Here is a 168,941-nt window from a genome sequence, read left to right as displayed (position 1 = left end):
AAACCCAGGCATTCCTTCAGAAAACCCAAGAACCAAACACTCAAACCGCGTCGGTGAGCGGCCTTCTAAGCGACACAACACATCACGTCAATAAGAAAAATGAAAAATTTCAGTGACAGCTGCAATCCGAAAGAGCGTGATTTCTGCAATGTTTCGCCATAAAACGTGTTTTGGCATCCGGCCTGTTTTCGCGCGAGACGTACCAGTTGAAGTGGAGCACCAGTCGAATGTCATGCGCGCTCAAGGGCGACGCCATCTCTGCCCGTCAATGGCCGCAAAGCCGACTTGGAACTCCATATCGCGCCTCAGCCGCTGGACCTGATACCCTGCGTTTTAGAGCAAAATAGCCACTTTTCGCGACTTCCCATCGAGGAACCTCGCAAATTTTGTAGAAACGGATGAGTTTCCTGACTATACGGCAACCCATCTTCTCGTTGGCCCGTGGCCAACCCAACTTTGAACCGGGTGTTTACCGACACCCAGATCGAGCGAAATGACAGCTCTTTTTAGGTAGTGGAGCGCGGCAGACCTTGAACGACACCTGTAATATGGCTGAAACAATAACGCCCACTCCCACGGCTTCCGGTCAACGACGTCGACATGGTGATTTCGAAACCTTCACCACGGCGCTCGATTACGCCGCCGAGGGCGACGCTGGCTTCAATATATATAATGGACGCGGGCAGCTGCTCGAGGCTCTCCCTTATAGTCAATTACGTCTTCAAGCCTTGGAAACGGCGCGGAAGCTCCTTGGTTCCGGGCTTCGTCCCGGAGAAAGAGTAGCACTTGTCGCCGAAAGCGATGGAGACTTCGCCAGAATCTTCTTTGGCTGCCAATATGCCGGCCTTGTTCCAGCTCCCCTGCCCTTGCCGATCGCCTTCGGCGGCCGAGAGGCTTATATTGGAACACTGCGCGGGATGATCGCCGCGGCTGGTGCGCGGGCTGTCATTGTCCCGGACGTCATTGGCTCATGGACTAGCGAAATCGTCGCTGATCTGGATCTGGCATTCGGAGGCTCACCCAAAGAACTTCTGTCCCGTCCAGTTCCAGGAATAGACCTTCCCACAATAAGAGGTGGCGACCTCTCTTACCTGCAGTTCTCTTCCGGCAGCACCCGTTTCCCGATGGGTGTCGCCGTAACCCAGAAGGCCGGAATGGCGAATGCGCGTGCCATCGCGCGAGACGGTCTGCACGTCCTTGAAACAGGCGATCGCTGCGTTTCCTGGTTACCTCTCTATCATGACATGGGCCTCGTCGGCTTCTTCCTGACTCCGCTGACCTGCCAGTTGAGCGTCGATCTGCTGCCGACCCGTGAGTTCGCACGCCGTCCGCATGTCTGGCTGGATATCATCAGCCGGAATCGCGGAACGATCGCTTATAGTCCGTCTTTCGGTTACGAACTCTGCGCGCGTCGTCCGGCCCCTGCAACGCTGGATCTCTCGTGCTGGCGTATCGCGGGAATCGGTGGTGACATGATTCGCTACCATATTCTCGAAGCCTTTTCAGAGCGTTTCGCTGCTGTTGGATTCGACGCGCGTGCCTTTGTTGCAAGCTATGGGATGGCTGAAGCAACCCTGGCCATCAGTTTCGAGCCTCTCAACAACGGCATTCAGACCGATACGATCGACCTGCGACACCTCGAAACCGAAGGTTACGCCCGTCCCTCGAACGACCCGTCCCATGCCTTGAGGACGTTTGTTCTCTGTGGTGAGGCTCTTCCGGAGCATGAAATCGAAGTCCGCTCTTCGAATGGCAGCATTCTTGAAGACAGGCATGTCGGCTCGGTCTTCGTTCGCGGCCCGAGCCTGATGCAAGGTTATTTCGGCCGCCCGGAAGAAACCCGCGATATCCTGGATGAGGATGGCTGGTTGAATACCGGCGATCTTGGCTACACGCTCGACGGCCGGATCGTCATTACCGGCCGCGCTAAAGATCTGATCATTATCAACGGTCGCAACATCTGGCCCCAGGATCTGGAATGGTCGGCAGAAACGGAAATCGAAACGCTCCGCTCACGTGACGTCGCTGTTTTTTCAGTCGATTCTGAAGAAGGTGAGAACATCGTCGCGCTCGTTCAGTGCCGGGCAACGAATGATGTGGACCGCGCAGCTCTGCGCGAAGAAATCACGAGTCTGTTCCGACGCCTTCACGGTGTCGAGGTGAATGTCATTCTTGTGCCGCCTCATACGCTCCCACAGACTTCCTCGGGCAAACTGACCCGCGCCCGCGCCAGAGCCATGCTTCTCGCCGGCCAGTTTGAGCAACTTCTGAGTGCAGCCGCCTGATTCCCAGAGAGAATGACGCAAAGGAACGCTTGTTCCTTGCGCTTCATTCTTCTCTGGCCAGCAGTCATTTGGTGCAGCATAACCACACCCAGCAGACGCACGCGGGCGCCACGGACCATTGAGCGCCATTGATATGTACTGGAGAGATATACGATGACGGAGACAGTCGCTTCCATCACGACGCTCATTATTGACAAGCTGCTTGCCAACCCGAAAGTGCCACGGGACATCAATAGTGACAGCAAGATCGTCGAAGACCTCGCTTTCGACAGCCTTGCCGTGATGAACTTCGTCATGGAAATCGAGGACGCGCTGGACGTCTCCGTTCCGTTGGATCGCCTCGCCGATATCCGCACGATCCATGATCTTGCAACCTGCCTTGCACACCTCAAGAGCGGCGTTTCTGCATGACCGATATCTTTGCCAAATATGCCGGTCTTGCCGCCTCTTTTGACACTGTCGGCCGGATATCGCCTCGCAACCCGTTCGGCGTGGTGATCGAGCGTCCTCTTTCCGCCACGGTCGGACTTATTGAAGGGCGTGAAACGCTTCTTTTCGGCACGAACAACTATCTCGGCCTCAGCCAGTCCACCGCCGCCGCCGATGCAGCCATTGCGACGGTGCGAAAAGAAGGCGTCGGCACGACCGGCTCGCGCATCGCGAACGGCACCTATGCGTTGCATCGGGAACTGGAGCGGCGTCTGGCCGAGACGTTCCAACGCGAACACTGCCTCGTCTTTTCCACAGGGTACCAGGCCAATCTGGGAGCCATCTCCGCGCTCGCGGGCAAGGACGATATTCTTTTTCTGGATGCGGACAGTCATGCCAGCATCTATGACGGCAGCCGTCTATCGGCGGCGCAGGTCATTCGTTTCCGACACAACGATCCCGATGATCTCTCTCGGCGGCTTGCTCGTGTGAAAGACCATCCCGGCGCAAAGCTGGTGGTCGTGGAAGGCATCTATTCCATGACGGGGAACGTCGCGCCGATGCGCGAATTCGCCGACGTCAAAAAAGAGCATGGCGCCTGGCTCCTGGCCGACGAAGCCCATTCTTTCGGCGTTCTGGGCGCCCATGGCCGTGGCGCCGCCGAGCTTTTCGACTGCGAAGCGGATGTGGATTTTGTCGTCGGGACGTTCTCGAAAAGTCTGGGCACGGTCGGCGGTTATTGCGTCTCCAACCACCCCGGCATCGAACTGATCCGCCTCTGTTCACGCCCCTACATGTTCACGGCCTCGCTCCCTCCGGAGATCATCGCGGCAACTCTGGCGTCCCTGACCGAAATGGAAGCGCGCCCTGAGTTGCGCACCACGTTGATGGAGAACGCTCACCATTTGAACCATGGTCTGCATGCGCTGGGACTTCGGGCCAGCCCCCATGTCAGCCCCGTCGTCGCCGTGACGCTGGGCGCGGTGGACCAGGCGATCCGCTTCTGGAACCGCCTCCTCGAATGTGGCGTTTACGTCAATCTTTCACTGCCGCCCGCGACTCCGGATGACAACCCCCTCCTCAGATGCTCGGTCATGGCCGCTCACACGCCGGCGGAAATCGACCGTGCGCTGGACGCTTTCGGCAAGGTGGCTCAGGAACTCGGACTCTAAGAGTCATCGCGAGCGGCCGGTCGCGAAATGATCGGGATGTTTTTGTTCAGTCCCGTTTGAAAACCGAACGGGCACGCCACAGCAGAACTGGCAGGCACAGGATGGGATGCGCTGCCTCGAAGGAGGTGAGGCGCAGATCCAGTCCGTTATGCCGCTGGATTTTCCAGGCCAGATAACGTGCCCCACCATCAAACGTGAATGCCGCCTTCAACAGCCGCGCCGCATTGAGCCAGCGTCCGGTTTGCGCCAGCCGCTTCCAGCGCCGCCGCCCGTCGCGGCGCGTCCTTGTTGAGAGTTGCGGTGCCAGCGTATGCCCGCGTCGCGTGAACGCAAGCCCCTGCGCCGCCCATGCGAGGGGCAGGATGGAGGCATAACGCTCTGCCTGATCCTCCATGATGACTTTGCCCCGCCCTGCGCTTTCAGCGCGAAGCTCCGCGCGATAGGTCGCCGAAAAAAGACTTTCCCACCAGCCTGCTGCATCCATAGGGTCAGTGCCGAGTCGGGCGGCCCAGCCTGCCGCGGTCATGACGCATCGACGTACCGAATGCAGAAGAGCATCCGCCGCATCGGGATCGCGCACCCAGACAAGCCGACAGGGCTGCGCGAAACGCGCCCAGATGGTGGTGTCAAAGGTCGAAGGGAGGGCGCGCGCCCGAAACTGGGCGCTCGACATGACGGCCACTTTCGCCCGCAGGATCTGATTCCCGACGCGACGTTCGACGTAGCGGACGTTGGGGGGCAACCAGAAATTCGCGAGGCGCGCCAATGGGGATTGCGGCCAGTCGGCGAACGTGTCGACGATCACGTAAAAATCGAAGAGTCCGTCTCCGTCAAACTTGCGCAGGCCCGAACCGTAAAAAATTACCCCCAGGGGACGATACTCGCCAATCATGCCCGCGACAAAGGCGGTGATGCGAGGGTCGGAAGTTTGCGTAAGTTCCGCACTCAGGAAACGGTCGAGGGCATCCATCATTATTTTCGCCGTCAGTCCTGGAGAAAAATAAACTCAGGTCCCGGCGCAATGACGATCGTCTCTCCCGGTCCCGGCGAAATCTGTTCCCCATCGATGACGAAATCACTGGTGGTCCGAAGCACGACCTTATCCACACAACCGCTCCGGTAATCCGGATGCGCGCGAAGCCAGTCCGGCGCGCGACCGCGCAACAGCGCCCATGTCGCCTGAACAAGACGACGGGGATGATCGGCCACATCGAGAAAATGTATGCCGTCAAGCGGGTCGCCCGGCCGGCGCCAAAATGGCCAGATGCCACGCTCCAGATGACGCAATCCTGTCGCGAGAAACAGAAAGCTGCGTTTATGGGCGATACGCTCGCCTCCGGCGTCGAGGACGATTTCATCGCCGTTAAACCAATGTTCGCGATAGCCACGAAATATCAGGGCACCAAAAGCCCCGATGAATGTCGCGATAACGCCGAGCTCATGAGGCGCATATCGAAGTACGGTCGGTGAATGCGCGATCGCAATCGCCCGAGCGTATCCGGTGGAGCCGTGAAACATCCCGAGGCGCTCGGGCTGGGAGCCGTCAGGCCATGACACCAGCAGGGGGCGACGCGGCGCATGCGAGAGCTTTTCAGGATTATCCAACAAGAGGCGCAACGCCGCGGGGCCGCGCTGGCGGAAGCCCAGATCCCCCGCGATCAGATTAGTGTTGCCCGAAGGAAAAATCGCGAGACTCGGCAAGGCATTTTTGGGGTAAGCATGATGAATCGCCGTCATGACGTCGCTGACGGTTCCATCTCCACCGCTAATGCAGATCGTATCGATCCCGCGATCGGCCAGTTTCCGGACCTCATCGTACATGCCCGGTCGTGAGCGAGGCTCCAGAAAATTTTCGCCGAGGGCAGCACGGGCCATATCGATGAATTCAGGGCCGTCGCGCCGGTTACGACGGCTGAGCGGATTATGGATCAGGGCAAGACGCAAGGAATCGTCATTTCGGTCTTCGATGGATTGAGAAGCACACCGGAGCATGCGCGGTCCGGGCGCCATAGCATGACTGGAACGTGACAGCCAGAAAGGCCTTGCACGTCGCCATTCAACCGTTCCCCGAGACAGCCACCTTGTAATCCGATACTAGACAAAGCCATGTCTGATTCCTGCAGCGATATCGTTCATCTCGCGCATCTCTCCGATGTGCATCTCCCGCCGCCACCGCGCATCGCGGCCCGAGATCTGATCAACAAGCGCATTCTGAGCCTGATGCTGTGGAACGCCCGACGCCGCCATGTTCATCTCGCGAGCCTTGGCGACGCCGTGGTGGCCGATATCGCGTCATGCAAACCGGACGTCATTGCTGTGACGGGAGATCTCACGAATTTCGGACTTCCGGTCGAAATCGAGAGCGGCGCCCGCTGGCTGGCCGGACTTCCGGCCCCATCGGTGATCGTCCCTGGCAATCATGACCGCATGACGAACCTGCCATGGGCCGACGGTCTTGCCCAGTGGGCTCCGTGGATGGCAGCGTCGCCAGGTCAATTCCCCTATGTGAGAAGAGTCGGGCCGGTTTGCCTGATCGGCGTGAACAGCGCAATCGCAAGCCCGCCTTTCATGGCCTACGGACGGGTAGGGCAAAGGCAGGGCGAGCGGTTGCACGCGATCCTGTCCCGGACCCGCGGCTCGTATCGGGTCGTACTCATTCATCACCCGCCACGCGCGGGACTCGTCAAACCCCGCAAATCCCTGCTGGACTCTTACAAGATCAGTGGAATCCTGCAGTCCGCCGGCGCGGAAATGGTGCTGCACGGACATTCGCACGATGCGACAATGACCACCGTTCCGGGCACGGATATCCCGCTCATCGGAGTGGCGTCGTCTTCCCTGCGCTCAAGCCTTCCCCTTCGTCAGGCGGGCTGGAACGATTTCTCCATCTCTCCGATCTCGAAAGGCTGGGATGTCACTCTCATCCGCCGACAGATCGACGCAGAAGGGCGGCATAACGTTCTGAGCGAACACAGGTGGCAGCGTCACTCATGATGCGCAAACGGCTGCCGACGCTGGACCGATACCTGCTGACGCAACTTATCCCCCCCTTCGTCATCGCACTTGGAGCCGTTCTGCTTGCCCTTCTGCTTGAACGCCTCATGGTGCTGTTCAACGATCTTGCCGCGACGGGCAGTTCGCTCGCCACTTTCATCGGTCTTCTGACGGATCTCCTGCCTCATTACATGGGCCTGGCCCTCCCCGCCGCCCTGTGCGTCAGCGTATTCCAGATCGCCCGGAGAATGAGCGAGAACAACGAAATCGACGCTTTGATGGCTGCGGGAGTCTCTCTGCTGAGAATTGCGCGCCCTTTCATGCAGACCGGTCTCGCCCTCGGCGCCATGAGCGTCCTTCTCTACGGCTACATCCAGCCCGTGGCCCGATACGACTATCGCGCGGGCTTTTATTTCGCTGCTCATACGGGATGGGCGCCTCATCTTCAGGCAGGGATGTTCGCCGCCACCGCCGACGGAGCGGTCCTGACCGCGGATGCGGTTTCGCACCGCGGCACGGTCCTGCATCGTGTGTTTATCCGCGAACAGGAAAAAAACGGAGTTGTCCGCATTATTACGGCGAAACGGGGCCTCCTCACCGTCGCGCCGGGGAAACGCGCGACACGCCTTGACCTCTGGAACGGCATGATCCTGACCGATCCCGGGCCGGGTTCGCTTCACGACCCTTCCCAGACTTATTTTGCCCACAGCGACAGACTGATTCTGCCGAAGGCCGCCGCAGCGAAATTCCGCAAACGCGGCATGGACCAGCGCGAGCTGACGTTGCTCGAACTGGTGAAATATCTTTGCCATCCGTCCAGTACGCCCCCTGACATCGGCCAGAACGACGTCCGGGCCGAACTCAATTTTCGCCTGGCTCGCGCGCTCGCGATACCATTTATTCCTGCCCTCGCCGTCGCCCTGGCCATGGGCGCGAAGCGCCGCCGTCCAGTTGTGGGTCTGATTGCGCTGGCGCTCGTTCTGGTCGGTTTTGATCATCTCTTACAGTTCGGAAATGGGCTCGTCTCCCAGCGGGGCATATCCGCACTTCTGGCAATCTGGATGCCTGAACTGATCTTCTGTGCGATATGTGTAAGCGCCATTCACCGGCGTTCACGCGGCTCGTGGCTGCGCCGCAGACTGGTTCGACCGACATGACCCAGGCACATCGCCCGCCCCGCCGCGTTCTGCTGATGGCCTTCTCGCAAGGTCTTCTCGGACGCGTCCTGCTCTGCACCTTCGTGCTGTCCGCCCTGATGGAAATTCTCTCACTGCTGGAGCAGACGACACTCATCCTCGGGCGTCATCTCGGCCTGAAGGGTGTCCTGACCTACGCGATTCTGCATTTCCCCGCGATCGTCCTCCAGGCCATTCCGCTCAGCGTGATGATGGGCGCGTTGTTCCTTCTCATGCAGATGACGCTCAACAGCGAAGTCGCGAGCCTCCGGGCTGCCGGTCTGTCCACCGTGCGGCTCTACCTGCTGATGCTGCCCGCGACGCTGGTCGTGGGAATGATCGCCATGGCTCTTCATGAATTCGCGGCCCCGCAGGCGGAACTCCAGCTCGCCCGATGGTGGAGCCAGACGGATCGACACCCGCAGGATGATACACGCGCCTTCTGGTTCCACAGCCGGACCGACATCGTCCATGTCGGAGCTTTTGGCCGGGGTGGGCGCGATCTCTATAGTCTCGCCCTTTTCCAGCGCAATGCCGACGGTCTTCTGATCGGCACGGCAACCGCAGAAACGGCGAACTATGAAAAAGGCGAATGGCACGTCCACAACATGCGCTGGCTGAGCCCCCAGCCCAACAAAGTTGTCGTAAAGGTCACGGGCGACCACACCATCGGACAGGCGGGAGTTACACCCGACGACATCCTGGTGATGTCCCAGAGCTATCCCATTCTGAGCACCCGCAAGATCAACGCCATTCTGCATCACGGTGCGGCCGCGAGCCTTCCCAAAGCGGCCTATCGTATGGCTCTTTTCCTGCCTTACATCATTCCGCTGAATTTGTGCGTCATGCTTCTCCTGGCGCTTCCAGTGGTCTATATCCCTCCTCGGACTGGCACGCGCAGCTTGATGCCGGTAGCCGCACTTGGCGCGGGATTTGGGTTTATCGTCCTTCAGGGGCTCATCCAGGCGCTTGGCAACGCCGGGACCCTGCCCGCCGTTCCCGCGATCGTTGCCGCGCCGATCATGGCGATCATGTTCGGGATCGCGTGGCTGCTGAAGATGGAAGAACGATGAACCAGAAACGCCCTAGCCTACGACAGATGTGGAATGAGAGAGCCTCTCTGCAGACCGGTCGCAGTTTCGATCTCGGCAAGATGGACCTACGTCAACTGTGGATGGCGTACCTGACATACCCGACGATCCTGTTCTATTTCGCCCTGATCGTCATATGCGCGCTGGCGACATTCCATTTCCGCCCGTCTCTTCCGCATGTCGTCATTCCGGCCCTCGCCGTCGTCGTCGTTTATCCCCTGGCCTGGTACCTCATTCATCGATTCATTCTTCACGGACGCTGGCTTTATCGTAATCCCGTGACCGCATCGCTATGGAAGCGGGTCCATTTCGATCACCACCAGGACCCCCACCTGCTCGATGTCCTGTTCGGATCGCCTCTGAACACCGTTCCCACCATCGGCATCATCGTCTTTCCGATCGGCTACGCCATCGGCGGCTGGGGCGGCGCGTTCGCAGCCGCGACGACCGGTCTCGTAACGACATGCGTGTACGAGTTCTTTCACTGCATTCAGCACCTGGCTTACAAGCCACGCTGGAAGTGGGTGTCCCACATCAAGCAGTTGCATGTTCTGCACCATTTTCACGACGAAAACGGCAATTACGGCATCACGAACTACATGGCCGACCGTGTCTTTGGCAGCTTCTACGAGAACTCCCGTGCCCGTCCCCGCAGCGCCCATGTCTTCAATCTGGGTTACACCGTAGAGGAAGCCCGACGCTACCCGTGGGTTATGGAGCAAACCGGCTCGCCGCCGCGGGATCGCCCCGAAACGGCTCGCGAAAGCGCCCGGGACAACACGCGAAAGTCCGCATGACACTACCCGTTCTCATCCTGGCAGGATCACGCGACGGCGCGCGTGATCCTCTGGCCCTGCACGGTAAGGTCGCCCATAAGGCCCTTCTGCCCGTCGGCGGTCAGCCGATGCTCGCCCGCGTTCTCGCGACCCTTGAAGCCACGCAGGGACTCGGTCCTTTCTATGTGAGCATCGAAGACCCGCAAGCCGTCGCTCCATTGCTGGGCGAAGCAAAGGTTCTGCCAACAGCATCCGGACCGAGCGGAAGCGTGGCGCTCGCGCTGGAAAGCCTGGGCACGCCCCTTTTGATGACGACGGCCGACCACCCCCTCCTGCGTTCCGCATGGATCCATGAATTTCTGGAGGCGGCCACGAACGCCCAGGGGACACATTCGTGCGACCTCGCCGTGGGCGTCGCGTCGCGGACCGTGATCGAGCGCGATGTGCCAGGCACGAAACGCACATATATCCACCTGCGCGACCTCACGTTTTCCGGTTGCAATCTGTTCTGGTTCGGCACTCCTCGTGCCGCTGAGGTCGTGCGCCTGTGGCGCAATCTCGAACGCAATCGCAAACGTCCATGGCGCATGGCTGCAACACTCGGTTACGGCACGTTGTTCCGGGCCCTGACGGGCCGCCTCACATCGGACAGCCTGTGCAAACGCATCCGCCAGCTGACGGGCGCCCGCGTCCGCCTCATCCCTTTGTCAGACGGGCGCGCCGCCGTCGACGTCGATAAACCGTCTGACCTCGCCCTGGCTGAAAAACTGCTCGCGTCCTGACGACGCTCCTTCCGGGACCACCCCGTGGTCTGGACCGCGCATACGCGACCGGGCTTTTCCTAAGGACGATCAGTCCGCGCTGAAGAGACGCGTTGAACGCAGCTGCGTGAGACTGCCGGACATGGTGAAATCCATCATGATGAGAATGAACGACGCGCCCAGAAACAGTGCGTAAAACATCCAGGCATTCGCATTTTTCTCAAAGCGGATCGCCAGTGCGAAACAGACAAGCGAAATAAGCTGGAGCGCAAACGCACCCCGTTCTTCCATATGCCCGGCCACAAGTCCGATCAGAAAGCAGAACCCGCCGACACAGGCACAGCTCAGGGCCTTGTCGGCCATGACGACCGTTTTGATACGTGCGAAAACCGGATGGGTGGGTTCCTGCATCATGTGTCGCTTTTTCCTTTTCCGGACCTTCTTGAGAGGTTCCACGCGCATGCGGCCGAGCGCCACGCATAACTCCGCGCATACGAACGACATATTTGAGAGATCCTTTGCCTATAAAACGCGCGTGAAACGCATTCAAGAAGCGAAGGATGACTTTCCCGGTCTGCCGCAAGACGACATCCGGTTCCGAATTGTGCATAAGAGACGCCATGCAACTCCTTTTGCCGGACGTTCAGATCCAGATCCGCAGAGCCACCCTGGCGCTGTGCCGTACACTGGCCTGGGCACCTGTCAACGAATTCACGCTCACAACGGCCAGCAGACGAGCGGACATCATGGCGCTGTGTCAGGACGACAGCTTCGCCTGTATCGAAATCAAATCCGGTCCTCGTGACTTTCTGTCCGACCTGAAATGGCCAGAGTATCGCGTGTGGTGCGACCGGCTCTATTTCGCTGTCAGCGAGGATTTTCCGCTGTCTCTGCTTCCCGACGATGTCGGAATCATCGTCGCGGCTGTCGGCAATCTTTCGTCGGGCATCATAGGCGAATGCGCTATCGTCCGCGAGGCGACGGAAACGCGACTGGCCCCTGCCCGGCGCCGCACGCTGACAAGGAATTTTGCCCGCACGGCCGCGTTGCGTTTATCCGGCCTTGAAGATCCGGCCATTACGGCTTCCCTGCGCGCGACGCTGCGTGCCGATTGAAGGAGAACCTCCCATGACCTCCGCCACCCCTATCGACGATCGCATGATCGCCCGCCGTCTGGCCGCCGCGCGCGCCATCGCTGAAGACGCCGCCGCACTGGCCATGGCCATGCGCCCCCCACCGGGCGGCCCCACTGGAACGACCAAGGGCATGCAGGACTATCTGACGGAAACGGATGGTGCGGTCGAAAAACTGATCGCCGAGCGCCTTAACGCCCTTTACCCTGAAGACGGGTTCATGGGTGAGGAAGCCGGCAGTCGGCGCAGCGGAACCCTCACATGGGTCGTCGATCCGATCGACGGCACGTCGAACTACGCGCGCGGCCGCGAACGGTGGTGCATCTCGATTGGCCTCATGCATGGAAAGCTTCCCGTTGCCGGCGTCATTCACGCCCCGGCCCTGCATGAAATCTATACGGCCCAGCGCGGACACGGAGCATTCCTGAACGGAAAGCGCATCAAGGCCTCGGACATCGCCGATACCCGCACTGCCATGGTGGAAATGGGCTGGAGTCCCAAAGTGACGCCGGACGTCTATGCGAAGCATATGCGGGCCTTCATGAGCCTGGGTGTGATGCCGCGCTCATGCGGGTCGGGCGCTCTGGCGATTGCAGATGTCGCATGCGGTCGGCAGGAAGCCTATCTCGAACTGGTCATCAATCTGTGGGACGTCGCTGCGGGAATGGTCCTGCTGCACGAGGCGGGGGCCGTCACGTCTCCCTTCCTGGAGATCGGTGGCCTGACGGGAGGCGCCCTTCTCTTCACGGCTGCGCCAGCCATCGCCGGAGAACTCGCGCGCGCCGCGGAAGTGGCTCTGGATTGAAACCGCGCTTCATCATTCAAACATAATCCGCCGCTAACCTTCGTTCCCGCAACCTATCCCTATGACATGACGGAGCCCGTTTTCATGCCGCTGACCTGCCACAGGCTTCGCTTCGGGCTCACCGCCCTGCTGGCTATCGCGCCGCTGCTTATCGCACCAGGGAGTCACGCCGCCACCAGCCAGCAGTCGCTGATTGATCGCGCCACGCTGGCGGTTCAGGACATTTTCCAGAATACAACGGCGCAATCGTCCGTTCAGAAATATCTGGCGAAATCGCGGGCCGTCCTGATCTGCCCGTCTATCTTCCGCATGTCGTTTGGAATCGGCGGCTCGGGTGGCGGTTGCCTCCTGCTTTCGCGAGATGCACGAGGCTCCTGGTCCGACCCGGCATTCTACACGCTCAGCTCCGGCTCAATCGGCATCCAGTTCGGCATGGAAGACTCCGAGATGATGCTCTTCGTCATGTCGGATCGTGGACTCCAGGCTCTTCTCGACAGCCAGTTCAAATTCAACGCCGGTGCGTCGGCGTCCTTCGCAACGGTCGGAACCGGCTTTGAAGACAGCACCGCAGGCGTAAGCAATACGGATATCCTCGCCATTCAGAAATCCAAGGGACTGTTCGCCGGCGCCTCCCTCGGCGGCTCGAAACTGACCGTCAACAGCGCCGCCAACCGCAGTTACTACAACCAGACGGTCGGGCCGGAAGACATCGTGGTCACGATGCGCGTCAACAATCCCGGCGCTGACCCTCTGCGGAGCATCCTGACGCGTGTCGCGATCACGCCAGTCGCGACCTCTTCCGTGCCTGCCGTGTCTCCAACGACCTCCGGAAACTCCGTCTCGGGCAGTCCGTATCCTGCCAATTACGACAGCCGCAAGTCCTACAGCAGCCAGGTCGGCGGCCGCGCCGTCCAGAGCGAAACGCTGAGTTCCCCCCGTTGAGCCCCTTCCACTGATACAACGATGTCGCCGCTTCAGCAGTGGCGACCATCAGATCCAATGCGTATTTCTGGCCTGCAACGACACCGACGCAGATGTGTAGTGGCGTCCGTTTCCTGAAACGCCAAATTCGTTTCATAAGGATGAGGAGCCGCTTCACCTGCGGCGATCATCCAGGAAAGGGAACGGAAGTCCATGCTGTGGTCCGATGCCAGAGCGACGGCTTCCGATGGGACGCATGCCTGATTGTTTTACCCGCATTGCCTTCGGACTCGGTCTCTTCGCTCTCTCGACGCTGCCCGCCAGAGCCGAGACGCCGACGTCGATCGTTAAGCAAGCCCCTTCTTCCGCCTGGCAGGAAATCCAGTCGCAGGATCTGCTTGTCCTCACGCTCTACAATAACCGTGTGGTGGTGATCCAGCTGGCTCCCGCTTTTGCGCCGCGGCATGTCCAGAACATCGTTGCCCTCAGCAAAGCCCGATGGTGGGATGGCGGGGATATTACGCGCGTTCAGGATGGCTACGTGACCCAGTGGGCTGGAAATCCAAGCCGCAAAGCCCTTCCCGCAACTGTGGAGGCCGTGCTTCCACCGGAATATGAACGCTCGGATACCGGCCTCTCACTGACCCCGCTGAACCGTCCCGACGCGTATGCGGCGCAGACCGGGTTTACCTCGGGTTGGCCTGTGGGCACGGACGGCCACACCGTCTGGCTGGCCCATTGTTACGGCATGGTCGGCGCGGGCCGCGACATGCCGCCGAACACCGGCGATGGCACCGAACTTTACACGGTCATCGGGCAGGCACCCCGTCAACTCGATCGTAATATCGCGCTCGTCGGCCGGGTTCTGAGTGGGATGGACGCGCTGACCGCCCTACCGCGCGGCACGGGTGACATGGGCTTCTATCGAACACCCGCCGAGTTCACATCGATCCAAAGTGCCCGGCTGGCGATTGATCTGCCTTCCTCGGCCCGTCCTCGCTTCGAGGTCATGAAAACCGATAGCCCGAGTTTCATTCAATATCTTCATGCGCGGGCCAACCGGACGGACCCGTTTTACGTCCGTCCTGCGGGAGGTGTTGACGTCTGCAATGCCCCGGTACCGACGCGCCCATCCAGCCAAAACTGAAAAGCCGACAGCCATGGCCAAACTTTCCCCAGCGGGATTTCGCCGGATCGAAATTACGGACCCCGTTCAGCACGCACGGATCGACGTGGCTCTATTTTATCCGGCGGAAGACCGCACCGCACCGACCCCGTACGGCCCGTACGTGATTGAAGTCGCGTCGGACGCTCCGATCGCGGCGAACGGATGCCCTCTCGTCGTGGTTTCACACGGAAATGGCGGCTTTCCGGAGGCGCATCGCGACCTCGGCCTCCACCTTGCACGCAACGGCATGATGGCAGCTCTCGTGCGGCACCCGGGAAACACGACCGGTGATAACGGCCTGGCCGGAACGATCGACTGTCTCGAAAACAGACCGCGGCACCTCGATCTCGTCCTTAACGCCTTGCTGGCCGATACAGACATCGGCGCCCACGCCGACCGCGAAAAAATCGCTCTCGCTGGCCATTCTCTTGGCGCTTACACGGCGCTCGCTCTCGCTGGCGGCGTGCCGGTCACAAGCGAGAGAGAAACGGGCGACGCGTCACCCGCAGCCGTCCAAGTCCCCCACCGGGATGATATCCGCGCTCTGATCCTGATGGCTCCGGCGACATTCTGGTATCGTGAATCCGAAGCGCTCAAGGCCATAAAAGCACCCGTTTTCATGAGAACGGGAGAAAAGGACACCATCACGCCTCAATGGCACGCCGACATCATCCGCCACGGATTACGGCCTGGAATCCCGATGAACGACGCCATCGTACCCGGTGCCGGGCATTTTTCCTTCATGAGTCCCTTTCCTCCGGAACGCACCTCACCCGGCCTTCCGCCGTCTCAAGACCCGCTTGGATTCGACCGGCGCGCTTTTCTCAGGAGTTTGAACGACGAGATCGTCGACAACCTCCGGAACATCTTCGACCGTCCCGCTAGTACTGACAGACTCTGACGTCAGAAGCTTCTCGCGCTTCAGCACTTCCATCACGTGTCGTATACGATCGCCATAGGTATGCTGGGCCAAAGTCCGGGCCTGGGCGCGTTTCACCATGTCCAGACGCGCCTGTGCGTCATCGATGTAACGCGCCACAAGTCCGTCGAAATCCCGTTTATTCGAGAAAACGGGAATTTCGTCGGCGTTGTAATAACGTCTCAGCTCATACGTGTCTTCGTGAAAGACCTGAAACGCGCCCGCAGCAGCGGCTTCGAAAGTGCGTGGTCCCGGCGTGGAAGGAGCAATCATGAAGCGCTTGTTTTCAAAGCTGAGCGATCGGCCGAGATTGAGAACAATCTTCGCGCGCCGATACAGCTCGATCAGTTGCCCCTTCTCGATGCGGGCATCCGAAAAACCAATACCGAACTCTCCCCAGCCCGGGCCGACGATACGGATATTCAGCTTTGAAAGCGTGGGAAGCAGCCCGCGCACGACATCCTTGCGGCTGGTAAATGCGACACCGCAAAACAGGACGTCGATGTTCTTTTCAACCGTCTCGTCGATTTCCGCATAATGGAGCTTCCTGCTGGCCGCGAGGGGCAGATGGAAGACACGTTCGCGCTGGTAAAAGTTATGTCCCCAGCGATCGCAGGAAAACACGACGTCGAAATCATCGCTGATGCGATAATTAGCATCCTGCTCGTAAGGATCTTCGGTCGCCCAGAATACGGTCGCCGCCCCTATCTTGCGCGCTTCTCGACATACCTCGCCGAAATAGGTGCTCTCTGGCAGATAGGACCCGATGGCAAACACAATCGTAGGCTTGAGCCGGGAAATGGAAGCCGCGGCGCCGCTGATATGGACGGCTGTAACATTGTCGTCGCCAAGGCATTCGGCCCAGCCATCCATGATGGACTCACGAATCTGGCGATTGGCCTGGGATTCGTAACGGCCACCACTGCAAACAAGCACACGCTGCGCTCCGGTCGTTCCTGCCATCGCTGATCCGCTCTCACCCGTTTGCAACATTCTTCACCCACTCAAGAATTGGTCCCGTCGGGACACTTCGTAAAATCCATCCCGGATCCCGGTTCCATGTTCCGGTCCCGCTATGACACCACAGATGCCTTCAGGATGTCGTCCAGTCTTTCACGAAAAACCCCGGGATCCGCATCACGCGTCACTGCGATCAACGCGTTGGTCTTCACCCGATCCCATAAAAGCTCATCGCAATAGAGCAACGCCATCTGACGGGCGAATCCTTCCGGATCGTCACTGGATGCTGCGAGCAGCGCCTCTTCATCGCGCCAGCCGACCTGACGAGCGATCAACTCCGTGGTGACGATGGGGAGTCCGTTCGCGGCCGCTTCATGCACTTTGAACGGGAGGCCACCAGCGAAGCGCGTCGGCGCCACAAACACACGGTGCGTATCGTAGAGAGCCGTCAGGTCATGCTGCGGACCGACATAGCGGATGCGCGAAGCATGACCGAAAATACTCATATCCACATCTTTCGCCACGAATCCGGCGACCGTAATCGCGACGTCGGGCGGCAGAAGGGCGTCGAGATGAGGCAACACATCATGGACCAGCCAATGAAGCGCGTCATAATTGGGAGAATCCCGATCATGGATCGCACCGACGATGAGAAAATTCTTACGATCCGCAAGGTCCTGCGTGACGGAACGCGGGCGCAGAGCGTGGCCCAGAACCCTGACATGACCATAGCCTGCCCGGCGGATCAGGGTCGCGTCGTGGTCGGTCACCGCCACGATCGCCTGGCTGTCTCGCGCGGGCTCCAGCTCCTCCACAAGAGCTTTGTCAAAATCTTCCGGCAACGGGAGACCGAGCACGCGCGCACGTTCAAAGTTTCTCGGTGTCGCGACCACTTCCGTATCGAGAATGGCTCCGCCGGAAGGCAGATAACGGCCGGCCTCGTTCAGATATGGAGCCAGACGAGCCATATTGTGTGTTCGCCAACCCAGACGAGATCGTAATATCCGGCGCGTTCCTCCAGAAAGGCGGGCAGATCCGCGAGGCTGGCGTCCCACATGAGTTCCACATCGTCCGGAAACACGCCAAAGCGGTCGGCCGCCGCAACCTCGTATCTCGATACCGGAAACACCGTGACCTGATAGCCAAGAGCGGACATCGCACCGACAACATCAAACGAACGCACATATCCCGAGCCGAGCCTCGGGAGTGGAACGCGGTCTTCCAGGTACAGCACCCTGCGGCGCTGGTCCCGGGCTTCCCGTCCGAGGATGGCATTCCGAACATGCGCGGGCAGTTGACGGCGCAGAAACGTCTTGTGCGTTTCTCCAAAAAGCCGGTGATTGGCCTTGATCATCGCCTGGGAACGCGCCGTTCCGGAACTTCCGAATTCCAGATGTTCGACCACGACGCTCGGATCATAGACGATGCGAAACCCTGCTTCCACGATCCTGAGGCACAGGTCCGTGTCCTCGAAATAGGCTGGGCGATACCGCGGGTCGAAGCCGCCCAGTCGTTTCAGAAGATCCTTGCGCACCAGCAGGAACGCGGCGGAACTGTAGTCGACATCTCGTGTAAAATTGGCTTCCGCGATGTTGGGATCGTCTTCGCGACGATATCCATAGGTTGCCCCATCGCGCCAGATGATGGAACCGGCCTCCTGCAAAGCCATGTTCGTCCGCACGAGTTTCGCACCGACGGCACCTGTCCGCGAACACGCGTTCATACGTCTGATCGCATTCGCAAGGGCCATGGGATACAGGCGTACGTCGTTGTTCAGATACAGGACATATGGCGCTTGTGCGTGGTTCAACCCGGCATTCGCACCATCGAGAAACCCAATGTTGGTTCGAAAACGGAGCATCTGCGCGCCGCGAACCATGCGCTCGATATGACGAGTCAGGTCCGTTGAGCCTGAGTCCACGACGATCAGTTCGATCGCCCCACGATACGTGGAACGCAGCGATGCAAGCGTCTGCATCGTGAGAGCAATCTGATCGTGAACCACGACGATCACGCTCACGTCCGGAACACCGACAAAAGAAAAATCAAGCGGACGATGCATGAATGCAGGCACAAGGGCGCAAGCATCTCTTACGAATCGCTCGCGCGTCTGTTCTTCGTTTGGTCTCGTGACACTCACATCGAGACGCGGACCTTCCGTTTTCGCCCTCACCCAATGCGTGAACGCGGTCTGCTCCGAAGCCATGCGGAGATCGGCCGCGACGAGGGGATGAGCCGCATAACCCTTCAGGTCGAGCCCCTGCCGTGGCGCGCGCCTCTCTTTCGCGCCAAACGTCACAAAATGGGCGCAGGCGTTCCGGAAATGACCATGCTCGAGGCTGGGGCCAAGATCGGGATGCAATGTCAGGTAGTCGCTTTCGCTGAACCATTCCTGCGGATCGAAAGCTCTCGGGGTATCGTTTGTCAGATAGTGATGTAGTGCGGAACGATAACGGCCTGCGGTGATCTCCCGTGCCACATGCGGATAACGGGCAAGATACCACACCGGGTCGAAAAACCAGGATACACGCCCCTGGTCACTGTGGACGCTATCGAGCCCCAGGTAAATTCCGAAGACGTTCTGCCCCTCCACGCCAATATTCAGACGCCGCAGCAGCAGGGTCGCACACTCCGGATCGTAAAACGGATGACCGGAGAGAAATGCATCCTGACCAATGGTCAAAAAATGATCGTAACCATTAGCCAGCCCCGCGGCTGCCAGGATCGACTGCGAAACCGCGGGATACGTCCGTCGATAATGTATTTCATCAAACAGCCAGTGCGGCGAGTGATCGACATAACCTTCGCTTTGATAGTGTACAAATCCCGACTCAAAGCTTCCAGCACAAATGGATTTGTAAACGGCAGGATATTTCTGACGATACCATTCTTCATCAAAATAAGCGTTCGGCGAATGACCGTTCAGACGACCCGTTTCAAGATAATAAGCTTCGATAACGGCTGCGTCGGTTCCCCCTGCCGCAACAGCCACTTCTGGATACGCCCTCAGATACCATCCGGCATCAAAACGGCTCCAGAGCGGCGTTTCTGCTGATGGAATATCAGCCTGCGGCATACAAGCGCCTTCTCACGTCCAAGGTGCCGGTCTCGAACATCAGGCAAAAGCCTTTTTACCGAGGAGAGCCGAGACCCGCTCGCTCATCTCCACGGAGACATCCACATGCTCGATGGACACCATCACACCGCTTCGGGTGGTGATACCAAAATTCGTGAGGACGACCCCGATGACTTCACCCACCACATTGACGATACAGACGCGATAACTCCCATCCATCGTACGGGCATAACCGGAGCCGAGCCGCAAATTGCCGGAAAAACCCGACATCAGGGGCGCCCCCAGATGGACTTTGCGTACATCGGCGCGCGCAAGCCTATGCATGGCGAAAAGAAAGACCTCCTCGTTCACATCGGAAACACAGGCGATGTAAAGCTGTCCCGACCCTGTCGCCCCGGGCATGAAAGCCCATCCCCCGACCGGAATATCCGTTTCAGGTTCACAGGCACCTGTCGTGACCGGCTCCTGTCCGAGGCGGTCAAGATACCATTCGACAGAGGCTCTATCCTCCCGTCGCAAACCCGATTGCGCGATCCGTGCGAGCTTCACCTCACGAAGAATACCGTCCTCATGGATGACACGGGAGAAGCCGGTCATGATGGTCTGGTTGGATGGGGGGCTCCGACGAAGAGCCACCACCGCACCGCCCGTCACGTCGATCTCGATGGTCGTGAGCTGAAATGTACCCTGGCCGTTCACGACGTTGACGAGGCCAACCCGATAACTGCCCTCGCACCATTTTCCCCGCAACGCCACTTCACAGTTAAAACCGGAACGACGCGGCGCATCCGGGAACAGGGAGACGATATCGCCACGCAGTTCCCGCGTACACTCAATGAAGATGACCGGACGATCGGGAGCACCGATAAGCGTTACATACATGGTTCCGCTGCCACGCACGCCGGGTACAAAATACCAGCCACGCAAGTGAAAGCTCTGCGCTCCGGGGAATTCGTCGTCCGTACCCTCGGCGAGAATAAAATTGCAGACGTCATCAACGTAGCATTCACCGCCCTGAATATCGATCCAGTCTTCCGGGACCTCGGGAAGTTCGATGGAGAGGTCGCGGATCGTCGGAGGATCGAAAATATGACGCGGAGGCGCCTGATGCCGCCAGGACGCGTGCGGGATGAGATGGACCTGCCCGCTGTCGATCGCGAGTTCCGCGATGCCCAACTCCCGCACTGGCGCGACACTCTCATAGACGCGTTTCAGTTCCTCTCCGTATCTCTGCGCATTCGTCCAGAGATCGCTGGTGATATTCTCCATCATGCGGCGACGCATGGCATCCGACGATCTTAACAGTTCCAGCCGCTCGAGAACCGCGCTTGGACGTCCGATCGGAACCTCGAAACCGTTCACCCCATCGACAACCCGATCTCCCAGAGCCCCGACATCGGTAACGATCGGAATCAGGCCGTTCTGCCATGCTTCGGAGAGGGAAATGCAATATGTCTCGGGCCAGATCGAAAGATTGAGCGCCACATCGGCGATTTTTAGTGCTTCAATATCGCCTGCCGTATACCGACCGTAAGTTTTGACGTTCCGGCGGTTATAAGCTTTCAGAACTGCGTCATATTCAGGGTGAACATAACCAAAAATATGAAACTCAAAGTAATCAGGATGTGCGATATCGATCAGGCTTAGTATCGTATCAGCACCTTTGGTTCTCAGGAAATTCCCCACGATCGCGATCGCCAATGGACGATCACCCAATGGCTCAAAGCTTTTCCGGGTTACCGGGACTGTATTTTCCGGAGACGGAATACCCAGCGTCAAAGACTGCTTCTGATCCAAAATAGGATAAACCGTATGCGTCAGGTCATGAGAATGACGCGTTCCGAACAGGATCGCATCCACCGAATGCAGCATTTTCGACACAAAAGCCCGACGGGTTTCCTCGCATCCATACTCGATGTTTTCAGCCGCTTTCAGGACGACGTCCTGAGCGACAACTGACATCACCTCACCCTCGTTGTAACGCAATTCATGGTTCAGAAGATTATAGCGAGACGACACGAGCCAGAAGTCATGAGCGGAAAAAACTACTCCTGTACCGCATGCTTTTGCAATAATGGGCAAAGAGAGAGCATGATGACCAAGATGCTGAAAATGGACGATATCTATATTGTACTGGGAAATAGCGTTTGAGAACGCCATTTCCTCGGCACCGTCACACATCGCGTCCATCCAGCCCACTTCAGGCACATCGTAACGCTCGAGTTCCTGACCACTCGCACTCGTCAGACGGCAATGGACACCACGCCGCAACCAGTAAAAAAACTCGATTTCACGTCCAAGCAACGCGCATAACGTCTGTTGGTAGACTTCAACACCGCCCCATGCCTGTTCATGAATCGTGGAGTGCGTACACATCAGAATCCGCAGTCGCCGACGGCGAGGAGGCCGCGATAGGGATTGCTGGCGCCTGCCGAAATCGGCCCCACTGATCTCCGCGATCCGGCGCAGGCGATTTTCGTACAAATGATGCTCAAGAACGGATTTCTGTGCCCGATGCGCCGCGTCTTCCCGCGCCTGAGGATCGGACAACAGACGCGCAATGGCATCAACCACGCCCTTCATATCCCGTGCCAGAGCGACACCTGAGACATCTTCGAAATAGCGCGCATCCATGATTTCCGGCGCTTCGACGACCTGTGCCGTACCAGCGAGCGCCAATTCATAATAACGCGGACCCGGCGCCGTTGCCTGACTGATATCGCCATGACTCGCATAGTCACGGAACATCGTCAGGGTGATCGCGCTGGCATTGGCGAAATCAATGAATGCCTCATGACTCACCGGGCGCTGAATGGCGAGCGCGGCGATATCGTCAGGCAGAGGCGGAAGATATTCGTTGCCCGGACAGATAAGTTTCAGCCGAGCATCCGGAAAAGCCGCAATGACATGGCGCAGCGTCGCAACCCGATTGGGCCACATCGTGCCAGCGAAGAAAATATCGTAATCGAGTTCTGCGGATGTCTTGATTTTTCGCTCATGAATCGACTGGCTGGCCGCCAGCGGCAGATAATGGCCTTTGCCCAAATAGTAGGATGCGCATGAGGGATCGTTGGTAAAAACGAAATCGAAGAGAGACGCATTATCGACGTTGAAATCCCGCATGAAGGGATCTTCGAAGGTCCAGAGAATCATGGTCCGGAATGCAGGCCGGACCCGACGCAATAGTTGCGTATTAATCCGCTGACCATCGATACAGATCAGGGTGTCGTGCTCTCCCGAGGCCGCTACCTGCCCCAGGGACATATTATCCGCCACGACAACCTGATCTTTTCCGAAGAGGTTTCGCGCCGCCCTTTCGACCCCAAGAGTGAGGTAGGCATTCGGGTTATGCGTATAATTTGTGTTGTAAATAACAGCCATGCGTTCCCCCGATGATCCCCAGCTCTGGCGACATCTTTATTAATCATCAGTCAACAGGAATGTTATCGCACTTCCTGTAGGAGAGAAAGAGAGGCTTCCAGATTAAGACCCAAAGCTTTTATGACGGAGGCATGAGACTCGGGCATAAAAAAAAGGGAGCACTCTCGTGCCCCCTTTATTACATTTTGAAGTCAAACGACTTCAGGCATCGGTGGAACGACGACGGATCGCCGCGCCAAGGATGTCGCCCAGCGATGCGCCGCTATCGGACGAACCATATTCGTTGATGGCCTGCTTGTCTTCCTCGACCTCACGACCGCGGATTGTCAGCGCAAGCTTGCGAGCGGCACGATCGACGGAAACGACCTTCGCATCGACCTTTTCGCCAACAGCGAAACGCTCCGGACGCTGCTCGGCCTTGTCACGAGCAAGTTCTGCACGGCGGATGAAGCCGCTGAGAACGTCATCGACCTTGACTTCGATTCCGTTGCTCTGGACAGCCGTCACGACGCAGGTCACGACCGCGCCCTTCTGGACACGCGACAGGGCGTCGGCCGCCGGATCTTCCTGAAGCTGCTTGATGCCGAGAGAAATACGCTCCTTCTCGGGATCCACGTCGAGGATCTTGGCCTGAACGACCTGACCCTTCTCGTATTTCGCCATCGCCACTTCGCCGGCCTCGTCCCAGGACAGGTCGGACATGTGAACCATGCCGTCGATATCCGCCGAAAGACCGACAAACAGGCCGAATTCCGTGATGTTGCGGATTTCGCCTTCGATCACGGAACCAATCTTGTGCTCCTCGGCGAACTGCTCCCACGGATTGCGCTGAACCTGCTTGAGGCCGAGCGAAATGCGACGCTTGGCGCTGTCCACGTCGAGCACCATGACGTCGACTTCCTGCGAGGTCGCGACAATCTTGCCCGGGTGGACGTTCTTCTTCGTCCAGGACATCTCGGAAACATGCACGAGACCCTCGACGCCGGGCTCCAGTTCGACGAACGCGCCGTAATCGGTGATGTTCGTGACGCGTCCCGTGTAACGGGCGCCCGGCGGATACTTGATCGCCACGTTCTCCCACGGATCAGCCTCAAGCTGCTTCATACCCAGCGAAATCCGCTGCGTATCCGGGTTGAAGCGGATGACCTGCACGCGAACCGGCTGACCGATCTGCAGAGCTTCCGACGGATGATTGATGCGCTTCCACGCGATGTCGGTCACATGCAGCAGACCGTCGACACCGCCGAGATCCACGAACGCGCCGTAATCGGTGATGTTCTTGACCACGCCGTCGAGGATCATGCCTTCCTTGAGGCCCTGGATCAGTTCCGAACGCTGCTCCGCACGCGTCTCTTCGAGGACGGCACGACGCGACACGACGATGTTGCCGCGAGCACGGTCCATCTTCAGAATCTGGAAAGGCTGGGGCTGACCCATGAGCGGCATGACGTCACGAACCGGACGGATGTCCACCTGGCTGCCCGGAAGGAACGCCATCGCGCCGCCCAGATCGACCGTGAAGCCACCCTTGACGCGACCGTAGATCGTGCCGGTAACGCGCTGGTTGTTGGCGAACGCGCGTTCGAGAGCGGTCCATGCCTCTTCGCGGCGAGCCTTCTCGCGCGACAGGACGATCAGGCCGTCACGGTCTTCGTAACGCTCGACATACAGTTCGAACGTGTCGCCCGGCTTGACGTCGGGAGCAGATCCCGGAGGCCCGAATTCCTTGAGCGCGACGCGCCCTTCGCTCTTCAAACCGACATCAACGATTGCGAATTCGTCGGTCAGACGGACAACGCGGCCAGTAACGACCGAACCTTCAAAGCCAGAATCCTGGCCGAGGGTCTCGTCGAGAAGAGCCGCGAAATCTTCGCCCGCATGAGCGGTGGTGGTGGCTGAAGCCATGTGTTTCTGTAATCCTGACCCGGCAGAAAAAATGCCCGGGTCTTTTCTCGCCTGCGCATGACCACTTCCCGGTCACACGACGTGCCGACGCGATGCGCCAGCCTGTGGATACTGACCTGCCCCACGGACAGGCACCGCGCTCGGGCGCGTTGACGGGCACAGACACCCGCCTATAGTCCCGTGTCAACTAAAACCGCGCGGAATATCGGATTTTGTGACCGTCAGCCGGCGCGATGCCGTCTGTGGATAATATCCAGAGCGCGATCCAGAACCTGGCGGCTGTCGAAGTCGTCCGTCTCGAGCACCACCGCGTCTTCCGCGCATTTCAGCGGCGATAGCGCGCGATTCGCATCCTTCGTGTCACGCGCCACGATGTCTTCGACAAGACGTTCGAGCGTCGCTCCATCCGGCATCTGACCATCATGCAGCTGAAGATGACGCCGCAACGCCCGGGTCCGTGCGCTCGCCGTGACGAAGAGCTTCACCGTCGCATCCGGGAAGACGACCGTTCCGATATCCCGACCGTCGATAACCGCGCCCGTGGCCACGGCGAAATCCCGCTGGCGCTGAAGAAGAGCGGCGCGCACCCCCGGCTGCGTAGCAACCGCGCTGGCCGCACGATCGATTTCAGGAACACGCAGATCGTCGCGTGCAAGATCAGCGGGTTGAAGAGCCAGAGCCACGGCATCCCCCGCGTCCACCTGCGGGTCCATGCCGCGCAGCAGCATCTGCCGCGCAACCGCCCGATAAAGCAGACCCGTATCGAGATGAGGAAGCCCGAGCGCGCGAGCCAGAGCAGCGGCCAGCGTTCCCTTGCCCGCCGCAGCCGGGCCATCGACCGCGATGATCAACGTCTTCATCCGTTCGTGCTTCCATCATCCGCGATGCCGGCTCCGAGACTGTCCATCAGCGCCACGAAACCCGGGAAACTTGTTTCGATGAAAGCCGTATCGTCGACATAGACCGGTCGATCTCCCGCCAGGCCGAAGACGATCGCACTCATCGCCAGACGATGATCCATCCGCGTCTCGACCGTACCGCCCCCGAGCATCTGACCGTCCGTTCGCCCGGCCACGATCATATCATCACCAGCCACGCGGACCGAAACGCCGTTGGCCTCCAGCAGAGCCACCGTAGCGGCAAGACGATCGCTCTCCTTGACACGAAGCTCTTCCAGTCCCTTGAGGCGGGAAGATCCCTGCGCCATCGCACAGGCGACGGCCAGAACGGGATATTCGTCGATCATGGAGGGCGCGCGTTCAGGCGGAACCTCCACGCCTTTCAGGACGCTCGCGCGGATATGAAGGTCGCCGACCGGCTCGCCCCCTTCGACACGTTCATTCCCGATGACGAGATCGGCCCCCATCTCCCTGAGCGTCAGAAACAGGCCCGTCCGCGAGGCATTGAGCCCCACCCCTTCGATCATGACATCCGACCCCGGCACCAGGAGAGCCGCGACGATCGGGAAAGACGCCGAGGACGGATCGCCCGGAACCACCACGTCTCTGGCTTTGAGAACCGCAGGTCCCCTGAGGGTTATGACACGCCCCTTTTCCGCATTTTCCATCACGGATACAGGAACGCCGAAGTGCCGGAGCATGTTTTCCGTATGGTCTCGCGTCGCGACCGGTTCTTCCACGCGCGTCTCGCCATGGGCGTTCAGACCCGCAAGAAGAACCGCCGACTTTACCTGTGCCGATGCAACCGGCAGACGATAGTTCAGCGGAACGGCGCTCACGCACCCAATCACGGCCATCGGAAGACGTTCGCCGGAGCGGGTCGCGAAAACAGCGCCATTCTGGGCCAGCGGCACGGTCACGCGCCGCATGGGGCGGCTTCGCAGACTGGCATCCCCTGTCATGAAGCTTGTGAACGGCAGACTCGAAAGAATACCGGCAAGCAGCCGCGCGGCCGTCCCCGAATTGCCCATATCCAGCACGTCTTCGGGCTCATGCAGTCCGCGCGCACCGGGACTCGTCACGACCCAGTCGCGCCCGTCACGGGTGATTTCAGCGCCAAGAGCCCGCATGGCTGAAGCCGTGCGAAGGACGTCCTCGCCCTCCAGAAGACCACGGATACGGGTCGTTCCCGCCGCAAGCGATGCGAACATCAGGGCGCGGTGACTAATGGATTTGTCGCCAGGCACGGCAAGCCTGCCCCGCAAAGGGCCAGGCGCACGGTTCACGACGAGAGGACGGATGGACGTTTCGGCGATTCGTTGCATGACCACGTTCATTCCGCGCGGCGCCAGTCAGTGTCAATCACTACACATCGACGATTATCGATAAGGCACTTAAAAGCCGGGGAACGGGGCGATCCGGAGCCGGATTTGGCCGACGATGTTTGACACGGGGCCCGCAAGCTGGCATGGGCGCGTCCCTTACGGCGCATGCCGTTTTTATTCTTACCCCGGTTCAGGATCGACAGGCGAAACTCATGGCACAACCAGAACTCGGCTTGAAACGCGTCTGCGTCTCGTGTGGCGCACGCTTTTACGACTTGAACCGCGTTCCGGCGGTCTGCCCGAAATGCGGCGCTGAACAGCCCAGCGACCTGCTTCGGCCCAAGCGCATCGCGGAAGTCTCTGAAGATCAGTCGAAACCTGCCAAGCCCGACGAGAACGAAGAAGACGTCGACCTCGATACGGACGAGGACGCCGCCGATGACGTGCTGGAAGACAGCGAAGATCTGGACGACGATGACGACGATCTCAGCGCGGATATTGAAGTCTCGACTGACAACGACGATCACGACAACTGATCCTGTGGGAAACGGCCGCGTCACGCGGCCGTTTCTTTATGCAGCACTGCTCCTCATGACATCAGGCTGCCAGATGGATCGTGTATCAGCCTTACGTCAGCAACTGGCCGCGCAACCGAGCGCCACCGCCGTTCTCGATCAACGCTGCATCGCCCTGACCGGCGGGCGAATCCAGAAGATTCATGCCGTCAGGATGTCGGCCTCCGATGCGCCCCACGTTCAGGATCTCGAACAACGCCTCGGTCTTTCCGCTGGAGAATGCGTGCGGGTTCGCCACGTCTCGCTGAACTGCGAAAACATCGTCCTGTCCAATGCCTGGAACTGGTATGTTCCCGTTCGCCTGACATCATCCATGAATGCGGTTCTGGAAAACAGCGACATCCCCTTCGGACGCGCCGTGCATGAACTCGGATTTCGACGAGAGCCCCTGCACACGCAGGAGAAAGATCTCCCCCCAGGCGTGGTCTTTCGAAATCGGGGCGTTCTGCGCCGGGGAGGCGACGATGCGCCCATTGCCTTCGTGATCGAGGATTATACGGCAGCCGCCCTGCCCTGAGACCCCAGGAGCCCCTCACAAATAGCAACTATGCTCGCCAACCCAGATGCTGACCTCCATCCAGGGCCAACATCTGCCCGGTCACCGAGGGCAGGCCGAGCAGCATGAGGGCGGCGCGAACGACTTCCGACGGATCGGCGCCGATGCCGAGCGGCGTCCGCGCGCACATTGCGTCAAACTGCTCCCTTGACTGCCCCGTCGCTGGCAGAACCGGTCCCGGTCCGATCGCATTGACACGAATGCGCGGCGCAAGTGCCAGAGCCATGGTTTGCGTCAAGGTCCATAAGGCAGACTTCGAGACCGTGTAGCTGACGAAATGCGGCGTCAGGTTCCAGACACGCTGGTCCAGCAGATTGATGATGGCGCCCTGCGCATCCTGCGGCAGTTGTCGTGCGAAAGCCTGCATCAGGACGAAAGGCGCGCGCAGGTTCGGTTCGATATGCCGATCCCAGGAGTTCCGCGTCGCATCGCTCCACTCATCGCGTTCGAACACAGATGCATTGTTGACGAGCACGCCGACGGCGCCCAGCGCGGCCGTCGCCCGCCCCAAGAGGGCCGTCACGCTGTCCTCATCGGCGAGGTCGGCTTCGAGAACGCAGCCATGTCCTCCGATCGCGGTCAGCAGCGCTTCAGCATCCGTCCGGCGGCTCCGACAGTGGATCGCCACCGCAAATCCCTCCGCCGCCAGCCCCTCCACCAACGCCCGCCCGATTCTGCGCGCGCCGCCCGTGACCAGTGCGACGCGCGGAATTGCGGCGGGGATCAGGAAACTCATGCGGGCCGGCGCGCCGACAGGGCGGCTGCGAGCGTGCCGTCATCGAGCACGTCGAGCGACCCGCCGATCGGCACGCCATGTCCGACGCGCGTCACCGCGACGCCCGTCGGTGCAAGCCGCTCGTGCAACCAATGGGCTGTCGTAGCCCCTTCCACCGTCGCACCGAGGGCGAGAATGACTTCCCGCACCTCTCCCGACCGGACGCGCTCGAAAAGTGAACGCGTATTGAGATCGTCGGGGCCGCGACCGGATAATGCCGACAATGTGCCTCCCAACACCTGATAGACGCCGCGATGGATCACGGCCCGTTCCAGCGCCCAGAGATCGCCGACGGTCTCCACGACGCATACCAGACCGTGGTCGCGTTGCGGGTCCGCGCAGATCGCGCAGGGATCATGACTATCTAGGGTGCCGCAGACGGAGCATGTGCGCACGTTCCGCGCCGCCGCCTCCATTGCGTGGGCAAGCGGCACAAGTCGCGCCTGTGGTTGCGTCAGCAGCGCCAGCGCGGCCCTGCGCGCCGAACGCGGTCCCATGCCGGGCAGGCGAGACAGCAGACGGACCAGCCGCTCGATATCGCCTCCAGCCGTCAGCGTCATGAAAGAGCCTTCAGAACGGCAGCTTCAGGCCAGCCGGCAGATCAAGTCCACCAGTGACCTTGCGCATTTCCTCGGCCGCCGCGGCCTCGGACTTCACGCGTGCGTCGGCAAAAGCGGCCAGAATCAGGTCCTGAAGCATTTCGACCTCGCCGGGTTCGGCGAGTTTGGGGTCGATCGTGACGGAGCGCATTTCACCTTTGCCGCTCAGGGCAATTTTCACCAGCCCCGCCCCGGACTGTCCCTCGACCGTAAGGTTCGCCAGGCTGGTCTGCACTTCTTCCATGCGAGCCTGCATCTGGGAGGCCTGCTTCATCAATCCAGCAAGATTTTTCACTCTATCGTCTCCATCACGCGCGCCCGGCGAAATCGCCACCGCGCATATCATCTTCGTTCAGAAAATCCGCATCGAGCGGAGAAAATTCAAGGTCGGGCACATCGTCACCCCCACCGAGGGTCACGACTTCATCATGCTCTTCCGGCGGTAAACCGTAGTCGTCCAGGGTCGGATCCCGTGGTTCGCCGACCACCGCGTCCGGAAAAACGGCCAGGATCGCCCTGACGAGCGGCTGGTCACGCACCTCCGCGCGACGCAGCGCAATGATCTCGGCGCCCTGCTCGTCCAGCGTCGGCTCCCCTTCGGCCCGGGAGAGGCTGATCCGGAAAGCGCCCGGAAAAACATTGTCGAGCAGCGCCTGAAGCCGCGCATCGGTGCGTGGCGGGAGATCGTCCTGAAGACGCAATTCCACCTCGGGCGGCGCGAACCGCACAAGATGCGCCCCGCTGCGAAGCAATCCATGCAGCATCGGCTCGCGCATCCTTGAGACAAACGCCGTCATTTCCCGCCACGAACGCGGCGGCGACAGGCGCTCGTCCTCGCCAGCGCCTGTCGTCGCCTCCGCATGAAGAAGCACGACATCACTGGGTCGAGGCTCCCGCAATTCAGGCTCGGGCGTCGGGAAGACATCGCCGGACTCCACGGCCACGCCACCATTGGCGATGAGCCTCAACCGTGCACGAGGCTCGTCGCCCCCCCCGCTGTTGGACGATGACTGTACTGGTGACGACTGGATGGAGGACGTCATCGCGGCACTCATGGCAACCGTCCCGCCGCCGCCGGACGGGCTGGTGGGAGCGCCAGCCTGCGCGGGAGACTGGCTGAGACGACGCACGAGTTGTTCCGGTGTGGGAAGAGTGCTCGCATGGCAGAGTCGGATCAGAATCATCTCCGCCGCGCTCCGCCGGTCCGGCGCCGCCTCGACTTCGGAAATCCCTTTGAGCAGGATCTGCCATGCGCGTCCCAGCGCCGCCACCCCGAGGCTGTCGGCGAAAGCGCCGCCCCGTAATCGCTCCGCTTCCGGCAGTTCCCGACTTTCCCGGAGCGCGGGTATGGCTTTCAACCGCGATACGGTATGGATCAGTTCCAGTAGATCGGTAAGCAGAACCCCGAGATCCGCGCCGCGCGCATAGGCCTGAGCGCTGATTTCAAGGGCGTCCCCGGCCTTTCCGGCCATGACCGTCTCGAACAGATCGAAAACCATGCCGCGGTCCGCAAGCCCGAGCATATCGGCGACAAGCGGCGCTTCGACGGTCCCGTGATGTTCGCCCCCGGCCCCTTCACCCTGAGCAATCGCCTGATCGAGCAGGGAGAGCCCGTCACGAACCGAGCCATCGGCGGCCCGCGCGAGCAGGGACAGCGCGTCATCGGAAAAACGCACGCCTTCCTTTTCGGCGATCTTTCCGAAATGGGCGGCCAGCATATCCTGCGGGACGCGCCTTAGATCGAAGCGCTGGCAGCGTGACAGCACGGTGACCGGAACTTTCCGCAGTTCCGTCGTCGCGAAAATGAACGTGACCTGGGATGGGGGCTCCTCGAGCGTCTTGAGCAACGCATTGAACGCGTTGCGCGACAGCATGTGGACCTCGTCGATGATGAAGACCTTCATGCGCGCCTGCATGGGACGGAAGCGCGTGGCCTCGATAATCTCGCGCACGTCATCGACGCCCGTGCGCGAGGCCGCGTCCATCTCCAGCACGTCAGGGTGACGGTCCGCGAGAATCGCGACGCAGTTCGGGCACACGCCACAGGGATCGGCCGTAGGGCCGCCCTGTCCGTCAGGTCCGACGCAGTTCAGACCGCGGGCAATGATACGCGCGGTCGTGGTTTTGCCAACACCGCGTACGCCCGTGAGCATGAAAGCATGAGCAACCCGACCCAGTTCGAAGGCGCGGCGCAGAATCCGAACCGTCGCGTCCTGACCGATCAGATCGTCGAGCGTGGTAGGACGATATTTCCGGGCCAGAACCCTGTAGGGCACCGTGGCGGGAGACGCCGTCACCGGCGGCGGCGGGCTATCGAAAAAGCCGCCATCCGAAAGCGGAGGAACCGGCAGATCGTCGTCTTCGTGCGAGTGATCGCTCATCTCACGTCAGAGCCGATGACATTGTAAGGGTTCGGTGAGAGACCGGACGCACAACCCGAGCGAAACTCACTGCGGCTGCTTCCTTCCGGACCTGACCGGGTTCGCAAGATGCTCGTCCGTGGCCGATCTCCCGCGGCCCGTAAACACCATTCCACCCATGGATGGCAAGAGGGCAAATCGCCTATCCTTCCGACTTTCGTTCGCAGATACGCGATTCATCATGCATTCCCCGCCGTATCCCTGACCGCATGGCCGCAAAAACCAGCCTCAGGAACCGCCATATGGCGGCTTCGTGTAACCGGCAGGGGAGAGCGTGAAGATTTCACAGCCGCTTTCGGTGACACCGATCATGTGCTCGAACTGCGCCGATAATGAGCGGTCACGCGTCACCGCTGTCCACCCGTCATCCAGGATTTTCACGTCGGAACGACCAATATTCAGCATGGGTTCGATGGTGAACACCATACCCTCGCGCAGAACGACGCCCTGCCCCGGGCGGCCATAATGCAGGACGTTGGGAGCCGAGTGAAACTCTCGACCAATGCCATGTCCGCAGAAATCGCGCACGATGGAAAATCGACGCGCCTCCGCATAACTCTGGATGGCATGGCCGACATCGCCCAGTGTCTTCCCGGGCTTGACCTCGGCGATACCGAGCATCAGGGCTTCATAGGTCGTGTCGACCAGAATCTGCGCCTTTTTGGGCACCTGCCCCACGCAGAACATTCGGGACGTATCGCCATACCAGCCATCCAGAATACTGGTGACATCGATATTGACGATGTCTCCCTCCATGAGTTTCCGCTCACTCGGAATACCATGACAGACGACGTGATTGATCGAAATGCAGCATGACTTGGGATAACCACGATAATTCAGCGGCGCCGGTGTTCCGCCGTTCGTGAGCGTGTATTCATGCACGATAGCGTTGAGTTCGTCCGTTGTGACGCCGGGCAGCACATGGGGGGTCAGCATGTCCAACGTCGCGGCCGCAAGCCTGCCTGCGGCGTGAAGCGAAGCGAAATCGTCCTTTTCATATAGAACAATTCCACGTTCCCCCGTCTCCGCGTCCATCGTCTTCCCTTTCATCCATGCTCAGGGGCGGCATGAACGTCACCCCGGAAATCGCCCGTGCAACATGCGTCTTCACGGCTCCGGGAGCAAGGCCGGATGGACATGCCGCAACGCAAAGACGGGAACGGCGGAATGAAAGACGCGATTCAGCCGCGCCGGTGAGACGGCTTCTTTTTCCGGGTCACGACATGCTTGGCCGAGACGAGGCGCAGATGTGCGACGGTATGGTGGTGGCCATGCGTGACAGGACGAAAGGCACGCCCACCCGTCGGAGCTTCGGCCACCTCCACAGCCGCATCGGGCGCGACGGGGACATGGTGGATGACGCGGCGATGCACCACGCTGTTGCGCGCCATGACCTGCACGAGCGGCGCCATCGGAGCGACGCCTTCATCGGCGAAACCCTTATCGAGAAGGGCCGTCATGATCTGGCTGCGTTGGGGATTGGACCGGGAACCGAGCACGACACCGATCAGTCGAACATTGCCCCGCGCCGCGGAAGTCACCAGATTATGGCCTGCCAGGTCGGTATAACCCGTCTTCAGGCCGTCCGCGCCCGCATAGGTCTTGAGCATCGGGTCATGGTTCGGCACCAGGCGACGATGGAAGTAGAAGGCGGGAACGGAGAAATAGTGGTAGTACTCTGGGAACTCCGCCACCAGATGCTGCGTCAACATCGCAAGATCACGTGCCGTGGTCACCTGCTCGGGGTCCGGCAGACCGGATGCATTGCGGAACGTCGTATTGGACATACCCATGGCGCGCGCCTGTTGCGTCATGATGTTTGCGAATCGAACTTCGTCACCACCACCGAGATATTCACCCAGCGCACAGGCCGCATCGTTGGCGGATTTCGTCACGAGAGCCAGAATGGCCTGTTCGACGGTGAACTGGGTGCCGGGCACGAGACCGAGCTTGGACGGCGCCATAGAGGCGGCATGAATAGATACGGGAATGGCGCTGTCCAGCGTCATCTGACCCGCCTTGAGTGACTTGAATGCGAGATACAGCGTCATCAATTTTGTGAGGGAGGCGGGATAACGCTGAAGATCCGGGTCGCTCTGCGCCAGAACCGTACCCGTATTCGCATCCAGCACCATGGCACTGACATGCCCCACATACTGCGCCTTTGCCGGTCGTGCTTCCGCCACCACGCCGACAGCGAGCCCTGCAAGAGCCAATTTCGCCCACATCTTCCGTCGGGTGGAAGAAAAGCGACGTGTCGGACTATTGTTCACGGAGGCGTCCTCATCGTTGATACGCTGGCTCAGGATAGGCAGAGCCTGAACCTATCGTCCACAAGCTTGTGGCAGAAGTTTGTTAAAAGACTGTAGAGATGCGTCTGACATTCACACCATCAGCCTCTTCCATGCCGAGATGTGACCACCATATAATGATGACCATGCCACAATCCCGCCCATTGCCCATGCCCCACGGTTCGTTCGTCACGCCGCACTGGACGTTCGGCTCCTCGGAGGCGTCCACCCTCGTCGCCGGTCAGAACGGACAGGAAAACGGTCCGGATACCGACGGGCAGGATGGCGGTGGGCAGGATGGCGGTGGGAGCGATGACGAACTGCAGACGAACATCGTGGTTCAGGCACGCCCGAAGACGCGCCGTCCCGCCATGTACAAAGTCCTGATGCTGAACGACGATTACACCCCCATGGAATTCGTGGTCCACGTTCTCGAACGTTTCTTCCAGAAAACCCGGGACGAGGCCACGAACATCATGCTGCACGTCCACAAACGTGGCGTCGGCGTCTGTGGCGTCTTCACCTACGAAGTCGCGGAAAGCAAGGTCACGCAGGTCATGGATCTCGCACGGCAAAACCAGCACCCGCTGCAATGTACGATCGAGAAAACATAGGCCGGGCCGACGTCACGCATGCGACATGCCATCAAAAACTTGCTACCGGCGATCGTTTGACGCTGGCGTCACCCATCATCTCAAGACAAGATACCCTATATTGGGAACAGGCTCGGGTCCGGGACATGACGTCGTCCGACCGGGATCCGAACCGTGGAGAGGAGCGCATATCATGTTGTCTCGCAACCTCGAACAAACGCTCCATCGCGCCCTCACCCTCGCCGGTGAACGCCGCCATGAATATGCTACACTCGAGCACCTGCTGCTGGCACTGACGGAAGATTCCGACGCCGTCACCGTGTTCAAGGCATGCGGGATCGATCTCGACAAGCTGCGCGGCGACCTGACCGAATTCCTCGACAAGGATCTGGCGGGCCTCGCGTCCGACCGTCCGAGCGATCCCAAGCCGACGGCCGCCTTCCAGCGGGTGATCCAGCGCGCCGCCATTCACGTGCAGTCCACGGGCCGGGACGAAGTGACGGGAGCCAATGTGCTCGTGGCCCTTTTCGCAGAGCGCGAAAGCCATGCCGTCTATTATCTCCAGTTGCAGGACATGACGCGCCTCGATGCCGTCAACTTCATCTCTCACGGGATCGCCAAGGCTCCCGACCGCGCCGCCCGTCGCCCTGCGGCTTCCGCGCGCGACACCGGAGAAACCGAGCGTGAGGAACGCGGCAAGACGGCCAAAAACCAGGAAGCGCTCTCGACCTACTGCGTCAACCTCAACACGCGCGCCGAAGAAGGCAAGATCGATCCCCTGATCGGACGCGATCAGGAAATCGAGCGCACCATCCAGATCCTGTGCCGCCGGACCAAGAACAACCCGCTCTATGTGGGTGATCCCGGCGTCGGCAAGACGGCCATCGCCGAAGGGCTGGCGAAAAGGATCGTCGAGGGCGACGTCCCTGAAGTTCTGCTTAAAAGCACGATTTTCTCGCTCGACATGGGCGCCCTTCTCGCCGGGACGCGCTATCGCGGCGATTTCGAGGAACGCCTTAAGGCGGTCGTGACCGAGCTCGACCAGAATCCGGGTGGAATCCTGTTCATCGACGAGATTCACACGGTTATCGGAGCGGGGGCGACGTCCGGCGGCGCGATGGATGCGTCCAACCTGCTGAAGCCCGCGCTTGCGGCCGGGACACTGCGCTGCATCGGATCGACGACCTATAAGGAATATCGCCAGCACTTCGAGAAGGATCGCGCGCTCGTTCGGCGGTTCCAGAAAATCGACGTTCCCGAACCCAATGTCGAGGACGCCGTCAAAATCCTCCGTGGCCTGAAGACCAATTACGAACGCCATCATAAGGTGCGTTATACGGAAGAAGCGATCCGCGCGGCTGTGGAACTATCGGTCAAATACATCCATGACCGGAAGCTGCCCGACAAGGCCATCGACATCATCGATGAGGTCGGCGCGTCACGGATGCTTCTGCCGGAGAACAAGCGCCGCAAGACCGTCACGCTCAAGGACGTCGAGGATATCGTCGCAAAAATCGCGCGTATACCGCCCAAAAGTGTGTCCAGTGACGACCGCGAGGTTCTGAAATCGCTCCCGCGCGATCTGAAGAATATGGTTTTCGGGCAGGATCATGCGATTGATCTGCTGACGGCGGCCATCAAGCTGTCGCGCGCCGGACTGCGCGACGCGGAGAAGCCCATCGGCAACTACCTCTTCTCCGGACCTACGGGTGTCGGCAAGACGGAAGTCGCCAAGCAGCTCGCCTCCTCGCTGGGGATCGAACTGATCCGCTTCGACATGTCTGAATACATGGAGCGGCATTCGATTTCCCGTCTGATTGGCGCGCCTCCGGGCTACGTGGGTTTCGATCAGGGCGGGCTCCTGACCGACGCGATCGACCAGCATCCGCACGCCGTGCTGTTGCTGGACGAGGTCGAGAAAGCGCATCCCGATCTGTACAACGTGCTGCTTCAGGTCATGGATAACGGACGTCTGACGGACCATAACGGCAAAACGGTCGATTTCCGCAACGTGATCCTGATCATGACCACGAATGCGGGCGCGGCGGATCTTAGCAAGGAAGCGGTCGGTTTCGGCCGCACCATCCGCTCGGGTGACGATCAGGATGCCATCAAACGACTGTTCACGCCGGAATTCCGCAATCGTCTCGATGCGATCGTGCCGTTTGCCAACCTGACGCCGGATACGGTGGGTCGGGTCGTGGAGAAGTTCATCCTTCAGCTCGAAGCCCAGCTGGCGGACCGGCATGTCACCATCGAAATCTCGTCAGCCGCGAAGGAATGGCTCGCGGAGAAGGGCTATGATCGCCTGTATGGAGCGCGCCCGCTGGGCCGTGTCATTCAGGAGGAAATCAAGAAGCCTCTGGCTGAAGAACTCCTTTTCGGCCGTCTTGCCAACGGGGGCGCTGTGAAGATCGGCCTCAAACAGGACACGCTTGAATTCGACTTTTTCGAGAATGGAGAAAGCGAGGGCAGCGGCCAACTCAAGCCGGAGACGAGCGACAACTAAAATTTCGCCTGATCGCCGCGAAAAAAGGGCCGCTCCCCATGGAGCGGCCCTTTTTTTATTCGTAGCGCGTGCCGTTCACGACCACATAGCCCGCCATATGCCAGTGACGGCCGGTGCCATGATGGGTCCAGTCGATGCCCTGGCTGCGTGCGCTATCAAAGTAATAGCGCCCCAGAACATCAACCTGATCGCCTTTCTTTACCCAGGGCCAACCCGGCGCATTCATGCGATCAAGATCCGACACGATACGAATTTGCACGCCCTGCCCGACATCCACATAAAAATACCCGTGCATACCGCTGCGCGAATGACGTGCGCGCGAAGTCACGCCGACCACATGACCGCAAATATGCTCCGGCAGATCAACGCGTGTCGGTCCCGACTGAAGAAAGCTCTGCTGATCCGACAGAAAATGAGAATTGTCACAGGTCGCGGGGATATTGTCCTGCGCCTTAACACCCGTCACCGACCCCAAAATACTCGCGCATAAGGCAAGACGCAGTATCGTCTTCATAATCCCCCCTGATCGTCTCTGAAATTCGTGCCCGATGCCTGTCGCACGGTCCGAAGATCAGGACAATCTCGAAGAGATGTCCGTTTTGTCATCCTTTCAGGCGCCCGTCGCGAATTTCTCGCGGCGAGAGAATGCCCGGAACGCCCATGCCCCGTCACGCTTTGTCCGCTACCAGACGAATAGCGATCAAAAGGCCGTCTCGCCCAACCCGTCGGTGGTACGTTCGATGTCGCCGTCTTTCACAGGGCAGTCTTCTCGATCCTTACCACACAACAACATTATAACACGTGCATATGATATTTTTTATCACGACAATGTTTCATGTGTCGGTATTTTCACACATTAAATAACATGCTAAACGTTACGTCATCACGTGAGGAGCGCGATACCGCACCAAGATCTGAGCACGCTTGTGCAACGGCCTTGCGGTGACCGCAGAATGCCTGATCGACCACAGACGCGATCATGGCACGCATCCGCCCCCTTACATGAAGCTGACGTCTGAAGGTTGTGTGAACCGAGGATCACTGGGACATGAAGTCTTTTGCTTACAAGGCCGCACTGGCGACAGTGACGCTGCTACCGCTCATTTCAAGCACTGCGCTCGCGCGAAGCGGCGGCACGGTGGCCTTCCTGATGCCTGACCAGGCTTCGACGCGTTATGAGGAACACGATTTTCCAAGCTTCAAGGCCGCCATGGCCAAGCTGTGCGCAGACTGCAAGGTCATCTACCAGAACGCCAATGGTGACGTCGCGCTCCAGCAGCAGCAGTTCAATTCGGTAATCTCGCAGGGCGCGAAAGTCATTGTCCTCGATCCCGTGGACTCAGCGGCGGCTGGTGGGCTCGTGAACGTCGCCCATTCACGCGGTGCAAAAGTTATCGCCTATGACCGCCCGATCCCCGACACGGCCGCCGATTACTACATCTCGTTTGATAACGAGGGACTTGGGCATGCCATTTCGGCTTCCCTCGTCCAGCACCTTAAAGCCACCAACGTCCCGGCTGGCTCGGGCATTCTCGAGGTCAACGGCTCTCCGACAGATGCGGCCGCCGGCTTGGTCCGAAACGGTGTGCATAAGGCACTCGCGGGCTCTGGCTACAAGACGCTTGCCGAATACGACACCCCCGACTGGGCGCCTCCGAAGGCCCAGCAGTGGACCGGAGGCCAGATCACGCGTTTTGGAAGCGCCATCAAGGGCGTCGTGGCCGGCAATGACGGGACCGCAGGCGGTGTCATCGCCGCGTTCAAGGCCGCCGGCGTCACCCCCATTCCCCCCGTCACGGGGAATGACGCGACGATCGCGGCTCTCCAGCTCATCATCGTAGGAGATCAGTACAACACAATCTCCAAACCCTCCGAACTGGTGGCGACAGCGGCAGCGAAGGTCTCCGAGCAGTTCCTGGACGGACAGAGCCCGGCTGCGAAAACCACACTCTACAACACGCCGTCTGAACTCTTCGTCCCGGCGGTCATCACCGCTGAGAACATCAAAGCCGAGATCTTCGACAAGGGTATCGAGAAACCCGAAACCGTCTGCACCGGAAACTATGCCGACGGCTGCAAGAAGCTCGGCATCATAAAGTAGCATTCACCAGGCTGTGCGGAACGTTTGAGCCGCACAGCCTCTTCACAGTGACAGAAATGCCATGACCAACACAGACGCCACGTCACAAGACCCTGGCACACGGCCCGCGCATGCTCCTATTCTGAGTCTGCGCGGGATTTCCAAATCGTTCGGTGCCGTCTCCGCTCTGACGGATATCGAACTCGACATTCATCCAGGCGAGGTCGTGGCGCTGGTGGGCGATAACGGCGCGGGCAAATCCACGCTCGTCAAGATCCTCGCCGGTGTTCATCAGCCGACAGCGGGAACGATCGAGTTCGACGGCAAGGAAGTCTCCATTGCCAGTCCCGGCGCGGCGTTGGGACTGGGAATCGCCACGGTTTTCCAGGATCTGGCGCTTTGCGAAAATCTGGACGTCGTGGCCAATCTCTTTCTCGGTCACGAACTCTCCGCGTTGCGCCTCGATGAAGTCAGCATGGAGGTGAAGGCCTGGACGCTCCTTCGGGAACTGGCCGCACGCATTCCTTCCGTCCGCGAGCCGATTGCCTCTCTTTCCGGCGGACAGCGACAGACGGTCGCAATCGCGCGCTCCCTGTTGCTGAGCCCGAAGATCATCATGCTTGACGAGCCAACGGCCGCGCTGGGTGTCGCTCAGACGGCCGAAGTTCTCAACCTCATCGAACGTGTGCGGGACCGGGGTCTCGGGGTCATCATGATCAGCCACAACATGGAAGATGTGCGCGCCGTCGCCGACCGTGTCGTCGTTCTCAGACTCGGCCGCAACAACGGGATTTTCACCCCCGACGCCAGCAATCAGGAACTCGTGGCCGCCATCACCGGAGCGACGGAGAATGCCGTCTCGCGCCGCCGGGATCGCAAGGCCGCTCAGCACAGTGCTGTGGAAGAAATCGCGCTATGATCCAGAATTCCCAACCCGCCCTCGACCGTAGCGACGAGCGCGTCCGTCATGACGAAACTCTGTCCGGAGCTTTGAAGGGTTTTCTCGACCGCATACGTTCCGGGGATCTCGGAACCCTGCCGGTCGTCGTGGGCCTGATCGTCATTTCAGCCGTCTTCACCTATCTAAATCCGGTTTTCATCGCGCCTGACAACATCGTCAACATGCTGTTCGACTGCGCGACGGTCGGCGTGATTTCCCTCGGCATCGTCTGCGTCCTCATGCTCGGCGAAATCGACCTTTCGGTCGGCTCCATGAGCGGTTTCGCTTCGGCGATCGTCGGCGTCCTATGGGTCAATCATGGATGGCCCATCGCCGCGGCCATCGCCGTCGCCATTTGTGCGGGCGCGGTGTGCGGAGGCATTTACGCTCTGCTGTTCAACCGTCTCGGCATGCCCAGCTTCATCGCGTCATTGTCCGGCCTGCTCGCCATTCTTGGCATGCAGCTCTACATCCTGGGTCCGACGGGCTCGATCAACCTGCCATATACGTCTCCATTCGTGATGTTCGGGCAGATCCTGATCATGCCAGGCTGGTGCGCCTATATCCTCGCCGTTCTGCCCGGCGCTGTCATGGTGCTGACGGGTATGTCGACACGCACCCGCAGGCTGGCCGCGAACCTCAGCGCACGTCCTTTGACCGCTGTTCTCCTCCGCGCGGGCCTGATGACGATCGGACTTGTTCTAGCGGTCTATTATCTCAGCCTCGGACGCGGCGTCCCCTGGATGTTCGGAATGTTCGTCGGCTTCGTCGTCGTCATGAATTATGCCCTGACGCGGACGAAATGGGGCCGTTCGATGACCGCTATCGGCGGCAACCGTGAAGCGGCACGCCGGGCAGGCATCAATGTGCGGCTGATCTACACATCCGCCTTCGTGCTCTGCTCAACGCTCGCAGCCCTCGGCGGCATCCTGTCCTGCGCGCGCCTCGCGTCATCCAGCCAACAGGCTGGCACCGGAGACGTCAATCTGAATGCCATCGCAGCCGCCGTCATTGGCGGAACGAGCCTTTTCGGCGGACGTGGAAGTGCGTGGTCCGCGCTCCTCGGCATTATCGTCATCCAGGCCATCTCCAATGGCCTGACCCTGCTGAACCTGCCCTCTTCGTTGCGATACATGATTACGGGTGGCGTCCTGGCCATCGCCGTAATCGTGGACTCGCTTGCCCGCCGCTCCCGCGCCAGCCATGGCCGCGCCTGAAAATACTCGAACCGTTTCATACTCAATATTCTTCAATATCAGGAGCGTACATCATGGCGAATCGTCTTGGCGGCAAGGTTGCCGCCATCACGGGCGCTGCATCGGGCATCGGTCTCGAATGCACGCGCCACCTCGTGGAAGAAGGCGCGACGGTCGTGATGATCGATCGCGCCGCCGACAGGCTCCGTGCTCTGGCGGCTGAAATCGGCCCAAACGTCCACCCTTTGGTCGTAGACCTGCTCGACGCTTCGCAGGTTTCCGGTATTCTGCCGCGCATCCTTGAAATCGCGGGCAGTCTGGACATCTTCCATGCCAATGCGGGCGCATATGTGGGCGGTCCGGCGGCGGAAGGCGACCCGGACATATGGGACAGAATGTTGAATCTCAACATCAATGCCGCATTCCGCTCCGTTCAGGCTGTTTTGCCGTATATGATCGAGCGGAAGACGGGCGATATTCTTTTTACAAGCTCCGTCGCCGGTGTCGTTCCCGTTGTGTGGGAACCCATTTACACCGCTTCAAAGTTCGCGGTGCAGGCGTTCCTGCATGCGACACGCCGACAGGTTTCCCAATACGGCATCCGCATGGGCGCGGTTCTTCCCGGCCCTGTTGTCACAGCCCTGATAGAGGACTGGCCCAAAGAAAAAATGGAAGAAGCGCTGGCGAATGGCAGCCTGATGCAGCCCAAAGAAGTTGCGGAAGCCATCGTCTTCATGCTGACCCGTCCGCGAAATGTCGTCATCCGCGATCTCGTGATTTTACCCAACAGCGTCGATCTGTGAAATTTATAGAACGGCAGGATCGTTCAGTCGAAAACGTATTCAAAATACGGGAATGACAGGCGAACCATGTCCTCTCGAAAATGATTTGAAAGTAAAAAAACGAGAGCGCGCGTTACGCTCTCGAACTTGCATCCTGGCATTTATGCGCGATGCTCTCTCATGAAGCGCATTGGTCCATGGAATCTAGCGAGCTCCTTGTCGACCACATACACAAGAGCCAGAGTTCCATGCTCTGGCTCACTGTCGGTATTGCAATCTGGGTGACAACTTTCGCCTTACTGCCGCTATTGCTCTCGAACGCGCTTTAGCAATGGATCCAGCAGGATTTCGTGACTCACGTCCGAACGTCCCGAGTGGGAACTGAACTGGATAACGGGTTTAACGCCGGTCGCTTACGAGCTCCGCGTGCGATCCCACGTCCATCCAGACCAATTATACTACCAGGAAGTCGTTCGTCCCCCAGCGGAAGCCAATAACGGAAGGCCAGTCGCTCATCGAGCGACAACACAGTGGCGCATCGAATCGAAATGATGCTGCCACAGGATTGATCCAACCGTAAAAAAACCCGCCTTTCGGCGGGTTCGATGTATTGTTAACCCCGGTGACGGGTGGATTGATGCCGAAATGAAGCTTTGGGATGGTAGACAACCGCATGAACCAGAGAGGCACGGCTCGAATGCGATCCACTATGCCGCGCCATGACATGATGCATGGTAACCGGACGATGATATACCGGCTCAGCGGTCAGGGCATCCAGTGTCAGACGACCGGCTTCGGCATCCGAAATCGAGCGGGCATGAGCGCAAGGCACGTGGGCAATCCCAGCCACAACCATAACGCCCATCAGCGTAGAACCTACAAGCTTCCGCATCGTCACTTTTCCCGATCACAAGGCAACACCAGTATCTGAGAACGATGCTAGACGGCGCACGCCGCTTCCGACAAGTGCAATTATCTTATAAATCGCGCGGGAAATAAGGAATTTTCGCCACATTTCAGTTCTGCGTCTGAAATGCGGCGAACGCCCCTGGAATATGTCCGAAACAGGGCATCATTTGTTGAAAGCAACGTCTTACGCGTCGGCTTTCGTAATACCCTTCTCGGCAAAAAGACTCTCAAGTTCACCGGTCTGGTACATATCGGTGACGATGTCACAGCCGCCGACGAACTCACCCTTCACATAAAGCTGCGGCACGGTCGGCCACTGCGAGAAATCCTTGATTCCCTGACGCAGTTCGGCGCTCGCAAGCACGTTTTCCGTCTCGAACGGAACGCCCATGTGATTGAGAATCTGCACGACCTTCGCCGAGAAGCCACATTGCGGAAAGAGCTTGTCGCCCTTCATGAACAGCATCACGGGATTCTTGTCGATCTGCTGCTGGATATGCTGGGAAACGGACTGGGACATGATGATCTCTCTCCTGAAACGGTTGGATTGTCGACAATATGGACCCTGACGACCCGGATTGTCAGGGGGTGACCGTTTTCAAAGCCATGGCATGCAGTTCCGTGCCCATCCGGTCACCGAACGCATCGTAAACGAGCTTGTGCTGACGTACGCGCGGCAGGCCGCGAAAAACCTCGCTTGTCACAGTGCAGGCGTAATGATCCCCGTCACCGGCGAGGTCTTCGATGGCGATTGTCGCGTCCGGAATTGCCACCAGGATCGTGCGTTCAATTTCCTGTGGGGTCATCGGCATGGTCAACGCTCCATGAAAGTGGGAAAGAAGGCGTCGTTCACGGCGCGCAAACGCGTCACGGGCACGATAATCTGCTGCCAGAGATCCAGATTTTTACCCCCGCTGCGCCCAAGACGGCGCGCCGGGACGTGAGCTTTTTCCGCAGCTTCGATCATGGCGATCCCGCTCTTCGTCGCGATGACGTAGCAGGCCTGATCCTCACCGAAGAAATGGGCGTGAAGGGCGGCACTGTCATAAAGCGGTTTGACCAGCTTGCAGCCCACCCCACTGACAATGCTCATTTCCGCCAGGGCGATCAGCAATCCACCATCAGCGAGATCATGACAGGCAACGACTTTACCTGACGTAATCTGGCTTCGCACGAAATCACCATTGCGGCGCTCGGCAACGAGATCCACAACCGGCGGCGCTCCGTCCTCACGATGGGCGATTTCCCGCAGCCAGAGTGACTGTCCGAGATCCCCTCGTTGCTCGCCAATCAGGACCAGGTCGCAGTCATCGGGCATGGCGTAGCCCACGGCCTGCGTGACGTCATCGATCACACCGACCGCACCGATAGCCGGTGTTGGCAGGATCGAGATCCGACGTCCATTGGGATGCTTCGTCTCGTTGTAAAGCGACACGTTGCCACTCACGACGGGGAAGTCGAGCGCACGGCAGGCGTCGCCCATGCCTTTGATCGCATCGACGAACTGGCCCATCACCTCAGGATTCTCGGGATTGCCGAAATTGAGGTTATCGGTGATCGCCAAGGGCTTCGCGCCCGTCGCCGTAATATTGCGCCAGGCCTCGGCAACAGCCTGCGCGGCTCCCGCACTGGGATCCGCATGGACGTAGCGCGGCGTACAGTCAGTCGTCACCGCCAGGCCGCGCCGGGTGCCTTCGACACGTACGATCGCCGCATCCGCGGTGCCCGGACGGCGCGCCGTCTGACCGCCGACACCACTGTCATACTGGTTCCAGATCCACGCACGCGAGGCGAGATCCGGGCAGCCCAGAAGCGTGAGAAGAGCATGCTCGATCCCGACCGGATCGGGCACCGTCGTCAGACGCACGGGCCCGGGCGTATGCACGAACGGTCGCTCATAGATCGGAGCTTCGTCCGCGAGAGGCGCCAGCGGAATATCGGCTTCCAGTTTGCCCTTATGAAGGATGGTGATCCGCGCCGTGTCGGTCAGATGTCCGATCACCGCGAAGTCCAGTTCCCACTTCTCGAAAATCTTCCGCGCAATGTCCGTCTGCTCCGGTTTGAGAACCATGAGCATCCGCTCCTGGCTCTCGGAGAGCATCATCTCATAGGCGCTCATGCCGGTTTCGCGCTGGGGCACGTTGTCGAGCTCCAGTTCGATCCCGACGCCGCCCTTCCCCGCCATCTCGACGGCGGACGAGGTCAGACCCGCCGCACCCATGTCCTGTATCGCTACGATCGCATCGGTCGCCATCAGTTCGAGGCACGCTTCGATCAGGAGCTTCTCGGTGAACGGATCGCCGACCTGCACGGTCGGGCGCTTGGCCGCCGCATGCTCGTCGAATTCGGAGGACGACATGGTCGCGCCGTGAATGCCGTCACGCCCGGTCTTGGAACCGACATAAACGACCGGATTGCCGATACCGGCTGCGGCAGAGAGAAAAATACGATCCCTGGGCGCGATGCCGACCGTCATTGCATTGACCAGCGGGTTGCCGTCATAGGCGCTGTGGAAGTTCACCTCGCCGCCGACCGTCGGCACGCCGACGCAGTTGCCATAACCACCAACGCCACGCACCACCCCGTCCACGATCCGACGGGTGCCGGGCGTTTTCGGATCACCGAAACGCAAGGCATTCAGATTGGCGACCGGACGCGCGCCCATGGTGAACACGTCGCGAAGAATGCCGCCCACACCCGTCGCGGCCCCCTGATACGGCTCGATGAACGATGGGTGATTGTGGCTTTCCATCTTGAAGACAGCCGTCAGACCGTCGCCGATATCGACGACGCCCGCATTCTCGCCGGGTCCATGAACGACCCAGGGCGCCTTCGTCGGCAATGTCTTCAGATGGATGCGTGAAGATTTGTAGGAACAGTGCTCCGACCACATCACGGAGAAAATGCCAAGCTCCGTCAGGGACGGCGTGCGCCCCATGATGTTCAGGACCTTGCCATATTCCTCGGCGGTCAGGCCGAAGCGGGCCGCGAGCGCGGCATCGACAGTCTGGCTCATGCGACGAGGCTCTCCACCAGTCCTTTGAACAGCGGCACGCCGTCAGTCGCGCCGAGATCGGGGTCCACAAGATTCTCGGGATGCGGCATCAATCCGCAAATGCGCCCGTTCTCGCTCAGAATGCCCGCGATGGCCTGCATGCTGCCATTGGGGTTCAGGGCGGGATCGACCGCATCCACAGCGCCGTTTGCCTCGGCGTAACGAAACGCCACCCGCCCCTCGCCCTCGAGGCGATCCAGCACGTCCGGCGCGGCGTTGTAATTGCCATCGCCATGCGCCATAGGTGCCCGGAAAACATCGCCTTTCGACCAGCCGCGGGTATATGGCGAGATGTTGTTTTCAACCTTCAGATGGCAATCCTGCGACAGGAAACGCATGCTCGCATTGCGAAGCAGCGCGCCGGGCAGAAGCTGGGCTTCCGTCAGGATCTGGAAGCCGTTGCATACGCCAAGAACATGGCCGCCGGCTTCCGCGAAAGCCCGCACTTCGCGCATGATCGGCGAATGGGCGCCCATCGCGCCGCTGCGCAGATAATCGCCGAAGCTGAAACCGCCGGGCAGAACAACCAGATCGAGCGAAGGCAGCGCGGTATCGCGATGCCACAGCATCACAGGCTCCCTGCCACTGACAAGGCGAAGCGCCTGCGCCATGTCCCGCTCGCGGTTGGTTCCCGGAAAGAGAACGATACCCGCTTTCATTTTGATCCCCCGCCAGAGCAGGGATAGGACTCGTGAAGTGCTGCAAAAACGCCCTTGCCCACCGGCTTGTCCCAGACGTCGCGATGCGCGCGCAGCCACGACACCACATGCTCACGCATGCTCGCGGTCGAAGCGTCGTCGGGAACGCAGAAACCGGATACAGCGCCCGCATCGCCTTCCGCTTTGCCGTTCAGGGTGGCGAGCGCCCCCGCATCCGCGATCCCGGAGATATAGGCGTCACAGATCGCCCCGCCGGATTTGCTGGTGCAGATCTTGCCGAACTTCTCGGCCGTCATCGGGGAAATGCGACTGGCATGCGCGGGCATCGCCATCAGCATGCCAGCCGTCGCTGCCAGGAGGGAGAACCTGCGAATCATGAGAGCACCTCGACCGTGAAATCCTCGATGACGAGATTGGCCAGCAGCTCCCGCGCCATGGCCTCACCGAGGCTTGCCGCCTCGTCCTGACTTTTTTGGGCCGGGACTTCGATCTCGATCACCTTACCCATGCGGACCTCGCCAAGGCCATGAAAGCCAAGCACGTCCAGAGCATGGCCAATCGCTTTGCCCTGAGGATCAAGCACGCCTTCCTTCAGCATGACGTTGACGCGAACTTTCATTGCATGACCTCCGGACCCTTCAGATCGTTATTTCCCGCCTCGGGCAGAATGCCCAGGCGACGCGCGACTTCCTGATATGCTTCCTCGACGCGACCCAGATCGCGACGGAAGCGATCCTTGTCCAGCCGCTCGCTCGTTTTGGCATCCCACAGACGGCAATTATCCGGCGAAATCTCGTCGGCCAGGACGATACGCATTTCCTCGCCTTCCCACAGACGGCCGAACTCCAGCTTGAAGTCCACGAGCTGGATGCCGATCCCGGCGAAAATGCCCATGAGGAAATCATTCGTGCGCAGGGCCAGCGCCGTCATGTCGTCGAGATCCTGCGTCGCGGCCCAGCCAAACGCCGTAATGTGCTCTTCGGACACCATGGGATCGTTCAGCGCATCGTTCTTGTAGTAGTATTCGAGGATCGAACGCGGCAGGCGCGTGCCTTCCGGAATACCGAGGCGCTTGGCGATCGAGCCCGCGGCGACGTTACGGATGACGACCTCGAGCGGGATGATCTCGACTTCGCGGATCAACTGCTCGCGCATGTTCAGGCGCCGGATGAAATGCGTCGGAATCCCGATGTCATGCAGACGCAGCATGAGGTGCTCGCTGATGCGATTGTTCAGCACGCCCTTGCCGGTGATGATGCCTTTCTTGGCGCCGTTTCCGGCCGTGGCATCGTCCTTGAAATACTGGACGAGCGTGCCGGGTTCCGGCCCCTCGAACAGGATCTTGGCTTTTCCCTCATAGAGCTGACGACGGCGGGCCATACTATTCTTTCGGCAGTTGGGGTGAGTATCACGATCCGCCTGCCTATAGCAGCGCGGGCGTCAGCAGGATACCCTCACGAACGCCCGCCACCGCCTTCACGCTGCCTCGGACTCCTTACGATCGACCGGCGCGAACGTGCCGTCCCGCAGGCTCGATTCCAGTTCTTCGAGTGAACGCCCTTTCGTCTCCGGCACATAACGATAGACGAACAGCCAGCCCGCGGCATTGATGGCCGCGAAAAGCCAGAACGTGCCGCTTCCGCCGAGCTTTTCCACCATGGTCAGCGTGGTGAGCGAAACAACCAGATCCGCGCCCCAGTGGCTTGCAGCGACCAGACTCATGCCTGATCCCCGCATGGAAAGCGGCCATACCTCCGCGCCGACCAGCCATATCGCGACGGACAGGCTTCCGGTGTTGAAGATCGTGTAACACACCACCGCAACGACCATCACCCATGCACCGACGCCATGGGTCGCGCCGATCGCGAACATCGCGCCAAGAACGATCAACGAGATGACCGCGCCGGGGAGCAGGCGCAGCATCAGCGTGCGCCGTCCCCAGGCATCCACGGCCCAACCGCCAAACGCGGTCGCACAGGTCATGGCCACGCCGACGGCGACCGATGTCAGAAGCGCGGAGGACTGGCCGAAACCCGCGTCGGAGAAGATCGTCGGCGCATAGTAAAGAACCGCGTTGATCCCGGTGAGTTGACACAGAAGCGCGATTCCGACCGATGCCACGAAAGCCGGTCGGACCCATGGTTTCAGCAGGTCGCGCAGGGGAGCCTGCTCGTCCTGCGCGTCGATGATCCCCTGCAACTCCCGTTCCGCATGCGCGTCCGTCGGACGAACGCGCCTCAGGATTTTGCGCGCCTGTTCGATCTCGCCCTGCATCGCCAGCCAGCGTGGACTGTTCGGCAGAAAGATCATCCCGACAAACAGGATGCTGGCGGGAACGAAGCCAAGCCCAAACATCCAGCGCCAGGAAGCGTTACGCAGGAGATAACCCGTAAAGAACGAAATCGTAATGCCCAGCACGACGGCAAGCTGGAACGCCACGACCAGCATGCCGCGCCGTTCGGGCGGCGAGACTTCCGCGATATAGATCGGCACGATCTGCGAGGCCGCGCCGATGGCGAGCCCCAGAACCAGACGGGCGCAGATGAGCGTCGTGACCGAGTGGGCGAACGTGACGATCAGAGTGCCCATCAGAAAGAGCAGGGCGGCCATCATCACGGTGCGACGACGACCGAATTTATCGGAAAGCGGCGCCGCCCCGATACAACCCAGGAGCGCGCCCAGAATGATCGCGCCCGTGACGATCTGCTCGCTGAACGTCGTGAGGTGAAACTCGGTCTTCAGCTGCAACAGAGCCGAGGAAATGATTCCCGTATCGTACCCGAAAAGCAGACCACCTGTCGCAGCGATGATCGCGATGAAATTCGTCAGCGCATGACCACGGACGCGTGCGTTGTCTGCCATGAAAGGCCTTCTCCTACCCAGTCGAAGGTCCCTTCATAACATTCCTACGCGATCTTTATAGTATCACGACCATGTGGGCGGACACATTCTCACACAGTCGTGCCGAAAACCTTCGCATAAATATGATCCACGGCAGCCAGATGGCGGCGGCTGTCCATCGCATCGTCGATCACGGCCGCATCGACACGGCCCGCGACTTCCGGGTCCCGCGCCAGGTTTTCACGAAACGTCCGTCCGTCGGGCTGGCCGAGCCTGGTCCATGTCGCCATCGCGTTGCGCTGCACGATCCGATAGGCGTCTTCACGCGAGATTCCCGCGCGCGCCAGAACCAGCAGCACTTCACCCGAATGCACGACGCCGCCGAGAGATTCCACGATTTCGGCCATGCGTTCCGGATAGACCACCAGCTTTTCCATCATCCCGGCGAGGCGCATCAGGGCGAAATCGAGCCCGACGGTCGCATCCGGCCCGATATTGCGCTCGACCGAGGAGTGACTGATATCGCGCTCGTGCCATAATGCGACATTCTCGAGCGCCGGAATGACATGCGAACGAATGAGGCGCGCCAGACCCGTCAGGTTTTCCGACAGGACAGGATTGCGCTTGTGCGGCATCGCCGAGCTGCCCTTCTGGCCGGGATGGAAGAACTCTTCCGCCTCGCGCACTTCCGAGCGCTGGAGATGACGCACTTCCGTCGCCAAGCGTTCGATGCCACTGGCGATCACAGCCAGCGCACAGAAAAACGCCGCGTGACGGTCGCGGGGAATCACCTGCGTCGAGACGCTTTCGGCCACCAGTCCGAGCTTCCTGGCGACGTAATCTTCCACACGCGGGTCGATATGCGCATAGGTCCCGACCGCGCCAGATATGGCGCAAACGGCGATCTCGCGTCGCGCGGCGAGCAGGCGCTCGCGATTGCGCGCGAACTCCGCGTAATGCCCGGCCATCTTGAGGCCAAAGCTCGTCGGTTCGGCGTGAATGCCGTGGCTGCGTCCGATCGTCACGGTCGTCTTATGCTTGAACGCCTGCGCCTTGAGGGCTGCGAGCACCTTGTCGAGATCTTCAAGCAGGATGTCCGTCGCCTGCACGAGCTGGACCGAAAAGCAGGTGTCCAGCACGTCCGACGACGTCATGCCGAGATGGACGAAGCGGCTGTCGGGACCGACCTTCTCGGCCAGCCACGTCAGAAACGCGATGACGTCATGACGCGTCTCGGCCTCGATCTCGTCGATCCGCGCTAGGTCGGCGTCGGAAAACGCCGCCATGGCCGCATCGCCTTTTTCACGAATCGTCCGCGCCGCTTCCTTGGGCATTGTGCCGAACTCGGCCATGGCTTCGCAGGCCAGCGCCTCGATTTCAAACCAGATTCGATAACGGTTCGCTGGTGCCCATATGGCGGTCATGACGGGGCGGCTGTAACGCGGGACCATGGCGAAGGCTCCTCAAAGTCAGACAGGGACAGGATTTCGCCCGTCTCCTAGACCATTCCGTCCCGCTGGAACACACATGATCGTACCTCAAAGAGGGATTTGCACGCCGTCTGGGCGTTCTCTACGGTTCCTGCGCGACTATCCGCCTTCAGGACGCCGTCCCGCGCGCCGTCTCATGGTGAGAGGAACTCTTCTTGGTCATCGACTTCTCCTGGCATGCCTTCTACGCCCTCGCGCAGGTCGTGCTGATCGACATCACCCTTGCGGGCGACAATGCCGTCGTCATCGGTATGGCCGTCCGTGGCCTACCGGCGGAGAAGCGCCGCACCGCCCTGCTCGTCGGCACGCTCATGGCCGCCGGAATCCGGATCGCACTCGCCTTCGTCGCCACCAAACTGCTGGGCTTCACCGGCCTCACACTCGCGGGCGGCCTGCTGCTCGCCTGGGTCTGCTGGAAAATGTACCAGGAGCTGCGTCATCAGAACGCCGTCGAGGGGGGCGTCGCCTCTTCATCCCTATGGGGCGCGATCCTCAAGCTGGCGCTGGCCGATCTTTCGATGAGTCTGGACAATGTTCTGGCCGTTGCGGGGGCCTCTCTCGGCCATCCCTATATTCTCATCGCCGGTCTCGTGATTTCAGTGCTCCTGATGGGGCTGGCCGCTTCGTTTATCGCGCACCTGCTCGAACGTTATCGATGGATCGCCTGGGTGGGTCTGGCGGTGGTGGCCTTCGTCGCCATCCGACTGATCGCGTCGGGCGGTATGGAGATCTGGCACCATGTCCCCCGCTGACCCTTGCCTCCCGGGTCCGGCCGGCCCCGGGACCATTCGACGCCGCGGCTTGCGGAGCGGCCTGAACATCGGCATCGGCGCCACGCTGCTTCTCACGGCCTGCGCGGGCCACGCCGACCCGCTTGTCACGCCTACGGACCGTTCGAGCATTTCAACAACCTATGCGCAGGCCGTTCAGACAACGGCCGCCCTCGACGTCAGTCCCGCCATCAGGGCGCGGGTGGAGACATGGCTGAACCTCATCGGCCCGAATGCCACGGCGACCTTGCAGGACTATGCCGATTTTCTGCGACAAAAACCGACTTGGCCTCTGCGAGGCCTGATGATGGCGCGCTACCAGCGTCTTCTCACCGGCGCTGACGACACGACCCTTTCCTCTTTCTGTCCGTCTTTTCCTCTGACCAGCGCGACCACTCTGATCCGGTGCGCTACCTTTCTCCATGATGCGCCCGCGCAGGCCCGCGCTCTCTGGCTGCATGGCGGTGTCGGATCGACGGAAGAAAATGCCTTTCTCGCGGCCTTCGGTAACTCCTTCACGGCGGACGACCACTGGACGCGGTTCGAAGCCCTCGAAAAACTCAGCCAGTATGCCAGAGCACGCCAACTCGTCGCGCGCCTCTCACCGGACCGGCAGGCCCTCGCCTCGGCGCGTATCGCCTTTCACCTGTCTCTGCCCGGCGCCGACAGCACGCTGGCCGCTCTCAGCGCGCAGGATCAGGCGGATCCGGACCTGACCCTCGCCCGACTGCACAGCCTGCGCCGCGCGGACCGTCTCGGCGACGCCCTGGCCTTATGGAAGCAGCCCGGCTTCGGAATCCAGACGGCCCATCCGACCGCGGCGTGGACGCAGGAGCGGATGGCGCTCGCGCGCACGCTGCTTCTCGCGGGCTCGCCTCAGGATGCGATTCTGCTGGCCCAGGACGAAACCATGCCACCGGCATCCACAGCGCGTCTGGAAGCCCAGTTTCTGACGGGCTGGATCAGGCTGCGCTATCTCCATGATCCGGCGGGAGCGATCCCCCAGTTCACCGATCTGCTTCAGGATCGCAGCCTGATCACCAGCGCTCGCGGCGCCTACTGGCTGGGACGGGCGCATGAAGCGCTGCATCAGGACATGCCCGCCCTTCAGGCCTATCAACGCGCCGCCGCCATGCCGACGACATTCTACGGCCAGATGGCGCTCTCCGCCCTGCATGATCACGGACCGACCCTGACACCGGACTCCATCGCCGTTCCGGGGCTCGCGGAGGCGCTGTCGGCGCTTCCGCGGTTTCCGGCCGGTCCGCTCCCCCGGCCTGATCTCGCCCAGGCCGCACAGGTCCTGACCGGCATGGGCGACAACGAACACGCGCGCCAGTTTCTGATGATGCTGTACGCTGCCGCACAGGAGCCGCGTGACCAGGCCGCGCTGGCGAATTTCTCTCTCTCGCTCGGCAACTTCGAACCGGCGGTCTTCGCCGCGCGTGGCGCGGGAAAGAAAGGGATTGCCCTCTATCCTCAGGGCTGGCCCGTCCTGCCGGAACTGCGTCATATGCCCGACGACGGACTGCCGCCCGGTCTGGCGCTTGCGGTCGCAAGACAGGAAAGCAGCTTCGATCCCCGGGCGGTCAGCGGCGCCAGAGCCATCGGCCTGATGCAGTTCCAAACCGGAACAGCCCATGACGTGGCGCGCCGCGCGGGCCTCTCCATCGACACGTCCGCCGCTGCTCTGACCGATCCCCAGATCAACATGACGCTGGGCCGGGCCTATCTGAAACAGCTTCTCGAACGCTATAACAATGCCATCCCCGAAGCGCTCGCGGCCTATAACGCCGGTCCGCATCGCACGGACCTCTGGCTGGCCGCCGACCCGCCGCCGACCACATGGACCCAGGACGGCATGATCGACTGGATCGAACGCCTGCCCTACGAGGAAACGCGCTCCTACATTCAACGCATCGAGGAAAGCATGCCCATCTACCGGCTGCTCGAGGAACAACAAAATGCTGGATGACGACACCCTCGCTCTCGCGGCCAAAGTGCTGCAAACCCTGCGGACGCGCGGCCTGCGCGTCGTAACGGCGGAAAGCTGCACCGGGGGCCTGATCGCCGCCGCGCTGACACATTTTCCCGGCTCGTCGGACGTCGTCTCCGGCGGCCTCGTGACCTACTCCAACGCCATGAAGGAGAGCGTGCTCTCCGTCACCGATCGCACCCTTCAGTCCGAAGGCGCCGTAAGCCAGGCCACGGCGATCGAGATGAGCATGGGCGCGCTGTCCATGGCGCCGGACGCCAAGCTCGCCGTCGCCGTCACTGGCATCGCGGGACCGGATGGCGGCACGGTGGACAAGCCTGTCGGCACGGTGTGTTTAGCGCGCCAGCTTGGTGATGGCGCGCCTTACGTGGAGACATGCCACTTCCCCGGCGATCGGGCCGCCATCCGCACCGCGACCGTGCGACGCGCCCTGGAACTTCTTTTGGAGGCCTAGAAAACCGCCAGGCCGGTTCAGAGCCGCCTGGACTTCCTGACGTGCTCGTAGGCGTCGAGCGCGCGATGCCGTGCCCCGGCGTGATCGACGATCGGGGCCGGATAATGCGAAGGCGGCGTTCCCGCCTCCCAGGGCGCGTGGATATCCCTGTCGGAAAGCGCGGCAAGTTCGGGCACCCATCGCCGGATATAGGCTCCCGACACATCGAATTTTCGCGACTGGAGAACGGGATTCATCATGCGAAAGAACGGTGCCGATTCAACGCCGGTCCCGGCATTCCACTGCCAGTTCATCGCATTGCTCGCCGGGTCGTAATCCACGAGCGTTTCCGCGAACCAGCGTTCGCCCAGACGCCAGTCGATCAGCAGGTCCTTGATCAGAAACGACGCTACGACCATGCGAACCCGGTTATGCATGACGCCCGTCTGCCAGAGTTCACGCATCCCCGCATCGACGAGCGGATAACCGGTCTGCCCCCGCTGCCACGCGCGAAGTCCCTGAGGATCGTCCCGCCACGGCATGGCATCGAATTCGGAGCGGAGATTGCACGACGCCATGTCGGGATATTCCCATAGCAGCGACCAGGCGAACTCACGCCAGCCCAGTTCCGCAAAAAACTTCTCCCGGCCCGTCCGGACATCACGCTCCCTTACGGCTTGACGGATCTGTCGGGGTGTCACCTGACCGAACCGCAGATAGGCCGACAGACCCGATGTCGCATCCATCGCCGGAAAGTCCCGCTCGACGCCGTAACGACTCAACGCCGTATCGATGAAAGTCTCAAGGTGTTCATGCGCGGCACTTTCGCTGACCTCGTGATGGGCCTCGAGCGGGCGCGTCCATTCCAGGGACGCCATCTCGTCTTCAAGGGCGGTCGCCGCGACCCATCGATCCCAGTGCGAGACGTCTTCCCACCAGAAATCAAGATTTTCGGGCGCGGGCAGCACGGGTCGATGATCGTCGATCTGACACGCTGCCCGCCAGAATGCGGTGAACACCTTGAACGGCTGATTGGCCTGCGTTCGCACGGTCCAGGGTTCGTGGACGAGGTTTCCCGCGAAACTATGCGCCTCGATTCCTGCATCACGAAGCGTACGCTTCAGATCCGTATCCGTTTCTCGCCCATCAGGATCATAACGCCTGTTCCACAGGACAGTCCGCGCGCCCGAACGCTGCACCAATTCCGGCAAAACCTCTCGGGCGTTTCCACGACAGACGTGAAGCGCCCCTCCCCGCACCTTCAGCGTGGCATCAAAGGTGGTCAATGTTTTGCCAAGCCACCAGTCAGAAGCTGTCATGGCTGATTTTCCGTCCTCAAGAATACTGACGCAGAAAAGCGGCGCTCCGATCCGGCTGGCCGCGAACAGCGCTTCATTGTCGGCAAGGCGGAAATCCTCCCGGAACCAGACGATCACCGGAGAGTTCGTGGACATGGCAAGAGTCATAGTTTTGTCGTGAGCCAATTGAACACCTCACGCCCCGAATACGATGCCCGGAGATCGCAGCCGGGCCATAAGAGAAGAAAGCACAGGTACTAAGGCCAGCCATGCGCGACGAATTTCGACAAGTCGCGCTCCGCTCTCCCCGAAGGTCGCTCGAGGAGACTTCGCCCGGCAAAGCGCCCGTCATCGCGCCAGAAAAGAAAAAGCCTTTCCTTACATAAGGAAAGGCTTTTGTCCGCTGGTCAGAACGGGATCAGTTTTCAGTGCGTCTGGGGAGGAACCGGCGCATTTTCCGGCACGACCGAGGGAGCCGGAGGTGGCATCGTTGCGCTTGGGGGCGTGGGCGTGGCCATGGGAGCAGGCGGCGGCTCGGTGGCCGGAACCGGTGTCTGGGCCTGCTGAAGGCTGCGCGCGTTCAACTGGTCGGTCGTCATTTCGCCAGATGCGGCCTTCTGCATGTGCCCGGCGGATTTCTTACCGTGATGGTGGGTCGCTGCCACAGCCGGCATCGCGGTGGCCATAACGCTTACGGCCGCCAGAGCGGCGATCGAGATTTTCTTCATCTCGTATCCTTCCCTTGTTTTGAACCGTCCGTGCGTATGCACGGCACCCGTTACAGAACAGATCAGAAGGGCCATAAGTTGCACCCCGAAATACCCTGACACAGAACTTTCAAGAGCGTCATGCGTATTTTCGGGGTCAGGCGGGACCGCTTTGCGGCGGCGTAAAGGCTTTCCCCCCCCTCGGCGCCGACGAAGGCGTGATCGGCGGTCCGTAGGAATCCCGCGCGCGCTTGATGAATGCCGACACCATCAGCCGCACCCCTTCATTGAACACGACCCCGATCGCATTCTGCAAAAGGCGGGAACGGAACTCGAAATCCACGAAGAAATCGACGCGACAGCCACGCGGATCCGGCGTGAACGTCCAGACGTTGTTCAGATAGCGAAACGGGCCTTTTTCGTAGCGCACACGGATGCGCGTCGGCCGCTCAAGCGTCACCCGGCTCGTGAACGTCTCGCGGAACGGTCCAAAACCGATGGAAAGGTCCGCGACGAGTTCCTGGGACGTCTGCGTCTTCACCACGGCCTTGACGCACCAGGGCAGAAATTGCGGGTATTTCGCCACATCGGCCACGAGGTCGAAAAGCTGTTCCGGCGTATAGCCGATCAGGCGTTGTTCCGCATGTGTCGGCATCAGGCGTGCTCCGCGATCGCGGCGCCGAGTTTGCGCGCACGCGCTGCCCGGAGTGCCGCGAAATCTTCATCTGCATGATAGGAAGAGCGCGTCAGCGGCGTGGCGCTCACCTGTAGGAAACCCTTGGCACGCGCCAGGGCGGCGTATTCGTCGAACTCAAGCGGAGTCACGAAATGAATGACGGCGGCATGTTTCGGCGAGGGCTGAAGATATTGTCCCAGAGTGAGAAAATCGACATCCGCAATCCGGAAATCGTCCATGACCTGCGCCACCTCCATTTTGTCTTCGCCAAATCCCAGCATGAGACCTGACTTGGTGAAGATGGACGGGTCAAGGCGTTTCACATCGTCCAGCAGCCGAACGGACTGGTAGTAACGCGCGCCGGGCCGGATCGAGGGATACAAACGGGGAACAGTCTCGATATTGTGATTGAAGACGTCGGGCCTCGCCGCCACCACGATCTCAAGCGCGCCACGCTTGCGAAGAAAATCCGGCGTCAGGATCTCGATCGTCGTCTCCGGCGACGCCGCACGAATGGCGCCGATTGTGCGGGCGAAATGCCGGGCGCCCCCATCCGGCAGATCGTCGCGATCAACCGAAGTGATGACCACATGCCGCAAACCGAGCTTGGCGACGGCCTCGCCCACGCGCTGAGGCTCGTCGTCATCCAGCGCATAGGGCAAACCGGTCGTGACATTACAGAATGAACAGGCGCGCGTGCAGATCTCGCCCATGATCATCATGGTCGCGTGACGCTGGGACCAGCATTCCCCGATATTCGGACACGCGGCTTCCTCGCAGACAGTGACCAGCTTCTGGTCACGCATCAACGCCTGCGTCTCTTTATAGACCGGGCTGTTGGACGCGCGAACGCGGATCCAGTCCGGCTTGCGAAGAATGGGATTGTCGGGCCGATGCGCCTTTTCAGGGTGCCGGGCCGTGGGCTTACGATGATCTATGGTGATGCGCTGCATGGGCCGTCAGATATGAAGTGCTTCGCCCGACGACGCCAGGACCGCTTCATGCATGGTCTCGGAAATCGTCGGATGGGGAAACACCGTCTCCCTCAACTCGGCATCGGTCAACTCACTCGTGCGTGCGATGACGTAACCCTGGATCATTTCCGTCACTTCCGCGCCGATCATGTGCGCGCCGAGCAGCTCGCCCGTCTCATCATCGAAAATGACCTTCGTCATTCCGTCGGGTTCACCCATGGCCAGGGCCTTCCCATTGGCGACAAACGGGAATTTGCCGATCCGCAGCTTGCGTCCGGTCGCCTTCGCCTTGTCTTCCGTAAGCCCTACGGATGCCACCTGCGGGCGGCTGTAGGTGCAGCCGGGAATGTTCAGCGGACTCAGCGGATGAGGATTCCGGCCCGCGATTTCATCGACCACGATCACGCCCTCATGGCTCGCCTTGTGGGCAAGCCAGGGCGCGCCCGCGACATCGCCAATGGCGAAGATACCTTTCTCGCCCGTCCGGCACAGACCATCGACCACGATATGCGTGCGATCGACCTGCACCTTCGTGCCTTCCAGTCCCAGATCCTCGACATTGCCGACGATGCCGACCGCGAGAATGACACGATCCACCGTCAGTTCGGTTCTGCCCTTCGGCGTCTCGATGACCGTCGAAACCGTGCCGTCGGCTTTTTTGAGGGGGCCGACTTTCGCGCCCGTCAGAATCTTCATGCCCTGCGCTTCGAAAGCCTTCTGCGCGAGACCGCTGATCTCGGCATCCTCGGCGATCAGGATGCGATCCGCGACCTCGGCGATCGTCACCTCCGCGCCCATGTTCCGATAGAACGACGCAAATTCGACCCCGATCGCGCCTGACCCCACGACGAGCAGCCGCTTCGGCATCTCCTTCGGCACCATCGCCTCGCGATAGGTCCAGACAAGCTCGCCATCCGGCTCCAGACCCGGGAAATGTCGCGCCCGCGCGCCCGTCGCCAGGATGACGTTGGAAGCCGCGATCTCTGCGACATCCCTGCCGTCCTTCGTCACGACCAGCTTGTGTCGTTCACCGGCTTTGCCGACGAGTTTCGCACGTCCGTCGAAAACCTTCACCTTGGCCTTCTTGAGCAGATGCGCGACGCCGCGCGAGAGCTGCTGCGATACCTTGCGCGAGCGACCCACGACTGTTTCGAGGTCGTAGCGCACGTTATCCGCCGCGAACCCGTAAGGCGCGAGATCGTGCAGCAGATGGTTGATTTCCGATGCGCGCAGCAGCGCCTTGGTCGGGATGCAGCCCCAGTTGAGACAGATCCCGCCGAGATGCGTGCTTTCCACGAGCGCCACATTCATCTTGAGCTGGGCCGCGCGCAGGGCCGCGACATAGCCCCCCGGCCCACCACCGACAACGATCAGATCGAAACTATCCATGTTTTTCATACCACCAGACGGTAGGGATTCTGAACGATATCGCGCAACGCACCCAGCCATTCCGCGCCAAGCGCGCCATCGACGGCGCGATGATCGACCGAGAGCGTCGCCGTCATCACGGTGGCGATCGCAAGCTGGTCGCCCCGGACCACGGCGCGCTTCTCGCCCGCCGCGATCGCCAGAATCCCGGCCTGCGGCGGATTGATGATGGCCGAGAATTCCTTGACGCCAAACATGCCCATATTGGAGATCGAGAACGTCCCGCCCTGGAACTCCTCGGGCCTGAGCTTGCCGGAGCGCGCCTTCTTGATCAGCGCCTTGGCCTCGCTGCTGATCTCGCGCAGCGACTTGCGATCCGCCTGACGGATGATCGGCGTGATCAGGCCATCGGGAATGGAAACCGCGACCGAGATATCGACATCCTCGTACTGGATCATCTCGTTCTCGGCGAAGCTGACATTGACGCCAGGCACGACCCTCAACGCCAGCGCCACCGCCTTGATCAGCATGTCGTTGACCGAGAGCTTGAAGGCGCCCTCACCCTCTGACGGAGACGCCGCATTGAGCTGGGAGCGCAACGCGAGCAGCGCATCGAGCTCGATATCCATCGCCACGTAGAAATGCGGCACGCTCTGCTTAGCTTCCGTCAGGCGACGCGCGATCACCTTGCGGATGGAGCTGTGCGGAACCCTTGCCACTCCACCCGCGTCAACAGGGGGCGCCACCGACACGGTCGTCTTTTCGGCAGGGACAGTTTTGCCGGAGCCGGCTTCGAGCGCTTTTTCGACATCACGGCGCACGATCCGCCCCCGTGGACCGGAACCATTCAGCGTCTCCAGCGCAAGCCCCGCCTTGCGGGCGATGCGTCGAGCCAGAGGCGATGCGATCACTCGCCCGCCCTCGCTGACGTCAGGCTTCGCCTTCGATGTGTCCGCAACGGTCCCGGTGGAAACAGCATCGGTGCCGACGGGCGCCTCCGCTTTTTTCGGAGCCGCCCCGGCAGAACCGGAGGCTTCCGGCACCGCCTCGCCTTCCTCGACAAGAACGGCGATCGGCGCGTTCACCGCCACGCCTTCTGTGCCTTCCGGCACGAAGATGCGACCGAGAATGCCCTCATCGACGGCCTCGACCTCCATGGTCGCCTTGTCGGTCTCGATCTCGGCGATCACATCACCGGCCGAAACGGCTTCGCCTTCCTTCTTGAGCCAGCGCGCAAGCGTGCCTTCGGTCATGGTCGGCGAAAGCGCCGGCATCAGGATTTCAATGGCCATCTCTGCGAACCTCAGAAGAGCTTGCGGACCGCATCCACCACCCAGTCGGGTTTCGGAAGGGCCTGTTTTTCAAGATTGGCGGCATAAGGCAGCGGGACATCGAGCCCGCAGACGCGCGCCGGCGGAGCATCAAGATCATCGAAAGCCTGTTCGCAGACCATCGCGCAGATCTCCGCGCCAATGCCCGCGACCGGCCAGCCTTCCTCGACGGAAACCACCCGGTTCGTCTTGCGAACGCTGCCGATGATCGTCTCGGTATCGAGCGGGCGGATGGAACGCAGATTGATGACCTCGGCTTCGATCCCCTCGACCGCGAGCATGTCCGCGGCCTCGAGCGCCACACCCACCATGATCGAAAAAGCCACCAGCGTGACGTGCGTGCCCGCGCGCTCGATCTTCGCCCTGCCGATCGGAAGGATGAAATCGTCGTCCACAGGACACGGGAATTTCTGCCCGTAGAGGATTTCGTTCTCAAGGAACACGACGGGATTCGGATCGCGGATCGCCGCGCGCAGGAGCCCCTTCGCATCCGCCGCCGACCAGGGGGCCAGCACCTTCAGTCCCGGCACATGGGCATACCAGCTCGCATAACACTGGGAGTGCTGCGCGCCGACACGCGCCGCCGCGCCGTTGGGGCCGCGAAACACGATCGAACAGCCAAGCTGGCCGCCGGACATATAGAGCGTCTTGGCCGCCGAATTGACGATATGGTCGATCGCCTGCATCGCGAAATTCATGGTCATGAACTCGACGATCGGCTTCAGCCCCGTCATCGCCGCGCCGACGGCCATGCCCGTGAAGCCGTGTTCCGTAATCGGCGTGTCGATCACGCGGCGCGCGCTGAACTCCTCGAGCATGCCCTGGCTGACCTTGTAGGCGCCCTGATACTGCGCGACTTCTTCACCGAGCAGGAACACATCGTCGTCCTGCCGCATTTCCAGCACCATCGCCGAGCGCAGCGCCTCACGGACCGTGATCTCGGCCGTCTCGCCCCATTCGGGCTCCGGCGCGACTTCAGCGCCCTTGGGAGCGCCTGGCTTCGGAGCATCCACTTGCGGCGATGGCGTTGTGGCCTCGTCGGGCGCAACCGCTTTGGCTGCTGGCGCTACGCTCACCTCCTCGCCTTCCTCGACGAGGATCGCAATCGGCGTATTGACGGCCACGCCTTCCGTGCCTTCCTCGATCAGGAGGCGTCCCAGAATACCGGCTTCGACGGCTTCCACCTCCATCGTCGCCTTGTCGGTTTCGATCTCGGCGATCACGTCACCCGGAGACACGTGATCTCCCTGCTTGCGGGTCCAGCGCGCCAGCGTGCCTTCCGTCATGGTCGGCGAAAGCGCGGGCATCAGAATTTCAGTCGCCATGAGATCAGCCCTCCACCAGCACGTCGGTCCAAAGCTCCGAGAGGTCGGGTTCGGGACTGGCCTGCGCGAATTCCGCGGCATCGGCGACGACCGCCTTTACGTCCTTCTCGATATCCTTGAACTCGTCTTCGCTCACGCCACCTTTTTCAAGGACACGACGGATCGCATCGATCGGATCATGATTTTTGCGGATTTCATCCACTTCGGCGCGATCCCGATACTTCGCCGGATCGGACATCGAATGCCCGCGATAACGATAGGTTTCCATTTCCAGCAGGAACGGCCCCTTGCCCGCACGACAATGCGCGACGGCCCGCTGCGCCGCTTCGTGGACGGCGAACAGATCCATCCCGTTCACCTTGAGACACGGAATGCCCCATGGCTCGCCAATCTTCGAGAGATCTTTCACGGCTGAGGCACGATCCAGGCTCGTGCCCATGCCATAGCGATTGTTCTCGATGACATAGATGCAGGGCAGCTTGTGCAGAGCGGCAAAGTTGTAGCTCTCGTAGACCTGCCCCTGCTGGGCGGAACCCTCGCCGTAAAATGCCAGAGCCACCTCATCCGTGCCGCGATACTGGTTCGCGAAGGCCAGGCCCGTGCCGATCGAAACCTGGGCTCCCACGATACCGTGGCCGCCATAGAAGTTCTTCTCACGCGAAAACATATGCATCGAACCGCCCTTGCCGTGGGAATACCCGTCCCGGCGCCCGAGCAGCTCGGACATGACGCCGCGCGGCGTCATGTCCATCATTAGCATATGGGCATGGTCGCGGTAGGACGTGACGAGTTTGTCTCCTTCCTTCAGCGACAGGGCGAGGCCGACCATGACCGCTTCCTGACCGATATAGAGATGACAGAAACCGCCGATCAGACCCATGCCGTAAAGTTGTCCGGCCTTTTCCTCGAACCTGCGCAGCAGCAGCATGTCCCGATAGGCCTTGCGCACCACATCCATCGGCAGGGCCGGACCGTTGTGATCGGGAGGGACGGCGGAAGCCTCTCCAGTGTTCTCTGCTGACATGGTTAGCCTTTCAGGATCAGAATGCATGAAAGAACGCGCGACGGCCTGTCATGTTGGCGCGCACGTTGCCACTTTTATGTTCGATCGTTTGTCGCATCCGTGTGAATTTTTCACCGATCGACGCCCGGCTGTCCATAAGCCCTGGGCTGACAACCAGTTGAAGGCCCACGTCGACACACCCACCAGTCGGTCGGGGATCTAACGAAAATGTCAGAAAAAGCCGAGCAGCCTTCGGGCCGCCAGGCCGGGATCGGCCTCACGCAGCAGGCTTTCGCCCACCAGCACACCACTCGCTCCGACCTCACCGACACGATGAACGTCGTCCTGCGTGCGGATACCGCTCTCGGACACAACTATGCGATCAGGCGGCACGAGCGGGGCCAGATCGAGCGTCGTCTGGATATCCGTCTTCAACGTCCGGAGATTGCGGTTGTTGATGCCGATCAGCAGGACATCGAGTCCAAGCGCACGGTTCAGTTCAGCCTCGTCATGGATCTCGCACAGCACGTCCATGTCGAGACCGCGCGCGAGCGCCACCAGTTCAGCCGCCTGAACATCGGTCAGCGCGGCCATGATCAGCAGAATCGCGTCCGCGCCGATGAGGCGGCTTTCATGAACCTGCCAGGGATCGAGAATGAAATCCTTGCGCAGGATCGGCAGCGAACAGCTTTCACGCACAGCCGTCAGATCGTCGGGACTGCCATGAAAGCACGACCCTTCGGTCAGAACGGAAAGGCAGATCGCCCCCGCGGCTTCATAGGCACGCGCAATTCCCACGGGGTCATAATCAGCCCTCAGCACGCCCGCGGATGGCGAGGCCTTCTTGATCTCGGCGATGAGCCCTACCTGCCGGTCGGCCGTCATCTGTTTGAGAGCCTCGCCGAAACCCCGCGTCGGAGTCTTCACCTCCCGCGCACGCGCTGTAATCTCCTTCAGCGTCATGATCTGGGAGCGCTGTTCGATATCAACGCGCGTCCGGGCGCAGATGCGCGCCAGCACGTCCGGCATATCCACAGGCGATCCGCCTTCGCCAAGATGAGTCACTGGTATGTCATCGCCCAGAGCCGTGACTTCGGAGTGAGATGGAATTTCGTTCATCGTCTTCCTGATCGCTGCTTCATGTGTTCAAAATCGTGGGAACCGGAAGACATCACGACGACGCCTTCCGAAAGGCTTCAAGCGCCGCGCCGCTATCAAGCGCGCGCGCTGCAAACGCCGCGTTTTCAGTCAGGCGAGCCGTCGAAATCCGCTCACCTTCAAGAATGGAGAACCGCCCCGCGACGTGCAGCGCGACGGCCGCGTTTAAAAGGACGGTGTCGCGATAGGCACCGGGAGCCCCATCCAGAAGAGCGCGCAAGGCGTCGGCATTGTAAGCCGGATCGCCGCCCGCGATCGCGCCGATCGCGCACTCCTTCAACCCGGCCATGGCAGGCTCGATCACGTAGCGCCGCAGGGTCTCGCCCTCCCATGCGCTGATCTGGCTCGGACCGGCAAGTGTCAACTCGTCGGCGCCACCCTGATCGGTCGTGCCGTGCACCGCCCACACGCATACCGAGCCAAGATTTCCCAAAGTGCGCGCGACCGTATCGAGCCATCTTGCGTCGAACACGCCGATGACCTGGCGCTTCACCCGCGCAGGATTGCACAAAGGTCCGACGAGATTGAACAGGGTCCGGAAACCGAGAGCGCGACGCACCTCGGCGGCATGCCGCATGGCGGGATGATGAGCCGGAGCCACCAGAAAAGCCAGCCCGTCTTCCGCCAGACGGCGCCCCTGACGCGCGGGGTCCATCTCCGGCTCGATGCCGAGAACCTGCAACACATCCGTCGCGCCGGACTGTGAAGACAGGGCACGGTTTCCATGTTTGGCAACCGGGATACCCATTCCCGCCAGGACGAACGCTGTCGCCGTGGAGATATTGAGCGTTCCGAGGCCATCCCCGCCAGTCCCGCACACGTCGATCGCATCTTCCGGCGCATCCTCGACCGCGAGCATGTAACGCCGCGCGGCACGAACGGCGCCGAGAAGCTCCCCCTCGGTTTCGCCACGCATATGCAGAGCCGTCAGGACAGCCGCCAGCTGCACCGGCGGAACAGATCCCGCCATCACGCTGAAAAAAAAGCGTTCCGCCTCGACCTCGTCGAGTGTCTGTCCTGAAATCACATGCCGCAGGAGAGACCGGATGTCTTCACTCACCGGGCTTTGAATGCCCACGCTCAGGCCGCCAGTTTCGTGGCATGAAAGGCGCGGGCGATCTCAAGGAAATTGGCGAGAAGCTTCCGCCCTTCCACCGAGGCGATGCTCTCCGGATGAAATTGCACGCCATGCGTCGGATGATGGCGATGCCGCACGCCCTGAATCACGCCATCGGCGCTGCGCGCGTTCACGATCAGGGCGTCGGGAATCGTCTCCGGCGCCAGGGTCAGGCTGTGATAGCGCGTCGCCTCCATCGGATCGTCCAGATCGCGGAACACGCCGGTGCCATCGTGCAGCATGCGGTCCACCTTGCCGTGCATGGGCATGGGCGCGCGCACGACCTTCGCGCCGAACACCTGTCCGATCGCCTGATGCCCGAGACAGACGCCCAGCAGCGGAATATGGGGAGCAGCCCGGGCAATCAGATCGCAACAGATCCCGGCCTCATTGGGCGAACAGGGGCCGGGAGAAATGACGATCGCTTCCGGTTCGAGCGCCAGCGCCGCCTCGACGCCGAGCGCGTCGTTGCGGCGCACGTCACACTCCGCGCCCAGCGTTCCGAAATGATGAACGAGGTTGAACGTGAAGCTGTCGTAATTGTCGATCAGCAAAATCATGGCGGTAGGATGGCGTCGGAAACGGCGCAGGTCAAATGCCGTTACAAACGCACAACCCATCCATGGGGTTGCGCATCACCGTCCCGCCCTCGAACGCGCCTGCTCGACCGCCAGTTCAGCAGCGCGAAAGAGGGCGCGGGCCTTCTGCCTGGTCTCGGCTTCTTCGGCCTCCGGGACGCTCTCGGCAACGACCCCGCACCCGGCCTGGACATACATGCGCCCCTGGCGCAGCACAGCCATCCGCAGACCGATGCAGGTGTCCATTTCCCCGTCGGCCGCGAAATAGCCGATGCACCCCGCATAGGGACCGCGCCGCGTCGGCTCCAGCTCGTCGATGATTTCCATGGCGCGGATCTTGGGAGCGCCGCTCAGCGTGCCGGCGGGAAAAGCCGCCTTGAGCGCGTCGACCGCGTCGCAGTCGGGACGCAAGCGTCCGACAACCGTCGAGGAAATGTGCATGACGTGCGAATAGCGCTCGATCACAAACCGGTCGGGCACCTCGACGGACCCGAGAACCGCCACGCGTCCCACGTCGTTCCGTCCCAGATCGATGAGCATCAGATGCTCGGAGCGCTCCTTCTCGTCAGCAAGCAGTTCCGCTTCCAGACGCAGATCCTCGGCTTCGGTCGCACCTCGCGGACGCGTTCCCGCGAGAGGCCGGACCGTGACGACACCCTCGCGCAGGCGCACGAGAATTTCCGGGGACGAGCCAACCAGCGAGAACCCGTCCATCTCGATCAGAAAAAGAAACGGCGCCGGGTTCACCCGTCGAAGCGCACGGTAAAGCGCCAGAGCCGGGAGCGGGAAAGCCGCGTCGAATCGCTGGCTCGGCACGATCTGGAAAGCGTCGCCCGCGGCGATGTAATCCTGCGCACGCCGCACCGCCTCTTCGAAAACCGCGCGCGACATGTTTGAACGCGGCTCTTCGAGCACGTAATCGGCCGGAAGATCCTGCGTCTCCACGACAGGCGCTGAAACCAGCGCCTCGCGCGCCTTGTGGATCAGCGCATGAGCCGCTGCCCGCGCCGCCTCCCCCGCGTCCCCGCGCAGCGGAACCGCGAGGAACAGTTCATCCCGCACCGAATCGAAGACCGCAAACAGTCCAGGGCGGATCAGCACGCCCTCGGGCAAACCCGCGTCATCATCGGGCGCATGCGGCAGATGCTCCATCTGACGCACCATGTCGTAGCCCAGATAACCGAACAGACCGGCGATCATCGGAGGAATACCGGCTGGAAGCACCATCCGGCTGTCCTGGTGCAAACAGCGCAATGAGGCGAGCGGCGCGTCCTCGATCACATCGAATCGGGATTCCGGCCGTCCCGGCGCACGATCCATGGAAACGACACCGTCGCGGCACTCCCAGACCAGATCGGGAAGCATGGCGATGACCGAGTATCGTCCGCGCGCGGCACCGCCCTCGACGCTTTCCAGCAACAGCCGATACGGGCGCGTGCCGTCCGGACGCGTGGCCAGCGCCGAAAGGCGCATGAACGCGCCAACGGGCGTCAGAAGATCAGCGGCTTCGATCGCATAGACAAGGTGTTCGGTGTCAATGACGCTCATGGCGCTCCGCCGCCCGTGGAATCGATGACCTGCTGGAGCAGCGCCATGTTCGGAACCGGTTTGGCGCGCTGCTCAAGCCCACGCACGAAGGTCGCGGCCACATCGTCACGCATCGTCGCTGTCAGTTGCGGCTCCATCCGCTGTCGCAGGTCGCTCACGACCTTTTCGTCCGCGGCGCGCTCGCCGGTCAGCGTCGCGACATAATAGTCGTCACCGACATTCAGCATGAAGGATTCGCCGATCTTCGCACCGAAAGCCTGCGTCGCGACCCCGTCCGGCAACGCCGCGGGACGCACCCGCGAAAACGTCATGCCCGACTGAAGCCGCACGGCATCCGGCGTGCCGACGACGGCTTTCGCCACGCCGCCGCCGCTCTTGGCTTTCGTCAGAAGGCCCGTTGCCTGCACATCGGCGGCGTGGCGCTTCTGCTCGGCGGTCCAGGCGTCCGCGACGCGCGCCTTGACCACGTCGAATGGCTGAACCTTGCCAGGCTCGATCGTGTCCACGAGCACGGCGAAAGCGCCGTCCTTCGGTCCCTTGACGACCGACGGCTTGTCCTTGACGGATTGCGAGAACACGCGCGCGATGATGGCCTGACGCAGAACAGGATCGCCGGGAATGGGCGCGGGCACACCGTCATGCGTCATGCCCTGCGCGTCCAGCGTTCCCGCCGCAGGCGCGGCACCGAGATCGGCGGGAATATGTTCGAGATCCGAACTGCCCGCGATCACATCCTGGAACCGCGCCATGCGAGCGGCGACGAGCGCTGGCGCCTGCTGGTGGGCGACCTCGCGCCGCAGATCCTCGCGGGCCGCCTCGAAAGGCGTATCGTGCGGCGCCTTGATATCGAGCACCCGGAACAGAACCCATCCCGTTTCGGTCTTGAGCGGCCCCTCGATCGTGCCGGACTGGGCGGAGAACGCCGCCTTCGCCAGTTCGGGGTTGGGAACGTCACTCTGCCGTGTCTCGGGCAGGGAGACGGCGGCGGCGTCGGTATATTTCGCCTGCATGGCGTCCCAGCTTTGCCCGCTCTTCCAGAATGCCGCCGCTTCGTTGGCTTTGGCTTCGTCCTGGAATGTCAGAACCTGAAGGCTGCGGGTTTCGGGAACGTGAAAGCGGCCCGACTGGAAATCGTAATACCGTCTGAGCTGCTCATCGGGCACCTCCAGCGCATGTTCGACCGTGTCAGCCGACAGGACGACGATCTTCGCATGACGATATTCCGTCGTGCGGAAGGTCTCCTGATGATTGTCGTAGTAACGATGCAGCTGCGCGTCGGTGGGCGCCGTCGGCGCGGGCATCGCGCCCGCATTGATCCGCACGACGTCCAGAACGCGTTCGCGAGCGTTGAAATCGATGAGCCGCTGGGTGATCGAGGGCGGCACTTTCATCGTGTCACCCAGCCCCGCCATGACTCCCTGCGCGACGATATCCGAGCGCGCCATATCGAGCACGCGCGCCTCGGTCAGACGCCGCTGGGCCAGAAGCTGGTTGAACTTCGCACGGTCGAACTGACCGTTCTTGTCGTGGAAAGCCGGGATCGCAAAAATCGAATCCCGCACAAGCCCGTCCGGTGCCACCATGCCGTTGCGCTCGGCGAAAAGGAGCACTTCTTCCTGCGTGACCAGATGCTGGAGCGCTTCATGGGCGATTTCCACGCGTTCAGCCTGCGGCACCTGGCTCGGATCATTCAGGCCCATCTGCTGCGCGGCGCGCGGCAGCGTCTGGTTGATGCTTTCCGACAGGGCCTGCGCCGTAATACGATGCGTCCCGATCCGCACCACCGCATCCGCGTTGCTCGCTCCAATGCTGGTGAAGATATCTCCCACGCCCCAGGCGATGAACGCCGCGAAAATCAGGAAGGCGAGGACGCGGCCGATCCAGGAATCGACAAGCACGTGGCGCAGGGTGGAAATCATGCGGTTATGGGTCCGGCAGCAGGGCGATCAGAAACGATGTCATGCGTCTCGTGGACGCATGAACAAGCGGCGCACCATAGATTCAGCGAAACGGATTGGCCAGAACCCAACATATCCGCCCCACGACTTCCTTGTACACGACTTGAACCGAAGGGCCGGACCGTGGCACCCACACTGGGCTGAAGAGACGCGGCGCGGCAGGTTTCACCGCTGAACGCCATCGCCGTACGCTATATGAGGACACAGGATGAACGCGCATTCCTCCGAAACCGGTCGCCGACTGCTGATCGCGGGCAACTGGAAGATGAACGGCCTCCGCGCCTCGTCGCAGGCCCTGGCCCGTGCGATCGTCGAGGGGGCCAAAGCCCTGCCCGCCTCGGTGGAACTGGCTGTCTTTCCACCCTTCACGTTGACGGCGGAGATCGGGGCTCTCCTGACCGACAGCCCCGTTCGCCTTGGCGCGCAGGATTGCCGTTCGGAAAAATCCGGTGCCTTCACCGGCGATATCGCCGCCCCCATGCTCGCCGATCTGGGCGTCACGCACGTCATCCTGGGCCATTCTGAACGCCGTCGCTATCACGATGAAACGGATCAGATCATCAGCGCCAAGGCCGAGGCGGCTCTCGAGGCCGGTCTCGTGCCCGTGCTCTGCATCGGCGAGACGGCCGAAGAGCGCGATAGCGGCCGCGCCTACGAAACCCTGAGCAACCAGATCGCGCGGGGCGTTCCGGCGGGCTTTCGCGGCGTCATCGCCTACGAGCCCGTCTGGGCCATCGGAACGGGCCGCACGGCCTCGTCCGACGACATCGCGCAGACCACAGCCCACATCCGCGACTCCCTCGCCGCGCACCTCCAGACAGGTGACAATCTCCCGCCAATCCTCTATGGCGGCTCCGTGACGGCCCGCGACGCCGCGTCGATCCTCGCGATCGAGACGGTCGGCGGCGTCCTCGTCGGCGGTGCCAGCCTCAAGGCGGACTCCTTCCTTGCCATCGCGCAAGGGGCGGTCGAAGCCCTTTCCTGACATTGACGATCCGTCGCGCTCGATCCGTGCCGTTATTTCGCTGAAAGCCTGCCATGACGACCTTCCTTCTGGTTCTCAACCTCTTCGTGACCGTCGCCCTGATCGCCACCGTGCTGATCCAGCGCAGCGAGGGCGGCGGATTGGGAATCGGCTCCAGCCAGGGCATGGGATCGTTCATGACAGGTCGGGGCACCGCGACTCTGCTGACCCGCGCCACGTCGATTCTCGCGGCGATCTTCATGGTGCTCTGCCTCATGCTGGCCGTCCTCAATCGCGGCGCATCCTCGGGGGTCGGCGGCAAGGACATCCTGGCTCAGCCCGCCACATCGACGACCACCACGACTCCGGCGCCAACACCGGCACCTGCGGGCAAATAAGCCCGCGCCACGGACTTTCCCACCAGTCAGCCGCGCCGGTTTCCGGCGCGGTTTTTTATTGGCGAAAACGAAAGACCCGAACCCGAACCCGAATCCGATCTGGTCTGGTCTGGTCTCGCAGAATGACCTGAAGCGTTCGATAGCGCTTCCCCTCGGCCCCTTATCCTGTGTAGAAGGGCCTCCCATGACGCGGTTCGTATTCATCACCGGCGGTGTGGTCTCCTCCCTTGGCAAAGGCATCGCTTCGGCGGCGCTGGCAGCTCTCCTCCAGGCACGCGGCTATTCCGTCCGCATGCGCAAACTGGACCCCTATCTCAACGTCGATCCGGGCACGATGAGCCCGTATCAGCACGGCGAGGTCTTCGTCACCGATGACGGTGCCGAGACCGATCTCGACCTCGGGCATTACGAGCGCTTCACCGGCGTTCATGCCCGCAAGGCCGACAACGCCACGACAGGACGGATCTATTCGGACGTCATCGCGCGCGAGCGTCGCGGCGACTATCTGGGCGCGACCGTCCAGGTCATTCCGCACATCACCGACGCCATCAAGGACGCGGTCGTCGCCGGAACGGACGGCTACGATTTCGTTCTCGTCGAGATCGGCGGCACGGTGGGCGACATCGAGAGCCTCCCATTCCTCGAATCCATCCGCCAGCTCCGCAACGATCTTGGCCATGACAAGACGATGTGCGTGCATCTCACGCTCCTGCCCTATATTCCGGCGGCGGGCGAGCTGAAGACCAAGCCGACACAGCATTCGGTGAAGGAGCTCCAGAACGTCGGCATCCAGCCGCAGATGCTCGTCTGCCGCTGTGATCGTCCGATCCCGGACAATGAGCGTCGTAAGATCGCCAGCTTCTGCAACGTGCGCCCCGAGGCCGTCATCGCGGCGCTGGACGTGGACACGATCTATGCCTGCCCGATTTCCTATCACAAGGAAGGCATGGACAAGGAAGTCCTGCGTTATTTCGGCCTCCCGACAGACGCGCAGCCGGATCTCACGCGATGGGCGAAGATCGTCGATGCGATCCGCAGCCCCGAAGGTGAGGTTCGTATCGCCGTCGTCGGCAAATACACCGCCCTGCTCGACAGCTATAAGTCCCTGATCGAAGCTCTTCTGCACGGGGGCATCGCCAATCGCGTGCGGGTAAAGCTCGACTGGGTCGAATCGGAAATTTTCGAAAAATCCAGGGACGCCATCCGCCAGCTCGACGACGTTCACGGCATTCTCGTGCCCGGCGGCTTCGGCGAGCGGGGTTCGGAAGGCAAGATCGCCGCCGTCCGCTTCGCCCGCGAACATAATATTCCGTTCTTCGGAATCTGTTTCGGCATGCAGATGGCCGTCATCGAATGTGCGCGCTCCCTCGCGAACCTTCCGAAGGCCTCCTCCACGGAATTCGGCCCGACCGACGAGCCGCTCGTGGGCCTGATGACGGAATGGGCACGCGGCAACGAACTTCTCCGTCGCCGTGAAAGCGGCGAACTGGGCGGCACGATGCGACTTGGTGCCTATGCCGCGAAGCTGACCCCCGGCTCACGCGTGGCGGCGATTTATGGCGAAACGGAAGTGCGCGAGCGCCACCGCCACCGCTACGAGGTGAACGTGCATTACCGTAACCGTCTTGAAGCGACCGGCCTGCGCTTCTCGGGCATGTCTCCCGACAATGTCCTGCCGGAAGTCATCGAATATCCCGATCATCCATGGTTCGTCGCCGTACAGTATCACCCTGAATATCTGTCCAAGCCGTTCGCGCCCCACCCTCTGTTCGCCAGCTTTATCGAAGCCGCTGTCGGAAAGGCCCGCCTCGTATGAACAGCGTGAACCCAAAAGCCGTTCGCGTCGGCGATCTGACGATCGGCAATGCCCTGCCGTTCACGCTGATCGCGGGGCCGTGCCAGATCGAATCGCGCGAACACGCCGTCGAGGTCGCCAGCGTCCTGACCGAGATCTGTCGCGATCTGGGCATCGGGCTGATCTATAAAAGCTCCTATGACAAGGCGAACCGCACGTCGCTCAATGCGCGGCGTGGCGTCGGCATGACGCGGGGCCTCGACATTCTCGCGGGCATTCGCGAGCGTTTCGGATGCCCGGTCCTGACCGATGTCCATGCCGCCGAACAGTGCGCCGTCGCGGCGGAATCCGTCGATATCCTCCAGATCCCGGCCTTTCTGTGCCGCCAGACGGATCTTCTTCTCGCCGCCGGCGAGACCGGACGGGCGATCAACGTCAAGAAAGGCCAGTTTCTCGCACCGTGGGACATGGCCAATGTCGCGGCCAAGATCGCCTCGACCGGCAATGAGCGCATCATGCTCTGCGAGCGCGGCACGAGCTTCGGCTACAACACGCTCGTCAACGACATGCGCGGCCTGCCGATCATGGCGCAGACGGGATATCCGGTCGTCTATGATGCAACCCATTCCGTCCAGCAGCCGGGCGGTCTCGGCGGTGCCTCGGGCGGTCAGCGCGAATTCGTCGCCCCCCTCGCCCGCGCCGCACTGGCCATCGGCGTCGCGGCCGTGTTCATCGAAACGCATGAGAATCCCGATCAGGCGCCAAGCGACGGCCCGACCATGGTGCCATTAGGCGAAATGCGCGCGCTGCTCGGCCGCCTCAAGGCGTTCGACAGGCTCGCCAAAGGCGAGTCCTGATCGACACGGCCCGGACCCGGCTTTCGCGTTTCATATCTCCAAGCCCTGAGCCAAAATAACAACGGTCATCGCCGGAGACGGAGCCATCATGTCTGATCGAGATTTCGCGCTCCATCCCCTGATGCGCCCCGGCGGCACACAGAACACGAAAGTCACGAACGAAGAGCTGTTTTTCGACCTGGTCTATGTGTTCCTCGTCACCCAGATCAGCCATGGCCTTCTGCATCACCTGACCTGGCTCGGCGCGGCACAGACATCGGTCCTCTGGTTCGCGGCTTGGCTGGGATGGCAATATACCGGATGGGTCACCAACTGGTTCAACCCGCGCGTACCGGCCCTGCGTGGCCTCCTGTTCGGCACCATGGCGCTCGCACTGCTTTGCGGGGCTGCCGTTCCTGAGGCTTTCGGCCCCCGTGGACTGGCTTTTGCCCTTGCTTACTGCGTCATGCAGACCGGACGTTCGGCCTTCATCGTCGCGAGTCTGCCTGCGGATCATCCTCTCGCGCCCAATTACCGTCGCATCCTCGGATGGAATATCATTGCCTCCATTTTCTGGATCGCCGGAGGGCTGACGACGCCCGCATGGCGCCTTCCGCTCTGGGCTGCGGGGGTCGCGTGCGAATACATTTCCCCCATGTTCGGGTTCCGCCTTCCCGGTCTCGGCCGCTCGCGCACATCCGACTGGACGATTTCGGGCCGTCATCTCGTGGAACGCTGCCAGCTTTTCGTCATTGTCGCACTTGGCGAAACGATCATGGCGTCGGGACTGTCTCTCGCGGAGAGCACGGAGTGGTCATCGAGCGAACTGGGCGGCTTCGCGGTTAGCTTCCTGTGCACGATCGCGATGTGGTGGCTCTATTTCGAGACGTCCAGCGAAGAAGCGGAACACGCAATCGCCGCTTCATCCGATCCCGGACGCATGGGAGCCTACATCCACTACCTTCACGTCGTTCTGATCGGCGGCATCATCGTGACCGCCGTCGCGATGGATATCCTGCTCGAAGACCCGATGATACCGGCGAGAGGGGCACCCACCCTGGTCCTGACTCTGGGCCCGGCCATCTATCTCCTTGGCAGCCTCGTCTATCGCTGGGTCGCAACCCGACGGCTGGCGAAAATCCAGCTTGGAGGGATCATTGTCCTGGCTCTGGTCGGCATCATGGGTCAGGACCTGGTCCTATGGAAACTGGCCTTTTGCGAAACGTTCGTCTTTCTGGCTGTCAGTTTCGTGTCGTCGAGAAAGCCGGTTGCGCTCCCCGCATCTCCCGGACACTGAGCGCGCCGGGTCGCGGCTTTTGCGATTCGCTCTCCCGGGACGACCCATTCCGGGTCAGATGCGGTAAGCTTCCAGCGGCACCATCAGGGCTGCGACGAGGCTGAGCACCGCACCGGCCGTCAGGACGACGCGCAGCAACCAGTAACCCGCGGGAAGGGCGCCCTGCCGATACGCCATCCGCTCGACGGCGAGGGTCCCCAGCAGCCCCAGAATCACCAGGACAAGCCCCTCCCACATATGCTGGGTCAGGCCAATATAGAGCGCAGCCCAGGCCCATAGCGCCGGAACGACGCCAAGCACGAGCCGTCTCCGGTCAAGCCGCCCCGTACCCGCGACCGTGACGAAAGCGGGCGCTTCGAGTGCCAGCCCCCAATGGACCGCGCCCAGAAACGACAGAATGACGGCGCCGTAACCCAGCATCGCAAGACCGAGATGCGGCACTGGCCCCATCGTGCCGAACAGCAGCAAAGCCGCCGCGAGTCCGAAAAACGGGATCAGTCCGCCGACGCCCAGAACAATCGCGAGCAGGGGCAATCTCTTCACAGTCACATTCCTTTGCCCTGATGGGCTTCCGATACCAGTTGACAGCAAGCCTGACCCGTCGCCTTCTTCGACCCGGCAAGCCGACGTCCACGTTCACGTCGCGTCCAATTGCGTTCAAGCTGTGGGAGAAAACAACCATGAGCGCCATCATCGATATCATAGCGCGCGAGATCCTCGACAGTCGCGGAAATCCGACCGTCGAAGTTGAAATCGAACTGGAATCCGGCGCCAGAGGCCGCGCTGCCGTTCCTTCAGGGGCCTCGACGGGCGCGCACGAAGCCGTAGAGCTGCGCGACGGCGATGCCTCCCGTTACGGCGGCAAGGGCGTCCTCAAAGCCGCCGCATTCGCGGAAGGCGAGATTCTCGACGCGCTTCAGGGCGCCGAAGCTTCCGACCAGATCGCCATCGACAACGCGATGATCGATCTCGACGGCACCCCGAACAAGGCACGACTGGGCGCGAATTCCATTCTCGCCGTATCGCTTGCCATTGCAAAGGCGAGCGCTGACGAACTCGGCATTCCTCTCTATCGCTACGTCGGCGGCGTCTTTGCCCATACGCTCCCGGTGCCGATGATGAACATCATCAACGGCGGAGAGCACGCCGACAACCCGATCGACATTCAGGAATTCATGATCCAGCCGGTCGGCGCGCCGACCGTCATGGATGCCGTGCGCATGGGTTCGGAGATCTTCGCCAAGCTGAAGAAGAATCTGTCCGCGGCGGGCCTCAACACCAATGTGGGCGACGAGGGTGGCTTTGCGCCCAACCTGAAATCGGCCGACGAAGCTCTGAGCTATATCGCCAAGTCCGTCGAGGCGGCGGGCTATCGTCTGGGTGAAGACGTGACCTTCGCTCTCGATTGCGCGGCAACCGAGTTCTACAAGGATGGCGTCTATGACCTGAAGGGCGAAGGCAGGAAGTTCGACGCCGCAGGCATGATCGACTATCTCGGCGACCTCGCCGGACGCTATCCGATCGTCTCGATCGAAGACGGCCTGGCCGAGGACGACTGGGCGGGCTGGGCGGAACTGACCCGCAAGCTGGGCAAGAAGATCCAGCTCGTCGGCGACGACCTCTTCGTGACGAACACCGAGCGCCTGCGTCGCGGCATCAAGGAAGGCTGCGCCAACGCGCTGCTCGTGAAGGTCAACCAGATCGGCACGCTGACCGAGACGCTCGAAGCCATGGAGACGGCACACCGCGCCGGCTATGCCTGCGTGATGAGCCATCGTTCCGGTGAGACCGAAGATTCGACGATCGCGGACCTCGCGGTCGCCACGAATTGCGGGCAGATCAAGACCGGGTCGCTGTCGCGTTCTGACCGCACGGCGAAATACAACCAGCTCATCCGCATCGAGAACGAACTGGCGACGGCCGCGCAGTATGCAGGTCGTTCGATCCTCAGAAACAGCTGAAGGTCAAAGGGACCGGTGGCATAGGCTCCCGGTCCCTAGCTATACAGCCCGACGAAATAAAAGCCGAAAAGCACGACCGCGGCAACGGCCAACGGCAGCCACACGGTCAGCCAGGCCCGCTTGTTGCGTGGCTGAACGCTTTCATCGGAAACGTCGTCCGAAATCGCGTCGGCCTCGCTATCGGCCAGAGCGTCGGCCATGTCATATTTCTCGTCCATCGTCTCTCCTGACTTTCAGTCTTTTTTCGACACGTTCAGCGCGTCACGTTGTCCAGTCGAAGCGTCATGCAATAGGCGCCTCCCCCCGAAAGAATGAATGGAGCCAGCGGCACTCCCGTCACCCGGTAGCCTCGGGCCTGAAGCTGCCGAAGCAGCGATTCGGGCGGCTCGGCCATGATGACGTCATCGCCGAAAGCGACCGCATTGACGCAGAACTGCCGCGCTTCCTCTTCCGAGGCGACCAACCTCTGATGGGCGGGCACGAGGGCCTCGATCCGGGATCGCCCGTGCTCTGTAAAGGCATCAGGAAAATACAGGACCTCGCCACGTGGCAGGACATGAAAACAGGTGTCCAGATGATAAAAACGGGGCGTGGCCAGGCGGAGCGAGACGATTTCGATATCGAATGCATCGCGAATGAAAGCAGCACTCCCCTCATCGGAGCGCTGACCGTACCCGACCCAGGCGAGCCTGCGTGTCGCATCCCAGAGGCAATCTCCCGCTCCCTCCTGCCGCATGGTGTCGGGGAGTTCGACAATCTCATCCAGAATGCCGCCCACGATGAACTGTCGAAATACATCCTGAAACCACGGTTCCTCGCCCTGACGTTCCGCACGGAGAAAACGTGACGGAATGACCCGCCGATCCAGAACGATTCCCGCATTGGCCGGAAAAACCATGTCTGGAAGACCGGGTTGACCTGCAACGATCGTCGTGCGGGCCCCGGCTTTTTCGAGAACCTCTACGAGAGTATCGAACCCCTCACGCGCCTGCCGCGCGAGGCGCTCGGAATCAGAAGCCCAGATTTCAGGATCCATCCACGGATTGATGACGTAGGAAACATCGTAATGCGCAGGATCGACGAGAAGAAAATGCGGCTTCATATGTTTCTCTTTCGAGGACAGATCCTGCAACACGCCGAAACTCCCGAATCACACTCGAGAGACAGGCTCGCAATCCTGATGCACTGTCCGCCTTTTTGGGGTCATAAATTTTTTGTTCATAACGACATGCGACCACTAGCCACGAATTAGAACTATGCTCATGCCCCGTCCGCATGCAAAAGTTAATTGTCTGTTCCGAACATACGACCTCATAGGAAACTGAATTACCGTGTCGTTTATCCGCCATGTCCGCAGGTTTGTACGCAGTGTAGCGCCGTCTGTGGTTTTCCTCGGCCTCACGGCTTATTTTGGCTGGAATGCCGTCCATGGAGATCATGGTATTCGCGCTTACCATGACCAACTTAAAATTCGTGATCAGGCGCTACAGGCGCAGCAGGACGCCAACGAAGAGCAAATTGTCTGGCGCCGTCGCGTCGCCAGCCTGAACGAACACGCGCTTGATGGCGACATGCTGGATGAACGGACACGGGCGATGCTGAACCTCGCACGCAGCGGCGATATCGTGATCCCCTACAAAGCGGACGAGAAACTTTATTAGGCCCCTGACGGGCCGGGCATGGCGATGGTTTCCGCCCAGTCAGACACAAAAAAGGCGGCCCACAGGCCGCCTTTTTTGTGTCCGTAACCAAACGAAAGGCTGATTACTTGATTTTCGCTTCCCGAAACGTGACGTGCTTGCGCACGACGGGATCGTATTTACGGACTTCCATCTTGCCCTGCGCTGAACGCGCATTCTTTTTCGTCACGTAAAAATAACCCGTTTCGGCCGTCGAAACGAGACGGATCTGGATAACATTGGTCTTGGCCATAAGAACCTCGAAGCTGCTGACGTCGCTGCGCGCGACGAGGACGGCAGCGTAAATGATGATCGGGGCGCAAAATGCTGATCCCTGCCCCGAAGGTCAAGTGTTTCCACGCCCTGCAGGTGACAATTCCTACTTTTCGGAGCGAAAAGCGACTTGCTCGGACCGAAACATGAACTTATGTAGAACAAAGCGGCTCTCAAGCGCCGCTTCGACTCGTCCTCGGCGCCGCAGGAGTCTTCATGCTGACCCGCAAACAGCATCAGCTGCTTCTCTACATCGACAGCCATCTCAAACGCACGGGCTTTTCGCCCTCTTTCGATGAGATGAAGAATGCGCTGGATCTGCGTTCGAAGTCCGGCATTCACAGACTCATTTCAGCCCTTGAAGAGCGTGGATTTCTTCGCCGGCACCACCATAGGGCCCGCGCCCTTGAAGTCCTGCGCCTTCCCAATGTGGGATCTGTCGGCGTGCCGGAAATCTCCAACGTCATTCATAATGATTTCAAGCCCTCAGCCGCACCTCCCGCTCACCAGATCCAAAGTGCCGCTATCGTCTCGCTGCCGCTTTACGGACGAATTGCTGCGGGTCTGCCGATCGAGGCTCTTCGCGACGTCTCGGCGCGAATCGACGTCCCTGCATCCATGCTGAGTAACGGCGAATATTACGCTCTTGAGGTCGCGGGAGATTCCATGATCGAAGCGGGTATTCTCGACGGCGACACGGCGATCATCCGCCGCGGTGACATCGCCGAAACAGGACAGATCATTGTCGCTCTCATCGACGGCGACGAAGTCACGCTCAAGCGTTTGAGGCGACGTGGCGATACGATCGCGCTCGAGCCCGCCAACTCGGCTTACGAAACGCGGATCGTTCCGGCAGACCAGGTCCGCATTCAGGGCACACTTGCGGGTCTTTACCGACGCTACGAGTAGCAATACAGGAGCGATGATCACGGGCGGCTGCATAGCCCGTTTCTTCCAGTATCACGTCCCGTTCGCGTTAAAAAAACCGATTGGTGAAGCCGGAACACAAACGCAAAATCCCCGCCGCCGCGAAAAGAATGCCCCTTCATTCAGCCCTCCCTGGCGAGAGGACGCGTCTCTATGAGCGCTTCCTAATGCGGCGAAGCCGTCCTGGACGCTCCCGCTGGATCTTTGCGAATGGACACATCGCCTTCAGGCGTAATGTAGGTGCTGGTCCCGTCGCCGTTTGGAATAATGATGGTCTCCCGCCCGCTTTCGGGTTCTCTGGTCTTGGGTGACACACCTTGAGCGCTATCAAGCGTCTCACGTGATTTCGGCGGTTCTGCAACGCGGACGCCCGTATGGACGTCCTGGACTTCACCCGCGCTCATGGAATCGCCTTCACTCATCTGGCGCCCTGCCTCACCCGCAGGAGTTTCGCCAGCCGTCAGACCGCCATAATAGGATGCCGGGTCACCCAGACCACCCATCATGTCAGCCTTGCCGCTCACGACGTCCTTGAGGGTCGGCAGAGGTGGTGGCGCATCGGGCCAGATATTGCCTGGTTCGGCGAGAATGGGGAGTGCCTGGGGATTGCGACCGCGCGCGCGCTCCAGATTCTCCGAGTCACCCTGTGGTGCATTGGGATTCGCCCCTGGAAGCGTCGCCGTCTCTCCGATGAATTTTCCGAAACCGGAACATCCGCTCAACAATAAAGGCAATGCCAGCAGAGCGGCCTTCCGCATCTCAAACTCCCACAAGACGGCTTTCTACTTCTTATCGGGATGCGCCGTATTACACCAGAGCGCCGTTTCATCTTCCCCGGCGCGCCATGAGCCCGTCACAGCGCGCTGTTGATCGTTTCCGTCGGAGGCACACGCCCAGTCATGCGGGCAAACCCGACAACAAGATACCCCCAGCCGCTCATGAGCGTCGGGACCACGGAAATCCACAACAGAACGGCACCGATCGTTCCCGCAGGCAACCAGGGCATGCCCAGCAGACGCGCCGTACTATCTCCAGCCAGCAGAAAACCGATGGCGACCATCTGAATCCCGGTCTTCCACTTGGCGAGCCGTGTCGATGGCAGAGTCGCACGCTGGGACGCCATATACTCACGCAGACCACTGACCAGAATTTCACGCAACATGATGATGATGGCGGCAAACAGAGACCCCTGAACCAGAAGCCCATACCCCGCCAACGCCAGCAGAAGAGCGCCGACAAGAAGCTTGTCGGCGATCGGATCCATCATGCGGCCGAGTTCGGAATTCTGCTTGCGCCGACGTGCCAGCATCCCGTCGAGATAATCCGTGACGCACGCGGCGATATAGAGAAGTGAGGCTGCCAGATCCGCCATTGGCAGACGAATCGCTACCAGCGCCACAAGGACAGGAATGGATCCAATCCGGAGCAATGTCAGGACGTTCGGCAAATCCGTCAGCATGGCCTCAACCTATCGCACAACCTGTATAACCCGATACCATGGTTTACCGCGAAAAGAAGGTGGCGCGACGAAACTCTGACAGACGTCGCTCTCAATTTTCCGCGTCTCGGACCCACTCCGGATGAAAGTGACCGTAAATCCCGCGTGCCGTTTCCTGATTGATTCCCGCGACCTCCGTCAATTCCTGAATGCCCGCATCCCGTACGCCGCGCGCCGAACCAAAATGGTTGAGAAGTGCGCGTTTACGAACCGCCCCGACACCGGGCACGTCATCGAGTTCGGAACGACGAAGCCCTTTGGAGCGGCTGTTGCGATGGGTGGTGATGGCGAAGCGGTGCGCTTCATCACGGAGCCGCTGGAGATAATACAGAACCGGATCGCGCGGCGGCAACTGGAACGGAGGTCCCTCCGCCGTATGGAACCATTCGCGCCCCGCATCGCGGTCCGGTCCCTTGGCTATGGCCACGAGCTTCACATCATGAACTCCTAGCTCTTCAAGAATCTCACGCACGGCATTGAATTGCCCAAGCCCGCCGTCGATCAACAGGACGTCCGGCCAGTCTTCCGGGCGTTCAGCGCCGTCTTCCCGCGCGGATTTGCCAAACCGGCGCTCCATGACCTCCCGCATCATGGCGAAATCATCGCCCGGGGTGATGGGGCCCTTGATGCCATATTTGCGGTAGGCGCGTTTGTTGAAACCTTCAGGCCCCCCCACGATCATCACGCCATAGGCGTTCTGCCCCATGATATGCGAATTGTCGTAGGTCTCGATGCGCTCAGGCGTGCGTGACAGGCCGAAAACGGAAGCAACGCCCTCCAGCAGCTTACGTTGGCCGGCATTTTCGGCCAGGCGCCGCTCCAACGCCTCACGCGCATTCAACGCCGCATGATCGACGACCTCTTTTTTCTCCCCTCGACGCGGCAGAACAATTTCGACCTTGCGCGCACGCCGCAGCGTCAGGGCCTCCTCGATCAACTCCTGCTCCGGAATCTCAGCGTTCACGAGGATCAGGGGTGGGGGCGGCTTGTCGTCGTAGAACTGTAAAAGGAAGGCAGCCAGAACCTCGGAGGGGCTTTCCCCCTCGACCTGAGCGGGGAAGAACGGCCGGTTGCCGTTGTTGCGACTGCCCCGGATGAAGAAAACCTGGATGCAGGTCTGCCCCGCCACCTGCCACACCGCCACGACATCGGCATCGTCGATCGACGCCGGATTGATTACCGTCGAGTCCTGCATGCTCGCGATGCCACGGATGCGATCACGGATCATGGCCGCCCGTTCGAACGCGAGAGCTTCGGACGCCGCTTCCATCTGCTCCGCCAGCTCGCGTTGCAACGCCTTGTTTTCTCCCGACAGAAAACGTTTCGCCTCTCCGACAAGCTGGGCGTAATCCTCCGGTGAAATGCGATCGGCGCAGGGGCCCGAACAGCGCCGGATCTGGAACAGCAGACACGGTCGCGCCCGGCTGCTGAAAACGGCATCGCTGCATGACCGCAGGAGAAAGCTGCGCTCGATCAGATTGATCGTCTGATTGACCGCCCACCCCGAAGCGAACGGCCCCCAGTAGGTCGCGCCCTTGACGGGTTTGCCGCGCTGCTTGGTGATCTGCGGAAACGGGTGATCTTCGGTCAGCATCAGCCACGGCAGCGACTTGTCGTCCCGCAGGAGGATGTTGTAGCGCGGCTTCATCCGCTTGATGTAATTCGCCTCAAGCAGGAGCGCTTCCGCCTCCGTACGCGTCGTGACGACCTCCATGGACGCCGTCAGGCTCACCATCAGGCGGATGCGCTCCGGCAACTGTTGCAGCCGCGTATAGGACGTTACCCGCTTCTTCAGGCTGCGCGCCTTGCCGACATACAGAACCTCCCCCTTCGCACCGAGCATCCGATAGACGCCTGGAGAAAGCGGAATGGTCTTCAGCGCATGCCGGATCGCCTCGACACCATGAGGAGGCGCCGACGAACGATCCGCCGCTTCCACGGTCGAACCTGCGTCGTTGATCGAATCGCTCATGCGTAAGAACGCGCTTCAGGAAACGGTGCCAGCCGGTTCATCCACCGATCGTGTGGATAACTCTGTGGGAGACCTCGTGACAGATCCATGACAGGCGCGCTTTTCCTTTACTTCCCTTGATTTGCCCAAAAAAGAGGCATAAATCGTTAAGTCATTGAAAAATATAATAAACAAGAGGGCAATTGAGGCAAATTTACATGGCGACGACGCAAAACGTTGGAATCAAACGAAGTCAATGCCGTGCATCGGGGGAAGGTGGACAATTTCCGTGCTCCCTTCCGTCGACAGGTCCCGTTTCGTTCTCTCGCGCGTCCTTCAGGCTCGTGCAGCGGCTTCCGCCTGCTCCATGACGCGCAGAAAATTACCGCCCCAGATGGCCGCCATGTCGGATGCCGAAAAGCCCTGCCGCAGCAAAGCGGCCGTCACGTTCGCCGTCTGACTGGCATCGGACCACCCTTCGATACCGCCACCGCCATCGAAGTCGGACGATACGCCGACATGCCCGATACCAATCCGCCGGGCGATGTAAGCGACATGGAAAGCCATATCGTCGACCGTCGCCCGGCCATGCGCGGAAGGCTTCAGGAAGCTCGACATGGCCGTCACCTGCACGACGCCACCGCTTTCTCCCAGGCGATCGAGCTGCTCGTCATCGAGATTGCGCGGGTGATCGCTGAGCGAACGCGCGCAGGAATGCGAAGCCACGACCGGCACACGGGAACACTCCACCGCCTGCAACATCGAGTCTTTGGACGTATGCGAGACATCGACCAGCATGCCGCAATCATTCATGCGCGCGATCGCCTCGCGACCGAGCGCCGACAGTCCACCGTGCAGTTTCACCGGATCGTCGAGATCCGCGCGAGGAATGGCTGCGTCGGCCAGCATGTTGTGCCCGTTATGGGTCATCGTCATATAGCGAACGCCGAGGCCGCGCAGGACCGCTATCCGCGACACGTCCTCCCCGATCGCATAGCCGTTCTCCACGGCGGGAACGACCGCGACAGCTCCGCTGGAAACAGCGGAGCGCACGGCGGCGGCATTGTCACAGACACGCGTGCCCGCAACTCCGCGCAACGCGCCAATCGCCTCCAGCATCGCCTGCACGCGTATCCAGGCCTCCTGATGACCCAGCGCGTTGCGCCGTCCCTGCGGGATGTAGGCAGCCAGACAGACAGCCTTCAACCCGCCACGTCTCAGCTTGGGAAGATCGACCTGCCGCATCAGCGTATCGTCGCCGAAGTCATCCCGATCCGGCCAGGGGATATCGATATGGCTATCGAAAGTGAGAAACGCGTCGTGCGAAAGATTGCTGTCTGTCATTGTACCGTCGAAAAAGGCATTGAACCCGAAATGGCGATGCGCGGTGCCGCGGACAAGGGGCAACCGGCATCACACGCCTCCACCCCGTCCTGTCCCGCCTGATCGATGGAAACTATGCGACTGCTGACCTGGAACATCAATTCGCTCCGCCTGCGGCTGCCGCTGCTCAAACGACTCGTCGATGAACAGAACCCCGACGTGATCTGCCTGCAGGAAACGAAGGTTCCCGATCCGCTTTTTCCGATCGGGGCGATACGGGAACTCGGCTACCCACACATCCATTTCGCCGGAATGAAAGGCTATAACGGCGTCGCCGTGCTGTCGCGCGTGCCTTTCGCTCCCCTCGATGGCCTGCCCTCATGGTGTGCGCGCACCGACTGCCGTCATATTGCGGTTCGCCTCGATATGTCGTCAGGTCCAGTCCTGCTTCATGACTTTTATGTTCCCGCCGGCGGCGACATTCCGGACCGGGAAGCCAATGAAAAATTCGCCCACAAACTCGACTTCGTGGATGAGGTCACCCGGTGGTTCACCACGACGCCGCCGGAGCGCAGTGTTCTTGTCGGCGATCTCAACATCGCTCCGCTGGAGCATGACGTCTGGAGTCACAAGCAACTCCTCAAGATCGTCAGTCACACCCCGCCAGAAATCATTCGCATGGAAGCATGGCTCCGCACGGGATTTGTTGACGCGATGCGCCAGATCGTGCCGCCGGATGAAAAACTTTACACATGGTGGTCATATCGGAACCGCGACTGGCGCGCGTCCAACCGTGGCCGCCGCCTCGATCACGTCTGGCTGACGCCGGACCTGATCCCCAGCCTCGCGGGCATGAGCGTCCTGAAAGACGTGCGGGACTGGAGCAGCCCCTCGGATCACGTCCCGGTCATCGTTGATCTGAATTTATAAAGCCATGTCGCTCGCCTGATCGGGCAATGGCCGGATCAGGCGAGCTCCGTCCCGCGCAAAACGTCGTCTGACGCCTCCGCACCGCGAGATCGCAGCGATGCATGACGCGACGCTTCGACGCCGTCAGGAGCGGAACGGCGAGCCTTCCGGGTCCAGACGATAGCCCCCGCCTTCGGTCAGAAGCAGGCATGCATTCGCCGGATCCGGCTCGATCTTCTGACGCAGTCGATAGATATGCGTCTCGAGCGTGTGCGTGGTCACGGCGGCGTTGTAGCCCCAGACCTCGTTGAGCAGCACCTGACGGGCGATGGGACGATGCCCCGCGCGATAGAGATATTTCAGGATCGCCGCTTCCTTTTCCGTCAGGCGGATGCGGCGGTTGCGCGCGGGCTCCTGCAGAAGCTTGGAAGACGGGCGAAACAGATAGGGACCGATCGTAAAGACCGCGTCCTCGCTATTTTCGAAAATCCGCAGCTGGGCACGCAGACGCGCCAGCAGTTCGGCGATCCTGAACGGTTTGGCGACATAATCATTCGCCCCCGCATCAAGGCCGCGCACGACATCGGCTTCGTCGTCCGATCCGGTCAGGATAATGATGGGCAATCTTATGCCCTGTCGGCGTAATTCCGCACAGAAATCGCGCCCGTCGCCGTCGGTCAGGGTGACATCCAGCAGAATTGCGTCGACCCGCGCTCCGGGCGCGGCAAGTTTGGTACGAGCGTCGGCGACGGAAACCGCCTCTATGGGCTCGAATTCACCTTCAATCTGCAATTGCTCAACAAGAAGGCGCCGGAGCGTATCGTCGTCATCGACGATCAGAACAGGGCGTGGGCCAGCCATCGGTTACTCTTCTCTGACTTTGTTGCAGGGACCATACGCCCGTTCACGCACGAAGACCACCCGGGTCCTCTTCACCCTTCTCCGTTATATGACAGGATCTTGGTCTTGCATTAAAATCGAAGATATTTCGGGCCGGAATCCATTCATGTCCTCCATTGCCTTTCTGCGCCGTTCTTCTGATGGTCGTTCCGAGCTGATCTTCCGGCAGGATCGAATTCCCGTCGCCATAGGTCCGGGCGGTGTGCGAGCCGACAAGCAGGAAGGCGACATGGCCACACCTCGCGCGCTGATGCCTCTACGACGGATCTATTATCGCGCCGACCGTGTCGCACGTCCCGAGACGTTCCTGCCCTGCGAACCCCTGTCGCCCCATGACGGCTGGTGCGACGACCCGTCGGACGCACGCTACAACCAGGCCGTCACGCTCCCCTGCGGATCACGCCATGAGCGGCTGTGGCGCGACGATCATGCCTACGATCTGATAGCCGTGCTCGGCTGGAACGACGATCCGGCAACCCCGGGACGCGGCTCCGCCATTTTCATGCATCTTCCGACGCCCGGCGGATCCACAGAAGGCTGTATCGCACTGCCTGAAGCTTTGTGGCGGTCACTGCTGAAGGGTGGACTCACCGCCATTGACAGTCGGGACTCCTGATCGGCTGGGCATGGTCGCCAGCAACGCGGCGCGCTCCGCGGGTTCGGCAAGTGAAATCACCAGATCTCCCACCTGCGGCACGACGCCGTCGGGATCTTCCGCTGATACGACCATGATCGACAGACCGCGCCGTATGACCATCAGGTCAAGCCGGGTCGGTCGTTTCCCGAAATCCGCCAGATTGTCCTCATTGCCCGGATACGCGACGAAGCGCCAGTCCCGGCCATAGAGCGTGTCGAACAGCGTGTAGTTCCACGAGGGTTCGCCAAGCAGCTTGCCCCGCGCGTCACGGGAAAGCCCGTGATAGAGGTCCAGCCGCGCAATCCCGGGACTCACCTGATAGACGCGCTGGCGTCCCATATGCGGCGCCAGATGCGCGCAGACCATACCGTTGTAAATGGCGTCCGCCGTCAGGGCGAGCAGATAATCCGCAGGACGCTCTTCCAGCGCCTCTTCGCCATAAACCGAAAGCAGTTCCGCCCTCAGCACGGGAATACCCGACCGCGTCGCCGGCATCAGCGCGCCGGAGCGACTGTCCACCAGCAGAACAGGCACACCTTCCCTGTGCAGTTGCGCCGCGAGATCGATCGTCCATGCCGAGGCGCCGACGAGCGCCAGAGCCGGTTGGTCGGACAACGTCAGTCCAAGACGCCGCGCCAGCGGACGCATGGAAAACCCATGCAGGATCATCGTGGTCGCGATTACCGCGAAAACGGCAGGTGCGACCAGCGCGGCGCTGGGAAAACCCGCGGACACCATGTGATAGCCGGACTCACCGGCGACGGCCGCGGCAACGATACCGCGTGGAGCGATCCATCCCACGAAGCTTCGTTCACGCCACGAGAGGTCGGTGCCGAGCGTGGAAAAGAATATGGCGAGCGGCCGCACGACGAACAGCACGACCAGCGTGAGCGCCAGAACCGCCAGTGAAATCTGCGCCAGGACCTCACGCTGCAGATCCGCCGTGAGAAGAATGAAAAGAATGGACACGATCAGAACGACCAGCCCTTCCTTGACGCGCCGGAGTTCCGCCATACCCGGAACGTGCAGGTTCGTTAAAGCCATGCCGAACACGGTAGCCGCGATCAGGCCCGCGCCTTCCATGCTGAGATTGCACAGGCTGAAAATGATGAGCGTGATCGAGAGCAGCAAAGGCGTTTTGAGCGTCTCGGGCATCATATCGCGCCGAAACAGGTAGTTCACGAGATAGGCGGGCACGATACCCGCGACCAGCGCCTCGAAAGAGGAGGCGAGCATGTCCGGCAACACTTCGGTCAGAAGGGTGCCCGGACCTTCATGGGCGCTCCGCGTCGCAACCTGCAACACGACGGCGGCAAGAATCGCTCCGACGGGATCATTGACGATCGCTTCCCATCGCAGGAATGCCGCCACACGGGGCTTGAGCTTGTTGTGTCGCAGAAGAGGCAGAACGACGGTAGGGCCGGTCACCGTGATGATGGCGCCGAACAGCGCGGCGGTCGCCCATTCCAGATGTCCGACATAATGCGCTGCCAGCAGCCCAAGCACCCAGTTGATCGGCAGCGCCAGCATCGTCAGGCGTATGACGCCCTCGCCCGCTTCCCGAAGCTGGCGAAAATCCAGCAGCAACCCGCCCTCGAACACGACGATCGCCACCGCGAGAGAAACCATCGGACGGAAAATCCACCCCAGCGAGGCCGAAGGATGAATGACGTGAAGCCCCGGCCCCAGAATCAGGCCGAGCGCGAACAGCAGAACGATCGCCGGGACGCGCATGCGCCATGCGACCCATTGAGCAGCCGTACCGGCGCCGAGCGAGGACAGGAGTCCGATCAGGATGCTGATGGTCATGGAGTCAGATATTTTCCGTCCGATTGCCGCTGTTCAGGAATTTCAGAAGCTCGGATCATGCCGGATGACGGCGCATGATCGCAGCAAAAAAACCGTCCGTCCCGTTACGATACGGCGTCAGAGCGAAATGTGACTGCTCGCGCAATGTCTCGGGAAGCACATCCCCGCCCGCGGGAACGAGTTCGAAACCCGTGTTCCGGGCCAGGAATGCCGTGATCTGCTGCATGTTCTCGTCCGACAGGATCGAGCACGTGGCATAAACGAGACGACCGCCGGGCTTGACCAGTGTTGCGGCGCGATCGAGGATCTCGCCCTGCTTGAAGGTCAACTCGCGGATGTCCTGTTCCGTCAGGCGAATGCGCGCATCCGGGTTGCGACGCCACGTCCCTGTTCCCGAACACGGCGCATCCACCAGCACCCGGTCGAACGTTCCCGCCCGCCGCTTGATCCATTTGTCGCCACTGACGAGCAGGTGACGCTCGACATTATGAACGCTGGCCCGACGCAGACGCTTGACCGCGCCTTCGAGCCGCTGGGCCGAAACATCACAGGCCACGATCTGCCCGCGATTTTCCATGGTCATGGCCAGCGCGAGCGTCTTGCCCGCCGCTCCGGCACAGAAATCAAGCACGCGCTCACCGGGCTGCGCGTTCATGGCCGCTACAACGAGCTGACTGCCCTCATCCTGGATTTCGATCAGGCCGGTACGAAACGGTTCGGCCGCCGTCACCGGTTGGCGGCCGTCGAGACGCAGGCCCCATGGCGAAAGCTCCGTCGGGTTCGCCAGGAGCGACTCGCGGCGCAAGGCAGCCAGCGCCTTCTCCCGCGTACCCTTCAGCAGGTTCACCCGCAGGTCGAGCGGGGCGCTGCCCTCCATCGCGGCCATTTCCGTTTCAAGAGCGTCCCCGAAACTGGCCTCAAGGCGCGGGTCCAGCCAGTCCGGATATTCAAGCCTCACGGCACGCGGCATGGCGGCATCCGTCAGTTCCCGGCCCGCCAAAGCCTTCAGCGCGATATCCTCGCGTGAGCTCAACAGGTCCGGCGCATAACGTTCGCCCGTATAGAGCGTGCGCGCATGCTCCATCGGCTGGCCGCCAAGAATCAGGGAGGCGCCGCACAGGAGACGCGGCGAAGCGCCGCCCGGAACGTCGCGAAGGTGCCAGTGCAGGCGACGCCAGCTGCGCAACACGTCCCATACGAGGCCGGAAATGGCGCGCCGATCACCGCCACCGATATAACGACGTTCTCGAAAGAACGCATTCGCGGTCGCGTCCGCCGGTCGGCGGGGCACATTTTCGATCGCGCAAAGGAGGTCGATGGCGGCGGAAAGGCGGGCAGCAGGTGTCATGCCCTGCCACCTAGCGTTTTTTCGCCGCCGTGACGATAGCCGTACCGACCAGCCGGGAAAGCCGGATCAGGAACGTCCGGACCCGGAAAGATCAGTCCTGACGATAATTCGGCGCCTCACGCGTGATCGTCACGTCATGAACGTGGCTCTCACGCAGGCCGGCATTCGTGATCCGGCGGAACATCGCGCGAACCTGAAGCTCGGACACACTCGACGAGCCGGTATAGCCCATCCCCGCACGCAGACCGCCGACAAGCTGGTGGATGACCGCGGCCATGCGGCCCTTGTAGGGCACCTGCCCCTCGATCCCTTCCGGCACGAGCTTCAGCGTGTCCTTCACTTCCTGCTGGAAATAACGATCGGCCGAGCCGCGCGCCATGGCGCCGAGGGACCCCATGCCGCGATAGGCTTTGTAGGAGCGCCCCTGATAGAGGAACACCTCGCCGGGACTTTCGTCGGTGCCCGCCAGCAGCGAACCGATCATGACCACGTCCGCGCCCGCGCCGATGGCCTTGACGATATCGCCCGAAGTCCGCACGCCGCCATCGGCGATCGCGGAAACGCCCAGCTCGTGACACGCCTCGGATGTTTCCATCACAGCCGAGAACTGCGGCACGCCAACGCCTGCTACGACGCGCGTCGTGCAGATGGACCCCGGTCCGATGCCGATCTTGATGCAGTCGGCTCCGGCCTCGACCAGAGCACGCGCCGCCGCCGGGGTGGCGACGTTGCCCGCGATGATCTGGATACCCGGATGACGGGCCTTGAGTTCTGAAACCGTGGTCAGAACGCCACGGGAATGCCCATGTGCCGTGTCGACCACGACCACATCCACACCGGCCTCGACCAGCGCTTTCGCACGAATCAGACCGTCATCGCCGACGCCGATCGCCGCGGCGCAGCGCAGCCGTCCGAGTGAGTCCTTGATGGCCAGAGGATAGGTCTCGGCCTTGTCCATGTCCTTGACGGTGATGAGGCCGGTGCAGCGCCCCGCTTCGTCCACCACGAGAAGTTTCTCGATGCGATGACGATGAAGCAGATCACGCGCCGTCTCGGGATCGGCGCCATTCGTGACCGTCACGAGATTTTCGCTGGTCATCATGTCACGCACGCGTCTGGCCGGATCGGTCGCAAAGCGCATGTCGCGGTTGGTCAGGATGCCGACAAGCCTGCCGTCTTCCGGCTGCACGACCGGCAGACCGCTGATGCCGTGACGCTGCATGATGGCATGCACGTCGGCCAGCGTCTGATCGGGACCGACCGTCACGGGATTGACCACCATGCCCGATTCGAAGCGCTTGACGCGGCGGACATGCTCGGCCTGTTCCTCGACGGACAGGTTTTTATGGATGACGCCCATCCCGCCCTGCTGGGCCATGGCGATGGCCATCGAATCTTCCGTGACCGTATCCATAGCCGACGACATCAGCGGGATGTTCAACTCGATCGTGGGCGTAAGCCGCGTGCGGGTGGAAGTCTGGGCCGGAAGGACGTTTGATTCCGCAGGTTCGACAAGAACATCGTCGAAGGCGAGCGCCTCGCGGATACGGGAATGCGCGACCGGGGTCGCGGACCGACCGCCAATATGTTCGCCCGCCTTCGTGTCCGGATATGTCGTGCCAGTATCTGTCATGGGCCGCGCGCCTTCCTCCTTCTGATGGATCGGAGGCCGACGGGCGTTCCGACCGTTGGCGCGTCCTCTTAGACCATCCGACCTCACAATGGAAACAGGAGATTCGCCTCTTCGACACAACAACGGCCCATGATACCGTGTGCCCCCATGAAAAAATCCTCGTTTCCCGTCTATCTCGCAGGCGATCTCGTCTTTCGACCGAACGCGCTCGCCCTGTTCGAACGCCTCAAAGGCTTGTGTGCCGAAGAAGGGCTTGAGGGCATCGCACCGTTCGACGGACAGGCCGACGCGCGCGCCCTCCCCCCAGGTCGTGAAACGATTCTGGCGTTCGTCCGGGCAGACCGGACCCTGATGGACGATTGCGCGGGCGCGCTGATCTGCATCGACCCCTTCCGGCGCAGCGCGGATATGGACCCCGGAACCGCCGTCGAAATCGGCTACCTGCTGGGCATCGGAAAGCCCATGGAAGGCTACACGACCGATGGCCGTTCCTATCACGAAAAAGTGGGATCCTATTGGCGCGATGCCTGGAACGGCAGCCTGTCGTTACGCCCCTCGTGCGATGCACCGTCTTCTGGCGCGGAAGAGGACCCCGACGGCATGCTGGTCCACTCTGACGGATTGATGCAGAACGGCATGATCGAAGGCTTCATAGGCTTCTCGGGCGGCACCGTCGCCGTAGACAACAATTTCGAGATCGCTTTTCATCACGCGGCCCGGCGTCTCGCGAGGCGCCTTCAGGAGAGATCCCTCGCATGACCTTACGCAGTCCCCTGCTCTGCCTCCTGCTCGGCACCGCAATGATCGCGCCCACGACACAGGCCGCGCCGTCGGCCCAGCCAGCGCAGGCGACGACCTACGGCGATCAGAAAACCGTCTATCAGAATAACGGCGCGCCAGTGAACCAGCCCGTGTATTTCACGATGCTGCTACACAGCCTGCGCAACCAGATCACCGCCGTTGGCAAGGATCACGTGAAAATCGTCGTCGTCAATTTCGGAGCGGGGGTCGATCTTCTGATACAGGCCCAGACGGATCGGGCTCTGGCCTCGCAGATCGACATGCTGAAAGCCGACGGCGTTCAGTTCGCAGTCTGCGCCAATACCATGAAAGGTCGTCACCTCCGGCGCGAGCAGCTTTATGGCGTCGCCGAACAGGACATCGTTCCCAGCGCGGTCGCCGAGATCACGCATCTTCAGTCGATCGGCTTTGCCTATATTCACCTCTGAAGCCAAAACGGGTGTCCTATCGTTCCATCCCCGGCTGAAGCCCGGAAAGTGGCGGGGCGATGTCCTCAAGAGACTTGTTCTCGGCATCGACGCCCCATTTGAAGGCGACGAAGGACGCAAATCCCATCAGAAGAGCCGCGAAAACATAGCCCAGCACGAGCATCGAAAGGCTTTTCGTGCCGATCAGCTCGCCGAAGATCGCGGGCGCCGCGGCGCCGCCGAACAGGGTTCCCAGCGAATAGAACAGCGCGATCGCCAGTGCCCGCATCTCCAGCGGAAAAAGCTCGCTGGCGGTCAGATAAGCTGACGACGCCGCCGCCGAGGCGAAGAAGAAAATCACGCTCCATGCAATCGTCTGCGTCGTCGCGGTCAGGAGATGCGCCTGCATGGCGAGCGCCACCAGAAACATCAGGGTACCCGAAATAGCGTAGGTCGAGCCGATCATGACGCGTCGTCCGATCGTGTCGAACCAGCGCGCCAGCAGCATGGGTCCACACAGATTGCCCAAAGCCAGGGGCAGGATATAGAGCCCCACGCTCCGGGCAGGCACATCCAGATATTCCGTCAGGACGAGGCCGTACGTGAAGAAAACGGCGTTATAGAGAAAAGCCTGCGCGATCATCAGGGTCAGGACATAGAAAGTCCGTGTGCGATAGGTCGTGACCATGTAGCGCAGGAAGTCCTTCAGTCCGAAGGATCCAGCCGGATAAATCAGAACCGACCGCAGCGGCGCGTTCCACCCGCCTTCCGGCTCGGCGCAATGGGACTCGACATCCTTGACGATCGCCTCGGCTTCCGCGACCCGCCGATGCGTCATGAGCCAGCGCGGACTCTCGGGCACATAGCGACGCAGCAGCAGGACGCCGGTGCCGAGCAGCGCGCCGATGACGAACGCCACGCGCCAGCCGACCGCGACCGACACCATGCTGTTATTCATCAGCGCGACCGAGCCAAGCGCGCCTATGGCCGCCCCCGCCCAGAACGTCCCGTTGACCATCAGATCCACGCGCCCACGCAGACGCGCGGGCACGAGTTCGTCGATCGCGGAATTGATGGCGGCATATTCCCCGCCAATGCCCATCCCCGTAATGAAGCGTCCGAGAGCGAAGCTGGGCAGATTCCACGACATCGCCGAAAAGCCGACACCGAGAATGTAAAGGGCGAGGGTGAGAAAGAAGATCTGTCGCCGCCCGAGACGATCGGTCATCCACCCGAAAAGCAGCGCTCCCAGCACCGCTCCCGTCACATAGGCGGACGATGCGAGCCCCACCCCCTCATCCGTCAGACCCAGCGTATCATGACGCTGGAGCACCGGTCCGAGCGAGCCGATCACCGTGACTTCGAGGCCATCCAGGATCCACGTAATCCCCAGCGCGACCACGACGATCATATGGAAGCGCGACCACGACAGACGGTCGAGTCGCGCCGGAATTTCCGTCCGCAGCGGAGCTGCGCGTGAAGCCCTCTCGGTTGGTGATACTGTCTGTCGGACAAAGTTCTGCACGTTCATGCCACCTCGAAATCCCGAAAATGAAAGGACATGAGACACACAACGCACAGACGGGCGTTCCGTCGCAACCTTAATATGTGATATTTCGATCGTTACAATGATATTTGAGGACGGGGAGCACTTATCCCCAGATTCGAGGCATAAAGCTGGGGATCACCCTGTGCATGATGACGGGATGACCGGGAGGACTCGCGATCTTATCCGCCCACTGTTCGCATCGCCGGGCGCTTCAGCTTGACGACCTGGGTGTCAAGAGCGCTGAGAAAAGCGCTGCGGTCCTTTTTCGAGAAAGACGCATTATAGGTCGTCATCACGCCCGTCTCGCGCAGCGAGGTCATGAGGTCGCGCATCGCCTTCGCCTCGCCAATCGCATCCTCGTCGAATACGCGCCCATCCGGACGGATGACGCGCGCGCCCTTGGGGACGCATCGCGCCGCCAGAGGGACGTCCGCCGTCACCACGATATCCCTGTCCGTCGCCTGTTCCGCGATCCAGTCATCGGCGACATCCGGACCGGCCTCAACCACGATGCGCTGGATGAGAGGCGTCTGGGGCACGTTCAGCCAGCCATTCGAAACGACGAACACCTGAAGTCCGTAACGCCCGGCAACCCGGTAGATTTCGTCCTTGACAGGGCAGGCGTCGGCATCGACGAGAATACGGACGGCCCGCTCCGTCATGCGGGGCGCATCGCCAGTTGGGCGATCACAGCCTCGACCGAATACGCCTCTCCATTCTCGCTGTCGATCGTGATGACCGGCTCATCCGCTCCCGGCGGTTCCAGCGTATCGAGCTGGCTCTTGAGAAGACTTGCCGGCATGTAATGCCCTTTGCGATGAACCAGCCGGTCCTGAATGATGCTCGTGGGGGCATAAAGATAGACGAACACGACCGGCAGTCCATCGCGTAACATATCGCGATAGGCCCGTTTGAGAGCCGAGCACGTCAGAACCCCGCCCGTCCGTGCGTGGTCCTCGAGCCAGGCGTGACACTTGCGCAACCATGGTCCGCGGTCTTCATCCGTCAGCGGCGTGCCGCTCGCCATCTTCGCGACGTTCTCCGGCGGATGCAGGTTGTCACCCTCCTGGAACGGCCAGCCGAAATGCTTCGCGAGGTCCATGGCAATGGTGGTTTTTCCAACCCCGGACACGCCCATCACGATGAGCAGACGCGGCTCATGAGGCTGGTCGGCCGCGACTGCGGCGTTTCCTGAGGGCGCGTTCATGGCACCATCCGCCGCACGCCGCCATGCCCGGCGACGAGCACTTCGGAGGTGAGGTTCAGGAACATCCCGTGATCGACCACACCGACGATATCGTAAATCGCCTCGCTGAGCGCATGCGGATCCTCGATGCTCGGGTAGTGACAGTCGATGATCATATTGCCGTTGTCAGTCACGAATAACGTTCCATCCCGATGCATCCTGGGTTTGCAGCCGATGGACCCTGTTTTGTTCAAAAGGTGGACCGCGCGCTCCCACCCCCACGAAACGACTTCCACTGGAATGGGCGCTTTCGTCCCCAGATGGTCGACGAGCTTGCTCTCATCGACGATAACGACGAAACGTTTTGCGGCTGAAGCGACGATTTTTTCCCGCAGCAGTGCTCCACCCAGCCCCTTGACCAGAAACAGCGTGCCGTTCAGCACCTCGTCGGCGCCGTCGATGGCGATATCCAATTCCGGGTGCGCGGCGAAATTCGTCAGCGGAATGCCGACTTCCCGCGCCTGCATGGTGCTGGCTTCGGAGGTTGGCAGTCCCCAGACACGCAGTCCTTCATCGCGGACGCGCTCGCCCAGCGCCTGGATCATGAAGCGCGCCGTGCTGCCCGTGCCAAGGCCGACAACCATGCCGTCCTCGATATAGCGGACCGCTTCGCGCGCCGCCTGATCTTTCAGACGCTCGATCGCCGCCACATCCCGGGCCTTGTCCGTTTCCAGATCACTGCTCATCACACGACATCCCTGGACACGAGATCCTCGGACACGACATCCCTGGCGGCGGCCTGATCGACGACGAAGGAGATATCGCCTTCGCTCGTCACATGACTTGAAGGCAGGCTGGCATCGTCTCCGCGACGCACACGAGCAAACATGTCCGCCTTGGCCTCACCGGCCAGCATGAAAACGACATGTCGGCTGGAGTGAATCGCGGGATAGGTCAGCGTCAGGCGCGTATGCGGCGCATCGTCCGGCACGCAGGTCGAGACCCAGTGCGTCATGTCCTTCAAAACGGGCTGGCGAGGAAAAAGCGACGCCGTATGACCATCGGCACCCATGCCGAGAAGAACGACATCGAAGAGCGGTCTTCCGGCTTGCAGGGTGTCAGCGCCATAAAACGTCTTGAGTTCGCGTTCGTAGCGCGCCGCATCCTCCTCCGGCGTTCCCATGGTCGGCATCGCATGCACATTTTCGGGCGGCACCGGCACATGCTCGAACAGCGCGGCATGGCTCATCGCGTAGTTGCTGGCCGGATCGTCAACCGGCACATGCCGCTCGTCGCCGAAAAAGAAATGTACGTTCTGCCAGGGGAAACGACTCGCGATATAACGCTGGGCGAGAAGTTCGAACAGCCGCTTGGGCGTCGACCCGCCCGACAGGGCGATGGAGAACGGCCCATCTGTCTTGGCGAGCGCCAGCTTGAAAAGCCAGTGCGCCACGTGATGAGCGACAGCTTCCGCGTCGGGCAGGATCACCACATCGGCGCTCTTTACATCATGCGCGTTCACGGCGCTTCTCCTTCCTTGGTGCCTGTCGCGACGGGCGCGCGCGGCAACACGAACTGACGCATGGCCATGGCCCATCCGTTCTGGTCATTCGCCGCGGTCACTTCATGCGCCCATGCACGAACCGCTTCGCTGGACTGCCCCATCGCGATCGCGAGACCCGCAACCTTGAGCATGGGAATATCGTTCGTCATGTCGCCGATGCAGGCCACCTCTCCCATGTCGACGCCGAGCGTTTTCGCCAGCATCCGGGCCGCGTAACCTTTGTTGGCGTCATGGTGGGTGATGTCGAGATAGTAGTCAGAAGACCGATGAACACTGGCCACGCCTTCAAGCATGGCCCCGATCTCGACTTCCATACGCTGAAGCAGCGGGTAATCGGCGCTTGATCCCATGATCTTGCCAACACCTTCGAAATACGGGCGAAAGTCAGGAACGACAGTCGGTTTGATGCCAACGGCACGCTCCTCATGCGCCACATAAGGAGCTCCGGCATCCCGGATCAGCCAGTCATGGCCTCGAAACAGCCAAGCATCGACGTGATGGACATGAAGCATGTCATACGCGTCCGAGGCCGCCTGCGCGGGAAGCGAGAGGCTGGCCACGATGTCGCCATCGGCCGACACGACCATGCCGCCATTCAACCCCGCATAGGGTGTGTCGAGCCCCAGCGGTCCACGGAACGCCACCATTCCCTCCGGAGACCGCGAACTCACGAGGCACAGCGCAATTCCAGCCTCCCGCAACGCGCGTGCGGCGCTGATTGTTTCGGGCGTGAGTTTCTTGTCCGGTCCGATCAGTGTGCCGTCAATATCGGACACCACCAGCCCTATCCGCGTGGCAGGCGGCTTCAGCGCGCTGTGTGTTGCTTCAAAATCGACCTTCATGAGCGCCTTGACCTTTTCCCGCACCTGTTGGGGCGGCGGGCGCTTCGCGCCCTGACCGCTCCCATCGCGGCCCCGCCATTTTCCGATCTTTTACCGCGATAGTTCAAGCCAGCGACGACCCGTCCTTGCCAGCAATTCGTCCGCATCGCGGGGGCCGTCAAGCCCGGCGGGATAGAAAGAAAGCGGCGCATGATCTCCCGCGGCCGCGCTCAGAGCGGGCTGAACGATACGCCAGCCACCCTCGATATTGTCGGCGCGCTGGAAGAGCGTCTGGTCACCGATCAGACAGTCGTAAATGAGCGTCTCGTAGCCCGTACTCGGTCCATCACTGAACCAGTCGGAATAATCGAACTTCATGCGCACGCCACCGAGCCGAACCGCAGGCCCCGGCACTTTGGCCGAAAACTGAAGTGTCACGCCTTCCGTCGGCTGGATGTGCAGAACGAGAATGTTAGGCGTCAGCTTGTCGACCGGCGTATCGCGGAACAGGGCAAAGGGCGCCTGCTTGAAATGAATGGCGATCTCGGTCTTGCGAACCCGCAGACGCTTTCCGGTACGCAGGTAGAACGGAACGCCAGCCCAGCGCCAGTTGTCGATGCCGAGCTTCATGGCGACGTATGTTTCAGTCTGGCTGCCAAGCGCGATGTCCTGCTCTTCGCGATATCCGCGCAGGGCTTCGGCCTCGTCACCAACACCGAAAGACCCGCTGACATACTGCCCGCGCACCATGTCTTCCATCTTGACCGGCTGAACGGCCGCCAGAACCTTGGCTTTTTCATCACGAACGGCGTCGGCGTCAAAGGAAGTCGGAGCCTCCATGCCAACCATGGTCAGAAGCTGCATGAGATGGTTCGGCACCATGTCACGCGTCGCCCCCGTCTGCTCGTAGAAACGCCCCCGTTTCTCGACACCGACCGTTTCAGCGGCGGTAATCTGCACGTGATCGATATTCTGGCGGTTCCAGAGCGGCTCGAAGATGCCATTCGAGAAACGAAGCGCCAGGATGTTCTGGACCGTTTCTTTTCCGAGATAATGATCGATCCGATAGATCTGGGTTTCATCGAGTGATCGCTGAAGCCGCACATTCAAGGCTCGCGCGGAAGCCAGGTCGGAACCGAACGGCTTCTCGATGATGACCCGGCGCGTAACACCGTTTTCCTCCCGCGCCAGTCCACTCTCGCCGAGATTGTCGACGATGGTGCCAAAGAAACGTGCCGCGACCGCGAGGTAGAACACAGCGTTGCGTCCGGAGATTCGCTCGCCCAGCGCATGATAGGTCGCCGCATCTTCAAACGAACCGCGCAGATAGCTGGTATTGGCCGTCAGACGCTCCCAGACCTGGTGCTGGAGTTCGGTGGCCGTCGTGCCGCGCTTGTTGACGAAATCGTCGATGGACGCACGGAACTGAGTGATCAGATCCTCGTCGCTCAGTTCGGCCCAATCGACAATGACAATCGAGAAATCCTCATTGAGAAGCCCCGAACAGGCGAGATTATAGAGTGCCGGCATCAGCAGGCGCCGCGTCAGATCACCGCCGCCGCCGAAGATCACGAATGTGCCCGGAGGCGCCGGTTCGAGACCCTGAGTCTGCTCTTTTGTCGTGGGGAGTGACGATTTCGCCGTAGCGAGAACTTCAACCATGTCTTCTGACCTCTGCAGCTGACTGTCCTGTCCCGAGGCAGGACAGGGCGCAGGGTACGCCCGCCAGCACGTGGCGGGACGGGCGTCGCTGCCTTACTTCTTCTCGACGTGTCCGCCGAAGCCGAAGCGCATCGCCGAGAGAACCTTCTCGGCATAATTATTGCCCGTCCGCGACCGGAAACGGGTGAACAGCGCCGCCGTCATGACGGGCACCGGAACACTTTCCTCAATGGCCGCCTCGATCGTCCAGCGACCTTCGCCGGAATCGGCAACCTGTCCCGAGAATTCGGACAGTTCGCCGTTTTTCGCCAACGCATCCGCGGTCAGATCGAGCAGCCAGGACGAAACGACACTGCCGCGGCGCCAGACTTCAGCGATGTCAGCCATGTTCAGATCGAAACGCTCGCCTTCCGGCAGAACCGGCGAATTCTTGCTCTTCATGACGTCGAAGCCTTCGGCAAAGGCCTGCATCATGCCGTATTCGATACCATTATGGACCATCTTCACGAAGTGTCCCGAACCCGCGGGACCACAGTGGAGATATCCCTCCTCCGCACGTGGATCGAGACCTTCCCTGTCGCGATCCTGCGTACGCGGGACATCGCCTTTTCCGGGTGAGAGCGCCTTGAGGATGGGGTCGATATGATCGGCCGCATCCTTCGTGCCGCCATACATCATGCAATAGCCGCGCTCGAGGCCCCAAACGCCGCCGGACGTGCCGACATCGACGTAGTGAATACCCTTTTCCGCAAGTTCCTTCGCGCGCCGCACGTCATCCTTGTAATAGGAATTGCCGCCGTCGATGACGATGTCACCCTCGCCGAGCAGACCCTTGAGTTCCTGCACGCAGGCTTCGGTGATCTCGCCCGCGGGCAGCATGACCCATACGATCTTGCGCTTCGCCGTGATCTTGTTCGCAAGATCCGCAACGCTGCTCGCCTGGATCGCCCGACCGCCCTCGGCACGATCATGAACCTTCGCCACGACGGCGGGATCGCGGTCGAACAGCACCACGTCATGGCCGTGACGACTTAGGCGAACCGCGATATTCCCGCCCATGCGGCCGAGGCCGACGATACCGATCTGCATATCTTCATTCTCCCGTACGCCGGATTTACAGGCGCACTGCTTCCCAGAGAGGGATGGACGGTCCCGAAAACGCGGGACCGTCCGTCTGTCTTCAAACAGCCTTGGCGATCGCCTCGGCCAGCAACTTCAGCCCGACATCCAGTGAGCCGCTGACGTGGACGCGCAGGGCGCGCCGGTGACGCTCCGACAGAACATCGAAATCACCACGCGCCTGAGCTGCCTTCACCACGCCGAACGTGTATTTCTCACCCGGAACACCGAGATCCGCCACGTCATCCGCCGTAATCTGCAGGAAAACGCCGGTATCAGGACCGCCTTTGTACGCCTGTCCGGTCGAATGGAGGAAGCGGGGACCGAACTCGGCCGCCGTGGCAACCTTGAGGGCGTCCCGCAGTCCCAGGCGCACTTTCTGAATCCATTCCCGCGTCGCCGTATCGCGCTCGACATAGGCAAGCACACCCACATAGTCGCCCGCTTTTACACGACCGAAATGCGCCTTGAGGATCGCAACCACGTCCCCTGTGCCAAGCGCCTTGGCGTTCGTGCCATCCGCATAGAAGGCAAACGGACCATCCTTGGCGAACGGTGTTTCCGGCGGCAGAGCTCCCGTTTCATTGAACGCATTGGTCAGCTTCTTCGTCTCGACCTTGCTGGCCTCGACATCGGGCTGATCGAACGGATCGATGCCCAGAACGGAACCGGCCACCGCCGTGGCAAACTCCCAGTGGAAGAAGGCCTGCGCAACCTGGATCTTGTCGGCCAGATCGAGGGTGACAACGGGCTCGCCCGCATCCCTGAGCGCCTTGATGGCCTTCTCCTGATGGGGACAAGGCGCATCTTTCAAGCGCAGATAGGCAAAAACGCGGTCCTTGCCATAGACTGACGCGGCGCCGAGCGTCTCGTCGTCAATGGGAATCAGACCCTTGCCGCGCTTGCCGGTCGACTCGGCAATCAACTGCTCAAGCCACGCACCGAGGTCATAAATCGCGGGCGACGCCACGATCGTGACCTTGTCGCGCCCAAACGTGGTCGCGCCAACCCCAAGAATGACGCCGAGTTTGAGCGCGTCATTCTCTTCCGGAGGCACGCTCGCCGCGGCTTCCCGGACCCCATGGAGCGCGGAATGCAGGAAGTGACGGACGTTCAGGCCACTCGCCGCCGCCGGGACCAGACCGAAATTGGACAGGACCGAGAACCGACCGCCGATCTCCTTTTCGCCGTAGAAGATCTTCCAGAAGCCGTCTTTCCTGGCGACCGCTTCCATGTGCGAACCGGGATCGGTCACCGCCACGAAATGCGATCCGGGCGCATGACCCAGCGCTTTTTCGGCAGCCGCAAAGAAATAGGCCTTGAGAATATTCGGCTCCAGCGTGCCGCCCGACTTGGACGAGACGATGAACAGCGTCTTCTTCAGATCGACCGATTTCTCGTAGGTCACGACCTGCTGGGGGTCCGTGCTGTCAAGGACATGCAGCGTCGGAAAGCCCTCATGCCGACCGAACGTCTCGGCGATCACCTCCGGCCCGAGGCTCGAACCACCCATGCCCAGCAACAGGACATCGGTGAAACCCTTGGCCCTGACCTCTTTCGCGAACGCTTCAAGCTCGTCGACATGCGCCAGACGCTCGTCGACGATATCGAGCCATTTCAGCCATTTCGCTTCTTCACCACCTGTCCAGACAGAAGGATCGCGCGCCCAGAGCTTGCGGAGCTTACCGTGCTTGCGCCAGTTCTCGACCTCGGCCTTAACGGCCGCTGCGAACTCCCCCGGCAGATGCGCCTCCTGCGCGATCAGTTTGTCTCCGAGAAACGTCCTCTGCTTGTTGGCTACCGCCCCGAGCAGCTTGTCGAACGCATCGCAGAACGAGGCACACCCTTCGGTGACCAGCGTTTCGGTGACGGCATCGAGGTTGAGACCCAGGCGCTTCTGCTCCGCCATCACATGCGTCGCGCCAGCGACATCATGCGTGAGGCTGTCGCTGACTTTACCGTGGTCGCGGAAAGCGTCGAATGTCGCGGGCGGAATGGTGTTGACCGTGTCCGCACCGATCAGAGAGTCCACGTAGAGGACGTCGGAATACGCCTTGTCCTTCGTGCCGGTCGAAGCCCAGAGCAGACGCTGCGGGTTCGCACCGGCAGCGGCGAGCTTCTGCCAGCGCGCGGACTTCGTGACGTCCAGATAGTGCTGGTAAGCAATTTTCGCATTCGCGATCGCGACCTTGCCGCGCAGCGCCTTCAGGGCGTCGGCGTCCTTGTCGCCCGCCGCCACACGCTTGTCGATCTCGGCATCGATCTTTCCGTCGATACGGCTGACGAAGAACGAGGCGACACTCGCGATCTTCGAGATGTCCTGTCCCTTGGCATGACGCGCTTCGAGCCCCTTGATATAGGCCTCGAGCACATTCTTATACGCATCAAGCGAGAAGAGCAGCGTCACGTTGACGCTAATTCCTTCGGACGTCACCGTCTCGAAGGCCGGAATGCCTTCCTTCGTGCCGGGAATTTTGATCATCAGGTTTTCGCGGTGGACGGCTTTCCAGAGACGGCGCGCCTCTTCCGTCGTACCTACGGTGTCGAAAGCCAGATAAGGCGAAACTTCCAGACTGACATAGCCATCAAGCCCCTTCGTCTCCACGAACACAGGGTGCATGACCTTCGCGGTAGCCTGGATGTCGGTAATGGCGAGTTTCTCGTAGAGTTCGCCCGCCGACAACGTTTCGTGCGCCAGCAGTTCCTTCATCTGAGGATCGTACTCGGTGCCGGCCCCCATCGCCTTTTCGAAAATGGCCGGGTTGGACGTTACGCCCCGAAGCCCGTCCTCATCGACGAGTTTCTTCAGGCTGCCATTTTCCGTGAACGAACGCTGAATGAAATCCAGCCAGGGTGACTGGCCGTGCTTGCTGAGGGCGACAAGCGGATTGGCACCTCTGCCGTCCGACTTGTGGTCGTGTGACTTGTGATCGACGTCCATGACATCCTCCTCGTAATCCGCAGATCGGGCCTGGAGCCCGCCACCTGCGTTGTGACCTGTTCTCCAGGCCGCGACATTCCGGCGTGCAAAGCGCGGTCTGCCCGGCGGATTGCCCGCCAAGCGGACCGCGGACGCGACTTACTTGCGTTCGGCCTGCTTCAGGGCTTCGCTGACGACGTGCTCAACCGTGAAACCGAACTTCACGAGCAGATCCTTCAGGGGCGCCGAAGCCCCGAAATCGTTCATCCCGATCATCGCGCCGCCAAAGCCGGCATAGCGATCCCAGCCGAACGGCGATGCCTGCTCGACAGCGACGCGGCCCTTGACATCGGGTGGCAGAACGCTGTCGCGATAAGCCTGATCCTGGCGTTCGAACAACTCGAAGCTGGGGAAGGATACGACGCGCGCCTTCACGCCCTTGGACACCAACTGCTCGTATGCGGCGACCACGAGCCCGACTTCCGAACCCGATGCCATGAGGATGACGTCCGGCTTGCCTTCACAACTGGCCAGCACATAAGCGCCCTTGGCGAGTCCCGAAACGGGCGCGTATTTCGAGCGATCCAGGGTCGGCAGGTCCTGACGGCTCAGGATCAGGGCCACGGGCTCATGAAGCGTCGGCACGAGGAAACGCCACGCCTCGGAAACCTCGTTCGCATCGCCCGGCCGAATGGTGACGATCCCCGGAGTGGCACGAAGCTGCGCGAGCTGTTCGATCGGCTGATGCGTGGGACCGTCTTCGCCCACGCCGATGGAGTCGTGGGTAAAGATATAGGTGACGGGCAGCTTCATCAGCGCCGACAGGCGGATGGGCGCCTTCATGTAATCGGAGAAGATCAGGAAGCCCGAACAGTAAGCCCGCAACCCGCTCAGCGCGAGACCGTTGCTGATCGCGCCCATCGCATGCTCGCGCACGCCGAACGCGATGTTACGACCACCATAGCTGCCGTTCCACTGGGGCGGCTGAAAGATGCCCGCACCCTCGAAGGTGAGATTGGTTTTCGTCGAAGGCGACAGGTCCGCCGAACCACCGAGCATCCAGGGCAGGTTTTTCGCAACCGCGTTGATGACCTTCCCCGAACTGGCCCGCGACGCGAGACCCTTGGGGTCAGCGTCGAACGTCGGAATATCCTTGTCCCAACCCTCAGGCAGACGATTCTCGAAGATCGCCTTCAGTTCGGCGGCCTCCTTCGGATATTCCTTCGAATAAGCGTCGAACTTCCGGTACCATTCGGCGCTGTCGCGCGCGCCGCGCTTGCCCAGACCGTCCTGGAAGTGCGCCTGAACGCCCTCGGGAACATAGAAATCCGGCACATCAGACGGCCAGCCGTAGGAAGCCTTCGCGCCCTTGATTTCCTCGGCACCCAGCGGCTCGCCATGCGCGGAGGCGGTGCCCGCCTTCTTCGGCGCGCCATAACCGATCACCGTGTGAAGGATGATGAGGCTCGGACGATCCTTGACGCGATGCGCTTCATGAATCGCAGCCGTCACCGCTTCGAGATCGTTGACGTCCTTGACGACCTGAACATGCCACTTATAGCCCTCGAACCGCTTGCCCACGTCTTCCGTGAAGGCGAGGTCCGTCGAGCCCTCGATGGAGATGCGGTTGCTGTCATAGAACCACGTCAGGTTCCCCAACCCGAGATGTCCGGCGGTGGAGGCCGCTTCGGAAGACACACCCTCCATCATGTCGCCGTCACCGCAAAACACGTAGGTGTGATAATCGAACAGATCGAAGCCGGGGCGGTTGTAGTGGGCCGCGAGCCACTTCTCGGCCATGGCCAGGCCGACCGAATTGCCGCAACCAGCGCCTAGCGGACCCGTCGTCGTCTCGACACCGGCGGTATGATGGTATTCCGGATGCCCCGGCGTCTTGGAATCAATCTGGCGGAACTGCTTGAGATCCTCGACCGTCAGCGAAGGCTCGTTCACGACCTTGCCGTTCACCACGTTCTTCACGCCAGTGAGGAAGATCGTGGAATAAAGGAGCATGGACGCATGACCGATCGACAGAACGAAACGGTCACGGGCGGGCCAGATCGGATTGGCCGGATCGTATCTCAGCTCGTTCTGCCAAAGGGTATACATCGCCGGCGCCAGCGCCATGGCCGTGCCCGGATGACCCGAATTGGCCTTCTGGACAGCATCCATGGAGAGCGTGCGGATCGTGTCGATGCTCAGTCGCGCGACGTCGTTCACGCGCGCGCCCCCGGCCTCGGCGGCCATAACCGCATGGTTGCTGATCGAACGCATTAATTTCCAACCTCCGAAATGGGCCACCACGTCTAACGAAAAACGCTGAGATGCGATGCGGGCATAAGTCCGACGGATGAGAGACAGACCACAGAGCAGGAGACACCACGGGGGATCGCCACCGTTGGAACTCCTGTCGTGGGCACTCCGAGGCCACGACCGCACGCGCACCGCGCTCAGTGCCAACGCCATCCGCCTCAACAGCATCACATTCTCATGTGACATTGCGCAGAACAAGCACCGACCCGTAGCAATTTCGCTACACGTTGCGATGCCATAAAGCGACGAACCCACATTCTGTTCCATAGCCGACGCCTTCACGTCTGCTCGATCGGTCAGCGGGAAGGCACGTCGCAGTGCCATTTTCAAACCGCATTTTCCTCAAGAGGCATTCTCGTGACATTTCCCGCCCCGAACCACTTTGACGGCAAGAAGTTTTTCAACCCCCCGCAGTTTTCCTTCCCCGACGAACCCGCCCCAGGTAATCGACGGCGATTTACGATCCTGCGCTGGCTTTTCAGTCTGCGCTTTCGCTGGCCGGACGCCCGCCCGCAGCGCGTTCATGCCCTGCCGCCGCCACCTGCGCCGGGCACCGTCACCGTCACTTTCATCAACCACGCGACATTCCTGCTTTGCATTGGACGCATAGCAAAACCGCCGTTGAGAATTCTGACGGATCCCGTTTTCTCGGAGCGCTGTTCTCCCTTCCGCAATTTTGGACCGCGCCGCGTGACTCCGCCGGGAATCCCTCTCGCGGATCTGCCACCGATCGATATCGTGGCAATTTCGCATTGCCATTACGATCACCTGGATCTTCCCACACTGCGCTTTCTTGCCAGACGCGATTCTCCCTTCTGCGTCACGCCACTCGGCAATGCCCGCTTCCTGCGGAAAGCTGGAATGAAGCGGATCGTGGAACTCGACTGGTGGCAAAACCACATGTGCGGCGATGACCTCACGGTGACCGTCACGCCCGCGCGCCACAACAGCGCCCGCACACCCTTCGACCGCAACCGGGCGCTGTGGGGCGGCTTTCATTTCTCCACACCCGCCGGAACTCTCTATTTCTCCGGCGATTCCGCACACGGCACCCATTGGCAGATGATCCGCGATCGCCTCGGCTCTCCCGATATCGCCATTTTGCCGATCGGTGCCTATGCGCCGCGCCCGATCATGCGACGGGCTCACACCGATCCCGAAGAAGGCTTCGCAGCCTACCAGACCCTCGCACCCCGCCATGCGTTCGGCATGCATTACGGCACGTTCCAGCTCAGTGAGGAGGGTATCGACGAACCAGCGGCGCGCCTTCGCCTCGCCACCCGAGCCGCCGGGCTGCCGGACGAGACTTTCGAGTGCCTCGAAAACGGAGAATCCCGAACCATTACAGAAGCGACCATATGCCATGACAAAAAGAGCGGCTAAACCATCCCCCATTCTGTAAAAACGTCCCACACCGGACCCGCCATGAGATGCGCCATGACTGACACCGCTCCTTCCGGCACCTTTACGCAGGAACAGATTACATCTCTGTTTCATGATGCCGCGCGTCGGAACGATCTGGACCTGATCAACCAGTTCCTCGATGCCGATATGGCCATCAATGCGCAGGACAGTCGCGGCTACACAGCACTTCTCATCGCGACGTATAATGGCAACATCGATGCGGCACGCCTGCTCCTCGAGCGCGGCGCGAACCCGGACATACGCGACCTGAAGGGCGCCACCGCGCTCTCGGGCGTCGCCTTCAAGGGCAATGAAGAGCTGGCCCGGCTTCTGGCCAGCTTCGGCGCCACCATTGATGCGCCTAACCTCGTTGGCCGCACACCGTTGATGTTTGCCGTCATGTTCGGTCGGGACGACATGGTGCGTCTGCTCCTGCGACTGGGCGCGGACCCGGACTTCATCGACACCGAAGGTCAGTCGCCGCGCGACGTCGCCGAAGGTCAGGGCCGCGCCGATCTGCTGGTCGCTCGCCTCGCATCATGAGTCGCCTATGGAACCGCCGGGTCGCGGCGCTCGATCCTTACGTTCCGGGCGAGCAGCCCAAAGCGCTGGACCTGCTGAAACTCAACACCAACGAGTTGCCCTACGGCCCGAGTCCGCGCGCGCTCGACGCGATGCGCGCCCTGTGCGACGACAGTCTGCGCCTCTATCCAGACCCGACCTCGCTGACGTTGAGAGAGGCGATCGCGGCGTGTTACGCCACGACGATCGATCGTGTTTTCGTTGGAAACGGTTCGGACGAAGTCCTCGCCCACGCTTTTCGTGGCCTGGTCCGCGACGACGCGCCCCTCCTGTTCGCGGACGTCACATACGGCTTCTATCCCGTGTATTGCGAGCTTTTCGACCAACCCTATCAGAACATCCCGGTCAGGTCGGATTTCACGATCGACGTACGGGATTATGTAGCGCCATGTGGCGGCATCGCGATTGCCAATCCCAACGCCAACACCGGCATTGCGCTGCCACTCGAGCAGATCGAATGGCTGGCACGGTCTCAGCCGGACTGCACGATCATCGTGGACGAAGCCTATGTCGACTTTGGCGCCAGTTCGGCCATGTCCCTTACGGAACGCCATGACAATATCCTCGTCGTCCAGACCGTCTCCAAATCGCGTGCGTTTGCGGGCCTGCGCGTCGGCTATGCCGTCGGCCATCCCGATCTGATCGATGGCCTGACCCGGATCAAGGACAGCTTCAACTCCTATCCGCTTGATCGGCTCGCCCAGGCCGGCGCCGCAGCCGCCATCGAGGATGCGGCATGGCTCATGGAAACAACGGCGCGAGTCGTTGCGACGCGCGATGCCCTGGCAGAAGCGCTGAAAGACCGCGGCTTTCAGGTGCTTCCATCTTGCGCGAATTTTATCCTCGTGCATCATGAAGACCACTCAGCCGTGAATCTGCAGCGACTTCTGCGCGAACGCGACATTATCGTCCGTCGCCTGAGTCATCCGCGCATCGAGGACTGGCTGCGCATCACCATTGGTACGGATCGCGATTCCGACCGTCTGCTGACGGCGATCGACGATATCCGCGCCAACTGAACCGGGCCATCAGGCCAGACGCTGCGCCATCACCGCGAAGCATCCCTGAGACATCTCTCCTGCCGGGGACGATGTGCGGCCCATTTTATCGTCTCCCCTAACGGACCAGAAACATGCGTGCATTTCACGGACAGATTTCCGACAACCAGCCGATCCGCCGCAATCTTGCGGAAAAAGAGAAACAGCTTCGCGACCTCAAGGAAACACTTGCGAACATGAAGTCGCATACGGCACCGGCACTGCGTGAAAGCGTGCAGCGCCGGATCACGGAATTGCAGACCGAACTGCGCATCGCCGCCCGCAAAAAGGCCGAGGCAGCGACCGAAGCGCCTTCGCGAACCGAGAACGAGAGGCCGTCCGCTTCGCGCCGCCCCCGCCGCGTCACAAGTTTTCACACCTGATTTCCGTGGCTCGTGCAGGAGATGTCGCAAACAGAGGGATGGAACTCCATCCAGTTTCGCGATCTGCCATTGGCCACCTCTTGCAACGTTCCCTCAACCGTAACAGGTTGAGAGAACGTTCTTTTCCGGGAAGCCGTTCATGTCCCCTCACCTGCCGCCCATAAGTCCGAATGCTGATCTGCTCGACAAACTGGCGCAAGTCGCCGTTCAGGTCGGCCTGAATCTGCAAGAAGGCCAGCAACTCATCATCACCGCCCCGCTTGAAGCGGTCCCGCTCGTGCGACGCATCACCGAACATGCCTATCGCCGTGGCGCGAGCCTCGTCAGTCCGTTTTATACAGACGACGAGACCACGCTCTTGCGATTCCAGCATGCGTCCGACGCAGCTCTTGATACGGCGACCGGGTGGCTGTCGGACGGTATGGCGCACGCCTACCGAAACGGTGCGGCCCGAATGGCCATCACGGGCGCCGATCCGACACTGCTGAAAGACCAGGCTCCCGCGCGCGTTGCGAGGGCGAATCGTTCGGCCTCCGCTGCGGGCCGGCCCGCAATGGAAGTCATCACGGCTTTCGCCACCAACTGGAACATCGTCGCCTATGCGGGCGCCGCATGGGCGCAGCAGGTCTTTCCCGCATTATCTCCCGAGGAAGCTCAGAGACGCTTATGGGATGCAATCTTCGAAGCTTCCCGGGTCAAAGCCCCGGATCCGGTCGCAGAATGGCAGGCTCATAACGCCCGCCTTCATACCTTTTCGAAATATCTTAACGATGCGCGCTTCCACGCCCTGCATTTCAGCGGGCCGGGCACGGATCTGGTCGTCGGTCTCGCGGACGGCCACGCGTGGGCGGGAGGTTCGGAACTGACGACCAGCGGCATCGAATGCAATCCGAACATTCCGACCGAAGAAGTCTTCACGACACCGCATTGCCGCCGTGTCGAAGGCACGGCGCGCAGCACGAAGCCGCTTTTCCATCAGGGCACCCTGATCGACGATATTCAGGTACGGTTCGAAGGCGGTCGGATCGTGGAAGCGCATGCTTCGAAGGGCGAAGACGTACTCCGCCGTATTCTGGATACGGATGAAGGCGCCGCACGCATTGGCGAAGTCGCCCTGGTGCCGCATTCGTCTCCGATTTCCCGAACCGGCATCCTGTTCCGCAACACGCTGTTTGATGAGAACGCCGCAAGCCATATCGCGCTGGGGCAGGCTTACTCCAAATGCATGTTCGACACCGAGGGTCTGGACGCCGTGGGTCTGAACGCACGCGGCGCCAATGAGAGTCTCATCCATATCGACTGGATGATTGGCTCGGGTGATATATCGGTCGACGGACGGGATCGCGACGGAAACGAAACGCCGCTCATGCGCGGTGGAGAATGGGTCAAATGACGATAAAGAGAATCCTGTGGCTGTGCGCGGCGCTCACGCCGACGACGCTGGTCACGCCAGCTTTTGCGCAGGACGTTAACGGCTACCCGACAACCGGCTATCCAGAGGCTCCACCCCCCGGAGGCATGCCGCAGCAACAGGCGCCGGCACAACAGATACCGCCTCAGATGCGCGCGGACATCACGGCGGGCATGCGTTATCCATTGCCTGCGAACTTCATGCCCCGCGCCCGCCAAACCCTGCAAAACCTCTCTGAAGCTGGTATCCAGCCTCCCAATTCCACGGGTCTGTCCCTTCAGCAAACTATCGCGGCCATGCGCGACACGCCCGGCGTCGAACAGATCCTGTCGCAACAGGGCTTTACGCCAGAAACATTCGTCATGGGCATGACAGCCTTCGGAATGACACTCGCCGCCACGAACGGACAGAAGCTTCCAGCCGAAATTCCGTCTCCGGATCCTGCAAACGTGAAGCTGTTTCATGAGCATCCCGAAGACGTCACGAAGCTGATGGAAGCGATGGGAACGCCACCTCAACAGCAGGGGCAGCAACCTGCACAATGAACGCGCTCACTCTGGATCCCACGCGCCTTCCCGCCCTTGATATCATCACGCTGGCACAAAGCGGCGTTCTGGTGCGCGCGGAACGTGAAACATCGCCTGACGGCGTGCCGGTTTTCCTGACGCAGGAAGGATGGCTGGACTTACATGAATGCCATCCTTCACTCGGACTCCCAGAACTTCAACTCGCCGTTGAAAAGGCGACACGTCATCTCATGACGCATGCGGCAGAGACGGTCGCCACTCAAAAGCCCGACGCGGCTCCCGGCCTCTTCATCTGTCCCAGCGATTTTTTCGAGGAGAACGGCGACGTCCACATCGTATTTGTGCGCGATATCGCGCATCCGGTCGTCTGCGCCGTTATCGGCACTCGGGAGCACATCCGGCATATACTGAGCATTACAGAGCCGGAGGAAAGCTGAGCGCCCTTTTCCGGTTCACGGCCGTCTTTCAGAAGGGCGGCGGCCTGTTCGCCAGATCGTCGTTCTCGTTCTGCTCACGCCTCTGGGCTTCCAGACGCGCTTCCTTCTGACGTCGTGCGTCGAGCGTCTCGACCGCCTTGAATGCTGCGCGCGCACTGATCATGGCAGCCTGTGCGACAGCGCGATCCAGACCCGCCCGCTCTTCCTCGGTTTGTGCAGCCTGGATCGCCGCGCGACCGCGCGGTATCCAGCGGGCAAATGCCTCGACAGCCAGATCGTCACATTCTGGGCTCGAAACAAAATTTTCCTGTTCGAGGAAATATCGCTCGGCATGGCGGACGGCTTCACTCGCCTCCCGTTCCCGTGCGATCGCGGCAGCCAGTCCCCGCTCCGCTTCTTCCTGTTCCTGTCGACGCAACCTCAGAAGCGTCTGTAGCGGAGAACGTGTCACAACGGCAGTTCCTCACCGAATAAAGCGCCCAGTTTTGCAAATCCTTCCACAAGCGTCGACGCCTCCGTTTTCTCCTGGCTGAGAAGTGCCGTAAGACCGGGCATCAAACGTATGGCTTCATCGACCGACGGATCTGTTCCCTGCTTGTAGGCGCCCAGGCGAATCATATCGATCATACCCTCATAGCTGGCCATCAAAGCCCGCGCTCGTCTGGTCAGGGCATTTTCCTGCGCGGAGTTACATCCTGGCACCGCACGGGAGAGCGACCGCAACACGTCTATCGCCGGATAACGCCCTTCTTCGGCGATACGCCGATCCATCACCACGTGTCCGTCCAGAATCCCGCGCACGGCGTCCGAGACGGGCTCGTTTGTATCATCTCCCTCGACGAGAACTGTAAACAACGCCGTGATGAAACCGGCTTTTCCCGTCTCCGGCATCACGGCGCCCGGTCCAGCACGTTCCAGCAGCATCGGAAGTTCAGCAAAAACCGAAGGCGGATATCCCCTGGTCGCGGGAGCCTCACCCACGGATAGACCGATTTCGCGCAATGCGAGACAAAAACGCGTGACGCTGTCCATCAGGAGAAGGACGGATTTTCCCTGATCGCGAAAATATTCGGCAATCGTCATCGCCGCGTAAGGCGCCTCGCGGCGCATAAGCGGTGGCGTATCCGACGTGGCGATCACGACAACGCTTCGCTTCAGTCCCTCAGGCCCCAGATCGTCTTCGATGAACTCGCGAACTTCACGTCCTCGTTCTCCAACAAGCGCGATCACGGCGACATCGCAATCGGCCTGCCGTGCGAGCATTGAAAGCAATGTTGATTTTCCAACGCCGGATCCCGCGAAAAGTCCAAGCCGCTGTCCTTCGCGACAGGTCGTAAAAACGTCCAGCGCGCGTACTCCAAGACTGATGCGCGGCCCAAGCCTCGCACGCTGCGTCGCCAAGGGCGGCGCCGCCCTCAGAGGCTTCGGATACAGCCCGGGCACGAGCAGGCCGCGCCCGTCAATCGGTTTGCCCAGCGGGTCGATGACCCGTCCCAACCATGTGTCATCGACGTTCAGTGATCTTGTACCGCGTTCCTTGCGAAACGGGAAAACAGCTTCCGTGCCCGGCCCGACACCATCCAGCGTGCTAAACGTCATCAGGCGCGCCTCGTCGTCCTTAAATCCCACAACCTCCGCGCGAACAGGCTCTCCTCCACTCGGGTTGAGCGTTACACGGTCGCCAATGGTCACGAAGGCGTTCAACCCGCGAACAGAGACGCAAAGCCCTGATATTTCATGGACATTTCCGATGATATCGCAGGGACTGAACGCCTGAACCTCAATGAGAAGCGCCTCCAGAGGGTCGATTTCAGAAGAGACGGGATCGGCATTTTCCATGATGAGAAGCTATCCCCGAGCACTTACCAGAGGGTTAACAGATGCGGAAATTCACAAAGTTGCATCCCATAAGATATTTATGGTTGATAAGCACAACCCTGGGTGGTAACTAATCATCAACGAACTCTGGGGTTGCCGAAATGCGCATTCTTCTCGTCGATAACGATCTCCGTGCCGCCACCAATCTTCTTCAGATCATGCGTAACAATGGTTTCACGGTTGATCATACAACCTCGGGACGTGAAGCCGTCGAAATTCTCCGGCATTACGATTACGACGTCGCCATCCTTGAGCTGACGCTGGACGATATCGAAGGTTACAGCGTCATCCGGGAAGTCCGTCAGGCACGCGTCAACACGCCAATTCTTGTCCTGACGAGTCTTTCGCGGCCCCAGGCCAAGATCAAGGCGTTCGCCGTGGGCGCGGACGACTACATGACGCGTCCTTTCGACACGGCTGAACTGATTGCGCGTCTACAGGCCATTCTGCGCCGCTCACGCGGCCTCAGCACGGCGCAGGTTCATATCGGCCCGCTACAGATCGATCTTAACGCGAAACAGGCCTATGTCAGCGGGGATGCCGTCCATCTCACCGGCAAGGAATACGCGATCCTCGAACTGCTTGTCCTGCGCCGGGGCAGCGTTCTCACCAAGGATGCGTTTCTCAACCATCTGTATGGCGGCATTGACGAGCCGGAAATGAAGATCATCGATGTCTTCATCTGCAAGCTCCGTCGGAAGCTCCAGCAAAAAGGCGCTGGCAATCTGATCACGACGGTCTGGGGACGGGGTTATATCCTGCGTGAGGATCAGACCGGGCGCGTCGAAAGGGTCATGCCCTCGGAACCGGAAAGCCTCACCGCTTAAGGGGTTCCGCTCGACATTCCCCGGCCGATGTAACCGTAACAGCATGGTTCATCGGCCCCGAAGGCCCGGATCCAAGCTCGATGGCATGGATAATCGCCAAGCGGACAAAACGACGCGCTCGCTCGACGGCTGCCTCAAGCGGCTGTCCCTGCGCCAGCCCGGTCGCGATCGCACTGGCCAGCGAACATCCCGTTCCGTGGGTCGCTCGTGACTCGATCCGTTCGCCTTCAAACAGTCGAATACCATTCTCCGTCGCCAGAACATCGGTCAGACGTCCCCCCGACAAATGACCACCCTTCACCAAGACTGCGGCGGCACCGTCATGTCGGAGTTGCCGGGCGGTCTCGACCATGTCCTCGACATCCGTGATGCGCGCGCCCGTCAGGATTTCGGCTTCCGGGATATTGGGGGTCAAAACGGTAGCCTTAGGAAAAAGCCGCTCTTTCATCGCGGCCACAGCGTCGCCTTTGATCAAAGACGCTCCGCTGGATGCCACCATCACGGGATCTACGACGCAGGCTGCCACTGTCCGGTCATCCAGAACATCGCAAACCGCCGTGATGATGTCGGCAGACGGAAGCATGCCCGTCTTGACGGCATCGATACCCAGATCATCAAAAACAGAGGCCATCTGTCGCGCCACAAAGGCGGCCGGGACCGGATAGATATCCTGAACGCCAATCGTATTCTGGGCGGTCAGCGCCGTAATGGCCGTCATGGCAAAGCCGTTGAGAGCGGTTATGGTTTTTATATCCGCCTGAATACCGGCTCCGCCGCCCGAGTCACTGCCCGCGACAATCAGCACACGCCCATGCATCGTTCAGACGACCGCCAATTCCTGAATGGTCTCGCACATGAACGAGACGCAGCTTTCAACGAGTGCCTCGTCATTGGCCTCCACCATAACCCGGATCAAAGGTTCGGTGCCGCTGGCACGCAACACCAGTCGACCGTGGCCTTCCAGCCGCGCCTCCACATCTTGCCTTGCACGCTCGAGCGCTGGCGTTCCCAGCGGACTCAATCCGCTATAACGGACGTTGCGAAGCAACTGCGGATAAGGCGTGAAGACGCGACAAATTTCACTTGCCGGGCGCCCGGATTCCACCAGAACGGCAAGAACCTGCAAGGCGGCCACCAGTCCATCGCCAGTCGTCGCATAATCCGACAACACCACATGTCCGGACTGCTCGCCGCCCAGATTGGCGCCAATCTCACGCATTTTCTCGACAACGTAGCGATCCCCGACCGCGGTACGCAACAGGGTGATCCCCTGACTCGCGAGATGCTTCTCCAGCCCCAGATTGGACATCACCGTCGCAACCACCACGTCTCCACTCAGAGCGCCGCGTTGCTGCCAGGAACGCGCGATCAGACCGAGAATCTGATCGCCGTCAACGATCTGCCCCTGCTCGTCACTGATGATGACGCGATCCGCATCACCGTCGAGCGCGATCCCGAGCTGGGCATTATGCTCAACGACCGCGGCGCAAAGCTTTTCCGGACGCGTCGAGCCACAATCCGCATTGATGTTAACGCCGTCCGGATCGCAACCGATGCGGATCACCTCGGCGCCCAATTCCCAAAGCGCTGTCGGCGCGACACGGTAAGCCGAACCATTGGCGCAATCAATCACGATCTTCAGACCGTCCAGCCGCAATCCACGGGGGAAGGATGCCTTGGCATTTTCAACGTAACGACCGGCGGCATCGGTAAGCCGGGAAGCACGTCCGAGATCGGCAGGCGCCGCGAGATGAGGTGAAAGATCCGTCTCCATCAGCGCTTCGATTTCGCGCTCGTCATGATCCGAGAGCTTGAAACCCGTTGGACCGAAAATCTTGATTCCGTTGTCTTCATACGGATTATGTGACGCGGAAATCATGATACCGAGATCGGCCCGAAGAGAACGCGTCAGCATCGCCACAGCGGGTGTCGGCAGTGGCCCCACGAGCGTTACATCCATCCCTGCGGACAAAAAACCAGAGACCAGCGCGCACTCGATCATATAACCCGAAAGACGGGTATCTTTGCCCAGGATAACCCGCTGACGATGCTGGGACTGGCGAAAACGCACACCGACCGCCTGACCGAGACGCTGCGCGATTTCCACCGTCATCGGCGCCGTATTGGCGGTGCCGCGAATACCATCGGTTCCAAAGAGCTTCCTGGGCCTGCTCGCATTCATCTCGGCCATCACTCCAAATCACGATTCGATGCCGCTATCTATACGCATCCCCGCAGAGGCGAAAGGATGGCGAACGCGTAACTCACAAACGAAAAAGGAGGCCGAAGCCCCCTTTCCCCGATCGTCTCACCCGACCGCCGGAGATGGATCCAGACCACCGTTCCCCTTGGCCGCGTCATCGCGGGTCGTGGGCACGGAAGCCCGCCGGTTCTCGGGAGCGAGATCATCGACCACAACGCGCTCGATCGTCTCACCGCGCAAAATCCGCCTGATCTCATCGCCCGATAGCGTCTCATGCTCCAGAAGAGCATGAGCCAGACGGTGCAGTTCGTCGATATGAGCCAGCAGAAGAGAATGGGCGGTATCGTAAGCGCGATCGATCAGCTGCTTGACCTCGCGATCGATCTCCCGGGCCGTATGCTCCGAAACATTCTTGTTCTGCGTCACGGAGTGGCCAAGAAAAACCTCCTGGCCGTTATCGCCATAAGCGATCATGCCGAGCTTATCACTCATGCCCCATTCGGTAATCATCCGGCGCGCCTGATCGGTCGCCATCTTGATATCGCCCGAAGCGCCCGTGCAGACGTTCTCAGCGCCGAACACGATCTCTTCCGCCGCACGTCCACCCATCGCCAGCACCAGTTCGGCGACGCATTTGGATTTGCTCTTGGAGTAACGGTCCCCTTCCGGAAGGCTCATCACCAGTCCCAGCGCCCGGCCACGTGGAATGATCGTCGCCTTGTGGACCGGATCGCAACCCGGCGTGAGGATCGCGCAAAGCGCATGTCCACCCTCATGATACGCCGTCATGCGCTTTTCGTCGTCGCTCATGACGAGTGAGCGGCGCTCGGCTCCCATCAACACCTTGTCTTTGGCGTTTTCGAATTCGAGCATCGCCACCGTGCGCTTGCCGAGACGGGCGGCAAGCAATGCGGCTTCATTGACGAGATTGGCAAGATCCGCACCTGAGAATCCTGGCGTGCCACGGGCAATCACACGCGGATCGACATCGCTTGCCAGAGGCACCTTGCGCATGTGCACCCGGAGAATGCGCTCGCGCCCTACGACGTCCGGATTGGGCACCACGACCTGTCGATCGAAACGACCGGGACGCAGCAGCGCCGGATCCAGCACATCGGGGCGGTTCGTCGCCGCGATCAGGATCACGCCCTCATTGCTCTCGAACCCATCCATCTCGACGAGCATCTGATTGAGCGTCTGCTCACGCTCGTCATTCCCACCACCGAGACCGGCGCCGCGATGACGACCGACAGCGTCGATCTCGTCAATGAAGATGATGCAGGGCGCCGCCTTCTTGCCCTGTTCGAACATGTCGCGCACACGCGATGCGCCGACGCCCACGAACATCTCCACGAAATCCGAACCGGAAATCGTGAAAAACGGCACGTTCGCCTCACCGGCGATGGCCCGCGCCAGAAGAGTCTTACCCGTTCCGGGAGGGCCGACGAGCAGGACGCCTTTCGGTATCTTGCCGCCAAGACGGGTAAACTTCTGCGGATCGCGCAGGAACTCGACGATTTCCTGCAGTTCCGATTTCGCTTCATCGATGCCGGCGACATCATCAAACGTGATACGCCCCTGCTTTTCGGTCAGCAGACGCGCGCGCGATTTGCCGAAACCCATCGCACGACCGCTGCCCGACTGCATCTGACGGAAAAACAGCACGCCGAACCCGAGCATGGCGAGGATGGGCAGATAATTGAAGATATAGCGCAGAAGCGGGCTACCTTCGGCTTCGAGCGGCTTGACCTTGACCTCGACATGATGATCGGTCAGCCGACCGACCAGTGTCGGGTCAGAGGGCGCGATCGTATCGAACGCCGTGCCATCCGTCAGGGTACCCGAGATGTTCTGATCCTGGATCACGACGGAGCGAACGCGCCCCTGATCGATATCCGACACGAAGTCGGAATAGGCGAGTTGGGGTGTCGTCTGCGTCCCACCACCGGGCTGCATGGCCGTAAAAAGCAGGACCAGCAGAACGATGATGATTACCCAGAGTGCCAGATTCCGGCCAAAATTATTCATCTCGATCTCTATAGCTTTCAGCGCGAAATACCGGACCGGCCATCTCGCATCGTGGCTCTCGGTCTAACATAAGCATTCCTGGCCGCCTTCACAGCCTCCAGCCGCATTTTCCGGTCGAAAAAGGATCATGGCGCCAGAAGGAACCCTCTGACGCCCTATGCGAACCGCTCCATTGAAACGACACGCGACGGAAGTTGCCGCCACGCAATCGACAGATATCCGGAATGGCTTCAAGCCGTCCATCGCGCCATAAGGCGGGTAAGGAGCGGCGAACCACGCCGGGCACGTCGCGCGCCCACGCCGCCGCCGCAGTCCCGATCGCGGCGATCGTGCAGCCTTCGATCGACGTCCCGGCCGCGTGCGCGAGACGCCATCGACCGTCCCACGCCCCATCGGATGTCGCTCGGATACTCTTCCCAACCGCAGCGGGCTCGCGAACAAGAATCCATCCCCATGGGGACGTTCGGGTCAGCAATACACCATGCAGCGTGACCGCTCCCGGACCCTCAAGCAATTTCTGGATGACGTCGACTCCCGGCACATAGGCGCGTCCGGATATCACCCGCCACAGGGTCGCCAGCAGATCTGCGGGGGGAAGCTTCTGTGGGAAAATAAAAAATCCCGACGGATGCCAGAGGACGTCGGTAACGAGGACGCGCACCTGAGACGCCGCGCGCTCGTCACGCAGGCCACCGAACGCGTTCGCCTGCGTCCATAGCTTCAGGCCGTCGGCATCGGACAGATCCTGTCGAAAACGAACCCTTTCAAAACGCCGGTTATCGTTGGACGGGTCCTCGATCCATCGGATCCCGTGCGCGTCGAGCGTCGCCCTCAGACGATCGCGCCGGACACAGAGCAACGGCCTGAGCAGCCTGATGCCACTCAGCTCCCGGCTTGCCGCCATGCCAGCAAGCCCCGCAGGTCCGCTCGCGGCCGCGCTTCGCATGGCCACGGTTTCGATCTGGTCGTCGGCATGGTGGGCAACCATCAGATCGAGACAGCCGAACGAGACGCAGGCTTCGATCAATGCGGCATAGCGCGCCGAGCGCGCTGCTTCCTGGAGACGCGCATCGCGTCTCAAACCTTGAAGAGTCAACAGATGAGCCGATACGCCGAACGAGGCGAGCGTGCGGATGGTCTGCCGGGCCTCGTCCGCGGCGCTCTCGCGCAACCCATGGTCAACGACGAAAGCCACCACATGTCGACGCCAGCCTCGCGCCAGCCAGGCCAGAGCCAGACTGTCTGCGCCGCCCGAGATCGCAAGCCCGACCGTGTAATCAGGACAATCCGGCGGAAACGGTCCGAACGCATCCATCCATAAGGAAAACTCCTCCGCCTGGATGGGCAACGCCAGCGTCAATGACAGTCAGCGCGCTTGGAAAAAGAGGCCGACGCGGCTTTGACCCTGTCGGATGGGTGAGGAAAATCGGCTTTCAACTTGCCGAGGGCCTCACAGGCCGCCCCTTTATCTCCGACAGCCAGCATGGATGCCGACACGCCCAGCAGCGCTTCGGGCGCACGCGGTGAACTCGGGAGGCGCTGATAGGCGTCATAATAAGCAAGCGCCGAGTCTTTATATTGCTTCTGACCGGCCAGCGACTGGGCATACAGGATCTGCGAGTCCATCTTGCCTTGAGGACTTTTGGCCGTTTTGAGCGCCTGCTGCGCGGCACTCTGGGCCGCCGCGTAATCTCCGCTCTTGAGCGCCGCGCGACCGTCCGTCAGCAGTTCGATCGCGGGCTTCGCCTTCGTTTCGGATCTGGCGACATCGTGCGCGCCCTGCGTCGGCGGTGACGGACCGTTCGTCACCGGAGCGGCTGCCCCCCCCCCGTTCTGACTGGCAAACTGCATGTCGGCCAGCTGCTTGGAGAGGGTCGCGTTCTGCTGCTGGACCTGGTTGGTCAACTGATCGAGTTCGCCCCGCATGGTGCGCACCTGCCCCTCAAGCGTCGAGACACGTTCGAGAAGCTGAGTCGTCAGGTCGCTGTTCCCCGCACCGTTGCCCCCCGAAGTGGCAGGCGCAGCCAGAGAAACGCCGCCCCCGGAACTGGCCTGGAGCTGATTGAGCTGCTGATTGAGCTGCTGGATCTGATCCTGCAACGCGATTCCCTCGCGGCTTGTCACCTGAGCATCTGCGGCTCCGCCCCCCAGAACCGAAAGGGCAACGGCCAAACACGCCGATGCCAGAAAACGGAAGCGATCAGAAGTCTTACGTCGCATGGACCCGCGTTCTCCCCGAACCATTCCTGTCACCACCTGCCTCACGATGCGGCAGATCATTGTCATGCCTGAACAAGCAGGAAATCATCTATGTCGCTAGATAAAACAAAACCGGCCAGCGCATAAGCGCTGGCCGGTTCCATAATGCGTCAGAACGCGTCTGCGAAACGAAAGGTCTTACTTGACCGACGTGATCGCGTTACGGTTCTGACTCCAGGCTTCCTCATTATCGCCGTCCGCTGTCGGACGGTCCTTGCCGTAGGAAATCGTGCTGATGCGCGAAGCAGCAACGCCCTTGGCGACGAGGTAGTCACGCGCCGCATTGGCACGACGCTGACCCAGCGCGATGTTGTATTCTTCCGTTCCACGATCGTCGCAGTTGCCGGCGATCAGAACGCTGACCTGCGGGTAGCGCGCAAGCCACGCCGCCTGCTTGTCCAGGGTTGCCTTGGCGTCGTCGGCCAGGCCGCTCTCGTTCAGGGCATAGAAGATACGGTCGCCGACGTTGGCCACCAGATCTGCTTCACTACCGGGAGCCGGACCGGTTTCCTGTGCCGTCGCGCCGGCACCTGTCGAAGCGCCTGTATTCTTGTCGCTGGAGCAGGCCGCAAGAGCGACTGCCAGACCAAGCGCGGCAAAAAGCTTGAATTTCATCGTTGCCAACCCTGTGTACAGTTCCATCTGGAACTGAGGAAGCTAGAACATATTGTAATTACTGGTCGCGACCACCGGTTTGCATCAGCGTTCTTGAGAAGAACACTCACCGCTCGCGAATGTCGGGACCACGGCTGGCATTACTCATGCGGAGGATCACAGGTCAAGCGTTATAGTTGGCCGCAAGCGCACCTTAACAGGGATTTCATTGCAGGCTCAAAAATAGTGCTTTCGCGGCAACAGTTCCTGCTGCCGCGGACACAGTTTTCAGACGTCGCGGGGCGACCATGCCGGATCGGAAGCCCCGGTGCCCGTCTGGACGGGACGTTCGTTGAAGCCCGTAATATCGATCGTGCCGATTCCCGACGCGAACCCCGCGCCGCCCGCGCCGGCTGCCGACTGGCGACAGAACGCGATGACCCGCCCATTGGGGCAGAACGTTGGCCCTTCGACCGTGAAGCCTTCGGTAAGGATGCGCTCCCCGGTTCCGTCCGGTCCCATCACCCCCAGAGCGAAACGACCACCGGAAAGACGGGTATAGGCGATCAGATCGCCACGCGGCGACCAGACCGGGGACCCGTAGGTGCCCTGTCCGTAAGAGATGCGCTTCGCCCCGCCGCCCGACGCGCTCATCAGATAGAGCTGGGGCGTGCCGCCACGATCCGAGACGAACACGATCTGGCTGCCATCGGGGCTGAAACACGGGCTGGTATCAATGGCGCCCGACGACGTGATCTGACGCTTGGAACCCGAACCGAGATCGACAAGAAAGAGATCCGACCCGCCTCCGCGTGTCGCCGACAGCACGATCTGCGAACCGTTGGGCGAGAAACGCGGCGCGAAAGAAATGCCCTGGAATTCACCAAGGATACGTTGCCGTCCCGACGCAAGGTCGAACACATACACGCGGGGCCGGTCATTGGCGTAAGACAGGAAAGCAATCTGATCACGCGTCGGATTGAAACGCGGCATCAGGGTCAGCCACTCTCCCGAGGTCAGCATACGAGAGTTCGCGCCATCATAATCCATGATGGCCAGGCGAGTCGTCTGCCGATGACGTGCGCCCGTGCGGGCGATATAGGCCAGACGCGTGTCGAAATAGCCCTTTTCGCCCAGCATCCGCTCGTAAATGACATCAGCGATGATATGGGCGATACGGCGCCAGTTGGCGCTCGAAGCGGTGTAAGCGGTGCCCTGTAACTGCTCTCCGGCAAGCACATCCCACAGCCGCATCTCGACCCGCACACTGCCCGAGCCACTCGCCAGCCCGCCGACAGCGGCCCGGGCTCCCTGCGCTTTCAGAGAAGCGAAATCAGGCGTTCCGCCAACTCCCACCTGTCCGGACATGACTTTGAAAAGCCCGGTGCCCTCGAGATCCGATATCACCACACCCGAGATCTGGTCACCGAGACCTGCCCCGAAGCTTGGAATCACGATGGGAATCGGCGCGGTGCGGGCCTGATCCACGGTGATTTCCGCTTCGCCACCACCCGTGGCCGGTGTCGTCTGGGCCCTGGCGCTCAGGGGAAGCGCCAGAACGCCCGTCGCCACGGCGCCGCCGATGAGCGCACGACGCGAGAACAGGTTGCGCAGTTCCTGCGCCTGGTTGTCGTCGATAAGAGGCTGAACGTCGAAACGCATGCAGAGGACTCTCTATTTTCAATCTCGGGTCATGTAGCCAGAGATTATGGCCGGAATACGAAACGCAATTCACGCGTCTGACCAAGAAGCTGCTTCGGAATTGGCAGTTTCGAACAGGTCGGGCTCAGCACCGCGGCGCGAGCCCTTTCCGCAAGGGCGCGATACGCCGGATCGCTGTTGGCGCGCGCCTGCGTATCGGGAGCGAATTTCGCGATCCGGGCCTCGCCTGTTGCATCGACGGTTACGATCAGATGGGCACTGAAGCTTGCATAATCGCGCGCCGCCGTGTCCTCGCTGTAGCAACGTCGAACGGAACCGCCGATCTGCTTCTGTTCGGCCGCACTCATCGCATTGGTGATATCGCCATCAGGCGAACCCCCGCCGTTCGGAGCGCCGCCCTGCTGGGGATTGGCGCGCGCTTTCGGCGGATGCGTCTGCTTCTGGTCAGCCCGGAACTTGTCGAGCGTCGCCAGCAGCGAGTGGGATTCAGGCGCTGTGACCTTCGCTTTGTTGGGCTGTGTCACGTGCGAGAACTCCGGCGTGTCCGGCAGCTTGTCCATGGGATCCGTCTGCGGTGAGGGCGGCGAAACCTCGCGCGACTCCGAAGGCGGAGATGGCGGCGCGGGCGCAGCCTTGATCGGCGCGGGCGTATCATCCACCACCTTGGGCGGCACCTTGACGTCCGGCAGAGGCGGCGTCTTGCTCTCGGGCGGCGGCGGAATAGGCTGCGGCGGCGGAGGCGGCGGGGGTGTTTCCTCTACCGGCTCCGGCGTCGGTGGCGTCGGCGCGGGGGGAGCGTCTGTAGGTGTAGGAGCCGGAGCCGGGGCGGGTTTTTCCGCAGGCTTCTCGGCTTTGTGCGACTGCGCGGGCGTGCCCGTCTCGAACGCGACTTCGACCGGTGGAGGCTCAGGCGGCTCGGGAGGTTTGCTTGTTGGCAGTCCAAGACAGACCAGCACCAGCGCCATGATATGGGCGCCGACGGACGCGCCCAAAGCCTGGCGAAAGCGCCGCTCGTCAGATCGGCGGGGACGCAGCACGGTGCTCGTCTCCTGATCTTACGGCGAAGACTGGGTCGGCTGCTGGGCGAGCAACGCGACATGCGTAAAGCCGCCCGAAGTGATGCGCCCCATCACCTCCATGACGCGCCCATAGTCGATATGCGCGTCCGCGCGCACGAAGATGCGATGCGTCGGGTCGTTCTCGGATGCCTGCCTGAGGCGGTCGACGAGTTGCTCGGGGGAAACCGGATCGTCGCCGAGATAAATTCCGCCATCGGGTTTCATGGAGACGGTGATCGGCTTCGTGTCCGCATTCAGCGGACTCGCATCCGTCTTCGGCAGATCGACATTGACCCCGCTCGTCATCATCGGAGCCGTGACCATGAAGATGATCAGCAGCACCAGCATGACGTCGACGAGCGGCGTGACGTTGATTTCAGACGCCGGACGGCGCCTGCGGCCGCGGGAGGGGCCGCCCCCTGCAGACATGGCCATGACGCTTAGCTCCGCTCTTCGGACTGGCGGGAGAGAATGGCGGCGAACTCGGTGCCGAACGCTTCCATGCGCTCCGCGAAATGATCGATGGCGCCGGAAATGAGGTTATACGCGACATAAGCGGGAATTGCGGTGACCAGGCCGATGGCGGTCGCGAAAAGGGCTTCCGAAATACCCGGCGCCACCACGGAAAGATTGGTGTTGTGCATGGCCGCAATCGAGCCGAAGGCGTGCATGATGCCCCAGACCGTGCCGAAAAGACCGACGAACGGCGCGACCGGGCCGATCGTCGCCAGGGCCGTGACACGACGGCTCAGACGCTCCGTCTCGCGCACGATGGTGATGTTGATGGCACGATCCACACGGTCGCGCACACCGCCGCGGGCCAGATCGACACCCGGAATGCGCGCCGAGCGGCGCCACTCGCCCATGGCGGCGCCGAACACGGCGGCCATCGGGTGGAGCGGCTTCGCGCCATCGGAATCGTAGAGATCGTCCAGGCTCCCGCCCGACCAGAATTTATCCTCGAACGCCGTCGCCTCGCGATTGACCCGTCGCATCAGGATGATCTTCTCGATGATCACCGCCCATACGAACGCACTGCTCCCCAGCAGGCCGAGCATGACGAGCTTGACGACGATGGATGCGTGGAGAAACAGGTCCAGAGGCGACAGGCCGGACGCAGCCACGGCGCCCAGCGCACTCGAATTCACCGCTTGATCCACTCTTTTCTCCTGTCCTGATCCGAACACCCGACGAAGGGCCGGACACTCCATGGCATTTCATCGCGCACGCGAAAAGGTGTTCAGGTCAAACCATCCGCCAATTTTTGGATAGGGACGCACCAATGCGGCGGAATTTTGCTTGGACGCATCGTATCCACGGTCAGACAGGCCAGTTCCACATTAACAATCGTCGAGATTTCGCAATCGCGCGTGGCATTTCGAAATGTCTGTAACAACAGAAGCCGAGTCGGCGTCATACCGGTCAGCGACGTCTCGATGTCCATTTCATCGTCCAGGCGCAGCGAACCGCGAAAGCGCAGGTCAGCCTTGCGAACGACGAAATGCAGGCCCTCCTCGTGAGCCAGTTCCACGACGGAAATGCCGACCGAGCGGATGGCTTCCGTCCTCGCACGCTCCGCGAACGCAAGGTAGCGGGCGTGATAGACGATGCCGCCCGCATCGGTATCTTCATAATAAACGCGGAATTTAATCCGGTGGGACGCCATGAGGTTTCCTCCCCTCCTTATGCCGGACGGTTCTCTTCATCGAGCGACGACAGGAAGCTCTCCTGCCCTTTCGGCGGCACGAGCCCGAGATGCTGCCAGCCGCGCTCGCCCAGCACGCGCCCCCGCGAGGTCCGCAGGACGAAACCTTCCTGAATCAGGTAAGGCTCGATCACGTCTTCGAGCGTGTCGCGGGCTTCGGCCAGCGCGGCGGCCAGCGTCTCCACACCCACCGGGCCACCATGATGATACTCCGCGATTCGCAGAAGGTAGCGGCGATCCATCGCATCCAGGCCCCGCGAATCGACTTCAAGGCGGTTGAGCGCCGCATCCGCCATTTCACGGGAAATCGTGCCGCCGCCGGCCGCTCCGACAGATGCGAAATCCCGCACACGTCGCAGCAGACGTCCCGCGATGCGGGGCGTTCCCCTCGAACGCCTGGCAATCTCTTCGGCGCCCTCGTCACTGAGCTTCGTGCCGAGCTTGATGGCCCCGCGCGAGACGATCGCCCGCAGTTCATCGGGCGTGTAGAACACCAGCCTCAGGGGAATGCCGAAACGATCGCGAAGCGGCGTCGCCAGCAGCCCGGCCCGCGTCGTCGCCGCGACCAGCGTAAAGGGCGCAAGATCGATCCGCACGGAGCGCGCCGCCGGTCCCTCGCCGATGATCAGATCGAGCTGGAAATCCTCCATCGCGGGATAGAGCACCTCCTCGATCGCCGGTTGAAGACGATGGATCTCATCGATGAACAACACATCGCGCGGCTGGAGGTTGGTCAGAATGGCCGCGAGATCGCCCGCACGCTGGATGACGGGCCCCGATGTCGCGCGAAAGCCCACCCCGAGTTCACGCGCCACGATCTGCGCCAGCGTCGTCTTGCCCAGGCCCGGCGGCCCGTGGAGCAGGACATGATCGAGGGATTCGCCTCGCGCTTTCGCCGCCTGAATGAAGACGGACAGATTTTCGCAACTGGCGCGCTGACCCGTGAAATCATCCAGCGTCTGCGGCCGCAGCGTGGCCTCGGCCGCGTCTTCCGGCGTCCGTGCCCCATCCAGCGGGCCCCGCGAGAACTCGTTCTCCGAAAACGCGCTCATCGGGCCAGATCCTTCAGCGACAGGCGAATGATCGTATCAAGCGTGGCTTCCGCGTTCTCGGACAGGACCCGACTGACGACAGGCCACGCTTCGGCGCGCCGGAAACCGAGCCCCGCCAGCGCCAGAAGGGCGTCGCCCTCGATCGTGGCTCCGATCGTGCCTCCCCCCGACGCGGCCTGGGCAAATGCGGCGCTCCCGCCGCCAGGCATTTTCGCGACCTTGCCCTTGAGTTCCGTCAGGATACGCTCCGCCAGCCGCGCGCCAACGCCCGCGGCCCGCGTCAGGCTGGCCTTGTCGCCGCTGCCGATGATCGTGAGAAGCTCTCCGGGGCTCGCCACGGAGAGGATGGCCAGCCCCACTTTCGCGCCGACACCCTGCACGGTCGTCAGCAGGCGAAACCAGTCACGCTCTTCCGACGTCGCGAAGCCGAAAAGCTGAATGGCGTCCTCGCGCACGACCGTCTCGACCAGCACCCTCGCTTTCTCCGGCGGCATCGGCAGGACGGAAAGCGTGCGCGTGGAGGCGGACACGACATATCCGACACCGTTGACATCGACGAGGCAACGGTCGGCCTCGACCTGGCTGATCCATCCGGTCAGTTGCCCGATCATGCCATGCGACGCCCCTGTGCGACCTGGAGGGCACTCGCCCGATGATGCGCGTGACAGATCGCCACCGCGAGCGCGTCGGAGGCATCTGCGCGCCGGATGGTCGCTCCGGGAAGAAGACGACGCACCATCATCCCCACTTGATCCTTGGTCGCCGCGCCTGTGCCGACCACCGCGCGCTTGACGGCCATCGCGCCGTATTCCGCAACGGGAAGTCCTGCCCGCGCGGGTGTCAGCAAGGCGACGCCGCGCGCGTAGCCGAGCTTGAGCGTCGAGGCGCCGTTGCGATTGACGTAGGTCTCCTCGACCGCCGCTTCGGCCGGGCGATGCTCGTCCAGAAGCGCCATCAGCCCGTCATGCAGCGTTTTGAGGCGCAGCGGCACCGACATCTCGCCATCCGTCGCCAGAACCCCGTCCGCTATGTGCCGCAAACGGTTTCCATCCACCTCGATCACCCCCCAGCCCATGAAGCGCAGGCCCGGATCGATGCCGATCAGCCTCACCATGCGAGCCGAGGATGCCGAGCCGATGCTCAAGCGGCCAGAGCCTGGGCCACTTCGTCGGAAAGATCGAAATTCGCATAGACAGACTGCACGTCATCATTCTCTTCAAGCACATCGATGAGCTTGAGAACGCTGCGAGCCTTGTCTTCATCGAGCGCCACAGTCGTTTCCGGCCGCCATTCGATCCGGGCGGACTGGGGCTCGCCGAAGCGCGTCTCCAAGGCGTCCCGGACGGCGAAGAACTCTTCCATCGGGCACGTCACTTCATGATGTTCGACATCGCTGACGACGTTATCGGCTCCGGCTTCGATCGCCGCTTCCAGCATCTCGTCCTCGCTGGAGACAGAACGCGGATAGGTCACGACGCCCAGACGCTGGAACATGAACGAGACGGAATTCGTCTCGCCGAGAGATCCACCGTATTTGGAGAACGCCGCGCGTACGTCTGACGCCGTGCGGTTGCGATTATCGGTCAGAGCCTCGACGATGACAGCGACACCAGCCGGGCCATACCCCTCGTAGCGCACTTCCACATAATCATCGCCGCCCCCGGCTCCAGTGGCCTTTTTGATGGCGCGATCCACCGTGTCTTTCGGCATGTTCACTTCGCGCGCCGCCGAAATCGCCGCCCGCAGACGCGGGTTCGACGCGGGCTCGGGCAGCCCCGAGCGGGCCGCGACCGTGATCTCGCGGATGACCTTGGCAAACTGCCGCGCGCGCCGCGCATCCTGCGCACCCTTGCGGTGCATGATGTTCTTGAACTGGGAATGACCGGCCATGCCGCCCTACTCCTCCTGACGTCTCGTTATGCTTCAGGCCCGAAGCGCAGCCTCGGGCCGGGTATTCTGTTTTCTAGACCAGACGGCCGTGACAATGCTTGAACTTCTCACCGGAACCGCATGGGCATGGAGCATTGCGTGGCGTCTCGGCCGCCCAGATTTTCACCTGAGCATCCGTGACCGCTCCATGGGGCGCCGCCATCACCGGCGTCGCGGCAGGAATCGGCTGTGCCGTCTCGTGCGGACCGGCATCGAGATGCACGGGCGTGACCTCCCCATTCGGGGCGATCGCCTGGGCATCGATTTCCGGGAACGGCGCGGGTTCGTGCATCACCTCGATGCGCGACATGGTCATCGTGACGCGATTGCGCATGTCGTCCAGCATCTCCGTGAACAGCATGAACGCTTCCTGCTTGTACTCGTTCAGCGGATCGCGCTGCCCGTAGGCCCGCAAACCAATCCCCTGGCGGAGCTGATCGAGGGCGTGCAGATGCTCCTTCCAGACGCCGTCGAAAGTCGTCAGCAGGACCTGCTTTTCGATATGACGCATGATGTCGGGGCCGATATTGGCCGCCCGGGCCGCCTGAGCCTGTGCGGCCGCCTCGATGATGCGATCGATGACCGTGGTCGCGTCCATGCCGTCTTCCCGCGCCCATTCCCGAATGGGAAGAGTCAGGTTGGTCAGCTTGAGGACGTCCTGTTCGAGCGCTTCGCTTTCCCACTGTTCGGCGAACGCCTTTTCGGGAATGCGGGCATGCACGATGTCCTCGATGCCCTGCTCCCGCAGATCCTGGATAACGGACGACACGTCATCCATCGCCATGTATTCGCGGCGCTGGGCGTAGACTTCCTTGCGCTGGTCATTCATCACGTCGTCATATTTGAGGACGTTCTTGCGCATGTCGAAATTGCGCGCCTCGACCTTTTTCTGCGCGTTCGCAAGCGCCTTGTTCAGCCACGGATGAACGATGGCCTCACCTTCCTTGACACCCATCTTGGTCCACATCGCGCTCATGCGATCCGAACCGAAAATACGCATCAGGTCATCTTCCAGCGACAGGAAAAAACGCGATTCTCCCGGATCGCCCTGACGCCCCGAACGACCGCGAAGCTGGTTGTCGATACGGCGGCTTTCATGCCGCTCGGTGCCGATCACGAACAGACCGCCTTTTTCGACAACCATGTCGTGATGACGCGCGATTTCCTCCCGCAGGCTCAGGGCCTCGGATTCATGCGCCGTCTCGTCCTCGATCGTGTCGAGGCGCTGGCGGATGAGCATATCCGCGTTGCCGCCGAGTTTGATGTCGGTGCCGCGTCCGGCCATGTTGGTCGCGATGGTGATCGCGCCCGGGGAACCGGCCTGAGCCACGATCTGAGACTCCATCTCGTGCAGCCGCGCGTTCAGAACGCTATGCCTGATCCCGCGCGAGCGCAGATGATTGGAGAGCAGTTCGCTCTTCTCGATCGAAGTCGTGCCCACCAGGATCGGCTGGCCGGTCCGGCTCACCTCCTCGATCAGACCAGCGACAGCTTCGTATTTCTCTTTCGCCGTGATGTAGACGGCATCGTCCGCATCCTTGCGCTGAACAGGAAGATTGGTCGGAATTTCCACGACTTCGAGATTGTAGATCTCGGCAAATTCGTCCGCTTCCGTCATGGCCGTCCCCGTCATGCCGGAGAGCTTCGGATAGAGACGGAAATAGTTCTGGAACGTGATGGAAGCGAGCGTCTGGTTCTCGGGCTGGACCTCGACATGCTCCTTGGCTTCGAGCGCCTGATGGAGCCCATCCGAATAACGACGCCCGTCCATCATACGACCGGTAAATTCGTCGATGATCACGATCTTGCCGTCTCGCACGATATAGTCCACGTCGCGCTGGAACAGCACATGCGCCCGCAGGGATTGCTGCACATGGTGCATGACCGCGATGTTGTGAATATCGTAGAGACCGCCATCGTTGAGCACATCCGCGTCGCGCAGCATCTCCTCGATCCGGTCGGACCCCTTCTCGGTCAGAATGACGGTCCGGAGTTTCTCGTCCTTGTCGAAGACCTCAGGCTCCCTGACGAGCTGAACGACCACCCCGTCTACCGCGCGATAGAGGTTCGAGCTATCTTCCGCAGGGCCGGAAATAATCAGCGGGGTGCGCGCCTCGTCGATGAGGATCGAGTCCACTTCGTCGACAATCGCGTGATGAAATGGCCTCTGCACCATCTCGGCGAGAGAATATTTCATATTGTCGCGGAGATAATCGAAACCGAATTCGTTATTGGTGCCGTAGGTGATGTCGGCCGCGTAGGCTTTGCGGCGATCGTCATCGAGCATGTTCGGAATGATGACGCCGGTGGTCAGACCCAGAAACGTGTATAGCTGGCTCATCTCATCGGCGTCACGACGCGCCAGATAATCATTGACCGTGACGACGTGCACGCCCTGCCCCGACAAGGCGCTGAGATAGACCGCCAGAGTAGCGACCAGGGTCTTGCCCTCACCTGTGCGCATTTCGGCGATCCGGCCGGAATGCAGCACCATGCCGCCGATCAGCTGCACGTCGAAATGACGCATGCCGAGCACGCGGCGCGAAGCCTCCCGGCAAACGGCGAACGCTTCCGGCAGCAGCGCGTCGGGCGTCTCACCGCTGGCGAGGCGCTGACGGAACTCCTGGGTCTTGGCGCGCAGCCCCTCATCGTCGAGCGCCTGCACGGCTGGCTCAAGCGCGTTGATTTCGGGCACACGCCGCTGATACGCCTTGAGAGAGCGTTCGTTGGCTGTACCGAAGAGTGCGCGGGCAATACGTGCGAACATATGAAACCTTCTGACGACGGCGCGGACCGTGCGGCGATATTTCCCTCCCCAACGCAGCGCGGATGGCGTCGATCCTGAACGGCATGCCGCGGATGAACCGCAAGGCGTCGAAGCGCCCGATCCGCGTCTGAAGCCGCGGCGCCCGGGAGGGTCCCGCGCGAGGATGAGATAAGACCGCTGCCCCGTCTGGTCAACAGAACGTCATGCTTTTCGGTGGCCTTTTCGGTGGCGCGCCAAACGTTACCCACACGAAAAAACCATCTTTCGGGCGGTTCGTCGCAGCGCCTCCCTTGCCCCTTCACGCCGGGTGCGTCATGGTGCGGCGGTTTCCCGCTCAAAGTTCGAGGTTTGCATTCATGCGGCTTATCCGCCCGGCTCTTGCTTGCGCCGCCCTGTTTTCCGGCAGCATGCTCACATCCGCTTCTTTCGCGGCTCCCGCGACGGCTCCCGCCAGCACACCCGCTGCCGCGCCGGCGACAAGCGCGGCGCCTGTCCAGCAGAACCCGCTGATTGCTTCCGTCAACGGGCAGGAAATCCGCCTTGATGACGTCAAGCGCGTGGCGGCGACACTGCCGCCGCAGGTGATGCGTCAGTATCCGACGAACCAGATCGTCGGGCTGATCGTCGAGCAGCTCGTCAACCAGAAGGCCCTGCAGGTCGTCGCCAAGAAAGAAGGCTTCGACAAGCATCCTGACGTGGCGCAGGCCATGCAGGACGCCGCGAACAGCGCCATGTTCAACGCCTATATGCGTGACAAGGTGATGCCGATGGTGACCGACGCCGCCATCGAAAAGCGCTATCAGGAAGAGTATGTCGCCAAGAAGGGCGAAACCGAGATCCATGCCCGCCACATTCTGGTGAAGACGGAAGCCGAAGCCAAGGATGTCATCAACCAGCTCAACCATGGCGCGGACTTCGCGAAGCTCGCGGCGAAGCTTTCTCAGGACAAGGGATCGGGCGCGAGCGGTGGTGATCTCGGCTGGTTCAAAAAAGCCGATATGCTGCCGGCCTTCTCCGACGCCGCCTTCAAGATGAAGCCGAACACGATCAGCCAGACGCCAGTCCAGACCCAGTATGGCTGGCACGTGATCCAGGTTCTCGGATCACGGGTCGCCCCCACGCCGGAACTGAAGGACGTCAAGGACCAGATCCGTCAGGAGCTGACCCGTGAAGACGCACAGCGCATTGAAGCGCAGCTCCAGTCCCAGGTGAAGATCGTCCGCTACGACGCCCAGGGTAAGCCCCTGAGCGCGACGGCGACTCCCGCCGCTCCGCAGAAATAAGTCACCCGGACCGTGGCCCTGGTCGCGCCGCTCCATGCGGCGGGCCGGGCTGCCTCCCGGTTCAACGGTTTTTTCGGAAATGACCGGCGCTTTCATGACATGATGGCTCTGGACGTTTCCGCCGGGCCGTGCATCTTCCGTCGCATGATTTCTGCTCAGGAGCCGCGCTCCCGCAGATAGGACCGATCGGAGAACAAGCATGGCCAAAGCCCTTCCCGTCTCGCCCCTCGCACTTCCCCTGCCGAACCTCACGACGGTTCCGGGCGTGCGCCTCGGCGCGGTCGCGGCTGGCGTCCGCTACACGGGGCGGACGGATCTCATGCTGATGAGCTTTGTCGAAGGCACGACAGTCGCTGGTGTCTTCACCCGCAACAAATGCTCGGCTGCTCCGATCGACTGGAGTCGGGAGGCGCTCAAGCACGGGCGTGCCCGTGCGCTCGTGGTCAATTCCGGCAATGCCAACGTCTTTACCGGGCAAGCCGGTGTGACGGCCGTCGAAGCCACGGCGAGCGCTGCGGCGGAGGCCGTCGGCTGTGCCGCGAACGAAGTGTTCCTGGCCTCGACCGGCGTCATCGGCGAAAAGATCGCCTATCACAGGATTGTCGACGCCCTCCCCGCTCTCGATGCCGGGTTGCGGGACGATGCCTGGGCCGACACGGCCCGCGCCATCATGACGACGGACACCTTTCCAAAAGCGGCCCGGCGCGACACGCGGATCGGGAACACCCCGGTGCGCATCCAGGGCATCGCCAAGGGCAGCGGCATGATCGCCCCTGACATGGCGACGATGCTGGCCTTCGTCGCGACCGATGCCGCGATCCCCCATGAAACGCTACAATCCCTTCTGCGGGACGCGACGGACAGCAGCTTCAACTGCATTACGGTCGATTCCGATACGTCAACCTCCGACATGGTGCTGCTCTTTGCGACAGGACAGGCGAACAATGCCTCCGTGTCCGGCCCTGCGGACCCGGCTCTCGCCGAATTCGTGAGCGCCTTACGCTCACTGATGCACGAGTTGGCGCTCATGGTGGTGCGTGATGGCGAGGGCGCGACGAAAATGTTCTCCGTCCGCGTGACCGGCGCGGTCTCGAACGAGTCCGCCAAGCGCGTCGCTCTTGCCATCGGGAACTCCCCGCTGGTCAAAACGGCGATCGCGGGACAGGACGCGAACTGGGGTCGCGTCGTGATGGCCGTGGGCAAGGCTGGCGAACCCGCCGATCGGGACCGCCTGTCCGTCGCGATCGGCGGAACGTGGATCGCGCGCGACGGCAGCGTCGTCGAAGGGTATGACGAAACGCCGGTCGTGGCCCATATGAAAGGCCAGGACATCGAAATCCACGCCGATCTCGGTCTTGGCCAGGGTGAAGCCACCATTTGGACCTGCGACCTGACGCACGGATATATCGACATCAACGGCTCCTACCGGAGCTGAAACAGGCTATCGACGGAGAGACCCGCTCCATGAAAGCGATCCCCAACACGGCCCTGACGGACCCGGCGCGCGACCCTTCGCTGGCGCAGACCCTCGCGCCGATTCGAAGCGCATTGGGCGAAGAAGGGTTCTGTTATCGTCGCGCGCCTCTGATGGACCCGCTCCTGCGGCATTTTGGTGCTCGCGACTGGGAGAGTTTCGCCGCAAGCTGGGATCGGCTCGGATTGGATCGTTACATGGCGGATGGCGGTCGATACCGTCGGCGGCGCTACGGAACGTTCTCCCTCTCCCCTGCAGGCATCAGCCGCAAGCGCCATCAGCCCCATTATCAAAGCCGCGACTACAACGTGCTCAATGGCGGCATTGAACGCTGGTTTCGCGCCATTGAGGACAATGTGGGCGAGCATCCGGCGATGATCGCGTCCCTCCGCCTCTTTGGCAGCCTCGCCTACGCTCTGACGCTCCCCGCAGAGCGACCGGACTCCTGGCATGCCGAAGTCCATCAGTTCCGGATCGAAGCCCGTGCCGACATGCTTGGCAGCCCCACACCGGAAGGCATGCATCGCGATGGCGTGGACTGGGTGATGGTGATGATGGTGGCGCGTGAAAACGTCCGCTCCGGCGTCACCTCCATTCATGACATCCATCGAGCGCCCGTGGGGTCTTTCACCCTTGAAGAGCCCATGGATACGGCTTTCGTCGACGACCACCGCGTATATCACGGCGTTACCGGCGTCGAACCCGTCGATCCGGCCAGACCGGCCCATCGTGACGTTCTGGTGGTGACGCTGCGTCACGAATGAAATATCACCGGGGAAAGGCCCGGGTTATACAGACCGGCGCGTCTTAAGGAGTTTTCGACTATGTGGCGTCGCTCTTCCGTGGCCCTCGCTTTTACCGTGCTCGCATCGATGCAGCCTCTTTTCGCAGCGCCTGCGGTCAAAGGCCGCCATGCGGCTTCAGGCACGAAATCCCTGGCTCAGGTTGCCGACCCTGTCGTAATGACGCCCCATCCCGGCACGGATCTCGATACGCAGGCCCGCGCCCTGCTGAGCGACGATATCGCGGACGCCAAGGCCCATCACGATGCGCCCGCTGTCCTTACGGCGTCAGCGCCGCTCTCCAATGCCAAGGATGACATGGCTCTGTTCGTTCAGTTGCAGTCGGGCTGGTTATGCGGTTCAGCCGGCTGCACGACATCCGTGTATCTGCGGCATAAAAACCAGTGGCACGAGGTGCTTGATTCCGTGAGCGGAAACATTGCCGTGCTGCCAACGCGCCATCAAGGCATGCGCGACCTGCTCATCAGCGGCGATGACCGCTGGATCTGGCAGGGCAACGGCTACCAGGACACGGCTCCTACCGCCCCTCTCGGAAACCTGAAACAGTCCATCGAGCGACATCAGGAAAAAATGGGCAAACGGGACTGACGGAATCGTTTCAGAGAAAGATACTGGTCAGAGAAAGATACTGGAGCGGGTGAAGGGAATCGAACCCTCGTATGCAGCTTGGGAAGCTGCCGTTCTACCATTGAACTACACCCGCCTCGGCCCGTCTGGAGGTCGGTGCCCGCTTCCTATCGTGATCGCGGGCATGATGCAATCGCCGGGCGGCATCGTTCATGCACAGGATTCGCACGGCACTGTCCGAAAACGGACACCCGGATCGGGTGCATGAAGATAAAAACCTTATTTATCAGTTGACTGCATAAAAATCGTTTCCGTGAGACACTGTTCTCGAGACCCGCCCGTCACGGAAACACGATCATGCTTCGCTCCATCCTGCGCAACCTGACCCGACACCGGCTCTATACCGCCATCAACCTGGCGGGATTGTCGCTGGGAATCGCCGTTTTCCTGACGATGGCCCTCGTCGTCCGTTATGAGACCCGCTACGATGCCAGCCTGTCAGACACCGCCGATCTCTATCGTCTCGACCAGGTCTGGACGCTGCCCGGCCGCGCATCAGAGGAAGATCCGGTCGCCAGCTTCGTGGGCGTACCGTTTTTGCAGCAGGATTTCCCTGCGATCTCCGGCGTGCTGCGCATTGTTACCCAACCGCAGGCCGTCCATGTCGATGCGCGGATCGACAATGAAGACACGACGTTCGCCGACCCCTCGTTCTTCTCGTTCTTCCGGCTGAAGGCACTCGAAGGCGATCCGCGGGTCGCGCTCTCGGGCCCGGCGGACATCGCCATCCCCGCCAGCATCGCGCGCAAATATTTCGGCACGACGCATGCTGTCGGCCGCACGCTGCGGATCGCACAGGACGCACAGCCTCACACGATCGAAATGGTCTATGACGACCTCCCCGCCAACACGACATATCACTTCGGTATTGTCGAGCGCTTTCCCGCCGAAGCCGCGCAATGGGAAACCTTCACCCATTGGGGCGCGACATGGGGGCAGGTCTTCATACACGTGCCCGATCCGCGCGCGCTACCAGCCATCCGCGACGGCCTGCGCCACGACATGGCACGCCATCCGATCGGCACGACGCTCGCGGATATCCGCGCAGACATGGGCGATGGCGGGCTGACGCCCGTCGCGTTCCGGGACATCCATTTCCGCGATGCCGATATCGGCGCGGGCGGGATCAGCCGCGCGCTCGTCGCGACGCTCGGCCTGGTCGGATGCGCGGCGCTGCTCACCGCCATGATCAATTCCGTCAACCTCGCGACGGCGCGTTCGTCGCTTCGCGCGCGCGAAGTCGCCATGCGCAAGGTGCTCGGCGCGACACGCCGGACGCTCATCCAGGGTTTCATCATGGAAACGATGGCCCAGGCCGCTATCGCGGCCTTCATCGGATTCGCGCTCTGCGAGATCTCGGTTCGCACCATCGGTGCGCTTGGGGGATGGCCGCTCGATCTGCCGCCCCTGTTCTGCGGTGGCGTACTCGCCTGCGTCGTGCTCGCCGTCGGGATCGGCGCGGGGCTCTATCCGGCGCTCGTCCTCTCCGCCTACGCGCCCGCTCCGGTTCTCGCGGCGAGCCGCATGCCTTCGGGAGGACGCATGGGCGCGCGGCTGAGGACCGTGCTCGTCGTGCTCCAGTTCGGCTTTGCGATCACGCTCGCCATCTGCACGCTCGTTATGTCCGATCAGGCGCGCTTCGTTCGCACGATGCCACGCGGCATGACCACTGACGGGCTGATCGTCGTGACTTCCGCTACGGACGACCAACTCGTAAAACGACAGGGCATGCTCGGCCACGCCCTGAGCGCCGTACCGGGCGTGACCGGCCTGGCGCGTTCGGACATCTATCCGCATTTCGTATCGAACGGGGACAGCTTCAGTCTCGATACGACGCCGGAGACCGGCGTGTCGCTCAACTGGGGGCACGCCACGCCCGGATTCGTCGCGCTCTACGGGCTCCATCTGCTTGCGGGGCGGTGGTTCGATCCTCATCATGGCGAGGATTTCAGCTCGCACCGCCATACGACGACCGTCCGCAACGTCGTCGTCAGTCGCGAGGCGGTCGTCCGGCTGGGAATCACCAGCCCGCAGGCCGCCATCGGACGTCTCATCCGCGACGAGCACGACGCACCGTCGCAGCGCATCGTCGGCGTCATCGACGACGCGCGTTTCCTCGGCCCGCACGAACGCCTGCGCCCCCTGCTTTTCTACGGTCTTGGGGATGACGGGGAGGCGCAGACGGCCGTCGCCATGCACGTCCGCTTTTCGGGCGCTTCAGCGGCGGAGATAATGGAGCGTCTGCGCGCGGCCTGGATCGGGGTCGCGCCGGACGTGCCGTTCGAGGCCCATGCCGTGTCGGATATTTTCGCCGAGGACAGCCGGACGGATGCCCGGCATGGGGCATTGTTCGGCATCGGGGCCGCCATTTCGGTCGGAATCGCGGCTCTCGGCCTGTATGGTCTCTCGCTGTTCACCGTTTCGCGGCGCCGTCACGAAATCGGCATCCGCAAGGTGCTGGGCGCGCGCACGCAAGACGTCCTTTCATTGCTGGTCGTGCAGTTCCTGCGCCCTGTTCTGCTCGCGAACCTGATCGCATGGCCGGTTGCGTGGTTCGCCATGCGCGTCTGGCTGAGCGGCTTCGACCGTCGCATCGCGCTGGCGCCGTGGCCATTCATCGAAGTGACGCTGGCGGCGCTTGCCATCGGATGCGCCACGGTCATGACCCAGACGCTACGCGCCGCGCGCCAGTCACCCGTTGCGACGCTCGGCGAAGTCTGACCGCGCTGAAACCGATCGGAGGATTGACGAACCGCCGGGGCACGTCCCATAACGACGCACCACGTTTCGTGGTCCTCGCGATTTGAACGGCCGGCTTGCGGCGAGGCTAAACAACCGCGCTAAAGAGGCCCGGATGTCGGCATTTCCGCATCAGGACTTCCACGGCCAGAATCGTGCGGCCTCCTACGAGGGCCGCCCGTATTTTGGAGCGTTTTTTCCATGTCCGATTCCCATTTCAAGGGGCTGAATACGCGTCTTCTGCATGAAACGGTGGAACGCACCTCCTATGGCGAAACCAGCGAAGCGATCTTCCTGACCTCGGGCTTCGTCTATGACAGCGCCGAGCAGGCCGCGGCGACGTTTACGGGTGACGTCACGCATTATCAGTACACGCGCTTCGGCAACCCGACGACGGACGCGCTGCAACGTCGCCTCGCCATGCTCGAAGGCGCCGAAGCCTGCATTGTGACCGCGACGGGCATGGGCGCAGTCTCTTCGGCGATCCTTTCGCATGTGAAGACGGGAGACCGCGTCGTCGCGTCGCGTGCGCTGTTTGGTTCCTGCTACTGGATCGTCGCGAATCTTCTGCCGCGTTACGGTGTCGAAGCCATTTTCGTGGATGGCGACGATTTCGAGGCCTGGGCGGAAGCCCTGTCGAAGCCGACCGCGGCGGTGCTGCTCGAGAGCCCGTCCAACCCGATGCTGGATGTGCTGGATATCGCCCGCATCGCGGACCTCGCCCACAGCGCGGGCGCGCTCCTGATGGTCGACAATGTGTTCGCCTCTCCGGTTGGGCAGAAGCCCCTGGAACTTGGCGCGGATGTTATCCTCTATTCCTGTACGAAACATATCGACGGACAGGGTCGCGTTCTCGGCGGGGCCGTGCTCGGTCCGAAACAATGGATCGAGGAGACCCTTCAGCCTTACACGCGCAATACCGGCAACGCACTCTCGCCCTTCAATGCCTGGGTTCTGCTGAAAGGTCTGGAGACGCTACCGCTGCGCGTGGACGCCATGGCGCGCAATGCCGCCGCCGTCGCGGACTTCCTCGCTGACGCGCCGGGCATCGTGCAACTCCGCTATCCGGGACGCGCCGACCATCCGCAGGCCGAACTGGCCAGACGACAGATGACCAATGGCGGATCAATGGTCGCCTTCGAAGTCGCGGGCGGTCAGGAAGGCGCGTTCCGCTTTCTCAACGCGCTCAAGCTGGTCGCCATCTCCAACAATCTCGGCGATTCCCGTTCCCTCGCCACCCATCCGGCCACGACGACCCATATGCGGGTAGGCGCGGAAGAACGGACACGTCTGGGCATTACGGACGGGGCGATCCGCCTGTCCGTCGGCCTGGAAGACGCTGTGGACCTGATCGCCGATCTCCAGCGCGGGCTTGACGCTCTCAAAGCATGATTGCGTCAACGGGGGATGACTGGTTAAGAAACGGCATGGCTCGCAAACCTTATCCCCCACGTCTGATGACGGATCCCGAAGCCGCCCTCGCGGAGGCCATGGAGGCCGCTCCCCGCTTCGAGGAACGGACGGAAGACATGACCGTATGCGTGCGGACCTTCTGGCTCGACGATCAGTCCCATCCGGAAGATCGTCGCTACGCCTGGGCGTACCATATCCAGATCACCAACGAACGCGATGAAACCGTGCAGCTCATCAGCCGATCATGGGAGATCGTCGATGGTCGGGGGCAGGTGGAACACGTCCATGGTGAAGGCGTCGTTGGCGAGCAGCCGGTGATCGCGGCGGGGGAAAGCTTCGAATATACGTCCGGCGCCGCTCTGGAAACGCCTTCTGGTTTCATGCGGGGCACGTATCACATGATGACTCCCGGAACGGATCGCCGCTTCGATATTCGCATTCCCACATTCAGTCTCGACAGCCCGCATGAGCACACGCTGCTGCACTGATGGAAACTTTTTGAAGCGAGATCTTGGCCTCCAAAACCGAGCCTTGACGCCAGCGGTTTATGCCCGCATTCCATAAGCATCATGCGTATAGCCGCCATTCTCCTTGCCGCCGGTTCCGGTCGTCGTTTCGCCGCCTCCGCCCCTGAAACGCCCATCGCCAAGCAGTTCATCCAGCTTGGCGGCAAAGCGGTTATCCGTCATGCGGCCGAAGCGCTTCGACCGCATGTAGACATGATCCAGCCTGTCGGCGACGGCGAGGAGCTGGCGACCGCCCTGCACGGCCTTGACGTGCTTCGCGTTGTCGCTGGCGGCAATGAACGTCAGGACAGTGTGCGCGCCGGCCTCGAAGCGCTGAGCCGATTGCCGGAGCCCCCGGACTTCGTGCTCGTCCACGATGGCGCCCGCCCCTGCGTGCCGGAATGCGTAACAAAAGCCGTTATCGACGCCCTCGCCCATTATCCCGGCGCCATACCCGGCGTGCAGGTCGCCGATACGCTGAAACGAGCGAAAAACGGTGTCATCGACACGACGGTTCCGCGCGATTCACTCTGGCGCGCCCAGACGCCTCAGGGCTTCCACTTTGCGCTCCTTCGCGATCTTCATCGCTCCCATGTCGACCCGGTGACAGATGACGCGGCCCTTCTGGAAGCCGCCGGATACGCTGTTGCGATCGTTCAGGGCTCGGAAGACAATATCAAGCTTACCACACCGGAGGATCTCGTGCGTCTGGAACGCCTACTCGGCAATATGCCCCTGCCGCGCACGGGCCTTGGATACGATGTTCATGCTTTCGAAGCTGGTCGCCCCCTCATTCTGTGCGGCATCACAGTGCCTCACGACCGGGGACTGGCGGGACATTCCGATGCGGATGTCGGCATTCATACGCTATGCGACGCCATCTATGGCGCTCTGGCAGAGGGAGATATCGGCGCGCACTTCCCCCCCTCCGACAACGAGTGGAAAGACATGGATTCGGCACGCTTCCTCGTTCATGCAGGCGAACGCATCCGCCAGCGTGGCGGCATGCTGATCAATGCCGACGTGACGCTCATCTGCGAACGCCCCAAGATCCGCCCGCATGTGGAAGCCATGCGCGCTCGCCTCGCGGAACTTCTGCAAGTCGACGTGAGCCGGATCTCCGTCAAAGCGACAACGTCGGAACGCCTCGGCTTTACAGGTCGCGAAGAGGGCATTGCCGCGACTGCGGTCGCTACCGTGCTGATGCCGTAACTTAATTATATGATAATTTTCTTGAAAAATAGAAGTGGAAAATTGCAAGAATAACTTTTGGGAAAAGCGTTTAGAATCTAAAAAAGCCCATCTTAATAGGATAGAGATGTGAATAATACCATTCAGTTATTCGGCCTTACATCGGCCTTCGGAGGTATTGTTGGCTTCGATGAGCAAACGCACACAACAATAAATTCCCAAACTCTAAAAGCAGAATATTATGCAGTTTTGGCACCGTTCAAATTTTTTCCACATCAGGCATTTTTATTGTACCCACAAGATAATTGTCGCTTCGATTTTGTGTCCAGCGATAATAATACAAAGGCCATCGCCGTTCAGTTAATTCAAAATCCGCATGGCGTCGCCATTCAAAGGAGCGGCTGGAGTCTCTTTTTACGTGCTCATCCAAATGAACATGTCGACTTTGAGGCACAAGATATGAATGAATGGGAGTGGTTTTCGACATTCCCGACAGCTAACAATATTCCCGCTTATCTGGAAGCTCTCTTAAATATAAAAGAATTAGATCATAAAACTATTTATTCTTGGATAAAATTATTTAGTCCTTCTATGGTAAAAGACTATATAGAAGCCTCAATTCGCATATTGAGCAACGAAGAGTATATAAATTTTTGCTCGGTTCTTAAAAAAGATATTGACTTTTTACATGATCTTCGCGTGTGTTTTCCGGAAGACCCATGGTTCACAGACGGGATTCCTGCTCTTCTCAATTGGAAAAGCGATCGTACACCCACGCGACTTAAGCGCCTTACCGCCGCAGACGACAAGCTTGCCACGACTGATCTCGGAGAAAGTCAACCGGGGCCCCTTGGCTTCGATATCGCAGCAGAGTTCCGAAGAGATATAGCTCCACGAAAAAACATTTGTATCGTTGCAACAGCTCGCAATGAAGCGCTTTTAACCATAGATTGGATTGGTTGGCACTTAAGCATGGGTGTCGATCACTTTTTTCTTTATACAAATGACAATAACGACGGATCAGATGCTTTATTAGAAGCCCTGTCCCGACATGATTTCATAACTTGGATTGATAGCAATCCAACAGGATGCATACCCCAAAGAAAATCCTATGCACATGCACTATCAATTCTTCCGGATACTCTAGATTATAAGTGGAGTATAGTAATTGATCTCGACGAACTCGTTATCTTAAATCATAACAAATTCTCCAATTTAAGAGATTTTCTTCAACTGCATGAATATTCCGGACAGAAAGCGGTCGCGTTAAATTGGGTTATGATGGCTCCCTCCGGGGTGAACTACGAGCGTAAACATGTATGGGAAAAAAATTTAAGGCGGGAACCGGCAGGAAATCGCTGCATCAAGTCAATTTTTCAGACACGCTACTTTTCATTCGCACATGCTCATACAGCACTTTGGCCCAAAGCTCATGACATAACTTACGCAAATGCGGACGGACAACCCATTGCCATGGAGCGAAACGGTGCCACTTGCGCTTTGACCTTTAATGAAAACAACGCCTGGATAGGGCATTATTTTTATCGCAGCTTCCAGGAATTCTGCATGAAAAACGCACGCGGGCGAAATTCAACATTCCGCGCCGACAAAAGCTTTAAGTTTCGACCATCTTTTTTCACTGACTGGCTCAGATATAAAAATGATGAAGAGACACTCTCCGAAACCAGAGCTCTTCTATGCCTGAATAAAGCATCTGACGAAGCAAAAAGAATTAGAGACTTGCCGGGAGTGCGAGAAGCCGAAACAGCGGCCATTTCTTCTTTTTTTGAAGCCTATAAATCAATCATAGAAACGGCAATTCCCTTAATATCAAAAGAAGAAATATTCAACGACGAAGAAAAAGATTATTTTGTTAATATAATTAATGCGTCTTTGCAAAACAATTTATAGATCTACAAGATATTCATAAAGAACCGCGCAAATGAGAGATATTATCTTAATTTTGAATAGATTTCATAATATATGAAAATAATTTCACATATGACCTGGATTATTCTGTCGCATGGGTGCGAGACAAACATATTTTTGTTATTTGAATAAGTATCGTATAAAGGGTCAGGTTCTATGAAGTCGCGTTCCTTTGCCCGAATAAGGTCTCAATCGACATGACCCTCTCCGAATCGCTTATCGCATCACACCATTTTCCCGCACCGAAAAGTCGCTATTCAATAGATCACGTCAGAACAGGCGAAGGAAAAGTATCGATTTCCGGCTGGTTTTTGGACAGCAACGATTTCGAAACATTGCACGTCCTGTACAACAATAGGCTTTTGCATACAGCCCAATCTGGAGAGTGGCGGCAGAAAAGTCTGGACGTGGCAGCGTCAACAGAGCCGCGCTACAGCACAGTGCGCTTCACTGTCGAATTTCCGTTCCCTGATGATATTTCCCTCGCGATGCTCCAGAGTATGGAACTATCCTTTGAGAAGAAAGGCAAAATATCACGACTTTCTTTGCCCCCGAAAGAAGAGGTCAGCGCCACGGCTTTGACTCGGACCCCCCTTCAAAACATTCGGCTCGGGATCGGCATTCCGACATATAACCGGTCATCGATGGTCTTGGAGACGATCCAGCGAGTCAAGGACTTAACGCCGTTCAACCCTCTCATCCTTGTTTCTAACGATGGATCCAGTGATAATACGGCGGAAGTACTTAGTCATATCAAAGGAATTAACGTTCTCGACGCACCTAATGCCGGCATTGCCTGGAATAAAAACCGTCTATTATTCAATCTTCATGAAATTGAAAAATGTGACGTGGTTTTATTGCTGGAGGACGACGCTCAACCAACGGTATACGGCTGGAACGTGGATTGGATTCTGGCCTGTATCCAGTTTGGTCATGTTAACTTCGCTCCTTCCTGGTTTCCGCAGGGGGGGACAGGCAATGGTTCTTGGCATGATCCGCTTCACAGCGACATTCTGACAGCTCAATGTTCAGGTTTCGCGCGTCAGGCACTTTCCTATGTCGGCTATATCGACAGTCGTTTCGGTCGCTATGGGCACGAGCACGTCGAACACACGTCCCGCATGATCAGAATGGGATATGGAGGCCTGACTAAAGCCGATGGAGCATCCAAAACGTTCTTTTTACTAAGTGGCGGCCTCGAAATTAAGGATTCAATTTCCAATTTCTCGCAGCAGCATGTCGATGAAAACGCCGCAATTTTTCAGTCGATCCATCATGAATGCTCTTATCGCCCCGCATGGCGTGATGACGAGCAAATCCGTCGTTTACGCTCGGAAATGGAGCTAGTACGAAGGCAATAATGTGAGATTCTATGGGCGAGTCAATGTCTGGCACTCGAACATATGAGATGAAAGGTCGGCTTTTTATAGCGATAGCGAAAGAAAACTATCGCGTCATTTTTGATGACCGTTATAAAAAGCGCCTTCTCATGAACAATCTCATCCTCTCAACGCGCAGACCACCACAATCACAGGCGTAACCGCCAGCAGAAACCAGGCCCCTTGAGCGGCCACCGCAAACACACGCCCCGTATGTTCCCTCATACCCACACGACGCGAGGGCGCAGAGATATCCTTTATTGGCGTTCCTGTAGCGGAAAAACGATTGAGTCCCATCTCAGCACGACCAGACATTTGCTTCTCCCAACCCCTCAGGCGTCAACCATGCTGCCATCGTGCGGGATTTCGACCCGCGACGGCGTAAGCAATCGTGTCGTCACCTTACGAAGGTAACGAGCGCTCTTGTGACGGGTGAAAATGGCGAAATCGTGCTTAAATCAGTCCTTTCGCAACGAAAGCTGCCAGAACTTAAGTCCAGTTTCGACGTCGGCCGCACGGGAGGCAAGGTCGTCGAGTAACTCGGTATCCTCGCCCCAACGTCTCATCTGCGTACGCTCGTCAAGAAATGCCGCGTCGCACGCAGCGGTCTCCGTGACCCAGCCTTCAAGAAGGCCGATGCCAAGAATCAGACTGCCTAACGCCGGGACAAGCACGCCCAACGAGGCGAGAGCCGCCGCGTCCATCCCGGCAAGAATGCGGCTCATCGTCGCTTTGACAGGCGTTTCGACCGTGTCGGGCACGATCGAAAATGTTACGCGCGGCCGGACACCATAGCGCTCACTGAACGCATCGACTGGCGGATCGAAGAGCACGGACTGGATGTCCCGCAAAGTCTCCTCGCGAAAAAGCAGGAGATCCGAAAGGCCGAAATTCAGGAGAGTGCCGCGCGCCGCATCCAGATCGGGCGCCACACGCTCGATCATGGTGCCCGTCATCCGGGTCAACGGCAGCGCCGAAGCATCGAAGAGACTGTCAGGAGGAATGGCGCGCCATTCCTCGGCAATCGCATCAGCCAGAGCGCGCGCGGCCACGACCAGGAGGTGCCCGCCCGGCAGTTTGATAAGCCTACCATCGAGGGCGACGCCGTAATCCCCCTTCTCCTGCGGAACAACAGACGCCTCCATCCAGAAACGCCGTTTCGCGGAACTCATCGAAAGAGTCCCAGAGCATGAAGAATATCGTTCACCTTGCCATGGCCCTTGGCTTTTTCCGCCTTGGGCGCTTCACCGGCCATGCCCTCGCGGGCCGCAGACAGAGCCGGACCACAGACATCCGGCGCGCTATCGCCGATCACGACGGAAAACCGCCCGTCTTCTCCGCGCTCCTGCTGAACGATGGGGTCCTGAAGAGAACCTGTCACGAGAACGGGCGTCGAGGCCCCTGCCCCTCCCAGACCCACACGCGGGACGAGGTGAAGATCCAGACGACCATCCCCTACGCCGTAAGTTCCATGCCCGGTCGTGCTGAGAGGTCCAGCCTGCAGCCCCATCGTGTCCAGAGTGGCGACCCCGGACACGATATTCATATGCATTCCGAGACAGCGGACGCTGATCTCTCCGTGCTTCAGCAACGCGCCCGCGTCATGGCCCAGGAAACCGCCGAGCAGGCGCCCGTCGATACTGCCGCCCACCATGGACAGTCCAAGATGTCCCGTGAGGCTCTGACGAAGCGCCTGTCTGTCATTGCCCTGCGCGTTCAACTCCCCCACGACCTCCAGCGGTCCGCGCAGCAGCAACGGATATCCAAGATTCTGCTCGGCGAAGGTTGCGGGCAACAGGAACGGTGCCAGGCGAATCTTCAGATCGGCCGGATCATGGCTGACATCATAATCCACTTTCCCGATCAGAGACCCGGACGCACCGTGACCCGATAGAGGATCTATGGTCAGATGCCCGTTGACGAGCACGGCTTCAGCCAGAAGGTCGGCATAGTCCTGTCCGTCGAAACGAAGCGCGCCAATATGCAGGTGGACCTTGCCGTTTCGCCCCTTGAGCACGGATGCCAGCGTGTGTGTTGCCCGGGATTCGCCGGACGCCGTCTCTGTCTGGGAAGCAGGCTGAACGGCGGAAGTCGGCGCGGTGGCAGCAGGCGAAGCAGGCATCGGTGCCGCGGAAACCCGGTCCCATAGACCTTTCAGGGCATCGAGATCCAGCGAAGTCGCATCCATCGCAGCGTCCAGACCGACTTCGCCGCTCAGCCCGAAGGCGGCGTGACCGCTGAACGTCGCTTCATGACTTTCAAAGGAAAGGCCCGTCACATTCACGGAATCCCGCGTCGGCAGGTCGATCCTGGCCTGAAGGGAAGCCTCATGAAGCGTCGCGGCTCTCAACGGAAGCGCGTTCGCCTTCCCGGAAATTGTAAATGTCGATCCCTGCGCCCGATACTCTCCCCGAAGAGAGAATACGACGTCCCCATCGGTTTGATGCGCATCGATCACTATGGGCAGAGCTGTCTCAAATCCGGAGCGCCACGCGTCTAACGCCTGATTCAAAGTACCGGTCACAGCCTGAACATGGATCGCATGACCACTTGTCTTGACCTCGGCGACCATCGACAGCGGTGAGGACAGGGTCGCGGCATCCACCAAAACCTGACTGAGCGCCACCCCACGAAAGGAAGGAAGTGCGCCGATCTGTAGGTGAACGTGATTGATGCCCCTGTCGTGAGGCAGGGGCCAGAAAGGCGGTTTACCCGACAGATTGAAAAAGCCGATCTCCCCCACGATCCCGTCGACCGACGGAAGGTTGGCGCTCGGAAAGATCTGGTTGAGACGCGTCAGGTGCATGAGCGACACATGTGTCGTGCCCGATACGCCGCCAAGGCTCTCCGGATTCATGATCTGCCCGTCAAAGGACATACGGTCCGGCGTCGAATCGACGCGCCCCAGGGTGGCCGCAAGGCTTACAGCCCAGGGCTGCGCGCCGCCTGCGAGGGCTGCGATCGGACCGATGTGACCCGAGATCGTAAATGGCGTCGCATCCCGATGCGCTTTCAGATCCACGAATGGTGAACGCGACATCAGACCATCGAGCTCAAAGCGATCAATCGAGAAGCGCCCTCCCGAATGGGCGAAAGCATCGCGCCAGTTCACTTCCAGCGCCGATAGAGACCCACTTCCAACCTTCACGGACCAGCGTGTCGGAACGGCCCTGATCCTCGCGCCCGCATCGGAGGCGTCATGAGACTGCGATTCAGGACGGAGGGTCCAGTTCGCCAAACCGCTCGCATCACGACGCAGAGTCAGACCGCCATCCGAAAAAACCACATGCTCCAGACGGACTTCGCGCCAGAGCAACGGAAACAAAGCAATGTTTCCGCGTACCTGTCGGGCGGAAAACAGCGACGTCGGATGCCCCGAACCATCGGGCAGGCCCGCCAGACGTACATCGCGTGCATCAAAGCCCGGCCACGGGAAGATCTGAACCGAAAAGCTTCCGATGCCCAGTTCATGCCCGGTCTGTCGTTTCACGGCGGCGGCAATCTTCTCGCCAAGCGCCATACGGTCCACGACCACGTTCGCGACCAGGCTTGCGCCCATGAAGAGGACGATCAGCCCGATGACGGCTGCGAGAATCTTTTTCACCGACGCGCTCCTCTTGCCGGTCCACGACGACTCGCTGCCCTGGGGGCGCCGGTCTTGCCAGACCGCTCCTTGGCGGGTGATGAATCCGCCCTGGTCGGACGCTCCCTTCCCGCGCCGCCCTTGCCGGTAGCGGGAAGACTTTTGGGCGTCGCCGGGGATGTCGGCTTCTGGGACGTCCGCTTCCGGACTGCATGCTGCGACGGCGCGCGACCGGAGGACTTATCCATCCCCTGTTCCGCTGGCAGATGCGGCCCGGGCGTATACTTCGCCTTGGGCGTCTCCCCGGCCGTGAACCCCAGCTCCTTGAATGTCTGGCGCATATGCGAAGGCAGTGGCGCCGCGACGAACAGCCGCCCACCGTCCGGATGGGGGACGTCGAGCGCGCGGGCATGGAGATGCAGCCGGTCCACGAAACCTTCCGGATGGGCGGCCTTCCCGCCATAACGCGGATCGCCCAGAATGGGCGTGCCGAGCGTTTCGCAATGCACGCGAAGCTGATGCGTGCGACCCGTCAGGGGTGAAAGGCCGAGCCATGTCAGCTTGCGCCCCGCCGCGTCCAGCGTCTCATATTCCGTTTTCGCGCTCGCGGCGTCCTCGTCGTCGCGATCCGCGGCGATCACCAGCGCGCCGTTTCCAGCGCCGAGACGCGCCAGCGGCTGATCGATGACGCCGTCTCCAGGAACGGGACGTCCCACGACAACCGCCCAGTAGGTTTTTTTGACGTCGCGTCCACGGAAAGCAGCGGCGAGTTTCGCCGCCACGCCGGGGGTCCGAGCGACCAGCAGAATACCCGACGTGTCGCGATCGATACGGTGCACGAGGCGCGGCCGGAATTCGCTGTCCCCTTTCAACCCGTCGAGCATCATGTCGATATGCTTGGTGATGCCGGGACCGCCCTGCGTGGCGATGCCCGAGGGTTTGTCGAGGACGATCACCTTGTCGTCACGATAGAGCACCATGCGCTCGATCTCACGGGCAAGTTGCGGATCGAGCGGCGGCGGTTCGGCGGGCGTCGCGCTGACGGGCGCTTCAGGCAGCGGCGGCACGCGCACGGACTGCCCCGGCGCGACACGACTGGCGCCGGTGACGCGCTTTCCGTCGACGCGGACCTGGCCGGTGCGACACAGCTTCTGAAGCGCGCTCTGGTTGAGGGCGGGATAATGGCGACGGAACCAGCGGTCGAGGCGTAGATCGGCCTCATCCTCGGTGATGATACGGGTCTGGACACTCATGGCCGACGGCTTGCCCGCATCGCGGCCTGCCTGTCCAGAATTTTCCGGATTTCGGCCTCTTTCCCGCGCGGCGTCGGGTTGTAAAGCTTCACGCGCGCCATTTCGTCGGGAAAGTAATTCTGACCGGAAAAGGCCTCTTCCGTGTCATGGTCGTATTCATAACCCTTACCGTAACCGAGGTCTTTCATGAGGCGGGTGGGCGCATTGCGGATATGATGCGGCGGTCCGAGGCTGCCGGTCTCCCGCGCCAGACGCCGCGCCGCGCCGTAAGCCTTGTAGACGGCGTTGGATTTCGGCGCGGTCGCAAGATGAACGACCAGCTGCGCGATCGCCAGTTCGCCTTCCGGCGTGCCGAGCCGCTCGTAGGTTTCCCAGGCCGCGATCGCGAGAGGGAGCGCCGTCGGGTCGGCCATCCCGACATCTTCCGCCGCGAAGCGGGTCAGACGACGGGCGATGTAGCGAGGATCTTCGCCCCCTTCCAGCATGCGGGCGAACCAGTAGAGCGCCGCATCGGGGTCCGAGCCCCGGAGCGATTTATGCAGGGCGGAAATGAGATTGTAATGCTCCTCCCTATCCTTGTCGTAAAGCACCGCGCGGCGCGCCAGCAGCTTCGCCAGATCCTGCGGCGTCAGAACACGATCCGGATCGAGCGCGGCAAGCTGCTCGACCATGTTCAGCAGATAGCGCCCGTCCCCATCCGCCATGGCCCGCAGGGACATGCGCGCCGCATCATCGAGAGGAAGCCTGTGGCCAATCTCGCCTTCGGCCCGGCAGACCAAAGCCTCGAGGCTGGCATCGTCCAGCCTGTGCAGGACAAGCACCTGACAGCGCGACAGCAGCGCGCCGTTCAGGGCGAAAGACGGATTTTCCGTTGTTGCTCCAACCAGAACCACCGTGCCCTTTTCCACATAAGACAGGAAGCCATCCTGCTGGGCGCGGTTGAAACGATGAATTTCATCCACGAAAAGCAGCGTGCCCCGTCCGGTTTCCGCCTGAAACCGCGCGGCATTCTCGAAGACCCGCTTGAGGTCGGCTACACCGGAAAAAACGGCCGAAATCTGTTCGAACCGCAGATCCGCTCTGGCGGCGAGGAGTCGGGCGATCGTGGTTTTGCCGCAACCCGGACCGCCCCAGAGGATCAGGCTCGGCAGCGTGTGACGGGCCAGCATCTGGGCAAGCGTGCCATCCGGACCGAGAAGGTGCTCCTGCCCCACGACGTCTTCCAGAACGCGCGGCCGGAGGCGGTCCGCCAGCGGCTGCGTTCGCGAAGCCGGGGTCAGCGGTGCCTCGACAAGAGCGAATGATACATGAGGCTGCCCCCCCGCCTCACGTCTTCGCGCGGAGGACGTTGATGGCGATACCGCACCGAAAAGGTCGCTGGAAGCGTCGTCCTGCATGCCGTGTTCCTGTTCGGTATCCTGAAAATGCGTCGAGCCGACTATATAGGCACCCGAACGAGCAAAAACGAGACGCGTCCTACTCCACGAGCGTGCGCATCACGCCCGGCAGGAAAACCGAGAACGGGTTGATATGAACGAGCGGGTTATCGGCAACCCCTCCGATCGCGAACGTCGCCGCCAGAAATCCGCCGCCCTTTTCGGGTGAGAACAGCTTGCCTACGCCAGGAAGCCGTCCGGGCAGCGCGTTTACGGCGAAAATCGGCACGACCGTACCTTGAAGATCCAGTCCCGTCGTATCGAGGTCCACCGAACCGTGGATCGTTGCGCCCAGGGAAGCGTTGCCGAGTTGCCCGTCCCGTATCGAGACTTTCCCATCCCGCATCGAAAGCGGGAAATCGAGGTGTTCGACCTGGAAATGCTTGGAATCCGCCTTGGACCAGTCGAACGGAGACAGATGACTGGCCGCCGTCACCGCGTCCGGTGGCCGCGTGAAATCGAATGCGCCGATCGTCAGCTTTCCCGCGAATGGTGGCATCCCGGACCCGGTCGCATTTTCCAACGTGCCCTCGAGCCTCGCATTGCCGCCCCGTATCCGGTTGAAGAGGGAAGTCCCCGCCAGCATCGTGCCGAGATTCTGTACTGTCATCACGAGATGACGGGTCCTGCCCTGTGGTCGAAGCTGCACCCTCGTGCGCGACGGATAGACGCAATCGATGGTCGCAAACCGCAGACTGCCGTCGATGTTTTCGAGATGCGCCGTGACATCGCCGAGCGCGCGGTTCTGGCCAAAAAAGAGCTGACGCGTGCGAAGATCGAGAATCCACTGGGAATGAGGTCCCGATGAGGACGATGCCGCACCGGACGTCGTCTTCGGGGGCGGCGGCGCGGTCGGCGGCGCATCTCCAGCTTTCTGACCCGGCTGGAACAGGGGCGTCAGATCGAGCGCGAAGGCATTCACGTTCACACGGAAAGGCGCGCCGTCCTTAACCGGCAGCATGATGCGGGCATCCCCTGACGATCGTCCGATATGGAAGCCGTCGAGTTCGACGCCGCTGACATTCCCTCGCGCGACGACAGCATGACCGGTCATATCAAGATCGACACCACGCGCATTCATGTCGCTGATGGTCACGATATGATTGTCCTGCATGCGAATATGCGCGCCAGCCGTCGCAGGCGTACCCCGGACCTTCCGCCAGACCGGCAATTCGACACTTGCATCCTGCATATCGAGAGAAAGGTCGAGATCCGCCTGACGGCTCGCGCGACGGGTCAGATGGGCCGTCAGGGACGCATGGCCGTCGAACAGCCCCTCGGGTCCAAGACGGGCCTTCAAGGCCGATTGCGGGTCCAGGTCCGCAACGGCATGAACGTCCTCGATCACGTCGTTCGGCGCGTTGTGGTGGAATTCCTGATGCATGGTCGCCGTGGTCGGCACGCCGCTCAACAATCCAGAAGCCGAAACATCCAGCGCCCTCTCGGTCGCCTGCAATGTCCCTTTCAATCCATCCACCGAGCGGCCGATGACCAGATGTCCCAGATAGATATCGTGATAGGCGCCCGCGACCTGAACGCGGATATCCTCGTCCCGGATATGCGTGGCCAGAGGCAGCTTCAGCGTCGCCCGCGCATGCAATGGTCCGGACGCTTGATCGAATGGCATGGCGGTGCGCGAGAGGAGGTGGAGACGCGGCACGGACAGCAGACGGAAATAGGCATCGACATCTCCGTCAAAATCGAGAGAAAACGTGCCGTTCTGATCCCGTCCGAACAGGTTATCGATCAGGATCTCCCCATTGGAGAGACGCAGCGCCGGGGCGTCGGGCGCATCGTCGGCCCGCTGCTCGCCCTTATGCACCTCGACCCGCAGGACATCCGGCCTGGCGAATCCGAGATCGGCCGAGACATGCTCCGCCGGTCTGACGGGACGAAGCCAGTACAGCGTTCCATCATCGATATGCAGCGAGCCGTACATCGCGGTCGGCTGGAGCCCGTCCCACCCGCTGGAACTTTCGAGCACGGATGTGACGGCCAGGCCTCGGCCATGACCGGAAATGATGTTCCGGGTCGCCCAGCGCCGCGCGCCCTTCATGATATTGACCGGCCAGATGGCGCTCAGAGCCTGAACTTCGAAATCCGTGCCTTCGGCATGCGCAATCGCATGGATTTTGCGCGGCTTCACGAGATCCGACAGCAGAAATTCGGCGGAAGCGGAAAAGCGCGTCGGAACGCCAGCCATAGACGTCAGGGTCAGATCCGCCTGCCGGAGGACCACACGCGCAGCCCGCGCTCCGGGAGCGGTAGGTGTCACGTTCAGCGCCGCTTTTCCGCCCATGACCATCAGGGGAGGCGCGTCTCTCTGAGATATGGTTCCGGCCCCCAGAGTCACAGCGGCGGAGAGGCGATTGATGGCCAGCCCGTCGATCGGACGCAGAACGCCCCCCCTCGCACCCTGCGTCTCGACACCCTCCACGGCGAAGGTGACCGGCGCATGCCAGCGGTCCAGAACCGGGAGAAAGGCTGCGAAAGCGGTCGGCTCGCAGGGCGTCGTGTCCAGATTCCAGGAGACGCCGGAAACACCGTTCAGCATGACGGCCCGCGCTGCCCCTGTCAGCCGTATCCTCCCGCCCGCGGGCGCACGCGCCACGGCGTTCAGCGCTCCGGTCCAGAGCAGGTTGTTATGGGCGGCTTCTCCGCGCGTGCCATCGAGTTTGTCCACATGGACGAGAAGCCGCGCCTCTCCGGCCGAGGCGCCAGAGGCGTAGGTCACATCAATATCGCTCGCCAATGCCCTGTGGAGTTCATCGACGACGAACGCGCTTTTGTCCCCATGCGGCGGCCTATGTCCCGGAAGATCCAGGTCCACGTCGTTTTCGGAAAAGCGCCGCAAGGCCACATGACCGCCTCGGGCTTCAAGCGCCCGCGGCGCGAGACGCCCGCGCATCAAGGACACCATCGGCAGCGCCATCCGGGCATGCGTGACCTGAAGCGCGGCGCTTCCGTCCTGGCGCAGTATACGCAGGTCTTCGGCGGCGATGAGCAGGCTGCGTCCCCTGTGACCGGGCAACCATTGAACCGAGACTTTCGACCAGGTCAGGCGCCCCGCGGGATGTCCGGGCCGTATCCCCATCTCGATCGCGATCGGCGTCCAGCGCGCAGCGATGCGCGTGACGTCAAGCGGTGCGACCGTGATGCGCACCAGCAGCGCCGTCGACGGAACCAGCACCACGGCGGTGGGCAGCAATATGAGAAGCGCCCCGAGACGGAACCTTCGCCAGGAGATGTGCTGGAACGGGTCGCGATACAACCGGTCAGAACCTCCGACCGGTCAGAGTTTCGACGCGGCTTCAGCGACGAGAACGGCGTGAGCCTCGGGTTTCACCTTGCGCCAGACGTTCTTCACGATTCCGTCGGCACCCACGAGAAAAGAACTGCGCTCCATACCGAAATACGTCCGCCCGTAGTTCTTCTTCTCAACCCATGTTCCATAGGCGTCGGCCAGCCCGTGATCTGGGTCGCTCGCGAGGGGAAATTCAAGATTGAATTTATCCGCGAACGCGTCGATTTGGGCGACAGGGTCCGGGCTGACCCCGATAACGACGAGCCCAAGCTTGCCAAGCTGCGGCAGCGCTTCCTGGATGCCGCAGGCCTGCGTCGTGCATCCTGGCGTATCCGCTTTGGGATAAAAATAGAGCAGGTAAGGCCTGCCCGCGAGATCACCACTATCGACGACCCTATCCCGGGAAGCCGCAAGATGGAAAGAGGGAGCCTTGTCACCGACTGCGATCATCCTGCGCTCCTGCCCTATCTATTGTGGGCCCTATCTATTGCGGGCCCTGTTTGATGTGGACCCGGTCTATTGCGGGACGGCCATGCGACACCGCAGCAGCCACCTGTGAAGGTTAATAAACCGGGTATGACGGATAGACTACGGTTGGACGCTGGTAAACCACGACCGGCGGGGCATAGGCGACCGGCGGCGGCGCGTAGACCACGGGCGGTGGCGGTGGCGGACCGTAAACCACCGGCGGTGGCGCATAGGCATAGGCGGGCCGGGCCATGCCGACCATCCCCGCACCGATCGCCATGCCAATCAGGCCGCCAATGATCGCGCCCCCCGGCCCCCGGTGATATCCGCCATGCCAGCGATCATGCCACTCGCGCGGCGGATAGCCGTGATAACCATAGGCATGCGCGACAGACGTCACGGTCAGAAGACCCGCAAGGGGAAGAATCAACAGGCTCTTGCCGATGAAGCGACGCATGAAAGCCTCCATTCGATAGGGCTCTGCGACTCAGGAAGAGCCGCAACATGATGATTTTCCTCGCGCATCATGTCCAGAATCAGGAGAGCCTCGCCGCAAACCCGCCCGAATTGAGACGGGGCCTGTCCTGTTGGGCGTTACGGCGCCGCCCCCCGGGGCTGCGATACATGCCTGAAACCTGCCGGAATTATGAAAACCGCGTCCGGCACGGCTTCATGACGAACGCTCAGCGCCCGGACAAGGGGCTTCCCGTCCCGACTCGAACCGAGCAGTACGCCGTCGGGCGTGTAGCAGAAGGCGGTTTCCTGGCCGTTGAGATCCCGGCCACTCCAATCCGTGCATGCCAGTCCCGCGATGACTTCAGGGCCGCCTTTCTTCCAGTTCCCCTTCGCAGGGGTCCCTGGCGGCGCGAAATCCTCCAGAGGGACAGCCCCGTCCAAAACCATGTGGTGGGCGGGATCGACCATGGCGGCCTGTCCGGTTTTATAATTTGTCACCACGTAAGCCGTGGGCGTCTGGTCCGCACCCTCGCCGTCTCCCGGCTCAAGACGCTGACGCAGATTCGCCACCTGCCAGCGCATCCGCTGATGCATCGCCGCCCCTGCCGGGTTGGTGACCTCGTAGCGAATGTCCGTGTCCTGGGCCGGTGTCACGAAGGGCGCCGAGGCCTCCGCATGGGCGCGATCAGGATGTCCCGCGATCATGGCGGTGGTCATCACAAGAACTGTGATCGCGAGCTTCGCAAGCGGCCTGGCTGAAGAACGGCTCATGGATGAGTGACGGCGGCTCCGACGGCATGATTGCCATGCGGCAGGGGCATCTTGCCCCTGATCTGCTCATAACCGGCGGGAGGCTGGAAAATCGCGGGGTCGATGGGCGCGTAATCGATCTTCTGGGCGACGAGTTTTCCCTCCTGACCATCCGCATCGACGCCATCTTCGCTCAGGATAATGCCGTCATCCGTCACACAGGCGTTGCCATGCCCCTTGTCGGATGCAATCGCCCATTTGTGACAGGGCGTCCCCGCGACGACGTCGTCCCCCTCCGGCGTGAAGTGCATCGCCAGAGACAGAAGAAACGGGCTGCTCAGCCCCCCGGCGGGCTTGAACTGCATGTATATCTTCGGCTTGGTGACGACCATCGTCACAAGCTGCGCCGGCCGGTCCAGAATGATCGCCGCCGACCCGTCATTCGGCTCGCTTCTCATCCGGTCACCGTTCCTGGAAAAGGATACCGTCACTTTCTGACTGTCCGCTTTCCCTTTCATCTGCGTGATGTAGTTGACCGTCGCATCGCGGGTGGGTGCCAGCGGCGGATGGAGAGCCGTATCGGCCCGCGCTGCCGCAAACAGGCCCGAAGACAGGCCCAGAACGGCGAAAATCGCGTACGCGTTGCGCATTTCGTGTCTCCTTACGATCCCTCGACCGGCGTCTCGCGCATGGAGCGGATCTCCTGAGCAAGCGCCTGCAGCGCGACGTCACCGCGCCACCCTACATTCAACGCGACCGCCCGTCGGAGCAAGCGATCATATGACAAAGCATCAATCTCCACCGCGCCGAACTGCGCCAGATGAGCCGTTGCCCATTGCGTATCCAGCAGCATGAAACCCGCCTGTCGCAATCCCGCGACGAGATGAACAAGCGCGATTTTGGACGTGTTCGCCTGTCGACTGAACATGCTTTCGCCGAAAAACGCTCCTCCGAGCGAGACGCCATACAAGCCGCCGACAAGGCTGTCGCCGTCCCACACCTCGACGGAATGCGCATGTCCCTGGGTTTGCAGCGCCTTGTAAGCCCCCCGAATCGATCCACTGATCCAGGTCGTCTCCCGCCCCGGACCAGCCTCCGCGCAGCCATCCATCACATCTTCGAACGCCTCGTCAGAGGAGACCCTCAGCCGACCGGCCAGAACGACCCGCTCCAGCCTTCGTGGAAGATGGAATGCCTCAAGCGGGATAACGCCACGCATTTCAGGACGGTACCAGTCGATCTCCGCACTATCACGATCGGGCGCCATCGGAAAAATCCCGGCACGATAGGCACGAATCAGGAGATCGGGCGTCAGTTCCATTCGCGCATTCCCCCGCGATGACTCACATGGTAGCAATTCATCTCGTCAAGGCAGGACATCACCAATATGCCCGTTAGTTTTCTTTATGCGATCACAATCCTGCTCTCAGCCCTGCTGGCAGTCGTCGCTCCACACATGCGGGGACTGTCGTTCACGCTGGTCGCCATCTTCTCGATCTGCCTCGTGATCGGCGGTCTCTATGATCTGGTCAGTCGGCGTTTTTCCGACTGACCCATTCTCAAACCTCGGCGGATGCCGGGTGTTCACGCATATGCGAGGCCGTTTCGCGCACCATCGGACCATGCTGGCGCTCCAGTCGACGGATCGTGAAATGGGCTCGGGCGAGCGCCCTGTAATGCGCCAGAAACGCCGCGTTGAGCGATGCCCCACATAACGCTCCCGCCACCGGCATCATCTGGAGCGCAAATTTACGTGACAGGCCGATGCCGTAATGCGAGGCGACCTCGGCGATCAGCATGACCACGGGACGTCCCCTCAGCAGGGCACGCGCGGAAAAGAAGCCAAGCTCACTCTCTTCTCCGACTCGCCCGAGAGGAAAACTCCGTAGCGCGAAAACCTCAAGACAGGCCCGACGCGTGTCCTCGTCTGACAGATCCTCACCCTCTTCCTGAGCAATTCGGGCGATCTCCCGCATGATCGTCAGGGTCGTGAAACTCACATCCGGACCGAGACCAATCAGACCGCCAAATCCTCCCAGAGCCCCCGAAACGACCACGGCGGCCTGGCTCGCATGGTCGCGCCAGGGCGATTTCTCCGTCGGCGCGGAGGACCTCACGCCCAGAATCGCAACGTCGAATGCGCGCGAGATCGCCGCTTCGGCGAGCCCCTGAAGTTTCATCTGGATACCCGGTGCAAGCCCGATGCTCTTGAGGCCGACTTTTGCTGCCTGCCCCACCGCTCCGCCCATCAGATCGGCCAGACGCACGAGTACGCCGCGCCCCTGCTCAACCTGCGCGAGCACGGCCTGAAGCTGGGAAAGCGATTCGCTATCCAGCATGAGCGGAGAAATCGCGCTGGTCAGCGTGCCCGTCGTCGAAGCAGACGACTCGTTCTTGGATGACATGGTATTCTCGTCCTTCTGTTCATGAGACGGCCAGTCTTGCGTCAAGTGTCTGACTCACGGGCATTTGCATGGCAAGTGCATCGACAGCTTCATGTCAGAAGCGCACCTGTTATCGCGCAGGGTGGTTTTAAAGACAGTTCGTGCCATCATATTTGGAGCCCTAAGCTCACAATTCAGGACGGGCTGCCGCCTCCTTCGCCAATATGGAGTGCGTGTCCGGCAATCGAAGAGGAGACGCCCCATGAGCCTCATTCCCACAGTTCCGCGCATGTGTTCAGGACAGAAACGTCCTGGCATGCTGGCCGTTGCAATGGTTCTGGCCATCAGTGCGCCTTCGGCTCTCGCAGCACCGAGCAACGCACCGTCAGCGGCGTCGGGTGACGCCAGAAAACCGCTTACACCGGCCCAGATGGTCGCGCTGCCTGACGGCGGCGCCCCGCCGCCCCCGGACGGCTACACGACGATCGACGATACGACAACGAGCCTTTACTCCTACAGCAACGTCGTGCGTCGTCGCGAGAATCCCGATCTGCCGGGCAATGAGGCACACCAGTCCACGAATATCCCCAATGACGCCCCCTCGCATTTTTCCATCTTTGGGATTCCGGTCAAATTTAACGCGCCTGTGAGACCTTCATATACGAACGGTGTTTACCATACTTATATGGGCGCGCCGGGAAATGGCGTGACGGATCTGAATGAGCAGGCTGATCCAGGCCATCCCTGAGGGCTTTCTTTCGCCGCCGCAGCCCGGAAATCAAAGAGGCACGATATCATGAACCCGCAGATCGAACGGAACGGCACCTCAAGCGTCAATCCGGCCACTGGCGAGACCTTCGCGTTCCACCCGTTTGTGCCCGACGGCGATCTCAAGGAATTGCTCGCCGACTCGCATACTCGGTTTATTGCATGGCGCGCGACCCCGTTGGCCGAGCGACTGGAGATCCTGCGTCGCTTTGCGGATGGTCTGCGCACGGAACGCGACGCCCTTGCGCGCGAAGCCACGCTTGAGATGGGCAAGACCATCGCCTCGGCCGGAGGAGAAATCGACAAATGCGCCGCCGTGATCGACTGGTATGTCGAGCGCGCGCCGCAGCTTCTGGCCGACAGACCCGTGCCGGTCCCATCGGGCAAGGCTCATCTCGCTTACGAGCCTCTCGGTGTCGTTCTCGGCGTGATGCCCTGGAACTTCCCCTACTGGCAGATCCTCCGCGCAGCCGTGCCGATCACCACAGGCGGAAATTTCTTTCTCGTCAAACCCGCTGAAAATACGATGGGCTGCGGTGCCCTTCTTCAGAAACTCGCGGAAAAGACTGGTTTTTCCCGCGCTTTCGCTGTCGCCAACCTCACGAAAGAACAATGCGCCACAGCCCTTGCTGATACGCGGATCGTAGGCGTCAGCGTGACCGGGAGCGTGCGCGCCGGTCAGGCCCTTGCACAACTGGCAGGACGCAACATCAAGAAATCGGTCCTCGAACTCGGGGGCGCCGATCCTTTCATCGTGCTGGCGGACGCTGATCTCGATGTCACGGTCAAAGCGGCGGTTTCATCTCGTTTCAGCAACTGTGGTCAGGTCTGTATCGCCGCCAAGCGAATCATTGTCGAAGACAGCGTGCGAGACCGGTTCACCAGAGATTTCGTGGCGGCCGTGAAAGACCTTGAACCGCGGGATCCGATGGACGAAGGCTGTTTCATCGGACCGATGGCCCGTATCGACCTTCGGGACACCCTGCACAGACAGGTCGAGCACGCCCTGAGCGAGGGCGCCACCCTGCTTGCGGGAGGCTTTCCCCTCAATCGGCCTGGCGCCTGGTACCAGCCGACAGTACTTGGGAATATTACGCAGGGGATGACTCCCTTCACGGACGAGCTTTTCGGTCCGGTCGCTTCGATCATCAGCGCTCGCAATGCCGATCATGCCATCGAGCTGGCCAATGACAGTCGTTACGGTCTATGCGCCAGCCTCTGGACACGGGATGAAGACCAGGCCACCCGGCTGGCGAGGCGGATCGAAGCGGGCGGCGTTTTCATCAACCGTATTTCCGCCTCCGATCCTCACCTGCCGATCGGTGGCATCAAGGAAAGCGGATTTGGACGGGAACTGACGGAGTGGGGTCTGTATGAGTTCATGAACGTCAAGACGGTCTGGCACGCCTGAAGACGCTTCCTGAAGATATCGCCTCAGGCGGCGGGCGGAAACCAGACCGAACAGCGCGTCCCCCGACCGGGCGCGCTGTCGATCGTCAGACGCCCTCCATGACGATCGACCACGTGCTTGACGATGGACAGGCCAAGGCCGGTGCCCTCGGGGCTCACTTTCCCTCGCTTCTCGACACGGTAGAACCGCTCGGTGAGCCTTGGAATATGGTCGGGCTCAATCCCTTCTCCATCATCCACGACCGCAAACACGACACCTCCCCGCTTCGAAGGCTGCGCCGAGAGCGTGATCGCGACGCCAGAGCCACCATATTTCACGGCATTTTCCGTGAGATTCAGGAGAACCTGCACGATCTGGTCCTCATCGGCCGGGAAAAAAATATCGTCTTCCGGTGCTTCGACGGTGAGGCTCGCATCGGCGTTCCGCATCATGACGCAGGTTTCTTCGAGAACCCGATCGGTTATGTCACCGGCTGACACCATCTGCTGCGGGCGGGTGTGTTCCAGCCTCTGGACGCGCGAGAGATAGAGAAGCCTGTCGATCAGACGCTGCATACGGGCCGCCTGACCCGCCATGATGGCAAGAAACTGCTGTTGGGCCGCCGGGTCGTTCGCCGCCGGTCCCTGGAGCGTTTCGATGAAACCCGTCAGAGACGCCAGAGGCGTCCGCAGCTCATGACTCGCATGCGCGACGAAATCCGTACGGATACGGTCTACGACGGCGGCCTCCGTATGATCGGCGAGGACCATCACCACGCCGTCAAAATCCCACCCGACAGCACGCATTGACTTTTCCCACCGCCGGAACGAAGCCCGCACAACGCGGCGCACCGGAACATCGAGTTCCAGGAGGGTCGTCTCGATCATTTCGCGTGGAAGTCCCGCAAGCACGGCCTGCGCGGCCGGATGCCGGACCACGGCGTTGATCGAATCGCCAAACAGCCCTTTCGCTGTCCGGTTGACATGCCGAAGATGACCTTCCATGTCGAGCAGCACGATGGGAACCGGGATCAGTTCCACAAGGGCAGATGGCAGCATGGGAGACGCAGCCACCGTGCGCCCATCCTCAACGAGCGACGTCGTCAGAAATTTCTTTTCATGGCCCTTCTGCCCTCGCCACGCACGGACCGCCCAGCCGATAACGAAGCTCCCGGCAACGAGCGCGATGTCCAGGAGCGTGTGCAAGGATCAGTAAGTATCGTCGAGCGAATAGCCCGCGGAGCGAACCGTGCGTATGTAGTCCGCCTCATCGTCGGCGTTCACAGCGCGTCTCAGACGACGGATATGCACGTCAATCGTGCGCAGCTCCACATGCATGTTCTCCCCCCAGATCCGCTGAAGCAGATCCTCACGGGAAAACACCCGTTTGGGATTGCGCATAAAGAATTCAAGCAGACGGAATTCCGTCGGGCCGAGCGTGACCAGACGCCCCGCCCTTTCCACGCGATGCGTCTCGGGATCCAGTCGCAGATCGGCGAAAGTCAGCAGGTCATAACTGACCTGAGTCCGGCGCAGGAGGGCCCGGAGACGCGCGTCCAGCGTTTCCACGCTGCAAGGCTTGACGATATAGTCGTCGGCGCCACCGTCCAGGCCGCGGATGCTGTCCTGCTCGTCGGAACGGGCCGTCAACATGATCACCGGCAGATCCCGCAACCTGGGCGTCGCACGAATGCGACGGCATAATTCGAGCCCGGAAAGACCGGGTAGCATCCAGTCCAGCACGGCCGCGTCGGGACGCGCCTGTTCGAGAGCCTGCAAAGCCGTTTCGCCGTCAGAAACCGCCGTGACTTCATAGCCGCGTTTTTCAAGGTTATAGCGCAACATGAGTTGAATGGCCGGATCGTCCTCGACGATCAGAACACGTGCGGCAGTCTGGTTCATCGCGTGACCGACGTTTCAGCGGCGTCGGAAGCAAGTCCTCCGCGTGGACGGTAGGCCGGGAGGTTTTCTCCCGTCACGGCGTAATAGACGCGTTCAGCGATATTCGTCGCGTGGTCCCCGATGCGCTCGAGGTTTTTGGCGATGAACAGAAGATGCGTGCACGGTCCGATATTACGCGGATCTTCCATCATGTAGGTCACCAGCGCACGGAACATGGCGGTGTAATATTCATCGACACCCTGATCGGACTGCCAGACTTCCAGCGCACGCTCCGGATCCTGCTGGCTGATCGCATCGATGGCGCGCCGCAGATTTTCCTGAACCAGCCGCCCCATGGCCGTCAGGCCGGAAAGCGAAATCCGGCTATCCGCGAGGTCGAAACGCGTACTGCGACGGGCAATCGAACTGGCATAATCGCCAATTCGCTCAAGGTCGCCCGTAATCTTGAGCGCCGCCACGATCTCACGCAGATCACTCGCCATAGGGCTGCGCAATGCCAGAAGACGGATGGCCAGCCCTTCGACATCCCGCTCGAGCGCGTCGACCTGTGGGTCCTGCCCAGGCGCAGCCCGGGCCGCATCTTCGTCCTGCGCGGTCACAGCGGCAATCGCCTGCGCGACCTGGCTTTCGACAATGCCGCCCATGCGGGTCATCATAGCCCGCAGCCGACTCAGTTCCTGCTCGTAGCTCTTGACGGTATGGACGCCTTCCGGAGCCATGGACTCAATCCTCCACTACGGGATTCAAGGTATTAAAAATCAGCCGAACCGGCCCGTAATATAGTCCTGCGTCTGCTTTTCGCGCGGATTGGTGAACATCCTGTCTGCCGCGTCCACCTCAACGAGCGTGCCGAGATAGAAGAACGCCACCTGATCTGCGCAGCGCGCGGCCTGCTGCATATTATGCGTCACGATCACGATCGTGAACTCCTGCTTGAGTTCGTCGAGAAGCTCCTCGATTCGGGCCGTCGAAATCGGGTCGAGCGCCGAGGTGGGTTCGTCCAGCAGGAGCATTTCCGGACGCGTCGCGATGCTGCGCGCGATGCACAGGCGCTGCTGCTGCCCGCCCGAGAGGCCGGCGGCGGGCGAACGAAGACGGTCTCGCACTTCCTTCCACAGCGCCACGCGCGTCAGAACATCCTCGACGCGCGTGTCCATCTCGGAACGCGACAGCTTTTCGTGCAGGCGCACGCCGAACGCGATATTATCGTAGATCGACATCGGAAAGGGTGTCGGCTTTTGGAAGACCATGCCGATGCGAGAGCGCAGAACGTTCAGATCCAGAGAGCGGTCAAGTATGTTGACGCCATCGAAAATGGCCTCCCCTTCCGCACGCTGCCCTGGATAAAGATCGTACATGCGGTTGAAGACACGCAGCAACGTGGATTTGCCACAGCCTGAGGGGCCAATCATCGCCGTCACACGCCGACGCTGATAGTCGATGCTGATATTTTTCAGCGCCTGATTGGTGCCGTAGTAGAAATTGAGATCGCGGACCTCAAGCGCCGTCGGCGGGGTCTCTGCAGCCGACGCCTGCGCATCAGCCGTCGGATCGGAAGTCTTGGGCATCATGCTCATACGGGTCATGAATCCTCAGCCCTTTCGGCTACGAATGCCGAAACGGACAACAATATTGATTGTCAGCACACCAACGGTCACAAGGAGCGCGCCTGTCCAACTCAAGGCCAACCAGTCATCATAGGGCTTGCCAGCGTATTGATAGATGGCCAGCGGAAGACTTGCCATGGGCTGCGCCAGGCTGAACGACCAGTTCTCATTGCCAAGCGATGTAAACAGCAGCGGTGCCGTCTCACCGCTCACACGTGCCACGGCCAGCAAAATACCCGTCAGAACCCCGACACGCGCTGAACGCAGGCAGAGGAAAACGACAACGCGCCACTTTTTCGCTCCGAGAGCCATTCCGGCTTCCCGCATCGCGGTCGGCACCAGCCGCAGCATGTCTTCGGTCGTGCGCACTATGATCGGCACGGCGAGAATAGCCAGGGCCACGGAACCCGCGAAGCCGGAGAAATGTCCGAACGGCGCCACCAGCACGAGATAGACGAACAGACCGATCAGGATCGACGGCGCGGAAAGCAGCACATCGGACACGAACCGGACAGTCGAAGCAAAGCGGCCCTTGCCACCATATTCAGATAGGTAAATCCCGCAACACAACCCAATAGGCGCGCCCATGAGAAGGGCCACCACGGTTTGAATGACACTCCCCACGATTGCATTCGCCAGGCCGCCATGACTGCCGGGCGGTCCCATAGGCCGGATCAGAGCCACCACGGAGAGTCCGGCGATCCCGTTCGACACGAGCGTCCAGAGAATGGACGCAAGCATCAGGATCGCGATGGCGGTCGCCACGAAACTCAGTCCGGTCGCCACGAGATCGATGGCCCGCCGACGTGCGGCGACCGGACTTTTGGCCCAGCCATTCGACTTCGTCACGGTGCCACTCATGCGCTTTTCTCCCTCAGCAGCCAGCGCGCGGCAATGAGAGACGCGAATGAAATCACAATCAGGATAAAGCCGAGCGCCATCAGGGCGGAAAGCTTCAGACTGCCTGCCGGACTCTCGGGAAATTCAAGCGCGATCAGAGAGGCGACAGTATTACGCGGTGCAAAGATCGACCAGCCGACCGAGTTCGAGTTGCCGATCACGAACGTCACGGCCATGGTTTCGCCGAGAGCACGTCCCATGCCAAGGACCACGCCGCCAATCATCCCGGTCCGCGACCAGGGCGCCACGATACGCCGCATGACCTCCCACCGTGTCGCGCCCAGACCGTAGGCACTCTCCTTGAGCATCGGCGGGATGGCCATGAAGACGTCCCGCATCACGGCCGTCATGAACGGCATGACCATGATCGCGAGCACCACGCCGCCTGTGAGCAAGCCACTGCCGAAAGCCGCGCCGTGCACGACCCAGCGCAACCCTGGCGTATGTCCGAAGACGTGCCTTGCGAAAGGCTGCACATGATGGGCGACAAAAGGCACCACCACCGCCAGACCCCACATCCCGAAGATAATAGACGGCACAGCGGCGAGCAGTTGCACGGCCGAGCCGACGAATTCCGCGACGGCTGGCGGTGCGATCGCCGTCAGCCAGAAAGCAGCCCCGAAAGCCAGGGGCAAGGCAATCGCGACCGCGATCAGCGTGGACACGACCGTGCCGAAGAGCGGCGCCAATGCGCCGTACTCGTTGCTGACTGGATTCCAGACATTGCTGACAACGAACTGCGGACCAAACGCCGCGAAAGCTTTCAATCCCCCTACGCCCATGGCGATCACGAGACCGCCAAGCACCAGGAGAACGAGCAGCGCACAGCCGGTTACAATCAACCGAAAAAGCCGGTCACCATGCCAGAAAGCCTCATCCGCCGCGCCAGGAATGGGGCTGACGTCCAGAGAAGGCTGCTCTGCAGGAATGCTTACCATACGTTTTACTCGATCCGCATCACACAGGAAACGAACGTGCTCTAGCGGCGCGAAGAAGAACAAACAACACTCGAACACCATCCCGGCATGAAGCTTTTATGACGGACCGAACGATATGGTCACAACGAAACCGTGCCTTTCGCAATGCGCGGCTCTTTCGCGGGTTGCCCTCACGCGGTTTTGCCTCGATAAAAGTTAAGAAGTGCTTCTTGACGCCGTTCGCCCGCGAAGCGCCATCGCAATCGTATGGGACCCGAAAAGGCCATGACATCTACCAACGCGACACATCGTTTCATAGGCTTTTTCGACGACTGCGAGGATGGCGTTGCCCGCGGCTGGGCCTTCGACAGACTGCCGCCTCACGCCGTCGCCAAACTTCATGTTCTGATCGACAATCAGGAAGTCGCGCAGATCCTTTGCGACGCGGAACGCCCGGACGTCGCAAACGCGCTCGGCCTCGGCAGCTCAAAGGTCGGATTTGAATTTCATATCCCGGATGCGTTCATCGACGGCGACAAACACACTATCGCGTTTCGTTTCTCTGACCGGCTGGCCGTTCCCTACTCGGCCGCGCCAGAAGGGGACGCCCCCAAGGATGTTCACACATTCGTCGGATATATCCGACCGACCTATCAAGGTTTCGTCGACGGTATCAAGCAGGGCGTGTTGCGCGGATGGGTCGTGCAAAGCCAGCGGGGTGGTCCCAAGATGGGCGGCGTCACCGTCGCGCTCAGCGCGAACGGGACCAATCTGGGACAGCTCAAAGCTGATCGTTACCGTGGGGACGTGGCGGCCGTTCTCGGATGCGATCCGAACTGCGGCTTCGAATACATCATCCCGCAACGCCTGCGCGGCTCGACGCCGCGTGAGTATCGCGTCGTCGTCATGCCCGAAAAGACGGAACTCGACGGGAGCCCGTTCGTAACGTCCATCGCCAACGACCAGCTCGAGACGCGTCTTGTCGACATCGCGGACACGATTGACGCCCTGCAGAAGGAACTGACACGTTTGCGGACTGAAATTCGCAATGTCATTCCCCAGCCCGGCTTCAATCTCGGTGATTATGACACCTGGGCCCGGCGCTACTATGCCGACCTTCGTTCCCGCGTATCCATCGCCCGCGAAGCCGCGCCTCTCAAAAGCAAGCCTCTCGTTTCGGTCCTCGTTCCGACTTACAAACCCCTCATGTCGGATTTCGAGGCGGCCATCCAATCCGTTATCGGCCAGACCTATCCGCACTGGGAACTGATCATCGTCGATGACGGTGCCAAATCGGCTGAAGTGGCTGAACGAATCAAGCAGTATGGCGAGCAGGATAGTCGTATCCGCGCCATCACCCTCAAAAAAAACCAGGGGATCGCCGGCGCCACGAATGCGGGCATGGAAGCCGCGACGGGCGAATATACTGTCTTCTTTGATCATGACGACCTCATGGTCGACGTCGCCCTCGAAGTGATGGTCCGCGCCGCCGAACGGACCGGCGCCCGCATGCTCTATTCCGACGAGGACAAGATCGACCAGGTCGGATATTTTTCGGCCCCAAATTTCAAGCCGGATTTCAATCACCGCTATCTTCTCGGCTGCAACTACATCTGCCATCTGACCATGATCGAAACCAGGGCCATGCGTGAGATCGGCCTTCTTCGTAAGGAATACGACGGCGCGCAGGATCATGACTTCGTCCTGCGCGCTTCGGAGCTTCTGAAGGCCGATGAAATCTACCATGTCCCGGAAATCCTGTATCATTGGCGCCTGACCCCGAACTCGACCGCCGTGCGTATCGACAACAAGCAATATGCCGTGGCCGCAGGCATTCAGGCGGTAAAGGACCACATCACGCGCCTCAAACTGAAGGCGGAGGTCTCTTCGATCGGCAATATGTCGATCTATCGCGTGCAGTGGAAATTCACCCGCAAGCCCAAAGTCTCCATCATCATCCCGTTCAAGGACCAGATCGAGACCACGCGGCGATGCGTCGAAGCCCTCATGGAGCATACTGATTACAGCAATTACGAAATTGTTCTGGTAGACAACTGGTCGGTGACTTTGGAAGCGACGTCCTTTACCAAGGCGTTCTCCAAACATCGCAACGTCCGCTTCGTCCGCGTCGAGGAGCCATTCAACTACTCACGTCTGAACAATCTGGCGGTCGAGACCTGCAAATCCGAGTTCTACATGTTCATGAACAACGATGTGTTCGTCGAAGACGGGAACTGGTTGCCAGCGCTGCTCGGCGAGGCGCTGGCCTCGCCGGATATCGGAGCCGTGGGCGCCAAGCTGCTCTACCCCAACGATACGATCCAGCATGCCGGTGTCGTCGTAGGAGCCGCGGGCGTGGGGGCTCATGTCCATCGGGGAGAGTCCGTGACGGATTACGGCTATATCGGGCGCACGCGCCTCTCCCATGAAATCACCGCCGTCACAGCCGCCGCCATGCTGGTTCGGGCCAATGTATTCCAGGAAATCGGCGGATTCGACGAAAAGGATCTCCAGGTCGCCTACAACGATGTGGATCTCTGCCTGAAGATCCGCGCCGCCGGATACAAGATCA

Annotated in this window: 152 protein-coding genes, 1 tRNA gene, 1 other RNA gene, 1 pseudogene and 1 riboswitch (1 of these 156 cut by a window edge); of the genes and pseudogenes, 57 read left to right on the top strand and 98 right to left on the bottom strand. The window is 60.9% G+C overall.

Going from position 1 to position 168,941, the window contains the following annotated elements:
- The first annotated feature begins 548 nt into the window (after positions 1-548).
- From PWM43_RS03310 to spt, 3 genes are all read left to right on the top strand, one after another.
- Complete coding sequence (locus PWM43_RS03310; protein ID WP_289841129.1) at positions 549-2,285, top strand: fatty acyl-AMP ligase; 1,737 nt, start codon at positions 549-551, stop codon at positions 2,283-2,285.
- A gap of 153 nt (positions 2,286-2,438) precedes the next feature.
- Positions 2,439-2,696: an acyl carrier protein gene (locus PWM43_RS03305; protein ID WP_289841128.1), complete on the top strand. Its 258-nt coding sequence runs from the start codon at positions 2,439-2,441 to the stop codon at positions 2,694-2,696.
- On the top strand, positions 2,693-3,886 hold the full coding sequence (spt, locus tag PWM43_RS03300) for a serine palmitoyltransferase (RefSeq protein WP_289841127.1): 1,194 nt from the start codon (positions 2,693-2,695) through the stop codon (positions 3,884-3,886). The genes PWM43_RS03305 and spt overlap by 4 nt, the downstream gene beginning before the upstream one ends.
- Before the next feature lie 46 nt (positions 3,887-3,932).
- On the opposite strand, the gene PWM43_RS03295 is transcribed toward spt, so the two are convergent.
- Positions 3,933-4,859 (bottom strand): hypothetical protein, encoded by a 927-nt coding sequence (locus PWM43_RS03295; protein WP_289841126.1) that lies wholly within the window; start codon positions 4,857-4,859, stop codon positions 3,933-3,935.
- A gap of 11 nt (positions 4,860-4,870) precedes the next feature.
- Positions 4,871-5,830: a diacylglycerol/lipid kinase family protein gene (locus PWM43_RS03290; protein WP_289841125.1), complete on the bottom strand. Its 960-nt coding sequence runs from the start codon at positions 5,828-5,830 to the stop codon at positions 4,871-4,873.
- Between the two features lie 162 nt (positions 5,831-5,992).
- Here PWM43_RS03290 and PWM43_RS03285 point away from each other — a divergent pair, with 162 nt between their 5' ends.
- Genes PWM43_RS03285 through PWM43_RS03265 form a run of 5 tightly spaced genes read left to right on the top strand, consistent with a single transcriptional unit; the run spans position 5,993 to position 10,704 of the window.
- Complete coding sequence (locus tag PWM43_RS03285; RefSeq protein ID WP_289841124.1) at positions 5,993-6,880, top strand: metallophosphoesterase family protein; 888 nt, start codon at positions 5,993-5,995, stop codon at positions 6,878-6,880.
- Positions 6,877-8,037, top strand: a complete 1,161-nt coding sequence (locus PWM43_RS03280; RefSeq protein WP_289841123.1) for an LptF/LptG family permease — start codon at positions 6,877-6,879, stop codon at positions 8,035-8,037. The genes PWM43_RS03285 and PWM43_RS03280 overlap by 4 nt, the downstream gene beginning before the upstream one ends.
- Positions 8,034-9,128 (top strand): LptF/LptG family permease, encoded by a 1,095-nt coding sequence (locus tag PWM43_RS03275; protein WP_289841122.1) that lies wholly within the window; start codon positions 8,034-8,036, stop codon positions 9,126-9,128. The genes PWM43_RS03280 and PWM43_RS03275 overlap by 4 nt, the downstream gene beginning before the upstream one ends.
- Positions 9,129-9,154: 26 nt before the next feature.
- Complete coding sequence (locus tag PWM43_RS03270) at positions 9,155-9,943, top strand: sterol desaturase family protein (RefSeq protein ID WP_394356023.1); 789 nt, start codon at positions 9,155-9,157, stop codon at positions 9,941-9,943.
- Positions 9,940-10,704, top strand: coding sequence for a nucleotidyltransferase family protein (locus PWM43_RS03265; RefSeq protein WP_289841120.1), 765 nt, complete (start codon positions 9,940-9,942; stop codon positions 10,702-10,704). Before PWM43_RS03270 ends, PWM43_RS03265 begins: the two co-directional genes overlap by 4 nt.
- Before the next feature lie 69 nt (positions 10,705-10,773).
- On the opposite strand, the gene PWM43_RS03260 is transcribed toward PWM43_RS03265, so the two are convergent.
- Positions 10,774-11,097: a hypothetical protein gene (locus tag PWM43_RS03260; RefSeq protein ID WP_289841119.1), complete on the bottom strand. Its 324-nt coding sequence runs from the start codon at positions 11,095-11,097 to the stop codon at positions 10,774-10,776.
- A gap of 206 nt (positions 11,098-11,303) precedes the next feature.
- Between PWM43_RS03260 and PWM43_RS03255 the strand changes: the two genes are divergently transcribed.
- The 4 genes from PWM43_RS03255 to PWM43_RS03240 all read left to right on the top strand — a co-directional run bounded on the left by PWM43_RS03255 (position 11,304) and on the right by PWM43_RS03240 (position 14,689).
- Positions 11,304-11,798: an MmcB family DNA repair protein gene (locus tag PWM43_RS03255; protein WP_289841118.1), complete on the top strand. Its 495-nt coding sequence runs from the start codon at positions 11,304-11,306 to the stop codon at positions 11,796-11,798.
- A 13-nt stretch (positions 11,799-11,811) separates the two neighbouring features.
- Positions 11,812-12,621: an inositol monophosphatase family protein gene (locus PWM43_RS03250; protein ID WP_289841117.1), complete on the top strand. Its 810-nt coding sequence runs from the start codon at positions 11,812-11,814 to the stop codon at positions 12,619-12,621.
- An 84-nt stretch (positions 12,622-12,705) separates the two neighbouring features.
- Entirely contained in the window at positions 12,706-13,563 is an 858-nt protein-coding gene (locus PWM43_RS03245; protein ID WP_289841116.1) for a lipid-binding SYLF domain-containing protein, read from the top strand.
- A 235-nt stretch (positions 13,564-13,798) separates the two neighbouring features.
- On the top strand, positions 13,799-14,689 hold the full coding sequence (locus tag PWM43_RS03240; protein WP_289841115.1) for a peptidylprolyl isomerase: 891 nt from the start codon (positions 13,799-13,801) through the stop codon (positions 14,687-14,689).
- Between the two features lie 790 nt (positions 14,690-15,479).
- Here the strand turns inward: PWM43_RS03240 and PWM43_RS03235 are convergent.
- From PWM43_RS03235 to aroA, 7 genes are all read right to left on the bottom strand, one after another.
- The gene (locus PWM43_RS03235; RefSeq protein ID WP_289841114.1) at positions 15,480-16,592 is read right to left on the bottom strand and encodes a CgeB family protein; all 1,113 of its coding nucleotides are present in this window, start codon (positions 16,590-16,592) and stop codon (positions 15,480-15,482) included.
- Positions 16,593-16,702: 110 nt separating this feature from the next.
- The gene (locus PWM43_RS03230; protein WP_289841113.1) at positions 16,703-17,557 is read right to left on the bottom strand and encodes a glycosyltransferase family 4 protein; all 855 of its coding nucleotides are present in this window, start codon (positions 17,555-17,557) and stop codon (positions 16,703-16,705) included.
- Positions 17,533-19,665, bottom strand: a complete 2,133-nt coding sequence (locus PWM43_RS03225) for a glycosyltransferase family 2 protein (protein ID WP_289841112.1) — start codon at positions 19,663-19,665, stop codon at positions 17,533-17,535. The genes PWM43_RS03230 and PWM43_RS03225 overlap by 25 nt, the downstream gene beginning before the upstream one ends.
- A 39-nt stretch (positions 19,666-19,704) precedes the next feature.
- The gene (locus PWM43_RS03220; protein WP_289841111.1) at positions 19,705-23,046 is read right to left on the bottom strand and encodes a glycosyltransferase; all 3,342 of its coding nucleotides are present in this window, start codon (positions 23,044-23,046) and stop codon (positions 19,705-19,707) included.
- Positions 23,047-23,247: 201 nt separating this feature from the next.
- Positions 23,248-24,951: a 30S ribosomal protein S1 gene (rpsA, locus tag PWM43_RS03215; protein ID WP_289841110.1), complete on the bottom strand. Its 1,704-nt coding sequence runs from the start codon at positions 24,949-24,951 to the stop codon at positions 23,248-23,250.
- Between the two features lie 221 nt (positions 24,952-25,172).
- Positions 25,173-25,811 carry a (d)CMP kinase gene (gene cmk, locus PWM43_RS03210; RefSeq protein WP_289841109.1) on the bottom strand — a complete coding sequence of 213 codons (639 nt, stop codon included), beginning with the start codon at positions 25,809-25,811 and terminating at the stop codon, positions 25,173-25,175.
- Entirely contained in the window at positions 25,808-27,175 is a 1,368-nt protein-coding gene (gene aroA, locus PWM43_RS03205) for a 3-phosphoshikimate 1-carboxyvinyltransferase (RefSeq protein ID WP_289841108.1), read from the bottom strand. Before aroA ends, cmk begins: the two co-directional genes overlap by 4 nt.
- 212 nt (positions 27,176-27,387) lie before the next feature.
- Here aroA and PWM43_RS03200 point away from each other — a divergent pair, with 212 nt between their 5' ends.
- On the top strand, positions 27,388-27,711 hold the full coding sequence (locus PWM43_RS03200) for a TIGR02300 family protein (protein ID WP_289841107.1): 324 nt from the start codon (positions 27,388-27,390) through the stop codon (positions 27,709-27,711).
- A 73-nt stretch (positions 27,712-27,784) separates the two neighbouring features.
- Positions 27,785-28,267, top strand: a complete 483-nt coding sequence (locus PWM43_RS03195; RefSeq protein ID WP_289841106.1) for a hypothetical protein — start codon at positions 27,785-27,787, stop codon at positions 28,265-28,267.
- Positions 28,268-28,295: 28 nt separating this feature from the next.
- Here the strand turns inward: PWM43_RS03195 and PWM43_RS03190 are convergent, their stop codons facing one another.
- From PWM43_RS03190 to PWM43_RS03160, 7 genes are all read right to left on the bottom strand, one after another.
- Positions 28,296-29,042 carry an SDR family oxidoreductase gene (locus PWM43_RS03190; RefSeq protein WP_289841105.1) on the bottom strand — a complete coding sequence of 249 codons (747 nt, stop codon included), beginning with the start codon at positions 29,040-29,042 and terminating at the stop codon, positions 28,296-28,298.
- Positions 29,039-29,641: a recombination mediator RecR gene (recR, locus tag PWM43_RS03185; protein WP_289841104.1), complete on the bottom strand. Its 603-nt coding sequence runs from the start codon at positions 29,639-29,641 to the stop codon at positions 29,039-29,041. The genes PWM43_RS03190 and recR overlap by 4 nt, the downstream gene beginning before the upstream one ends.
- A 10-nt stretch (positions 29,642-29,651) precedes the next feature.
- Positions 29,652-29,975, bottom strand: a complete 324-nt coding sequence (locus PWM43_RS03180; protein ID WP_289841103.1) for a YbaB/EbfC family nucleoid-associated protein — start codon at positions 29,973-29,975, stop codon at positions 29,652-29,654.
- 13 nt (positions 29,976-29,988) lie between these two features.
- Entirely contained in the window at positions 29,989-32,061 is a 2,073-nt protein-coding gene (locus PWM43_RS03175) for a DNA polymerase III subunit gamma/tau (protein ID WP_289841102.1), read from the bottom strand.
- A gap of 34 nt (positions 32,062-32,095) precedes the next feature.
- An RNA gene (gene ffs, locus PWM43_RS03170) (signal recognition particle sRNA small type) lies at positions 32,096-32,192 on the bottom strand.
- 136 nt (positions 32,193-32,328) lie between these two features.
- Positions 32,329-33,135 carry a type I methionyl aminopeptidase gene (gene map / locus PWM43_RS03165; protein ID WP_289841101.1) on the bottom strand — a complete coding sequence of 269 codons (807 nt, stop codon included), beginning with the start codon at positions 33,133-33,135 and terminating at the stop codon, positions 32,329-32,331.
- Between the two features lie 146 nt (positions 33,136-33,281).
- Positions 33,282-34,328 (bottom strand): D-alanyl-D-alanine carboxypeptidase family protein, encoded by a 1,047-nt coding sequence (locus PWM43_RS03160; protein ID WP_289841167.1) that lies wholly within the window; start codon positions 34,326-34,328, stop codon positions 33,282-33,284.
- Positions 34,329-34,537: 209 nt separating this feature from the next.
- On the opposite strand from PWM43_RS03160, the gene clpS reads away from it, so the two are divergent.
- Positions 34,538-35,005: an ATP-dependent Clp protease adapter ClpS gene (gene clpS / locus PWM43_RS03155; protein ID WP_289841100.1), complete on the top strand. Its 468-nt coding sequence runs from the start codon at positions 34,538-34,540 to the stop codon at positions 35,003-35,005.
- 172 nt (positions 35,006-35,177) lie between these two features.
- Positions 35,178-37,493 carry an ATP-dependent Clp protease ATP-binding subunit ClpA gene (gene clpA, locus PWM43_RS03150; protein WP_289841099.1) on the top strand — a complete coding sequence of 772 codons (2,316 nt, stop codon included), beginning with the start codon at positions 35,178-35,180 and terminating at the stop codon, positions 37,491-37,493.
- A gap of 55 nt (positions 37,494-37,548) precedes the next feature.
- On the opposite strand, the gene PWM43_RS03145 is transcribed toward clpA, so the two are convergent.
- A complete protein-coding gene (locus PWM43_RS03145) occupies positions 37,549-38,007 on the bottom strand; it encodes a hypothetical protein (protein ID WP_289841098.1) in 459 nt (152 codons plus the stop codon).
- 534 nt (positions 38,008-38,541) lie between these two features.
- Here PWM43_RS03145 and PWM43_RS03140 point away from each other — a divergent pair.
- The 4 genes from PWM43_RS03140 (at position 38,542) to PWM43_RS03125 (ending at position 42,512) form a co-directional block, all read left to right on the top strand.
- A complete protein-coding gene (locus PWM43_RS03140) occupies positions 38,542-39,594 on the top strand; it encodes an ABC transporter substrate-binding protein (RefSeq protein WP_289841097.1) in 1,053 nt (350 codons plus the stop codon).
- Between the two features lie 61 nt (positions 39,595-39,655).
- The gene (locus PWM43_RS03135; RefSeq protein WP_289841096.1) at positions 39,656-40,492 is read left to right on the top strand and encodes an ATP-binding cassette domain-containing protein; all 837 of its coding nucleotides are present in this window, start codon (positions 39,656-39,658) and stop codon (positions 40,490-40,492) included.
- On the top strand, positions 40,489-41,730 hold the full coding sequence (locus tag PWM43_RS03130) for a sugar ABC transporter permease (protein WP_289841095.1): 1,242 nt from the start codon (positions 40,489-40,491) through the stop codon (positions 41,728-41,730). The genes PWM43_RS03135 and PWM43_RS03130 overlap by 4 nt, the downstream gene beginning before the upstream one ends.
- Before the next feature lie 53 nt (positions 41,731-41,783).
- Positions 41,784-42,512 carry an SDR family oxidoreductase gene (locus PWM43_RS03125; RefSeq protein WP_289841094.1) on the top strand — a complete coding sequence of 243 codons (729 nt, stop codon included), beginning with the start codon at positions 41,784-41,786 and terminating at the stop codon, positions 42,510-42,512.
- A gap of 1,072 nt (positions 42,513-43,584) precedes the next feature.
- Here the strand turns inward: PWM43_RS03125 and grxD are convergent.
- The 9 genes from grxD to purB form a co-directional block, all read right to left on the bottom strand.
- Entirely contained in the window at positions 43,585-43,920 is a 336-nt protein-coding gene (gene grxD / locus PWM43_RS03120; protein ID WP_289841093.1) for a Grx4 family monothiol glutaredoxin, read from the bottom strand.
- A gap of 61 nt (positions 43,921-43,981) precedes the next feature.
- Positions 43,982-44,212, bottom strand: a complete 231-nt coding sequence (locus PWM43_RS03115) for a BolA family transcriptional regulator (protein ID WP_289841092.1) — start codon at positions 44,210-44,212, stop codon at positions 43,982-43,984.
- Between the two features lie 2 nt (positions 44,213-44,214).
- Positions 44,215-46,416: a phosphoribosylformylglycinamidine synthase subunit PurL gene (purL, locus tag PWM43_RS03110; protein WP_289841091.1), complete on the bottom strand. Its 2,202-nt coding sequence runs from the start codon at positions 46,414-46,416 to the stop codon at positions 44,215-44,217.
- Entirely contained in the window at positions 46,413-47,114 is a 702-nt protein-coding gene (purQ, locus tag PWM43_RS03105; protein WP_289841090.1) for a phosphoribosylformylglycinamidine synthase subunit PurQ, read from the bottom strand. The genes purL and purQ overlap by 4 nt, the downstream gene beginning before the upstream one ends.
- Positions 47,111-47,491 carry a Rap1a/Tai family immunity protein gene (locus PWM43_RS03100; RefSeq protein ID WP_289841089.1) on the bottom strand — a complete coding sequence of 127 codons (381 nt, stop codon included), beginning with the start codon at positions 47,489-47,491 and terminating at the stop codon, positions 47,111-47,113. The genes purQ and PWM43_RS03100 overlap by 4 nt, the downstream gene beginning before the upstream one ends.
- The gene (gene purS / locus PWM43_RS03095; protein ID WP_289841088.1) at positions 47,488-47,733 is read right to left on the bottom strand and encodes a phosphoribosylformylglycinamidine synthase subunit PurS; all 246 of its coding nucleotides are present in this window, start codon (positions 47,731-47,733) and stop codon (positions 47,488-47,490) included. Before purS ends, PWM43_RS03100 begins: the two co-directional genes overlap by 4 nt.
- A complete protein-coding gene (gene purC / locus PWM43_RS03090; RefSeq protein ID WP_289841087.1) occupies positions 47,730-48,494 on the bottom strand; it encodes a phosphoribosylaminoimidazolesuccinocarboxamide synthase in 765 nt (254 codons plus the stop codon). The genes purS and purC overlap by 4 nt, the downstream gene beginning before the upstream one ends.
- A gap of 96 nt (positions 48,495-48,590) precedes the next feature.
- Positions 48,591-49,976 carry a sugar porter family MFS transporter gene (locus PWM43_RS03085; RefSeq protein WP_289841086.1) on the bottom strand — a complete coding sequence of 462 codons (1,386 nt, stop codon included), beginning with the start codon at positions 49,974-49,976 and terminating at the stop codon, positions 48,591-48,593.
- Positions 49,977-50,065: 89 nt separating this feature from the next.
- Positions 50,066-51,406, bottom strand: coding sequence for an adenylosuccinate lyase (gene purB, locus PWM43_RS03080; RefSeq protein WP_289841085.1), 1,341 nt, complete (start codon positions 51,404-51,406; stop codon positions 50,066-50,068).
- Between the two features lie 194 nt (positions 51,407-51,600).
- Here purB and PWM43_RS03075 point away from each other — a divergent pair, with 194 nt between their 5' ends.
- The 3 genes from PWM43_RS03075 to PWM43_RS03065 are packed head-to-tail and all read left to right on the top strand — an operon-like array spanning position 51,601 to position 54,665.
- Complete coding sequence (locus PWM43_RS03075) at positions 51,601-52,197, top strand: YjbE family putative metal transport protein (protein ID WP_289841084.1); 597 nt, start codon at positions 51,601-51,603, stop codon at positions 52,195-52,197.
- Positions 52,184-54,190, top strand: a complete 2,007-nt coding sequence (locus PWM43_RS03070) for a lytic transglycosylase domain-containing protein (protein ID WP_289841083.1) — start codon at positions 52,184-52,186, stop codon at positions 54,188-54,190. The genes PWM43_RS03075 and PWM43_RS03070 overlap by 14 nt, the downstream gene beginning before the upstream one ends.
- Positions 54,180-54,665, top strand: coding sequence for a CinA family protein (locus PWM43_RS03065; protein WP_289841082.1), 486 nt, complete (start codon positions 54,180-54,182; stop codon positions 54,663-54,665). Before PWM43_RS03070 ends, PWM43_RS03065 begins: the two co-directional genes overlap by 11 nt.
- Before the next feature lie 17 nt (positions 54,666-54,682).
- Here PWM43_RS03065 and PWM43_RS03060 read toward each other — a convergent pair whose 3' ends face one another.
- From PWM43_RS03060 to PWM43_RS03000, 13 genes are all read right to left on the bottom strand, one after another.
- Positions 54,683-56,098, bottom strand: coding sequence for a cryptochrome/photolyase family protein (locus PWM43_RS03060; protein WP_289841081.1), 1,416 nt, complete (start codon positions 56,096-56,098; stop codon positions 54,683-54,685).
- A 269-nt stretch (positions 56,099-56,367) separates the two neighbouring features.
- Positions 56,368-56,670, bottom strand: a complete 303-nt coding sequence (locus tag PWM43_RS03055; protein ID WP_289841080.1) for a hypothetical protein — start codon at positions 56,668-56,670, stop codon at positions 56,368-56,370.
- Positions 56,671-56,806: 136 nt separating this feature from the next.
- Complete coding sequence (locus PWM43_RS03050; RefSeq protein WP_289841079.1) at positions 56,807-57,304, bottom strand: type II toxin-antitoxin system RatA family toxin; 498 nt, start codon at positions 57,302-57,304, stop codon at positions 56,807-56,809.
- Positions 57,304-58,278, bottom strand: coding sequence for a lipoyl synthase (gene lipA, locus PWM43_RS03045; protein ID WP_289841078.1), 975 nt, complete (start codon positions 58,276-58,278; stop codon positions 57,304-57,306). Before lipA ends, PWM43_RS03050 begins: the two co-directional genes overlap by 1 nt.
- A 6-nt stretch (positions 58,279-58,284) precedes the next feature.
- Positions 58,285-59,688 (bottom strand): dihydrolipoyl dehydrogenase, encoded by a 1,404-nt coding sequence (gene lpdA, locus PWM43_RS03040; RefSeq protein ID WP_289841077.1) that lies wholly within the window; start codon positions 59,686-59,688, stop codon positions 58,285-58,287.
- A 5-nt stretch (positions 59,689-59,693) separates the two neighbouring features.
- Positions 59,694-60,959, bottom strand: a complete 1,266-nt coding sequence (locus tag PWM43_RS03035) for a pyruvate dehydrogenase complex dihydrolipoamide acetyltransferase (protein WP_289841076.1) — start codon at positions 60,957-60,959, stop codon at positions 59,694-59,696.
- 11 nt (positions 60,960-60,970) lie between these two features.
- Positions 60,971-62,323, bottom strand: a complete 1,353-nt coding sequence (locus PWM43_RS03030; protein ID WP_289841075.1) for a pyruvate dehydrogenase complex E1 component subunit beta — start codon at positions 62,321-62,323, stop codon at positions 60,971-60,973.
- Between the two features lie 4 nt (positions 62,324-62,327).
- The gene (gene pdhA / locus PWM43_RS03025) at positions 62,328-63,347 is read right to left on the bottom strand and encodes a pyruvate dehydrogenase (acetyl-transferring) E1 component subunit alpha (protein WP_289841074.1); all 1,020 of its coding nucleotides are present in this window, start codon (positions 63,345-63,347) and stop codon (positions 62,328-62,330) included.
- A 210-nt stretch (positions 63,348-63,557) separates the two neighbouring features.
- Positions 63,558-64,445, bottom strand: a complete 888-nt coding sequence (gene trpC, locus PWM43_RS03020; RefSeq protein ID WP_394356014.1) for an indole-3-glycerol phosphate synthase TrpC — start codon at positions 64,443-64,445, stop codon at positions 63,558-63,560.
- A gap of 52 nt (positions 64,446-64,497) precedes the next feature.
- A complete protein-coding gene (trpD, locus tag PWM43_RS03015) occupies positions 64,498-65,544 on the bottom strand; it encodes an anthranilate phosphoribosyltransferase (RefSeq protein ID WP_289841073.1) in 1,047 nt (348 codons plus the stop codon).
- Between the two features lie 20 nt (positions 65,545-65,564).
- Complete coding sequence (locus PWM43_RS03010; protein WP_289841072.1) at positions 65,565-66,161, bottom strand: anthranilate synthase component II; 597 nt, start codon at positions 66,159-66,161, stop codon at positions 65,565-65,567.
- Between the two features lie 75 nt (positions 66,162-66,236).
- Positions 66,237-67,727, bottom strand: coding sequence for an anthranilate synthase component I (trpE, locus tag PWM43_RS03005; RefSeq protein ID WP_289841071.1), 1,491 nt, complete (start codon positions 67,725-67,727; stop codon positions 66,237-66,239).
- The gene (locus PWM43_RS03000) at positions 67,724-69,646 is read right to left on the bottom strand and encodes a peptidyl-prolyl cis-trans isomerase (RefSeq protein WP_289841070.1); all 1,923 of its coding nucleotides are present in this window, start codon (positions 69,644-69,646) and stop codon (positions 67,724-67,726) included. Before PWM43_RS03000 ends, trpE begins: the two co-directional genes overlap by 4 nt.
- 247 nt (positions 69,647-69,893) lie before the next feature.
- Here PWM43_RS03000 and tpiA point away from each other — a divergent pair, with 247 nt between their 5' ends.
- The 5 genes from tpiA (at position 69,894) to PWM43_RS02975 (ending at position 74,975) form a co-directional block, all read left to right on the top strand.
- Positions 69,894-70,670 (top strand): triose-phosphate isomerase, encoded by a 777-nt coding sequence (gene tpiA / locus PWM43_RS02995; RefSeq protein ID WP_289841069.1) that lies wholly within the window; start codon positions 69,894-69,896, stop codon positions 70,668-70,670.
- Between the two features lie 53 nt (positions 70,671-70,723).
- Positions 70,724-71,047 carry a preprotein translocase subunit SecG gene (secG, locus tag PWM43_RS02990; RefSeq protein ID WP_289841068.1) on the top strand — a complete coding sequence of 108 codons (324 nt, stop codon included), beginning with the start codon at positions 70,724-70,726 and terminating at the stop codon, positions 71,045-71,047.
- A 184-nt stretch (positions 71,048-71,231) separates the two neighbouring features.
- Entirely contained in the window at positions 71,232-72,863 is a 1,632-nt protein-coding gene (locus PWM43_RS02985) for a CTP synthase (protein WP_289841067.1), read from the top strand.
- Positions 72,860-73,699, top strand: a complete 840-nt coding sequence (kdsA, locus tag PWM43_RS02980) for a 3-deoxy-8-phosphooctulonate synthase (protein WP_289841066.1) — start codon at positions 72,860-72,862, stop codon at positions 73,697-73,699. Before PWM43_RS02985 ends, kdsA begins: the two co-directional genes overlap by 4 nt.
- 88 nt (positions 73,700-73,787) lie before the next feature.
- On the top strand, positions 73,788-74,975 hold the full coding sequence (locus PWM43_RS02975) for a low temperature requirement protein A (protein ID WP_289841065.1): 1,188 nt from the start codon (positions 73,788-73,790) through the stop codon (positions 74,973-74,975).
- Positions 74,976-75,029: 54 nt separating this feature from the next.
- Here the strand turns inward: PWM43_RS02975 and PWM43_RS02970 are convergent, their stop codons facing one another.
- A complete protein-coding gene (locus PWM43_RS02970) occupies positions 75,030-75,518 on the bottom strand; it encodes a DUF3429 domain-containing protein (RefSeq protein ID WP_289841064.1) in 489 nt (162 codons plus the stop codon).
- A gap of 137 nt (positions 75,519-75,655) precedes the next feature.
- On the opposite strand from PWM43_RS02970, the gene eno reads away from it, so the two are divergent.
- The gene (gene eno / locus PWM43_RS02965) at positions 75,656-76,936 is read left to right on the top strand and encodes a phosphopyruvate hydratase (protein ID WP_289841063.1); all 1,281 of its coding nucleotides are present in this window, start codon (positions 75,656-75,658) and stop codon (positions 76,934-76,936) included.
- Positions 76,937-76,971: 35 nt separating this feature from the next.
- Here the strand turns inward: eno and PWM43_RS02960 are convergent, their stop codons facing one another.
- A complete protein-coding gene (locus tag PWM43_RS02960) occupies positions 76,972-77,154 on the bottom strand; it encodes a hypothetical protein (protein ID WP_289841062.1) in 183 nt (60 codons plus the stop codon).
- Between the two features lie 35 nt (positions 77,155-77,189).
- Positions 77,190-78,038 carry a dimethylarginine dimethylaminohydrolase family protein gene (locus tag PWM43_RS02955; RefSeq protein WP_289841061.1) on the bottom strand — a complete coding sequence of 283 codons (849 nt, stop codon included), beginning with the start codon at positions 78,036-78,038 and terminating at the stop codon, positions 77,190-77,192.
- Positions 78,039-78,267: 229 nt separating this feature from the next.
- On the opposite strand from PWM43_RS02955, the gene PWM43_RS02950 reads away from it, so the two are divergent.
- Positions 78,268-78,597 (top strand): FtsB family cell division protein, encoded by a 330-nt coding sequence (locus PWM43_RS02950; protein WP_289841060.1) that lies wholly within the window; start codon positions 78,268-78,270, stop codon positions 78,595-78,597.
- A gap of 103 nt (positions 78,598-78,700) precedes the next feature.
- Here the strand turns inward: PWM43_RS02950 and rpmG are convergent, their stop codons facing one another.
- Positions 78,701-78,868, bottom strand: coding sequence for a 50S ribosomal protein L33 (gene rpmG / locus PWM43_RS02945; protein WP_289841059.1), 168 nt, complete (start codon positions 78,866-78,868; stop codon positions 78,701-78,703).
- Between the two features lie 236 nt (positions 78,869-79,104).
- Between rpmG and lexA the strand changes: the two genes are divergently transcribed.
- Entirely contained in the window at positions 79,105-79,797 is a 693-nt protein-coding gene (gene lexA / locus PWM43_RS02940) for a transcriptional repressor LexA (protein ID WP_289841058.1), read from the top strand.
- A gap of 182 nt (positions 79,798-79,979) precedes the next feature.
- On the opposite strand, the gene PWM43_RS02935 is transcribed toward lexA, so the two are convergent.
- From PWM43_RS02935 to PWM43_RS02920, 4 genes are all read right to left on the bottom strand, one after another.
- Positions 79,980-80,573: a hypothetical protein gene (locus PWM43_RS02935; RefSeq protein ID WP_289841057.1), complete on the bottom strand. Its 594-nt coding sequence runs from the start codon at positions 80,571-80,573 to the stop codon at positions 79,980-79,982.
- A gap of 95 nt (positions 80,574-80,668) precedes the next feature.
- Positions 80,669-81,274: a CDP-diacylglycerol--glycerol-3-phosphate 3-phosphatidyltransferase gene (gene pgsA, locus PWM43_RS02930; protein ID WP_289841056.1), complete on the bottom strand. Its 606-nt coding sequence runs from the start codon at positions 81,272-81,274 to the stop codon at positions 80,669-80,671.
- 91 nt (positions 81,275-81,365) lie between these two features.
- Positions 81,366-83,285, bottom strand: coding sequence for an excinuclease ABC subunit UvrC (gene uvrC, locus PWM43_RS02925; RefSeq protein WP_289841055.1), 1,920 nt, complete (start codon positions 83,283-83,285; stop codon positions 81,366-81,368).
- A gap of 315 nt (positions 83,286-83,600) precedes the next feature.
- On the bottom strand, positions 83,601-84,608 hold the full coding sequence (locus PWM43_RS02920; protein WP_289841165.1) for a dipeptidase: 1,008 nt from the start codon (positions 84,606-84,608) through the stop codon (positions 83,601-83,603).
- Positions 84,609-84,722: 114 nt separating this feature from the next.
- On the opposite strand from PWM43_RS02920, the gene PWM43_RS02915 reads away from it, so the two are divergent.
- Positions 84,723-85,517: an exodeoxyribonuclease III gene (locus PWM43_RS02915; RefSeq protein ID WP_289841054.1), complete on the top strand. Its 795-nt coding sequence runs from the start codon at positions 84,723-84,725 to the stop codon at positions 85,515-85,517.
- 123 nt (positions 85,518-85,640) lie between these two features.
- Here PWM43_RS02915 and PWM43_RS02910 read toward each other — a convergent pair whose 3' ends face one another.
- Positions 85,641-86,357 (bottom strand): response regulator transcription factor, encoded by a 717-nt coding sequence (locus PWM43_RS02910; RefSeq protein ID WP_289841053.1) that lies wholly within the window; start codon positions 86,355-86,357, stop codon positions 85,641-85,643.
- Between the two features lie 145 nt (positions 86,358-86,502).
- On the opposite strand from PWM43_RS02910, the gene PWM43_RS02905 reads away from it, so the two are divergent.
- The gene (locus PWM43_RS02905) at positions 86,503-87,012 is read left to right on the top strand and encodes a L,D-transpeptidase family protein (RefSeq protein WP_289841052.1); all 510 of its coding nucleotides are present in this window, start codon (positions 86,503-86,505) and stop codon (positions 87,010-87,012) included.
- On the opposite strand, the gene PWM43_RS02900 is transcribed toward PWM43_RS02905, so the two are convergent.
- From PWM43_RS02900 to guaB, 3 genes are all read right to left on the bottom strand, one after another.
- Positions 86,965-88,842, bottom strand: coding sequence for a cation:proton antiporter (locus tag PWM43_RS02900; protein ID WP_289841051.1), 1,878 nt, complete (start codon positions 88,840-88,842; stop codon positions 86,965-86,967). The genes PWM43_RS02905 and PWM43_RS02900 overlap by 48 nt on opposite strands.
- A gap of 55 nt (positions 88,843-88,897) precedes the next feature.
- Complete coding sequence (locus tag PWM43_RS02895; protein WP_289841050.1) at positions 88,898-90,190, bottom strand: RsmB/NOP family class I SAM-dependent RNA methyltransferase; 1,293 nt, start codon at positions 90,188-90,190, stop codon at positions 88,898-88,900.
- A gap of 91 nt (positions 90,191-90,281) precedes the next feature.
- On the bottom strand, positions 90,282-91,823 hold the full coding sequence (gene guaB / locus PWM43_RS02890) for an IMP dehydrogenase (protein WP_289841049.1): 1,542 nt from the start codon (positions 91,821-91,823) through the stop codon (positions 90,282-90,284).
- A gap of 147 nt (positions 91,824-91,970) precedes the next feature.
- Here guaB and PWM43_RS02885 point away from each other — a divergent pair, with 147 nt between their 5' ends.
- Both PWM43_RS02885 and PWM43_RS02880 read left to right on the top strand, forming a co-directional pair.
- On the top strand, positions 91,971-92,582 hold the full coding sequence (locus PWM43_RS02885; protein ID WP_289841048.1) for a nucleoside 2-deoxyribosyltransferase: 612 nt from the start codon (positions 91,971-91,973) through the stop codon (positions 92,580-92,582).
- On the top strand, positions 92,579-93,052 hold the full coding sequence (locus tag PWM43_RS02880; RefSeq protein ID WP_289841047.1) for a DsrE family protein: 474 nt from the start codon (positions 92,579-92,581) through the stop codon (positions 93,050-93,052). Before PWM43_RS02885 ends, PWM43_RS02880 begins: the two co-directional genes overlap by 4 nt.
- 16 nt (positions 93,053-93,068) lie before the next feature.
- Here the strand turns inward: PWM43_RS02880 and PWM43_RS02875 are convergent, their stop codons facing one another.
- From PWM43_RS02875 to tkt, 10 genes are all read right to left on the bottom strand, one after another.
- Complete coding sequence (locus PWM43_RS02875) at positions 93,069-94,562, bottom strand: MFS transporter (protein ID WP_317134978.1); 1,494 nt, start codon at positions 94,560-94,562, stop codon at positions 93,069-93,071.
- A gap of 197 nt (positions 94,563-94,759) precedes the next feature.
- Positions 94,760-95,242, bottom strand: a complete 483-nt coding sequence (locus PWM43_RS02870) for a YaiI/YqxD family protein (protein WP_289841046.1) — start codon at positions 95,240-95,242, stop codon at positions 94,760-94,762.
- A complete protein-coding gene (locus PWM43_RS02865; protein WP_289841045.1) occupies positions 95,239-95,787 on the bottom strand; it encodes a gluconokinase in 549 nt (182 codons plus the stop codon). Before PWM43_RS02865 ends, PWM43_RS02870 begins: the two co-directional genes overlap by 4 nt.
- Complete coding sequence (rpiA, locus tag PWM43_RS02860; RefSeq protein WP_289841044.1) at positions 95,784-96,512, bottom strand: ribose-5-phosphate isomerase RpiA; 729 nt, start codon at positions 96,510-96,512, stop codon at positions 95,784-95,786. The genes PWM43_RS02865 and rpiA overlap by 4 nt, the downstream gene beginning before the upstream one ends.
- Positions 96,512-97,288, bottom strand: coding sequence for a 6-phosphogluconolactonase (pgl, locus tag PWM43_RS02855; protein WP_289841043.1), 777 nt, complete (start codon positions 97,286-97,288; stop codon positions 96,512-96,514). The genes rpiA and pgl overlap by 1 nt, the downstream gene beginning before the upstream one ends.
- The gene (locus PWM43_RS02850; RefSeq protein ID WP_289841042.1) at positions 97,285-98,172 is read right to left on the bottom strand and encodes a Cof-type HAD-IIB family hydrolase; all 888 of its coding nucleotides are present in this window, start codon (positions 98,170-98,172) and stop codon (positions 97,285-97,287) included. The genes pgl and PWM43_RS02850 overlap by 4 nt, the downstream gene beginning before the upstream one ends.
- A gap of 90 nt (positions 98,173-98,262) precedes the next feature.
- On the bottom strand, positions 98,263-99,813 hold the full coding sequence (zwf, locus tag PWM43_RS02845; RefSeq protein ID WP_289841041.1) for a glucose-6-phosphate dehydrogenase: 1,551 nt from the start codon (positions 99,811-99,813) through the stop codon (positions 98,263-98,265).
- Between the two features lie 93 nt (positions 99,814-99,906).
- On the bottom strand, positions 99,907-100,902 hold the full coding sequence (gnd, locus tag PWM43_RS02840; protein ID WP_289841040.1) for a phosphogluconate dehydrogenase (NAD(+)-dependent, decarboxylating): 996 nt from the start codon (positions 100,900-100,902) through the stop codon (positions 99,907-99,909).
- Positions 100,903-100,993: 91 nt separating this feature from the next.
- The gene (locus tag PWM43_RS02835; RefSeq protein WP_289841039.1) at positions 100,994-103,873 is read right to left on the bottom strand and encodes a bifunctional transaldolase/phosoglucose isomerase; all 2,880 of its coding nucleotides are present in this window, start codon (positions 103,871-103,873) and stop codon (positions 100,994-100,996) included.
- Between the two features lie 138 nt (positions 103,874-104,011).
- Complete coding sequence (gene tkt / locus PWM43_RS02830) at positions 104,012-106,126, bottom strand: transketolase (RefSeq protein ID WP_394356013.1); 2,115 nt, start codon at positions 106,124-106,126, stop codon at positions 104,012-104,014.
- 396 nt (positions 106,127-106,522) lie between these two features.
- Here tkt and PWM43_RS02825 point away from each other — a divergent pair, with 396 nt between their 5' ends.
- The 7 genes from PWM43_RS02825 (at position 106,523) to PWM43_RS02795 (ending at position 111,946) form a co-directional block, all read left to right on the top strand.
- Positions 106,523-107,548, top strand: a complete 1,026-nt coding sequence (locus PWM43_RS02825; RefSeq protein ID WP_289841038.1) for an MBL fold metallo-hydrolase — start codon at positions 106,523-106,525, stop codon at positions 107,546-107,548.
- A 54-nt stretch (positions 107,549-107,602) separates the two neighbouring features.
- Positions 107,603-108,112, top strand: coding sequence for an ankyrin repeat domain-containing protein (locus PWM43_RS02820; RefSeq protein WP_289841037.1), 510 nt, complete (start codon positions 107,603-107,605; stop codon positions 108,110-108,112).
- On the top strand, positions 108,109-109,170 hold the full coding sequence (locus tag PWM43_RS02815; RefSeq protein ID WP_289841036.1) for a pyridoxal phosphate-dependent aminotransferase: 1,062 nt from the start codon (positions 108,109-108,111) through the stop codon (positions 109,168-109,170). Before PWM43_RS02820 ends, PWM43_RS02815 begins: the two co-directional genes overlap by 4 nt.
- A gap of 113 nt (positions 109,171-109,283) precedes the next feature.
- A complete protein-coding gene (locus PWM43_RS02810; protein WP_289841035.1) occupies positions 109,284-109,571 on the top strand; it encodes a hypothetical protein in 288 nt (95 codons plus the stop codon).
- 139 nt (positions 109,572-109,710) lie between these two features.
- Positions 109,711-110,964, top strand: a complete 1,254-nt coding sequence (locus PWM43_RS02805; protein ID WP_289841034.1) for an aminopeptidase — start codon at positions 109,711-109,713, stop codon at positions 110,962-110,964.
- Entirely contained in the window at positions 110,961-111,527 is a 567-nt protein-coding gene (locus tag PWM43_RS02800; protein WP_289841033.1) for a hypothetical protein, read from the top strand. Before PWM43_RS02805 ends, PWM43_RS02800 begins: the two co-directional genes overlap by 4 nt.
- On the top strand, positions 111,524-111,946 hold the full coding sequence (locus PWM43_RS02795) for a hypothetical protein (RefSeq protein ID WP_289841032.1): 423 nt from the start codon (positions 111,524-111,526) through the stop codon (positions 111,944-111,946). The genes PWM43_RS02800 and PWM43_RS02795 overlap by 4 nt, the downstream gene beginning before the upstream one ends.
- A gap of 28 nt (positions 111,947-111,974) precedes the next feature.
- Here PWM43_RS02795 and fliJ read toward each other — a convergent pair whose 3' ends face one another.
- Positions 111,975-112,397: a flagellar export protein FliJ gene (gene fliJ / locus PWM43_RS02790; protein ID WP_289841031.1), complete on the bottom strand. Its 423-nt coding sequence runs from the start codon at positions 112,395-112,397 to the stop codon at positions 111,975-111,977.
- Positions 112,394-113,785: a flagellar protein export ATPase FliI gene (gene fliI, locus PWM43_RS02785; RefSeq protein WP_289841030.1), complete on the bottom strand. Its 1,392-nt coding sequence runs from the start codon at positions 113,783-113,785 to the stop codon at positions 112,394-112,396. The genes fliJ and fliI overlap by 4 nt, the downstream gene beginning before the upstream one ends.
- Positions 113,786-113,925: 140 nt before the next feature.
- On the opposite strand from fliI, the gene PWM43_RS02780 reads away from it, so the two are divergent.
- Entirely contained in the window at positions 113,926-114,651 is a 726-nt protein-coding gene (locus tag PWM43_RS02780) for a response regulator transcription factor (RefSeq protein WP_289841029.1), read from the top strand.
- Here the strand turns inward: PWM43_RS02780 and thiD are convergent.
- The 16 genes from thiD to secA form a co-directional block, all read right to left on the bottom strand.
- Complete coding sequence (gene thiD / locus PWM43_RS02775; RefSeq protein ID WP_289841028.1) at positions 114,641-115,468, bottom strand: bifunctional hydroxymethylpyrimidine kinase/phosphomethylpyrimidine kinase; 828 nt, start codon at positions 115,466-115,468, stop codon at positions 114,641-114,643. The two genes, PWM43_RS02780 and thiD, sit on opposite strands and share 11 nt — an antisense overlap.
- 3 nt (positions 115,469-115,471) lie before the next feature.
- Complete coding sequence (gene glmM / locus PWM43_RS02770) at positions 115,472-116,833, bottom strand: phosphoglucosamine mutase (RefSeq protein ID WP_289841027.1); 1,362 nt, start codon at positions 116,831-116,833, stop codon at positions 115,472-115,474.
- Positions 116,834-116,959: 126 nt separating this feature from the next.
- Complete coding sequence (ftsH, locus tag PWM43_RS02765) at positions 116,960-118,882, bottom strand: ATP-dependent zinc metalloprotease FtsH (protein WP_289841026.1); 1,923 nt, start codon at positions 118,880-118,882, stop codon at positions 116,960-116,962.
- 88 nt (positions 118,883-118,970) lie between these two features.
- Positions 118,971-120,197: a tRNA lysidine(34) synthetase TilS gene (tilS, locus tag PWM43_RS02760; protein WP_289841025.1), complete on the bottom strand. Its 1,227-nt coding sequence runs from the start codon at positions 120,195-120,197 to the stop codon at positions 118,971-118,973.
- Positions 120,198-120,238: 41 nt separating this feature from the next.
- On the bottom strand, positions 120,239-121,102 hold the full coding sequence (locus PWM43_RS02755) for a tol-pal system YbgF family protein (protein WP_289841024.1): 864 nt from the start codon (positions 121,100-121,102) through the stop codon (positions 120,239-120,241).
- A 177-nt stretch (positions 121,103-121,279) separates the two neighbouring features.
- Complete coding sequence (gene pal, locus PWM43_RS02750; RefSeq protein WP_289841023.1) at positions 121,280-121,756, bottom strand: peptidoglycan-associated lipoprotein Pal; 477 nt, start codon at positions 121,754-121,756, stop codon at positions 121,280-121,282.
- Positions 121,757-122,023: 267 nt separating this feature from the next.
- Positions 122,024-123,397 (bottom strand): Tol-Pal system beta propeller repeat protein TolB, encoded by a 1,374-nt coding sequence (tolB, locus tag PWM43_RS02745; RefSeq protein ID WP_289841022.1) that lies wholly within the window; start codon positions 123,395-123,397, stop codon positions 122,024-122,026.
- Between the two features lie 44 nt (positions 123,398-123,441).
- Positions 123,442-124,434, bottom strand: coding sequence for an energy transducer TonB (locus tag PWM43_RS02740; protein WP_289841021.1), 993 nt, complete (start codon positions 124,432-124,434; stop codon positions 123,442-123,444).
- Between the two features lie 18 nt (positions 124,435-124,452).
- Positions 124,453-124,890 carry a protein TolR gene (gene tolR, locus PWM43_RS02735; protein ID WP_289841020.1) on the bottom strand — a complete coding sequence of 146 codons (438 nt, stop codon included), beginning with the start codon at positions 124,888-124,890 and terminating at the stop codon, positions 124,453-124,455.
- Between the two features lie 5 nt (positions 124,891-124,895).
- The gene (tolQ, locus tag PWM43_RS02730; protein ID WP_289841019.1) at positions 124,896-125,615 is read right to left on the bottom strand and encodes a protein TolQ; all 720 of its coding nucleotides are present in this window, start codon (positions 125,613-125,615) and stop codon (positions 124,896-124,898) included.
- 80 nt (positions 125,616-125,695) lie between these two features.
- Positions 125,696-126,121: a YbgC/FadM family acyl-CoA thioesterase gene (locus PWM43_RS02725; protein WP_289841018.1), complete on the bottom strand. Its 426-nt coding sequence runs from the start codon at positions 126,119-126,121 to the stop codon at positions 125,696-125,698.
- A gap of 17 nt (positions 126,122-126,138) precedes the next feature.
- Complete coding sequence (ruvB, locus tag PWM43_RS02720; protein ID WP_289841017.1) at positions 126,139-127,212, bottom strand: Holliday junction branch migration DNA helicase RuvB; 1,074 nt, start codon at positions 127,210-127,212, stop codon at positions 126,139-126,141.
- Complete coding sequence (gene ruvA / locus PWM43_RS02715) at positions 127,209-127,823, bottom strand: Holliday junction branch migration protein RuvA (RefSeq protein ID WP_289841016.1); 615 nt, start codon at positions 127,821-127,823, stop codon at positions 127,209-127,211. Before ruvA ends, ruvB begins: the two co-directional genes overlap by 4 nt.
- The gene (gene ruvC, locus PWM43_RS02710; RefSeq protein WP_289841162.1) at positions 127,820-128,326 is read right to left on the bottom strand and encodes a crossover junction endodeoxyribonuclease RuvC; all 507 of its coding nucleotides are present in this window, start codon (positions 128,324-128,326) and stop codon (positions 127,820-127,822) included. Before ruvC ends, ruvA begins: the two co-directional genes overlap by 4 nt.
- Positions 128,327-128,352: 26 nt before the next feature.
- Positions 128,353-129,102 (bottom strand): YebC/PmpR family DNA-binding transcriptional regulator, encoded by a 750-nt coding sequence (locus tag PWM43_RS02705; protein WP_289841015.1) that lies wholly within the window; start codon positions 129,100-129,102, stop codon positions 128,353-128,355.
- Between the two features lie 73 nt (positions 129,103-129,175).
- On the bottom strand, positions 129,176-131,908 hold the full coding sequence (gene secA, locus PWM43_RS02700) for a preprotein translocase subunit SecA (RefSeq protein ID WP_289841014.1): 2,733 nt from the start codon (positions 131,906-131,908) through the stop codon (positions 129,176-129,178).
- Between the two features lie 356 nt (positions 131,909-132,264).
- On the opposite strand from secA, the gene PWM43_RS02695 reads away from it, so the two are divergent.
- The 4 genes from PWM43_RS02695 to PWM43_RS02680 all read left to right on the top strand — a co-directional run bounded on the left by PWM43_RS02695 (position 132,265) and on the right by PWM43_RS02680 (position 136,056).
- Positions 132,265-133,191, top strand: a complete 927-nt coding sequence (locus PWM43_RS02695; protein ID WP_289841013.1) for a peptidylprolyl isomerase — start codon at positions 132,265-132,267, stop codon at positions 133,189-133,191.
- 199 nt (positions 133,192-133,390) lie between these two features.
- On the top strand, positions 133,391-134,626 hold the full coding sequence (gene argJ / locus PWM43_RS02690) for a bifunctional glutamate N-acetyltransferase/amino-acid acetyltransferase ArgJ (RefSeq protein ID WP_289841012.1): 1,236 nt from the start codon (positions 133,391-133,393) through the stop codon (positions 134,624-134,626).
- Positions 134,627-134,655: 29 nt separating this feature from the next.
- On the top strand, positions 134,656-135,429 hold the full coding sequence (locus PWM43_RS02685) for a 2OG-Fe dioxygenase family protein (protein WP_289841011.1): 774 nt from the start codon (positions 134,656-134,658) through the stop codon (positions 135,427-135,429).
- 60 nt (positions 135,430-135,489) lie between these two features.
- Positions 135,490-136,056, top strand: coding sequence for a hypothetical protein (locus PWM43_RS02680; RefSeq protein WP_289841010.1), 567 nt, complete (start codon positions 135,490-135,492; stop codon positions 136,054-136,056).
- A gap of 41 nt (positions 136,057-136,097) precedes the next feature.
- On the opposite strand, the gene PWM43_RS02675 is transcribed toward PWM43_RS02680, so the two are convergent.
- A tRNA-Gly gene (locus PWM43_RS02675) sits at positions 136,098-136,171 on the bottom strand.
- A 221-nt stretch (positions 136,172-136,392) separates the two neighbouring features.
- Here PWM43_RS02675 and PWM43_RS02670 point away from each other — a divergent pair.
- The 6 genes from PWM43_RS02670 to PWM43_RS02645 all read left to right on the top strand — a co-directional run bounded on the left by PWM43_RS02670 (position 136,393) and on the right by PWM43_RS02645 (position 145,234).
- Positions 136,393-138,816, top strand: coding sequence for an ABC transporter permease (locus PWM43_RS02670; protein ID WP_289841009.1), 2,424 nt, complete (start codon positions 136,393-136,395; stop codon positions 138,814-138,816).
- A 64-nt stretch (positions 138,817-138,880) separates the two neighbouring features.
- A riboswitch (SAM riboswitch) is annotated at positions 138,881-138,960 on the top strand.
- Positions 138,961-139,035: 75 nt separating this feature from the next.
- Complete coding sequence (metZ, locus tag PWM43_RS02665) at positions 139,036-140,226, top strand: O-succinylhomoserine sulfhydrylase (protein ID WP_289841008.1); 1,191 nt, start codon at positions 139,036-139,038, stop codon at positions 140,224-140,226.
- Between the two features lie 35 nt (positions 140,227-140,261).
- The gene (apaG, locus tag PWM43_RS02660) at positions 140,262-140,735 is read left to right on the top strand and encodes a Co2+/Mg2+ efflux protein ApaG (RefSeq protein ID WP_289841007.1); all 474 of its coding nucleotides are present in this window, start codon (positions 140,262-140,264) and stop codon (positions 140,733-140,735) included.
- Between the two features lie 81 nt (positions 140,736-140,816).
- Positions 140,817-141,965, top strand: coding sequence for a bifunctional 2-C-methyl-D-erythritol 4-phosphate cytidylyltransferase/2-C-methyl-D-erythritol 2,4-cyclodiphosphate synthase (locus tag PWM43_RS02655; protein WP_289841006.1), 1,149 nt, complete (start codon positions 140,817-140,819; stop codon positions 141,963-141,965).
- 108 nt (positions 141,966-142,073) lie between these two features.
- Positions 142,074-143,855 carry a glycosyltransferase family 2 protein gene (locus PWM43_RS02650; protein WP_289841005.1) on the top strand — a complete coding sequence of 594 codons (1,782 nt, stop codon included), beginning with the start codon at positions 142,074-142,076 and terminating at the stop codon, positions 143,853-143,855.
- Positions 143,856-144,070: 215 nt separating this feature from the next.
- Positions 144,071-145,234, top strand: a complete 1,164-nt coding sequence (locus PWM43_RS02645; RefSeq protein ID WP_289841004.1) for a glycosyltransferase family 2 protein — start codon at positions 144,071-144,073, stop codon at positions 145,232-145,234.
- A 476-nt stretch (positions 145,235-145,710) separates the two neighbouring features.
- On the opposite strand, the gene PWM43_RS02640 is transcribed toward PWM43_RS02645, so the two are convergent.
- The 10 genes and pseudogenes from PWM43_RS02640 to aat form a co-directional block, all read right to left on the bottom strand.
- Positions 145,711-146,424 (bottom strand): ATP12 family protein, encoded by a 714-nt coding sequence (locus PWM43_RS02640; RefSeq protein ID WP_289841003.1) that lies wholly within the window; start codon positions 146,422-146,424, stop codon positions 145,711-145,713.
- On the bottom strand, positions 146,421-148,856 hold the full coding sequence (locus tag PWM43_RS02635; RefSeq protein ID WP_289841002.1) for an AsmA family protein: 2,436 nt from the start codon (positions 148,854-148,856) through the stop codon (positions 146,421-146,423). Before PWM43_RS02635 ends, PWM43_RS02640 begins: the two co-directional genes overlap by 4 nt.
- A 245-nt stretch (positions 148,857-149,101) precedes the next feature.
- A pseudogene (locus tag PWM43_RS02630) lies at positions 149,102-150,088 on the bottom strand (RluA family pseudouridine synthase); the annotation flags it as partial.
- A complete protein-coding gene (locus PWM43_RS02625) occupies positions 150,085-151,485 on the bottom strand; it encodes a replication-associated recombination protein A (RefSeq protein WP_289841001.1) in 1,401 nt (466 codons plus the stop codon). The gene PWM43_RS02625 and the pseudogene PWM43_RS02630, both read right to left, overlap by 4 nt.
- Before the next feature lie 79 nt (positions 151,486-151,564).
- Entirely contained in the window at positions 151,565-154,732 is a 3,168-nt protein-coding gene (locus PWM43_RS02620) for an AsmA-like C-terminal region-containing protein (RefSeq protein ID WP_289841000.1), read from the bottom strand.
- An 84-nt stretch (positions 154,733-154,816) separates the two neighbouring features.
- Entirely contained in the window at positions 154,817-155,278 is a 462-nt protein-coding gene (gene bcp / locus PWM43_RS02615) for a thioredoxin-dependent thiol peroxidase (protein ID WP_289840999.1), read from the bottom strand.
- A gap of 112 nt (positions 155,279-155,390) precedes the next feature.
- Positions 155,391-155,753, bottom strand: a complete 363-nt coding sequence (locus PWM43_RS02610; RefSeq protein WP_289840998.1) for a hypothetical protein — start codon at positions 155,751-155,753, stop codon at positions 155,391-155,393.
- A 137-nt stretch (positions 155,754-155,890) separates the two neighbouring features.
- Positions 155,891-156,523: a hypothetical protein gene (locus PWM43_RS02605; RefSeq protein ID WP_289840997.1), complete on the bottom strand. Its 633-nt coding sequence runs from the start codon at positions 156,521-156,523 to the stop codon at positions 155,891-155,893.
- A complete protein-coding gene (locus PWM43_RS02600) occupies positions 156,520-157,152 on the bottom strand; it encodes a hypothetical protein (protein ID WP_289840996.1) in 633 nt (210 codons plus the stop codon). Before PWM43_RS02600 ends, PWM43_RS02605 begins: the two co-directional genes overlap by 4 nt.
- 11 nt (positions 157,153-157,163) lie before the next feature.
- Positions 157,164-157,823, bottom strand: a complete 660-nt coding sequence (aat, locus tag PWM43_RS02595) for a leucyl/phenylalanyl-tRNA--protein transferase (protein WP_289840995.1) — start codon at positions 157,821-157,823, stop codon at positions 157,164-157,166.
- A gap of 66 nt (positions 157,824-157,889) precedes the next feature.
- Between aat and PWM43_RS02590 the strand changes: the two genes are divergently transcribed.
- Complete coding sequence (locus PWM43_RS02590) at positions 157,890-158,054, top strand: hypothetical protein (protein WP_289840994.1); 165 nt, start codon at positions 157,890-157,892, stop codon at positions 158,052-158,054.
- 7 nt (positions 158,055-158,061) lie between these two features.
- On the opposite strand, the gene PWM43_RS02585 is transcribed toward PWM43_RS02590, so the two are convergent.
- Positions 158,062-158,907: an EcsC family protein gene (locus PWM43_RS02585; RefSeq protein WP_394356012.1), complete on the bottom strand. Its 846-nt coding sequence runs from the start codon at positions 158,905-158,907 to the stop codon at positions 158,062-158,064.
- Positions 158,908-159,148: 241 nt separating this feature from the next.
- On the opposite strand from PWM43_RS02585, the gene PWM43_RS02580 reads away from it, so the two are divergent.
- Entirely contained in the window at positions 159,149-159,634 is a 486-nt protein-coding gene (locus tag PWM43_RS02580) for a hypothetical protein (RefSeq protein ID WP_289840993.1), read from the top strand.
- Positions 159,635-159,682: 48 nt separating this feature from the next.
- On the top strand, positions 159,683-161,065 hold the full coding sequence (locus PWM43_RS02575; protein WP_289840992.1) for an NAD-dependent succinate-semialdehyde dehydrogenase: 1,383 nt from the start codon (positions 159,683-159,685) through the stop codon (positions 161,063-161,065).
- A 23-nt stretch (positions 161,066-161,088) separates the two neighbouring features.
- On the opposite strand, the gene PWM43_RS02570 is transcribed toward PWM43_RS02575, so the two are convergent.
- The 6 genes from PWM43_RS02570 to pstC are packed head-to-tail and all read right to left on the bottom strand — an operon-like array spanning position 161,089 to position 166,390.
- On the bottom strand, positions 161,089-162,249 hold the full coding sequence (locus PWM43_RS02570) for a sensor histidine kinase (RefSeq protein WP_289840991.1): 1,161 nt from the start codon (positions 162,247-162,249) through the stop codon (positions 161,089-161,091).
- 3 nt (positions 162,250-162,252) lie between these two features.
- Complete coding sequence (gene phoB / locus PWM43_RS02565; protein ID WP_289840990.1) at positions 162,253-162,945, bottom strand: phosphate regulon transcriptional regulator PhoB; 693 nt, start codon at positions 162,943-162,945, stop codon at positions 162,253-162,255.
- Positions 162,942-163,664 (bottom strand): phosphate signaling complex protein PhoU, encoded by a 723-nt coding sequence (gene phoU, locus PWM43_RS02560; protein WP_289840989.1) that lies wholly within the window; start codon positions 163,662-163,664, stop codon positions 162,942-162,944. The genes phoB and phoU overlap by 4 nt, the downstream gene beginning before the upstream one ends.
- Before the next feature lie 39 nt (positions 163,665-163,703).
- Positions 163,704-164,522, bottom strand: coding sequence for a phosphate ABC transporter ATP-binding protein PstB (gene pstB / locus PWM43_RS02555; protein WP_394356022.1), 819 nt, complete (start codon positions 164,520-164,522; stop codon positions 163,704-163,706).
- A gap of 15 nt (positions 164,523-164,537) precedes the next feature.
- Positions 164,538-165,413 (bottom strand): phosphate ABC transporter permease PstA, encoded by an 876-nt coding sequence (pstA, locus tag PWM43_RS02550; protein ID WP_289840988.1) that lies wholly within the window; start codon positions 165,411-165,413, stop codon positions 164,538-164,540.
- Positions 165,410-166,390, bottom strand: a complete 981-nt coding sequence (gene pstC / locus PWM43_RS02545; protein ID WP_289840987.1) for a phosphate ABC transporter permease subunit PstC — start codon at positions 166,388-166,390, stop codon at positions 165,410-165,412. Before pstC ends, pstA begins: the two co-directional genes overlap by 4 nt.
- A 264-nt stretch (positions 166,391-166,654) precedes the next feature.
- Here pstC and PWM43_RS02540 point away from each other — a divergent pair, with 264 nt between their 5' ends.
- Positions 166,655-168,941 carry the 5' portion of a glycosyltransferase gene (locus PWM43_RS02540; RefSeq protein ID WP_289840986.1) on the top strand. Its footprint extends 230 nt past the window's final position, so only the first 2,287 of its 2,517 coding nucleotides appear in the window; its start codon is at positions 166,655-166,657; its stop codon lies beyond the right edge, outside the window.

It is taken from the genome of Brytella acorum (assembly GCF_029309905.1).
GTDB classification, from domain to species: domain Bacteria; phylum Pseudomonadota; class Alphaproteobacteria; order Acetobacterales; family Acetobacteraceae; genus Brytella; species Brytella acorum.
This window is presented reverse-complemented; position numbering and strand designations above follow the sequence as displayed.

What these genes read in the sequence shown, in the direction of transcription:
- PWM43_RS02600 (WP_289840996.1), bottom strand. Translation starts at nt 157,152, where the DNA reads ATGCGCAACGCGTACGCGATTTTCGCCGTTCTGGGCCTGTCTTCGGGC.
- tpiA (WP_289841069.1), top strand. Translation starts at nt 69,894, where the DNA reads ATGAACGCGCATTCCTCCGAAACCGGTCGCCGACTGCTGATCGCGGGC.
- zwf (WP_289841041.1), bottom strand. Translation starts at nt 99,813, where the DNA reads ATGGTTGAAGTTCTCGCTACGGCGAAATCGTCACTCCCCACGACAAAA.
- PWM43_RS02685 (WP_289841011.1), top strand. Translation starts at nt 134,656, where the DNA reads ATGAAAGCGATCCCCAACACGGCCCTGACGGACCCGGCGCGCGACCCT.
- tilS (WP_289841025.1), bottom strand. Translation starts at nt 120,197, where the DNA reads ATGGATGCGTTCGGACCGTTTCCGCCGGATTGTCCTGATTACACGGTC.
- PWM43_RS03285 (WP_289841124.1), top strand. Translation starts at nt 5,993, where the DNA reads ATGTCTGATTCCTGCAGCGATATCGTTCATCTCGCGCATCTCTCCGAT.
- secG (WP_289841068.1), top strand. Translation starts at nt 70,724, where the DNA reads ATGACGACCTTCCTTCTGGTTCTCAACCTCTTCGTGACCGTCGCCCTG.
- apaG (WP_289841007.1), top strand. Translation starts at nt 140,262, where the DNA reads ATGGCTCGCAAACCTTATCCCCCACGTCTGATGACGGATCCCGAAGCC.
- PWM43_RS02935 (WP_289841057.1), bottom strand. Translation starts at nt 80,573, where the DNA reads ATGCGGAAGGCCGCTCTGCTGGCATTGCCTTTATTGTTGAGCGGATGT.
- PWM43_RS03270 (WP_394356023.1), top strand. Translation starts at nt 9,155, where the DNA reads ATGTGGAATGAGAGAGCCTCTCTGCAGACCGGTCGCAGTTTCGATCTC.
- PWM43_RS02915 (WP_289841054.1), top strand. Translation starts at nt 84,723, where the DNA reads ATGCGACTGCTGACCTGGAACATCAATTCGCTCCGCCTGCGGCTGCCG.
- PWM43_RS02655 (WP_289841006.1), top strand. Translation starts at nt 140,817, where the DNA reads ATGCGTATAGCCGCCATTCTCCTTGCCGCCGGTTCCGGTCGTCGTTTC.
- ruvC (WP_289841162.1), bottom strand. Translation starts at nt 128,326, where the DNA reads ATGGTGAGGCTGATCGGCATCGATCCGGGCCTGCGCTTCATGGGCTGG.
- spt (WP_289841127.1), top strand. Translation starts at nt 2,693, where the DNA reads ATGACCGATATCTTTGCCAAATATGCCGGTCTTGCCGCCTCTTTTGAC.
- PWM43_RS02725 (WP_289841018.1), bottom strand. Translation starts at nt 126,121, where the DNA reads ATGGCGTCCCACCGGATTAAATTCCGCGTTTATTATGAAGATACCGAT.
- PWM43_RS02875 (WP_317134978.1), bottom strand. Translation starts at nt 94,562, where the DNA reads ATGAACGTGCAGAACTTTGTCCGACAGACAGTATCACCAACCGAGAGG.
- PWM43_RS03000 (WP_289841070.1), bottom strand. Translation starts at nt 69,646, where the DNA reads ATGATTTCCACCCTGCGCCACGTGCTTGTCGATTCCTGGATCGGCCGC.
- PWM43_RS03050 (WP_289841079.1), bottom strand. Translation starts at nt 57,304, where the DNA reads ATGCCGACACATGCGGAACAACGCCTGATCGGCTATACGCCGGAACAG.
- PWM43_RS03250 (WP_289841117.1), top strand. Translation starts at nt 11,812, where the DNA reads ATGACCTCCGCCACCCCTATCGACGATCGCATGATCGCCCGCCGTCTG.
- gnd (WP_289841040.1), bottom strand. Translation starts at nt 100,902, where the DNA reads ATGCAGATCGGTATCGTCGGCCTCGGCCGCATGGGCGGGAATATCGCG.
- purQ (WP_289841090.1), bottom strand. Translation starts at nt 47,114, where the DNA reads ATGAAAGCGGGTATCGTTCTCTTTCCGGGAACCAACCGCGAGCGGGAC.
- ftsH (WP_289841026.1), bottom strand. Translation starts at nt 118,882, where the DNA reads ATGAATAATTTTGGCCGGAATCTGGCACTCTGGGTAATCATCATCGTT.
- cmk (WP_289841109.1), bottom strand. Translation starts at nt 25,811, where the DNA reads ATGAAGACGTTGATCATCGCGGTCGATGGCCCGGCTGCGGCGGGCAAG.
- pgsA (WP_289841056.1), bottom strand. Translation starts at nt 81,274, where the DNA reads ATGCTGACGGATTTGCCGAACGTCCTGACATTGCTCCGGATTGGATCC.
- pstC (WP_289840987.1), bottom strand. Translation starts at nt 166,390, where the DNA reads ATGGTAAGCATTCCTGCAGAGCAGCCTTCTCTGGACGTCAGCCCCATT.
- phoU (WP_289840989.1), bottom strand. Translation starts at nt 163,664, where the DNA reads ATGGCTCCGGAAGGCGTCCATACCGTCAAGAGCTACGAGCAGGAACTG.
- purB (WP_289841085.1), bottom strand. Translation starts at nt 51,406, where the DNA reads ATGGTCCCGCGTTACAGCCGCCCCGTCATGACCGCCATATGGGCACCA.
- PWM43_RS03225 (WP_289841112.1), bottom strand. Translation starts at nt 19,665, where the DNA reads ATGCCGCAGGCTGATATTCCATCAGCAGAAACGCCGCTCTGGAGCCGT.
- PWM43_RS02590 (WP_289840994.1), top strand. Translation starts at nt 157,890, where the DNA reads ATGCCCGTTAGTTTTCTTTATGCGATCACAATCCTGCTCTCAGCCCTG.
- glmM (WP_289841027.1), bottom strand. Translation starts at nt 116,833, where the DNA reads ATGAATGCGAGCAGGCCCAGGAAGCTCTTTGGAACCGATGGTATTCGC.
- PWM43_RS03240 (WP_289841115.1), top strand. Translation starts at nt 13,799, where the DNA reads ATGCCTGATTGTTTTACCCGCATTGCCTTCGGACTCGGTCTCTTCGCT.
- PWM43_RS02800 (WP_289841033.1), top strand. Translation starts at nt 110,961, where the DNA reads ATGACGATAAAGAGAATCCTGTGGCTGTGCGCGGCGCTCACGCCGACG.
- lipA (WP_289841078.1), bottom strand. Translation starts at nt 58,278, where the DNA reads ATGCAGCGCATCACCATAGATCATCGTAAGCCCACGGCCCGGCACCCT.
- PWM43_RS02585 (WP_394356012.1), bottom strand. Translation starts at nt 158,907, where the DNA reads ATGTCATCCAAGAACGAGTCGTCTGCTTCGACGACGGGCACGCTGACC.
- PWM43_RS02575 (WP_289840992.1), top strand. Translation starts at nt 159,683, where the DNA reads ATGAACCCGCAGATCGAACGGAACGGCACCTCAAGCGTCAATCCGGCC.
- PWM43_RS02880 (WP_289841047.1), top strand. Translation starts at nt 92,579, where the DNA reads ATGACCTTACGCAGTCCCCTGCTCTGCCTCCTGCTCGGCACCGCAATG.
- rpiA (WP_289841044.1), bottom strand. Translation starts at nt 96,512, where the DNA reads ATGAGCAGTGATCTGGAAACGGACAAGGCCCGGGATGTGGCGGCGATC.
- PWM43_RS02670 (WP_289841009.1), top strand. Translation starts at nt 136,393, where the DNA reads ATGCTTCGCTCCATCCTGCGCAACCTGACCCGACACCGGCTCTATACC.
- PWM43_RS02835 (WP_289841039.1), bottom strand. Translation starts at nt 103,873, where the DNA reads ATGGACGTCGATCACAAGTCACACGACCACAAGTCGGACGGCAGAGGT.
- thiD (WP_289841028.1), bottom strand. Translation starts at nt 115,468, where the DNA reads ATGCATGGGCGTGTGCTGATTGTCGCGGGCAGTGACTCGGGCGGCGGA.
- PWM43_RS03055 (WP_289841080.1), bottom strand. Translation starts at nt 56,670, where the DNA reads ATGAAGAAAATCTCGATCGCCGCTCTGGCGGCCGTAAGCGTTATGGCC.
- clpA (WP_289841099.1), top strand. Translation starts at nt 35,178, where the DNA reads ATGTTGTCTCGCAACCTCGAACAAACGCTCCATCGCGCCCTCACCCTC.
- uvrC (WP_289841055.1), bottom strand. Translation starts at nt 83,285, where the DNA reads ATGAGCGATTCGATCAACGACGCAGGTTCGACCGTGGAAGCGGCGGAT.
- PWM43_RS03030 (WP_289841075.1), bottom strand. Translation starts at nt 62,323, where the DNA reads ATGGCGACTGAAATTCTGATGCCCGCGCTTTCGCCGACCATGACGGAA.
- PWM43_RS02870 (WP_289841046.1), bottom strand. Translation starts at nt 95,242, where the DNA reads ATGACGGAGCGGGCCGTCCGTATTCTCGTCGATGCCGACGCCTGCCCT.
- PWM43_RS03070 (WP_289841083.1), top strand. Translation starts at nt 52,184, where the DNA reads ATGTCCCCCGCTGACCCTTGCCTCCCGGGTCCGGCCGGCCCCGGGACC.
- trpE (WP_289841071.1), bottom strand. Translation starts at nt 67,727, where the DNA reads ATGAGCGTCATTGACACCGAACACCTTGTCTATGCGATCGAAGCCGCT.
- fliI (WP_289841030.1), bottom strand. Translation starts at nt 113,785, where the DNA reads ATGGAAAATGCCGATCCCGTCTCTTCTGAAATCGACCCTCTGGAGGCG.
- recR (WP_289841104.1), bottom strand. Translation starts at nt 29,641, where the DNA reads ATGACGCTGACGGCTGGAGGCGATATCGAGCGGCTGGTCCGTCTGCTG.
- PWM43_RS02625 (WP_289841001.1), bottom strand. Translation starts at nt 151,485, where the DNA reads ATGCAGGACGACGCTTCCAGCGACCTTTTCGGTGCGGTATCGCCATCA.
- phoB (WP_289840990.1), bottom strand. Translation starts at nt 162,945, where the DNA reads ATGAACCAGACTGCCGCACGTGTTCTGATCGTCGAGGACGATCCGGCC.
- PWM43_RS02895 (WP_289841050.1), bottom strand. Translation starts at nt 90,190, where the DNA reads ATGACACCTGCTGCCCGCCTTTCCGCCGCCATCGACCTCCTTTGCGCG.
- tolB (WP_289841022.1), bottom strand. Translation starts at nt 123,397, where the DNA reads ATGCGTTTCGACGTTCAGCCTCTTATCGACGACAACCAGGCGCAGGAA.
- PWM43_RS02820 (WP_289841037.1), top strand. Translation starts at nt 107,603, where the DNA reads ATGACTGACACCGCTCCTTCCGGCACCTTTACGCAGGAACAGATTACA.
- map (WP_289841101.1), bottom strand. Translation starts at nt 33,135, where the DNA reads ATGGACGCGGAGACGGGGGAACGTGGAATTGTTCTATATGAAAAGGAC.
- PWM43_RS03130 (WP_289841095.1), top strand. Translation starts at nt 40,489, where the DNA reads ATGATCCAGAATTCCCAACCCGCCCTCGACCGTAGCGACGAGCGCGTC.
- PWM43_RS02680 (WP_289841010.1), top strand. Translation starts at nt 135,490, where the DNA reads ATGTGGCGTCGCTCTTCCGTGGCCCTCGCTTTTACCGTGCTCGCATCG.
- PWM43_RS03305 (WP_289841128.1), top strand. Translation starts at nt 2,439, where the DNA reads ATGACGGAGACAGTCGCTTCCATCACGACGCTCATTATTGACAAGCTG.
- PWM43_RS03160 (WP_289841167.1), bottom strand. Translation starts at nt 34,328, where the DNA reads ATGTGGGCGAAATTGGCTCTTGCAGGGCTCGCTGTCGGCGTGGTGGCG.
- PWM43_RS03175 (WP_289841102.1), bottom strand. Translation starts at nt 32,061, where the DNA reads ATGAGCGATCACTCGCACGAAGACGACGATCTGCCGGTTCCTCCGCTT.
- PWM43_RS02960 (WP_289841062.1), bottom strand. Translation starts at nt 77,154, where the DNA reads ATGGACGAGAAATATGACATGGCCGACGCTCTGGCCGATAGCGAGGCC.
- bcp (WP_289840999.1), bottom strand. Translation starts at nt 155,278, where the DNA reads ATGATCGCAGTCGGTGACAAGGCTCCCTCTTTCCATCTTGCGGCTTCC.
- pstB (WP_394356022.1), bottom strand. Translation starts at nt 164,522, where the DNA reads ATGAGCATGATGCCCAAGACTTCCGATCCGACGGCTGATGCGCAGGCG.
- ruvA (WP_289841016.1), bottom strand. Translation starts at nt 127,823, where the DNA reads ATGATCGGGCAACTGACCGGATGGATCAGCCAGGTCGAGGCCGACCGT.
- PWM43_RS03235 (WP_289841114.1), bottom strand. Translation starts at nt 16,592, where the DNA reads ATGGCAGGAACGACCGGAGCGCAGCGTGTGCTTGTTTGCAGTGGTGGC.
- PWM43_RS03190 (WP_289841105.1), bottom strand. Translation starts at nt 29,042, where the DNA reads ATGAGTTTCCTGATCCCCGCCGCAATTCCGCGCGTCGCACTGGTCACG.
- purC (WP_289841087.1), bottom strand. Translation starts at nt 48,494, where the DNA reads ATGGCCCGCCGTCGTCAGCTCTATGAGGGAAAAGCCAAGATCCTGTTC.
- PWM43_RS03255 (WP_289841118.1), top strand. Translation starts at nt 11,304, where the DNA reads ATGCAACTCCTTTTGCCGGACGTTCAGATCCAGATCCGCAGAGCCACC.
- aat (WP_289840995.1), bottom strand. Translation starts at nt 157,823, where the DNA reads ATGGAACTGACGCCCGATCTCCTGATTCGTGCCTATCGTGCCGGGATT.
- PWM43_RS02755 (WP_289841024.1), bottom strand. Translation starts at nt 121,102, where the DNA reads ATGCGACGTAAGACTTCTGATCGCTTCCGTTTTCTGGCATCGGCGTGT.
- trpC (WP_394356014.1), bottom strand. Translation starts at nt 64,445, where the DNA reads ATGAACGAAATTCCATCTCACTCCGAAGTCACGGCTCTGGGCGATGAC.
- PWM43_RS03085 (WP_289841086.1), bottom strand. Translation starts at nt 49,976, where the DNA reads ATGGCAGACAACGCACGCGTCCGTGGTCATGCGCTGACGAATTTCATC.
- eno (WP_289841063.1), top strand. Translation starts at nt 75,656, where the DNA reads ATGAGCGCCATCATCGATATCATAGCGCGCGAGATCCTCGACAGTCGC.
- PWM43_RS02865 (WP_289841045.1), bottom strand. Translation starts at nt 95,787, where the DNA reads ATGAACGCGCCCTCAGGAAACGCCGCAGTCGCGGCCGACCAGCCTCAT.
- lpdA (WP_289841077.1), bottom strand. Translation starts at nt 59,688, where the DNA reads ATGGATAGTTTCGATCTGATCGTTGTCGGTGGTGGGCCGGGGGGCTAT.
- PWM43_RS02815 (WP_289841036.1), top strand. Translation starts at nt 108,109, where the DNA reads ATGAGTCGCCTATGGAACCGCCGGGTCGCGGCGCTCGATCCTTACGTT.
- PWM43_RS02975 (WP_289841065.1), top strand. Translation starts at nt 73,788, where the DNA reads ATGTCTGATCGAGATTTCGCGCTCCATCCCCTGATGCGCCCCGGCGGC.
- PWM43_RS02705 (WP_289841015.1), bottom strand. Translation starts at nt 129,102, where the DNA reads ATGGCCGGTCATTCCCAGTTCAAGAACATCATGCACCGCAAGGGTGCG.
- rpsA (WP_289841110.1), bottom strand. Translation starts at nt 24,951, where the DNA reads ATGGCTTCAGCCACCACCACCGCTCATGCGGGCGAAGATTTCGCGGCT.
- guaB (WP_289841049.1), bottom strand. Translation starts at nt 91,823, where the DNA reads ATGACAGATACTGGCACGACATATCCGGACACGAAGGCGGGCGAACAT.
- PWM43_RS03035 (WP_289841076.1), bottom strand. Translation starts at nt 60,959, where the DNA reads ATGGCCATTGAAATCCTGATGCCGGCGCTTTCGCCGACCATGACCGAA.
- purL (WP_289841091.1), bottom strand. Translation starts at nt 46,416, where the DNA reads ATGAGCCAGACTGTCGATGCCGCGCTCGCGGCCCGCTTCGGCCTGACC.
- PWM43_RS03100 (WP_289841089.1), bottom strand. Translation starts at nt 47,491, where the DNA reads ATGATTCGCAGGTTCTCCCTCCTGGCAGCGACGGCTGGCATGCTGATG.
- pal (WP_289841023.1), bottom strand. Translation starts at nt 121,756, where the DNA reads ATGAAATTCAAGCTTTTTGCCGCGCTTGGTCTGGCAGTCGCTCTTGCG.
- metZ (WP_289841008.1), top strand. Translation starts at nt 139,036, where the DNA reads ATGTCCGATTCCCATTTCAAGGGGCTGAATACGCGTCTTCTGCATGAA.
- PWM43_RS02805 (WP_289841034.1), top strand. Translation starts at nt 109,711, where the DNA reads ATGTCCCCTCACCTGCCGCCCATAAGTCCGAATGCTGATCTGCTCGAC.
- PWM43_RS03125 (WP_289841094.1), top strand. Translation starts at nt 41,784, where the DNA reads ATGGCGAATCGTCTTGGCGGCAAGGTTGCCGCCATCACGGGCGCTGCA.
- lexA (WP_289841058.1), top strand. Translation starts at nt 79,105, where the DNA reads ATGCTGACCCGCAAACAGCATCAGCTGCTTCTCTACATCGACAGCCAT.
- PWM43_RS03060 (WP_289841081.1), bottom strand. Translation starts at nt 56,098, where the DNA reads ATGTCCACGAACTCTCCGGTGATCGTCTGGTTCCGGGAGGATTTCCGC.
- ruvB (WP_289841017.1), bottom strand. Translation starts at nt 127,212, where the DNA reads ATGAGCGCGTTTTCGGAGAACGAGTTCTCGCGGGGCCCGCTGGATGGG.
- PWM43_RS03230 (WP_289841113.1), bottom strand. Translation starts at nt 17,557, where the DNA reads ATGGCTCGTCTGGCTCCATATCTGAACGAGGCCGGCCGTTATCTGCCT.
- PWM43_RS02910 (WP_289841053.1), bottom strand. Translation starts at nt 86,357, where the DNA reads ATGGCTGGCCCACGCCCTGTTCTGATCGTCGATGACGACGATACGCTC.
- secA (WP_289841014.1), bottom strand. Translation starts at nt 131,908, where the DNA reads ATGTTCGCACGTATTGCCCGCGCACTCTTCGGTACAGCCAACGAACGC.
- PWM43_RS03280 (WP_289841123.1), top strand. Translation starts at nt 6,877, where the DNA reads ATGATGCGCAAACGGCTGCCGACGCTGGACCGATACCTGCTGACGCAA.
- PWM43_RS02605 (WP_289840997.1), bottom strand. Translation starts at nt 156,523, where the DNA reads ATGAGCCGTTCTTCAGCCAGGCCGCTTGCGAAGCTCGCGATCACAGTT.
- kdsA (WP_289841066.1), top strand. Translation starts at nt 72,860, where the DNA reads ATGAACAGCGTGAACCCAAAAGCCGTTCGCGTCGGCGATCTGACGATC.
- pstA (WP_289840988.1), bottom strand. Translation starts at nt 165,413, where the DNA reads ATGAGTGGCACCGTGACGAAGTCGAATGGCTGGGCCAAAAGTCCGGTC.
- PWM43_RS02920 (WP_289841165.1), bottom strand. Translation starts at nt 84,608, where the DNA reads ATGACAGACAGCAATCTTTCGCACGACGCGTTTCTCACTTTCGATAGC.
- PWM43_RS03065 (WP_289841082.1), top strand. Translation starts at nt 54,180, where the DNA reads ATGCTGGATGACGACACCCTCGCTCTCGCGGCCAAAGTGCTGCAAACC.
- PWM43_RS02645 (WP_289841004.1), top strand. Translation starts at nt 144,071, where the DNA reads ATGACCCTCTCCGAATCGCTTATCGCATCACACCATTTTCCCGCACCG.
- PWM43_RS02985 (WP_289841067.1), top strand. Translation starts at nt 71,232, where the DNA reads ATGACGCGGTTCGTATTCATCACCGGCGGTGTGGTCTCCTCCCTTGGC.
- argJ (WP_289841012.1), top strand. Translation starts at nt 133,391, where the DNA reads ATGGCCAAAGCCCTTCCCGTCTCGCCCCTCGCACTTCCCCTGCCGAAC.
- PWM43_RS03145 (WP_289841098.1), bottom strand. Translation starts at nt 38,007, where the DNA reads ATGAAGACGATACTGCGTCTTGCCTTATGCGCGAGTATTTTGGGGTCG.
- clpS (WP_289841100.1), top strand. Translation starts at nt 34,538, where the DNA reads ATGCCACAATCCCGCCCATTGCCCATGCCCCACGGTTCGTTCGTCACG.
- PWM43_RS03200 (WP_289841107.1), top strand. Translation starts at nt 27,388, where the DNA reads ATGGCACAACCAGAACTCGGCTTGAAACGCGTCTGCGTCTCGTGTGGC.
- PWM43_RS02695 (WP_289841013.1), top strand. Translation starts at nt 132,265, where the DNA reads ATGCGGCTTATCCGCCCGGCTCTTGCTTGCGCCGCCCTGTTTTCCGGC.
- PWM43_RS02580 (WP_289840993.1), top strand. Translation starts at nt 159,149, where the DNA reads ATGAGCCTCATTCCCACAGTTCCGCGCATGTGTTCAGGACAGAAACGT.
- PWM43_RS03265 (WP_289841120.1), top strand. Translation starts at nt 9,940, where the DNA reads ATGACACTACCCGTTCTCATCCTGGCAGGATCACGCGACGGCGCGCGT.
- grxD (WP_289841093.1), bottom strand. Translation starts at nt 43,920, where the DNA reads ATGTCCCAGTCCGTTTCCCAGCATATCCAGCAGCAGATCGACAAGAAT.
- PWM43_RS03135 (WP_289841096.1), top strand. Translation starts at nt 39,656, where the DNA reads ATGACCAACACAGACGCCACGTCACAAGACCCTGGCACACGGCCCGCG.
- PWM43_RS02955 (WP_289841061.1), bottom strand. Translation starts at nt 78,038, where the DNA reads ATGAAGCCGCATTTTCTTCTCGTCGATCCTGCGCATTACGATGTTTCC.
- PWM43_RS02885 (WP_289841048.1), top strand. Translation starts at nt 91,971, where the DNA reads ATGAAAAAATCCTCGTTTCCCGTCTATCTCGCAGGCGATCTCGTCTTT.
- PWM43_RS03260 (WP_289841119.1), bottom strand. Translation starts at nt 11,097, where the DNA reads ATGATGCAGGAACCCACCCATCCGGTTTTCGCACGTATCAAAACGGTC.
- tkt (WP_394356013.1), bottom strand. Translation starts at nt 106,126, where the DNA reads ATGCGTTCGATCAGCAACCATGCGGTTATGGCCGCCGAGGCCGGGGGC.
- PWM43_RS02610 (WP_289840998.1), bottom strand. Translation starts at nt 155,753, where the DNA reads ATGCGTCGCTTCATCGGCAAGAGCCTGTTGATTCTTCCCCTTGCGGGT.
- PWM43_RS03275 (WP_289841122.1), top strand. Translation starts at nt 8,034, where the DNA reads ATGACCCAGGCACATCGCCCGCCCCGCCGCGTTCTGCTGATGGCCTTC.
- PWM43_RS02900 (WP_289841051.1), bottom strand. Translation starts at nt 88,842, where the DNA reads ATGACCATCAGCATCCTGATCGGACTCCTGTCCTCGCTCGGCGCCGGT.
- rpmG (WP_289841059.1), bottom strand. Translation starts at nt 78,868, where the DNA reads ATGGCCAAGACCAATGTTATCCAGATCCGTCTCGTTTCGACGGCCGAA.
- PWM43_RS03245 (WP_289841116.1), top strand. Translation starts at nt 12,706, where the DNA reads ATGCCGCTGACCTGCCACAGGCTTCGCTTCGGGCTCACCGCCCTGCTG.
- PWM43_RS02795 (WP_289841032.1), top strand. Translation starts at nt 111,524, where the DNA reads ATGAACGCGCTCACTCTGGATCCCACGCGCCTTCCCGCCCTTGATATC.
- pdhA (WP_289841074.1), bottom strand. Translation starts at nt 63,347, where the DNA reads ATGTCAGCAGAGAACACTGGAGAGGCTTCCGCCGTCCCTCCCGATCAC.
- PWM43_RS03010 (WP_289841072.1), bottom strand. Translation starts at nt 66,161, where the DNA reads ATGATTTTGCTGATCGACAATTACGACAGCTTCACGTTCAACCTCGTT.
- PWM43_RS03115 (WP_289841092.1), bottom strand. Translation starts at nt 44,212, where the DNA reads ATGCCGATGACCCCACAGGAAATTGAACGCACGATCCTGGTGGCAATT.
- PWM43_RS02850 (WP_289841042.1), bottom strand. Translation starts at nt 98,172, where the DNA reads ATGAAGGTCGATTTTGAAGCAACACACAGCGCGCTGAAGCCGCCTGCC.
- purS (WP_289841088.1), bottom strand. Translation starts at nt 47,733, where the DNA reads ATGAAAGTTCGCGTCAACGTCATGCTGAAGGAAGGCGTGCTTGATCCT.
- PWM43_RS02905 (WP_289841052.1), top strand. Translation starts at nt 86,503, where the DNA reads ATGTCCTCCATTGCCTTTCTGCGCCGTTCTTCTGATGGTCGTTCCGAG.
- PWM43_RS02810 (WP_289841035.1), top strand. Translation starts at nt 109,284, where the DNA reads ATGCGTGCATTTCACGGACAGATTTCCGACAACCAGCCGATCCGCCGC.
- aroA (WP_289841108.1), bottom strand. Translation starts at nt 27,175, where the DNA reads ATGCAACGAATCGCCGAAACGTCCATCCGTCCTCTCGTCGTGAACCGT.
- PWM43_RS02780 (WP_289841029.1), top strand. Translation starts at nt 113,926, where the DNA reads ATGCGCATTCTTCTCGTCGATAACGATCTCCGTGCCGCCACCAATCTT.
- tolR (WP_289841020.1), bottom strand. Translation starts at nt 124,890, where the DNA reads ATGGCCATGTCTGCAGGGGGCGGCCCCTCCCGCGGCCGCAGGCGCCGT.
- PWM43_RS03140 (WP_289841097.1), top strand. Translation starts at nt 38,542, where the DNA reads ATGAAGTCTTTTGCTTACAAGGCCGCACTGGCGACAGTGACGCTGCTA.
- PWM43_RS03195 (WP_289841106.1), top strand. Translation starts at nt 27,785, where the DNA reads ATGGATCGTGTATCAGCCTTACGTCAGCAACTGGCCGCGCAACCGAGC.
- PWM43_RS03310 (WP_289841129.1), top strand. Translation starts at nt 549, where the DNA reads ATGGCTGAAACAATAACGCCCACTCCCACGGCTTCCGGTCAACGACGT.
- PWM43_RS02640 (WP_289841003.1), bottom strand. Translation starts at nt 146,424, where the DNA reads ATGAGTTCCGCGAAACGGCGTTTCTGGATGGAGGCGTCTGTTGTTCCG.
- PWM43_RS03220 (WP_289841111.1), bottom strand. Translation starts at nt 23,046, where the DNA reads ATGGCTGTTATTTACAACACAAATTATACGCATAACCCGAATGCCTAC.
- PWM43_RS03295 (WP_289841126.1), bottom strand. Translation starts at nt 4,859, where the DNA reads ATGATGGATGCCCTCGACCGTTTCCTGAGTGCGGAACTTACGCAAACT.